The 230,686-nt window shown below is 44.5% G+C and carries 219 protein-coding genes, 3 tRNA genes and 1 pseudogene (2 of these 223 only partly in view); 125 read left to right on the forward strand and 98 right to left on the reverse strand.

The features are described from left to right. The 4 genes from gshA to DFP76_RS03900 all read right to left on the reverse strand — a co-directional run. Positions 1–1,568: the 5' portion of a glutamate--cysteine ligase gene (gene gshA, locus DFP76_RS03885; protein WP_113873359.1), read on the reverse strand. It extends 25 nt beyond the left edge of the window; only the first 1,568 of its 1,593 coding nucleotides appear in the window; the start codon lies at positions 1,566–1,568; its stop codon lies beyond the left edge, outside the window. A gap of 159 nt (positions 1,569–1,727) precedes the next feature. After that, entirely contained in the window at positions 1,728–2,714 is a 987-nt protein-coding gene (locus DFP76_RS03890) for a 2-hydroxyacid dehydrogenase (protein WP_113873360.1), read from the reverse strand. 1 nt (position 2,715) lies between these two features. Continuing rightward, entirely contained in the window at positions 2,716–3,669 is a 954-nt protein-coding gene (locus tag DFP76_RS03895) for a sugar kinase (protein WP_113873361.1), read from the reverse strand. A gap of 106 nt (positions 3,670–3,775) precedes the next feature. Further along, the gene (locus DFP76_RS03900; RefSeq protein ID WP_113873362.1) at positions 3,776–4,786 is read right to left on the reverse strand and encodes a LacI family DNA-binding transcriptional regulator; all 1,011 of its coding nucleotides are present in this window, start codon (positions 4,784–4,786) and stop codon (positions 3,776–3,778) included. Between the two features lie 276 nt (positions 4,787–5,062). Here DFP76_RS03900 and DFP76_RS03905 point away from each other — a divergent pair, with 276 nt between their 5' ends. From DFP76_RS03905 to DFP76_RS03925, 5 genes are all read left to right on the forward strand, one after another. After that, the gene (locus DFP76_RS03905; protein ID WP_113873363.1) at positions 5,063–6,265 is read left to right on the forward strand and encodes a cystathionine gamma-synthase family protein; all 1,203 of its coding nucleotides are present in this window, start codon (positions 5,063–5,065) and stop codon (positions 6,263–6,265) included. Between the two features lie 184 nt (positions 6,266–6,449). After that, positions 6,450–7,256 carry a transporter substrate-binding domain-containing protein gene (locus DFP76_RS03910; protein WP_113873364.1) on the forward strand — a complete coding sequence of 269 codons (807 nt, stop codon included), beginning with the start codon at positions 6,450–6,452 and terminating at the stop codon, positions 7,254–7,256. A 154-nt stretch (positions 7,257–7,410) separates the two neighbouring features. Continuing rightward, a complete protein-coding gene (locus DFP76_RS03915; RefSeq protein ID WP_113873365.1) occupies positions 7,411–8,361 on the forward strand; it encodes an amino acid ABC transporter permease in 951 nt (316 codons plus the stop codon). Next, positions 8,354–9,100, forward strand: coding sequence for an amino acid ABC transporter ATP-binding protein (locus tag DFP76_RS03920; protein WP_113873366.1), 747 nt, complete (start codon positions 8,354–8,356; stop codon positions 9,098–9,100). Before DFP76_RS03915 ends, DFP76_RS03920 begins: the two co-directional genes overlap by 8 nt. 82 nt (positions 9,101–9,182) lie before the next feature. Beyond that, the gene (locus DFP76_RS03925) at positions 9,183–10,079 is read left to right on the forward strand and encodes a LysR substrate-binding domain-containing protein (RefSeq protein WP_113873367.1); all 897 of its coding nucleotides are present in this window, start codon (positions 9,183–9,185) and stop codon (positions 10,077–10,079) included. Between the two features lie 108 nt (positions 10,080–10,187). Here the strand turns inward: DFP76_RS03925 and DFP76_RS03930 are convergent, their stop codons facing one another. After that, positions 10,188–10,604, reverse strand: coding sequence for a YebG family protein (locus DFP76_RS03930; protein ID WP_113873368.1), 417 nt, complete (start codon positions 10,602–10,604; stop codon positions 10,188–10,190). A 124-nt stretch (positions 10,605–10,728) separates the two neighbouring features. Here DFP76_RS03930 and DFP76_RS03935 point away from each other — a divergent pair, with 124 nt between their 5' ends. From DFP76_RS03935 to DFP76_RS03955, 5 genes are all read left to right on the forward strand, one after another. After that, on the forward strand, positions 10,729–11,610 hold the full coding sequence (locus tag DFP76_RS03935; RefSeq protein ID WP_113873369.1) for a mechanosensitive ion channel family protein: 882 nt from the start codon (positions 10,729–10,731) through the stop codon (positions 11,608–11,610). Next, complete coding sequence (locus tag DFP76_RS03940) at positions 11,607–12,197, forward strand: DUF1439 domain-containing protein (protein WP_113873370.1); 591 nt, start codon at positions 11,607–11,609, stop codon at positions 12,195–12,197. Before DFP76_RS03935 ends, DFP76_RS03940 begins: the two co-directional genes overlap by 4 nt. A gap of 64 nt (positions 12,198–12,261) precedes the next feature. Next, complete coding sequence (locus DFP76_RS03945) at positions 12,262–12,741, forward strand: FKBP-type peptidyl-prolyl cis-trans isomerase (RefSeq protein ID WP_113873371.1); 480 nt, start codon at positions 12,262–12,264, stop codon at positions 12,739–12,741. Positions 12,742–12,934: 193 nt separating this feature from the next. Beyond that, positions 12,935–13,291, forward strand: coding sequence for a hypothetical protein (locus DFP76_RS03950; RefSeq protein ID WP_113873372.1), 357 nt, complete (start codon positions 12,935–12,937; stop codon positions 13,289–13,291). A 20-nt stretch (positions 13,292–13,311) separates the two neighbouring features. After that, positions 13,312–14,688 carry a class II fumarate hydratase gene (locus DFP76_RS03955; RefSeq protein WP_113873373.1) on the forward strand — a complete coding sequence of 459 codons (1,377 nt, stop codon included), beginning with the start codon at positions 13,312–13,314 and terminating at the stop codon, positions 14,686–14,688. A gap of 117 nt (positions 14,689–14,805) precedes the next feature. Here the strand turns inward: DFP76_RS03955 and DFP76_RS03960 are convergent, their stop codons facing one another. After that, positions 14,806–15,261 (reverse strand): GNAT family N-acetyltransferase, encoded by a 456-nt coding sequence (locus tag DFP76_RS03960; RefSeq protein ID WP_113873374.1) that lies wholly within the window; start codon positions 15,259–15,261, stop codon positions 14,806–14,808. Positions 15,262–15,371: 110 nt separating this feature from the next. Between DFP76_RS03960 and DFP76_RS03965 the strand changes: the two genes are divergently transcribed. Next, a complete protein-coding gene (locus tag DFP76_RS03965; RefSeq protein WP_113873375.1) occupies positions 15,372–15,815 on the forward strand; it encodes a GNAT family N-acetyltransferase in 444 nt (147 codons plus the stop codon). Here DFP76_RS03965 and DFP76_RS03970 read toward each other — a convergent pair whose 3' ends face one another. Both DFP76_RS03970 and DFP76_RS03975 read right to left on the reverse strand, forming a co-directional pair. After that, the gene (locus DFP76_RS03970; RefSeq protein WP_113873376.1) at positions 15,816–16,079 is read right to left on the reverse strand and encodes a DUF3820 family protein; all 264 of its coding nucleotides are present in this window, start codon (positions 16,077–16,079) and stop codon (positions 15,816–15,818) included. A 30-nt stretch (positions 16,080–16,109) separates the two neighbouring features. Continuing rightward, the gene (locus DFP76_RS03975; protein ID WP_113873377.1) at positions 16,110–17,015 is read right to left on the reverse strand and encodes a LysR family transcriptional regulator; all 906 of its coding nucleotides are present in this window, start codon (positions 17,013–17,015) and stop codon (positions 16,110–16,112) included. A gap of 186 nt (positions 17,016–17,201) precedes the next feature. On the opposite strand from DFP76_RS03975, the gene DFP76_RS03980 reads away from it, so the two are divergent. From DFP76_RS03980 to DFP76_RS03990, 3 genes are all read left to right on the forward strand, one after another. Then, positions 17,202–18,320 (forward strand): S-(hydroxymethyl)glutathione dehydrogenase/class III alcohol dehydrogenase, encoded by a 1,119-nt coding sequence (locus tag DFP76_RS03980; protein WP_113873378.1) that lies wholly within the window; start codon positions 17,202–17,204, stop codon positions 18,318–18,320. Positions 18,321–18,397: 77 nt separating this feature from the next. Continuing rightward, on the forward strand, positions 18,398–19,231 hold the full coding sequence (gene fghA / locus DFP76_RS03985) for an S-formylglutathione hydrolase (RefSeq protein WP_113873379.1): 834 nt from the start codon (positions 18,398–18,400) through the stop codon (positions 19,229–19,231). A gap of 149 nt (positions 19,232–19,380) precedes the next feature. Next, positions 19,381–20,214, forward strand: coding sequence for an SDR family NAD(P)-dependent oxidoreductase (locus tag DFP76_RS03990; RefSeq protein ID WP_113873715.1), 834 nt, complete (start codon positions 19,381–19,383; stop codon positions 20,212–20,214). A gap of 16 nt (positions 20,215–20,230) precedes the next feature. On the opposite strand, the gene DFP76_RS03995 is transcribed toward DFP76_RS03990, so the two are convergent. Together DFP76_RS03995 and DFP76_RS04000 are read right to left on the reverse strand one after the other, a co-directional pair. Beyond that, on the reverse strand, positions 20,231–21,244 hold the full coding sequence (locus DFP76_RS03995) for an alpha/beta hydrolase (RefSeq protein ID WP_113873380.1): 1,014 nt from the start codon (positions 21,242–21,244) through the stop codon (positions 20,231–20,233). 44 nt (positions 21,245–21,288) lie between these two features. Further along, on the reverse strand, positions 21,289–21,576 hold the full coding sequence (locus DFP76_RS04000; RefSeq protein WP_113873381.1) for an HlyU family transcriptional regulator: 288 nt from the start codon (positions 21,574–21,576) through the stop codon (positions 21,289–21,291). A gap of 130 nt (positions 21,577–21,706) precedes the next feature. On the opposite strand from DFP76_RS04000, the gene DFP76_RS04005 reads away from it, so the two are divergent. After that, a complete protein-coding gene (locus DFP76_RS04005) occupies positions 21,707–21,931 on the forward strand; it encodes a VF530 family protein (RefSeq protein WP_113873382.1) in 225 nt (74 codons plus the stop codon). Between the two features lie 4 nt (positions 21,932–21,935). Here DFP76_RS04005 and DFP76_RS04010 read toward each other — a convergent pair whose 3' ends face one another. The 3 genes from DFP76_RS04010 to DFP76_RS04020 all read right to left on the reverse strand — a co-directional run bounded on the left by DFP76_RS04010 (position 21,936) and on the right by DFP76_RS04020 (position 24,500). After that, positions 21,936–22,982, reverse strand: a complete 1,047-nt coding sequence (locus tag DFP76_RS04010) for a GGDEF domain-containing protein (protein ID WP_113873383.1) — start codon at positions 22,980–22,982, stop codon at positions 21,936–21,938. Between the two features lie 79 nt (positions 22,983–23,061). Beyond that, on the reverse strand, positions 23,062–23,538 hold the full coding sequence (locus DFP76_RS04015) for a LabA-like NYN domain-containing protein (protein WP_113873384.1): 477 nt from the start codon (positions 23,536–23,538) through the stop codon (positions 23,062–23,064). A 41-nt stretch (positions 23,539–23,579) separates the two neighbouring features. Then, positions 23,580–24,500, reverse strand: a complete 921-nt coding sequence (locus DFP76_RS04020) for a hypothetical protein (RefSeq protein ID WP_147084171.1) — start codon at positions 24,498–24,500, stop codon at positions 23,580–23,582. 214 nt (positions 24,501–24,714) lie between these two features. Between DFP76_RS04020 and DFP76_RS04025 the strand changes: the two genes are divergently transcribed. Next, positions 24,715–25,998 (forward strand): ribonuclease J, encoded by a 1,284-nt coding sequence (locus tag DFP76_RS04025; protein ID WP_245931867.1) that lies wholly within the window; start codon positions 24,715–24,717, stop codon positions 25,996–25,998. On the opposite strand, the gene epmB is transcribed toward DFP76_RS04025, so the two are convergent. After that, the gene (epmB, locus tag DFP76_RS04030; protein WP_113873717.1) at positions 25,995–27,014 is read right to left on the reverse strand and encodes an EF-P beta-lysylation protein EpmB; all 1,020 of its coding nucleotides are present in this window, start codon (positions 27,012–27,014) and stop codon (positions 25,995–25,997) included. The two genes, DFP76_RS04025 and epmB, sit on opposite strands and share 4 nt — an antisense overlap. Before the next feature lie 194 nt (positions 27,015–27,208). Here epmB and efp point away from each other — a divergent pair, with 194 nt between their 5' ends. Continuing rightward, positions 27,209–27,784, forward strand: coding sequence for an elongation factor P (gene efp / locus DFP76_RS04035; protein WP_113873386.1), 576 nt, complete (start codon positions 27,209–27,211; stop codon positions 27,782–27,784). Positions 27,785–27,851: 67 nt separating this feature from the next. Here efp and DFP76_RS04040 read toward each other — a convergent pair whose 3' ends face one another. The 3 genes from DFP76_RS04040 to DFP76_RS04050 form a co-directional block, all read right to left on the reverse strand. Then, positions 27,852–29,453, reverse strand: a complete 1,602-nt coding sequence (locus tag DFP76_RS04040; RefSeq protein ID WP_113873387.1) for a GMC family oxidoreductase — start codon at positions 29,451–29,453, stop codon at positions 27,852–27,854. 126 nt (positions 29,454–29,579) lie between these two features. Beyond that, positions 29,580–30,572: an NADP-dependent oxidoreductase gene (locus tag DFP76_RS04045; RefSeq protein WP_113873388.1), complete on the reverse strand. Its 993-nt coding sequence runs from the start codon at positions 30,570–30,572 to the stop codon at positions 29,580–29,582. Positions 30,573–30,638: 66 nt separating this feature from the next. Further along, positions 30,639–31,553, reverse strand: a complete 915-nt coding sequence (locus tag DFP76_RS04050; protein ID WP_113873389.1) for a LysR family transcriptional regulator — start codon at positions 31,551–31,553, stop codon at positions 30,639–30,641. Between the two features lie 118 nt (positions 31,554–31,671). On the opposite strand from DFP76_RS04050, the gene DFP76_RS04055 reads away from it, so the two are divergent. Then, complete coding sequence (locus DFP76_RS04055) at positions 31,672–32,337, forward strand: FMN-dependent NADH-azoreductase (protein WP_113873390.1); 666 nt, start codon at positions 31,672–31,674, stop codon at positions 32,335–32,337. 59 nt (positions 32,338–32,396) lie between these two features. On the opposite strand, the gene DFP76_RS04060 is transcribed toward DFP76_RS04055, so the two are convergent. Next, positions 32,397–32,831, reverse strand: a complete 435-nt coding sequence (locus DFP76_RS04060) for a DoxX family protein (RefSeq protein ID WP_113873391.1) — start codon at positions 32,829–32,831, stop codon at positions 32,397–32,399. 132 nt (positions 32,832–32,963) lie between these two features. Then, positions 32,964–34,379: an aminotransferase-like domain-containing protein gene (locus tag DFP76_RS04065; RefSeq protein WP_113873392.1), complete on the reverse strand. Its 1,416-nt coding sequence runs from the start codon at positions 34,377–34,379 to the stop codon at positions 32,964–32,966. Between the two features lie 139 nt (positions 34,380–34,518). Here DFP76_RS04065 and DFP76_RS04070 point away from each other — a divergent pair, with 139 nt between their 5' ends. Together DFP76_RS04070 and DFP76_RS04075 are read left to right on the forward strand one after the other, a co-directional pair. Further along, entirely contained in the window at positions 34,519–35,400 is an 882-nt protein-coding gene (locus DFP76_RS04070; RefSeq protein ID WP_113873393.1) for an EamA family transporter, read from the forward strand. A gap of 50 nt (positions 35,401–35,450) precedes the next feature. Further along, positions 35,451–36,077 carry a LysE family translocator gene (locus DFP76_RS04075; RefSeq protein WP_113873394.1) on the forward strand — a complete coding sequence of 209 codons (627 nt, stop codon included), beginning with the start codon at positions 35,451–35,453 and terminating at the stop codon, positions 36,075–36,077. Between the two features lie 39 nt (positions 36,078–36,116). Here the strand turns inward: DFP76_RS04075 and DFP76_RS04080 are convergent, their stop codons facing one another. Then, a complete protein-coding gene (locus tag DFP76_RS04080) occupies positions 36,117–36,932 on the reverse strand; it encodes a LysR family transcriptional regulator (protein ID WP_113873395.1) in 816 nt (271 codons plus the stop codon). A gap of 138 nt (positions 36,933–37,070) precedes the next feature. Between DFP76_RS04080 and DFP76_RS04085 the strand changes: the two genes are divergently transcribed. The 5 genes from DFP76_RS04085 to DFP76_RS04105 all read left to right on the forward strand — a co-directional run bounded on the left by DFP76_RS04085 (position 37,071) and on the right by DFP76_RS04105 (position 43,034). Beyond that, positions 37,071–37,292, forward strand: coding sequence for a hypothetical protein (locus DFP76_RS04085; protein ID WP_113873396.1), 222 nt, complete (start codon positions 37,071–37,073; stop codon positions 37,290–37,292). 77 nt (positions 37,293–37,369) lie between these two features. Next, positions 37,370–38,344 (forward strand): EF-P lysine aminoacylase EpmA, encoded by a 975-nt coding sequence (gene epmA, locus DFP76_RS04090; RefSeq protein WP_113873397.1) that lies wholly within the window; start codon positions 37,370–37,372, stop codon positions 38,342–38,344. Between the two features lie 25 nt (positions 38,345–38,369). After that, positions 38,370–40,658, forward strand: coding sequence for an ATP-binding protein (locus DFP76_RS04095; protein WP_113873398.1), 2,289 nt, complete (start codon positions 38,370–38,372; stop codon positions 40,656–40,658). Beyond that, entirely contained in the window at positions 40,648–42,006 is a 1,359-nt protein-coding gene (locus DFP76_RS04100) for a sigma-54-dependent transcriptional regulator (RefSeq protein WP_113873399.1), read from the forward strand. Before DFP76_RS04095 ends, DFP76_RS04100 begins: the two co-directional genes overlap by 11 nt. Positions 42,007–42,269: 263 nt before the next feature. Beyond that, entirely contained in the window at positions 42,270–43,034 is a 765-nt protein-coding gene (locus tag DFP76_RS04105; protein WP_113873400.1) for a GGDEF domain-containing protein, read from the forward strand. A gap of 10 nt (positions 43,035–43,044) precedes the next feature. On the opposite strand, the gene DFP76_RS04110 is transcribed toward DFP76_RS04105, so the two are convergent. From DFP76_RS04110 to DFP76_RS04120, 3 genes are all read right to left on the reverse strand, one after another. Beyond that, positions 43,045–43,896, reverse strand: coding sequence for an amidohydrolase family protein (locus tag DFP76_RS04110; protein WP_113873401.1), 852 nt, complete (start codon positions 43,894–43,896; stop codon positions 43,045–43,047). 12 nt (positions 43,897–43,908) lie between these two features. After that, positions 43,909–45,048 (reverse strand): mandelate racemase/muconate lactonizing enzyme family protein, encoded by a 1,140-nt coding sequence (locus DFP76_RS04115; RefSeq protein ID WP_113873402.1) that lies wholly within the window; start codon positions 45,046–45,048, stop codon positions 43,909–43,911. An 84-nt stretch (positions 45,049–45,132) separates the two neighbouring features. Further along, positions 45,133–45,858 carry a FadR/GntR family transcriptional regulator gene (locus DFP76_RS04120; protein WP_113873403.1) on the reverse strand — a complete coding sequence of 242 codons (726 nt, stop codon included), beginning with the start codon at positions 45,856–45,858 and terminating at the stop codon, positions 45,133–45,135. 260 nt (positions 45,859–46,118) lie between these two features. Between DFP76_RS04120 and DFP76_RS04125 the strand changes: the two genes are divergently transcribed. From DFP76_RS04125 to kduD, 11 genes are all read left to right on the forward strand, one after another. Continuing rightward, on the forward strand, positions 46,119–47,117 hold the full coding sequence (locus tag DFP76_RS04125; protein ID WP_113873404.1) for a TRAP transporter substrate-binding protein: 999 nt from the start codon (positions 46,119–46,121) through the stop codon (positions 47,115–47,117). 68 nt (positions 47,118–47,185) lie between these two features. Beyond that, a complete protein-coding gene (locus tag DFP76_RS04130) occupies positions 47,186–47,752 on the forward strand; it encodes a TRAP transporter small permease (protein ID WP_113873405.1) in 567 nt (188 codons plus the stop codon). A 1-nt stretch (position 47,753) separates the two neighbouring features. Next, positions 47,754–49,037 (forward strand): TRAP transporter large permease, encoded by a 1,284-nt coding sequence (locus DFP76_RS04135; protein WP_113873406.1) that lies wholly within the window; start codon positions 47,754–47,756, stop codon positions 49,035–49,037. Between the two features lie 10 nt (positions 49,038–49,047). Further along, the gene (locus DFP76_RS04140) at positions 49,048–49,848 is read left to right on the forward strand and encodes an NAD-dependent epimerase/dehydratase family protein (protein WP_113873407.1); all 801 of its coding nucleotides are present in this window, start codon (positions 49,048–49,050) and stop codon (positions 49,846–49,848) included. A 124-nt stretch (positions 49,849–49,972) separates the two neighbouring features. Beyond that, positions 49,973–50,884 (forward strand): 5-dehydro-4-deoxyglucarate dehydratase, encoded by a 912-nt coding sequence (gene kdgD, locus DFP76_RS04145; protein WP_113873408.1) that lies wholly within the window; start codon positions 49,973–49,975, stop codon positions 50,882–50,884. 60 nt (positions 50,885–50,944) lie between these two features. Then, entirely contained in the window at positions 50,945–52,525 is a 1,581-nt protein-coding gene (locus DFP76_RS04150; RefSeq protein WP_113873409.1) for an aldehyde dehydrogenase (NADP(+)), read from the forward strand. Between the two features lie 277 nt (positions 52,526–52,802). Next, positions 52,803–53,684 (forward strand): carbohydrate ABC transporter permease, encoded by an 882-nt coding sequence (locus tag DFP76_RS04155; RefSeq protein ID WP_113873410.1) that lies wholly within the window; start codon positions 52,803–52,805, stop codon positions 53,682–53,684. 2 nt (positions 53,685–53,686) lie between these two features. Further along, entirely contained in the window at positions 53,687–54,595 is a 909-nt protein-coding gene (locus DFP76_RS04160) for a carbohydrate ABC transporter permease (RefSeq protein WP_113873411.1), read from the forward strand. A gap of 9 nt (positions 54,596–54,604) precedes the next feature. Then, complete coding sequence (locus DFP76_RS04165) at positions 54,605–55,744, forward strand: ABC transporter ATP-binding protein (protein WP_113873412.1); 1,140 nt, start codon at positions 54,605–54,607, stop codon at positions 55,742–55,744. A gap of 81 nt (positions 55,745–55,825) precedes the next feature. Then, positions 55,826–57,112 (forward strand): ABC transporter substrate-binding protein, encoded by a 1,287-nt coding sequence (locus DFP76_RS04170; protein ID WP_113873413.1) that lies wholly within the window; start codon positions 55,826–55,828, stop codon positions 57,110–57,112. 265 nt (positions 57,113–57,377) lie between these two features. Then, positions 57,378–58,136 carry a 2-dehydro-3-deoxy-D-gluconate 5-dehydrogenase KduD gene (kduD, locus tag DFP76_RS04175; RefSeq protein ID WP_113873414.1) on the forward strand — a complete coding sequence of 253 codons (759 nt, stop codon included), beginning with the start codon at positions 57,378–57,380 and terminating at the stop codon, positions 58,134–58,136. A 108-nt stretch (positions 58,137–58,244) separates the two neighbouring features. Here kduD and DFP76_RS04180 read toward each other — a convergent pair whose 3' ends face one another. The 9 genes from DFP76_RS04180 to DFP76_RS04220 all read right to left on the reverse strand — a co-directional run bounded on the left by DFP76_RS04180 (position 58,245) and on the right by DFP76_RS04220 (position 70,901). After that, positions 58,245–59,858, reverse strand: a complete 1,614-nt coding sequence (locus DFP76_RS04180) for a TRAP transporter large permease (RefSeq protein WP_113873415.1) — start codon at positions 59,856–59,858, stop codon at positions 58,245–58,247. A 15-nt stretch (positions 59,859–59,873) separates the two neighbouring features. Beyond that, a complete protein-coding gene (locus tag DFP76_RS04185) occupies positions 59,874–60,551 on the reverse strand; it encodes a TRAP transporter small permease (protein WP_113873416.1) in 678 nt (225 codons plus the stop codon). Between the two features lie 150 nt (positions 60,552–60,701). Further along, entirely contained in the window at positions 60,702–61,694 is a 993-nt protein-coding gene (locus DFP76_RS04190; RefSeq protein ID WP_113873417.1) for a TRAP transporter substrate-binding protein, read from the reverse strand. A 234-nt stretch (positions 61,695–61,928) separates the two neighbouring features. Then, positions 61,929–64,001 carry a tRNA(Met) cytidine acetyltransferase TmcA domain-containing protein gene (locus DFP76_RS04195; RefSeq protein ID WP_113873418.1) on the reverse strand — a complete coding sequence of 691 codons (2,073 nt, stop codon included), beginning with the start codon at positions 63,999–64,001 and terminating at the stop codon, positions 61,929–61,931. 53 nt (positions 64,002–64,054) lie between these two features. Beyond that, complete coding sequence (locus tag DFP76_RS04200; RefSeq protein ID WP_113873718.1) at positions 64,055–66,073, reverse strand: methyl-accepting chemotaxis protein; 2,019 nt, start codon at positions 66,071–66,073, stop codon at positions 64,055–64,057. 471 nt (positions 66,074–66,544) lie between these two features. Then, entirely contained in the window at positions 66,545–68,029 is a 1,485-nt protein-coding gene (gene prpD, locus DFP76_RS04205; RefSeq protein ID WP_113873419.1) for a 2-methylcitrate dehydratase, read from the reverse strand. A gap of 29 nt (positions 68,030–68,058) precedes the next feature. Then, positions 68,059–69,186 carry a bifunctional 2-methylcitrate synthase/citrate synthase gene (gene prpC, locus DFP76_RS04210; RefSeq protein ID WP_113873420.1) on the reverse strand — a complete coding sequence of 376 codons (1,128 nt, stop codon included), beginning with the start codon at positions 69,184–69,186 and terminating at the stop codon, positions 68,059–68,061. A 127-nt stretch (positions 69,187–69,313) separates the two neighbouring features. Then, positions 69,314–70,192, reverse strand: coding sequence for a methylisocitrate lyase (prpB, locus tag DFP76_RS04215; protein ID WP_113873421.1), 879 nt, complete (start codon positions 70,190–70,192; stop codon positions 69,314–69,316). A 22-nt stretch (positions 70,193–70,214) separates the two neighbouring features. After that, positions 70,215–70,901, reverse strand: a complete 687-nt coding sequence (locus tag DFP76_RS04220) for a GntR family transcriptional regulator (RefSeq protein WP_113873422.1) — start codon at positions 70,899–70,901, stop codon at positions 70,215–70,217. Between the two features lie 239 nt (positions 70,902–71,140). Between DFP76_RS04220 and DFP76_RS04225 the strand changes: the two genes are divergently transcribed. Together DFP76_RS04225 and DFP76_RS04230 are read left to right on the forward strand one after the other, a co-directional pair. Further along, the gene (locus DFP76_RS04225; RefSeq protein WP_013797384.1) at positions 71,141–71,401 is read left to right on the forward strand and encodes a DUF5062 family protein; all 261 of its coding nucleotides are present in this window, start codon (positions 71,141–71,143) and stop codon (positions 71,399–71,401) included. Between the two features lie 48 nt (positions 71,402–71,449). Beyond that, positions 71,450–71,635: pseudogene (locus tag DFP76_RS04230) on the forward strand (DUF1826 domain-containing protein); the annotation flags it as partial. Between the two features lie 2 nt (positions 71,636–71,637). Here the strand turns inward: DFP76_RS04230 and DFP76_RS04235 are convergent. From DFP76_RS04235 to DFP76_RS04245, 3 genes are all read right to left on the reverse strand, one after another. Further along, complete coding sequence (locus DFP76_RS04235) at positions 71,638–72,363, reverse strand: SDR family NAD(P)-dependent oxidoreductase (RefSeq protein ID WP_113873424.1); 726 nt, start codon at positions 72,361–72,363, stop codon at positions 71,638–71,640. A gap of 15 nt (positions 72,364–72,378) precedes the next feature. After that, positions 72,379–72,771: a thiol-disulfide oxidoreductase DCC family protein gene (locus tag DFP76_RS04240; protein WP_113873425.1), complete on the reverse strand. Its 393-nt coding sequence runs from the start codon at positions 72,769–72,771 to the stop codon at positions 72,379–72,381. Between the two features lie 71 nt (positions 72,772–72,842). Continuing rightward, positions 72,843–73,289, reverse strand: a complete 447-nt coding sequence (locus DFP76_RS04245; RefSeq protein WP_113873426.1) for a DUF3429 domain-containing protein — start codon at positions 73,287–73,289, stop codon at positions 72,843–72,845. A gap of 240 nt (positions 73,290–73,529) precedes the next feature. Here DFP76_RS04245 and DFP76_RS04250 point away from each other — a divergent pair, with 240 nt between their 5' ends. After that, positions 73,530–74,906, forward strand: coding sequence for a glycine--tRNA ligase (locus DFP76_RS04250; RefSeq protein ID WP_113873427.1), 1,377 nt, complete (start codon positions 73,530–73,532; stop codon positions 74,904–74,906). 65 nt (positions 74,907–74,971) lie between these two features. Here DFP76_RS04250 and DFP76_RS04255 read toward each other — a convergent pair whose 3' ends face one another. Both DFP76_RS04255 and DFP76_RS04260 read right to left on the reverse strand, forming a co-directional pair. After that, positions 74,972–75,895 carry a homocysteine S-methyltransferase family protein gene (locus tag DFP76_RS04255; protein ID WP_113873428.1) on the reverse strand — a complete coding sequence of 308 codons (924 nt, stop codon included), beginning with the start codon at positions 75,893–75,895 and terminating at the stop codon, positions 74,972–74,974. A gap of 352 nt (positions 75,896–76,247) precedes the next feature. Beyond that, positions 76,248–76,523 carry a DUF1330 domain-containing protein gene (locus DFP76_RS04260; protein WP_113873429.1) on the reverse strand — a complete coding sequence of 92 codons (276 nt, stop codon included), beginning with the start codon at positions 76,521–76,523 and terminating at the stop codon, positions 76,248–76,250. A gap of 91 nt (positions 76,524–76,614) precedes the next feature. Between DFP76_RS04260 and DFP76_RS04265 the strand changes: the two genes are divergently transcribed. The 3 genes from DFP76_RS04265 to DFP76_RS04275 all read left to right on the forward strand — a co-directional run bounded on the left by DFP76_RS04265 (position 76,615) and on the right by DFP76_RS04275 (position 78,738). Further along, entirely contained in the window at positions 76,615–77,541 is a 927-nt protein-coding gene (locus DFP76_RS04265) for a LysR family transcriptional regulator (protein WP_113873430.1), read from the forward strand. A gap of 96 nt (positions 77,542–77,637) precedes the next feature. Next, a complete protein-coding gene (locus tag DFP76_RS04270) occupies positions 77,638–78,168 on the forward strand; it encodes a hypothetical protein (RefSeq protein WP_113873431.1) in 531 nt (176 codons plus the stop codon). A gap of 102 nt (positions 78,169–78,270) precedes the next feature. Next, on the forward strand, positions 78,271–78,738 hold the full coding sequence (locus tag DFP76_RS04275; protein ID WP_113873719.1) for a GNAT family N-acetyltransferase: 468 nt from the start codon (positions 78,271–78,273) through the stop codon (positions 78,736–78,738). Positions 78,739–78,765: 27 nt separating this feature from the next. Here the strand turns inward: DFP76_RS04275 and DFP76_RS04280 are convergent, their stop codons facing one another. Next, positions 78,766–79,311 (reverse strand): peroxiredoxin-like family protein, encoded by a 546-nt coding sequence (locus DFP76_RS04280; protein WP_113873432.1) that lies wholly within the window; start codon positions 79,309–79,311, stop codon positions 78,766–78,768. Between the two features lie 116 nt (positions 79,312–79,427). Here DFP76_RS04280 and DFP76_RS04285 point away from each other — a divergent pair, with 116 nt between their 5' ends. The 3 genes from DFP76_RS04285 to DFP76_RS04295 all read left to right on the forward strand — a co-directional run bounded on the left by DFP76_RS04285 (position 79,428) and on the right by DFP76_RS04295 (position 82,193). Further along, entirely contained in the window at positions 79,428–80,261 is an 834-nt protein-coding gene (locus tag DFP76_RS04285; RefSeq protein ID WP_113873433.1) for a helix-turn-helix domain-containing protein, read from the forward strand. Positions 80,262–80,379: 118 nt separating this feature from the next. Continuing rightward, positions 80,380–80,456: transfer RNA gene (locus DFP76_RS04290), tRNA-Ile, on the forward strand. Positions 80,457–80,801: 345 nt separating this feature from the next. Further along, the gene (locus DFP76_RS04295) at positions 80,802–82,193 is read left to right on the forward strand and encodes an L-cystine transporter (RefSeq protein WP_113873434.1); all 1,392 of its coding nucleotides are present in this window, start codon (positions 80,802–80,804) and stop codon (positions 82,191–82,193) included. Positions 82,194–82,273: 80 nt separating this feature from the next. On the opposite strand, the gene DFP76_RS04300 is transcribed toward DFP76_RS04295, so the two are convergent. Continuing rightward, entirely contained in the window at positions 82,274–83,641 is a 1,368-nt protein-coding gene (locus tag DFP76_RS04300; protein WP_113873435.1) for a DEAD/DEAH box helicase, read from the reverse strand. 185 nt (positions 83,642–83,826) lie between these two features. Here DFP76_RS04300 and DFP76_RS04305 point away from each other — a divergent pair, with 185 nt between their 5' ends. From DFP76_RS04305 to DFP76_RS04320, 4 genes are all read left to right on the forward strand, one after another. Further along, positions 83,827–85,011 (forward strand): FAD-dependent monooxygenase, encoded by a 1,185-nt coding sequence (locus DFP76_RS04305; RefSeq protein ID WP_113873436.1) that lies wholly within the window; start codon positions 83,827–83,829, stop codon positions 85,009–85,011. Positions 85,012–85,203: 192 nt separating this feature from the next. Beyond that, positions 85,204–87,543, forward strand: a complete 2,340-nt coding sequence (locus tag DFP76_RS04310; RefSeq protein WP_113873437.1) for a glucose/quinate/shikimate family membrane-bound PQQ-dependent dehydrogenase — start codon at positions 85,204–85,206, stop codon at positions 87,541–87,543. Between the two features lie 243 nt (positions 87,544–87,786). Next, positions 87,787–89,100, forward strand: coding sequence for a Na+/H+ antiporter NhaC family protein (locus DFP76_RS04315; protein ID WP_113873438.1), 1,314 nt, complete (start codon positions 87,787–87,789; stop codon positions 89,098–89,100). Between the two features lie 128 nt (positions 89,101–89,228). Further along, on the forward strand, positions 89,229–90,119 hold the full coding sequence (locus DFP76_RS04320; RefSeq protein WP_113873439.1) for a DMT family transporter: 891 nt from the start codon (positions 89,229–89,231) through the stop codon (positions 90,117–90,119). Here DFP76_RS04320 and DFP76_RS04325 read toward each other — a convergent pair. Further along, on the reverse strand, positions 90,116–90,688 hold the full coding sequence (locus DFP76_RS04325; protein ID WP_113873440.1) for a TetR/AcrR family transcriptional regulator: 573 nt from the start codon (positions 90,686–90,688) through the stop codon (positions 90,116–90,118). The two genes, DFP76_RS04320 and DFP76_RS04325, sit on opposite strands and share 4 nt — an antisense overlap. Before the next feature lie 93 nt (positions 90,689–90,781). On the opposite strand from DFP76_RS04325, the gene DFP76_RS04330 reads away from it, so the two are divergent. Both DFP76_RS04330 and DFP76_RS04335 read left to right on the forward strand, forming a co-directional pair. Continuing rightward, on the forward strand, positions 90,782–91,972 hold the full coding sequence (locus tag DFP76_RS04330; RefSeq protein ID WP_113873441.1) for an efflux RND transporter periplasmic adaptor subunit: 1,191 nt from the start codon (positions 90,782–90,784) through the stop codon (positions 91,970–91,972). Positions 91,973–91,975: 3 nt separating this feature from the next. Beyond that, on the forward strand, positions 91,976–95,104 hold the full coding sequence (locus DFP76_RS04335) for an efflux RND transporter permease subunit (RefSeq protein WP_113873442.1): 3,129 nt from the start codon (positions 91,976–91,978) through the stop codon (positions 95,102–95,104). 78 nt (positions 95,105–95,182) lie between these two features. On the opposite strand, the gene phnE (DFP76_RS04340) is transcribed toward DFP76_RS04335, so the two are convergent. From phnE (DFP76_RS04340) to DFP76_RS04365, 6 genes are all read right to left on the reverse strand, one after another. After that, positions 95,183–95,980, reverse strand: coding sequence for a phosphonate ABC transporter, permease protein PhnE (phnE, locus tag DFP76_RS04340; protein ID WP_113873443.1), 798 nt, complete (start codon positions 95,978–95,980; stop codon positions 95,183–95,185). Between the two features lie 21 nt (positions 95,981–96,001). Continuing rightward, positions 96,002–96,796, reverse strand: a complete 795-nt coding sequence (gene phnE / locus DFP76_RS04345; RefSeq protein ID WP_113873444.1) for a phosphonate ABC transporter, permease protein PhnE — start codon at positions 96,794–96,796, stop codon at positions 96,002–96,004. Then, a complete protein-coding gene (phnC, locus tag DFP76_RS04350; RefSeq protein WP_113873445.1) occupies positions 96,784–97,569 on the reverse strand; it encodes a phosphonate ABC transporter ATP-binding protein in 786 nt (261 codons plus the stop codon). The genes phnE (DFP76_RS04345) and phnC overlap by 13 nt, the downstream gene beginning before the upstream one ends. 88 nt (positions 97,570–97,657) lie before the next feature. Continuing rightward, entirely contained in the window at positions 97,658–98,707 is a 1,050-nt protein-coding gene (gene phnD, locus DFP76_RS04355; RefSeq protein WP_113873446.1) for a phosphate/phosphite/phosphonate ABC transporter substrate-binding protein, read from the reverse strand. Between the two features lie 219 nt (positions 98,708–98,926). Beyond that, entirely contained in the window at positions 98,927–100,294 is a 1,368-nt protein-coding gene (locus DFP76_RS04360) for a sigma-54-dependent transcriptional regulator (protein ID WP_113873447.1), read from the reverse strand. Next, entirely contained in the window at positions 100,295–102,085 is a 1,791-nt protein-coding gene (locus DFP76_RS04365) for a sensor histidine kinase (RefSeq protein WP_245931868.1), read from the reverse strand. Between the two features lie 207 nt (positions 102,086–102,292). On the opposite strand from DFP76_RS04365, the gene DFP76_RS18325 reads away from it, so the two are divergent. Then, positions 102,293–102,424: a hypothetical protein gene (locus DFP76_RS18325; protein WP_281269728.1), complete on the forward strand. Its 132-nt coding sequence runs from the start codon at positions 102,293–102,295 to the stop codon at positions 102,422–102,424. Between the two features lie 72 nt (positions 102,425–102,496). On the opposite strand, the gene fhuB is transcribed toward DFP76_RS18325, so the two are convergent. Genes fhuB through DFP76_RS04380 form a run of 3 tightly spaced genes read right to left on the reverse strand, consistent with a single transcriptional unit; the run spans position 102,497 to position 106,143 of the window. Continuing rightward, positions 102,497–104,473 carry a Fe(3+)-hydroxamate ABC transporter permease FhuB gene (fhuB, locus tag DFP76_RS04370; RefSeq protein ID WP_113873449.1) on the reverse strand — a complete coding sequence of 659 codons (1,977 nt, stop codon included), beginning with the start codon at positions 104,471–104,473 and terminating at the stop codon, positions 102,497–102,499. Then, positions 104,473–105,345, reverse strand: coding sequence for an ABC transporter substrate-binding protein (locus DFP76_RS04375; protein ID WP_113873450.1), 873 nt, complete (start codon positions 105,343–105,345; stop codon positions 104,473–104,475). The genes fhuB and DFP76_RS04375 overlap by 1 nt, the downstream gene beginning before the upstream one ends. Before the next feature lie 33 nt (positions 105,346–105,378). Next, positions 105,379–106,143, reverse strand: a complete 765-nt coding sequence (locus tag DFP76_RS04380; protein ID WP_113873451.1) for an ABC transporter ATP-binding protein — start codon at positions 106,141–106,143, stop codon at positions 105,379–105,381. Between the two features lie 445 nt (positions 106,144–106,588). Between DFP76_RS04380 and prfC the strand changes: the two genes are divergently transcribed. Beyond that, positions 106,589–108,178, forward strand: coding sequence for a peptide chain release factor 3 (prfC, locus tag DFP76_RS04385; protein ID WP_113873452.1), 1,590 nt, complete (start codon positions 106,589–106,591; stop codon positions 108,176–108,178). 71 nt (positions 108,179–108,249) lie between these two features. Continuing rightward, positions 108,250–108,597 carry an iron-sulfur cluster insertion protein ErpA gene (erpA, locus tag DFP76_RS04390; protein ID WP_113873453.1) on the forward strand — a complete coding sequence of 116 codons (348 nt, stop codon included), beginning with the start codon at positions 108,250–108,252 and terminating at the stop codon, positions 108,595–108,597. Positions 108,598–108,697: 100 nt separating this feature from the next. Here the strand turns inward: erpA and DFP76_RS04395 are convergent, their stop codons facing one another. Together DFP76_RS04395 and DFP76_RS04400 are read right to left on the reverse strand one after the other, a co-directional pair. Then, entirely contained in the window at positions 108,698–109,537 is an 840-nt protein-coding gene (locus tag DFP76_RS04395) for a hypothetical protein (protein ID WP_113873454.1), read from the reverse strand. Positions 109,538–109,723: 186 nt separating this feature from the next. Further along, positions 109,724–110,026: a YhbY family RNA-binding protein gene (locus DFP76_RS04400; RefSeq protein ID WP_063333287.1), complete on the reverse strand. Its 303-nt coding sequence runs from the start codon at positions 110,024–110,026 to the stop codon at positions 109,724–109,726. A gap of 99 nt (positions 110,027–110,125) precedes the next feature. On the opposite strand from DFP76_RS04400, the gene rlmE reads away from it, so the two are divergent. The 15 genes from rlmE (at position 110,126) to DFP76_RS04475 (ending at position 125,815) form a co-directional block, all read left to right on the forward strand. Continuing rightward, entirely contained in the window at positions 110,126–110,746 is a 621-nt protein-coding gene (gene rlmE / locus DFP76_RS04405) for a 23S rRNA (uridine(2552)-2'-O)-methyltransferase RlmE (protein WP_013797353.1), read from the forward strand. A gap of 61 nt (positions 110,747–110,807) precedes the next feature. Beyond that, on the forward strand, positions 110,808–112,772 hold the full coding sequence (gene ftsH, locus DFP76_RS04410; RefSeq protein WP_113873455.1) for an ATP-dependent zinc metalloprotease FtsH: 1,965 nt from the start codon (positions 110,808–110,810) through the stop codon (positions 112,770–112,772). Between the two features lie 28 nt (positions 112,773–112,800). Beyond that, positions 112,801–113,634 carry a dihydropteroate synthase gene (gene folP / locus DFP76_RS04415; RefSeq protein WP_113873456.1) on the forward strand — a complete coding sequence of 278 codons (834 nt, stop codon included), beginning with the start codon at positions 112,801–112,803 and terminating at the stop codon, positions 113,632–113,634. Then, entirely contained in the window at positions 113,634–114,980 is a 1,347-nt protein-coding gene (gene glmM, locus DFP76_RS04420) for a phosphoglucosamine mutase (RefSeq protein WP_113873457.1), read from the forward strand. The genes folP and glmM overlap by 1 nt, the downstream gene beginning before the upstream one ends. A 94-nt stretch (positions 114,981–115,074) precedes the next feature. Beyond that, positions 115,075–115,827, forward strand: a complete 753-nt coding sequence (gene tpiA / locus DFP76_RS04425; protein ID WP_113873458.1) for a triose-phosphate isomerase — start codon at positions 115,075–115,077, stop codon at positions 115,825–115,827. Positions 115,828–115,830: 3 nt separating this feature from the next. Beyond that, complete coding sequence (gene secG, locus DFP76_RS04430) at positions 115,831–116,187, forward strand: preprotein translocase subunit SecG (RefSeq protein ID WP_013797348.1); 357 nt, start codon at positions 115,831–115,833, stop codon at positions 116,185–116,187. Positions 116,188–116,209: 22 nt separating this feature from the next. Next, positions 116,210–116,295 (forward strand) — tRNA-Leu (locus tag DFP76_RS04435). A gap of 239 nt (positions 116,296–116,534) precedes the next feature. Then, positions 116,535–116,996: a ribosome maturation factor RimP gene (gene rimP, locus DFP76_RS04440; RefSeq protein WP_113873720.1), complete on the forward strand. Its 462-nt coding sequence runs from the start codon at positions 116,535–116,537 to the stop codon at positions 116,994–116,996. Between the two features lie 28 nt (positions 116,997–117,024). Next, positions 117,025–118,515 (forward strand): transcription termination factor NusA, encoded by a 1,491-nt coding sequence (gene nusA, locus DFP76_RS04445; protein WP_113873459.1) that lies wholly within the window; start codon positions 117,025–117,027, stop codon positions 118,513–118,515. Between the two features lie 26 nt (positions 118,516–118,541). Continuing rightward, the gene (infB, locus tag DFP76_RS04450; RefSeq protein ID WP_113873460.1) at positions 118,542–121,115 is read left to right on the forward strand and encodes a translation initiation factor IF-2; all 2,574 of its coding nucleotides are present in this window, start codon (positions 118,542–118,544) and stop codon (positions 121,113–121,115) included. Between the two features lie 12 nt (positions 121,116–121,127). Next, complete coding sequence (gene rbfA, locus DFP76_RS04455) at positions 121,128–121,517, forward strand: 30S ribosome-binding factor RbfA (protein WP_013797344.1); 390 nt, start codon at positions 121,128–121,130, stop codon at positions 121,515–121,517. Between the two features lie 9 nt (positions 121,518–121,526). Then, entirely contained in the window at positions 121,527–122,456 is a 930-nt protein-coding gene (gene truB, locus DFP76_RS04460; protein WP_113873461.1) for a tRNA pseudouridine(55) synthase TruB, read from the forward strand. Between the two features lie 86 nt (positions 122,457–122,542). After that, a complete protein-coding gene (gene rpsO, locus DFP76_RS04465) occupies positions 122,543–122,812 on the forward strand; it encodes a 30S ribosomal protein S15 (protein ID WP_012068748.1) in 270 nt (89 codons plus the stop codon). Between the two features lie 164 nt (positions 122,813–122,976). Continuing rightward, a complete protein-coding gene (gene pnp, locus DFP76_RS04470; RefSeq protein ID WP_113873462.1) occupies positions 122,977–125,085 on the forward strand; it encodes a polyribonucleotide nucleotidyltransferase in 2,109 nt (702 codons plus the stop codon). Between the two features lie 139 nt (positions 125,086–125,224). Further along, positions 125,225–125,815, forward strand: a complete 591-nt coding sequence (locus DFP76_RS04475) for an LPP20 family lipoprotein (RefSeq protein WP_113873463.1) — start codon at positions 125,225–125,227, stop codon at positions 125,813–125,815. Positions 125,816–125,885: 70 nt separating this feature from the next. Here the strand turns inward: DFP76_RS04475 and DFP76_RS04480 are convergent, their stop codons facing one another. Further along, positions 125,886–126,314, reverse strand: coding sequence for an acyl-CoA thioesterase (locus DFP76_RS04480; RefSeq protein WP_113873464.1), 429 nt, complete (start codon positions 126,312–126,314; stop codon positions 125,886–125,888). On the opposite strand from DFP76_RS04480, the gene DFP76_RS04485 reads away from it, so the two are divergent. Further along, entirely contained in the window at positions 126,313–127,335 is a 1,023-nt protein-coding gene (locus DFP76_RS04485; protein ID WP_113873465.1) for a DUF3080 family protein, read from the forward strand. The two genes, DFP76_RS04480 and DFP76_RS04485, sit on opposite strands and share 2 nt — an antisense overlap. On the opposite strand, the gene DFP76_RS04490 is transcribed toward DFP76_RS04485, so the two are convergent. Further along, positions 127,332–127,655, reverse strand: a complete 324-nt coding sequence (locus tag DFP76_RS04490; RefSeq protein WP_113873466.1) for a hypothetical protein — start codon at positions 127,653–127,655, stop codon at positions 127,332–127,334. The genes DFP76_RS04485 and DFP76_RS04490 overlap by 4 nt on opposite strands. A 289-nt stretch (positions 127,656–127,944) precedes the next feature. On the opposite strand from DFP76_RS04490, the gene DFP76_RS04495 reads away from it, so the two are divergent. The 4 genes from DFP76_RS04495 to DFP76_RS04510 all read left to right on the forward strand — a co-directional run bounded on the left by DFP76_RS04495 (position 127,945) and on the right by DFP76_RS04510 (position 132,269). Then, on the forward strand, positions 127,945–129,009 hold the full coding sequence (locus DFP76_RS04495) for a GGDEF domain-containing protein (RefSeq protein WP_113873467.1): 1,065 nt from the start codon (positions 127,945–127,947) through the stop codon (positions 129,007–129,009). Positions 129,010–129,113: 104 nt separating this feature from the next. Continuing rightward, positions 129,114–130,088 carry a glucokinase gene (gene glk, locus DFP76_RS04500; RefSeq protein ID WP_113873468.1) on the forward strand — a complete coding sequence of 325 codons (975 nt, stop codon included), beginning with the start codon at positions 129,114–129,116 and terminating at the stop codon, positions 130,086–130,088. Between the two features lie 20 nt (positions 130,089–130,108). Further along, the gene (zwf, locus tag DFP76_RS04505; RefSeq protein ID WP_113873469.1) at positions 130,109–131,584 is read left to right on the forward strand and encodes a glucose-6-phosphate dehydrogenase; all 1,476 of its coding nucleotides are present in this window, start codon (positions 130,109–130,111) and stop codon (positions 131,582–131,584) included. Positions 131,585–131,642: 58 nt separating this feature from the next. Next, complete coding sequence (locus tag DFP76_RS04510; RefSeq protein ID WP_113873470.1) at positions 131,643–132,269, forward strand: bifunctional 4-hydroxy-2-oxoglutarate aldolase/2-dehydro-3-deoxy-phosphogluconate aldolase; 627 nt, start codon at positions 131,643–131,645, stop codon at positions 132,267–132,269. Between the two features lie 59 nt (positions 132,270–132,328). Here DFP76_RS04510 and DFP76_RS04515 read toward each other — a convergent pair whose 3' ends face one another. The 5 genes from DFP76_RS04515 to rpsU all read right to left on the reverse strand — a co-directional run bounded on the left by DFP76_RS04515 (position 132,329) and on the right by rpsU (position 138,807). Continuing rightward, positions 132,329–133,738: a PhoH family protein gene (locus tag DFP76_RS04515; protein WP_113873471.1), complete on the reverse strand. Its 1,410-nt coding sequence runs from the start codon at positions 133,736–133,738 to the stop codon at positions 132,329–132,331. Positions 133,739–134,090: 352 nt separating this feature from the next. Continuing rightward, positions 134,091–135,929 carry an RNA polymerase sigma factor RpoD gene (rpoD, locus tag DFP76_RS04520; protein WP_113873472.1) on the reverse strand — a complete coding sequence of 613 codons (1,839 nt, stop codon included), beginning with the start codon at positions 135,927–135,929 and terminating at the stop codon, positions 134,091–134,093. Positions 135,930–136,043: 114 nt separating this feature from the next. Then, entirely contained in the window at positions 136,044–138,017 is a 1,974-nt protein-coding gene (gene dnaG / locus DFP76_RS04525) for a DNA primase (RefSeq protein ID WP_113873473.1), read from the reverse strand. Between the two features lie 4 nt (positions 138,018–138,021). Beyond that, positions 138,022–138,468, reverse strand: a complete 447-nt coding sequence (locus tag DFP76_RS04530) for a GatB/YqeY domain-containing protein (protein ID WP_113873474.1) — start codon at positions 138,466–138,468, stop codon at positions 138,022–138,024. Positions 138,469–138,591: 123 nt separating this feature from the next. Beyond that, complete coding sequence (rpsU, locus tag DFP76_RS04535) at positions 138,592–138,807, reverse strand: 30S ribosomal protein S21 (RefSeq protein WP_009835737.1); 216 nt, start codon at positions 138,805–138,807, stop codon at positions 138,592–138,594. Between the two features lie 364 nt (positions 138,808–139,171). Between rpsU and tsaD the strand changes: the two genes are divergently transcribed. Next, positions 139,172–140,218, forward strand: coding sequence for a tRNA (adenosine(37)-N6)-threonylcarbamoyltransferase complex transferase subunit TsaD (tsaD, locus tag DFP76_RS04540; protein WP_113873475.1), 1,047 nt, complete (start codon positions 139,172–139,174; stop codon positions 140,216–140,218). Then, positions 140,211–140,570: a dihydroneopterin aldolase gene (gene folB, locus DFP76_RS04545; protein WP_113873476.1), complete on the forward strand. Its 360-nt coding sequence runs from the start codon at positions 140,211–140,213 to the stop codon at positions 140,568–140,570. Before tsaD ends, folB begins: the two co-directional genes overlap by 8 nt. Positions 140,571–140,591: 21 nt before the next feature. Here folB and DFP76_RS04550 read toward each other — a convergent pair whose 3' ends face one another. The 8 genes from DFP76_RS04550 to DFP76_RS04585 are packed head-to-tail and all read right to left on the reverse strand — an operon-like array spanning position 140,592 to position 148,560. After that, positions 140,592–141,698, reverse strand: coding sequence for a tRNA nucleotidyltransferase/poly(A) polymerase-related protein (locus DFP76_RS04550; RefSeq protein WP_113873477.1), 1,107 nt, complete (start codon positions 141,696–141,698; stop codon positions 140,592–140,594). Beyond that, entirely contained in the window at positions 141,699–142,022 is a 324-nt protein-coding gene (gene glpE, locus DFP76_RS04555; RefSeq protein WP_113873478.1) for a thiosulfate sulfurtransferase GlpE, read from the reverse strand. It abuts the gene before it with no gap. Further along, positions 142,019–142,846: a symmetrical bis(5'-nucleosyl)-tetraphosphatase gene (locus DFP76_RS04560; protein WP_113873479.1), complete on the reverse strand. Its 828-nt coding sequence runs from the start codon at positions 142,844–142,846 to the stop codon at positions 142,019–142,021. The genes glpE and DFP76_RS04560 overlap by 4 nt, the downstream gene beginning before the upstream one ends. Positions 142,847–142,853: 7 nt before the next feature. Continuing rightward, complete coding sequence (gene apaG / locus DFP76_RS04565) at positions 142,854–143,228, reverse strand: Co2+/Mg2+ efflux protein ApaG (RefSeq protein ID WP_113873480.1); 375 nt, start codon at positions 143,226–143,228, stop codon at positions 142,854–142,856. Then, positions 143,229–144,029 (reverse strand): 16S rRNA (adenine(1518)-N(6)/adenine(1519)-N(6))-dimethyltransferase RsmA, encoded by an 801-nt coding sequence (gene rsmA / locus DFP76_RS04570; RefSeq protein WP_113873481.1) that lies wholly within the window; start codon positions 144,027–144,029, stop codon positions 143,229–143,231. It lies immediately after the preceding gene. Continuing rightward, entirely contained in the window at positions 144,026–145,045 is a 1,020-nt protein-coding gene (pdxA, locus tag DFP76_RS04575) for a 4-hydroxythreonine-4-phosphate dehydrogenase PdxA (RefSeq protein WP_113873482.1), read from the reverse strand. The genes rsmA and pdxA overlap by 4 nt, the downstream gene beginning before the upstream one ends. 6 nt (positions 145,046–145,051) lie before the next feature. Continuing rightward, on the reverse strand, positions 145,052–146,302 hold the full coding sequence (locus tag DFP76_RS04580) for a peptidylprolyl isomerase (protein WP_113873483.1): 1,251 nt from the start codon (positions 146,300–146,302) through the stop codon (positions 145,052–145,054). A 2-nt stretch (positions 146,303–146,304) separates the two neighbouring features. Next, complete coding sequence (locus tag DFP76_RS04585) at positions 146,305–148,560, reverse strand: LPS-assembly protein LptD (RefSeq protein WP_113873484.1); 2,256 nt, start codon at positions 148,558–148,560, stop codon at positions 146,305–146,307. A 128-nt stretch (positions 148,561–148,688) separates the two neighbouring features. On the opposite strand from DFP76_RS04585, the gene djlA reads away from it, so the two are divergent. Next, entirely contained in the window at positions 148,689–149,480 is a 792-nt protein-coding gene (gene djlA / locus DFP76_RS04590; RefSeq protein ID WP_113873485.1) for a co-chaperone DjlA, read from the forward strand. Between the two features lie 25 nt (positions 149,481–149,505). Here the strand turns inward: djlA and DFP76_RS04595 are convergent, their stop codons facing one another. Then, on the reverse strand, positions 149,506–150,444 hold the full coding sequence (locus DFP76_RS04595) for a DUF3530 family protein (protein ID WP_113873486.1): 939 nt from the start codon (positions 150,442–150,444) through the stop codon (positions 149,506–149,508). Positions 150,445–150,544: 100 nt separating this feature from the next. Between DFP76_RS04595 and rpe the strand changes: the two genes are divergently transcribed. After that, the gene (gene rpe / locus DFP76_RS04600) at positions 150,545–151,216 is read left to right on the forward strand and encodes a ribulose-phosphate 3-epimerase (RefSeq protein WP_113873487.1); all 672 of its coding nucleotides are present in this window, start codon (positions 150,545–150,547) and stop codon (positions 151,214–151,216) included. Then, a complete protein-coding gene (locus DFP76_RS04605) occupies positions 151,216–151,896 on the forward strand; it encodes a phosphoglycolate phosphatase (RefSeq protein ID WP_113873488.1) in 681 nt (226 codons plus the stop codon). Before rpe ends, DFP76_RS04605 begins: the two co-directional genes overlap by 1 nt. Before the next feature lie 84 nt (positions 151,897–151,980). Here the strand turns inward: DFP76_RS04605 and DFP76_RS04610 are convergent, their stop codons facing one another. Beyond that, the gene (locus DFP76_RS04610) at positions 151,981–153,114 is read right to left on the reverse strand and encodes a mechanosensitive ion channel family protein (protein ID WP_113873489.1); all 1,134 of its coding nucleotides are present in this window, start codon (positions 153,112–153,114) and stop codon (positions 151,981–151,983) included. A 33-nt stretch (positions 153,115–153,147) separates the two neighbouring features. After that, positions 153,148–154,479, reverse strand: coding sequence for a magnesium transporter (locus DFP76_RS04615; protein ID WP_113873490.1), 1,332 nt, complete (start codon positions 154,477–154,479; stop codon positions 153,148–153,150). 271 nt (positions 154,480–154,750) lie between these two features. Here DFP76_RS04615 and DFP76_RS04620 point away from each other — a divergent pair, with 271 nt between their 5' ends. Genes DFP76_RS04620 through DFP76_RS04635 form a run of 4 tightly spaced genes read left to right on the forward strand, consistent with a single transcriptional unit; the run spans position 154,751 to position 157,657 of the window. Then, entirely contained in the window at positions 154,751–155,329 is a 579-nt protein-coding gene (locus tag DFP76_RS04620; protein WP_113873491.1) for an anthranilate synthase component II, read from the forward strand. A gap of 9 nt (positions 155,330–155,338) precedes the next feature. Next, positions 155,339–156,376 (forward strand): anthranilate phosphoribosyltransferase, encoded by a 1,038-nt coding sequence (trpD, locus tag DFP76_RS04625; RefSeq protein ID WP_113873492.1) that lies wholly within the window; start codon positions 155,339–155,341, stop codon positions 156,374–156,376. A gap of 19 nt (positions 156,377–156,395) precedes the next feature. Beyond that, positions 156,396–157,211 carry an indole-3-glycerol phosphate synthase TrpC gene (trpC, locus tag DFP76_RS04630; protein WP_113873493.1) on the forward strand — a complete coding sequence of 272 codons (816 nt, stop codon included), beginning with the start codon at positions 156,396–156,398 and terminating at the stop codon, positions 157,209–157,211. 38 nt (positions 157,212–157,249) lie between these two features. Then, entirely contained in the window at positions 157,250–157,657 is a 408-nt protein-coding gene (locus DFP76_RS04635; RefSeq protein WP_113873494.1) for an OsmC family protein, read from the forward strand. A gap of 82 nt (positions 157,658–157,739) precedes the next feature. On the opposite strand, the gene DFP76_RS04640 is transcribed toward DFP76_RS04635, so the two are convergent. The 4 genes from DFP76_RS04640 to flgA form a co-directional block, all read right to left on the reverse strand. Beyond that, positions 157,740–157,815: transfer RNA gene (locus DFP76_RS04640), tRNA-Arg, on the reverse strand. Positions 157,816–157,893: 78 nt separating this feature from the next. After that, positions 157,894–158,373 carry a flagella synthesis protein FlgN gene (locus DFP76_RS04645; RefSeq protein WP_113873495.1) on the reverse strand — a complete coding sequence of 160 codons (480 nt, stop codon included), beginning with the start codon at positions 158,371–158,373 and terminating at the stop codon, positions 157,894–157,896. 37 nt (positions 158,374–158,410) lie between these two features. After that, positions 158,411–158,725 (reverse strand): flagellar biosynthesis anti-sigma factor FlgM, encoded by a 315-nt coding sequence (gene flgM, locus DFP76_RS04650; protein ID WP_113873496.1) that lies wholly within the window; start codon positions 158,723–158,725, stop codon positions 158,411–158,413. Positions 158,726–158,838: 113 nt separating this feature from the next. Then, entirely contained in the window at positions 158,839–159,531 is a 693-nt protein-coding gene (gene flgA / locus DFP76_RS04655; RefSeq protein WP_113873497.1) for a flagellar basal body P-ring formation chaperone FlgA, read from the reverse strand. 136 nt (positions 159,532–159,667) lie between these two features. Between flgA and DFP76_RS04660 the strand changes: the two genes are divergently transcribed. From DFP76_RS04660 to DFP76_RS04735, 15 genes are all read left to right on the forward strand, one after another. After that, entirely contained in the window at positions 159,668–160,597 is a 930-nt protein-coding gene (locus DFP76_RS04660) for a chemotaxis protein CheV (RefSeq protein ID WP_113873498.1), read from the forward strand. 57 nt (positions 160,598–160,654) lie between these two features. Then, entirely contained in the window at positions 160,655–161,491 is an 837-nt protein-coding gene (locus tag DFP76_RS04665; RefSeq protein WP_113873499.1) for a CheR family methyltransferase, read from the forward strand. 196 nt (positions 161,492–161,687) lie between these two features. After that, the gene (flgB, locus tag DFP76_RS04670; RefSeq protein WP_113873500.1) at positions 161,688–162,080 is read left to right on the forward strand and encodes a flagellar basal body rod protein FlgB; all 393 of its coding nucleotides are present in this window, start codon (positions 161,688–161,690) and stop codon (positions 162,078–162,080) included. Between the two features lie 5 nt (positions 162,081–162,085). Then, the gene (gene flgC, locus DFP76_RS04675; protein WP_113873501.1) at positions 162,086–162,535 is read left to right on the forward strand and encodes a flagellar basal body rod protein FlgC; all 450 of its coding nucleotides are present in this window, start codon (positions 162,086–162,088) and stop codon (positions 162,533–162,535) included. A 10-nt stretch (positions 162,536–162,545) separates the two neighbouring features. Then, a complete protein-coding gene (locus DFP76_RS04680; protein WP_113873502.1) occupies positions 162,546–163,250 on the forward strand; it encodes a flagellar hook assembly protein FlgD in 705 nt (234 codons plus the stop codon). A 12-nt stretch (positions 163,251–163,262) separates the two neighbouring features. Then, positions 163,263–164,960 carry a flagellar hook-basal body complex protein gene (locus DFP76_RS04685; RefSeq protein WP_113873503.1) on the forward strand — a complete coding sequence of 566 codons (1,698 nt, stop codon included), beginning with the start codon at positions 163,263–163,265 and terminating at the stop codon, positions 164,958–164,960. 130 nt (positions 164,961–165,090) lie between these two features. After that, complete coding sequence (gene flgF / locus DFP76_RS04690) at positions 165,091–165,834, forward strand: flagellar basal-body rod protein FlgF (protein ID WP_113873504.1); 744 nt, start codon at positions 165,091–165,093, stop codon at positions 165,832–165,834. A gap of 65 nt (positions 165,835–165,899) precedes the next feature. Beyond that, positions 165,900–166,685 carry a flagellar basal-body rod protein FlgG gene (flgG, locus tag DFP76_RS04695; RefSeq protein WP_113873505.1) on the forward strand — a complete coding sequence of 262 codons (786 nt, stop codon included), beginning with the start codon at positions 165,900–165,902 and terminating at the stop codon, positions 166,683–166,685. 15 nt (positions 166,686–166,700) lie between these two features. Then, on the forward strand, positions 166,701–167,543 hold the full coding sequence (locus tag DFP76_RS04700) for a flagellar basal body L-ring protein FlgH (protein WP_113873506.1): 843 nt from the start codon (positions 166,701–166,703) through the stop codon (positions 167,541–167,543). Between the two features lie 51 nt (positions 167,544–167,594). After that, positions 167,595–168,683, forward strand: coding sequence for a flagellar basal body P-ring protein FlgI (locus DFP76_RS04705; protein WP_113873507.1), 1,089 nt, complete (start codon positions 167,595–167,597; stop codon positions 168,681–168,683). A 3-nt stretch (positions 168,684–168,686) separates the two neighbouring features. Continuing rightward, a complete protein-coding gene (flgJ, locus tag DFP76_RS04710) occupies positions 168,687–169,664 on the forward strand; it encodes a flagellar assembly peptidoglycan hydrolase FlgJ (RefSeq protein WP_113873508.1) in 978 nt (325 codons plus the stop codon). Positions 169,665–169,776: 112 nt separating this feature from the next. Beyond that, positions 169,777–171,756, forward strand: a complete 1,980-nt coding sequence (gene flgK / locus DFP76_RS04715) for a flagellar hook-associated protein FlgK (protein WP_113873509.1) — start codon at positions 169,777–169,779, stop codon at positions 171,754–171,756. Between the two features lie 4 nt (positions 171,757–171,760). After that, positions 171,761–173,062: a flagellar hook-associated protein FlgL gene (flgL, locus tag DFP76_RS04720; RefSeq protein ID WP_113873510.1), complete on the forward strand. Its 1,302-nt coding sequence runs from the start codon at positions 171,761–171,763 to the stop codon at positions 173,060–173,062. 23 nt (positions 173,063–173,085) lie between these two features. Beyond that, a complete protein-coding gene (locus DFP76_RS04725; RefSeq protein WP_113873511.1) occupies positions 173,086–174,627 on the forward strand; it encodes an HD-GYP domain-containing protein in 1,542 nt (513 codons plus the stop codon). 817 nt (positions 174,628–175,444) lie between these two features. Continuing rightward, positions 175,445–176,329, forward strand: a complete 885-nt coding sequence (locus DFP76_RS04735) for a flagellin N-terminal helical domain-containing protein (protein WP_113873513.1) — start codon at positions 175,445–175,447, stop codon at positions 176,327–176,329. A 2,153-nt stretch (positions 176,330–178,482) separates the two neighbouring features. On the opposite strand, the gene DFP76_RS18035 is transcribed toward DFP76_RS04735, so the two are convergent. Continuing rightward, complete coding sequence (locus DFP76_RS18035; protein WP_147084173.1) at positions 178,483–178,683, reverse strand: hypothetical protein; 201 nt, start codon at positions 178,681–178,683, stop codon at positions 178,483–178,485. A 316-nt stretch (positions 178,684–178,999) separates the two neighbouring features. On the opposite strand from DFP76_RS18035, the gene DFP76_RS04740 reads away from it, so the two are divergent. The 8 genes from DFP76_RS04740 to pseG all read left to right on the forward strand — a co-directional run bounded on the left by DFP76_RS04740 (position 179,000) and on the right by pseG (position 186,904). Continuing rightward, on the forward strand, positions 179,000–179,884 hold the full coding sequence (locus DFP76_RS04740) for a flagellin N-terminal helical domain-containing protein (RefSeq protein ID WP_113873514.1): 885 nt from the start codon (positions 179,000–179,002) through the stop codon (positions 179,882–179,884). A 68-nt stretch (positions 179,885–179,952) separates the two neighbouring features. After that, positions 179,953–180,375 carry a flagellar protein FlaG gene (locus DFP76_RS04745; protein WP_113873515.1) on the forward strand — a complete coding sequence of 141 codons (423 nt, stop codon included), beginning with the start codon at positions 179,953–179,955 and terminating at the stop codon, positions 180,373–180,375. A 41-nt stretch (positions 180,376–180,416) separates the two neighbouring features. Then, positions 180,417–182,051 carry a flagellar filament capping protein FliD gene (gene fliD / locus DFP76_RS04750; RefSeq protein ID WP_113873516.1) on the forward strand — a complete coding sequence of 545 codons (1,635 nt, stop codon included), beginning with the start codon at positions 180,417–180,419 and terminating at the stop codon, positions 182,049–182,051. Between the two features lie 39 nt (positions 182,052–182,090). Continuing rightward, complete coding sequence (gene fliS / locus DFP76_RS04755) at positions 182,091–182,525, forward strand: flagellar export chaperone FliS (protein WP_063333224.1); 435 nt, start codon at positions 182,091–182,093, stop codon at positions 182,523–182,525. Then, entirely contained in the window at positions 182,526–182,819 is a 294-nt protein-coding gene (locus tag DFP76_RS04760; protein WP_113873517.1) for a hypothetical protein, read from the forward strand. Beyond that, positions 182,809–184,917, forward strand: a complete 2,109-nt coding sequence (locus DFP76_RS04765; protein ID WP_113873518.1) for a motility associated factor glycosyltransferase family protein — start codon at positions 182,809–182,811, stop codon at positions 184,915–184,917. Before DFP76_RS04760 ends, DFP76_RS04765 begins: the two co-directional genes overlap by 11 nt. Positions 184,918–184,919: 2 nt before the next feature. Further along, complete coding sequence (gene pseI, locus DFP76_RS04770) at positions 184,920–185,939, forward strand: pseudaminic acid synthase (RefSeq protein WP_113873519.1); 1,020 nt, start codon at positions 184,920–184,922, stop codon at positions 185,937–185,939. Continuing rightward, positions 185,936–186,904, forward strand: a complete 969-nt coding sequence (gene pseG, locus DFP76_RS04775) for a UDP-2,4-diacetamido-2,4,6-trideoxy-beta-L-altropyranose hydrolase (RefSeq protein WP_113873520.1) — start codon at positions 185,936–185,938, stop codon at positions 186,902–186,904. Before pseI ends, pseG begins: the two co-directional genes overlap by 4 nt. Here pseG and pseF read toward each other — a convergent pair. The 4 genes from pseF to DFP76_RS04795 form a co-directional block, all read right to left on the reverse strand. After that, positions 186,898–187,602, reverse strand: a complete 705-nt coding sequence (pseF, locus tag DFP76_RS04780) for a pseudaminic acid cytidylyltransferase (protein WP_113873521.1) — start codon at positions 187,600–187,602, stop codon at positions 186,898–186,900. The genes pseG and pseF overlap by 7 nt on opposite strands. Continuing rightward, the gene (gene pseC, locus DFP76_RS04785; protein ID WP_113873522.1) at positions 187,602–188,786 is read right to left on the reverse strand and encodes a UDP-4-amino-4,6-dideoxy-N-acetyl-beta-L-altrosamine transaminase; all 1,185 of its coding nucleotides are present in this window, start codon (positions 188,784–188,786) and stop codon (positions 187,602–187,604) included. The genes pseF and pseC overlap by 1 nt, the downstream gene beginning before the upstream one ends. Next, positions 188,773–189,768: a UDP-N-acetylglucosamine 4,6-dehydratase (inverting) gene (pseB, locus tag DFP76_RS04790; RefSeq protein WP_113873523.1), complete on the reverse strand. Its 996-nt coding sequence runs from the start codon at positions 189,766–189,768 to the stop codon at positions 188,773–188,775. The genes pseC and pseB overlap by 14 nt, the downstream gene beginning before the upstream one ends. A 122-nt stretch (positions 189,769–189,890) precedes the next feature. Then, positions 189,891–190,460, reverse strand: coding sequence for a DNA-3-methyladenine glycosylase I (locus DFP76_RS04795; RefSeq protein ID WP_113873524.1), 570 nt, complete (start codon positions 190,458–190,460; stop codon positions 189,891–189,893). A gap of 93 nt (positions 190,461–190,553) precedes the next feature. Between DFP76_RS04795 and DFP76_RS04800 the strand changes: the two genes are divergently transcribed. From DFP76_RS04800 to DFP76_RS04825, 6 genes are all read left to right on the forward strand, one after another. Continuing rightward, positions 190,554–191,177 carry an NUDIX domain-containing protein gene (locus tag DFP76_RS04800; protein WP_113873525.1) on the forward strand — a complete coding sequence of 208 codons (624 nt, stop codon included), beginning with the start codon at positions 190,554–190,556 and terminating at the stop codon, positions 191,175–191,177. Between the two features lie 44 nt (positions 191,178–191,221). Next, the gene (locus DFP76_RS04805; protein ID WP_245931870.1) at positions 191,222–192,148 is read left to right on the forward strand and encodes an acetyltransferase; all 927 of its coding nucleotides are present in this window, start codon (positions 191,222–191,224) and stop codon (positions 192,146–192,148) included. 5 nt (positions 192,149–192,153) lie between these two features. Continuing rightward, entirely contained in the window at positions 192,154–192,630 is a 477-nt protein-coding gene (locus tag DFP76_RS04810; RefSeq protein ID WP_113873526.1) for a DUF1249 domain-containing protein, read from the forward strand. A gap of 25 nt (positions 192,631–192,655) precedes the next feature. Further along, complete coding sequence (locus DFP76_RS04815) at positions 192,656–193,237, forward strand: YqiA/YcfP family alpha/beta fold hydrolase (RefSeq protein WP_113873527.1); 582 nt, start codon at positions 192,656–192,658, stop codon at positions 193,235–193,237. Between the two features lie 131 nt (positions 193,238–193,368). Then, positions 193,369–195,267, forward strand: a complete 1,899-nt coding sequence (gene parE, locus DFP76_RS04820) for a DNA topoisomerase IV subunit B (protein WP_113873722.1) — start codon at positions 193,369–193,371, stop codon at positions 195,265–195,267. Positions 195,268–195,336: 69 nt separating this feature from the next. After that, the gene (locus DFP76_RS04825; RefSeq protein WP_113873528.1) at positions 195,337–195,951 is read left to right on the forward strand and encodes a UPF0149 family protein; all 615 of its coding nucleotides are present in this window, start codon (positions 195,337–195,339) and stop codon (positions 195,949–195,951) included. Between the two features lie 86 nt (positions 195,952–196,037). Here DFP76_RS04825 and DFP76_RS04830 read toward each other — a convergent pair whose 3' ends face one another. Beyond that, positions 196,038–197,234, reverse strand: a complete 1,197-nt coding sequence (locus tag DFP76_RS04830; protein WP_113873529.1) for an amino acid aminotransferase — start codon at positions 197,232–197,234, stop codon at positions 196,038–196,040. A 78-nt stretch (positions 197,235–197,312) separates the two neighbouring features. Between DFP76_RS04830 and DFP76_RS04835 the strand changes: the two genes are divergently transcribed. Both DFP76_RS04835 and DFP76_RS04840 read left to right on the forward strand, forming a co-directional pair. Next, positions 197,313–198,587, forward strand: a complete 1,275-nt coding sequence (locus tag DFP76_RS04835) for a methyltransferase (RefSeq protein WP_245931871.1) — start codon at positions 197,313–197,315, stop codon at positions 198,585–198,587. A 99-nt stretch (positions 198,588–198,686) separates the two neighbouring features. Next, the gene (locus DFP76_RS04840; RefSeq protein WP_113873530.1) at positions 198,687–199,952 is read left to right on the forward strand and encodes an MFS transporter; all 1,266 of its coding nucleotides are present in this window, start codon (positions 198,687–198,689) and stop codon (positions 199,950–199,952) included. Between the two features lie 52 nt (positions 199,953–200,004). Here DFP76_RS04840 and DFP76_RS04845 read toward each other — a convergent pair whose 3' ends face one another. The 6 genes from DFP76_RS04845 to gap all read right to left on the reverse strand — a co-directional run bounded on the left by DFP76_RS04845 (position 200,005) and on the right by gap (position 205,520). After that, on the reverse strand, positions 200,005–200,478 hold the full coding sequence (locus DFP76_RS04845; protein ID WP_063333208.1) for an Lrp/AsnC family transcriptional regulator: 474 nt from the start codon (positions 200,476–200,478) through the stop codon (positions 200,005–200,007). A 243-nt stretch (positions 200,479–200,721) separates the two neighbouring features. Continuing rightward, positions 200,722–201,789 (reverse strand): 5-(carboxyamino)imidazole ribonucleotide synthase, encoded by a 1,068-nt coding sequence (gene purK / locus DFP76_RS04850; protein ID WP_113873531.1) that lies wholly within the window; start codon positions 201,787–201,789, stop codon positions 200,722–200,724. A 3-nt stretch (positions 201,790–201,792) separates the two neighbouring features. Beyond that, on the reverse strand, positions 201,793–202,284 hold the full coding sequence (purE, locus tag DFP76_RS04855; protein ID WP_113873532.1) for a 5-(carboxyamino)imidazole ribonucleotide mutase: 492 nt from the start codon (positions 202,282–202,284) through the stop codon (positions 201,793–201,795). A 215-nt stretch (positions 202,285–202,499) separates the two neighbouring features. Continuing rightward, positions 202,500–202,943 (reverse strand): methylglyoxal synthase, encoded by a 444-nt coding sequence (locus DFP76_RS04860; protein WP_113873533.1) that lies wholly within the window; start codon positions 202,941–202,943, stop codon positions 202,500–202,502. A gap of 36 nt (positions 202,944–202,979) precedes the next feature. Then, the gene (gene pyk / locus DFP76_RS04865; protein WP_113873534.1) at positions 202,980–204,425 is read right to left on the reverse strand and encodes a pyruvate kinase; all 1,446 of its coding nucleotides are present in this window, start codon (positions 204,423–204,425) and stop codon (positions 202,980–202,982) included. A gap of 81 nt (positions 204,426–204,506) precedes the next feature. Then, entirely contained in the window at positions 204,507–205,520 is a 1,014-nt protein-coding gene (gene gap / locus DFP76_RS04870) for a type I glyceraldehyde-3-phosphate dehydrogenase (protein ID WP_113873535.1), read from the reverse strand. Between the two features lie 380 nt (positions 205,521–205,900). On the opposite strand from gap, the gene edd reads away from it, so the two are divergent. Continuing rightward, on the forward strand, positions 205,901–207,715 hold the full coding sequence (gene edd / locus DFP76_RS04875) for a phosphogluconate dehydratase (RefSeq protein WP_113873536.1): 1,815 nt from the start codon (positions 205,901–205,903) through the stop codon (positions 207,713–207,715). Positions 207,716–207,859: 144 nt separating this feature from the next. On the opposite strand, the gene DFP76_RS04880 is transcribed toward edd, so the two are convergent. From DFP76_RS04880 to hexR, 3 genes are all read right to left on the reverse strand, one after another. Then, on the reverse strand, positions 207,860–208,159 hold the full coding sequence (locus tag DFP76_RS04880) for a helix-turn-helix transcriptional regulator (protein WP_113873537.1): 300 nt from the start codon (positions 208,157–208,159) through the stop codon (positions 207,860–207,862). A gap of 269 nt (positions 208,160–208,428) precedes the next feature. Continuing rightward, a complete protein-coding gene (putP, locus tag DFP76_RS04885) occupies positions 208,429–209,925 on the reverse strand; it encodes a sodium/proline symporter PutP (RefSeq protein WP_113873538.1) in 1,497 nt (498 codons plus the stop codon). Positions 209,926–210,331: 406 nt separating this feature from the next. Beyond that, positions 210,332–211,195 carry a transcriptional regulator HexR gene (gene hexR / locus DFP76_RS04890; protein ID WP_063333200.1) on the reverse strand — a complete coding sequence of 288 codons (864 nt, stop codon included), beginning with the start codon at positions 211,193–211,195 and terminating at the stop codon, positions 210,332–210,334. 88 nt (positions 211,196–211,283) lie between these two features. Between hexR and DFP76_RS04895 the strand changes: the two genes are divergently transcribed. Then, entirely contained in the window at positions 211,284–212,177 is an 894-nt protein-coding gene (locus DFP76_RS04895) for a phosphotransferase (RefSeq protein ID WP_113873539.1), read from the forward strand. Further along, positions 212,174–212,896 (forward strand): uracil-DNA glycosylase, encoded by a 723-nt coding sequence (gene ung / locus DFP76_RS04900; protein WP_113873540.1) that lies wholly within the window; start codon positions 212,174–212,176, stop codon positions 212,894–212,896. Before DFP76_RS04895 ends, ung begins: the two co-directional genes overlap by 4 nt. A 32-nt stretch (positions 212,897–212,928) precedes the next feature. Here the strand turns inward: ung and ygfZ are convergent, their stop codons facing one another. From ygfZ to DFP76_RS04945, 9 genes are all read right to left on the reverse strand, one after another. Next, a complete protein-coding gene (gene ygfZ / locus DFP76_RS04905; RefSeq protein WP_181799788.1) occupies positions 212,929–213,843 on the reverse strand; it encodes a CAF17-like 4Fe-4S cluster assembly/insertion protein YgfZ in 915 nt (304 codons plus the stop codon). 83 nt (positions 213,844–213,926) lie between these two features. Then, positions 213,927–214,928 carry an HD domain-containing phosphohydrolase gene (locus DFP76_RS04910; protein WP_113873542.1) on the reverse strand — a complete coding sequence of 334 codons (1,002 nt, stop codon included), beginning with the start codon at positions 214,926–214,928 and terminating at the stop codon, positions 213,927–213,929. Continuing rightward, entirely contained in the window at positions 214,928–218,287 is a 3,360-nt protein-coding gene (locus tag DFP76_RS04915; RefSeq protein WP_245931873.1) for an MHYT domain-containing protein, read from the reverse strand. The genes DFP76_RS04910 and DFP76_RS04915 overlap by 1 nt, the downstream gene beginning before the upstream one ends. Positions 218,288–218,486: 199 nt before the next feature. Next, the gene (locus DFP76_RS04920; RefSeq protein WP_113873543.1) at positions 218,487–219,404 is read right to left on the reverse strand and encodes a helix-turn-helix domain-containing protein; all 918 of its coding nucleotides are present in this window, start codon (positions 219,402–219,404) and stop codon (positions 218,487–218,489) included. 93 nt (positions 219,405–219,497) lie between these two features. Continuing rightward, entirely contained in the window at positions 219,498–220,928 is a 1,431-nt protein-coding gene (locus DFP76_RS04925; RefSeq protein ID WP_113873544.1) for a mannitol dehydrogenase family protein, read from the reverse strand. Position 220,929: 1 nt separating this feature from the next. Then, positions 220,930–222,024, reverse strand: a complete 1,095-nt coding sequence (locus DFP76_RS04930; RefSeq protein ID WP_113873545.1) for an ABC transporter ATP-binding protein — start codon at positions 222,022–222,024, stop codon at positions 220,930–220,932. A gap of 18 nt (positions 222,025–222,042) precedes the next feature. Next, positions 222,043–222,873, reverse strand: a complete 831-nt coding sequence (locus DFP76_RS04935) for a carbohydrate ABC transporter permease (RefSeq protein WP_063333193.1) — start codon at positions 222,871–222,873, stop codon at positions 222,043–222,045. Positions 222,874–222,883: 10 nt separating this feature from the next. After that, entirely contained in the window at positions 222,884–223,744 is an 861-nt protein-coding gene (locus DFP76_RS04940; protein ID WP_063333192.1) for a carbohydrate ABC transporter permease, read from the reverse strand. 97 nt (positions 223,745–223,841) lie between these two features. Then, positions 223,842–225,161: an ABC transporter substrate-binding protein gene (locus tag DFP76_RS04945; RefSeq protein WP_113873546.1), complete on the reverse strand. Its 1,320-nt coding sequence runs from the start codon at positions 225,159–225,161 to the stop codon at positions 223,842–223,844. A 368-nt stretch (positions 225,162–225,529) separates the two neighbouring features. Between DFP76_RS04945 and DFP76_RS04950 the strand changes: the two genes are divergently transcribed. Further along, positions 225,530–225,799 carry an FAD assembly factor SdhE gene (locus DFP76_RS04950; protein WP_113873725.1) on the forward strand — a complete coding sequence of 90 codons (270 nt, stop codon included), beginning with the start codon at positions 225,530–225,532 and terminating at the stop codon, positions 225,797–225,799. After that, positions 225,777–226,208 carry a hypothetical protein gene (locus DFP76_RS04955; protein WP_181799789.1) on the forward strand — a complete coding sequence of 144 codons (432 nt, stop codon included), beginning with the start codon at positions 225,777–225,779 and terminating at the stop codon, positions 226,206–226,208. Before DFP76_RS04950 ends, DFP76_RS04955 begins: the two co-directional genes overlap by 23 nt. Position 226,209: 1 nt before the next feature. On the opposite strand, the gene nadB is transcribed toward DFP76_RS04955, so the two are convergent. After that, entirely contained in the window at positions 226,210–227,805 is a 1,596-nt protein-coding gene (gene nadB / locus DFP76_RS04960; protein WP_113873548.1) for an L-aspartate oxidase, read from the reverse strand. Between the two features lie 31 nt (positions 227,806–227,836). Here nadB and DFP76_RS18080 point away from each other — a divergent pair, with 31 nt between their 5' ends. The 6 genes in view from DFP76_RS18080 to DFP76_RS04985 are tightly spaced (at most 60 nt apart) and all read left to right on the forward strand, a layout consistent with a single transcriptional unit that may run on beyond the window. Next, complete coding sequence (locus DFP76_RS18080) at positions 227,837–227,980, forward strand: hypothetical protein (RefSeq protein WP_171810324.1); 144 nt, start codon at positions 227,837–227,839, stop codon at positions 227,978–227,980. After that, positions 227,964–228,581: an RNA polymerase sigma factor RpoE gene (gene rpoE / locus DFP76_RS04965; protein ID WP_113873549.1), complete on the forward strand. Its 618-nt coding sequence runs from the start codon at positions 227,964–227,966 to the stop codon at positions 228,579–228,581. Before DFP76_RS18080 ends, rpoE begins: the two co-directional genes overlap by 17 nt. Then, positions 228,578–229,177: a sigma-E factor negative regulatory protein gene (locus tag DFP76_RS04970; protein ID WP_113873550.1), complete on the forward strand. Its 600-nt coding sequence runs from the start codon at positions 228,578–228,580 to the stop codon at positions 229,175–229,177. Before rpoE ends, DFP76_RS04970 begins: the two co-directional genes overlap by 4 nt. 3 nt (positions 229,178–229,180) lie before the next feature. Continuing rightward, positions 229,181–230,152: a MucB/RseB C-terminal domain-containing protein gene (locus tag DFP76_RS04975; RefSeq protein WP_113873551.1), complete on the forward strand. Its 972-nt coding sequence runs from the start codon at positions 229,181–229,183 to the stop codon at positions 230,150–230,152. Continuing rightward, positions 230,145–230,612, forward strand: coding sequence for a SoxR reducing system RseC family protein (locus DFP76_RS04980; protein WP_113873552.1), 468 nt, complete (start codon positions 230,145–230,147; stop codon positions 230,610–230,612). Before DFP76_RS04975 ends, DFP76_RS04980 begins: the two co-directional genes overlap by 8 nt. 60 nt (positions 230,613–230,672) lie before the next feature. Continuing rightward, positions 230,673–230,686, forward strand: partial view of a DegQ family serine endoprotease gene (locus tag DFP76_RS04985; protein WP_113873553.1) — the 5' portion only. Its footprint extends 1,396 nt past the window's final position; only the first 14 of its 1,410 coding nucleotides appear in the window; it begins with the start codon at positions 230,673–230,675; its stop codon lies off the right edge, out of view.

The raw sequence follows: 230,686 nt of genomic DNA on the forward strand, positions 1-230,686 counted from the left end.
AGGAAGTCATCAAAGTCCAACGAATCGGCCGCTTCAATGGCCTGTTGTTCCTCAATAGAGGCGTCCGCTTTAGTGGCGAATGCTTGTTTTATTTCGGCTGAAAGCGGACGCGTTAACCAGTCAGCTTGTTGCTGCTTTGATAGTTCCAGCATGGCGTTTTGGTAGCCTTGGTGGTTTTCGCAAAGGCTGAGCATTTGTGCTGATGGTAATTTTGCTTCGTCTTGTAGCTTATCTGCTTGTTGTTGGACGGCATCTAGGTATGCTGTGTTACCTGTTTGGCTGGTAAGAAATTGTGCCACTTGCAATAAGGCTTCGATCACAGTGTTAGCTTTGTCACGAAGTTTCACGCCCCCGTGACCAAAGTCGAATGCCATGTCCAGATCTCGTCCATGGGACGCGATTTGTTGCTGCAGCTCTCTCAATTTATTGCATTCATGTGCATCCAGGTGTTCATCACCACGCAACATACAATACAGCAGAAATACATCAAGAAAGTAGAGTGTGGCGGTTTGCATGCCGATTGGAGAGCTTGGATCTAGGTCCATGATACGCACTTCGATGTACTCAACGCCACGAGATTGAAGTGCCGCACTTGGGTGCTCACCGGGTTGAGTGACGCGTTTTGGGCGAATATCGCTGTAGTATTCGTTTTCAATCTGCAATAGGTTGGTATTCAGCTGACGATATTGTCCATCTACCTTTAAGCCAATGTCCTGATACTTCTGATAAGGCGTTTGTAAGGCTTTTTTGATGGTGCTGATGTAAGTATCGACTTCATTATAGCAAACGTATAAATCCGCTTGAGCCTTATTTTGGTAGCCTAAGTCGCTCATTCTTAATGAGGTTGCTTTTGGTCCAAACCAAGTTCTCTCTTGTAGTGTGCTAAGAGCGTCAGGCTTCTCTTTTAAAAAGCTTTCGTCAATGGCAGGCGAAGCACCAAATAAGAGTGAAAGTAACCAAGAGTGGCGTCGAAAGTTCCGAATCAGAGCAAAATAGCTGTCGGACTGAAATTTTTGCTTATCGGCTTCTGAGAGATTGGTATGGCCTTTATAGTTTTCAAGAAAGGACCAAAAGCTCTCATCAAAGGAGAAGTTGTAATGCATGCCAGCGATGCATTGCATAATACGACCGTATCGATTGGAAAGGCCTTCACGGTAAACTCGTTTTAGTTTGCCGGTATTGGATTCACCATAATAAGCAATTGGTACATCCTCGTTACCATCTAAAAAACACGGCATACTGGCCGGCCAGAGGGATTCGTTTAGTTGCTCCAATTCGTGGTTAACGAGGTTATGGATGTCTTCTAGTTCTTGAGTTACCCCTTCCACACTTGGGTGCACTTGTGTAATGAACTCCATAAGCGCTTCAGAGTAGTCTGTTGTAATGGCGCTATGGGTTAAAGCTGAACCAAGACTTTTAGGGTGTGGTTTATGGGAAATTCGCCCGCTTGAACGGTCAACTCGTAACGCTTCTCGTTCTACACCACGATGGAAAGTGATGGCTGTAGAAGAGTCAGACTGCTGGCAAAAATCCGCTAATGCTTGTAGTGCATTGGTTAAGGTGGTCAAGAAGTGTTCCTTCTACAAATACGGCTAAATAAATTTTTTCAGATTGTACTCGGCCTAGCTTGCATGCGGCAAGTTATCCCTAACAGTGTGCACAAAAGTTGCAGACTTGACCTCTGTAATATATAGCAGAAAGACCATAGATTAATGACGGATAAGCCGCTAATCTTCGCTTTTTAATAAATGACCATTTGCACAGTTTTGTGAATAATCCCCTGACATAGCGCGGATCAAATTATCAACCGCACATACCACCATATTATGTCGAGTTTCCAGTGTTGCTGAGCCTATGTGGGGAAAGAGCACCGCATTGTCTAATTGGCATAATGGGGAATCGGCAGGCAAAGGTTCTTGTTGAAAAACATCTAAGCCAGCGGCGCGAATTTGTTTTGTCTGTAGGGCTTTTATCAAAGCCGATTCATCGATCACCTTGCCCCTTGAACCATTGATAAAAATGCTATCTGGTTTCATTAAGGCAAACTCCTTTTCGCCTATCATGCCTGCTGTTTCCGCTGTTAATGGTGTCATAACGCAGACAAAGTCTGAGCTAGCAAGTAAGCTATCAATGTCCATATATTGTGCTTTATAGTCTTGTTCAGCTTGCAAATTACGACGACGATTGGCGTACTGAATCTTCATATCAAAACCTAGGTGCGCGCGTTTTGCCAAGGCTTGACCAATTCGTCCCATACCAATAATACCGAGTGTTTTACCATGTACATCTGTGCCATAAAGTTCTGGACCTATTGTATGTTTCCAGCGACCTTCCTTTACCATGTTGGATAGTTCAAGAGCGCGTCTAGCGGTGCACATAATAAGCGTAAATAAGGTATCGGCAGTGGTTTCATTAAGCACTCCAGGTGTGTGCATAACGGGAATATTGCGACTTGCAAGATAGTCTAGGTCGTATTGATCTGTGCCGACGGAAATAGTGGAAGCGACTTTGAGTTTGATGGCCTGTTCAAGTCGTTCCGTTGGCAGTTTTATACCTGAGCCACCAATGATTCCTTCTGCTTCTCGTAAAGCGGCTAAGAATTCAATTTCATTATCACGATGAAAGCCATCGAACTCCATTATGTCAAAATGCGTTGCAAGACGTTGTCGTTCGTCATCAGGAAGAGGTTTGTAGAGCAATACTTTGGGTTTCATTTTATTCAGCCTTTTCTAATTCGCTTAGTACATTCCTTGTTGGTAAGCCCTCACTGTCGCCTCGAACTTGAACGGTAAGAGAGCCTAGTAAATTACCTCGACGTGCTGCATGGGCCATATCTTTACCTTCTAATAAAGCCGAAATCACACCAACCGCAAAACTGTCGCCAGCCCCTACCGTATCAATCACTTTGGCGACAGGGAACCCCATCACTGTGCCTGATTCACCAGACTGTGTTTTAAAGTAGGCGCCTTTGCTGCCCAACTTTACCACTACGGCTTGACTACCATGGCGCAAATAAAAGTTGGCAATCTCCTCTGGTTGATCGCTTCCTGCTAGAATTTTCCCTTCTTCAATGCCTGGTAAGATGATGTCGCTGGCAAAGGCAAAGTCGTTGATTTCCTTAATCATGGTTGCTTGGTCTGGCCATAATGCAGGGCGCAAATTGGTGTCAAAAGAGACCCGGCAGCCTTGTTCTTTTGCTAGTTTTAGCGCTTGCTTGGCAGCATGCCGGAGGCTTGCTGAAACGGCCACTGAAACACCAGTAAGGTGCAGGTGTGGTTGTTGTAGGAAGAGCTTGGAGTCAATGTCGTCGACGTTTAAGGTGGAGGCCGCTGAGTTGCGACGGTAATACTCTACCTTAGGGTCACTGCCGTCCGTGACGTTGGATTTCAGCATGAAGCCAGTGGCATTGGTGGTGCTCTCTAAAATGTAATTGGTCTGAATCTTTTCATACTGAACCGACTGCTTAATAAAATCGCCGAAACTGTCATTACCGACCTTAGTGACATACGTCGAATGAAATCCCAGCCTTGCCATACCAATAGCGACATTGACTTCAGCGCCAGCAAGAGATCGGGAAAATGAAGTAACTTGTGACAATTCTCCTGGGGTGTTCGCCACAAACATGGTCATGGCTTCCCCTATGGTGACAAAGCTTGGCGTATTTGCCATGGTAAACCCCTTTTAGTTTATCGTTATTATTGGAATAAATGACTATAAATGGAACCGGTTCCATTTTCAATCTTAGTGAAACTCGGTCGGCTTTTTGGTCGTCTATTTAGGTGGATTCTCGAACGATAAGCTCAGCGGAAAGTGTTAAGTGTTGTGGTGCTTCTTGACTGCCTTGAATGCGGGTTAGTAGGCGCTCACACGCAGTTTGGCCAATGATTTTAGAAGGCTGTCGCATGACAGTGATACCGCCTTCAAATAGTTGCGCCCATTCAGGATCATCAATGCCGATTAAACCAATGTCACGGCGGATTTGTAGATTAAGTGTCTTCAAAGCTTTTGCAGTGCTCATCATAGCGACGCCATTGGTGGTGAAGATGGCTTTCTTTTGTTGAGGAAATTCTGCCGTGAATGTTGTGATGGCTTGTGCGATGGAATCAACACACATTTTATCCATTTCAAACACTTGGTGTTGGAGTCTTGTGTTTTGGTCACAAAAGTCACTTATTGCGTCGACTCGTGCTTGCCTTGGCTCAACTTCCAATGATTCTGTGATGACCAATAGTGCATCATAAGATTCGCTGAGTAGATGCTGACAGACTTGAGTAACGGCTTGATGATTATCCAGTCCAACTGAATCATATCCGAGAGAAGTGTCGATTCTGTCTACTAGTACCAATGGGCAACTTAGTGTTTGAAAATGAGTGACTTGTTTTGGGGTCATGCCTGCTGTGTTGATAATTAATCCATCGACACGATGAGCTTCCAATAAACTTAAATATTGTGCTTGTAGATCCTGCTGATTATTGGTGTTGCATACCATCAACATATAACCCTGCTGTCGACAGACATCTTCAATACCTTGCAAAACATCAATGGAATAAGGGTTGGTTACATCTGCTAATAACAGACCAATCAATTTTGATTGTCCCGCTTTTAGCATGCGAGCTGAATGGTTTGGACGGTAATCCAGCGTTTTGATGGCATTAGCAATTTTATCTACCATTTGCTCTGATAGTTTATTCTGCTCGCCGTTTAAATATCGTGACACACTGGTTTTGCCAACATTGGCATGTTTGGCAACATCGGAGATGGTGGCGAAGCCTTTTTTCTTTTGCAAAGCGGTTCTCGATAACAATGAAGAAGGGCATTTACTCTAATGTATGCAGGGTGTTTTAGGCAATTTTTCTGTCATCACTTGTTTGGGTTTATGGGTCAACGTAGCTTAACGTTCCAACAAGAGTGAAAGCTTGATAACCATTAAGGGACTACTAGATCTGCCATTAATAAAATCGACCCTTAATCTCGAATTTGATGATTACTACTTATTGGATAACTTACTTATAGTAGGCGTTATTAATAGCGTAATTTTGTCAGAATTTAGTAGGTGGTTAGGGTGACAGAGAAGAGAAAAATAGGTCTTGGAACTAAGGCTGTATGGGGTGGTGAAGAGGAAGGTCATCCATATCGAGCAACGCAAACACCTATTGTCGCGAGTGCGGCTTACGGCTATCAAGATATCGATCATTGGTATGATGTGGCATTAGGTGACGCTCCTGGTTTTATTTATAGTCGAATGAGTAACCCGACGGTTGAAACCCTTGAAGCTAAAATCTGCTCCTTGGAAAAAGCGGAGTCAGCAGTGGCTTTTAGTACTGGCATGGCCGCTATTAGTAGTGCGCTATATACCTTTCTACAAAATGGTAGCCGTGTGGTGTCCACCAAAGACAGCTATGGCGGTACGAATAAAGTATTCGAAGAGTTTTTACCGCGCATGGGGGTAGAGGTGGTGTTATGTGAGACTCATAGTCATGAGCAGATAGAAGCAGAAATTGCTAAAGGCTGCGATGTACTTTATCTGGAAACACCCACTAACCCGACGTTAAAAATTGTCGATATTAAGCGTTTAACCGCAGCGGCTAAAAAGGTAGGTGCCATTGTCATGGCGGATAACACCTTTGCCACGCCGTTGAACCAAAGCCCTTTGGCTTTAGGGGTAGACATTGTGATTCACAGTGCAACGAAGTTTCTAAGTGGTCATGCTGATGCTATGGGTGGTCTGGTCTGTGGTGCAGAAAATTTGATGGAAAAGGTTAGGCATTACCGAGAAATTAACGGCGCTTCATTGGACCCATTTTCGGCTTACTTGATTATTCGTGGTATCAAGACGTTAGCGCTGCGAATTCGTCAGCAGCAAGCAAGTGCACAAGCCATTGCCGAATTTTTACTGACTGAACCTATGGTGGAGGCTGTGAATTACCCTGGGTTAGCAAGTCACAAGGGACATCAAATTGCTTGTGAGCAGATGCACGGTTTTGGTGCTATGGTTAGTTTTGTGCTCTCAGGAGGTATGGAGACAGTGACGCGTCTACTGCCTCAATTACAGTACGCGCATTGTGCTGGCAACTTGGGGGCGGTTGAAACCATTTATGGTCCTGCAAGAACCACGAGCCACGTGGAAAATACTTTGGAAGAGCGTCAAGCTTTGGGGATTTCTGAGGGGTTAGTGCGAATTTCTGTGGGCATTGAAGATACAGAAGATTTAATTTCTGATCTTAAGCAGGCATTTGAGTTTGTTCGGAATGCTTCTTGCAGGTAAGCTTGCTTGAAGCACTAGGACGCAAGCTCATTTGAACACGTTAGAAATTCTGTATTTCCTAAGGACTGTTTTAATGAATTTATGTATTATGTGCGGCCAGTTATAACACTATGATAATAAATGTTGGGAAGGTTCGAGTAAGTCGTCTTTCTCAATTCACAATTTAAATTGGGGACATTAAACAATGAAAAAAGTACTGATTGCTTTTGCTGCTATGGTCAGCGCAACGGTTGCGTCTGCTTCAGACATTAACCTTTGGGAAAAATCCACTTTGAATGAAATTCTAACGCGTGGCGAGCTACAAGTTTGTCTTGAAGCGGGTTACATTCCTTTTGATATGCGTGATAAAAAAGGCAACATTGTTGGCTTTGACGTGGATATCGCAAAATCAATGGCGAAAGCGATGGGTGTAAAAGTTGACCTACGTAACACAGCTTGGGACGGTATCATTCCAGCCTTGTTAACAGGTAAATGTGACATCATCATTTCTGGTATGACCATCACGGCAGAGCGTAACTTAAAAGTTAACTTTACTGACCCCTACATCGTTGTTGGTCAAACGATTCTGTTGAATCCTGAACTGGAAGGCAAAGTTAAGTCATACCGTGATTTGAATAATAGCCAATACACAGTTGCGACTAAATTGGGCACAACGGCAGATTACGCTGCGAAGAAATACCTAAGCAAAGCGAAACTGAACCTGTTTGAAACAGAGTCTGAAGGTGCTTTGGAAGTGATTAATGGTAATGCTGATGCATTTGTTTATGACCTACCATACAACTCAGTTTACTCCGCTCAAAACTCGTCTAAGGTTGTTCACCTAGATACTCCTTTCACTTACGAGCCTCTTGGTATGGCCGTTCGTAAGGGTGATCCAGACTTCATGAACTTCCTAAACAACTACCTAACTCAGATTAAAGGCGATGGTACTTACGATAAAATTTACAACAAATGGTTCGTAAGTGATGCATGGATGAAAAACATCCAGTAAAATCCGCTCCTGTTATAAAAAGTGGCGCTGTCAGCGCCACTTTTTGTTTTCATAACGGCTAGCGATTCACCTTAGTTAAGGTTGCTAGTGTCCTAGTAGGTTTGGATGCCTATTCTTAATTTAAGTTGGAAACACGACGGGGAACCTCTCATCGATGGAAAATAAATCACACCTGCTTTTATGGAAAGGCTTATTTTTGCTGATCCTAGTTGGGTTGGGCTTTGGCATTTACGCCTCCAGTAAAAGTATTGATTACACTTGGCGTTGGGAACGTATTCCCCAATACATTGTGAGTACCGAGCCGACTGAAATTCGTGCGCCTTTTGATGGTACTGCTTATGTAGACGATGCGACTAACACCATCACGATTGAATCCGATATGGGTCTTGATCCTTTAATCATTAAGGATTTTGATGAGGCCATGATCTATGACGGTGATTTAGTATTTGAAGGGGATGCAGTCGCAGAGCAAACCGGTTGGACCATTGGACCCATTACTTGGGGCTTATGGATTACACTGAAGTTGTCTGTGGTCTCACTGGTTTTTGCGGTCATTATTGGCTTGTTTACCGGTCTGGCTCGTATTTCTCATAATCCAGTACTGCGTTATCTCGCCATTACCTATATTGAATTGATTCGTGGTACGCCGCTTCTGGTACAGATTTTTATCTTCTATTTCTTTATCGGTACGGTATTAAGTTTGGACCGCTTCACAGCAGGCGTCGCCGCGCTTTCTGTTTTTACTGGGGCTTATATTGCCGAGATCGTTCGTTCTGGTATTCAATCGATCCACCCAGGACAAATGGAAGCGGCTCGAAGTTTGGGTATGAACTATGTTCAGGCCATGGTAAACGTGATTTTGCCACAGGCGTTTAAGCGAACATTACCGCCGATGGCTGGTCAGTTTATTAACTTGATTAAAGACTCCTCTTTGGTGTCTGTTATTTCAATTACCGATTTGACCAAAGCGGGTCGTGAAGTAGTGAGCTCTACTTTCGCGCCTTTTGAAGTTTGGTTTACGGTGGCCCTGTTGTACTTGGTGTTAACGGGTGCGTTATCTTGGGCGATTCAATATCTAGAGAAGAGGTTGTCAGCCAGTGACTAAGCAAGTAGACGAGCGTATTATTCGCGCCGAAAATGTCGACAAAATTTATCCAAATGGCTGTCATGCTTTGAAACAAGTGTCTTTGGATATCAAGCGTGGTGAAGTAGTGGTTATTATTGGGCCTAGTGGTTCCGGTAAGTCGACTTTTTTGCGCACCTTGAATCAGCTGGAAACCATTTCTGAAGGTACGATTCGGATTGATGATGTTAGTTTGACTGACAAAAAAACCAACATCAATAAAGTCCGTGAAGAAGTGGGCATGGTATTCCAATCTTTCAACTTATTTCCGCACAAAACTGCGTTAGGCAATGTCATGTTGTCGCCGGTCAAGGTGCTGAAAAAGTCTAAGAAAGAAGCAGACAGCGAAGGCCGTGAGCTACTGAAACGTGTAGGCTTGGCTGAGCGTATGAACAATTACCCATCGCATTTGTCTGGTGGTCAGCAGCAACGTGTTGCGATTGCTCGCGCATTGGCTATGATGCCAAAAATTATGTTGTTTGATGAGCCAACCAGTGCCCTTGACCCTGAAATGGTTGGGGAAGTGTTGGATGTCATGAAAAGTCTTGCCAGTGACGGTATGACTATGGTGGTAGTGACTCACGAAATGGGCTTTGCCCGTGAAGTGGCTGATCGCGTTGTCTTTATGGAAGATGGTGAACTGGTATTTGAAGAGTCGCCAGAGCGTTTCTTTGAATCCGATAACCCGCGTTTACAGCGTTTCCTTGGTCAAGTGCTATAATCGCTTAGACTTTATGTCTACCGTGCTTTAGGTTAAAGTCGCCTTGCTCTCTATGATCAAGGCGACTTGCTAGGCAACGAGTATGAATCAAAAAACGCTCCCTCCTTTAAATTGGCTACATACCTTTGAAGCGTCTGCTCGGCATCTTAATTTTACTCATGCTGCGACTGAGCTGTGTCTGACCCAAGGCGCGGTGAGTCAACAAATACGTTTGCTTGAAAGTCATCTCGGGGTGGCACTTTTCCAACGTTTACCTCGTGGTTTGACCCTGACCAAAGATGGTCGAGCTTATTACCCTGTGGTACAAGACGCCATTACTCGTTTGTCTGTCGGTACCAGCGAGATTTTCTCTCCAGATAATCAAAGTATTGTTAAAGTGCGTGGTAGCTTGTCCTTTTTTAGCTATTGGTTGGCCCCCAAATTAGCCGACTTCAATGCGTTATATCCTCATATAGACATTCGTTATGCGAGCCATATTTGGTTAGCGGAATGGGATGATGAAGAGGATATGGAAATTCGTTGGGGGCACGGTGACTGGCAAGGCTTGTTGTCGCAGCGTCTAACATGGGATAGCTTGATGCCCGTCTGCTCACCTGATTTGTTGCAGAGTAATCGCTTAGCGTCGCCAGCGGATTTGGCTCATCATACTTTATTGCATGTGCTTGGCTATGAAGAAGGCTGGGGTTATTGGCTTAATATTATGGGGGAAGATAAGGTCGATTTTTCCAAAGGCATGCAGTTTGATACCTTAGTCTCGACGCTACGTATGGCGGAACTGGGGCAAGGTGTGGCACTGGCAAGATCGTCTATGGTTGAAGATCTGATTGCAGAAGGGCGCTTGATTGCTCCTTTTGATAAGAACATTGAAGCCAGTGAGTCATTCTATTTAGTGAAAGCGTCGAGCGCGACATTACCTTCCGCAGCACAAGTGTTTTTTGATTGGTTATTAGAACAGGCTCATAGAGGTAAGCCTGTTTAATAATACTATACCAATCAAAATTGCAGATTCACCACTAATATGTGGCGTAACCTAAGCCGCATGACTTAACCTAAGCCGCATGACTTAACCTAAGCCGCATGACTTAACCTAAGCCGCATGACTTTCATCAAAGTTATCTTCTTCAAATGGATCTGAGCCTCCTTCTTCTTGATAAAGTTGCTCCTCATCCGTTTCAATGACTAAGTCTTCAAGTGCAGTGCTTGGTGTTTTCGGCGTTTTATTCAGTGCTAATTCTGTTTGTGAAGCCTGATCATGCTTCTTCTTGCTTACGGTTTTCTTTTTGGGGCCGAGAGCATCAATGACACTGTTTTTATGCTCAGCTAAGTACATAGACAATGACTCGCGCAGTTGGTCGTTTTCAATGAGCTGGCTATCTCTGAGAATCTGCGTTAGTGCTTCAGCGGTATCCAGTAGCTTGTCGTAAGCGTCAGCTTCGGCTTTAGAAGTAAAGGTCATTTTTTCGATTCCATGGCGTTCTACGACGTATTTAATAATGACGGACATAAGTCACCTCACAAAAATTTATACTGTACAAATATACAGTATAAATTTTTATCTTGTCTATACTTTATTGTTGTCGCAGGGAATGATTGTTAAAGTATCGTCTTCCGTACAGAAGTGACTCTTTATGCCTTTCGATTTTTCTCAATTGGATTTATCCATCATCACAGACCATGTAGAGCTAGCGCTTACTCTGGCATTAATCTTATTGGTGTATTTGATTCGACGTTATACCAAACGAGCAATTCGTCTCAATCAACACATTGATCATGATAAAAAGCGTCAAAGAATCAATGCTGCAGACAACTCTTTTAATTTCTTGTTTGTCGTTGGTCTGATTCTTATTTGGTCGTCTGAACTGCAAAATATTGCCATTTCCATTGCGGCCTTCATGGTGGCTTTGGTGATTGCAACGAAAGAGTTTATAGCTTGTATTGTGGGGGCGTTTTATCGAGCCAGTACACGGCCATATCAAGTGGGAGATTGGATTAAAGTAGCCAATTTCGAAGGAGAAGTGACGGACAGTGATTGGTTGTCTACGACCTTATTTGAAGTCGACTTAAAAGGTGGCAGTTATGCCTATACTGGAAGAACAACGGTTGTGCCAAATAGCGTACTATTGGTCCATACCGTTCAAAACTTGAACTATATGCGCCGTTATGTCACGCACAGTTTCTCTATTTCTAGGCAGTCCGATGAAGTGAATTTGTTCGAAATCAAAGAACATATATTGGCTAAGCTTAAAGAATACAGTGAGCATTTTCACGAAGTGGCCATTCGATACAACAGCTTAATTGAAAAGCGTTTGGATATTAATATTTCAGGCCCAGAACCACGCGTGCGCATCACGACTACCCCAGAGGGGTTTAATATCTTTACCGTTTCTTTGTTTTGTCCAACCGATGAAGCGGTGGAAATAGAACAAAAAGTAACGGAAGACTTTATGCGTTTTTGGTTTGATAAACGCCAAGAGTTTTTAATGCAGAGGGCGAACCAGGAAGCATCATGATATTGATAAAAACGTCTCTTCGTCTGAGTTTGTTGGCGCTACTTAGCTTAACCTTGATGGCTTGTAATAGCTTTCGGATTAGCGAAAGTAAAATCAATGAGGATTTGACGAAGCAAATAGAAACCGCTCAAGACACTCGCTTTGAATTGGCTGCTGAGGGACAAGCATTGGCATTAAATCTTGCCATTAAGCAGGCTGATATTGATTTTCTTGAGCGCGATGGTGGTGTCATTGCAATCGCCTTGATGTGTGACTTAACAGGCGAAGTGTCTGCTTTTGGGCAGAATTTTTCATTAACTACACAAGTAAATCCCGAGTTCGAAGCTGGCATTCGTATTCAAGATCAAGACCTGTTTTTAGTGGCTCCAAGGCTGACAGAAGTAACGATCAAGGGCTCCAGTTTTGATGAAAAAATCATACGGACAGCCTTAGGGTCATTACAGGACAGGGTGGAGCAAGTATTGCGTCAGTATTTTGATCAGCATCCTATTTACACCTTGAATCATTCACCGTTTGAGAAATTAGCCGCCTCTTTGGTGTCGGACATTAAAATAAAAGATGATTCCCTTGAATTATCTATGTTCTAGCGGATTGAAGCCCTTATAATGGCGTGATGCATTCCGCAGTAATTTATTGAAATGAGGACAACCCATGTCGATTGCAGACAATCAAGTGGTTCAGTTTCACTACACACTCCGTAGTGGGGAAGAGCTGATCGAAACTTCCGCAGGCAAAGACCCTGTTGCTTACCTTCACGGTCATGGCAATATTATCCCTGGTTTGGAAAAAGCCATGGAAGGAAAAGCCGCAGGTGAAGAATTTGAAGTCACTGTCACACCAGCAGAGGGCTATGGTGAACGCAAAGAAAATCACACCCAACAAATGCCGGTGAAACATTTACAAGGCGCTAAGCGCTGGAATCCTGGTATGGTGGCAACGGTGCAAACGGACAAAGGAGTGCGTCAGGTAACGATTGTAAAAATGGGCCTAAAACACGCTACCGTTGATATCAACCACCCACTTTCAGGTAAAGACTTAACTTTTAACATCCAAGTGATTGATGTACGTGAAGCGACTAATGATGAAATTGCTCACGGTCATGCACATGGTGTCGGTGGTCATCACCACTGATACATCTGATCTCAGAAAGGCCTCTGTTTTACTAGCAGGGGCTTTTTTATGCCTGCTATTTGATGATCTCAATCAAAACGCGAGAGTTAATTACTAAAAATTAATAAGAATCGTTATCAATTTCTTGACAGGAATAGTCTGACCGAACATTATTGATAATAGTTATCATTTATAATGTTTGGAGGGTAGGGCTATGAGTCGTTACTTGGTGCCATTTTCTGTACTTGAACAAACCATTCAGGCAGGCCAATGTGCCGACTCGCCAGAGGTGTTGTATCACTACCTGAATTTGACGGAAGAATATGCAGAGCGTTTAAACATTACCGATGCGGCTGAGTTGCATCAACGAGTGTTTAATGTGTTGCTGGATACCGTGTGTGATACCAATATTGCGCCACATTGGCGACAAACTTGTCTGGATAAAGTGTATTTACCTCTTTCTCATCTCAAACGCCTTATCGTGACCTATCAGGATGCGAGAAATTATTTCAAAATGGAACACAATCTTAGGGTGTTGAGCCATTACTTCATCTCTTCTTTTGAGCCGTAAACAAAGGAACCTAAAACCGCATGAAAACACGCATTGAAAAAGACAGTATGGGTGAACTGGAAGTACCAGAAAAAGCCCTTTATGGTGCCCAAACTCAGCGCGCCATCAACAACTTTCCAATCAGTAATGAAGCCATGCCTGAGGCTTTTATTCGTTCTTTGATCTTAATTAAAGCGGCCGCTGCTCAGGCTAATGAAGCGCTAGAGTGCATTACACCTAAACAAGCACAGGCTATCCAGAACGCTTGTAATGAACTGTTGGATGCGGATGATTTAATGCAGCATTTTCCAGTGGATGTGTATCAAACGGGTTCTGGTACCAGTTCGAATATGAACGCGAATGAAGTAATCGCAACTTTGGCAAGCCAATATAATGGTGAAACCGTCAACCCTAATGACCATGTAAACTTCGGTCAAAGCAGTAATGATATTATCCCCAGTGCGATCCATGTGAGCGCGACATTGGAATTGGCTGGGCACCTGTTGCCAGCCTTGGAGCATTTGAAAAATACCATTGTTGAAAAAGGCAAAAGCCTAGCGGGTTACACCAAAACCGGTCGTACACATTTGATGGATGCGATGCCTGTACGTTTGGACCAAACCTTCAATGCTTGGGCAGCACAACTGCAAGACAACATTGATAACTTAAATTACATCAAGACCAAAACCAGCCAATTAGCACAAGGTGGAACCGCTGTGGGGACGGGTATTAATGCTCATCCTGAATTTGCACAACGTATTGCCCGTGCTTTGTCTGAGTTAACGAAGCAAACTTTTTCACCGGGTCAGGACTTTTTTGCTTTGATAGGTTCGCAAGACACGGCTGTTGCCCTGTCTGGTCAGCTGAAAGCGGTGGCGGTAACTTATATGAAGATCGCTAATGACTTACGTTGGATGAATTCTGGTCCACTGGCCGGTTTAGGCGAAATCACTCTACAGGCGTTACAACCAGGCTCATCTATCATGCCGGGTAAGGTAAACCCTGTCATACCAGAAGCCACAGCGATGGTGGCTGCACAAGTGATAGGTAACGATGCCGCCATTACCATTGGTGGGCAATCGGGTAATTTCGAGTTGAATGTCATGTTACCTGTGATTGCGAAGAACCTGTTAAGCAGCATTAAATTGCTCGCGAACAGTGGTCAATTGTTGGCAGATAATGCCATCGCTACGCTCACGGTAAATGAAGACAAGCTGAATGAAGCGTTGCACCGTAATCCAATATTGGTAACGGCATTGAATCCCATTATTGGCTATGCCAAAGCAGCAGAAATCGCGAAAAAAGCCTATCAAGATGGCCGTCCTGTGATTGATGTGGCAGATGAGGAAACCGACTTAAGTCGTGAAGAGCTGACTACTTTGCTTGATCCTGCCAAATTGACCCATGGTGGTCTGTAAGTTTATCAATAGCTTCGATAGGTTTTCCCTTGCCTGTCGTCAATTCACTCACTATTGATGAAATCAAGCCAGCAAGTTTTGCTGGCTTTTTCTTATTTGTCTAACGGCTGATTGAGGCTACAGAGTTTTGCTCATAAAGGTGCTGTAAGGATCGGGTTGGTAATCGGCGAATGGTCCACATTCTGCAAATCCATATTTTTTGTATAAGGCTCTTGCGGGGGCAAAAAAGTCCTGCGGGCCAGTCTCTAAACTGATTTTAGTCAGACCTTGTTGTTTGGCGTCATTCAATATGTGTTGCAACAAAGTGGAGGCAACCCCTTTATTGCGAGCGGCATTGGATGTGCGCATGGATTTGATTTCCCCTTCCTCAGCGCTGTGCGTTTTTAATGCACCACAGCCGAGTAATTGATTTTGTTCCCAAACGGTCCAAACTCGAATGTCGGCTTGCTTTAACTCAGACAAGTCCAATGCGTGAACGCTTTCCGCAGGAGAGGTCTGATACATGTCATCTAAATGTTCTTGTAATAACGCCTTGATTTCCGGTCCGTTTAAATCGTCTAATCGAATATCCATACTAAAGCTCTCAATGAAAATAAAACCTTGGCTAATAAGATGTTGTTAGCAAAGCAAATTCTGTACCTTTCTACCACCTTGGTAAAGAATAAATGACGGATAAGAGGACGATGTTTGTGTTAGTTGAATTACGGCTTGCGACAATGGAAGACTCAGACTTGTTGCTGGAATGGCGCAATGATGTGGCCACTCGACAAGCCTCTTTGTCTTCTGCGAAAGTTATCAAAGAGGCCCATTTAACTTGGTTACAGGCTTCATTGCATAACAATGACCGTTGTTTGTGGATGGCTCAATTAAATGATTGTGCGGTGGGGAGTTGTCGGGCTGATCGTCAACAAGAAGGCTGGTTGTTGTCCTGGACAATAGCGCCAGACATGCGAGGTAAAGGCTTGGCTTATCCTATGGTGCTGGCCATGCTAAAGACCCTGACAGGCCCGTTCTTTGTCCAGATCAAAAGCGACAATCTAGCGTCTGTTAAGGTCGCTGAAAAGGCGGGTTTTACCTGCCAAGAGGTAAAGGATGAAGTGTTGTATTTTGTTCGCGAAGTGGATTAATTAATCATCAAAGCGAATACGTACTTTGGGTTCGTCTGCCTGAGTTTGCTTGGGCAAACGTAACGGTTCGACTAACTTTTCCAGCCCGTTGATCTTGATTTCTAAGCAAAGCTGTAACCAAGTTCCTAGATTGCCATTTGGCCAACCTTCATGGGCAAACCATAATAAATAAGCTTCCGGCAGATCGATTAAGGTGCGTCCCTGATATTTGCCAAAGGGCATGGTTTGGCGGGCGACTTGGATTAGATCTTCTTGTGCAAACATAGCAAACTCTCAAGCAATTTTGCGGCCTATTTAATCATAGGCCTGCGCTGGTTTAAATGGCGCATTATCTTTAAAGCAGTGGATTAAATAATCGCAAATGGCTTTTAGTTTTGGAGAAGGGTGCTGGACTTTTGGGTACACCAACCAAACGCCACTGTAAGGGTATTGATATTGCGATAATAAGGGTACAAGTCGACCAGAATCGAATTCTTCTTGCACGTAATAATCAGGCAACTGAGCAATCCCTAACCCTTTTTTTACCGCATCTAACAGGGCTAAACCCGAGTTGCTACGCCATTGGCTACTGATTTTAACTTCTTTTCGTTGGCCATTTTGTTGAAACAACCAGTGATTTTTAGAGCCAATCAAACACTTATGTTTACTGAGCTCAGATAAGGTGTGCGGGATACCATATTGATCAATGTATTCACGAGAAGCGCACAAGTATTCTTTGCGATCACAAAGTCGTCTTGACAGTAGACTAGAGTCTTTCATCGCGCCCATACGGATGGCCAGATCGTAGTTCTCTTCAATCAAATCCACGGCGCGGTTAGTAAGGTGCAGGTCCAGTTCGATTTTTGGGTGGGTCGTTAAAAAGTCGTTCATGACGGGGGCTATGTATCGTTCACCAAAGGTAGTAGCGCAAGTCATTTTGAAGCTACCTATTGGCGCTTGGTTTAATGAAGAAATGACTTCTTCAGCGCTAGTGAGGGCGGCGGGTAAGTCACGACAATGTTGATAATACAATTCACCCGCTTCACTTAAGCGAATGCGTCGTGTGGTGCGAAACAAGAGTGTGCAGCCAAGCTCGGATTCCAGTTGCGTTACTAAGCGACTGATGTGAGAAGCCGAGACACTTAATTTGATAGCGGCAGCCGAAAAACTGCCTTGTCGAACGACTTCCACAAAGGCTTCCATTGCTTCCCAGTTTTTCATGATGGCACTCTCGATTGGTCTAATTGAAGTGTTATATTATAACTATATTAGAGTATATTGAAATTATTGTTGCTATATAACAATAATAATTTGCCAATATGAGCATTATCGTCTGAATGATTTACGACTACACTCCTCTTACTTGATGTAGAAAGTATCGAATTCAAACTGATTTTGGAGTACACAATGAAATGTAAAGCAGCAGTTGCTTGGGGACCAGGCCAGCCGTTAAAAATTGAGGAAGTAGATGTACAGGACCCACAGGCGGGCGAAGTATTAGTTCGCATGGTGGCAACGGGTGTTTGTCACACTGATGCCTTTACCTTGTCTGGCGAAGACCCAGAAGGCATTTTCCCAGCGATCTTAGGTCATGAAGGCGCGGGTGTTGTTGAAGCCGTTGGCGAAGGTGTGACAACTCTAAAAGTGGGCGATCATGTTATCCCACTGTACACAGCAGAATGTGGCGAGTGTAAGTTCTGTAAATCAGGCAAAACCAACCTTTGCCAAGCGGTTCGTGAAACACAAGGCAAGGGTCTTATGCCAGATGGCACGAGCCGTTTCAGCATTAATGGCGAACCTATTTTCCATTACATGGGCACCTCAACTTTTTCTGAGTACAGTGTGGTTCCTGAAATTTCTTTGGCAAAAATCCATGTTGATGCGCCATTAGAAAAAGTTTGCTTGCTAGGTTGCGGTATTACCACGGGTATCGGTGCCGTTCTCAACACAGCGAAAGTGGAAAAAGGCGATACCGTTGCTATCTTTGGTCTTGGCGGCATTGGTCTGTCATGTATCCAAGGTGCTCGTATGGCGGGGGCTTCTCGCATTATTGCTATCGATATCAACGAATCTAAGTTTGAAATGGCGGAACAATTTGGTGCGACAGATTGTGTTAATCCGAAAAACTTCGACAAGTCTATCCAAGAAGTCATCGTGGAAATGACCGACGGTGGTGTGGATTATTCGTTTGAGTGTATCGGCAACGTACAAGTCATGCGTTCTGCGCTTGAGTGCTGCCATAAAGGTTGGGGCGAGTCTATTATCATTGGTGTGGCCGGGGCTGGACAAGAAATCTCTACCCGTCCGTTCCAATTGGTCACGGGTCGAGTCTGGAAAGGTTCTGCTTTTGGTGGTGTAAAAGGTCGCAGCCAATTACCTGGCTACGTAGAAGATTACATGAACGGCAAGATCGAAATTGACCCGTTTGTGACACACACTATGTCACTTGAGCAGATCAACGAAGCGTTTGACTTGATGCATAAAGGCGAGAGTATTCGTACCGTCATTCTTTTTGACCAAAAGTAATCGCTAAGATCAGTTGAACCAATCCCGTTAGCCATTTGCTGTGTAACAAGCAAATGGCTAACGTTAAGGAGAAGAGTATGGAATTGCTATCCAGTACCAAAAGCTTTGGCGGTTGGCTAAAGCGTTACAAACATGAGAGTTTGTCCGTTAAGGGCGACATGACGTTTGCGATTTATCTTCCCCCTCAAGCAGAAAATCAATCAGTGCCCGTTTTGTATTGGTTATCAGGTTTAACCTGTACCGATGAAAACTTTACTCAAAAAGCCGGTGCATTTCGCAAAGCAGCGGAACTGGGGCTTGCTATTGTGTGTCCAGATACCAGCCCTCGTGGCACGGATTACCCAGGCGAACACGACAGCTACGACTTTGGCTCAGCAGCGGGCTTTTACTTGAATGCGACGGTCGCGCCGTATTCGAACACGTACCACATGTACGACTACGTAGTGCAAGAACTGCCGCATTTGGTGGAAGCGAACTTTCCGGTCACGGACAAGCGTTCTATTTCAGGTCATTCTATGGGCGGTCACGGAGCCTTGATTTGTGCGTTGAAAAATCCAGGGCATTATCAATCTGTCTCCGCGTTTGCGCCGATTGTCAATCCAACGGATTGCCCGTGGGGTGAAAAAGCCTTTACAGGGTATTTAGGGGAAGACAAAAGTACTTGGCAGGAGTGGGATGCGAGTTTACTGATCGCCAACGCCAAAGAGCGCTTGCCATTGCTGGTGGACCAAGGGGAAGCCGATAACTTTCTTGTCGAACAGCTGAAACCTGAAGCCTTAGAGGCCGCATGTGAAGCCGTAGGTCACCCACTGACCTTACGTCGTCAGCCAGGGTATGATCACAGCTATTTTTTCATCGCTAGCTTCATCGATGAACATCTAGAGCATCATGCTAAGGCATTAGAACTTTAGATTGAGTTTTTGAACCCTAAAAAGCGAGCTAAGGCTCGCTTTTTTTGTTTGCTTTTCCGTTCACTTCTCGCCGTGACTTTCCTCTGACATTTGTTACTATGCTAGCTCATTTGTATTTTGGTTAAAGGCGATGACACACCATGAATAGCATGCAATATTCTGTTTTGATTACGGGCTGTTCCAGCGGTATTGGATTGGAAGCTGTGCGTATGCTGCAACAGCGAAATTTTTTGGTGGTGGCCAGCTGTCGCCAACTAAAGGATGTGGAAGCATTAAAGTCGCAGGGGATTGAGCATGTGGTGCAGTTAGACTTGGCAGATCCTGCGTCTATTGAGGCTGGCCTTGCTGCGACCTTAGAGATTACCGGTGGGCACTTGTTTGCTTTATTTAATAACGGGGCTTATGGGCAACCTGGAGCGGTGGAAGATTTGCCAGTCGCAGCTCTACGAACACAATTTGAAGCGAATGTGTTTGGTACGCATGATTTGACCACTCGAGTAATTAAGCTGATGTTGGCTCAGGGTTATGGTCGTATTGTCCAAAACAGTTCCGTACTCGGCATGGTTGCTGCGCCGTTCCGTGGCGCTTATAACGCCAGTAAGTTTGCTTTAGAAGGGCTGACGGATACCTTGCGAATGGAGCTGCACGATACGCCATTAAAAGTCAGTCTGATTGAGCCAGGTCCAATAGAAAGTCGTTTTCGTGCGAATGCTTTGCAAGCGTTAAAAGACAACATTGATATCGAGGCTAGTCGTCACCAGCAGGGTTATCAAGAAGCCATTGCTCGTTTGAGTAAGGAAGGCGTGACATCATCACAAACTCTGCCAGCCAGTGCCGTAGTGAAAAAGCTGATTCATGCGCTGGAATCGCCGCATCCGAAAGCGCGTTATTATGTGACCACACCAACTTATGCTGCCGCTTTGATGAAACGTGTTTTGCCGACTGTTCTGCTGGATTGGGTGATGCGTCGTCAAGGCAGCTAATCTGTCTCGGTGCTGCTTACTTTGTGGTGGTAAGTTGCGCCAACCAATTGTCCATGGCCTGTAGATATTCCTCTCTCGCTGTTTCATGAGATAAGTACAAATCATGGAAGCCTTTATCAATCACCACTTCTGTTAGGTTGGTAAAGCTTTTTTCAGCGGCTTGCTTCATGCTGTCTACGTCCAACACGCCATCGCCTTGTTGCGTTTCGACAACGCTGTCTTTACCAATGGTACTGATTTTAGAGTGACAAAACAGAGTCGGAATACTCAGACTTTGTTGCGCTAAGTTACGTTGTGCCAGAATAATTTCTCTTAGCCAGTGAAAGGACAAATTAAAGCCTTCAGCGGGTTTCCAATCGAGTCGATAATCCCATTCTCCGCCAAAACGACAGTGTAAGGTCGTGGCATACGTGGTGATTTTCTTAGCTCGTAAATAAGAGAAAGGTAATGCCGAAACCAAAATACGGATCGGCCAACTAATGCGATTTAGTACAGCGGGTGGAAATGGCAGGGCCAGAAAAGGGCTGTTTAGCATTAAGCCAATCACTTCAGGGAATGGCATTTGGTAATGACTCTCTCGCTCTGGTAAAGCATAGGGGTGGGCTAGATAGGTGGAGACCACCAGACCACCTGTTGAGTGAGCCAAAATCACGACTTGCTCAACGCCATCTTGTTTCATGGTTGCTAAAGCGATGTCCAAATCTTGACTGTATTGCTCTACCGAGTCACACCAGTTCGGGGGAGTAGAAGGGCGTATAGAGCGACCATAACCTTGTAAGTCTACCGCATAAAAGCGGTACCCTTGGTCAACAAAGTGTTGTGCTAAACCAGCCTGAAAAAAATAATCCGTGTAGCCATGCACATACAAGATCGCTTTGCTGGCCTGTTGGTTCCCCAAGTGATGAATCAAGGTGGTGTGAACCTGTGTTTTTGGGCCAGCGAAAGCGAAGGTTCGGTAATAGAAGTCCGCGCCCAATTGATCTTCGCCTTGATTTAGTAAACGCCAAGCTTGTCCTAATGGTGCGCTCATGAGGGACTTCTCTTTTGTGTTGTTAAGTATTTGTTAAAAAAATATTAGTTGAACAGGTTTTTGCCTAACTGATCTATCGTTAGTTTGGCTTTACGCACAGTGATTTCAATGCACTCATCACGGTTTGGCATGAGGTCTGAACGAATAAAGTTATGCACCTTTTGTTCTTCTCCTTCCCCTAACGTGATAGTGGCGGCCACGCGATATTGGCCCCCATCTTTCATTGGCGCGGGAAGGATTTGGTAACCATTGTACTCAATGGCGTCTGCGGCTTTTTCTGCTGGCGCTTCACCGCCCGAAAATAGTCCTTTCAGACCAGATAAAATACCCATTGCTTGCTTCTCCTAATTGTTATGGTGGTTATTCTTCGGGGAATTGTCCCATTAGTCAAATACCGATTGTCGGTTGTGTCTCAATCTTAGGTGAAATTCCGTTATACTCTTGGTTGGTTTAAACAAGGTGATGAAATTGAAAGAGACACAAGACAACAACCCTCTTCACGGAGTGACATTAGAGAAAATAGTAACCGATCTTCATGCTCATTTTGGATGGGAAGAATTGGCTTTTTTAGTGAACATTAACTGCTTTAAAAAAGACCCATCGGTCAAGTCGAGCTTAAAGTTTTTACGTCGTACGCCTTGGGCACGTGATAAGGTCGAGACGCTTTATATCAACACATTTCACTAGAGGATTAATTGATTTCATCCGCTAGTTCGCTGTGGTGTACCAGATTACGCCCTTTATGTTTTGCTGAGTAAAGGTTTTTGTCGGCCGCTTTAAGGAATTTTCTAAACGAGTGGCCTTGTTGTAATTTGGCGATACCAATGCTGACGGTAATTTTGATTTGATGTTGGCTGGCTCGAAACACGCTGTTTTCCACGCGTGCACGTATGTTTTCTGCAAAATCATAGGCTTGAGTAGCAGAGGCATCTTTTAAAATAATGAGGAATTCCTCCCCGCCAATGCGGTACACATTGTCTTTATCTGCATAAAACTGCAGTAATTCAGATAATTCAATGAGTACCTGATCACCAACCTCATGACCACATTTATCATTCACGGTTTTGAAAAAATCAATGTCAACGACGAGCAGTCGTGTCGCCCATTCGGTATCAATGTAAAGCGTTTGTGTTTCGCGGTTAAAGTGATCAAAGAAGAGCTTTAAAGCGTGGCGATTTTTGGCACCAGTCAGTGGGTCTTCAAACGCCATTTTTGCCAGTAATTGATTGTTTTTTGTCTGTTGTAATTCATAGAGATAGCAAACGCCGTAGATCATGAAATAGGCCAGCACAAAGTTGAGAATGGAGCGGTATTGAATAAAACTGTCAGTGTCTGATCGGTAATAAATAATAAAGATGGCAGGAAAAGACGCCAAAATGGTGTAGCAAAGTCCCGCTTTTGCACCACCGAGTAAACAGAAAATAGCCGGTAATAGAATAAGCCAGTAGATGGAGCCTGCTCTTAAGTCAGCGAAAGCAAAGGCCAGAATAGCCGTACTACAAAGCGTGATAATAAACACATGTCGATGCCATGCTTTACTTTTGTTGTGATAAGACACCCAGAAGAAATAAAAATTAAGCGCAGCAAGTGCCACTTGAAAGCTGCCTAAGGTTCTCTGCTCTAACATAAAGGTATTGAGCAAGCAGAAAAACAGAATAATGATGCCTGTACTTAAGCTCAGCCATTTGTGAAGCGTATTACGAGTCGCGTTAAATATTGAGTTGGTAACAGGGCTCATTTATCTACATCTCAAAGAAAAACAAGGACGATCAAGTTTAAGCTTCATATTCTCTCTTAAAAGACTAGATGAGTTTTACTTATTTAAGTAACAAATTGTTATCTATTGGCGTGAAGTGGGTTGCGGCTTGGATTAAAGACTGAGCGGTAAGTGCTTCAACACCATACACTTCGACTCTTGTGTGATGCTTTTCCGTCAGTGTCTTTGCTAATAAGTCAAAATCGCCATCGCCAGAGGCCAGTACTAACACATCTGAGTGGATACCGTATTCAAGGGCATCAATCGTAATGCCAACGTCCCAATCGCCTTTCGCGGAACCATCTGAGCGTTGAATAAAAGGTTTTAGCTTCACTTCAAAACCTATGGCACGCAAAATATTTTGAAATTGACGTTGTTTTTCATCCCCTCGATCAATGGCATACGCGATGGCTTTGACCACATTTCTACCGGCCGTTATTTCTCGCCAAAATGCATTGTAATCAAAGGAGCGGCCAAAGCTGTGGCGAGTGGTGTAATAAATATTTTGAACGTCGACTAAGATGGTCACGTTTTGCATTGCAAGCTCCTGTATGGCCCGATTGGTAAGTTAAGCCGCTGTCAGTTAGCTGGCAAGGTGACCTTTAATTTGGCCTGTTGTGCCAACATCTTTTGCTCTGCGATCAAAGCCAATTGCTTTAAATTCATCGCAGTATTGGGTGAAAACGTTAGCGATAGCGTTGCTGGTTCTAATAAATATTGGTCGAGTGTTCGTGCCAGATTGAGAGCATCTAGACTGTCCTCTGGAGCAAGCTTGAGTTGATCTATTATCTGACTAAGTTTGAGCATTCGCCACTCATTTGAATGCTGTGACCAATCATTAAAAAGGTGTTCAGCGAGTCCGGTATCTTGGTAAGAGACACTCAGCTGCTCAATATTTAGCCGTTCACCGTAGAGATATAAAATGGCTTCGGGCTGGCCTAATGCAACGGACGCTAACAAGTCAGTACGAAGATCTACTAATGAAAGGTCCTGTTTTGACAGTTGTGTGTGGCTGATGACGTTTAGCTTGCCCGCGTCTTTGATGTCTAAATACAGATGAGACTCTAGAGTGTCACCGTCTAGTGTTGACTGAAAAGAGCCTTTGCCTAAAACGTGCTTGAGACCTGCTTGTCGAAATAAGGTCGCCGTCTCCCGTGAGAGCTGATTGACAGGCGTCTCTTTTATCCAAAAATCCACATCCAAATTCGGTTGTTTGAATAGGTAAGAGTTGAACGAAATACGAGCGAAATTAAGCCAAGGCGCAGAGTTAGGACCAAAGCGAACGTTTTCCAGTGACGGCGTTAGTGTAAATGGGTCAAGATGCACTGAGTCATATTTGATAAGGGTTTGCAGTCCCGCGGTGGTAATGCGTTGTTGGATTTTTTCTTCGGCGTATTCCGCGCCAAATTTTTGGATTAAGTACAGAGCAAAAATAACGACACAGGCTGCAAGAATTAAAAAAGAGACCGCCTTTGCCATCTTGGCTATAAAATTATTCAAACGTATTTTCCATCGTGATGTTTAGGTTAATTAGCGCAACATAATCCCAACAAGATATGTTGCCAGACAGGCTGTGATCTTATCGGAAAGTACGTAGTATAGGAAAGGTATAGCTCACCATTCTAAGTTAACTGAGGAGGTTAATATCCGTCATTTAGTACCATCGCCACAGGATTTATGGTTTTTACCTTTAGGTGGCACAGGCGAAATCGGTATGAACATGAATCTTTATGGGCATGACGGCCAATGGTTGATGGTAGATTGCGGTGTGTCTTTTAATGAACCTTTATCGTCTCAAGATGCACTGACATCCGAAGTGGTTAGCGCGGATCCTAGCTTTATCAGTGAACAAAAAGAGCGTTTAGCCGGTATGGTGATTACTCATGCACATGAAGATCATGTCGGTGCGGTGCCTTATTTATGGCGGCGTTTTAAATGTCCTGTCTACACGACGCGTTTTACCGCTGAAGTCTTGCGCCGTAAATTGGCTCAAGTTGGTTTAGAGCAAGATGTGCCAATCATCATTGTCGATGATGGTGAGAGTAAACGGATTGGTCCATTTCAGGTCACTTGGTTGGCTTTAACCCACTCTATGCCTGACGCTTTTTCAGTGACCATTGATACGCCAGCCGGACGAGTGTTTCATACTGGTGATTGGAAAATCGACAAACAACCTGTGGTTGGAGAAGGCTTTGTGCCCAGTCGCTTTAGTGCGTTAGCGAAGCAAAACATGCTCGCCATGGTGTGCGATTCAACCAATGCCCTGCAAGCGGGTCATTCCCTTTCTGAAAGCGACTGTTATCGAGGTTTGTTGGCGGCGATCAAAGGCGAAAAAAATCGCGTTGTCGTTGGCTGTTTTAGCAGTAATCTGGCGCGCTTGGTGTCGCTCGGGCGAGTGGCACAAGAAACGGGACGCTACTTAGCGTTAATCGGCCGCTCTTTACTGAATATGGTCAGCATTGCTCGTACCACCGGTCATTGGCCTGAGGATTTGCCTTTAATCGACGCCGCGCACATTGGTTACTTACCTCGTGATGAGGTGTTGGCGGTGGCGACCGGCAGTCAAGGCGAGCCGCGAGCAACCTTAAACCGTTTGGCCGCAAATAACTGTTTTGACTTGACGCTGGAGGCCGGTGATCTAGTGCTGTTTTCCGCCATGATGATTCCGGGTAATGAAAACGACATTATGCGTTTGGTGAGTCAATTTAAAGGGCAAAAGATTCGCACCTTACAACAGCAAGATACGGATCTGGCGATTCATGTGAGTGGTCACCCTTATCAGGATGAATTGCGACAACTGTATTCTTGGGTGCAGCCAGAAATCGCCATTCCTGTTCATGGGGAGGCGGCGCACTTAGCGGCTAATGCCGAGGTAGCCAAAGCCAGTCATGTACCAAGACAGCTGGTTGGGCAAAATGGCGACCTGTATCAACTTGCGCCGAATGTTACCGTGATACGCCAAGCCGTAAAAACCGCCAGAATTGCTTTGCAGCGTTAGTTGGATTCAAAGATTGGAGCAAACACCGTTTTGGCGGTTTTGCCGGGAATTTCTTTGGCGAGTCTTGGTACCAAATAACCAGGCAGTTCTGCGGCCACTTTGCCCATGAGTTGCTGAGCCGCTTCAACGGAAAGGTCGAAATGTGCCGCGCCCGCAACAGGGTCGAGTGTAAACAGGTAATAGGGTAGAATACCAGCTGCGAAAACCGCTTCGCTTAACGCCACTTGTGCTGGGACCGTATCGTTAATGCCTTTAAGCAGCACGCCTTGATTTAACAAAGTGACGCCAACTTTTTTGAGCTTAAAGGCCGCCGCCATTACTTCTTGATCAACTTCATTAGCATGATTAATGTGCCACACCATAACAATGTCTAAACGGCTTTTAGAAAAGCTGGTGAGCAAAGCATCGCTAATACGAGCAGGGATGACCACAGGAAGACGAGAGTGAATGCGTAAGCGTTTGATTTGCGGTAAGGCTTCTAACTTAAGTAGCTTATCCGCCAGTAAGGCATCCTTCATCATCAGTGGGTCACCACCGCTTAAAATGACTTCATTGACCTCAGGATGAGTTTCTAGGTAGTCGATAACACTCTGCCACTCGGCTTGTGCTAATTGGTTGTCTCCATAAGGAAAATGGCGACGAAAACAATAGCGACAATTCACCGCACAGGTGCCAGTGGTAATGACCAGCAGACGGCGTTTGTATTTATGGACAATGGCTTTTTGCGGAGTGTGGTCCGCTTCTTCTAATGGATCTGCCGTATAGCCAGGAACCATCTGCATTTCGTGTGGGCTAGGCAGGATTTGCTTCAATAAGGGGTCGTCTGGGTTGCCATATTCGATGCGTGATAAATAAGGACGAGGCGCTAACAGACGAAAACTTTGGTGTGCTGCCATGCCTTCGGGAATCAAGTCTTTTGGTAATCTTAGATGGTCAACGAGCTCAGGCAAAGAAGTAATCGCTTGAGTTAGGTGTTCGGACCAAGTTAGCGTCTGTTCAGTTTGAATTGGTATCACGTCAAATATCTGCAAAATTGAGTTAATTTAGGTTATGATTGCGCCAACGAATTTCGGCCAATGAGGCCTTTGGCTCATAAAGATCTCTGCAAACGCTATTTTATACCGAATGACATAAAAACGTTTGCAGAGATCTTAGACTGACATGATACGCCAGTCAGAGCTTTTTCTCTAAACATATACGGTGAGGATGTATGGCTAATATTTCTACCAGCGACATGCGCGGCGGCACAAAAGTAATGGTTGATGGCGATCCATGTGCGGTTTTAGATAACGAACACGTAAAACCAGGTAAAGGCCAAGCCTTTAACCGTTTAAAGTTGCGTAACCTGAAAACCGGTCGTGTTTGGGAGCGTACCTTTAAGTCTGGCGATACTTTGGAAGCAGCTGATGTAATGGATACCGATATGGAATACCTTTACACAGATGGTGAGTTCTGGCATTTCATGGCGGTTGACGGTTCGTTTGAGCAACACGCAGCAGATGAAAATGCCATTGCCGATACGAAGAATTGGTTGAAGGAACAAGAAAAATACGTTGTGACTTTATACAATGGTGCACCACTAGCGGTTACACCGCCTAACTTCATTGAGTTAGAAGTGGTAGAAACGGATCCAGGTGTAAAAGGTGATACCGCAAACGGTGGTTCTAAACCAGCTTTCTTAACCACAGGCGCCATGGTTCGCGTGCCTCTTTTCATCAATATTGGTGAAGTGTTGCGTGTGGATACTCGTACGGGTGAATACGTTTCACGTGCGACTGGCAAATAAGTCAGGTTCGCTAGAAAGATTCTAAAAAAGGGAAGCCGTGGCTTCCCTTTTTTATGTCTGCTTTTTATTAAAGGCTCTCAGCCTGACTTGTCATTATGTGCTGCGCTGCTTTGTTCGCAATCGCCAAAGTGGGTGCTGTGGTGTTGCCGCTGACCAAAGTAGGCATGATGGAGGCATCAACCACGCGGAGCTTATCGATGCCGATCACTTTCAGGTTTTCATCGACAACAGACATATCATCTTGGCCCATTTTGCAGGTGCCAACTGGGTGATAAATGCTTTCCGCGTGTTGTCGTATGTAGTCTATCTTTTCTGCTTCTGTCAGTATTTTCTTAGCTGGTCGCCAGGCCTGTTTAGAAAAAGCCTGTAAGCCTGGTTGTAGTAAAATCTCATTGGCGCAATCGAATGCTCTTAGCATGCCCTGCATGTCTTCTTCAGCGGATAAATAATTAGCTTCAATTCTGGGGGCATCGAAAGGGGAGCTGGAATGCAAACCAATATGACCACGACTGGCTGGACGCAGTAAGCAAGCCCTTAGGGTGTAACCAAAGTATCGAGTGGTGGGCCATAAATTTAGACCGTGATCCACTTCAACCGCAGGCAAAAAATGCAGCTGTACATCGGGTCTGGAGTTGTCTTGTTGCGTGGCGACAAAGGCACCGGCTTCGGCCATGTTCGACGCTAGCAAACCTCGACGCTTGGTGTATTGCATCACCGCCTTAATGCCTTGTGGTAAAAAGCTTGGGTGAAAGGAAATGCTAGAGCGGGTTTTGTCTAAGTGAATCAAACTGATGTCTAAATGGTCTTGTAAATTCTGACCGACTCCTGCCAGTTCATGTTCTACTTTAATGCCGTGAGTCGTTAATTCGTGACTCGCACCAATACCGGATAACATGAGGATTTGCGGACTGTGAATGGCACCAGCGGATAAAAGAATTTCTTTATCCGCTTTGAGAAAATGCGACTTACCGTCCTTGCGATACAAAACGCCTGTGGCGGTCTTATCGTGTAGCTGAATCTTTTCAACTTGCGCTTGCGAGATGATGGTTAAGTTCTTTCTGTGTTTGGCTTTATTAAGAAAAGCGTGAGCCGCGCTGCAGCGTTGACCTCGATTTTGCATCACATCATAAAAACCTGCGCCCAATTGCTTGGCACCATTGAAATCAGCGTTAAGGGGTAAACTGTATTCTTGGCAGGCGTCGACAAAAGCTTGTGAAAGCGGGTGCTGGTGTCGAAGTGCTTGTACTTGTAATTCGCCATCGCTTCCATGCCAAGTGTTTTCGCCTCTATGATAATGCTCAGTGGCTTTGAAATGAGGTAATAAGCTGGCGTAATCCCATCCTTCAGCACCTTGTCTTTGCCAATCATCATAATCTTCGGCTTGGCCGCGGGTGTAACACATGGCATTGATGGCAGAACTACCACCTAAGCCTTTGCCTCTGGGCCAAAATAACTGTCGATTGTTTAATTCAGGTTCGGCTTTGGTGCGTAATGCCCAATTAAATTTGCGGCTACGCATTAAACCAATAATGCCGGCGGGAATGGTGACTAAGGGGTGGTTATTTGAACCGCCTGCTTCCAGAAGGGTGACTTGCCATTGCGGGTTTTGAGACAAGCGTTCGGCTAACAAGCAGCCTGCCGCACCGCCGCCAATGATGATGTAATCCATATAAAGCACTCGTTTTGTTATTGGTATCGCGCTAATGAATTGATGTTACCTTATGTTTGTTCATGACAGAACCAATAAAAAAAGGGAAACCATTTTGGTTTCCCTTTCCCATGTGAGAGCAAAATACTACAGCTCTACAATCAACTTACCTTGGTTTTTGCCTTCAAACAGCATGTTAATACCGCTGGTGGCATTTTCTAAACCTTTTAAGGTGTGAGCTCGATATTTCAACTCCCCTTTCGTTAGCATGCCGCCCAATGCTTGTCCGTATTCTGGAATACGATGGAAATGATCCGGCATAGTGAAGCCTTGGATAGTCAATCGACGCTTGATAATGCTTACCCAGCTTGGTCCTGGAGCCGGCTCAGCTTTCTGATAATCAGCAATCAAACCACATACTGCAATACGACCGTGTGGGTTCATGCGATCAAAAATTGGCCCTTGCGCTGTGCCACCGGTATTTTCAAAAAACAGATCAATACCATTGGGCGTGGCATTGTGTAACTGTTCAACAAAGTCTGCGTCTTTATAATTAATGGCGTGATCAAAGCCCAGCTCACTGGTTAGCCACTGGCACTTTTCATCCGAACCGGCCACACCAATTACGGTCAGGCCTTTATTTTTCGCCATTTGTCCTACCAAAGAACCAACTGAACCTGCCGCTGCGGTGACGATAAGCGTCTGACCTGCTTCCGGTTTTAATACTTCAAATACACCGTGGTAGGCAGTGATGCCTGGCAGAGCGATCACAGATAAAATGGCTTCGGCGGGTAATTCTTTCGGGATCTGGTTAAGGTTGTCGCCATTGCTTAGTGCATATTCGGTCAAGCCCATAAGCCCCATTACACGGCTGCCAACGGGGAATTTATCGTTTTCAGAGGCAACGACTTCACCGATACCGCTAGCGCGCATGGTGTCGCCTAATTTCACTGGCGGAATATAGCTGTTTTCATCAGGGCTCATCCAGCCACGCATGGCAGGGTCTAGTGATAAATGTGTTAGTTTTACCAACACTTCACCTTCTGAAGGCTGAGGTATTGCTTGCGTGACCATGTCAAACAAGTCTTCGGTGATTTCAAGCTCAGGGCGTTTCACGAGCTTAATAGCGCGGTAAGACATAGAACATTCTCCTTTATAAATATGCCGAATAGTTTAGCTTAAATGAATGGACTAAATGGTCAATTTTTATGGAGTGAATGTGGTGTTATATTTTAATTGTGCCATTTCTAACATCCATTTCTTGAACGCATTGACTGAAGATAAGTGCGCGACTCTTTGAGGAATGACTAAATAGTAATCCTGTCCTTGGATTTGAAAAAAATAATCTTCTTTACCACACATAAGCCAGTGGTTTTTGAGTGAGTGTTCTGCTGCTACTTGGCCTAATAAAGCGATACCTTGTCCTGATAAGGCTGCTTGTATTGTGAAGTTTTCATCATTGAAGTACTGGATTTTGGCGCGAGGGAAGGTACTAAGTAACTGCTCATTAAAGTCTAGAGGCGCTAATGTCGGATTTTTCCATTGAGTCGCGAAAAACTGTATTGGTGGTTTTTCTTCAAGGCATGTTTGCCAGTAACTTGGAGTGGCATATAGAGAAAAGGACTCAGTAAATAAGGCGTGGCTTTTTAATGTGCTTTTGTGAGAAAGCACAGAAGAGTCTCCATATCGAATAACGACATCAATGCGACGATCATTTTCTATATCGACTATTTCATCTTCGCCCTGTATTTGGATATTGATACCTGGGTTAAGTGATTGAAACAGATTTAAATTTGGAACTAACCATTTCGCTGCAAAGGAGTTTGTTGTGCTGACTGTCAAATTATTGGGGGATTTCTTTAAGGCATTAATTTTTGTTAGTAACCCGTGTAGTGATTGATACGCGGTGTTTGCGAGTATTTTGCCTTCCGGTGTTAGAATGACTTTTCTGGTTCTACGTTCAAAAAGCTTGATATTCAGCTTGTCTTCAAGTGCTCGAATTTGATGAGAGACGGCTGTTAGTGTGACATTTAATTCTACGGCAGCAGCTTTAAAACTGCCAAGCCGTGCAGACGCTTCAAAAGCTCGAATACTCTTGAGAGAGGGTAACTTCTGAAACACGAGATTGTCCTTTATAGATGAATTAAAGTTATTTGTAGAAAAAATCTAATCGTTTGTCATATGCAATGTATGAATGAAAACTGTCCTCTGAGAATTATGAAATAACAGAGGTGTTTTAATGAATAATATACTGCATATTGACTCTAGTGTCCGCTTTGCTGAAGGTGAATCTTCGAGTCATACATCCATTTCCAAATCTTTAGGTCAACATTTTATACAAACATGGATGAAAAAAAACAATTTAACAAAGGTAGTGTATCGAGACTTGGCCAATAATCCGCCTGAGTTTATTTCAATGGATTGGCTGGCGGCTGCGTTTACCGAAAAAGGGGGATGTTCGGAGTGGCAAAAGAGAGTGCTTGAGCAGTCAGATTTGTATTATGAAGAAGTAAAACAGGCTGATTTGATTTTGATAACCGCGCCCATGCATAACTACGGCATGCCTGCTGTTCTAAAGGCTTGGTTTGATCAGGTCTTACGGTTAAACCATACCTTTACCTTCGATCTTAAAAGAGGGGACTTTCCGATTGAGCTTATGTTGTTTGGAAAAGTGTTGGTATTACTAACTTCAACGGGTGAGTTTGGCTTTCAAGTCGGTGGGGTTAGGGAAGAAATGAATCATCTCGGCCCTCATGTAAAACTGCTTGGACGTTATTTAGGGGCAGAGTCTTTTTATGAAATAGGTTCTGAGTTTCAAGAATTTAAAGATGTAAGGCATCAACATTCGATTGCGAACGCAAGAATACAAATAGAAAGCCTAGTAACTGATTTATTAAGACCGTAAAGCAAAAAATTCGACTTCTCATGTGAGAAGTCGAATTTTATTTTTTTGACTTAGGTCGTTTATTTGCTAATTGCTTTGTCTACAGACAAAGGGCCAGCGCCGCTGAAAGCCAATGATAAGCAGGCCACTAGCAAGGTTAGGGCATATTCATAACCATTGTTTGCCATGAAAAGACCGTTGCTGAAGTGCACTGAGAAGATGGCGATCAGCATGGTGAAGGCGAGGGCGATACCAGCTGGACGAACTAACAAACCAATGACTAACGCCAAACCACCAAAGAATTCTGCACTACCAGCCAACAGAGCCATCAGGTAGCCAGGTTCAAGACCAATTGAGGCCATCCATTGCCCTGTGCCTTCTAAACCGTAACCACCGAATGCGCCAAACAATTTTTGTGCGCCATGGGCCATTAAAATCAAACCAACAGGGATGCGCAAAATAGTGCTAGCCCAGCCAGAAGAAGTACGAGTGATGTTTTGAATAAATGCTTGCATAGTTTCTACCTTGAAATGTTTTATGGACGATAGAAATACTATATACAGTTTGTGACAAAATAAGTAACGAAGTATTTTGAGTCAGCTGTTCAACTTTTTTGAACAACTGACTCTTACTATGATGGAAGAGTATTAACGCACGCTATGGTGAATAAGCTGGCAAAGACTCAAAAGCTGCTGGTGAGTATTGTGTTTGTCGGCTTGGGCTTCTAGAGGCCAGCCGCAATTGATACGAAAACAATCGGTATAAAAGTCATGGGTGCTGAAACAAGCGCCGCTGCGAATGTCTATATTAAGTCGCTGAGCATCCTTCTCTAATTGCACCGCATCCAACCCAGGCACTTGTATCCATAACACCATTCCGCCTTGTGGCGTGCTGATTTTAGCTTTTACTGGCAAGGCTTTGGCTAAGACTTGTTGATATTGGTGAATGTGTTGTCCCATTTGATAGCGAATGTTGTGAACATGGCGACGGTATTCTCCCGTGTTAATAAACTCCGCCATACAGGATTGTACTAAACCGTTCACGCCAAAGCTGGTGAGCGTGTGCTTGCGCATGTATTCCGTAAAATAGCGCCCAGGCTGGCACCAGCCAAGTCGCATGCCTTCGGCCAAAATTTTGGAAAAGGAACCGCACCAAATCACATAGCCATGTTGATCCCAATATTTTGCCGGTAAAGGCACTTCTTTAATGTGACTTAATTCAAAATACACATCGTCCTCAATCATGGGGATTTGATATTTTGCGGCCAGTGCGGCTAAGGCTTGCTTTTGCTGATCGGAAAAACTGATGCCATTGGGGTTGATGTTATTCGTGCTGAACAAAGAGGCTTTAACTTTACCTTGTTTTAGCAAGTGTTCAAATTGCGGCAAATCTATTCCATCTTGCCCAATAGGCACTTCGATAACTTGCCTTGATAAAGTGGTCAGCAAATCCAACAGTCCACTGAAACAAGGTGAGCCAATAGCAATGGTGTCGCCCTCATGGGTTAGGGTTTCAATGGCTTTTTTGACACTGTCGATACAGCCATTGGTGATTACTATCTCTTGGCTAGAAAAAGGCAAACCATAGCCACGTAAATGCTCGGTTAAAGCATTTCTCAGTACCATTTCCCCTTGAATATCAGGATATTGAAAAAGCGGCTGACTGGCCCGTTGTGCGACGCGCTTGATACTGCGTTGCAAACCTGTGTTGGGTAATAACTGCGGGGCAATCATAGAGGTGCCCAGCGGACTAAAAAATTCCGAATGTGGATTGTAACCGCGGCTAGGAGCGTACTTCTTGGGATCTCTTTGTTCCATCAATAGGTTAGAAAGGGCAGGGAAAGCGCTGTCCTTGATACGGCTAGCAACAAAATAGCCGGCCTGCGGACGCGCATAAATCCAGCCGGTTTGCTGTAAATAGTGATAAGCACGTGTGGCTGTGGTCATGCTGACCTGATGCTGCTTAGTGACTTTTCGTAAGGATGGTAAGCGGGCTCCCGAGGGGAGTTTTTGCGTGTTAATTTGCTCAATAAAATGTTGAGCCAAGCGCTGATGTTTTGACATAAATGAAGGCTCTCTTCTATGCATTTTCTCTAGCATAGCAAAATTGTACTCTTATTTTTATTTAAAATTGAATCTGTGCTCTTTTTGGTTTTGCCGTGATACTAGGCAGGCTTCTTCGGTATTGAAAAGAGAGAAAGAGATGAAACTCAGAGATTTTTGCTTGTTGTTCGCTTTAATGGCTTTATGGGGATTGAACTTCAGTGTGATTAAACTGGGGGTGAATAACATTGATCCTCTTATGTTAACCGCATTGCGTTTTACTTTTGCGGTATTTCCACTGGTGCTTTTTATCAAGCGCCCTAATGTGCAATGGCGTTATCTTATTGCCTATGGGCTGTCATTTGGGGTGGGGGTTTGGGGGTTAACAACCTTATCGATTCGTTTAGGGCTGTCCGCTGGCATGGCGTCTTTATTATTGGATATGAGCGTTGTTAGTAGCTTGTTGGTAGGCTATTTTGTATTGAAGGAAAGTCTGACACTCAACAAATTACTGGGTGCTGGGCTGGCCTTGATAGGGCTATTCATCATAATACAGGCGGATGGTGGCGCTATTACTATAAGCGGCCTTGTGTTGGTCTTATTGGCTTCGGTGTGTTGGAGTGTGAATGGCGTTATTGTGAAATGGGCCAATACCCGTGAAATTTTTGCCTTTAATATATGGGGAATGTTGTTTGCCCCCGTGCCATTAGTGCTTTTGTCTATGGCGCTGAATGGTCCTAGTGTGGTGACTGATTTGGTGACTGAATTCAACCAGTCAGCTTTGTTCTCAGCTTTGTTTCAGGCTTATCCCACCACTTTATTGGGCTATTGGTTATGGAATAAGATGATAATGAAGTACTCCATTTCCAGTGTGGCTCCCATGACTCTATTGGTGCCAGTGTTTGGTATATTGGGTGGTTACTGGTTTTATGATGAAGTGATTTCACTCAGCCAGATAGTGGCAGGTGGACTGATTCTTGCTGGTTTATTGATCAGTCAAATGACATGGAATGGCGTGCGGCTTAAGCGCAGTACCATTTGATCTTGTTGTCAGCCAAAATCTAAAATTTCGCCTAACAAAGGAAAAGGACAATGCAGGACATTCATTACGGTTTGATTTTAATGGCTGCCTTTGTTGCGGTGGCAAGTCCTGGGCCTGCTACCTTAGCCATAGCCAGTACGGCGATGAGCTCAGGGCGATCTAATGGCATAGCAACTGCATTTTGCGTGCTGACAGGGTCTTTCCTTTGGTCTTTTTCTGGTGCTTTTGGCATGGCTGCTGTGATGTACGCCAATGCGTGGTTATTTGAATTTTTGCGTTATCTCGGAGCTATTTACTTACTATTTCTGGCTTTTAAGTCCTTTAAGTCGGTAGTGCGACCTAAGTCAATCACCTTAGAGCAGACAACGTCAAACTCTTTGCAAAGCGATTATTTACGCGGCTTGGGAATACATTTAACCAATCCTAAGGTTATTTTGTTTTTTGGTGCCTTGTATTCTATGGGCGTGCCAAGCGGCGTGGAAGTCCAAGGCTTGCTTTCGATTATCTTTTTGATTGGTTTGCAAAGTATGTGTTTGTTTCTTGGCTATGCCTTGTTGTTTTCCCATGAAACATTTCGACGTCTTTATTTAAGGATGAGCCGAGTATTTGATGGCCTGTTTACAGTGTTTTTTGGCATTGCTGGAATAAAAATTCTGATGAGTAAATTGAGCGTTTAATTGTTTATAGAAATCGGGAGTGGATTCGCCGCTCTCATTTTAGACGTGATCCATCGCAAGCCCAATGCGTTGGATCAAACGTCGTACTTCCGGCAAATAACGATCTTCATGGTGAGTTACTAGCCATTGATCATGGCTAAGTTCTTCAATGATATTATCAATTCTATGCAAGCTAGTTTGCGTGTCTCCAATAAAGGTTGGTAAGACTGCAATGCCTTTGCTAGCAAGAGCTAAGTCGAGGCTGTTTCTTGGGGCATTCGTTTCGCAAATAATATCCAAGTGTTTTTGCTGATCTAGCCATTGTGCCGAGGGGGTATTGGCGATGACTTTAATCCAGCTATTAGGCGCATTTTTTGTCGAATAAGGAGCGAATTCTACTTTTGCTAATTTTCGACATACCAAAGATTCTTCTGTGGGGCGTTGATTACGAAAGCCTATTACGATTTCTCGATGCGATATAGCGAGTTTCTTTTCTTCTGAGACAAAGCGCAATAACAGATCCGGTGGCGAGCCAATAAACTCATCCAAGTGTTGTATTAATGCAAGAGTGGTCCAACTGCCTGCGGAGATTTTTACCAGTGGACGTGAGGTTTCTGGTGGTGATGTTTGACGTAAAATAAGCGCTTCTATTTGCGTTAATTCGCTGAGTAACTTTTGTCCATCTGCTGTTAATAGATAGCCTCTATCTTGTCTGATAAAGAGTTCTTGTTGCATTTGTTTCTCAAGCTCATACATTCTTCTGCCCAATGTGGCAGGACTGCGTTGGCATTGTTTTGCTGCAGCTGACAAGCCTCCGTGTCTGGCAACGGCAAGGAAAAATTTGAGGTCATTCCAATCCATGTTCTTTTCAATCATGAAATAGTCTTTTTAATATGTTTTGTTGTTGAAAAGACATTACGCCTTATTCTAGGTAAGGGTCAATCATTACTTTTATTTTAGAGAGTGCTGTTGAGGCTGGACATTTCATGCTCAACATATTCGGGAGGCTTTACGATGGAGCAGAAAAATCATCTAGGGTGTGAACAATATAATGGCATCAGCAATATACCTTTTCCATGCCCTTCGAAGACTGAGCAGCAGAAAAAAGAGCAGGCTTTTTATGAAGAGCACAGTAGTGAGGCTTGGTTTGTCGGAACGGGACAGTTTGTTAAAAGTGTGAAAAGAATCTTTGGTTTTAAGTGTCGGAATGGCAATCGGAAAGAGAGTGTTGATTAGTATGATGTCTCATAAATTTATAAAGGCCGGCGCGATAAATTTGCTATGATGGGCTTTATTTTTTAGGACGTTTTCCTATGTATGATGCTGCATCATGGCAACCCAGTGCCGAGCTTTCTGTGTTGCGTCAACGCGCGGACTTATTTGGCAAAATACGACAATTCTTTGCTGAGCAAGAGGTGATGGAAGTGGACACTCAGTGTTTGTCTCTGGCAAGTATTTCTGACCCCCACATAGAAGTGCTCACCGCCCATACCCGCTCTATGGGGCAAGACCTCACCTATTATCTGCAAACCTCACCTGAGTACGCCATGAAGCGATTGTTGTGTGCAGGCGCAGGTTCGATATATCAATTAGGTAAGGTCTTCAGAGCCGAGGAGATGGGCCGTCGCCACAGTATCGAATTTACTATGTTGGAGTGGTATCGCGTTGACTTGGATCATTGGCAATTGATGGCTGAAATCGAAGCCTTGTTGCAAGCTGTGATCGAGCCAAGCCTCCAATGTGAATACCTCAGTTATCAGCAAGCTTTTATCGACTTTACCGGACTAGACCCTTGGCAGGTGAGTCTTGAGGCGTTGCAAGCCTGCGCACATCAAGCAACCGAATACGGCCTGCAAGAAGAGGACAGAGACACCTTGTTAGAGCTGATTTTTGCTAGCGTGATTGAACCCAAAATTGGTCAGAGGCAGCCTTGTTTTATTCACAGTTATCCAGCGTCTCAGGCGGCACTTGCAAAGTTACAACAGGATTCTGCAGGCAATCTCGTCGCCGCACGCTTTGAACTTTATTGGCAAGGTATGGAACTGGCGAACGGCTATTATGAATTGACTGATGCACAGGAACAGGCGGCACGTTTTGCGCAAGATAAAGCACAAAGACAGGTGTCTGAATCGGTTGAACGCCAATTCGATGAACGCTTGATTAGTGCCTTGATCCAGGGAATGCCTGATTGTGCTGGGGTGGCGTTAGGTGTTGATCGTCTGCTCATGCTAATCTGTGGCAAAAAGGACATTGCCGAGGTGTTGGCGTTTGCTCATGAACGGGCTTAATCCAATTGCGTAAAATGAGGTTTTGGTGAGCAAATTATCCGATACGTTGAGTGAGGCTGCCGCTTTATCTGTTGCCCCTAGAAAAATCATCGTCCTGTCTTTGTTGGCGATATTGTTATTGGTGATTGTCATCATCTGGAAGGGCGGTGAGGCACTCAAGAATCGTCAGATTGAAGAATTGCAATTGACGTCAGAAGAGCAACTGGCGCAATTGGCCAGTGTGATCGAAAGTGCCATCGTTAAGTATCAACACATGCCGACTTTATTGGCGACCAACGGCCGAGTCAAAAAAGCGTTGCGAGATGGTTTTTATCAGGATATTTCCCAGTTAAATCTTGAATTAGAGCAAATCAACCGGATTACTGAAGCTTCAGATAGTTATATCTTGAACAAAGACGGCCTCACTATTGCGGCTTCCAATTATCAAAGTGATGCCAGTTTTATTGGTAATAACTTTGCTTTTAGACCTTATTTCCAACAAGCCATTCAAGGCAAACCTGGTCGTTATTATGCCTTGGGAACCATGTCCAATCGTCGTGGTTATTATTTTTCCTACCCTGTGGTGGATGATGAAAAAATCATTGGTGTAGCGGTGGTTAAGGTAGACATAAGCCAATTTGAAAAACGCTTCGCTAATCAAAATTATGATTTTGTCTTACTTGACCCAGATGGTGTTGTCTTTAGCAGTTCGCGACCTAGTTGGCTTTATCAAGTATTACGCGGGCTGTCGTATAGTGAACTTAAACGTATTGCTGAGTCCAAGCGTTATAAAGATCGCCCCATCGAAAAACTGCCGATTGCCTACCAAAAGCCGTTAAGTGATACGGCGACCTTAGTGGATGTGCTAGAAACCAATCCGTTGAATGGGGAGCTTGAGCGCCGCTCTTACTTGAAAATGAGTCGACCCATTCAGCTATTGGGTTTTACCATCTCTATTTTATCTCCATTGCAACTGATCAATGAAGAAATCGCTTTGTGGCGCGCTATTTTTGCCGGTGGCTTAACCATTACAGGTTTGCTCGCTGGCTTGGCGTTGTTACGGCGTCGAATGCTATTAGAGCGTTATAATGCCAATGAGATGACACGTCACAACCAAGCTTACATTCGTGAGGTAATCCAGAATACGCAAGCAGGCTTGGTTACTTTGGATGACAAACATTGCATCGAATCCTTTAATCCAGCGATTGAGCAATTGGTCGGACAACCGCTTAGTGCGCTAATAGGCCAGCCTTTACAGAATGTATTTCACGCGGAAGATCAGCAAAAATTCGCCAATATTTGGCGAGCGGATGATAAATTGGGCATTAAAGTCGTGACCATGGAAGGGTATTTGCAGTTGGATAGGGTCGATTCCGTTCCCGTTGAGATGACGCTTTGTGAAATGAAACTGCCTAACCGTCGTAGTTACTTGGTGACTTTTCATGACATGACGGAGCGTAAACGCTATGAACAAGAAGTGATGCAAGCTCAGCTTGAACTGGAAAAACGTGTTCGTGAGCGGACCTTTGAATTAGAAGAGGCCAACCTGTTGTTGCGCCAAGAAATGGCGGGCCATAAAGATACTCAGCGAGAGTTGATTCAAACCGCTAAGTTAGCAGTGCTAGGACAATTAAGTGCGGGATTAAACCATGAATTAAATCAGCCTTTAACGGCAATTAGAGCGTTTGCTGGTAATGGTTTGAAGTTTCTCGATCGACAAAATTACCAACAAGCTCATAACAATCTTGAGCAGATCAATCAGCTGGGCCAACACATGAGTGATATTATCTCTCGTTTCAAGGTGTTTGCTCGTAAAGGGGATGTGCAGCAAGGTCCTATTGCGGTACAAACCGCCATAATTGGTGCTATCAAGATTATTTCTCCGCGTTATAAAGAAGTTGGCATCGAGCTGCAAGTGCCTGAAGATCAAGGCTTTATTGTTCATGGAGATATGGTGTTTCTAGAGCAAGTCTTGGTCAATTTATTAGCCAATGCGGCGGACGCTATTCAAGAAGCGAAGAAACACTCAGATGACCGTCTACAAAGAGTGTGTATAGAACAAACTGCCAATCAAGATGACGTGACGATTTGTGTTCGAGATTCTGGTGATGGCCTGACCGAGGATGCGATTAAGCATTTGTTTGAACCTTTCTTTACTTCTAAATCTTCTGGAGTTGGTCTGGGCTTAGGGTTGTCGATCAGTCAGCGAATTGTGGAAGTGATGGGCGGGCAGATAAAGGCTCACAATTGTCCTGAAGGTGGCGCAGAATTTGTGGTGGTATTGTCACGTTTCCAATCTAAAAAAATCAGTGAAAGAGAACCGCATGACGGATAAAAATCAGGTAATTTTAATTGACGATGAGCAAGCTGTTCGCATGGCTATTTCTCAAACGTTGGCGTTAGAGGACTTTGCTGTGGCTGAGTTCAGTACCACACAAAGCGTTACTGAAAAGCTATCGATAGATTGGCCAGGGGTGATTGTCAGTGATATTAACCTACCCGGACAAAGTGGCTTGGATTTGTTTGAAGAGGTTAAAAAAATCGATGCGGAAATCCCTTTTATTTTGATCACAGGTCATGGCGACATCAGCATGGCCGTCAGTGCGATCCGTGACGGTGCGTATGATTTTATTGAAAAACCTTTTTCCAACGAAGATTTTGTTGAGGTAGTTCGACGTGCCAGCGAAAAGCGCCGTTTGACGCTGGAAAACCGTAACTTACGCCTTGAACTCGCTGCTCAGAATGCGCCAGGTCCACGAATTATCGGTAACACACCAGGGATTCATCGTTTACGTCAGGCACTTTTGCATGTGGCCGATACTGGCGCCGATATTCTGATTCAAGGGGAAACTGGCACAGGGAAAGAGCTGGTGGCTCGCTACATTCATGAGCACAGTTCCCGTCGCGGTCAACCTTTTGTGGCCATTAACTGTGGTGCTGTGCCGGATTCTATTATGGAATCGGAGTTGTTTGGTCATGAAAAAGGGGCGTTTACGGACGCTAAAACGCAGCGTATTGGTAAGTTAGAGCACGCTAATGGCGGTACTTTATTCCTAGACGAAATCGAAAGTATGCCCATGTCCATGCAAATTCGCTTATTGCGTGTGCTGGAAGAAAGACGCTTAGAACGCTTAGGTTCAAATAAAGCCATTGATTTGGACTTACGTATTTTGGCAGCGACCAAGGTGGATTTGAAGCAACTTAGCGAAGGCGATAGCTTCCGCGAGGATTTGTATTATCGACTCAATGTTGTGCGAGTAGATATACCCCCTTTGCGAGAGCGTAAAGATGATATCTCCCTGTTGTGGCAACACTTTTGCCTAGTTGCGACGGCACAGTATAAACGTGAATCCGAGCCTTTGTCCGCAGCGCGTATGCACAGTTTGTTAAGTTATGATTGGCCGGGCAATGTGCGTGAGCTAAGGAACTTAGCTGAACGCTATGTATTGATGGGGGAGGCTGGCTCCTTTGAGTTTGATCAGATTATCATTAATGAAAATAACCCAGGGGTAATGACCTTACCTGAGCAAATGGAACGTTTTGAAAAAACGTTATTGGAGCAGGAGTTGATTCGTCAAAAGGGCTCAATCAAAGACACCATGGATGCTTTGGGTCTGCCAAGAAAAACCTTGTACGACAAGATGCGTAAATATGGTTTAGATAAAGATTTGTACAAACAATAACCCTCATATAAGTAAAGAAGTGTTAAATTAATAAGGGATTGTTTACTTATGTAACTGTTTTTTGTAACTTAGAAAGTCATGCCAATGCTTCTTATCATGGATGCTTTCTATCGTTCAGCTTGATATTGCTTAGTAGAAACGGATTAATTGAGTGTACATCACTGTGTTTTTTGGATAACAAGTATTGTGCTCACTTAGGTAGAAGACACAGATGCAGTTTGTGGTTCTTCTGGTTTTATCTATCTATTCGCCTTGGGGGCATAGTGACGCCTATTATCCGACATGTACTACGTTCATTAGGGCGTACTGGCTTAGTGCTGGCGCTAACTATCTCTGCCATTCTTATCTCTATACTGTTAGATACTCTCTTTGCGAAATTATTAGGGCTCGCTCTTGATTTGCATCGTGATGTGATGATGATCATCCTTATTGCGGGTTTAACAACGCCTATTTTATCTTGGTATCTGGTGGGGTTGCTGTTGCGTGTCGATGTGATGGAGCGGGAGATGACACAGCTTGCCTCAATCGATAGCCTAACGTCTGTTTACAACCGTGGTTATTTCTACAAAAAGAGTTTGACCGCTTTATCATCAAAAGCCAGCTTAAAAAAATCTGGAGTGTCTGCATTTTTTGTACTGGATCTAGATGATTTTAAACAAATTAATGACCAGCACGGTCACCTCTGTGGAGACCAAGCTCTAGTGGTTTTTGCCGAAGTGTTACGAAGTATCTTTCATTACCCAAACGTCGTTGCTCGTTTAGGGGGCGATGAATTTGCTGTTTTACTGTGCAATGCCACTGAAGCGGAGGTCGCTAGCTTTGCTCAAAGTGTTTTGGATCGTGTGCGCAATGCTGCATTGGTCACCGAACAGGGAACGGTAAACTTCACTGCTAGTATTGGTGTAGCGACGTTTCAAGGGCAAGGCGAACAGGTATTTGAGAAGGCGTTTCAGACCGCAGATAAAGCCTTATATGAGGTGAAAAGGGCGGGGCGTGACGGCTATAAAATTCAAGCCGTCGATCAGTAAATTATTTATCTTAGCTGTGCCAATATAAGCGTTCTGGGTTATCGACAAATATTGCTTGCCTTGTTCTCTCGTCAGGAATCCAGCTCTGTATCAAATCCAGTAGTCTTGCATCGTTTGGTGCTTGCTCTGGTGTACCTGAAACGTGTGGCCAGTTGCTGCCCCAGATAATGCGTTCAGGGGCATGTTTGATCGCTGCCTTGGTCATATCTGCAACGTCTTCATAGTCTGGTCCACCAGTGGCTGAGCTTTCATAACAAGCGGCAATCTTGTAATAGCAATTGCCCTTGTCTAAAAGTTTGAGTACCTGTTTGAATTCGGCGCTGTTGATTTTGACTGGCGGTAAAAACTTACCATGATGATCCAAACTGAAATTGCCTTTGATCTTATTCAATATACTAGCGTGCTCTAAGATTTCTCGACCATTGAACTGTACGATACAACTCCAGCCAAATGTTGCAATTTTATCGTTAACAGATAGCAAGTCCTTTAATCTGACGGCGCCTTGGGTCAACTGCATAATGCGTGCGCCACGGGCGCCCATTTGATGCCACTTTTCCAATTCAGCTTCGCTCGTATCAGGCGTCACCACCACAATGCCACGTGCTTTTTCACCCATACTCTGTACCGCATTGAGCAGTACTTGGTTATTTGTTTGATAGGCGTTGGGTTGCGTAATAACTACCTTCTCAATACCTAGCCATGTCATCACTTGCTGATAATCCTGAAGGTTTGCTGCGTCTACTGGAATAGCTGGTCCCCCCGGTAAGTTTGGATGCTGAGCGTCATAAATGTGTATATGCGTATCAATGCTCCCCTTGGGTAGTGCAATGTTGGGAGCTTGTCCGTTTAATCGTCTTGTCATGTTCATCATTCCTTATACTTTAGGGCGGTACTTCGCCAGTTCCTCTGGGCGGATTTCAATCCCTAAACCATGGCCTTGTGGCACGGTTAAATAGCCATCGTTAAGCTCAAAAGGTTGAGTGACAATACTAGAACGGAAAGGATTATGAGTTTGGTCGTACTCAAAACGTGGGGAATCCGGTGTGCAGCCATAAGAGGGCGGGCTAGGTGGAATGATGGCATGGAAATGCAGACCCGCCGCTAAAGCAACACTCGTCCCCCAAACATGAGGAACGCAGCGCACTCCATAAATATCACACAAGGTGAGCACTTTTTTTGCTTCACTTAGACCACCGACACCGCATACATCAGGTTGCAAAATATCGACAGTATTTTGCTTTAATGCTTCATTGATGCCCCAACGTGTATGCCAAGTTTCACCGCCAGCAAGTGGGATGGCTTGGCTGCTTCTAAGTTTGTGATAGCTGCTTAGGGCTTCAGGAACAACCGGCTCTTCAAACCATAACAGGTCGCAATCACTGACCGCATTGGCAACACGTGCGGCATCAATGTGATCATAACCGTGATTGGCGTCTATCATCAGCTCGATATCCTCACCCAAGCATTGGCGAACGGCTTTGATTGAGGCTATGTCTAGCCCGATGCCAAAACCGATTTTGATTTTTACGGCCTTGAAGCCCGCTTGTTTATAACCTGACACTTCTTCTAATAAGCTTTCTATGCGATCTTGGCCTACCAAACGAAAACCGCCAGTGGCGTACACTGGGATTTGCTCACGAAAAGCGCCCCCTAGTAGCTGGTGAGTTGGACATTGATGATACTTGCCCGCTAGATCCCATAAGGCGATATCAATGCCACTGATGGCATTAATGGTGGCGCCGCGTTGGCCTTGATCACGGAAAATATTGTAGAGCTTGAGCCAGATGGGTTCGATGTTTAGAGCATTTTTGCCAATAAGGTGAGGCTTCATTGCCTGAATGAAGGCATCGTTTACGATACGGTTGCCCAAACATTCTCCCCAGCCGACTAAACCGTTATCGCAATGGATTTCGATCAGTAGGTGATCTCTTGAGGTAAACAACATAGACGCGGATTCGAACGGCTGTTCAAGTTCATGACTGAGGTGATAAGTAACGATCTCTGTGATTTTCATGGCAAATGACCCTGTACATCGGTTTATTCTTGTTAGTTGAGGGAAACATAACACAAGTCATTTTAATAAATCCATAAATTCATACTATGATTTTGCGCGTTGTATGTCGCGCATCAATTTACGATAACGTTCACAACCATTATTAAGATGGACGCGTACCGCTTCTTTAGCCGCTTCTGCATCGCGGGCCTCAATGGCATCCAAAATGGCTTTGTGTTCACGATTTAGTGACTTATCGATTTCTGGATCACGAGGCAGACCCGCTTCTTCTCTTAGTCGTGCCCGAGGGATAGTGCGTTGTCCAAGGACCTCTAAAAAGTCAACAAAGTGTTGGTTGTTAGTGGCTTTGGCAATGGCCAAATGGAACTCGAAATCTTCTTGTTCGGCACTTTCGCCTTTCTGAACTTTTCGTTCGTAGGCGTCGTAACAGCGATAGATTTCTGCTTCTTGGGCTAATGAACATCTCGCAACGGCAAGCCCCACAGCTTCGATCTCTACAGCGGTTCTGAGTTCCAAAGACTCTATCGTATCTGTCAGTGTCTGTGTGCTGTTACGTAGTAAAGATGTGAGCTTTTGCTCTGGTTCGGAAACGAATACACCAGCGCCTTGTTTGGCTTTGACTAGCCCTTCTGCTTTCAAACAGGCAATGGCTTCACGCAGCACGGTACGACTGACGGACAGTTCGCTCATCAACTTGGGTTCCGTTGGTAGTTTATCACCAGGTTTCATATCCAAGGTGGCAATGCGCTGACGAATTTTCTCTGCCGTTTGTTGCGGCAAACTGGCTTTTACGGTTTTACTTGCTGGCATGATCTATTGGCCTTTCTAAAACATAAAGATGTTGCTTTTTATGAGCTTAAATATGTTATCACATAATATGAATACGACTTAATTTACCTGTTAAGTCGTTAAGTTTAAATTAAATTTAAAAAATTCATACTATGATTATTGTCTATTCCTGATGTCTTATGCTACAAATAAAAAAGGTTGGATGGTTATCTTTAAGTCTTAGTCTTAAAGTGGTTATCCAAACAAGTAGAAAAATGACAAGAATAACTGGAGACATAACAATGATAATAAACTTTCCCGCAAAAAAAATTGGCAAAGCACTTGCCTTGATGACTGCCGCTTCGGCTGTGGCGTTTTCTAGCGCTGCGAACGCGGAATGGAAAGGCTGGAACATTCATAATACAGGTTACCCTGTTACGGATGCGTTAGAATCTTTCATTAAGGAAGCAGATAAAGCGACTGATGGTCGAGTAAGTGGTCGCGTCTACAATAGTTCTGTACTGGGCAGTCAGTCTGATGCCATTCAAATGTTACAAGTTGGCGCCATTCAATTTGCTGGTTTTAGCTTGGGGCCAATGGGTGACGCTGTGCCTGAAGTAAACGTGGTTTCCCTTCCTTTTATTTTCAAAGACCTCAATCACATGCACCGCGTTATGGATGGTCCAGTTGGCGATCAGTTAAGTGATGCCATGGCGAAAAAAGGCATTATGTCGTTGGCTTGGTATGATGGTGGTGCGCGATCTTTCTATAACACGGCTAAGCCTATTCAGACCCCAGCGGATGTGAAAGGTGAGAAGTTCCGTGTCATGAATAACGAATTGTACGTTGGCATGGTAGAAGCCTTGGGTGGTAATGCAACGCCAATGGCGTATTCCGAAGTGTATCAATCCTTAAAAACTGGTGTGGTTGATGGTGCTGAAAACAACTGGCCATCATACGATTCCAGTAACCACTATGAAGTGGCGCCTTATTATTCTTTGACGCAGCACTTAATAATCCCAGAGTGTGTCTGTGTGAGCGTGAAAGCGTGGAACGAATTGTCTGCAAAAGATCAGGTTGCTGTCAAAAAGGCCGCTCGAGATAGTTCGGCTTTGCAGCGTAAGTTGTGGGCGCAACGGGATGAAGAAAGCCGTAAGAAAGTGCTAGCTTCAGGTGTTAAGTTCAATGAAATCAAAGATAAAAAAGCCTTTAGTGATGCGATGAAACCTGTCTACGCGAAAGCGGTGAAAGATAATCCATCTTTGAAGCCATTTATCGAGCAAATTCAAAATACCCAGTAATAAAGACTCAGGCTAATCTGTCGTTAGCAGATTAGCCTTTTGATGACATTGCTTGAAAGAGTGTGACTATGGCTTTCTCTTCTTCTATACAACCCAAAATCAAATCTATTCTGGATGGTATCGCTTTTTTAGTGACCGCCTTGTCTGGTGTGTTTTTAGTTTTGTTGGTGGCTTCATTTGGTTGGTTGGTATTTGGTCGTTATGTATTAAATGACACGCCAACTTGGGTGGAGCAAATGGCCATGCTGTTGGTTACAAATATTACCTTTTTGGCGGCGGCTGTCGGCATTCATGAACGCACACACTTAAGTGTTGATATGCTTTCTATGATCGTGCCGGAGCGTGTTGGTCAGATTATTAATATCTTGATTGATGTGTGTATTGTCGTTTTTGGTTATGCCATGGCGCTGTACGGCAAGGAGCTGGTGGACTTTGCTTGGTTTAGAAGCATTCCATTATTGACGGTATTTGAATGGCGAATTCCAGAAGGCATTCGATATTTCCCCGTTGTCGCCAGCGGTGTCTTGATGTGCCTGTTTGCAGGATATCGGGTAATTTATGGCACGCTAAACGTATTTTCAAAACAATCTGTGTCAGCAGATCCTCACTCTTCTGATGTAGCGGGAGATAACTAATATGGGCTTAGCGATTTTACTGGGCTTATTTGCTCTGCTGACCTTTGTCGGTGTGCCTGTGGCGTTTGCTTTAGGTATGGCAGCAATTTCAGCGTTTTTTTACGAAGGCTTGCCGTTAATGATTGGTTTTCAGCGGATCGTTGCTGGAACTTCTACCTTTTCATTGTTGGCGATTCCTTTCTTTATCTTTGCCGGTGAATTGATGTTGCATGGTGGCATTGCCGCAAGGTTGATTCGCTTAGCGTCTTCCGCTGTGGGCTGGATGCGTGGTGGTCTGGGACAAGTTAATGTCTTTTCCAGTATGTTGTTTGGTGGCATTTCTGGTTCAGCGGTGGCGGACGTATCAGCGCTTGGCTCTTTATTGATCCCGGTAATGAAAGAAAAAGGTTATGACGACGCTTATGCGGTCAATGTGACGGTGACCTCGTCCATTGCTGGCATCATGATTCCACCAAGCCACAATATGATCTTATATGTGGTGGCCGCAGGCGGTGGTATGTCGGTGGCCAGTCTATTCATGGCGGGCATTGTGCCAGGGATTTTAATGTGTGTATTGTTGGGCTGTGTGGCTCGTTGGATGGCGATTCGTAACAATTACCCAACTGAACCGTTTGCCGGTTTAAAGGTGATTTTTGTCGCTTTCTTGGCGTCATTCCCTGGTTTGATTACCGCCATTATTGTCGTGGGTGGTGCTTTATCTGGTGTATTCACAGTGACTGAATCCGGAGCCATAGGAGCAATTTACGCTGTGTTGATTACGGCGTTGGTCTACCGTTCATTGACTCTACGTGACTTTTGGGTCGCTGTTATCCGCTCAGTGCGTACCACAGGTCTGGTGATGATCTTAGTCGGTTGCGCGTCTGCTTTTGGTTACATGTTGGCATTGTACGAAGTACCGAAAGTGTTGGCGGCTGGGTTAACGGCCATATCCGATAATCCCATCATCATCTTTTTGATGATGAATTTGATCTTATTGCTATTGGGCATGATCATGGATATGGCGGCGCTGATTCTAATATGTACGCCCATCTTTTTGCCTGTGGCAGTGAGCTTAGGTATGGATCCAATTCAGTTCGGCAGTATGTTGATGATGAATTTGGGCTTAGGTTTGTGTACGCCACCAGTGGGAGGGTGTTTGTTCGTTGGCTGTGCCATTGGTGAAGTGCCGATTCAACGCGCCGTGAAAAGCATTTGGCCATTTTATTTGGCGATTTTGGCCGCGTTAATCTTGGTGACATTTGTACCTGCTATTTCTATGACGTTACCAAACTGGATCAGTGGTTAAGGGGAAAGATATGAAACGAGTATTGCTGACAGGCGCAGCCGGTACTTTAGGTAAAGCCATGCGTCGTACTTTGGCGGGGTGGGCAGAGGAATTGGTGTTGTCTGACTTAGTGGAGATCACAGACTTAAACCCAGGTGAGTCTTTTAAAGCTTGTGATTTGGCGGATTTCGATGCGGTAAAGACACTAGTAAAAGGCTGTGACGGCATTATCCACCTTGGAGGACAATCCATTGAAGGCACCTTTGAGAGCATTCTAAACGGTAATTTGAAAGGCACTTATCATATATATGAAGCGGCTCGCCAACATCAGGTCACGCGCATCTTTTTTGCCAGTTCCAATCATGTGGTGGGTTTTCATTCCCGTGAGACGCGTCTAGATGCGGACAGCCCAATGCGACCAGATAGCTTATACGGTGTATCAAAAGGCTTTGGTGAGTTATTAGCACGCTATTACTTTGAGAAATTTGGTATCGAATCGGCTCTGGTGCGCATCGGCAGTTGTCTGCCCAAGCCGCTTGATCGTCGTATGTTGTCGACCTGGTTGAGCGAGGAAGACATGGCGGATCTGGTGAAGTGTGTGTTCAGCGTTAATCGCTTGGCATGTACCGTGGTGTATGGTGCATCGAATAACCCTTGGTCTTGGTGGGATAACCGCAAAGCCAACTTCCTAGGATGGCAGCCGAAAGATTCGTCAGCACAATTTGAGACCGAGGTATTGTCGCAAGACCCATTAATGGATCGCGACCATCCCGCATTGTTATTTCAAGGAGGATTCTTTGCCACTGCAGGCCACTTTGAAGACGATGATTAACCGTAACTTTAGCTAACGCACTTTTATAAATTTATTTCCTAATAATGAAATTTTTGCCCTGCAACATGGGTAAGGGTTTCGTTTGCCCAAAATTTGGGTATTTGAATAATAAGAGGACCCTTATATGGCACTTTCAATTGAGCAAATTCGTTCATCTTTAAGCGATGGTTTACTGTCATTCCCAATCACGGATTTTGATGCGCAAGGACAGTTTCAAGCTGACACTTATAAACAACGCATAGAGTGGTTTATTGAGCATGGCGTATCGTCTGTATTTATTGCGGGTGGCACAGGGGAGTTCTTCTCTCTTGGGCTGGAAGAGTACAAAGAAATTTGTCGCATTGCAGTGGAAACAGTGGCTGGGCGAGTACCAGTGATTGCCAGTGCAGGACGCAGTGTTGTCGAGGCTAAAGCCTTTGTGGAAGCGGCAGAGGAAGCGGGATGTGATGGTATTTTGTTGATGCCGCCTTTCTTAACCGAGTGCCCAGAAGATGGTGTGGTGGAATATGCCACACAAATCATGCAAAGCAGCTCGATTCAGTTTATTTACTACAATCGTGCCAATGGCATTTTGAGTGCAGAAAGCGTGAAGCAATTAGCGGCACAGAACCCTAACTTGATTGCCCTCAAAGACGGTGTGGGTAATGTGGCGACGTTAAATGACATCATTAAGACGGTGGGAGATCGTTTGGTTTACATTGGGGGCGTGCCGACGGCTGAGATTTTCGCCGAGGCGTATTTAGCCATTGGTGTGAATACCTATTCTTCTGCGGTATTTAACTTTATGCCTGATATGGCGAATCGTTTTTATAAAGCGTTACGAGCGGGTGAAAAAAACACGGTAGAAGCCATTGTGAAAGACTTCTTTATTCCTTTCTGTCGTCTGCGTGATGAGAAAAAAGGTTACGCGGTGAGTTTGATCAAATCCGGCGCTAAATTAATTGGCCGCCCAGCAGGCGAGGTGCGTGCGCCACTGACCATGCCGACTCAAGAGCAAGAAGCGCGCCTGCAAGCGCTCATTAAAGCGAATAAATAACCACAGTCCCAGATCTTCGGGTCTGGGGTTCTTTTAATAAGTGAATTTGTGGAGAAGACAATGCAAATTACGGGACAAATGCTGATCGGGCAAAGCTCGGTACAGGGTCACAAAAAAGCCATTCGCGCGCTGAACCCAGCCACTAATGAGTATCTTCAGCCTGAATTTTTAGGTGGCGATCAACAGCATGTTGATCAAGCCGTGGCATTGGCTTGGCAGGCATTTGATGATTATCGTGCTATGGGTAACGAAAGCCGAGCCGTGTTTCTGGAAACCATTGCGGATGAAATCCTTGCGCTGGGTGATTCGCTCGTAGAGCGTGCCATGGCGGAAACTGGTTTACCGCAAGCTCGCATTGAAGGTGAGCGTGGTCGAACCATGGGGCAATTGCGAATGTTTGCTTCCGTCGTACGCATGGGAAAATTTCTCGATGCGCGCATTGATCCTGCGTTGCCTGAGAGAGCACCACTACCGCGAGCCGATTTGCGTTTTCAAAAAATTCCATTGGGCCCGGTGGCTGTGTTCGGTGCCAGTAATTTTCCGTTGGCCTTTTCGGTGGCGGGTGGCGACACAGCATCGGCGTTAGCGGCCGGTTGCCCTGTAGTGGTAAAAGCTCATTCCGCTCATCCAGGGACGTCTGAATTGGTTGGCCGTGCGATTCAGCAGGCCGTGAAAAAGTGCCAAATGCCGGAAGGGGTATTTTCTTTGTTGTTTGGTGCAGGGGCCGATGTTGGTGGTGCTTTAGTGGCACACCCTCACATTAAAGCGGTGGGGTTTACTGGCTCCCGTTCAGGTGGTGTGGCCTTGATGAATATTGCTGCGAATCGGCCTGAACCGATTCCAGTTTACGCTGAAATGAGCAGTATTAATCCAGTTTTCATAATGTCGAATAAGCTTGCTGCAGAAGCGAAAGCGGTGGCATCGGGCTTTGTTGCTTCTTTGGCGATGGGGGCTGGTCAATTCTGCACCAACCCTGGTTTGGTGGTGGTGATGGATGGGCCAGATTGTGAGGCTTTCTTGCAGCAGGTAGCTGAAGAGACTCAAGCGTTGGGCACACAAACCATGCTGAGTCCGGGGATTTACCAAGCCTATTGTGAGGGCGTGAACAGCTTGACTGAGCATGACGGAGTGAGTTTGTTGGCGCAATCGGCGAGCTCGGATTTGCCAAATCAGTGTCAGGCGCATGTGTTTGTTACGCAAGCCAAGACTTTCTTAGCCGATAAAGGCTTGGAGGGTGAAGTATTTGGTTCGACTTCCTTAGTCATTAAGTGTCAGAGTCTTGAGGAATATCGCCAACTGGCTGAGCATTTTGAAGGCCAACTGACGATAACCATTCAAATGAATGATGCTGACAGCGATGCGGTTAAAGCGCTTTTGCCTGTGTTTGAGCGTAAAGCCGGACGCTTGTTGTGTAATGGTTACCCAACCGGGGTTGAGGTGTGTCAGGCCATGGTACATGGTGGGCCTTTCCCAGCGACCTCAGACAGTCGTTCCACTTCCGTCGGCAGTGCCGCTATTGAGCGTTTCTTGCGTCCAGTGTGTTATCAGGATTTTCCCGCGAGTTTGCTACCAAGCAGCGTGCGCGACGATAACCCGTTGACGATTCCGCAATTAGTCGACAGTAAATTGAAGTTGGCTTAATGGTGTCGACAGTAATCGAATAAAAGTGATATTTGGATAGGTGTCACATTAGCGAGGCTTTGGCCTCGCTTTTTTTTGTCTTGTTTTTATATCAAGAAAAGACGCTAAGGCAGGTGATAGCAGACTTCTAGAGGGAGAAGAAAAATAAGGCTGAAAAGCACAAATCATTTTTTTGAAAAAGCATTTCAAAAAAATGATTAAAGTCATTGAAAAAATGAAATGCCTCCACTACTATCGAAAATGCAACCTTAATAACAACAAAATAGAGTTGATCGATATGTATGAAAACCGACGGTTAGGCTTGGCCTATATCAGCCCCTACATAATTGGATTGCTGGTGTTTACCGCTTTCCCATTTTTGTCGTCTTTGATCATCAGTTTCACCGACTATGATCTAATTAATCCGCCGGAATACATCGGTCTGGATAATTACCGCTATATGCTGGATGACGATACTTTTTATAAGTCGATGGGCGTGACCTTCGCTTATGTTTTTCTGACGATTCCCCTCAAATTGGCTTTCGCCTTATTTATTGCCTTTGTGCTGAACTTTAAATTACGTGGCATTAAGTTTTTCCGTACCGCTTATTACATTCCGTCCATTTTGGGCAGCAGTGTGGCCATTGCCGTTTTGTGGCGGGCCATTTTTTCTCTCGACGGTTTACTGAACAGCTTCTTAGGGATCTTTGGTGTGGAGCCGATCTCTTGGTTAGGTGAGCCAGTATTTGCCATGTTTTCGGTCACTTTATTGCGTGTTTGGCAGTTTGGTTCGGCTATGGTGATCTTCCTTGCGGCTTTGCAAAGTGTGCCACAGTCGCAATACGAAGCCGCCATGATTGATGGTGCGTCTAAGTGGCAAATGTTCACCAAGATCACAGTACCACTGATTACACCGGTGATTTTCTTTAACTTTATTATGCAAACCACCCAGGCTTTCCAAGAGTTTACTGCGCCTTATGTGATTACTGGCGGTGGTCCTGCGAAGTCGACTTATCTGTTCTCTTTGTACATTTACGAAACCGCCTTTAAGTACTTTGACTTGGGTTACGGCAGTGCCTTGGCGTGGGTGTTGTTTGTGGCGGTGGCTATTTTTACAGCAATTTCCTTTAAGTCTTCTAAATACTGGGTGTTCTACTCTGGTGATAAGGGTGGTAAGTAAACATGACAAAATTATTCATAGATAAATCCACCACAGGCGTTGTTGATAATGATCGTTTTTTACGTGTGCAAATGCGTAAACAGAAGATTGGTGCGGTCATTCGTTACTTTATTCTGTTGTTTTGTGGCTTGGTGATGCTGTATCCCTTGTTTTGGATGTTTTCAGCGTCTTTCAAACCCAATCATGAAATCTTTAGCTCGTTGAGCTTATGGCCTAATGAATTCTCTTTGGACGGTTTCATTAATGGTTGGAATACGGGAACCGAATACACCTTCGGACGCTTCTTTTTAAATACCTTCTATTACGTGGTGCCGAAAGTCATCTTAACCGTAATTTCGTCCGTTATTGTGGCCTACGGTTTTGCTCGCTTTGATATTCCTTTTAAGAAATTTTGGTTCGTTACCTTGGTCGCCACCATTTTGCTACCGACGTCTGTGTTGTTGATTCCACAGTATTTGATGTTCCGTGAAATGGGCATGTTGGACAGCTACATGCCGTTGTATTTGCCTATGGCGTTTGCGACGCAAGGCTTCTTTGTTTTTATGTTGATTCAATTCCTGCGAGGGTTGCCAACTGACATGGAAGAAGCCGCTATGATCGACGGTTGTAATTCCTTCCAACTGCTTTGGTACATAGTGGTGCCAATGCTAAAACCGGCGATTATTTCGGTGGCCTTGTTCCAATTTATGTGGTCTGTGAATGACTTCTTAGGTCCATTGATCTACATCTCAAGTGTTGAAAAATACCCCATCGCACTCGCGTTGAAATTATCCATTGATGTCACCGAAGGGACTCAATGGAATGAAATTCTTGCTATGGCATCGATTGCCATCGTTCCGTCAATTGTCGTCTTCCTGATCGCACAAAACTATTTTGTGGAAGGAATTACGTCCGGTGGTGTTAAAGGTTAGGTAGCTATTATGTCAAAAGTTGTATTAGAAAATTTAACGAAAGTGTACTCGAACGGTTTTAAAGCGGTTCATGGGATTAATCTGGAAATTGAAGACGGCGAGTTCTTGGTAGTGATCGGGCCTTCGGGTTGTGCTAAATCCACCACATTGCGCATGTTGGCGGGGCTGGAATCCATCTCTGGCGGCACCATTACCATTGGTGATCGTACCGTCAATAACTTACCACCAAAAGACCGTGGTATTGCCATGGTGTTTCAAAACTACGCCTTGTATCCGCACATGAGTGTGCGTGAAAACTTAGGCTTTGGTTTGAAACTGGCGAAAGTTAGCAAGGAAGACATTGAGAAACAAGTGAATGAAGCCGCTGAGTTGCTGGAATTAACGCCTTTGTTGGATCGTTTGCCTCGCCAATTATCTGGTGGTCAGGCGCAACGTGTGGCGGTGGGGCGTGCCATTGTCAAACGTCCACAGGTGTTCTTGTTTGATGAGCCATTATCTAATTTGGATGCGAAATTACGTGCTTCTATGCGAGTGCGTATTTCAGATTTGCATAACACGCTAAAGAAAACCAACCGTTCAGCAACTAGCGTGTATGTTACCCATGATCAGACGGAAGCCATGACCATGGGGGATCGCATTTGTGTGATGAAAGACGGTCATATCATGCAAGTAGACACCCCTGCTAATTTGTATAAATACCCTCAAAATTTATTTGTGGCCGGCTTCATTGGCGCGCCAGAAATGAACATGGTGGAAGCGGATTTATCGCGCAATGATCAAGATGAATATCACCTGTCTTTGAATGAACAGGGGCTGACGTTGCCTGCTGAAAAAGCTCAGAAAGTGGCGAGTAAATTTGCCTCGGATGTGGTGTTTGGTATTCGTCCTGAATTTATTAAGTTGGCCGATGATAGTTCACCACAAGGTGAGGTGGTGAAAGGTATTGTGATTCGTATGGAGAACATGGGCGCAGAATTTTATGTGCATTTCTCTGTAGACGGTGAGAAGAAAGAAATGTGTGCGCGCATTCCGTCTGACATCGTAGAAGCACAGCTTTGGAATTCAAAAGGTAAGGAGCAATTATTCCATTTTGAAATGAGTAATGCTCATATCTTTGATAAGCAAACCGAGGAGAATATTTCTCTCTAACGGCTTTTATGTGCCGTTAAAGCTTGGCTTGAGCGGTGCTAAAAAGCTTTAACGTGATGTTATAAAACGAGGAAAGCAAGCATGAAAATAAAAACAATAGCTATGTTAGTTGGACTGGCGTCTGCTGGTTCAATGGTCAGCACCCATGCCAATGCAGAAGATCTGCGTATGTCGTGGTGGGGAGGGAATTCCCGACATGCGGCAACTAATGCTGCCGTGAAAGAATTCGAAAAAGTGAATCCAAACATCAGTGTCAAAACGGAATACACAGGTTGGGGCGGCCATTTAGAACGTTTGACCACCCAGATCGCCGGTAATACTGAGCCAGATCTGATGCAGACTAACTGGAACTGGATGCCGATTTTCTCCCGTCGTGGTGACGGTTTTAAAGATCTACGGGATTACAGTGACATTCTAGATCTGAGTCAGTTCGATGAAGCCGCGTTAGCAGCGGGTACGAATAACGGCAAGTTGAATGGCATTCCGATCTCCATGGCGGCTCGTATTTTCTACTTTAACAAGGACATTTGGGACAAAGCGGGTTTGCCTTACCCTGTGACTTGGGATGACTTTATGAAAGCCGGCCCAATATTCAAAGAAAAATTGGGTGATGAATACTTTCCATTAGTGCTTGAAGGTCGCGATGTCATCGCTATGAATCGTTCTTACATGGTGCAGAAATACGGCATTCCAATGATTGACGAAGAGAACAAGCGTATTGCTTATTCCGATGAGCAAATGTTGGAATTCTTCAAAATATACGAAGACATGGTGAAAAATCATGTCGCGCCAAGCAGTAAATACATTGCGGGCTTTGGTGCCGCTAACCTTTATGAGCACAAGCCTTGGATTAATGGTGAATGGGCTGGTTTGTACATGTGGAACTCTGCGATTAACAAGTACAACGATAACCTTAAACCGCCGATGTCACTTGAGTTGGGTTTCTACCCACAAATGAAAGGGGCGACCGATGCGGGTTTGTTTTATAAACCAGCGCAAATGTTCTCTATTGGTAAAAACAGCGACCAGCCAGAAGTGGCGGCAAAATTACTGAATTTCATCCTCAATGAGCCAGCGGGTTATAAAGCCATGGGCTTAGCCCGTGGTGTACCTTTGAGTTTGGCGGCTCGTCGTGCCTTGATGCTAGATGGCACGATTAAAGAGTCAGACCTTTCTGTTGCTGGTTTGGCACAAATTAACGACCTACCGAAGCAATTACAAACCTCGGCTTACTTTGAAAATCCACAATTTGTTAGCTTGTTCCAAGAGCTCATCGAAAAAATGGACCAAGGTCAAATTACCGTAGAAGAAGCGGCTGAGGACTTCATCAAGCAAGGCAATCGTATCTTGCGTCGTGCTATGCGTTAGTCATGGTGTTCAGTGCGGCTTAGATAGGCCGCACTGATACTCAGCAAACAAACAAGGATGTTTGTTTAGTTTTTTAGAGGTGTTGTATTTCATTCTTATGGCAATTGTTCATCGCCATAGTGGTGATTTTTCGTTAACTTTATTAATTGAAATAATGTTTCATTAAATTTAAAGATGTATTTTATTGTGTTATTCTGAATGGACGCACGAACAGCTTCATCACTGTTTGACTAATCTGCGCAGTGAAAATTGATTAGGTGATTTTATGAAAGAAATGTTTGATCTCAGCAACAAGGTTGCCATCGTTACTGGCTGTAATACAGGCTTAGGGCAAGGCATGGCATTGGCGCTAGCGAAAGCGGGAGCCGATATTGTTGGTGTTAATCGTGATGTTCCATCAGAAACCATTGAGCTTATGGCGGCAACGGGCCGCAAGTTTCACAGTGTGATTGCGGACATGAGTAAAGTGGACTCTGTTGACTTAGTGATCAAAGAGGCCGTCTCAGCCTTTGGTCAAGTAGATATTTTAGTCAACAATGCCGGAATCATCCGTCGTAATGATGCGATTGATTTCAGTGAAAAAGATTGGGATGACGTCATGGACGTGAACATTAAGTCTGTGTTCTTCATGTCACAGGGTTTTGCTCGGCAGGTGATCAAACAAGGTACGTCTGCCAACATCATTAATATTGCTTCTATGTTGTCTTTCCAAGGAGGGATTCGAGTGCCTTCTTACACCGCATCGAAAAGTGGTGTAATGGGGATTACCCGTTTACTTGCCAATGAATGGGCACAACATGGTATTAATGTGAACGCCATCGCACCAGGTTATATGTCGACCAATAATACACAAGCTTTGCGTGCTGATGAAGCGCGCTCAAGTGAGATCTTAGGTCGAATTCCTGCAGGTCGATGGGGCTTACCAGAAGACATGGCGGGACCTATTGTATTTTTAGCCTCCGATGCTTCTCGTTACGTTAATGGTTATACCATTGCCGTAGATGGTGGTTGGTTGGCTCGATAAGCCCTTTTTGATTTAGAATACTTTAGGCACAAAAAAAGAGCCGCACCTTCAGGAGCGGCTCTTTTTTTATCAAGGAAAGACTTCCGGAAAAGCCTTTCCTTAGCGTCATTACTGAACGATTTCTGGTCCCATGATGCTGTAAGGCAACGCGGTAGACAGAGCTGGAATGTAAGTGACCAATACTAGGAACACCATCAATACCAATACGAATGGCATAGCGGCTTTTACCACACGGGCCAAACTCATGCCGGTGATGCCGGAGGTAACAAATAGGTTCAAACCAATGGGCGGCGTAATCATACCGATTTCCATGTTCACCACCATGATGATACCCAAGTGAATTGGATCAACACCTAGCTCCATGGCAATTGGGAAGACCACTGGCGCAACAATAACCAAGAGACCGGATGGCTCCATAAACTGACCACCGATCAACAACAGAATGTTGACTGCGATCAAGAAGGTGAACCAGTTGAAACCAACACCCAACATCCACTCTGTGATGGCCTGTGGAATACGTTCCGCCGACAAGGTGTGAGCGAACAACAAGGCATTGGCGATGATGAACATCAGCATTACCGTTGTTTTTGTCCCTTCAAGCATCACTTTACGTGACTCATCGCCGAACAGAGATGGGAAGAAACCGCGTAGCATCAAGCTTAGGTTACGGCCCCAAATAGGCAAGCCTGCGGCTAAACAAGCACCAATGGATTCATCCAGTTTGGCAGAGCGCTTATAAACATAGAAAACCGCCAACAAAACAGACATGATCAAACCCCAAATGGCACGATCGCCACCCGTGATGGTTTCACTGTCTGCAAGGGCGAAGAATGACATGATTTCCCACACTAGGAAGAAAGACACGCCATATACCATGCCATTGAAACCCACACGGGCGTGTGGTGCATCATTGTCATTTGTCCAAGTTTGGCCTTTTAACGGTCCCATATCACGGTAAACAAATAGCGCGATGAACATGGAGTAAACCGCCGCAACAACGGCCGCTTCAGTTGGTGTAAATACACCACCGTAAATACCGCCCATGATGATAACGACAAGGAATAAGCCCCAACCTGCGTCTTTACCACCACGAATTAGGTTGCCAAAACCTTTCCACTCTTCAGCAGGCAGTTTCTTGATACGTGCTACCACATAAATGGCCAGCATCAACATACCGCCAGCCATCAAGCCTGGGATAACCCCTGCCAAGAACATACGACCAACTGATACATCAACCGATGCAGCGTAAACCACCATTACAATCGAAGGTGGAATCAAAATACCAAGCGTACCTGCGTTAGCAATGATGCCTGAGGCAAATTCTTTTGAGTAACCCACTTGGCGCATACCTGCAATGGCAATAGTACCAATGGCAACCACTGTGGCTGGAGATGAACCAGACAAGGCCGCGAACATCATACAAGCCAATACCGATGCCATGGCCAAACCACCACGGAAGTGTCCAACACTGGCAATCGCGAAGTTAATCAGACGCTTTGCCACACCACCTGTCGACATGTAAGACGACGCGATGATGAAAAATGGGATGGCCAACAAAGTATAGTGCTGACCCGCCCCAAACAAGGAAATGGCGACAGAGGACAATGAGTCGTGAGAAAAGAACGTAATAAATAAGATGGACGATAAGCCCAAGGAGATACCAACAGGCAAGCCGATAAACAGCAAGACTAGTACCATAGAAAATAGAATAAGCGATTCCACAATTAAGCTCCTGAGCTAGTCTTTCAAGACGTTTTGGTTTTCTTTGACAAGGTCTTGTGCCTCATGGCCACTGATTAACATGTCGCGTTTGCCGCGGGCAATATTAATAAAGGCTTGTATAGAGCGATAAGATAGAAGTGCCAAACTGATTGGAAGAATGACCAAAACGATCCAACGCTGAATGCGTGGACGTACACCAAACATTTCTTGAATGAATTCAGGGTAACGCAGTTCTTCAGAACCAATACCGATACGGAACATTTTCGACCAGTATTCAATTGCGCCACCGCGCACATCAACACCAAGCATGGCTAACCAAGTTGAATCCAGTAATATTAAACCGTATAGCATGGCTGCCGCCGCGCCAAATAAGGATAGGCCTTTAGCAACTCGTTTTGGCACTGCATTAAGAACAATGTCGACACCTAGGTGAATGCCAGTTTTGATGCCGTAGCTCATGCCCAGCAAGATCAACCACGAGAAAGCAACCGTGTTGAATTCTAAAGCGGCATCCCAGCCAGTGTTAAAGCCATATCGAGCGATAACTTGACCGAAAGACACGGCCATGATGGACGAAATAACAATAATTAGCAGGTTTTCTTCTGCTCTTTCCATCACCTTTGGAAAGCGCTTTTCTAATCCCCAAATAACAAGGATAAAGAAGAGTAAATACAAATGTGGCCAATACGCCATGGGGTTCTCCTAGGGCTTGTGGAGCAAAACGATAAAACAGCAGTGTGTGGCAAGATTGTGAAACTATTGGGTCAACAGAAGGAGACGGGGGTCACATTTAAACCACAAAGAGCTGGCCCGAGAGCCAGCTCACTGCAGGGTAGATCTAACTTACGCACCAGCTGCTGCGTTAATTAAGTCTTTACCAATGTAGTTTTCAAATTGTTTCCAAACAGGCTTCATCGTCTCAACCCAAACGTTTAGTTGCTCTGGTGTTAAGGTATTGATTTTGCCGCCAGCTTTCAAAATGTTGGCACGGTTCGCCGCTTCTTTGGCTTTCACAGACAAGTTAGCTTCTTGAGTCACGTCGTCAGCAATTTGTAGGAATTGCGCGCGATCTTCAGCAGATAGGCTGTCTAGGAATTCAGAAGACGTCATGAACAAGTAAGCCAACAACTGATGGTTGGTTTCTGTGATGCTGTCTTGAACTTCATAGAATTTTTTCGTGTAGATGTTAGACCAGGTGTTTTCTTGACCGTCTACAACGCCAGTTTGCAATGCGCCGTATACTTCAGAGAACGCCATGGCTTGTGGAGAAGCGTCCATTGCCGCAATCATTTGCTTAGCAACGTCAGACGTTTGAACACGGAATTTCAAACCAGACGCATCGCTTGGCTCGATTAATGGTTTGTTGGCAGAGAAGTATTTCATACCAGACATCCAGTAACCTAGACCAACAAAGCCAGCGTACTCGTCCATTTCTAGAAGAAGTTTTTTGCCTTCAGGTGTTTTTGTGAAACGAATCGCATGATCCATGTCTTTAAAAATGAATGGTAGGTCGAATACACCGTATTTATCAGTGTAAGAACCAAATTTAGACAAAGAAGGAGCCAATAGTTGAACGTCACCTAACAATAGAGCTTCAAGCTCTTTTGAGTCGCCGAAAAGCGTAGAGTTAGGGAAGACTTCAACACATAGTTTTCCATTCATCTCTTGGTTAACGCGCTCTGCAAAATTATTAGCAGCAACCACTTTAGGGTGCGTTGTACCACCTGTTACGTGGCTGAATTTTACAACACGCTCACCAGCATCACAGTTCGCTAGGGCAGTGTTTGCAGAAAACGCAAGGGCAAGAGAGGTAAGAGCAAGACTGATTTTTTTCATTTTTATAAAACTCCAAAAAGCGTATTTATTATTGTTGCCGAATTTTAGTCCCAAATGGGACACGCAAAAAAGATTGCTAGGCAGGTTTATTTACACATTTCATGCCAAATCTTTATATTTTTGCTTAACTTGCTGAAAATAAAAGATTTTTTGTGTTTTCATGCTTGTGAAATAAAAAAGAGTTATGTCATTTGTGGGGGAGACTTGGCACATGCTGCATGAGTGAATGGGTGGTTAACCGCCTGTTTTAACTTTTAAAAGGCTTTTGAAAGTTTGATAAATGGCTTTTTTGCCGTCCAATTGTGCCTTTTTTTGGTTGGCAGACAGGTCTCGTCCTAATGCAGCTTCTAACATGAGTAAATGACGCGGGTTTTTGACATCAAGTTGCTGGTTAATGGCTAATTGATAGCATGCCTTTAAAAACACGGGACGTATGCTATCGAAAGGTTTGTGATGACCTATAAACAAGGCGAGCTCGTGACGTTCTTGTGGATTAAGTTGAGCCAAGCTAGGCAAACTCAGTTCGCGATTATTGCCCGCTAGGATTTGTAGTACCACATCACTGGCTAAGTCATGGTATTGCAGCATCAAATTGACTGTGAATTGTTCAATAAAGCGGTTTTGCCATCCTGTGCATATGGTGTTTGCGGACTGATTAAGTGGTTTTACCATCATGATGGAATAGCTGCCACTGGCATGATCTTTCGATGTGCCCAAGCGCACGATCCGATAGCCATTTTTTAGCCAAAAGTGCAGCACGTCTGGGGTTGCGGCAAAACTGGTACATAAAAAGTCACATTCTGATGGTGCTGATTGTGCTATTTTTTCAAGCAGTTGACTGCCATAGCCAAGGTTGTGTTGAGTTGGCTGAGTGGCAATTCGACTAATACGCCAATAGTTCAGTTGCCCAGCTTCCGCGAGGCCTTCGTGTGCAAGTAAAGACTGTGGCACTAAATGGCCTCTAGGTCGGCGTTTACCTTCCATAACCGCTTGATTTAAGCTATCCGATAAGCCGCCTTCAGCGGATACAATGGCAAGAGACAACAAGTCTTGTTCACGGTTTAGTGTATGGATTGAAAGGGAAGGGTCGTCCAGCATCCAACGTAAATTATCCGCTGAAGTTTGATAATGTGCATTGGCCAATAATTGAAAGGCGCGGCTTAGCTGAGCTGGTTGCTGTAGCCAGTCTTTTGCTGACAAAGCTTGGTATTGAAGGGATTTAATAGGCGATTCAATGAGTGGTTCGCTGGCGATATCACCGCCTAAAAAGAAGGTGTTGTTCAGCCAAGCTTCCAGTGGGTCATTTTTCCCCCATCGAATGGGATGCTCCAACTTTAGATAGGCAACGCCTTGTTGGGAACGACTTTTCAGCTGTTTCAAATGTTTGGTAAAACGCATGCTAAAGCCTTTTCCTATCCCTTCATAACCATAATCAGTGGTACTAAAGACACAATGTTTCGCGCGACTAGCCAACTCAATAAGCATGGGGATAGGAAACATAGCGGCTTCATCGACCACTAAAACATCCCAATGTTGTGAGTTAGAAAGCAAAGCGTCAGCGGCATAAAAAGGCCATTTTGCCGAGCTGTCGTGTTGTTGTAGGCTGTGTTCGAATTGTGCTTTTAAGGTTCCGATGGCGTCTTGATTTGGCGCGACTAAAGCAAGTTTGAGTGACGATTGAGATAATTTCGCCAACGTGTCGCCGAGCATGGTGGACTTACCTCGCCCTCGGGCCGCAGTGAGGATGTAATGATCTGCCTCTAACTTAAGAAGTTGGTTCTGTGCTTGTTGCTGTTGCGAGGTTAGTGTGATGTTTTGTGGCCACACGGGTAAGGCCATAAATGGTGTTTGTTGTTCTCCGCTTTCTTTGAACGGGCTGGAAGCGTCCTGTAAGCGTGACCAAAGATAGTCTTTGAAATACGAATGAACATGTTCTGTTTGGTACGGCCAAGGTAAGTAACGAGACAAATCCTGATCAAGGTGTGCGTGCCAGTCTCCATTAGGCAGTCCAAGGGCGAATAGACCGCCACCACGAACGGTGCCAGCAAGAATGGCTAGGGCGCTGGCGGAAACACCTTGGCTTAGATCAATTAATACGGCTTCCTGAGTGCTGCCAAGAAGCTGGCGAGCTTGCTTAAAGTTGCAGGTCTGATACAAGCCTTGATTGAGTTTATCGTACTGCTCAATTTGTTGGCTACAAATCAGTGGGGTGTTGAGTGATCGACTTAAGTTTAGGAATTCTGACAACAGTTGCTGGCTCGTCCCTCTTAAAATGAGGCAATGGCGGTGATGGTCAGAATGGGTCATAAAAGTCTCCTATAGCCACAGTATGATACTGTGGCTATAGGAACACGCCAACGTTATTTTATCGTAAAACTCGATAAGTCTTTTTGTAGGGTGTTGGCCAGTTGTTCAATGTTTTGACTGTGCCCCTGTGAAGTATTGGCCATGGCTTGAGTTTGCATGGCTGCATGTTGCAAGTCTTCTGCGTTTTGGCGAATTTGAGTGGATGCGACACTCTGCTCTTCCGTCGCAGCCGCCACATTACTTATGCCCATTTCGACTTCCTGAATGGACTTCAGAATGTCGTCTAAGAGTTGGTCCGCTGTACGAGTTTGCTCAATGCTATTCATTACTTGTTCAGACCCTTGTTCCATGTCGGTTACTGCCGACTGGCTATTGCTCTGAAGCTGATCAACCACATTACGAATTTCCTCTGTTGAACTTTGTGTGCGCTGGGCTAACACGCGAACCTCATCAGCAACCACTGCAAAACCACGCCCTTGCTCTCCTGCTCGTGCAGCTTCAATGGCGGCATTTAGAGCCAACAGATTGGTTTGTTCAGCAATATTGTTGATGACCGTTACGACCTCACCAATGTCTTTCGAGCTATGCTCGACTGATTTAATGGTGTTGGAGGCTTGCGTAAAGGCCGAGGACAACATGCTGACGGTTTCTTCCACTTGCTTAACGGCATGATGGCCTTGTGTGGTCAGGTGTGACACTTTAGCGGATTGCTCGGAAACTTGATTAGAGCTTTGTGCCACCTCTTCGATTGATGTGGATATTTGAGTGATAGCGGAGCTGACTTGCGCACTCGCGTCTTGGCTAGAATCCGCACTTTGTACTAAGTCCTTGTTTGCATTTGAAATACCAGATGTTGATGCCAGCAAAGCCTCACTTGAGGTTTGAATGTTCGACACCAGCTCAATTAAATTATCGCGCATTTTGATCGCGTCATTTTGCAAAGCATCGATTTCATTTTGACTGTTTTTGCTGGCATTTCTCTGGAATCGGAATGTAAGGTTGCCTTTGCCTAATTCGGACATAGCAGAAGACATCTCTTGTAACGGAGCCAGAGCTTTACGGATAAAGAGTATTAAAATTAGGGTCAAGGCAAGGGCGGCAATGAGAGCAATGACAGTGACAATAAGCAGAACATGATTGACCACTTCGACGTATTCGTCATCGTATGATTTTAACGCCACAACCCAGCCCCATTTAGAGGCTTCTTGGAACACAACCTTAGAAGGGCGAGGTGTTTCGCCTTTACCGGCTATTTTTAAGGTGTAATGAATGACGCCTTTTTCAGACTGGAATAGTTTTTTAAAGGTATCGGTCAGTTCACTACTTAGCTGATAGAGTGTTTTGCCTTCTTCAGAAGGGTGAATGACCAATAAACCTTCTTTTTCCTTGCTGGCCTCAACCACATAAATGTAGCCGGTTTTACCAAACACCATTTTGTTTAGAGAGTTACGCAATGGCTGGACGATGGCGTCAAAAGGGTACAATTGTTCTATGAATACGTTGCTTTGATATTGCACTGGTTGGTATGACGCAAAGTATTCTTTGTTGTTGATAATGGTTCGGCCAACGAAGCGTTTAACCGTTTGTAACCCTGTTATGGCCTTGGAATTGGACTGAAGATCAATGGGCAAATTTACATCCGAACTGGCGGCGCGATAAAATTTACCCTGCTTTGCCACCACTAAACTGATGTCGGCCCCAGCTGCGCTGGCAATGTCTGTCATAACCTGACTATTACCATTTATTTGCTTGTCACCTAATTGCAAGCCGGGAAGCATCATGCCTTTTACTTGTGTGCTGTTCGTTGGGTTCACACGCAAGTCTTGTAGAGTCATATTGATCAGATTGTTGTTAAAGCCTGCGATGCGAACGAAGGTGTCGTAACGGCTGTTCAGGCGTTCGACAACCAGTTCCACTTCTTTCCTTTGGTGATCGGTGACAATGTTGCTGATCTCACGATTGAATAATTGGCCAATGACCAACACCAAAATAGTGAAACAAACCAATACGGCCACTAATGTACCTATACCTAGTTGTTTAGGCAGAGAGGCTTTTTTAAAAGTTGAGATCATGCCAATTACGTCCTCATTGTGTTTAAAGTGCATTGATATCTAAGAAAGGGGCAATATACCGCTCTATAAAAAAGTTCACAAATATTTACTTAAACTTTCTTAATTTAAAAAAATATTAAGATTTTATTTTCGTGTGTAAATTATTGTTATATATGAAAATAAATCTATTTAAATTAGAGTTTTGAAAAAATACCCTTGTTTCTTGTGTGTTTATTTTCATTTAAGAAAAAATTTTGTAAATTTTTATGAACCTTTTTAGGGTGTCATCTTAAGTGAAAAAATGGCTGCTTGGAGTCTGACAAAGGGGTAGGAAACAGTCGTTATTGGATAGGGATTTTTCTGACAAGATTACTCCTTCATTGAGAGGGGAAGCACATCAGCATGGTAAAAATGAAGGCTTGAGAGAATACAGTGACAGAGAGCCTATAATATCGGCTCTCTGTCACTTTTTTATTTACTGGGTGAGTGAAGTCAAATGACAAATAAATCCATGAAGCGATTAACTGGCGTGTTTTCGAGAGCAGCTTGATCTTTGCAAAGGGCAAAAATAGTTTGGCAGCGACCGCTAGGGAAGCGCGTTGCTAAATTGTTTTGGAATTTTTGCTCTAGTAAAGGAATGCCTTCGGCGCGACGGCGACGATGACCAATAGGATACTCTACTACCACCTCATCCGTGCTGGAACCGTCTTTGAAAAAGACCTGAATGGCATTCGCGATAGAGCGTTTATCGGCTTGCAAATATTCCGCGCTAAAACGAGGGTCTTCAACAATGTCCATTTTATCTCGGAGTTCGTCAATAATGGGATTGGCCTGGTGAAAATCGTCTTCATAATGTTCGGCGATTAAGTTACCAAAGGCCAAGGGAACTGCCGTCATGTATTGTAAGCAATGGTCACGATCAGCCGCATTGGCAAGTGGCCCTACCTTGGAGATGATACGAATGGCTGATTCATGTGTGCGAATGACGATTTTCTCAATGTCTCCTAATCGCTCTTTTACCTGAGGGTGCAAGGTAACGGCTGCTTCTGCAGCGGTTTGAGCGTGGAATTCGGCAGGGAAGGAGATTTTAAAGAGAATGTTTTCCATCACATAAGCATCATAGTCCTGTGAAAGAGAAAACTGTCTTTGTTCAACCGGTTTAACGGCTTGATCTTTATTGGTCTTGCTAAAAGACACATCGTAAAAGCCCCATTGTGGAGCCGTTAGCACGCTTGGAATGCCCATTTCGCCTCGCATTGACATGTCGGCCAAGCGCACCGCTCGAGATGTGGCATCGCCAGCAGCCCATGATTTACGCGAGCCTGCATTCGGAGCATGACGATAAGTGCGTAGGGCAGAACCATCAACCCAAGCTTGCGAAATGGCCGCCATGATTTGTTCACGGTCACCGCCCATCATTTTTGTGACAACGGCACTGGATGCCACACGTACGAGCAAAACGTGGCATAAGCCCACACGGTTAAATGAATTTTCCAGAGCAAGGACACCTTGGATTTCGTGTGCCATTACCATAGCTTCCAAGACTTCACGCATGGTTAAAGGAGCTTCTCCTTGCGTAACCTTTTGTTGAGAAATAAAATCCGCTACTGCCAATATTCCTCCAAGGTTGTCTGATGGGTGTCCCCATTCTGCGGCTAACCAGGTGTCGTTGTAGTCTAGCCAGCGAATAATGCAGCCTATGTCCCAAGCCGCTTTAACTGGGTCAAGCTGTAATGAAGTTCCTGGCACACGGGCACCATTAGGAACGATGGTGCCTTGTACAATCGGCCCGAGATGCTTAGTACATTCTGGGAACCGTAACGCTAATAAGCCACAGCCCAAGGTATCCATCAGACAATTTCGAGCCGTATCCAGCGCTTCTTGGCTGCTGACTTGGTAGTTCAATACATAGTCAGCGATGTCTTGAATCACTTTGTCATAATCTGGGCGATTGTTTAAATCAACGTTAGCACTCATATCTTATCCTTATTTTTAATATGTATTCTTTATGGGCGATCTTCTAGATTGATCCACTCAGCGTGATCAGGCCCTGTGTAGTCGGCACTTGGTCGAATAATACGATTGTTGGCTCTTTGTTCCATGACATGTGCTGCCCAGCCCGTAACGCGGGAGCAGACAAAAATCGGGGTGAAGAGTTTGGTTGGGATTTCCATAAAACGGTAGGCACTGGCGTGGAAGAAGTCCGCGTTACAGAAGAGTTTCTTTTCACGCCACATGACTTCTTCACAACGTTCCGAAACCGCATAGAGGTATGTGTCGCCCACAGCATCGCTTAACTGTTTTGACCATTTTTTTATGATGTCATTACGAGGATCGCGTTCGCTGTAAATGGCATGACCAAAGCCCATAATCTTGTCTTTATTGGCGAGCATCTTTAATAAAGCGGCTTCAGCTTCATCTGGTGTTTGCCAATCTTCGATCATGTCCATTGCGGCTTCATTGGCACCACCATGTAAAGGGCCACGTAAACTGCCAATGCCGCCGGTAATGCAAGAATGCATGTCCGATAACGTAGAAGCACACACTCGTGCGGTAAAGGTCGAGGCATTGAATTCGTGCTCTGCATACAAAATCAATGACGCATTCATCACCTGAGTATGCAAAGGGTCTGGCGTATCATCGTGCAGCATGGTTAAGAAATGCCCAGCCAAAGAGGGCTCATGGGCATTATGAGTATCAATGCGCACACCATCGTGTGAAAAACGATACCAGTACAGCACCATAGCGGGCAGGGTAGCGACTAAGCGATCTGCTGTTGACTGTTGCTCTTCTAATGTCTTTTCTGGCTCAAGGTTGCCTAGAAACGAGCAGCCTGTTCGCATCACATCCATAGGGTGCGCGTCTTTCGGAACCAGCTCAAGTACCGCTTTTAAGGCGTCTGGTAAGGGGCGCAAAGCGATCAATTGTTGCTGGTAGGCTTGTAACTCTGACACATTGGGGAGTTTGCCATAGAGTAATAAATACGCCACTTCTTCAAAGCTGGCTTTGTCGGCTAATACATCAATATCATAGCCACGATAAGTCAGTCCTGCTGCCGCTTTACCGACGGTACAGAGTGCGGTTTCACCAGCGCTTTGACCTCTTAATCCTGCGCCTGAAAGTACTTTTGCCATTGCCTATCTCCTTTTTTATTGTCACCAAGCGGCACTCAAGGAATGCGTTGGTGTTATTTGAGAATCGTGTCTAGCGGTTTGTTTCTATTCAATAATTGTCTGATTGTTTGTTGGGCTATTTTTTTTGCTATTTTTTAGTGAAGAGCTGGTCTAGTTTGTCTTCATAATCGTGATAGTTAAGGAACTCATAGAGCTCGTTACGAGTTTGCATTTGGTCAACCACAGCTTGCTGATGGCCATCTTGTAATAAATGCTGATACACATTCAGCGCGGCTTTATTCATGGCGCGAAAGGCACTTAATGGATACAACACCAAATCAACGCCGGCTGTGGCTAGCTCTTCCTTACTGAATAATGGCGTGGCACCAAATTCCGTAATGTTGGCAAGCACTGGTACTTTCACGGCACTGACAAACTCCTGATACTGTTCCAATGTCAGCATGGCTTCGGGGAAGATCATATCGGCACCGGCTTCAACACAAGCGATAGCGCGGTCAATCGCCGATTCCATGCCTTCCACAGCGAGTGCATCGGTTCTGGCCATCACTACAAAATTGTCGTCGCTACGAGCATCAACACAGGCTTTTATGCGATCGACCATTTCGGCTTGGCTAACAATGGCTTTGTTTGGTCGGTGACCACAGCGTTTTTGTTGAACTTGGTCTTCAATGTGAACCGCTGCAGCGCCTGCTTTTTCCATTTGCTCAATGGTGCGAGCAATATTGAATGCGCCGCCAAACCCAGTGTCGATATCGACCAGTAACGGCAGCTCTGACGCGGCAGTTATGCGACGAACATCTTCTAACACGTCATTTAAGTCCGTCATCCCCAAATCCGGTAGGCCATAAGACGCGTTAGCGACACCGCCTCCTGAAAGGTAAATGGCATGATGGCCAGTTTGTTCCGCCATCATGGCACAGTAAGCATTGATGGCACCCACCACTTGTAGTGGGGAATGTTCCGTCACGGCCTGTCTAAATTTGGCGCCAGCAGAGAGTCGGCTCATGGTGTTTTCCTTTTTTTATTGTTTACTGGGTTGAGTGAGTGGATTGCTCCATGGCTTGTTGTAATAAACGGCAAGCTCGGCTGATATGGCGACGCATTAGCAGTTCGGCTAAATCGCCTTCTTGATTTGCAATCGCATCGAGAATGGCTTTGTGTTCGCGCAATGCTTGGCGCGGGTCGCTACGTTGGTCGGCCGTGTGATGACGATACATGCGGATTACTGCATACAGCTCGTGGCTCAATAAACGGATGAGTTTCTGGTTGCCACTGGCTTGGATAATGCGCAAGTGAAAATCATCATTGCCGCCTTGTTGCGCGTAATGTTCGTCTTGGTTGGCGTCTAAGAAAGCCTGATGTTTATCGAGCAGGGCATATAAGCTGTCTACCCCTGCTGATGGCATACGGCTAGCGGCTAATCTGGCCGCCATTCCTTCTAATGCTTCGCGCATAGTGAAGGTGTCTAGCATGTCGGCCAAATTGAGCTCGATGACCCGAGCACCTACATTGGCGGTACGCGTCACCAAGCCTAATCCTTCTAGCTTGACGATAGCTTCACGCAGTGGGCCTCGAGAGATGCCGTATTGTTTCGCTAGCTCTGGTTCAGAGATCTTGCTGCCTTGGGGGATGTCGCCTGTCACAATGGCATTGATCAATTGCTGAGCGATGTCTTCAGACAGTGTGGCAGACTTTATCGGAACGATTTGGCTCATAGGTAAAATATCTATATTGTTGACAATATGTCTCTTTATAGTCGTATTTTTAGGGTTTATCAAGATACATTGTCGACAATAATTGGAGGGATTAGTGTTTTTTCTTCTTTTTGATTGGTCTTTTTCTAGGGTGAAATGCCGGTTTTTTCACAATACTCTATTGGTTTTACTGGGTTTTATGTTTATATGTCGACAATCTGATGCAACACCATTACCAGCAGCAAAAGAAGGTAAGCCAAATGAAAAAAATGAAAAATGAGGCGGCGCTGAGCAAAAAAGCCATTCAAGTGGGAGAAAAGTATGCCCTGAAACGTGGTTATGCTGGTTTCTCAGCGACCATGTCCGCTAATGAAAAAGTGGAAGCAATTTATCGTTTGCTTGTGTTGGATAAATTAGTGGTGGCCCTGCCAGCGGATAAAGAAGATTTGCCAAACATGAAACATAAATTGGCTTTGTGGATACAGAAAAACCTACCTAAAGATGACCCATTATTGCAATAAAGACATGTCGCATTGTATTAGGTACAGCGGAAACGATTAGGGCGAGGCGGTAATGTCAAAGATCACAACTCTGGATTGTTGAATCAAGGTCGTATTAATTGCTTAAGTGTCGGCGATGTGGCCTTGATGAAAGGCGATGATTGGCCGGCTTCACAAGGCCGTGGCATGGTGCATAGATCGCCGTCTGCGAGCAGTGAACAGCCACGCCTTTTTCTCAGTTTGGACATGGTATGACCTTACCAGTCGATTGCTTGATGATTCCAATCCATATAGGCCGCTTGATTATCCATGGGAATGTTATTCATTAAATTGAGCAATTGTTGCGCGACAAAACTAGGAGTGAAAAGTTTGCCTTCCGGAACGGAGCGCTGAAAGGGTTGTGATAAAGGCGTGTCCGTAGTGCCAGGGTGAAAAGCGATTAACTTGACGTTTTTCGCGCGTCTGGCGTATTCAACTGCGGAGGTTTGAATCAGCATATTCAATGCTGCTTTGGAGGCGCGATAGCTGTACCAACCGCCCATTTTGTTGTCGGAAATACTGCCCACCCGAGCACTAAAGACTGCTACTTGTGTCGCTGTTGTGCCCTTTAATACAGGCAGTAGGGATTTTAGCCACAACATAGGTGTAATGCTGTTGGCTTGAAAGCTGGCAGCCATTTGGGCGGCATTAACACTCTCTATTTTTCTTTCCGGTTGCATGGTGTCGTCGTGCAGTATGCCATTACAGATAAAGACCTTATGAATGTGGCCTTGCCAAGCCATCAGTTCTTGGCACACCTGTTCAATGCTTTCTTGTTGATAATCACAGGCTAGAGAGTGAACTTTGCTGGTGTTGAGTTGGCTGTTAGCGCCACGAGAGACCGCAGTGATACCGCTGCATGCTGGGTCTTGCTCTAACATTTCTATAATGGCTTGACCTATTGCGCTGCTGGCCCCGATTACTAACCCGTGAAAAGTTGACATAACATGGCTCCTTAATTAAAGGTCACAACGATCCGTTTGGCAGCTTTCGCAGCGTTTTTTTCCGCTTACAAAAGCGGAAATAGGATGACGGTAACGGGCAAAAAACAGATAGGCTTTATCGGCAAATAAACGAACAACTGGCCATCTTAATATTTGCAACCATGGGTGCTTGTTAACCAGCTTCCATGCCGTACAAGTAACGTCTAAGCCTTTGATGACTCGGCCATCATCAAGCTGGCCATGTAGTACTTGATCTGCCGCGATAGGGTCAATATGAGGAAAGCGTTGTTGGAAGTCATCGGCGTGTAAGTCTTCTAAAATAAGCTGGTTGTTGGTGTCAAACTTAGCCAAGCTCTTCATTTCGGCGGCACACAAAGGGCATTTGCCATCATAGAATATGGTTAACATCTTGTCTCCTTGCAGGGGGAGGCCGCAATTTGCGGCCTTATAAAGCCTTACGCAGGAAAACGAAAATCAGATTAGTAACTTGGGTAAAAAACCAATAGATGCAGTACGCAGACGATCAGCGTCAGCACAAAACGCATGGTCAGGTAAGGCGAATTTTCAGAATGGGTTTGTTTGGCAAATCTGGCTTCGCCCCAAAAGGTGCTAATGAAGCCTAGGAACAACAGCGCGATCGACAAAACTTGAATATCCAGCAACAGAGAGAACCAAGCCGCGACGGCAACCATATTACTGGAGATCAGCAGGTAGACACTTAATGGGCTGGACTCGCGATGAACAAATTGTCCCCACAAGGTGCCGGACAAAAAGCTCAAGATGATGGCACCATACGTAATGAACAAATATAAGCCCGAGCGATCGAAAAATGTTTGATTGGTCCAGCTTAAATAAGTCGCAAACAAGAAGGGAATTAACCCCATAGCGCCTAGTATAAAAGTATAAGGTGAAGCGGAAGTTCGCATCTTTGAGACAGCCTTATGATATAAATGTGCAAATAAGGTGTATTTCTATCCTATTGTGCGTTTAATTTCCAGTTATATAACTCATGCAACTAAGATTTTACATTCCTTTAATCGGCTTTACATCGGCATTGAGCGAATTACGGTCAAAGAGTACAATGGGCGGCTATTACTCCTCTTTGACACTCGCTTAGTGCTTGAGTGTCTATTATTTAACGAATATTGCTTAAGGTGTGTTTAGAAATGCCAGCTAAAACGATGGATGAACTCGTCTCCCTTTGTAAACGTCGCGGATTTATTTTCCAAGGCAGTGAAATCTACGGTGGTATGCAGGGCGCTTACGATTACGGTCCGTTAGGTATTGAATTGAAAAACAACCTAAAAGCGGCCTGGTGGCGTTCCATGGTTTATGAGCGCGATGATGTAGAAGGTTTGGATGCTGCGATTATCCAAAACAAACACGTCTACAAGTACTCGGGTCATGAAGACACGTTCACCGATCCTATGGTGGATTGCCATGAGTGTAAGTCACGTATGCGTGCTGACCACATGAAAGACATTAAAGTGTGTGACAACTGTGGCTCTGCTGATGTGACTGAGCCTCGTGATTTCAACTTGATGTTCAAAACCAACGTCGGCCCTATGGTGAATGAAGAGTCTTACACTTACCTTCGTCCTGAAACCGCGCAAGGTATCTTTACGAACTTTAAAAACGTGGTGGATTCAACATCACGAGCGTTGCCATTTGGTATTGCGCAAATCGGTAAGTCCTTCCGTAACGAAATCACACCACGTAATTTCATCTTCCGTGTTCGCGAGTTCGAACAAATGGAATTGGAATTTTTCTGTAAGCCTGGTGAAGATGAAAAATGGCACGAATTCTGGGTAGAAACCCGTAAGCAGTGGTGGTTGGATCAAGGTCTAGCAGAAGAAAATATCCAGTTTGAATATGTAACGGGTGATGACTTGGCGCACTATTCAAAATCGACTGTGGATATCTTGTACAAGTTTCCACATGGTTTTGAAGAATTAGAAGGTGTGGCAAACCGTACGGACTATGACCTAGGTTCGCACACCAAAGCACAAGACGAGTTCGGTCTTTCTGCGAAAGTGAAGAAGAACGAGCACTCTACTGCGAAATTGGCGGTACGTGACTTGGAAGCCAATAAGTGGGAAGTGCCTTTCTGCATCGAGCCTTCTGCAGGCTTAGACCGTGGTTTGTTGGCGGTGATGACGGAAGCCTATACAGAAGAAGAGCTAGAAAACGGTTCAACTCGTACTGTGCTTAAGTTCAAGCCTCATCTAGCGCCGATCAAAGTCGCTATCTTGCCATTGAAAAAGAACAAGCCGGAAATCGTCGCCTTAGCGAAAGAGCTGAAAAACAAGCTTCAAAAACTGGGCTTGGGTCGTATTCTTTATGAAAACACTGGTAACGTGGGTAAAGGCTACCGTCGTCATGACGAAGTGGGTACACCGATTTGTGTTACCGTCGATTTTGATTCCATCGAAAAAGAAGGTGCACCTGTAACGGTTCGTGATCGTGACACTATGGAACAAGTAGTTGTGCCAGCTGCCGATCTTCCTGCCTATGTGATTAATTACTTCATCAACCAAGACTAAAATAGTCGGTTTATAAAGCAAAATACAATGCCGTTACGATGAAAATCGTAACGGCATTTTTGTTTTTAAAGAGTTAGTTTCCATTCTGCCAGCGCTTGAATGTGGCTGGGTTCAATACCGCAGCAACCGCCGATGATGTTCGTACCGAGTTGGTGCCACTTTTTCGCGAAGCCAAGGTATTCTTCTGGCGATAGATGACGAGACCCTTGTGTTGTTAAGTTGGCCTCATGGCCCTGCGATATAGGGATAAAACTGTTGGCGTAAGCGCCTATGTTTAACGGTCTCTCGTACTTTTCTAACAAACGGGTGGTATCACGTATGGCTTGTTCCATGACTTCAGGTACGGAACAGTTAAAGAAAATACCGTCAGCGTTTTTTATTTGTAATGCTTTTGTCTGATCTGTTTGGGACAGTATGGCGTCTAGTGCAGCAGAGACGGATTCCCCAGAGCGCAATCTTGCCGTTTCTGCCAGTTCATCACTCAAAGTGAAGGCGTAATAACAAGGTTTTGTGGAATCCTTTAGCACGTCAGCAACGGCATGCGCTTCTTCAATACTGGCAATGGTTTCGGCAAGCCATAAGTCCACATATTCATCTTGTGCCGTAAACAGGGTTGTTAAAATGTCCAAGGCTTGTTGTTGTTCAAATAAGTCTGGTCGATAAGAGCCAAGAGGTGGTGGCAGTGAGCCTGCGACTTGAACTGGATGAGGTGCTTTGTTTGCGGCGTCTCTGGCTATGATGGCCGCCTGTTGGGCAAGCTCTGCACCTTGTTGGCGATAGCGTGATTCTCCAAGGTGAAAAGGCACACAGGCATAGCTGTTTACTGTGATTATTTCTGCCCCTGCTTGAATAAAGTTCTCATGTGCTTGGGTAACATAATGAGGGGCTTCTAATAATGCTTGTGCGCTCCACAGTGGTTGTGAGAAGGGCGCGCCAATGCGCTTAAGTTCGCGGCCGATACCGCCATCGAGTAGGGTTACATTATTCATTACTGTCTTTTACTGGCCTAAATTTTATTAGCGCCATTCAACCATAAAGACAGAGAAAAGGTAATGAAACTTGGTCATGATTAGGATAATCCAGATCATCATCAGGCCCAAAGGACAATATGCTTTTATTTAGATACATCGGTAGAGGACTCGTCTCTGTTTGTTAAGGTGATACCTTGCTTAATTCGTGCTTAAGCATTGCGGACGATTTGTATATAAAAGTGTTGGAAGGTTTTAAAAATAAAGCCTCTTGCTGACTGGTGCCATCAAGAGGCTTTATGTCTCTGTATTAGAGTAAGGCGTTTATTCTTGAGGTCAAATTTGTTCTAAAACGGCCTTAATCTAATAAACGTTAAATTAAGTGGAAATGGCACGCCATGCCTTGTCCTCGTAACGGAATCAAAGCTTGATAAGCAGGGCTTTCATACCAAGCCTTTGCACTTTCTCTATCAGGAAACTCAATAATGGCTTTCATAGGATGTAAGGCATCGCCATGCAATACTTCAAGGGCTCCCTTAGCAATAAAATGACCATTAAAAGGGGCAAAAGTCTCTGCTGCTAATGCACTGTATTCTGCGAGTTTATCTTTATCTAACGGGGTTAAGTCAACGACTACGTAACTGGGCATATTGCATCTCCTGAATTGAGTTTGTTGACATAGCTTAGGGTTGTAATTGATAGTGGACAATATCCATTAAATTAACTTGTTGTTTAAATATATGAATACTGTGAAATTGGCTCCATTGCTGCTAATTTTTGTTGAAGTAGCGAACAAACGTTCTTTTACCGCCGCGGCTAAAAAGTTAGGCATGAGTAAATCGGCCATTAGTCAGCAGATCAAGCGTCTAGAGGAGTCGCTTGGTCATCAATTATTAATTCGGAACACAAGAGGCGTTGTCTTAACGTCGGCGGGTGAGCGTTTACTGGAGCGCAGTGAATTATTGAGCGAGCAGTTGAGTATGACCTTGACTGAGCTGGACAGTGAAAAAGACCAGCCCAGTGGACACTTTAAGGTGTCGGTGCCACCTTTTTTTGAAAAAGGCATTGTTATACCAGCCTTGAAGCAATTGTGTTTAGAGTTTCCCAAGTTAACCCCAGAGGTGGTGGTGACTGAGAAGTGGCAAGATTTAATAGAGCATAATCTGGATGCAGCCATTTTTGGCGGTGACATCAAAAATTGCGATTATCGTGCTTTATCCATAGGCACAGTCTCTGAAGTGTTCTGTGCCTCCCCACGTTACCTGAAACAATACGGTGCCGTGACTTCCATTAATAATTTGTCAGAACATAAGTACATAGGCACAGCTTGGCATCGTGCTAAGTTGCAGATTTTTTCCGATGACTATCGTCATGAGCAACGTGTTGCTGTACCACACAGCGCTAAGGTCAACACACTAACAACAGCGTTAGAAGCCGTATTGAACGATATGGGAGTCGCTTTATTGCCTGAGTTTCTTGCTAATCCCCATCTGCAACAAGAAGGTTTAGTGAGAGTGTTGCCCGATTTAAGGGGGCGAAGCTGGCATTTTTACTTCTTGCATCAATATAAAGGTGAAAAGCCAGTTCACGTAACGCGTTTTTATCAGTTGTATCAACATTACTTCAACAAGGGCATTACCTCCTTTGAGCCTTCCACATCGATTTAACCCATAACAAAGTGTTCGTCATAAAATTGACTTTTCGATGTCTTTAAATAGCGTTATATTTTGTAACTGGTTTAAGGAAAAAATAAGGAGATCTATATGAAATTGGTTAAGAACGCGTTGCTCTTGGGGGTTCTGTTAGGATTAACAGCTTGTGCGTCCAAAATTGCAGTGCCTGATAATATGCCCAAAGCAGGTTTTACTGTAACCGTAACTGGCTTTATGGAAGACAGTAGTTTAATGAACAACGAATACGTTCGCATTGATATGAAGAATGCAGACGAAACTTGGGATGGCTATCATATCATTAAGCCCGATCAGACCAGCTACGAGCTTGATATTCCCGCTGATCAAGCCTTAACCATGGTAGTAAATTTGATGCAAGGAGGCGGTAAAATTGAGCTTTTCGGAGGTGGCGGCAGCTTTTCAGCGTCGTGCGGTATGATCATACCGATACAGGTTTCACCTGGTGATAAAGTGGATTTTGTCTTGAATCTTGAGCATGAAAGTAACGAAGATAAGATTGCTGGTGCCGTCATTATCAGTGCTTGTGATGCCGTGTTGACCATTAACGATAACGCGCCTCAAAAAATGGTTGGGGAAGCGTCTTTCACGCAACACACACCTTAAGCATGATACTAAAAGAACAGGCCGCAGATCGGCCTGTTCTTTTATCTAATGTGCTTTTATATACTAGATAAAAGAATAGGGCATTCATTGGGAGCCAGCGATTTGATTCGAATAGAAAAAATGACCACCAAACATGTGGGTCGAGTCATTGATCTCAAGGTGTTGCCAGAACAACAAAGGTTTGTTGGGCCAGTGGTGGATATTCTAGCGCTGGTCAATGCACAAATACGCCCTTATATCATTTGTGATCAAGACGAGATCGTTGGCTTTTTCATATTGGATACCGTGTTCAGCCAATCCCATGATTTTGCCGACATTCATGACCTTGGTTTGAGAAAATTTTTCATTGATCAAGCTTATCAAGGAAAAGGGTTTGCTCGTCAGGCTTTACAGTGCCTAGACGATCACCTTGTGGAAGAATACGCTAGATATAAACATATTTTTTTAACCGTGAACTGCCTCAATACAGCCGCCAAGGCTTGTTATGAAAAAGCGGGCTTCAAGGATACGCAAACTTTATATGAAGGTGGGCCATCAGGCCCACAACACATCATGATCAAATCCTTTTGAGCGATAGAATCTATCCGTTTATACGAATTACACCAATTCACCGCGCGCTGGGTAATCTTTGTTGATGGCAAAATCGATCGCACCAAGCACTTCTTTAAAATGCGGGCGAGCAAACGGCATGGTGCTGATGTTGCTCCAATATAAAGTGTCATCTGGACGCACGAGAAATAAGCCAGGTTCGGTAAATTCTGTTGGTTCTTCAATGCCGATACTGGTGAGCCCGCGACCCGCACTGCGATGTAATCCCCAATCCTGAGACTGCTCAGCCGTTAAGCCGTAAGCCAATGGTAGGTTTTCAATTTCCCATTCTGTTGAAGCTTGTTGAGCACGTTCTTTAGTATCAGAGCTCAATGCTAATACGTTCACGCCTTTGGCTTTAAAATCTTCCAATAAGCGACTGAGTTCTTTTAGGTAGGTTTTGCAGATTGGGCAATGTAGACCGCGATAGACTACCACCATCGTAAAGAACTCTGGTGCTTGGTCGGCAAGGCTCCATTTACCTTGTAATGTGTCGAGGTTGAGCTCTGGAGTGGCTTGTTGTGGTTTTAATACCTTTGTGGTCAGTGTAGACATAATGCGTCCTCTTGTTGATGATTTAACCATGAAGACATCATAGAAGATTAAGTGATACGATAGGTGCCTTAAAGTGTCATAAGTGTTGCAGATCGTATTTTTAATGAGTAATTGATATGGATAGATTGTCTTCCGTGCTAAGTGCCTTTCGACCCAGAGCGACGGCCGTGACCAGTGTGACTCGCGCGATCACTGCGCAGCAATTACCACTGAAAAGTGCCGCGTGTTATTGGCTTTATGGGTTAGAAGGTGAAGTGAGCTTACGTGATCAGCATGGCAAACCGCTGACACTGTGTCATGGCGAAGGGGTGTGGCTTGCATCCGGTATGGTATTTACCTTAACCCCTACTGATGCTCAATCCTCTGCACAGTTATTAATCTGCGAATACGATTTCGCCAGCAAAGCACTAAATCCCTTACTAGATGATGCGTTACCTTGGGTAAAAATTTCACCAAAAGACGAGATTGGACAGCAGCTTCAGCCTCTAAATAGCATTTTGATACAAGAATTTATTCAAGCGCGTTGTGGTTCACAAGTGGTTTTAGAACGTTTGGCAGAAGCCCTGTTAGTACAAATGTTGCGGCTCTTTATGCAAACTAATCGGATACCATCTGGTTTATTAGCAGGGTTAAGTGACGCAAAGTTGGCTCGCGCCATTGTCGCCATACATGAGCAACCGCAACAGCCATGGCAACTTGAGGATTTAGCGGCGTTGGCAGGTATGTCTCGTTCCAGCTTCAGTCGCGCCTTTCGTGAAACTCTCTCGATGACACCTATGGCGTATCTTACCTTGTGGCGGATGCGAGTAGCGGCACAAAGACTCAAAAATGGCGATAAAAATCTAGCATTACTGAGTGATGAACTAGGTTATCAAAGTGAAGCCGCGTTTCGGCGTAGCTTTAAAAAAGTCATGGGCGTCCCGCCAGGGGCTATACGTAAAGCCTCTTAACACATTCATCCGCAGACGATGACATTGCCTCTTTGGCTAATTGCGTGAATTTACTCGCAAAAATGGCATTACAGCTTGGCATCATCATCGCTTGTCGATATAATTCGTTCCGCTTTTCGGGCCTGTAGCTCAGTTGGTTAGAGCATCCGACTCATAATCGGCAGGTCCCCAGTTCAAGTCTGGGCAGGCCCACCATATAAAATAAGCCCTAGTAGGTTAGTACTTACTAGGGCTTTTTTATTTCTATGATTAACTAAAAACCATTTTCTCAAGAGCCTTTTAAAAGCCTAATTCTCATTAAAAGAGTCTTAAACAATGCTCTTAATTACTTTGCTTTTTTTCTTGAAAATTACCTGCCTTTTTCTTACACATTTTTGCGATTTGCTTATTACTTTTCTTTATATAGATTAATGAAAATCGATCTTATCCATTTGGTCAGGCTTTTGTTACCATGGCGCGGATTTTGTCGACCTGTGTCGTTTTACATGGAGTAAAGCGCATTTAATGTCGATGTATAGGATGAATGTTTAAGGTGTAATTATGTTGTATTCCGTTCTCAATTTGGCGGTGTTTGTGGTTTTGTTGGTGGTCTTGTTTCGCCAGCAAAAATCCGAAAAATCCCTGTCTGTACGTGTGTTTACCGGTTTGGGCTTAGGGGTGTTGTTCGGTGCGATATTGCAGTTCATTTATGGCGTTGGTAGTGCTCCTATTACAGACACGCTTGAGTATGTGAACATTGTCGGCTCTGGTTACGTCAGCTTGCTGAAGATGATCATTATGCCGTTGATTTTGGTGTCAATTATCGGTGCGATCGTTAAGGTAAAAGACACGGGCTCTTTGGGTAAGATGTCTGGTTCCATCATTGGTATTTTGTTGGCAACCACGGCTGTGTCGGCTTTGATTGGTGTGTTTGTCAGCAACTTATTCGGTCTGTCTGCAGACGGCATTGTACAGGGCGCTCGTGAAATGGCTCGCGGTGAAGCCTTGGAGACACGTTTAGATGGTTTAGCCAATGTGTCTTTTGCGGATATGATTCGCTCTTTCTTCCCTGGTAATCCGTTTGCGGATCTAGCAGGTAGTCGTCCAACGTCGACCATTGCGGTAGTGATCTTTGCCGCCTTTATTGGTGTGGCTGGTGTGAAAGTAGCGAAAACTCAGCCGGAAATTGGTGAGGTTTTCGAGCGCTTTGTCGACGTATCACAAGCCATTGTTCGTACATTGGTGCGCATGGTATTGAGCCTAACGCCTTACGGTATTTTAGCGCTAATGACCAAAGTGGTTGCCGGCTCTAATGTGTCTGACATTTTGACTTTGTTGAATTTCGTTGTCGCGTCGTATGTTGGTTTGGCGTTAATTCTAGTGATGCATTTGTGCTTGTTGGCGTTTAATGGCATCTCGCCAATTCGTTACCTGAAAAAGGTGTCACCTGTGCTGCTTTTTGCGTTCACATCACGCTCTAGTGCTGGCACGATTCCATTAAATATTGAAACGCAAACTAAGAGCTTAGGTAACGGTGACGGCGAAGCCAACTTCTCCGCTTCTTTTGGTGCCACCATGGGGCAAAATGGCTGTGCTGGTTTGTACCCTGCTATGTTGGCGGTGATGATTGCGCCGACCATAGGTATTAACCCACTTGATCCTTCTTTTATCTTGTCTTTGGTGGCGATTGTGACCATTAGCTCGTTTGGTATTGCAGGAATTGGTGGTGGTGCGACGTTTGCTGCCCTAATAGTATTGTCTGCGTTAGACATGCCAGTAGCACTTGCGGGCTTGTTGATTTCCATAGAGCCTTTGATTGATATGGGACGAACAGCTGTTAACGTGAATGGCGCAATGACTTCGGGAACGATCACATCTAAGTGGTTAGGGCATACCGATGACGATACGTTTGCCAGTGATAATGAAGCCAGTGGCGAGTTGAAAAACGGCTAAAAACGAGTGTTATCACGAAAAAAACCACCCTAGGGTGGTTTTTTTGTGCGTGCTAATCAATTAATGCAGCGTTTGCTTATCTATGATTGGCTCGTATTTGGCTTGTTTACACCGCCGTTCGGCTTGCGATTGCGTCTGGCAGGTGCCAATGGCTTGCTGCGCAAACCTTGACCTGGCGTAACGTCAGCTTTTGGCGCAGGCTTTTTCGTCTTGTTGTTACTGTTGCCTGATCTGGCTGGTGTCTTATTGGCCTTGGGCTTTTTTGGCTTCTTAGGCTTGATTGGACGGGTATCCAGTGTAGTGTCTGGCAACATGTGGGTTGGGAAAAAGTCGTCCACGTAGCGACGTTCAATCAGCTTTTGAGTGAGACGTTCGATGGCTTTAAGTTGATCCAATTCGTCCGCTGATACCAAGGAAATAGCTTGTCCTGTGGCATTGGCTCGACCCGTTCGGCCGATACGGTGAACATAGTCTTCCGCCACGTCAGGTAAATCAAAGTTAACCACGTGTGGCAGTTCTTCAATATCAATGCCGCGTGCCGCGATGTCGGTTGCGACGAGAATACGAATGCGACCTTCTTTAAAGTCGGCAAGTGCACGAGTTCTGGCACCTTGGCTTTTATTACCATGAATGGCGCTGGCGCGAATGCCGGCCGCTTCCAGTTGTTTGGTAATTTTGTTGGCACCGTGTTTGGTGCGGGAAAACACTAAAGCTTGTTGCCATTGACCATCAGCAATAAGATCAATCAACAAATCAATTTTCTGTTTCTTATCGACTGGGTGAAGCCATTGCTCGACAGATTTGGCGGTGGCATTGCGCGGAGTGACTGAGATTTCTACAGGGTTATTCACTAAACCTTTAGCAAGGTCACGGATTTCTGGTGAGAAAGTCGCTGAGAATAAAAGGTTCTGACGTTTTTTCGGCAAAATAGCCAAGACTTTTTTAATGTCGTGAATAAAGCCCATGTCGAGCATGCGATCGGCTTCGTCGAGAATCAAGACTTCCAGTTGGTCGAATTTCAGCGCATTCTGGTTGTATAGGTCTAGTAATCGACCTGGTGTGGCGATCAGTACATCCGCGCCACGACGCAGGGCCATCATCTGTGGGTTGATTTTGACACCACCAAACACCACGGTCGATTTTAGCGGTAAATGCTGACCGTAGTTTTTCACGCTTTCAGCAACTTGAGCCGCTAGTTCACGAGTTGGGGTTAATACCAAGGCGCGAACTTGATTGCTTTTTGCTAATGGTCCTGCGCTTAGCTTTTCAAGAAGCGGCAGGGTGAAACCGGCGGTTTTACCGGTACCTGTTTGTGCCGCTGCCATAACATCCTGACCTTCGAGAACGGCTGGGATGGCTTGCGCTTGAATCGGTGAAGGCTCTGTATAACCTTGTTCTTCAATAGCTTTAAGAATAGGGGCGGACAGACCCAGTTTGGTGAAACTCATAGATGTACTCGTGTAATGACAAAGGCAGGTGTACAGATTGACTGTACAAGATTTGCGCGAAGCTTACCCTATATTCTTCTATGTCGCCATTAAAGATGACGTAAGTCGCTTTTTTTTAACCTTAAATTCGCTACCATGATGAACAGAAGTGACCTCATTGGTCGAGAGCTAAGGGGACAAAGAGATTGGATCAAGTAAAGCGAGCAGTAATTGCAGGTGCCGGTATCGGCGGGCTAACGGCGGCCTTAGCTTTGGCTAAGCAAGGTGTCGAGGTGGTGATGTGTGAGCAGTCTTCACAACTGGGAGAAGTGGGCGCTGGTCTGCAAATAAGCCCAAATGCCAGTAGGGTGTTAATTAAATTGGGTCTAGCTGACGCATTAACATCAAAAGTATTTGAGCCAGCCTATGCCAGTATTCGAGACTATCGTTCAGGAGAATATTATTTGCGAGCGCCGCTGGGGAAAGAAGCGGAGTTTCGCTACCGCGCACCTTATTGGCATTTGCATCGCGCAGATTTGCATGCTGTGTTGGTCGAGGCTTGTCGGTCAGCTGGGGTGAAAATTCAACTAAATGCTGAGGTGTCTGGTTATCGGCAAGAACAGGATAAAGTGGTGTTGCTGCTTACTGATGGGCAATCTGTTAGTGGGGATCTGTTAATTGGTGCGGATGGTATTCGCTCGGCCGTTCGGACTCAGTTACTGGGGCCAGAAAAGCCAAGTTTTATGGGGCAGGTAGCGTGGCGTGGCGTGATCTCAGTAGATGATCTGGCGATGAAAATTGAGCCTGAAGCTTGTGTCTGGGCGGGGCCTGGAAAACATCTGGTGACTTATTATTTACGTGGTGGTCGGGATGTTAATTTTGTTGCTGTCGAGGAAAGGTCTGATTGGCGCTCTGAGTCCTGGCGAGAAGAAGGCGATATTCAACAATTACGTCGAGCCTTTGCGGATTGGCATCCACAAGTAACCGAGTTGTTGGGTGCTGCGAAAAGCAGTTTCTTGTGGTCGCTGAATGGGCGTGCAGAATTGTCGACTTGGCATAATAAACGAGTAGTGTTGTTGGGAGATGCTTGTCATCCTATGTTGCCCTTTATGGCGCAAGGTGCGGCCATGTCAATTGAAGACGCTTATGTATTGGCTGATCAGTTAAGTCAGTATGATGTTCCTATAGCGCTCATGAATTATGAAGCCATTCGTAAACCCCGAGCCACTAAAATCCAACAAATGTCTGCGGCCAATGCTGGTTTGTATCACATGCATGGTGGTGTATTAGGTAAAGCCAAACTCAAAGCCATGCAACTGGCTACGTCTATTGCGCCGAAGATTGTGCAGTCAAAATTGGACTTTGTTTATGGTCATGATGTGATCGGCTAGGATCTTCGTCACGGTCGAAATGTTATTAAAATATGTAAGAAAAAAGTCAATTTGATTGTTTTTTGCTCTATCCATTTAATTTGATCTCTAATCATTTATGGTTGAAAAAGAGTGTACCAACTTGCTTTGCTGCACTCTTTTTAAATCAAATGCGAAGGTTTTTTTAAATCAAATGCGAAGGGATAGTGTCATATGATTTTGCTCTCAGTGTTATTTTTTCTGCTTGGCATCGCGCTCATGGTAGGCGGTGGTTGGCTGCTGTCGCTCGGCGGTAGTCTTTATTATTTATTGGCGGGTGTAGCGTTACTCGCCGTGTCTTTTACTCTGCGTCGTTCCCACAAGTTAGCAAATGGGTTGTATGCCGTTTTGCTCATAGGGACCTTAGCTTGGGCTCTGCAGGAGTCAGGATTAAGCTGGTGGCCATTAGCCACGCGTATGGGTCTATTGTTGGTTCTGGCTATTCCTTTGTTTTTGGTGGCTTGGTTTAAATCAGGCAAAGGTGGCAGAGTCTTGTTCAGTGTTTGGTTAGCGACCGCTTTGGTGACCATTTCGCCTTTGTTTATGACCGCGCCAACGACAGTAGAAGGGCAATTGACCCGTTCTGTGACCTTGCCAGAAGCTAAGCTTGGTGATGCCAAACGAGCTGAGTGGCAAGCTTATGGACGCAGTAATTTAGGTCAGCGTTTCTCTCCTTTGGATCAAATCACCCCAGATAATGTTGAGCAATTGCAACTGGCTTGGCAATATCAAACCGGCGACAAAAAAGGCCCGCAAGACGTGGGCGAAACCACCTATGAAGCCACACCATTAAAGCTCGGTAATGCTTTGTATATCTGTACGCCGCATAACTGGCTAGTGGCATTGGATGCCGATACAGGAGAAGAGCTGTGGGTATACGACGCCAAAGTACCGTCAGACAGTCAGCGTCAGCATCAAACTTGCCGAGGTGTCTCATATTTGCCTGCCAGCGATGGACAGCCTTTACCTGAGATGAAGAAAGCCTCGCAACCGGCAGAAACGCTTGCCACTATGCAGTGTGATGCTCAACTGTATCTGCCAACGTCTGATGCGCGTTTAGTGGCGCTTGATCCGACGACGGGCGCCCGTTGCGCTAATTTTGCAGATCAGGGCGAATTGGATCTAATGCACAACATGCCGTTTAAACAGTCGGGCTATTACTACTCTACGTCGCCGCCATTAGTCGCTGGTGGGGTGGTGATTGTTGCAGGATCAGTCAATGACAATTATGACATCAACTCGCCATCTGGTGTGATTCGTGCCTACGATGTGAAAACGGGGGAGTTGCAATGGAACTGGGATTCAGGCCACCCTGAAGAAACCGCACCCATCGGCGACGATGAAACTTATGCCACCAGTTCGCCAAACAGTTGGTCAATCGCCAGTGCCGATGAAGACTTGGGTTTGGCGTATTTTCCAATGGGTAACCGTACGCCGGATCAGTTAGGTATGTACCGCTCTCCAGCGGAAGAGAAGTACGCGACGTCAGTCGTGGCTTTGAGTCTTGAAACTGGTCAAGTCGAGTGGGTGCAGCAGTTTGTCCATCATGACCTTTGGGACATGGATACCCCAGCACAGCCTTCGTTGTTGGATTTGCAAACGGATTCTGGAATACAGCCTGCTCTGGTCGTACCCACCAAACAAGGTGATGTGTATGCCTTGAATCGCGCTACGGGTGAACCGATTTTTCCAATAACAGAGGAGCCAGCACCACAGGGTGCTATTTTAGGAGATTATACAGCGCCAACCCAGCCAACATCGGCCTTGTCTTTTAAGCCAGAAGATTTAACGGAAGCCGATATGTGGGGGGCGACCTTATTAGACCAGATGATGTGTCGTATTGAGTTCAAGCAATTGCGCTATGAAGGACGTTATACCCCACCTTCTGAGCAAGGCTCCATTATCTATCCAGGTAACTTTGGGGTCTTTAATTGGGGCAGTATTGCGGTAGACCCTAAACGCCAGCAGATGTTTGGTATGCCTTTGTATCTGGCTTTTACTTCTAAGCTGGTGCCAAAAGAAGGGGTGGATTTGAGCCAAGCCAATAAGGGCGAACAAGGTGTTAACTCGAATGAGGGCGCGAATTATGCCGTGGAACTCAAGCCATTCTTGTCGCCAATTGGTGTGCCTTGTCAGCAACCACCTTGGGGGTATGTGGCAGGTGTGGATTTGAAAACGGGTCAGACGGCTTGGCAGCATAAAAACGGCACAATTGAAGACATGACGCCATTTAAATTGCCGATCAAAATGGGAGTGCCGGGCATTGGTGGCCCTATTATCACTGAAGGTGGTGTGGTCTTTATGGCGGCAACGGTCGATGATTATCTGCGTGCCTATGATATGTCGACTGGCGAGGAATTGTGGAAAGCGCGTTTACCAGCGGGTGGTCAAGCCACTCCTATGACGTACCTCAATAGCCAAGGCGAGCAGATGGTGGTGCAAGTGGCGGGTGGTCATGGTTCCATTGGTACGACTATCGGAGATTACGTGGTGGCGTACAAACTGAAAAAGTAGCTGCTTTTAGTCATTAGTACTAAAAATCTATGCTCAGTGAAAATAGCTCAACTTAGGTTGAGCTATTTTATATAGCTAAATCGAATATTTTTTGTTTCAATCTGCTTGTTTTGTTATAACGAATTCTGCCAATCACATGGCAATTTGTTATTGGCGCACAAAATGGCTTTTTACTATTATGTGCCACCTTATTTAAAGACCAAAAGTCTTGTGACCTAATTAATCTGGAATTCAACAGACGATATGACTTCTAAATCTCCTTTGGCGTTACTGCCACTCATTCTTTTTCTTGTACTTTTTGTTGGCAGTGGCTTGTGGTATCAATCCCAAGACGTTGACTTCGCTTTCTATCAAATTTCTGCACCGGTAGCGATTTTGCCGGCGATTGCCTTGGCCATTCTGTTGGCGAAAGGGCATTTTAATCAGCGAATTGAAACTTTTATCAATGGGGTGGGTGATAACACCATCATCACCATGATTCTGATCTATCTACTAGCCGGTGCATTTGCGAGTGTGGCAAAGAGCGTTGGTGGTGTGGATGCGACAGTAAACTTTGGTTTAAGTGTGATTCCTACTTCTTTGCTTTTGCCTGGTTTGTTTGTGATTACCGCATTTGTTGCCACTTCTATAGGAACCTCGATGGGCACCATTGCTGCCATCTCTCCCATTGCTATCGGTGTGGCTGAAGCGGCCGATCTGCCGTTATTACTTACCGTTGGTACGGTTATTGGTGGTGCTATGTTCGGTGATAACTTGTCGATCATTTCAGACACCACGATTGCGGCAACACGAACGCAAGGTTGTGACATGCGCGATAAATTCCGCATGAACTTTAAAATTGCTTTGCCTGCCGCCATCCTTACCTTGGTTTGGCTATTCTTTCAAAGTTCCAATGCGCAAATTGCCGATATTGGCGACTATGAGCTGATCCGTATTTTGCCTTATGTGGCGGTATTAGGGTTGGCTGTTGCGGGTGTTAATGTGATCTTAGTATTGTTCAGTGGCATTGTTTTGGCTGGTGGTATTGGTTTGTTCATGCAAGCTGACTACACCGTAGCGACTTGGTCTAAAGACATTTATGCTGGCTATACTGGTATGCAGGAAATCTTGATCTTGTCTTTGTTGATTGGCGGTTTGGCCGCCTTGATGAAGTCACAGGGTGGTCTTGATTGGTTGGTTGGTGCCATTGAGCGTATTAGCCGTGCGTTGGGTGCCAAACAAGGTTCAACCCGCGCAGGCGAGTTGAGCATCAGTGCTTCTGTTGCTTTGACGAACTTATGTACCGCGAACAACACGGTTTCTATCTTGATTAACGGTTCGGTTGCGAAAAACATTGCCGAGCGTTACAGCGTTGATCCGAAGCGCAGTGCGAGTTTATTGGATATTTTCTCATGCGTGGTACAAGGTATTTTACCTTACGGAGCGCAAATCCTTTTAGCTTCCTCATTAGCTAAGGTGTCGCCACTGGCACTGGTTGGTTATGTGCAGTACTCTTGGTTGCTTGCGGCGGTGGCCTTGCTGTCCATCCTAGTTGGTTGGCCAAAAGCAAAAGCTTAGTTTTACCTCGCAAAACGAGAGCTGTTTCCTGCTCTCGGTAAACCAATATTGTGAAAAGCCTGAATGCCTGATGATAGGGATTCAGGCTTTTTGCGTCATTGCACATCGCTGATTAATAAGGACATCACTTGAAGCACACCAGTCATCTCAAAGCCGAATTAATTTTAATCTTAGTGACCATTATTGCTGGTCTTGGTTGGATTTTCTCGAAAGAAGCCTTGGTTGGGTTGCCACCCTTATTTTTCATGGGCGTGCGCTTTTTGGTCGCGGGATTTGTGTTATTTCTTGTAGGTCAAAAGTTCTTTCGTGGCTTGAGTTGGCAGGGAATTCGTCAAGCTTGTTATGTTGGCGTTTTGTTTGGTGTCACCATGATGTTTTGGGTGACTGGACTGGATCAAGGTTCTAACTTGGGAGTCGGTGCTTTTATCACGAGTTTAGGTGTGGTGTTAGCGCCTTTGGTCGCGCGTTTTATGTTTGCGGAACGGCCTCCGATGAGTATTTGGGTGGCGTTGCCATTTGCTATCGTAGGTTTAGGCTTTTTGGCCTTGAATAATGGCTTGGATTTTGAGGTCGCGCATTTTTATTTCTTAGGCGCTGCGGTAGGGTCGGCATTGCAATTAAATCTATTGTCGCGCTTTTCGATGCGAATGCATGTGTTGGTGCTGACAGCGATTCAGTTGTTTGCTGCTGGCGCGGTATTGCTGGGGCTGTCTTTGCTGTTTGAACCTTTGCCGCACAGTATCAGTATCAGTGTGGCGGGCTGGTTTTTAGCCAGTACCTTGATCGCCAGTAGCTTACGTTTTTTACTGCAAACTTATGGCATGAGTCTCACCCCCGTCAGTCACGCAGCGGTGATTATGAACCTTGAGCCAGTATGGACCGCCATTTTTGCTGTTTTTTGGTTCAATGAAATCATGAGTGCTGGGCAAGTATTTGGCTGTGTGCTGATTTTTGTTGCCATGCTGGTTAGTCGATGGCCACAAATTCGTTCGATACTACGTCGTACTAGAGCAGCTTAATCTGGCAGAATTTGATCAATCACATTGTTGTAGAGTTGAATCATTTCTAAGCTGAGTGGGCGCTGTTGAAACTCCCAACGAGCCAACAAACCTTCGGTTAAGGTCACTAACATTTCGATGCGTGACGCCGCTTCGTTTGTGCTCAGGGTAGGCTGGCGAGTTTGCAGAATTTGAATTGCGTGCTGCTGTAGGCAGTTTTTAGAATCCTGACATATTTCAAAGACCACAGGATTACGAGCGGCTTCGGCTTGGATTTCTGCGTGCATCACACGGATTTTTTTCGTCTCTTCACTATCGTCTAAGAAGTGTCGGTCTAGCCATTTTTCTTTATCCAGAAAAGATGACATGAATTGTAATTTTTTTTGTGTAGACTGCTCTACTAAGGCACGAATAATGTCGTCTTTGTGAGCAAAGTAGCGATAGATCTGACCAACGCTTAATCCTGCTGATTTGGCAATTTCGCTCATGCTGGCTTTGTGAAAGCCTTTAGTGAGTACGTGCTGCTCCGTGGCATCAATAATGCATTGTATGCGTTGGTTTTTAAGACAAGGCTGTTTACTACTTCTCATTTATTTGCACGTTTAGGTCATGTATTTGGGATTTGGCTTAGATTATAGTTTTGTGAATGATCATTCTCAATGTTTCTAAAGGAAGTCTCCTCAATGTTGTCTAAATTTAAATATGCTTCAAGTTTATTACTTGTTTTGGTACTTGTTGGCTGTCAGGAAGAGGCTTCTGAGTCTAAATCTGCAGCACCAAAGGCTCAAAAAGTTCCCGTTGGTGTCGTAACGATCGAACCACAAACTACGGAATTAATTGCTGAGCTGCCCGGTCGAACGACATCAAGCTTGGTCGCTGAAATTCGACCACAAGTTGGCGGTATTGTTGAGAAGCGCTTCTTTGAAGAAGGACAAGACGTTAAAACCGGTGATGTCTTGTATGAGTTAGATGATTCCACTTATGTTTCCTCTTATAAGCAAGCGCAAGCAGACTTAGAATCAAGTAATGCCAGCTTGAAGTCGGCGCAACTTAAATATGACCGCTACAAAGAGTTGCGTAAGCAAAATAACGTCTCACAGCAAGACTTAGACGATGCTCAAGTGGCTTTTTTAGAAGCGAAAGCCAAGCAAAAAGGGTCTGAAGCCGCATTGGAATCGGCCAAAATTAATTTAGGCTACACCAAAATTCGTGCACCGATCGACGGACGCATTGGTATTTCGCAAGTGACGGTAGGTGCGCTGGTAACAGGTAGCCAATCAACGGTCATGACCACCATACGTTCTTTAGATCCTATTTTCGTTGATTTAGCGCAAACCAGCTTGGATCAGTTAAAACAACGTACTTTGCTAAAGCAAGATGGGGTTGAAAAAGGCACCAACAAAGTTTCCTTGATTCTTGAGGACGGCACACAATACGAATATGAAGGGCAACTGAAAGCCCGTGAGGTCAGTGTGGATGAAAGCACTGGTAGTGTGACGTTACGTGCAGAATTTCCTAATCCAGATGATCTTTTGCTACCAGGGATGTTTGTCCGAGGCTTAATTCATGAAGCCACGCACACGCAAGCCTTATTAGTGCCACAGCAGGGGGTGGCTCGTGATGTGAAGGGAAATCCAATTGCCTATGTGGTGAATGATCAGAACATCATTGAGAAACGTATTTTGACCGTGGAACGGGCTATTGATAATCAATGGTTAGTGCTATCTGGAATTAATGCTGGCGACAAAGTAGTGGTCGAAGGCTCTTTGAAAATCCGTTCGGGCAGTGAAGTCATGGCTTCACCAATGGTTCGTGATGAAAAGACTGGTGAGATCGTCGACAGTAATCAGGCTTCAGCAGCACAAGGGAATTAATCTATGTTAGCGCAATTTTTTATCAATCGTCCGGTGTTCGCGTGGGTTATTTCCATTGCGATCATGTTGGTCGGTCTGGCATCGATTAATACTTTGCCGATTGGACAATACCCTAACGTTGCCCCCCCAACGGTGAGCATTTCTGCAACCTATTCTGGTGCTTCTGCTGAAACAGTGGAAAACAGTGTTACTCAAGTGTTAGAGCAACAACTAACGGGTCTTGATGGTCTGTTGTATTTCTCGTCGTCAAGCAGCTCTTCTGGTCGAACCAGTATCAATGTGACCTTTGAACAGGGGACGGATGCGGACATTGCACAGGTACAAGTGCAAAATAAAATCCAACAAGTGACTTCCAGTCTACCTAACTCGGTTCAGCAGAATGGGGTTACCGTTGAGAAATCCAATACGGATTTCTTGTTAGTGGCGGCCATTTATGACGAAACGGATACGGATACGGCAAGCGATATTTCAGACTTTTTGGTGTCCAGTATTCAGGACCCGGTTTCCCGTGTTGATGGTATTGGTAGCGTACAGGTTTTTGGTGCTGAATATGCAATGCGTATCTGGCTTGATCCACTGAAGCTGGCGTCTTATAAGTTGATGCCATCGGATATCTCTGCTGCGATTACGGCGCAAAACACACAAGTTGCAGCGGGTAGCCTTGGTGCTTACCCTATTGTTGACGGTCAAGAATTGAACGTGACGGTGACCGCACAGTCTAAATTGCAAACGGTTGAACAATTTGAAAACATCATATTGGCCTACGATGACAGCGGCGCAACGGTACGTTTGAGTGATGTTGCAAAAGTAGAATTGGGCAGTGAAAGTTATTCTTTCATTCCTCGTTTGAATGGTCACCCAGCCTCTGGTATGGCGGTTATGTTGGCGCCTGGCGCGAATGCTTTATCGACATCGGAAGCGGTTAAAAACGTACTTGCTGGGTTGGAAAAGAACCTGCCTGATGGTTACAAGTTATCTTTCCCAGTAGACAACACCAGTTTTATTAAAATCTCGATTGAGGAAGTGGTTAAAACCTTATTCGAAGCCATCGCACTGGTGGTGATCGTGATGTTTGTGTTCCTACAGAATTGGCGAGCGACTTTGATTCCTGCCATCGCAGTACCCGTTGTCTTATTGGGTACGTTTGGTGTGTTGGAGTTGTTTGGCTTTTCCATCAATACTCTGACCATGTTTGGTATTGTACTGTCGATAGGGCTACTGGTAGACGATGCCATCGTGGTGGTAGAAAATGTCGAGCGGGTGATGGAAGAAGATAAACTGTCACCAAAAGAAGCCACCATAAAATCAATGAAAGAGATTACCAGTGCTTTGATCGGTATTGCCGTGGTGTTATCGGCGGTTTTCCTACCTATGGCATTTTTCAGCGGTTCAACTGGGGTGATTTATCGTCAGTTCTCGATCACCATTGTGGCCGCGATGACTCTATCGGTTGTGGTGGCGCTGACACTGACGCCAGCTTTGTGTGCGACCATGCTCAAGCCCAACCACCATGCGGCTAAAAAAGGCTTAGGTGGCTGGTTTAATCGTAATTTTGATCGTGCGACCAATAAGTATTTTGGTGGTGTCAGCAGCATCATCAAGCGTCCAGTTCGTTGGATGATTGTTTATGGCGCCATTGTTGCTGGCTTAGCTGGCTTGATGATGAATTTGCCGTCAGGTTTCTTACCTACAGAAGACCAAGGTCGAGTCATGGTGATGGTGTCGTTACCGGAAGGGGCGTCTTTGGCTCGTACGGATAAAGTGATGCGCCAAGTGGAACAGCACTTTATGGTGGCTGAGAAAGCCAATGTGGATGCTATCTTCACCATTTCAGGCTTTAACTTCATGGGGACCGGGCAAAATGCAGGTTTGGCCTTTATTGCCCTAAAAGACTGGAGTGAGCGTGTTGGTCCAGCCAACAGTGCAGGGGCCATTGTGGGTCGATCTTACGGCGCGTTTGCTGGCATTAAAGATGCAATGATCTTTTCTTTGATACCACCTTCTATACAGGGATTGGGGCAAAGTAGTGGCTTCACTTTCCAGCTGCTAGCGAGCGGCAACACTGACCGAGACACTCTGTTGTCTATGCGTGATACTTTGTTGAGTAATGCCAATGCCAGTCCGCTATTAACAGGAGTGCGTTTGGGTTCTCAATCGGAAGCGCCACAGTTGCACATTGATATAGACCAAGAAAAAGCATCGGCTTTAGGTCTGTCGATGTCGGACATCAGCTCGACCTTAAGCAGTGCTTGGGCGGGCAGTTATGTAAATGACTTCGTGGATCGTGGTCGCGTGAAAACTGTTTATATGCAAGGTGAAGCGGGATATCGCTCTTCTCCAGAAGATCTACAACATTGGTACGTGCGCGGCAGTGACAACACCATGACACCTTTCTCCGCTTTTGCGAACAGTGAATGGACTTACGGTCCAAAAACATTGAGTCGCTTTAATGGCTCGGCGTCATACCAGATCCAGGGTTCTGGTGCCGATGGTGTGAGTTCCGGTGCGGCGATGGATGAATTGCAGCGTTTGTCTGATGAGCTGCCAGCTGGCACCACAGGGGCTTGGAGTGGTTTGTCATACCAAGAACGTTTATCAAGTGGTCAAACGCAAATTTTGTACGCCATTTCTATCCTTGTCGTTTTCTTATGTTTGGCGGCCTTGTATGAAAGTTGGACTGTACCATTGTCAGTGATATTAGTGATTCCATTAGGGGTGATTGGTGCCGCTGCGGCAGCACATTTGCGTGGTTTGGAAAATGATGTGTATTTCCAAGTCGCCTTGTTGACCACTATTGGTTTGTCCTCAAAGAATGCAATCTTGATTGTGGAGTTTGCCGAAGCGGCTTATCGTCGAGGGGTTAATGTATGGGAAGCGGCGGCATTGGCAGCGCGCCTTCGTTTACGTCCTATTATCATGACGTCCATGGCCTTCATTGTGGGCACCTTGCCTTTGGCCTTGTCTAGTGGTGCTGGTGCCAACAGCCGTATTTCGATTGGTTCAGGCATTGTTGGTGGTACATTGACGGCAACCGTTTTGGCGATTTTCTTCGTGCCTTTGTTTTTTGTGATTGTACGTCGTATCTTCCCAAAACGCCCTGATGGTTTATCTTCAACAGAACATGACGGTTAAGACATAGTCGTTTAAACAGGTCATGAAAAAGGAGCCGATTGGCTCCTTTTTTGTGACAAAATAGAAAGTATGAGGGATTTAAATCAAACGCTTTCGAATATTTACGACAACAATTTCTGCGACGATAACCACAGCAAAAATGGCTAACAAAGACAAAGCGACTCTGTCCCATTGGAATAAGTTCATCGAATCGTCTAACACGACACCAATCCCCCCTGCACCCACTAACCCGAGAACCGCCGACTCACGCACGTTAATGTCCCAACGAAATAAGACGATGCTGAAAAAAGCCGGTAATACCTGCGGCCAATAGCCTTTGAGCAAAATGGATAACCAAGAGGCGCCTGTGGCTTTTAGTGCTTCAATGGAGCCCATGTTAACTTCTTCGATTGCTTCTCCTAATAGCTTGCCGACAAAGCCAATAGAGCGAAAGGCGATGGCTAATACTCCAGCAATAACTCCAGGTCCAAAGATGGAGACAAACAGTAGAGCCCATACCAAAGAGTTAACTGATCGTGAAGATACTAAGAAGAATCGAGAGATCCAGTGACACCAGGCAGAACTCACAATATTGCTGGCATTCATTAGTGCTAACGGAATCGCAAAGATGAGAGTGATAAGTGTGCCCAGCGTAGCGATGTTGAGCGTTTCAATCATAGCGTCGTGCACGGCAACAGGGTAATACGCAAAATCAATTGGCCACATACGCGCAAACATATCGGCCATTTGTTCAGGTGCGTCCAATAAAAACTCGGGAATCACCTCAACGGATTTAATCGATTGAACAAAGGCTATGATGAGTACCAGATAAACAGCATAGCGAGACAATTTCTGCTTTAGTGTAAAGCGCTGCCAGTGATGATCTATTGTGTTCATAATGTATATTCCTAGGTCAGGCTAGCGAAAAATGCGACGAACGATGTTGGATAGAAATTCGCCAAACATAATCAGTGCGATGATGACGATCAGGATGGCGGCGACAAAATCATAATCAAAGCGTTGGAAGGCGGAGAAAAGTGTGCCGCCAAGTCCACCAGCACCGACAATTCCGACCATGGTCGAGTTACGTAGATTGGAGTCGAGTTGATAGGTGGAAAAACCAATAAAGCGTGAAAACACCTGTGGCATGACAGAGAATAAAATAATGCTGGTAAAGCCTGCGCCTGTGGCACGGATGGCTTCAACTTGTTTCAGAGAGATTTCTTCAATGGCTTCCGCAAAGAGTTTGGCAATAAAGCCAACAGACGCCACGATCAAGGTTAAAATCCCAGCCAATGCACCAAATCCCACGCTTTTTACAAACAAGATTGCAATGATGACAGGGTGAAAGGTACGACAAAGGGCGATCAACATTCGCACAGGCGTGCTGACCCAAGTTGGCATTAGGTTTCGAGCGGCAAATAAGCCCAAAAAAAGAGATAGAAAAATGCCAAAAATACTCGAAATAATGGCAATTTCTAAGCTTTCAATAAGGCCGCTGAGTAATAGAGACCAGCGACTAAAGTTTGGCGGAACCATTCGTCCCAAAAGGTTACTAGCATGACCAAGGCCATCGCTAAAACGCTCCCAACTCAATCCCATTGCTTGAAAAGAATACACCACATAACAGATAACGATGAGCCAAGTGGCAGTAACAAACCAGTTTTGTTTAAAAGGGTTTTCTCGATTTTGTGGGGAATTTATACCAGCCATGATTCACCTCCGTAGATTTGTTTCAGGTGCTCATCAGTAATGCCTTCTGGCGGCCCATCATAAACAACTACGCCATTACTCATGCCAATCATACGTTTGGCAAATCGGCTAGCCAGTTTTACGTCGTGTATATTGACCAGAGTGGGCAATTGTTTTTCATCTGAGAATCGTTGTAAAAGCTCCATGATCTCGACGGCAGTTTTAGGGTCAAGTGAAGAGGTTGGCTCATCGGCCAATAGAATTCTTGGGTTTTGCATGACGGCTCTGGCAATACCAACTCGTTGGCGTTGACCGCCAGATAGGCTGTCTGCACGTTTCTTAGCGTGTTCGCTTAAGCCAACGGCTTCCAATAATTCAAATGCTGTATTGATGTCTTGTTGACTGAATTTTCGACGCCATGCTTTCCATGCTGACATATAGCCGAGACGACCAGTTAGGACATTTTCTATTACGGTCAGTCGCTCAACCAGATTGTACTCTTGAAATACCATGCCGACTTGGCGGCGCAGTTTGCGTAATTGTGATCCCTTTGCAAGGCAAAGGTCACTGTCATCAAATAATATTTGTCCATCAGTAGGGTCAATTAAGCGGTTAATACAACGCAATAGGGTACTTTTACCGGTTCCAGAGGGGCCGATAATGGCAACAATACCTGGCTCAGTAATGTGAATGTCGATCCCTTTTAAAATCGGGTTACCTGCGGTGTATTCTTTTTTTAAGCCTCGAATTTCAAGGAAGTTTGAGTGCTCAGCGGTGTTATGAGTGACAGACATAGTGTTTCCTAAAGACAAAGAATGCCAAGCAACCTGATGACTCAGGTTGCTGGTCTTTATGTAAATGAGGTATTCAGTTAAAGGCGGTTTACTGGGTTTTACTGGCCGCTGCTTTAGCCGCTTTTGCTCTTTTAGCGGCGGCTTTGGCTGCATCGGCTTCGGCTAACTGCTTCAGTCCCGCTTTGGTATAGGCTGTGCCAGATGCGTGAGCAATGTCGCGAATGACTTGCCATTCTTCCTTGTATGTCACAGGGAAAAAGCGGTCAGCACCACCAAAGGTTTGCTGCATGTCAGCTGGGAAGCGGAAGGTGAAGAAAGCCTCTTTAATTTTTTCAACCAATTCAGGGTTTAAGTCATGAGCGTAGCCGAAAGAGGACGTTGGGAAACGAGGGCTGGTATAAATAATACGGAAGTCCTCTTTGTTGATACGTTTGGCATCCACCATGCGTTTAAACACGTCAGATGCAACAGGTGCGGCTTCATAGTCGCCAGATAACACGCCCATGACAGATTGGTCATGCTTGCCAGAATATTTCACTTCATAGTCTTTATCCGGTGTGAGTCCAAGTGCAGGGAAGATGGCTCGCGGTGCTAAGTTACCCGAATTGGAAGAGGCCGACGTGTGAGCGACGACTTTGCCTTTTAAATCGGTCATTTGCTGAATGTCACTGTCTTGTCGCACAATTGTGATCAGGTTATAACCCTGAAAAGACTCTTCTGTTCCTTTTACGGCAATAGGAACTAAGCCGCCTAAATTCACAGCATAGCCTGTTGGCCCTGTTGAAAAGCCTGCTATGTGCAATCGACCAGAACGTAACGCCTCGACTTCCGCAGCATTTGAGTGGACTGTGTAATACACTACTTTTTTGCCAGTGACGTCGCTCAGGTATTTTTGGAAATCACTAAAGGCGTCTTTATAGACGGCTGGATCTTCAACTGGGGTGTAAGTAAAGACAAGCGTGCTTGGATCACGCCATTGGCTTGAGTCTTTTGGCAGGTCAGCAACTAGATCGTAATTTTCGTCGCAGAATTTATCGTCCAAAACGCCACGATAGCTACAGTCATCCGCTAAGGTTGTGGTGGCACCTAACAGTAATGAGCTCGATAGCACTAAACCTGTTAATAATTTAATAGGCATTATTGTTTTCCTCATGATGTATTTTTTTATTGTTATCACCGGTCGGGAGGTTCCGTTGTCGGAGATGAGATAACCCCACTTCAAGGTCGGGTCGATTCTCATACAGCAAGGCCAATGCCAATGTTAAAAAATATAATAAAAACAATATTTTGCATTTATTTTCTCATTTTGTTTTATTTGCTTGGGACGCTTTAGTCTCATGACAAAATGCGAAATGGGTCATTCGTGTCCTTCGGGCTCGGTTGATTTATATTGTTGTTTATCTAATTGGTGTTTTTTCATTTTTCGGTACAAGGTTTTGCGTGACATATCCAGCAGTTCGGCCGCTTCATTTAATTGCCCATGTGTGGCTCGTAAGCCTTCTTCAATAATGTGACGTTCAAATTGATCCATACGTTCTTCGTAGCTGCCATTGATGTCATCCTGATGTTTGATTGACGCCAGTGATGTTTCGCTAATGCCGAGCACAAAGCGATCGGTGGCGTTTTTTAGTTCACGTACATTGCCCGGCCACTGATGTTGAATTAAATAATCTAGGTAGGAGGGGGTGATGCTAGGCAGTGCCCGAGAAAAATGCTCAGAAGCTTTTCGAGCATAGTGATGAAAAAGAGGCAAGATGTCTTCGGGTCGATCTCTAAGAGGCGGTATGGTGAGGCTGGCGACATTGAGTCGGTAAAATAAATCCTGACGAAATTTTCCTTCCTCTCCGAGTTGTGCGAGGTTTTCTTTGCTGGCGGCAATGACGGTGAGTTCAACGGGAATGGGCGTGGTACTACCCACTCGCTCTATGGTACGTTCCTGTAGCACTCGCAGTAGTTTGATCTGCACTGGAAGAGGCATGGTTTCGATTTCATCTAAAAACAATGTGCCCCCATTCGCAGCTTCGATCTTGCCGATATGGCGTTTATTGGCACCAGTAAAGGAGCCTGCTTCATGGCCAAACAACTCGCTTTCGATTAGGCTTTCGCTGATACCGCCACAATTAATGGCTATGAAGCGACCTTTGTTTCTGAGACTGAATTGATGCAATGCTCTAGCAACCACATCTTTTCCACATCCTGTTTCACCATAAATAATGGTGTCAACGTTCGCTTGTGCCAGAGAGGATATGTGCTGGCGAATGTTTTTGATGGCCGCTGACTCGCCAATAATTGAGGCTTCTAGCCCGGTTTGTTGGGCAAGATTTTGTTTGAGTTTGCGGTTCTCTAATACCAGCTGGCGTTTTTCAGATGCTCTTTGTAATTGGTTAATGAGCTGAGCTGGTTGCAAGGGCTTTTCAAGAAAGTCATACGCACCTTCTTTCATGGCTTCAATGGCCATTGGTATGTCACCGTGACCACTCATTAGTAACACTGGTAGTTCATTATCTAACTCTTGCAAGTGAGCCAGTAAATTCATGCCATTCATTTTTGGCATTCTGACATCGCTCAATACCACAACAGGGCTGTTTTTATCGAGTAATGAGATGGCTTTATCTGCTCGGCTGTAGCTCTCGATTTGGAAGCCTTCGAGCTCCAGCATTTCAGTTAATGCTTCGATAATGGTTTGATCATCGTCGATTATGATTATTTTTATTGTGTTTAGCATTTATTGTTCTGCCTTTGCTAATTCTAGGGTGAAGCGACTGCCTATCTCTGGTGTCGATGAGACTCTGATTTGACCGCCAAAGTCTTGGACTATGTTATAGCTAATGGATAAACCGAGTCCGAGTCCTTGTCCTACCTCTTTTTGGGTGAAAAAAGGATCAAAAATTTGCTCTATTTGATTCTCTTCAATGCCAATGCCGGTATCTGTTACATCTATGAATATTCTATTGTTTCGTTCATATACTTGGATAGTCAGCCGTTTGATAGCAGCACTTGAGAGAGCGTCAACAGCATTACTGATGAGATTCACCATGACCTGCTCTAAGCGAATGGGTTCCGCTAAAACATAAAGCGAGGAAGCGCTCATCTGATAATCAAGTTGGCAGCTTTGGTCATCAATTTGACTCGACATGAGTTCGATCGCGTCCCGAATAACCGCATCTAAGCAAACCGGTGTGAGCTCTGTTCCGGCAACACGAGCGAAGGCTTTGAGATGCTTGGTGATGCGAGTGATTTTGGTGAGCAGCAGGCTGATCTTTTGTAAGCTGGTTTGTGCCTTATCCATTTGGGCTTTTTCCATATGTCGTCCTGCGGTATGCAAATGGCTGGCAATGGCGGTGAGTGGTTGATTGATCTCATGGGTAATTCCAACGCCAAGCTTACCTAGTGCTGCGAGCTTACCAGCTTGCACCAATTCGTTTTGAGCAGCTTTTAATTGTGCTTCTGCTGCGACTCTCTCTTCTATTTCTGCGGCGAGTGTTTGATTGGTCTGCTCAACTTGTATTGCCGTTTTCTGAAAGTATTGGAGATCACGAGCCATACTAGACACTTCGTCATGTCCTACAATGCGGATTTTAGTGTCCAATTGGGAGCTGGCAATGGCACGCATATTCTGTTGCAACTCAATAATGCGTTGTAATACGTTGCGACGTACATAAAACCAAGAAATAGCACAAGCAATGCTCAGACTAATAAGAGACAGAAGTAAAATATTACGAATGCTGCCATGGATAGATTTAATTGCTCTTTCGAGTGAGCCACGAATACTGGTGTTAGTATCATTCGTATATTGATTGATTTGTGCCGCTAATTGTTGAATATGTTGTTGGCTGTTTTCTAAGAGAAAGCTTTGCTGGTAGAGCAGATCGAGCTCTTCGTTTTTAAGCTGAAAAAGTGGCCCTTTTCTGGAACTCATTGTGAGCAAGTCAAATAATGATTCTTGTAAGGAACTTGGAACCTGTGGGAGTAGAGTGAGGTATTCTGCTATTTCGGCTCCTAACTTTTCTAACCTTAAAAAGGTGTAGTCTAACTCGTTAAAGGACGTATCGTTGCTGACTTTTTCAATTAAACCAGAGAAATAGTAGAGTCGATGTATGACCTCCTCCAACTCAGGAGTAGAGTGGATCTGATCTATTTGATAAATGACATCTTGGAATAACGGAAAAACAAACAAAGAATGTTTGGCGAGTTCCTGTCTGATCACTTCTCGACGTTCTACACTCTGATTTAACAGCGTCAAACTGTTGCTGATTTGTGTAATAAGCTCAAGAAAGTAGCGATTATAATCCGGTAGATTGCGCATCAACGAATCCATTTCACGGATGGCAGAGTTGAGCTCGCGCATGGCTTTGTCTCTGGCAACGGAAGAGTCACTGGTCACGAGAAGTGGTGCAGTAGCTACAATTTGTCGACTTTTATCGTTTAACCGAGCGGCCGCATCCAGTCCCGGAATATCTTGCTGCTTTAACAACAAAAGGCGATCACTAAGTTGCAAATAGGTGTTGGTTGCCATCCCACTTGCCACAATAGTGATAGAAGATATCAAAACAAAAGCTAAAAATAGCCTACCGCCAATACCAATATTACGAAGCCAAGAAAAGCTGGGAATCCCCATTTATGTACGTCCTATTATTTTTATAATTCGTTTACCTAATGAAAGATTGATGCCAACTTAGACGTCTCTATTTTATTAGGTATGAGGCTTATATTGCGGACAAAAATGTCCCATCACAAGTGTTTGCTGTTTTTTGAGATCCGAGTTAGTACTCATGGCATTCGTTCTTTTGCGGATTTAGAGGTGGTCGCCGTGAATGCACTTGGTGTGTTATGTGAGTTGAGTCCGTTAAAGTAATTGTAAACATTAACCTTAGGCTCAAGCGTCTCGAGGTTTTTGAGATGAGACGCTTGAGAGAATTGATTGATATTAAAGTCGCTGTAATCCCCACAGCAAATACAATCCACCTAAGATGGAAGCGACCATGCCTGCTGGGATTTCTTGTGGATAGAGCCATTGTCTGCCCAGCCAATCGGCAAATAACATCAAGAAACTGCCCACCAACGCCGCAGCTATAAGGTGCTCTTTTGCGCGATTAAAGCCCAACATACGAGCCAAATGAGGTGCCATTAAACCAACAAAGCTAAGGGGGCCAACCACCAAAGTGGCGGCGACGGTTAAGCAAGCTGAAATGGCTAATAACACTAATCTGGAGCGGCTGACTCTAACGCCTAAAGACTGAGCGCTGGCTTGACCTAGGGGCAAAATGTCTAACCATTTGGTGAATAAAAACACCAAAGAAACCAGCACAAGGGTGCAGACTAAGGTCATCAACAAGGTTTGGTAAGTGACATAGTAGGTGGAGCCCGACATCCAGGCGAGGAACTGGTAGTTACGCGGGTCGCCGCCCGCTAAGATGATGGTTTGGATAGCGTTCAACAAAGCGGTAATGGCCACACCGGTTAATAATACGCGCTCAGGTTGGAAGCCTGATTTACGATTTAGCAGGACAATGATCAACATGCTGATTGCAGCACCGATCAAGCCACTAATGTACATTCCTGTAATACCAGCCGCTAGGCCAGTATACAAAGATAAAATCAAACCTATGGCTGTCCCTGAGCTAATACCTATCACCTCAGGGCTCGCCATTGGGTTGCCACTGATGCGTTGAATGATGGTTCCGGCTACCGCCAGCATAGCTCCTGCTAGTAGCGCGGTTAATAGTCTAGGCAAACGCCAATCCAGCATTGACCATTCGCCGTTCAATAATAGCCATTGCCAGCCTTGGTTTTGCAGTGACACAGTGGAAAATACCGCTAACCCTAGTACTAGCATCGCAGCAGTGAGCAGAATAGATTTTTTGCCGAAGCGGCGTACGTGAGGCGTATGGCGTGTGAGTACGGTTTCAGTCTGTGTTTGGTGTTTCATCGACAGTTTGGGTAACAGCCATAACATTAAAGGCGCTCCCAATGCAGCCGTCGCGGCTCCGGTTTGAATGTACATTGGCATGTAACCCGGTAAAGACTGGATTAACAAATCGGTTAGGGTCAGTAGCAAAGCACCAATGATCATCGCCACAATGAGTTTTGGAGCCAATCGACGAACACCTAATAAACGTGTAATCGCTGGGGCGGCTAAGCCAATAAAACCAATCACGCCGACACTTGCCACCACCCATGAAGTAAGTAGTACGGCCAAGCCTAGACAAATAAAGCGTAATTTCGCTAAGGAAACACCTAAACTTTTTGCTCCGGACTCAGTGAGCTCTAATAGACTCAAAGGTTTGAGGAAGAGGAAAGCCGCGCCGGTGGCAATGATGACTTTAGGCAATAGGTATTGCACATTCTCCCAGCCGGTTTGTACCAGAGAGCCGGCTCCCCAAATCATTAAGCCTGAGAGCTTTTCTTCGTTGAGAATCAAAAGAACGGTACTAAAAGCACCAAAATACAGATTAATCACTAAACCGGTAATGACGACAATGGTAGGGGATAGAGCGCGTCGCCATGACAAAGCAAAAACCAATGCCATGGTGATTAAACCGCCCATAAGAGCGACCAAGCTGTGCGAAATTTCGATTAACCAAGGGGCGTACAAAGTGGCCAACATTAAACCAAAACTGGCACCTGTAGCGACCCCTAAAGTAGAGGGTGACGCAATAGGGTTGCGCAACACTTGTTGCATCAATACCCCAGCCACCGCCAATGCGGCACCACAAATTAAGGTAGTGAAGAGGCGAGGCCACCAGGTGAGAGACAGTTTGATGGAAATGACAGACTGCCAATCCGTATGAAGAAAGCTTTGCAAGGCCAGATTGAATGGCATTTGTGCGGTCAGTTGCGCATAGCAGACAGCTAAAACGGCTAACAAGAGAAGTCCGACGAAACCAAAAGGTAGAATGCGCATTAGTTTGCCTCCTGCTCTGTTATGGCTTGGGTGATAAGAGTGGCAAAACGAACCGTGGACGGAATGGCACCAAAGCTCCAAACCGGTTCAATGCGTAATACTGGATGACCTGATTCTTTAATTAGGTACTGCCATAGCCGATCTTGTTCGAGGTGTTCTTTAGCACCTGCAGGAAGTGGGTCTACGACAACAAATTGTCCTTTGATATTCAATAGATGGTCAATGCCGACTAGAGCAAAGCCCCATGCATTGGTGTCCCCCGGCCAAGCATTCTTGATACCTAATTGATTCAGCGCGATTTGATACATGCTGTTTTGACCAAAAACTCGCACATGACGAGCATCCATAAACTGAATCATGAGTAGATCTGCTTGTGGTTTGCTTGGTAAGGAGGCTTTGAGTTGCTGCAACGTACTTTCCGACCTTGTAATGAGTTGCTGTGCTGCCTCTTCTTTGCCAATCGCTGCCGCCATGGTGTTGGTGAAATTCTGCAAGGCTTGCCAATTCGCTTTGCCATCGGCATAGATAGAAATGGCGGTAACAGGCGCGATTTTTTCTAGTCTGGCTTGATGGTATTGATAAGCTGGTGAAACAAAAATATGGTCCGGTTTTAGCTCGGCTAGACGCTCTAAATTGGGTTGTGTTCTTAGGCCGATATCTACCGACTCGGCGGGGATACTTGGTTCTTTGACCCAAGCGTTGTAAGCGGCTTTTTGGGTGGCTCCAACTGGTGTTACCCCCAAACCTAATAAAGTTTCAGTATGAGACCAGTCTATGGACACTAAGCGTTGCGGCTCGGCATGCAGCGTCCAACTGCTTAGGCACAACAATAAGGTTGTCAGCCCTAAACCTTTTATCGAATGAACAATCATGGGAATTCTCACGGAAGTTGAGTGCCTTAGCTGTTAGTTTGGCATGGCAACTGGGTAGCCAGCAGGGTGATCGGCAACGTGCATGTCGATGTCGTAAATTTGCTTTAGGTGTTCTTGATTAAACAAATCTTTGACGGCGCCCGCTGCAATTAATTTACCGCTGTGCAACGCAACAATGTCATCACAAAAGCGCGCGGCCATATTGATGTCATGGATAACAATAATGACGCCAAGGTTGAGTTGCTTGCTGAGCTTTTTGATCAGGTTCAGCATGTCGACCTGATGGGCGATGTCCAAGGCAGAAAGGGGTTCATCCAACAGCAAGTACTCTGAGCGTTGAGCCAATAGCATGGCGAGCCATAAGCGTTGGCGTTCACCACCAGATAGGGTATCTACCATGCGATCTGCGTAATCCAATGTGTCGGTTAACTGCATGGCTTCTTCAATAATGGCTTTGTCTTGCTTGGTTAAGCGGCCAAGTAAGCCGTGCCAAGGGTAGCGTCCGAAACCAACTAAATCGCGCCCAGTGAGAGTGTCCGTGGAAGGCGTATGCTGAGGAAGGTAAGCGACTTTTTGTGCAAACTTTTTACTGGGCCAAGTGGATAACGTTTTATTATCCAATAAGATGTCCCCTTCAGTCGGGGATTGCTGTTGCGCCAAAAGTTTCAGTAAAGTCGATTTGCCTGAACCATTGTGTCCGACCAGAGCATAGATTTTTCCCGCTTCGAATTGCATGGAGAAATCAGACAAAAGTGAGCGATCACCAACGCGGAACTGCAGATTTTTAGACTCTATCATTCTAGAAAACCAAATAGGGTTGTGTGCGATTTAAGTTTGCCTAAGACAAACTCACATAAGCTTACATTCTATTCTTCTCATTAATAATAATGCAAATCGTTTGCAATACTATTTGGTTGAGGGTAGGCAAAGAGAGTCGGTTAAGAATTTGTGCGTGGATCAAGTCTAGGGGCTTTTAGTGTCTATATCCCTAGCCCAAATAGGATAAAAAGTCCTCTTCATGTCTCAATCCAATGGTTGTGCAGATTGAAAAACATAGACAAGGCGTGCCTTTAGCTGACAGTGGCGTATAATACGCCCAATTTTAAATGCTCTTATCTCTAGATAACCTAGATTTTGACGACCATTGTGGCGTCATATGGGTTGTTTATGGCCTTTGGTTAGGCGGAGCAGAGAGCGTATTTTATGTTTGTGCTGTCGTTGCGCAAGGCGGAGATTTTTATACATGGCAAACGCCGATTTTATTAATGAAGTAAACAAGCGTCGTACTTTTGCGATTATTTCCCACCCGGATGCAGGTAAAACCACCATCACTGAGAAAGTGTTGTTGTTCGGACGTGCGATTCAGTCGGCAGGAACGGTAAAGGGTCGTGGTTCTAAGCAACATGCTAAATCCGATTGGATGGACATGGAGAAAGAACGTGGTATCTCGATCACGACGTCTGTTATGCAGTTTCCATACAATGATTGTTTGGTGAATCTACTGGATACACCAGGACACGAAGACTTCTCCGAAGATACCTATCGAACTTTAACCGCTGTCGATTCATGTTTGATGGTCATTGATGCGGCAAAAGGGGTCGAGGATCGTACTCGTAAATTAATGGAAGTTACCCGTTTACGTGATACACCAATTGTCACTTTTATGAACAAATTGGACCGTGATATTCGCGATCCAATGGAAGTCTTGGATGAAGTGGAAAGCGAACTTAACATCATGTGCGCGCCGATTACTTGGCCGATTGGTTGTGGTAAAGAGTTCAAAGGCGTGTATCACATTCATCGTGATGAAACGATTTTGTACTCAACGGGTCAAGGCCATACCATTCAGGAATTACGAGTGGTGAAAGGTTTAAATAACCCGGACTTGGATGCCGCAGTGGGTGACGAATTGGCTGAGCAGCTTCGTGAAGAGCTTGAGTTGGTTATGGGGGCATCAAATGAATTTGACCATGAGTTGTTTATGGAAGGTGAATTGACCCCTGTCTATTTTGGTACGGCATTGGGTAACTTTGGTGTCGATCATATGTTGGATGGTTTGACGAAATGGGCGCCAGCACCATTGCCTCGTCAGACTACTGAGCGTCAAGTCGAAGCGAAAGATGAGAAGTTCTCAGGCTTTGTGTTTAAGATTCAGGCGAATATGGACCCGAAACACCGTGACCGCATTGCTTTTATGCGTATTGTGTCGGGAACTTATAAGCAGGGCATGAAGATGAATCATGTACGTATTGGTAAAAACATTAGTATTTCCGATGCGGTGACCTTCATGGCTGGGGATCGATCCCGTGCTGAAGAGGCCTTTGCAGGTGACATCATAGGTTTGCATAACCACGGAACCATCCAGATCGGTGATACTTTTACACAAGGTGAAAATCTGAAGTTTTCTGGTATTCCAAACTTTGCACCAGAGCTATTTCGTCGTATTCGTTTGAAGGATCCTTTGAAGCAGAAGCAGTTGCTGAAAGGTTTGGTTCAGTTATCCGAAGAGGGAGCTGTGCAGGTATTTCGCCCATTACAAAACAATGATTTGATTGTTGGTGCGGTTGGTGTACTGCAGTTTGATGTGGTCGTGGCGCGTCTAAAAGCGGAATACAATGTGGAAGCCATTTATGAGTCGGTTAACGTTGCGACGGCTCGTTGGGTTGACTGTGAAGATGGTAAGAAGTTGGAGGAGTTTAAGCGTAAGAATCAGGTTAATTTGGCATTAGATGGTGGCGATAACTTATCTTATATTGCGCCAACTATGGTCAATTTGAGTCTAGCGCAAGAGCGTTTCCCGGATGTTACCTTCCGCGCAACCCGAGAACATTGATCAATACTTGACTAAATTACTAGGTTAAGCGGATAATTCGGTCATTAGTAACAGTATTATATGGTGTCATAATGAGTGTGGTTGAATCGGTTGATCCAATTGAATTTACAGAAGCGGCCGCGGCGAAACTAAAGTCCTTGATTGAAGAGGAAGAAAATGAGCGCTTGATGTTGCGTGTTTACGTGACAGGCGGTGGTTGTTCTGGCTTTCAATATGGCTTTACTTTTGATGAAGAGCATCAAGAGGATGATACAGAAGTGATGAGAGATGGTGTGACCTTAGTGGTTGATCCGTTGAGCTTCCAGTATCTTGTGGGTTCAGAAGTCGATTATAAAGAGAACTTAGAAGGTTCTCGCTTTACTGTACAAAATCCTAATGCCACTTCAACTTGTGGTTGTGGTGCAAGCTTTAGTATTTAAGTAGAACTGTCATTGTGGCAGGTTAAAAAGGTCTTCATGTCAGTGAAGGCCTTTTTTTATTGCTTAAAAAATGCTTTAAAAAGAAGAGTGCGGGCTCTCGTTAGGCTTTGGTATAGAGGTTGTTGGCTTGTCGAGCTCGCTCTTCATCACTAATGATGCTGCTGTCTAGTGGTTTATGGTGACCGATGAAGACCAAGCCAATTCGCTGATCCCCTAGTATGGCAGGGGTGAGAACTCGATTTTTTGCTTTCCATATTCTTAGACCGTGAACGGTCGGTGGAATGGCGTCTTCTTCTAATTTACTTTGATTCACTCGAGCATAAAGAGGCGATAATTGATCAGCTTCGCCATCTTGATCTAATAAAATGTGATGGTGTGTTACCTGTTGCTCGATAAACTCGGGTGGATAGGGGGTGTTGAGCGTAGGTAAGCGAGTCTCTTTCGGCAAATTATAGAAAAAGCTAGGAACTTCTGGGGAACCTTGATGAGGTGATACCAGAAGCGTCATTTCAGTGGCAAGCCCATAAGCTGGTTTCACTGGAATATGAAAGATTAATTGTTTGGCGGGTGGGTGTTGCCGTACTTCAGGTGCACCGTAACCGGCTTGAGTTTGAGGTCTGTTCATGCCTGTGGGTGGTACCTGCAAGAATAATTTCCACTCTTTTTGATCCAAATCCAGTTCTTCTGGCGAATACACCTGTATGTTGGTTTGAATCAAATACCCTAAAACGTGTTCTAGAAGGTTAGCAAAAATACTTGATGAGGCAGTGAGGGGCTCTTTTATGTCACTGTCTACATGAATTTCTTTCACTTGATGGGCGGCACTGCTGAGGTCAACAGAGTCTTTGTTGCTTACAAACAGACGTGGCTTACCTCTGGCAAGAAGTTTCCTGTCAGTCTGTTTGGTGCTTGCTCTGTTTAATGCCTCGATAAATAGCATGGTGCGGCTCCTTTGATCGCTGTGCAATGTTATCGACCATTTTTAGAAAGAGTTTAGTGGCAGAGGTTATTTTAGAAAAGTTAATAGTGTTATGACTGAGAAACTATATTGAAAGGTGATGTTTGGGAGGTGGATATGTGGGTAGGACGCTTAGCCTACTTCCCTGTAGGCACGGCGAATCTTGGCTTAGCGCAGTAAGTTTGAAAGCTTAGGGTTTGGCTCTAAGGCCGCGCGGTAAAAAAGTGCCACCTTGCCGATCACTTGTACCGTTTCACTTTTCATTACTTTGCTGATTTCTGCAATTAAAGCACTGCGTACATCACGGTCAGTGATACTGATACGGATTTTGATCAATTCATGATCTTCAAGTGCTCTGTCGATTTCAGTTAGTACGGCTTCAGTTAGACCGTTACCAGCGATCATTACCACAGGATTAAGGCTGTGGCCGATTAAACGGTACTGCTTTTTTTGGGCGTTTGTCAGACTCATAGTAAATTTTTCTCATCTTAGTTGACCCTCTTTATTGGAGGCTTTAGAGGTTAAGCGATATTATAGCGGAATATTGATTGATTTAGGTATGATGAAAACGTGGCAAGATCAAAAAGTAGTAACAATTGGATGAAGGAACATTTTGACGATCCATATGTCAAAAAGTCCCAACAAGATGGCTATCGCTCCAGAGCGAGCTATAAGCTGATTGAAATCAACGATAAAGATAAGCTGATTCGCCCTGGGATGAGTGTGGTGGATCTTGGTGCAGCGCCTGGTGGCTGGTCGCAAATCGCGGCCAAATTAATTGGCGACAAAGGGACTATCGTAGCATCTGATATTTTGGAGATGGCTCCGCTGCCTGGTGTGCGTTTTGTGCAGGGGGATTTTACTGAACAAGAAGTGTACGAAGCCATATTGGCAGAGATTGGCGATCAAAAAGCGGATCTTGTAATTTCGGATATGGCCCCCAATATGAGTGGAAACAGTTCTTCTGATCAGCCTCAGGCGATGTATCTAGTAGAACTCGCCTTGGATATGGCGGCTCATGTGTTGCGTCCTGGTGGTAACTTTTTAGTAAAAGTGTTCCAAGGAGAGGGCTTTGAAGAATACTTGAAAGCCATGCGAGAGCAATTTGGCTCTGTTGTAACGCGAAAACCGGATGCTTCTCGGGCGCGAAGTCGTGAAGTTTACTTATTAGGAAGACAATATAAGGGTTAATGGGCAATGTTCTGGTATGATAGCCAGTAACATTTAAAACTAACCGTTAAGAGGTGTGCTCTTGAACGATATGCTAAAAAATATTCTGTTATGGTTGGTCATTGCGGCTGTGCTGTTAACAGTTTTTAACAATTTTAATACCACGTCAGAAACGAATCGAATTTCTTATTCTGAGTTTGTTAAAGAAGTACAAGATGGCCGGATCGCGAAAGTGATTGTTGACGGTTATACCATTAGTGGTACGCGTTCAAATGGCGACAGTTTTGATACCGTTCGTCCTGCTGCGTCTGACCCTAAATTGATGGATGACTTGCTGAATAAAAATGTGGTTGTTGAAGGTCGTATGCCTGAACAACAGAGCATTTGGACTCAATTGTTGGTGGCAAGCTTCCCTATTCTTCTTATTCTTGCCATCTTTATGTTCTTTATGCGCCAAATGCAAGGCGGTGGCGGTGGCAAGGGCGGACCAATGTCTTTTGGTAAGTCAAAAGCACGTCTGCTGCCAGAAGATCAAATTAAGACGACCTTTGCGGATGTTGCTGGTTGTGATGAAGCCAAGGAAGACACTGAAGAATTGGTGGATTTCCTTCGTGAGCCAAGCAAGTTCCAGCGTTTAGGTGGCAAGATTCCACGCGGTATTTTGATGTGTGGACCACCGGGTACGGGTAAAACCTTGTTAGCGAAAGCCATTGCCGGTGAAGCAAAAGTGCCTTTCTTCACTATTTCCGGTTCAGACTTCGTTGAAATGTTTGTCGGTGTGGGGGCGTCACGTGTTCGTGATATGTTCGAACAAGCCAAAAAACACGCACCTTGCATTATCTTTATTGACGAAATCGATGCCGTTGGTCGTAACCGTGGCTCAGGTATGGGCGGTGGTAATGATGAGCGTGAGCAAACCTTGAACCAGTTATTGGTTGAAATGGATGGTTTTGAAGGTAACGAAGGTATTATCGTTATCGCTGCGACGAACCGTCCAGACGTATTGGACCCAGCTTTGTTGCGTCCGGGGCGTTTTGACCGTCAGGTAACGGTTGGTTTGCCGGATATTCGTGGTCGTGAGCAAATTCTAAAAGTGCATTTGCGTAAAGTGCCTTGTGATGATGATGTTGAGCCAAAAAACATTGCGCGTGGTACACCAGGTTTCTCTGGTGCCGATTTGGCAAACTTGGTCAATGAAGCTGCTTTGTTTGCGGCACGTTCGAATCGTCGTTTAGTTAACATGGAACAGCTTGAGCTCGCGAAGGATAAAATCCTAATGGGTGCTGAGCGTAAGACCATGGTGATGAATAACGAAGAGAAGCTCAATACGGCTTATCATGAAGCGGGCCATACTATTATCGGTTACCTCATGCCGGAACATGACCCTGTTTATAAAGTGTCTATCATTCCTCGTGGCCGTGCTTTGGGTGTGACTATGTACTTGCCTGAAGACGATAAATACAGTGTCAGTAAGCGTGGTTTAGAGAGTCAGGTTTGCAGTCTTTATGGCGGCCGTATTGCCGAAGAAATGATTCATGGTTTTGATGGTGTTTCGACTGGTGCGTCAAACGACATTGAGCGAGCAACCAGTATTGCTCGTAACATGGTGACCAAGTGGGGCTTATCTGAAAAACTTGGGCCTTTTGCTTACGAAGAAGATGATAATTCTGGTGGTTACATTTCTGGTCCAACAGGAAGTAAAGCAAATTACTTCTCTCCTGAGACAGGAAAAGTCATCGATGCAGAAGTGCAAGATATTATTAATCGCTGTTACGAAACGGCAACGAGAATCTTGCATGAAAATCGTAGCAAGCTGGATGTGATGGCCGAAGCATTAATGCAATACGAAACCATTGATGCCAAGCAAATTAAAGAAATTATGGATGGGAAAAAACCATCTGCACCAGAAGGTTGGTCGGATCCTAGTGCAGACTCGCCAGACAGTGGCGAAGAAAAGCCAGCACCGGAAGCCGCTACCGAAGAGACGGTGGATGCCAGTGATGTAGACGGTGTATCTGGAGAAGCTTCGCGACCTGCAGGTGAGTAATTTCAAACCATTTTGATATGGATGTTTCATGTCGTTAATGTCATTTGGGGACAAGTCGTTAGACTTGTCCCTTCCTCATGTAATGGGCATTCTGAATGTCACGCCGGATTCGTTTTCGGATGGTGGTGCCTTCAATTCTCTTGATTCAGCCTTGCGTCAAACGGAACGAATGATTCGTGAGGGCGCCAGTATGATCGATGTCGGTGGTGAATCGACTCGACCAGGTGCTGAGCCTGTTTCTTGCCAGCAAGAGCTTGATCGAGTTGTTCCTATTGTAGAAGCCATAAAATCCCGTTTTGATGTTATTGTGTCGGTAGACACCAGTACGCCTGAAGTGATGCTGCAGTCCGCTAAGTTAGGTGCTGGGTTGATTAATGATGTTAGAGCATTGGAGCGTGATGGGGCTTTGCTGGCAGCGGCTCAGACGAAACTGCCAGTGTGTTTGATGCACATGAAAGGTATGCCGCAAACCATGCAAGACCAACCTGATTATCAGTCTGTTGTGTCTGAGGTGTCTGATTATTTGTTAAGTCGAGTGTCGGCTTGTCAGTCAGTGGGGATGGATTTAGCGAACATTTTGCTAGACCCAGGCATTGGTTTTGGTAAGGCGTTGTCACACAATTTATTGTTATTACAGTCTACCGAGCACTTTAGGCAACTTGGTTTTGAGGTGTTGATAGGGGTGTCTCGTAAAACTATGATCGGAGATGTCTTAGGGCTTCCTGTCGAAGATCGCTTATATGGTACTATGGGGGCAAATGCTTCGGCCTATGCTCGTGGCGCAAGGATATTTAGGGTTCACGATGTTAGGTCTCATGTCGAAATGTTGACGCTAATGTCACGTATTGAGAGAGAGAAATAATGCGTAAGTATTTTGGTACAGATGGTATTCGTGGCAAGGTTGGTACAACACCGATAACACCAGAATTTATGTTGAAGCTGGGTTGGGCTGCCGGTCAGGTATTCAAGGAAAAAGACAAGAAAATATTAATCGGTAAAGATACGCGAATCTCTGGTTATATGTTTGAGTCAGCGCTTGAGTCTGGGATTGTTGCTGCGGGCGCTGATGTGAGACTGGTTGGTCCTATGCCAACGCCTGCGATTGCTTATCTTACGCGAACCTTTCGTGCCAGTGCTGGGATTGTGATTAGTGCCTCACATAACCCTTTTTATGACAACGGAATTAAGTTTTTTTCTGCCGAGGGTGGCAAGGTTTCTGATGAAATCGAAGAGCGCATTGAATATTATTTAGATCAGCCAATGGAAGTGGTTGAATCCAGCTTAATTGGGCGCGCGCGCCGTATTGATGATGCTGCGGGTCGTTATATTGAGTATTGCAAAGGTACCTTTCCTATCGGTTTGCAGCTTAGTGGCTTAAAAATTGTTGTCGATTGTGCTGACGGCGCTACTTATCATGTTGCGCCACGAGTATTTTCCGAGTTGGGTGCTGATGTGATTTCCATCGGTGCTAACCCTGATGGGTTGAATATCAATGAATTCAGTGGCGCGACAAAGCCTGAGCTGTTACGTAAAAATGTTTTGGCTGAAAATGCTGATATTGGTATCGCGTTAGACGGTGATGGTGATCGCTTGATCCTAGTGGATCGTCACGGTGTTGTGCGTGATGGAGATGACATTTTATACATTATTGCCAATCATCTTATGAGTACCGGCCGTTTCAGTGGTGGTGTGGTTGGGACGCTGATGAGCAATTTTGGCTTGGAGTTGGCGTTTTCTGAAACCGGTATTGGTTTTAGCCGAGCAGCCGTCGGTGACCGTTATGTAAATGAAAAACTGGTTCAACACGGTTGGGTGTTAGGTGGTGAGCCTTCGGGTCACATTGTCTGCCGATCTATTACGACAACTGGTGATGGTATTGTCGCAGCATTGCAGGTGCTGCAGGCTATGGTGGAAGAAGGTAAGGCGCTGGATGAGCTGCTTACTGGGCTTGTGAAGTTTCCACAGAAATTGAAAAATATTCGAGTGGCGGAGCGCTTTGTTCCGAATGAAGAGCCAGCATTGCAAAAAGCCATTGCGGTGGCAAATGAAAGATTAAATGGCCTAGGACGTGTCTTGTTGAGAGCGTCTGGGACCGAACCCTTGATTCGAGTTATGGTGGAAGGCCGTGACGATGAGACAGTAGACGAATTGGTTGATTATTTGGTGGAAGAGGTTAACGCCGTTGTGGCCGCGAAGCAATCTGCTTAATAAAACGTCAACTTAATGATTGGAATAAAAATAAATACTTGAAACCAACAGAGGCTTTCCATAGAATGAGCGCCTCGAATTTAAGGGCTAGATTATGATTCGACAAAAAATAGTGGCTGGAAACTGGAAAATGAATGGTTCGGAAGCGTCAATTTCGGACTTGGTTAGCGGTCTATTAGAGATATCGGAATCTAGCGCTGAAGTGGTTGTTACTCCCCCATTTCCTTATCTTTCTCAAGTCGCTGAGCTGATTGCTCCGCGTAATGAGTTGGTACTGGCTGCACAAAATCTTAGTCAGTATGAAAAAGGTGCTTATACGGGTGAAGTATCGGCTGCGATGTTGACAGATTTTAAGGTGACTTATGTCTTGATTGGCCATTCAGAGCGTCGCTCTTTGTATGGCGAAACAGATGAAGTGGTTGCTGAAAAGGTGAAAGTTGCACTGTCAGCAGGTTTGAAACCTATTTTATGTATCGGTGAAACGTTGGAAGAACGTGAAGCTGAACAGACTTTGCTTGTATGTGAGCGTCAGGTTGCTGCGGTAATCGATGCGGTTGGCATTCAGGCATTTGAGAATATCGTTATTGCTTACGAGCCAGTTTGGGCGATTGGTACTGGGTTATCTGCCAGTGCACAACAAGCGCAAGATGTGCATCAAGCAATTAGAGCCAATTTGGCGAGCTTATCTACACCGGTTTCTGAGAAAGTTCAGATTCTTTATGGTGGTAGTGTTAAGGCCTCAACCAGTGCAGAGCTATTTACCATGCCTGATGTTGATGGTGCCCTTGTGGGTGGCGCATCTTTGGATGCAAAAGAATTTTTAGACATAGTTAAAGCAGCAGGTTAATTGATGGAAGCGCTTATTTTAGTTTTTCATGTTCTCGCCGCAATTGCGATTATTGCATTGGTGTTATTGCAGCAAGGTAAAGGCGCAGATGCTGGTGCTTCATTCGGCGGTGGTGCCTCTCAAACCGTATTTGGAAGTCAGGGCGGTGGTAGCTTCTTTGGTAAGCTAACCGGTGTTTTTGCTTTGGTTTTCTTTATTACCAGTTTTGGTTTGGCGTTTTACGCTAGTGAGCAAGCTAAGAGTGTCTCTGGCGCTCTGGATTCTCTGCCTTCAGCCTCTCAAGTATCTGAAGAAACAGTTGAATTGCCTGCTCTAGGAGAGGAGAAGAAAGCGTCATCTGACCTTCCTGTAACGGAATAAGAGCGCTTTGATATAAGGTTTTGCCGATGTGGTGGAATTGGTAGACACGCCATCTTGAGGGGGTGGTGGCCTACGGCTGTGCCGGTTCGAGTCCGGCCATCGGCACCAATCTTGAACTGACGTGATATTTTCTGTATGATGTCAGCTATTAATACAGAGTTTTTTGGGACTCTGCTAATAGTCCGGATTGACGGCCTTCTTTTGCGAGAAGGAGACCTGCGACAATTTGATTGTTGCAGGTACTGAGAGCCCCTTTATGGGGTTTTTTGTTATCTGAACTGCATAAATGGGCCTTGAGCCCGTTTTTTGTTTCTGCGTTTTGCAAACGCGATATTCGGAGAAAGCGATTGTCAGCTAAATTTACGATTTTAGAGGAACTTGTCCGTCCAGTAGTTGAAGGTCTGGGGTTCGAGTTTTGGGGAATGGAGTATTTATCGCAAGGTAAAGACTCTGTGCTGCGTATCTTTATTGAAACAGATGCTGAGAAAGGGATTGATGTCGAAGACTGTGCTCGTGTGAGCCGTCAGGTAAGTTCTATTTTAGATGTTGAAGATCCGATCACAGGTGAATATCACCTTGAGGTTTCTTCACCTGGTTTAGATCGACCATTATTTTCTTTGGCTCAATATCAAGCATATGTTGGCTCAATTGTGTCTTTACGTTTACGAGTGCCATTTGATGGGCGTCGCAAATTTAAAGGACAGTTAGTGGGCGTCGAGAACGATGACATTGTCGTTCGTGTTGACCAAGAAGAATACTTGTTGCCGATTGATTTAATCGATAAAGGCAATATTGTTCCACAATTTTAAAAATTAACCTTGAAGAGAGGCTAAAAGGATGAGCAAAGAAATTCTTTTGGTAGTAGAAGCCGTATCCAACGAAAAAGATGTTCCGAAACAAGTTATTTTCGAAGCTGTTGAGATTGCTTTAGCCAGTGCTGCCAAGCGTCGTTTTGAAGAAGACGCACTAATTCGAGTGTCTATTGATCAGCGTTCTGGTGATTACATGACGTATCGTCAGTGGAACATTGTTGCCGATGAAGATTACTCTAATCCAGCATTTGAATTAACGATCGATGATTCTGAAGAGCAAAACCTAGGTTTAGGCATAGGTGAAGTTTACGAAGAAGAAGTGGAATCAGAAGAGTTTGGTCGTATTGCTGCACAAACAGCAAAACAAGTTATCGTGCAAAAAGTGCGCGAAGCAGAACGCGCTAAAATGGTTGCCTTGTATGCTGAGAAAGTTGGCAAGCTAGTTCATGGTCAAGTTAAGAAAGTGACTCGTGATAGCTTGATCATTGATCTTGGTGAAAACGCGGAAGCCACTTTACCAAAAGATCAATTGATCGCTCGTGAAAGTTTCCGTATGAACGATCGCATTCGTGCCTTGTTGTTGGAAATCCGTGAAGACAACCGCGGTGCACAATTGATTTTGTCACGTAATGCCCCTGCCTTCATGGTTGAGTTGTTCCGTCTTGAAGTGCCAGAAATTGCAGAAGAAGTCATTGAGATTCGTGGTGCTTCACGTGATCCAGGTTTACGCGCCAAAATCGCTGTAAAAACCAATGACCGTCGTATCGATCCAATTGGTGCGTGTGTTGGTATGCGCGGTGCTCGAGTGCAAGCAGTTTCAAATGAAATGAATGGCGAGCGCGTTGATATCGTTCTTTGGGACGATAATCCAGCGCAATTAGTGATCAATGCAATGGCCCCTGCTGAAGTGGATTCTATTGTTATTGATGAAGATGCTCACTCTATGGATGTGGCGGTGAAAGCTGACAACCTAGCTCAAGCGATTGGCCGTAACGGTCAAAATGTTCGCTTAGCCTCATCTTTGACTGGCTGGTTGTTGAATGTAATGACCAGTGAAGATGCAGAAGCGAAACAACAAGAAGAGTCGCAGAAACTAATCGACTTGTTTGTTTCTGGTCTTAATATCGACGACGATTTGGCAATTCAAATGGTTGACGAGGGATTTGCTTCTTTGGAAGAAGTGGCTTATGTCCCAATGGAAGAAATGTTAGACATCGACGGATTTGATGAAGATTTAGTAAACGAACTTCGCTCACGAGCAAAAGAAGCCCTATTAAATCAAGCTCTTCAAGCAGAAGAGCAGTTGGACGGGGCGAAACCGGCTGAAGACTTACTGACAATGGAAGGCATGGATAATCATCTTGCCTTGGTACTTGCTTCCATGGGTGTCATCACAATGGAAGACCTGGCCGAACAGTCTGTCGATGAGTTGCTTGACGTTGAAGGTATGACGGAAGAGCGCGCAGCCAGCTTAATTTTGACCGCTCGTGCACCTTGGTTCACTGAATCTGAATAAAATCTGAGTACAAAAGGGGGAACTTAATGACAGTTCAAACCGTAAAGATACTATCCGAACTGGTTAATAAACCAGTCGATAAGCTACTAGCTCAGATGAAAGAGGCTGGTCTTCCGCAAACAAAAGCGGACCAAGAAGTCTCTGAAGTTGAAAAGCAAGTGTTATTGAACTATTTAAAACGTCAGCATGGCGAAGATGAAACGGCTGACAGCCAACGCATTACATTGCAGCGTAAGAAAACCAGTACCATTTCTGGTGATGGTGGCAAATCAGTCAATGTGGCTGTGAAGAAAAAACGTACTTACGTGAAGCGTGATGATGTTGACGAAGAGGCGCAAAAACAGGAAGAATTAGCTAAGCGTCTTGCCGAAGAGCAAGCTCGCCAGCAAGCAGAAGAACAGGCTCGCCTTGAAGCAGAGCGCAAGCTTGCAGAAGAGACGGCAGCTAAAGCGAAGGCTGAAGCTGAAGAAAAAGCGCGTCAAGAAGCGGAAAAAACCGTTGCCACTAAGGACAATGGCGTGCTAAATGATACGGAGCAAAATGCCTCCGACGTAGGAGCGGCAGAACCCGTGGAAACACCTAAACAGAAAAAAGCGCCAAAGAAGGCTACTCAGCCAGCAATGGACAGTAAAAAGCCAAGCGTTGCCCCTAAAGGCAAGAAAGGCCCTCGTCATGACAGTGACAAAGAAAAAGACAAGCCTCGCGGTCGTAACAACCCTGACAACAAGCGCAGTCGTGTCAATGTTAATGACGGTGATGAGTTTGGTCGCCGCAGTGGCAAGCTAGGTCGCAAACATAAGAAAGCGACTAAGCAAGAGCATGGTTTCCAGAAGCCAACGGCTAAAATGGTTCATGAAGTTGCTCTGCCTGAAAGCATCACTGTTGCTGACTTAGCTGAAAAAATGGCCGTTAAAGGCGCAGAAGTTATCAAGATCATGTTTAAGATGGGGGCCATGGCCACCATTAACCAGACAATTGATCGTGATACAGCGACTCTAGTGGTCGAAGAAATGGGTCACACGGTCAAATACATTGACGAAAATGCTGTGGAAAATGACATGATCGATGCCATCGATTATGAAGGTGAAGCCATCAAACGTGCCCCAGTGGTAACGGTTATGGGTCACGTTGACCATGGTAAAACGTCTTTGCTGGATTACATTCGTACGACTCGTGTTGCCGCAGCGGAATCGGGTGGTATTACCCAGCATATCGGTGCTTATCACGTAGAAACGCCACATGGCATGGTGAGCTTCCTGGATACACCTGGACACGCAGCCTTTACCTCTATGCGTGCTCGTGGTGCTAAAGCAACCGATATTGTTATCTTGGTTTGTGCAGCAGACGATGGTGTTATGCCACAAACGATTGAGGCGATTCAGCATGCTCGTGCAGCCGAAGTGCCTATGGTTGTTGCCATTACTAAGGTCGATAAAGAAGGTGCTGACATTGAGCGCGTGAAAAACGAGCTTGTGGCACAAGAAGTCGTTCCTGAAGAATGGGGCGGTGATATCCAATTCGTTGGTGTATCGGCTAAATCTGGTGAAGGTATTGAAGCACTTCTAGAAGCGGTATTGTTACAAGCTGAAGTACTTGAATTAAGCGCAGTTCCAAGTGCACCTGCGAAAGGTGTTGTGGTCGAAGCTCGTCTAGACCGTGGTCGTGGTTCTGTTGCGACCTTGTTGGTACAAAACGGTACTTTGCGCAAAGGTGATATCGTCCTTGCTGGTCTTCAAATGGGCCGCGTACGTGCCTTGTTAGATGAAAATGGTAAAGCGATTGATGCGGCAGGTCCTTCTATTCCAGTTGAGATCCTAGGTCTTGACGGTACACCTGATGCGGGTGAAGAATTCATCGTTGTTGCGGATGAGCGTAAAGCTCGTGAAGTAGCTAACTTCCGTCAAGGTAAGTACCGTGAGGTGCGTTTTGCTCGTCAGCATTCTGCGAAACTAGAAAACCTATTCTCTGAAATGGGTAAAGACGAAGTTCGTACTTTGAATGTGGTACTAAAAGCCGATGTACGTGGTTCTTTAGAAGCCTTGATCAAATCTCTAACCGATTTGAATACAGACGAAGTAAAAGTCAATATCGTTTCTAGCGGTGTTGGTGGTATTACGGAAACGGATGCGACTTTGGCGCTAGCGTCGGAAGCGGTTATTTTTGGTTTCAACGTACGTGCCGATACGTCAGCGAAGCAATTCATTGAACGTGAAAGCATCGATCTACGTTACTACAGTGTTATCTACAACATCATTGATGATGTGAAACAAGCGCTGTCTGGCATGTTGACACCGGATCTACGTGAAGATATTCAAGGTACGGCTGAAGTACGTGACGTCTTCCGTTCGCCGAAGTTTGGTTTGATCGCCGGTTGTATGGTCATCGAAGGTACGGTTTACCGTAACAAGCAGATTCGCGTATTGCGTGATGATGTGGTGATCTATGAAGGTGAACTTGAGTCGCTTCGTCGCTTCAAAGATGCGGTTAATGAAGTTAGCCGTGGTATGGAATGTGGTATCGGTGTGAAGAACTACACAGATGTCAAAGTAGGCGATAAGATCGAGGTTTTTGAAACCATCGAAGTTGCGCGTACGCTTTAATAGGACAAAATCATGGCAGGCGAATTTAGTCGTACTAGTCGGATTGGTGACCAGCTCCAGAAGGAGCTGGCGTCCTTGATCCAGTTTGAAGTAAAAGATCCTCGTTTAGGCTTGGTAACCATTAATGAAGTTCGTGTCGCCAAGGATCTTGGTTACGCGGATGTTTATTACACTGTTTTGGGAAAAGATGATCAGCCGGAAGTGATTGCTGAAAATCAAGCGGCACTTGATAGCGCAAAAGGTTTTTTGCGTCGTCGTTTGTCGCAAGAGGTGAAGCTGCGAGTTATGCCGCATTTACGCTTTCACTATGACCAAAGCGTGTTGAATGGTACTCGCATGTCGGCTTTGATTGACGAAGCGATTCGCGATGATCAAAGTAAAAGCGGTAACGAAGACGAGTAATTAGGTTATATGTCTAAAACGAAATGGCGTTCAGTAGACGGTATCGTACTACTGAACAAGCCGATCGGCTTGAGCTCTAACCAAGCTCTACAACGTGTTCGCCGCTTATATCGAGCGGCGAAAGCGGGTCACACAGGTGCTCTTGATCCATTGGCAACGGGGATGTTACCCCTTTGTCTTGGTGAGGCCACCAAATTCTCTCAATTCTTGTTAGACGCAGATAAGCGTTACATCACTTGTATTCAGTTGGGGAAACGAACCACAACAGGCGACAAAGAAGGTGATGTACTCACTGATGAAGCTATTCCGTCACTTTCTGATACTGAGTTAGAAACCATTCTTGATCAATTCCGAGGTGATATTGAGCAGGTGCCGCCAATGTATTCAGCTTTGAAGCATGAAGGCAAGCCTCTTTATGAATATGCGCGAAAAGGGATAGTTATTGAGCGTAAGCGACGACAGGTGAGAATTTCAAATTTAACTTTGATTTCGCGCACCGAGGATACCTTAACCTTAGATGTACAGTGTTCAAAAGGCACCTACATTCGCACCATTGGTGAAGACATTGGTGAGGCATTAGGGTGTGGTGCGCATTTGCATTCATTGCATCGTGTGTCGACCGCGGGTTACTCGCCAGATGATATGTTGAGCTTGGAAGAGTTTGAAGCGCTGGCACAACAAGGTGAAGACCAACTTGATGCAAAATTAATGTCAATGGATACTGCCGTTGCGCATTTAGATCAGGTAGAATTGTCGCCATTGCAAGCGAGAGAAATGGTGTTTGGCCGTCGTGTCGAAAATCATACAGAATTAGCGTTAGACAGCTTGGTTCGCTTATACGATCAAGGTGAAAATCGCTTTTTGGGTCTAGGGCTAATAAAAGATCATTTTATTAAGCCTCAACGACTCATAAATACCAGTGAGTTAGCAAACAATTAGTGTTAAACTAACTCTCGTAGGGTAACTGAAAATATGCTCGGCTATCCTTTATTTTTAATCGCATATTATTATTCGGAGATAAGATTATGGCATTGTCTGCAGAATCTAAAGCAGCATTGGTTAAAGAGTTTCAAGTAGCGGAAGGCGACACTGGTTCACCTGAAGTTCAAGTAGCATTGTTGACTAAGAACATCGAAGGTCTTCAAGGTCACTTTAAAGCTCATATCCATGACCATCATTCTCGTCGCGGTCTAATTCGCATGGTAAACCAACGTCGTAAGTTGTTGGATTACCTTAAGCGTAAAGACGCAGCGCGTTACACTAGCTTGATCAAAAAGCTAGGTCTACGTCGCTAAGACTGAAGAAGGGCCATAAAATATTATGGCCCTTTTTTTATTGGTCTCCCAAGGGCAGCCTGTACTTCATATGTGCTTTATAGAAAACTCAGAGCATATATGAGTACTGGCTTAAAAAGATGATCTTTGGGAGAAAGTAATTTTTTTAATAAAAAGGAATACTAGTGAGTATTACGACAAAAACTTTCCAGTTCGGTAATGATACCGTCACTCTTGAAACTGGCCGTATCGCTCGTCAAGCGACGGGTGCTGTATTATGTACCATTGGTGATGCGCAAGTACTTGCGACTGTTGTTGGTGCAAAATCCGCTAAACCAGGTCAAGACTTTTTCCCATTATCTGTACATTATCAAGAGCGTGCTTACGCGGTTGGTAAAATCCCAGGTGGATTCTTAAAGCGTGAAGGCCGTCCTTCTGAGAAAGAAACACTGACTTCTCGTTTGATTGACCGCCCAATTCGTCCTTTGTTCCCGAAAGGTTTCATGAACGAAGTTCAGGTTGTGTGTACTGTCATGTCGACTAACACAAACTTGGATGCGGACATTGCTGCTATGTTGGCAACGTCTGCTGCTTTGACCATTTCTGGCATTCCATTCAACGGCCCAATTGGTGCTGCTCGTGTTGGATTCAATGATGAGTCTGGCTACGTTCTAAACCCAAGCTACTCTGAGCTAGAATCTTCTCTACTAGACATGGTTGTTGCGGGTACTAAAGACGCTGTATTAATGGTTGAGTCTGAAGCGCAAGAGCTAACAGAAGACGAAATGCTAGGTGCGGTTTTGTTCGCACACAAAGAAATGCAATCAGCGATCGGTGCTATTACTGAATTTGCAGCAGAAGCTGGCAAACCTCGCTGGGAATGGCAACCAGAAGCCGCTAATGTTTCTCTACAAGAAGCGGTTGAATCTGGTTACGCAGCACAAATTGAAGAAGCATACGGTATCAGTGAGAAAATGGCTCGCTATGCACAGCTTGGTCAAGTACGTGATGCCGCTGTTGCTGCTTTAGTAACAGAAGAAGGTGAGTTTACGGAAGCGGATGTAACGTCTGTTTTTGCGAAACTAGAAAAACGCATCGTTCGTCGTCGTGTTATTGATGGCAAGCCACGTATTGATGGTCGTGACAATAAAACCGTTCGTCCAATCGATGTTGAAGTGGGTATGTTGAGCAAAACTCACGGTTCTGCTTTGTTCACCCGTGGTGAAACTCAGGCGATTGCGACTTGTACACTAGGTACAAGCCGTGATTCACAAATGACTGATGGTCTAACGGGCGAAAGCAAAGACAGCTTCATGCTGCATTACAACTTCCCTCCATACTCTGTTGGTGAATGTGGTCGTATGGGCGGTGTAGGTCGTCGTGAAATTGGTCATGGTCGTTTGGCTCGTCGTGGTGTTCAAGCGGTATTGCCAACCGAAGAAGAATTCCCATACACAATTCGTATTGTGTCTGAGATCACAGAATCAAATGGTTCAAGCTCAATGGCTTCTGTTTGTGGTGCTTCTTTGTCTATGATGGACGCGGGTGTTCCTCTTAAAGCACCTGTTGCTGGTATTGCCATGGGGTTGATTAAAGAAGACGATGGTTTTGCTGTCTTGACTGACATCCTTGGTGACGAAGATCACCTAGGTGATATGGACTTTAAAGTAGCGGGTACGGAAGAAGGTATCACAGCGCTTCAAATGGACATTAAAATTGAAGGCATTAACGAAGAGATCATGGATATTGCCTTGAGCCAAGCGCTTGAAGCTCGTACTCATATCCTTCGTGAAATGGCGAAAACTATTGGTTATGCACGTCCTGAGGTGTCTCCAAATGCGCCTTCTATGGCGACGATCAAAATTGATCCTGAGAAGATTCGTGACGTTATCGGTAAAGGTGGTGCAACAATTCGTTCTATTACAGAGCAAACGGGTGCTTCTATCGATCTTGATGACGACGGTACAGTGCGTATTTACGCTGCGGATAAAGCCGCTTCTGACGCTGCGCTACTGAAAATTCATGAAATTACCGCCGAAGCTGAAGTTGATAAACTGTACAAAGGTAAGGTCGTACGCCTTGCTGAGTTTGGTGCTTTTGTTAACATCTTACCTGGTAAAGATGGCTTGGTGCATATTTCTCAGATCGCTGAAGAGCGTATCCGTGCGGTAACTGACTTCCTAGCGGAAGGTCAAGAAGTCATCGTTAAAGTACTAGACGTTGATGCTCGTGGTCGTATCAAACTGTCTATGAAAGACGTGACTGAAGAAGAAAAAGCCGCCTTTACTGAATAATTTCAGTTTAGGTTTAGGGTTGAAAAAAGGTGCTTAAAGCACCTTTTTTTGTTTTTAATCAGGGCAGATGAGCTAGAATAATACGATATTGAGTCGTTTCATTATTCTATTGTGTGTTTCGTCGTATAAGGAAAAAGTCATGAAACTAAAATTAGTCAGTGTGTTGGCAGCCAGTATGGTTTTGGTTGCTTGTAGCAAAGATGTTGTGAATACGCCTGAAGTGGCGGTTCCTAGTTGTGTGTTTGCGGATGGCTCTAATCAAGCTGCCCCTGATTGGGTATGTGGTGCGCCAGTGGATGGCGTCGCTTTATCCGCCGTTGGTTACAGTGAAAAGTCTTCGGCTGGCCCAAATTATATGAAACAAATGGCGGCCACCTCTGCTCGAGTTGAATTAGCTCAAATCTTGAGTGTTGACCTGCAAAACATGGTCAAACAATACGTGGAAACCACGGGCGCGGCTGATGCCGAAACCGTCGATCGTGTAAACAGTGTTGTTACCAAGCAGGTGACAGAGCAGCAACTTGTTGGTTCTCGTGTGATGCGTCAGATGCCAACACCAACTGGCGGCTTAGTGGTTTTGGTTGGCTTGGATCCATCGCAAGTAGAAGGTGTTGCTGAGAGTATTTTACGTACTTCTATGAGAAACGAAGCGGCTTTGTATCAGAAGCTAGAAGCTGAGAAAAGCTTTGAAGAATTAGCGTCTGAAATTGCTAAGCGTCATTCAAACTGATTCTAGCTTATTAATAGAAACGGCCATTATCGTTAGGTAATGGCCGTTTTTTTGTCCTGATGTTTGTCTATCACTGTGATGAAGAGGGCTGTAGGTTTCCTTCTTCATCAAAAATGGGAGTTGGTTTTTTGTTTTCATCGACAGCAACAAAATTAAAATGCCCTGTAATGGCCTTAGTGCGTTTATCACTGTGCAGTTCTTCCAGAAAAATATTTACTTCGACTTTTAACGAAGTTCGGCCAACATGAACGACACGAGCCACAAGCTCGACTAAAATACCGGAAGGGATGGGTTGTTTGAAGTCCACTTGTTCGGTGGATATCGTGACCATGGCTTTGCGTGAAAAGCGAGTTGCTGCAATGTAAGCCACTTCATCCATCCATTGTAACGCGATACCGCCAAATAGGGTGTCGTAATGATTGGTTGTACCAGGAAACACCATCTTGGCCACACGAGTTTCGGAGATTTCTTCTCGCTTCTGAATGAGTAGCTTGTTCATGTATTTTAACCCTTTTAAAACAATTATTTGGTTAAGCATTATTATACTGATAAGCGGCTGCGATAGTCGCTTTAAAGCAGAGTTGCTGTTATCTGAATACCTACAAGATCTGAATCGATCTCAGTTGATTGAGCTTGAAGAGCCAGCAATAGTAATGCCAACTGCGTTACCTCCTGCACGTTATCGACAAAATGCCTTATCGGCTTTTGATGTCAGCTTGTTGGATTTTTTGTCCTTACAGCGTTGTGAGATCGGTATCGTCGCTGGTAGGAAGAATAGCATTCTGGGACGAGTCATGCCGGACAGTCAGCGCTTCTTGTATGAAATCGATATTATTCGTGCTATCGAGTCTTGTCCGATTGCCGACTCTGCTTTAGAGAAAGAGTTAATGGCGGTCGCTCAGCAAAAGCGCATTGAGTTACCTAAAGCGTTTGGGAATGCCATTTTTAATGGTGAAGAGAGTGAGGCTTTTTTCAGTCTCTCGAATGGCTTTTTGCCATTAAATTATTCTACGGCAAAGCAACAATCTTTATTAAATGCATTAACGCGATTTGTGAAGATTGGCAACACGCTTGATGCCTTACCAGTCATTCAAGGTAGTGTCTTTGAGCAGGACCTAAAACAATTGATGGACAGTGAGTATGCTGGGCGCTTGTTGTTTAGTTTGATCCATGTTCGCCGCTATTTGGATCAGGTAACGAGTCAAATTTCCTTGTTGGGCGAAGAAGATTGTGGCGCCCCTGTTAATTATTTAAAACAGCAGTTTGAAGTACATTACGTTAAACAAGTTCAACCTTATATGGGGCGGCTGAGTCAATCAGCTTATCAAGTTTTACCTCTGCTGAATGAATTGGCTCAATTGTCTCATCTGACAGCAGAAATGCAGGCGTTTTTAACGCAATACGATATGACAGCAAGTCAAAGTGAATGGCAGCGATACCAAATAGCTTCCCAACACCATGCAAAAGCTTGGAGTACCTTATTGAATGTGTGTGGAATGGGCGTTGGTGGTCAGAGTTAAATTTGAGTATGAATTTGGTTTTCCAAGCTTTCCACGAGATCGTATTCGAAAGGAGTGCCTTCTGCCAAAGGTTCTTGATTAAGTGCTTTTAACAGAGCTATGTTAGCCACAGGATTATGGCCGATGCCTTGAGAGAAGTGCATAGGGCGAGTGATGGCATGAGCTTGATGTTCGTTCAAACTGTCTTTGGCATTGATCAGTGATGGGCCAGGTTGGCTAAATAGACTCATCATCAGAGCAAATTGAGGGCTGCCTGATACCGGCTTGCCTGCTAAGCTGCTCTGGGTGACCTGAGTCTCAACAATTTCTCTTATGCTCATTAACATACCTATTGTTTGGTGATGTTATGAGTATCGGCATAGAAGGATTTTTCTTAACTAGAATAATGAATTATTCATAATAGGTTGCTAGAGATGGATAAAAGTCGGAATATCTTGTTCTTATTGTAATTTTTTGTATTAAGCTGACCATTTTTAATACATTTTATAGCTGAAACTGCTTAAGCATCGTACTATAAGAGACTGTAGATTCATTATTTTTTAGATTTCGAGTTACGTTTTGTACCAAGGAAAGACATGGCTGCTTTGATCTGGCGGCAGGGCACAATGCATGCATGACATCAATGAGCTGATAGACAATGTTCGTCATAACGAAGAAATTGCGCGCAAGTTTTTTGAAATCGAGCGCTGCATTTTGTCGATTGGACGTTGTGATCAGTTTGTCTCAACTCTAACCAAAGAAGTCCAAAAACAATTTAATGTCCCCTATGTATGGGTCAACCTCATTAATGAGGCACCTTTATCACATCTTATTGAAAGTCTTGAAAAACTACCTGATCTAAGAGATCGCGTTTTATTTACTCGTCGCAGCGCCATGATTGATATCATCAAGTCGAGTAATAAGACGGTGTTGGTCAATTCTAACTTAAGTTTTTGCCGAGAAATTATCCCAAGTATTTACCGCGATATTATTGCTTCCCTAGCGATATCACCTTTGACCATTGATGGTGAATTAGTTGGTCTATTTTGCCAAGCGGATGCGGATCGAAGTCGCTATGATGCGAGCACTAAGGATACGTTTCTACTGGATCAATTAGCGATTAAAATCTCAATTTGCCTGAGCAATGTTACAGCACGGGAAAAACTCGAATACTTAGCCACTCGTGACCCTTTGACGGGCTTATTAAACCGCCGTCAGCTGGAACTCATGTTAGATCGTGAGTTTTCGCGTTCCAAGCAACAAAAGCGTGACCTCACTGTGGTGTTTATTGATTGTGATGCCTTCAAGTCGATCAATGATACCTTGGGACACAACTGTGGTGATGAAGTACTGGAATACATCGCCAAGCGCTTGTTGAAATACGTTCATAAACAAGGGTTAGCATTTCGTTTTGCGGGGGATGAATTTGTTTTCGTCATGCCAGGGAAAACATACGATCAGGCAATTCAAGTGGCCGAGTCCATTCAAGAATATCTACAATCCAATCCATTAAGGTATAAATCTAACCTCGTTCCGATTACTATTAGTTACGGCGGAGCGAGCGTTGTTTCCGACGCGCCAAGCAACTACAAACATCTGCTAAAAGTGGCAGATGAACGCCTCTACGAATATAAAAATAACCGTAAAAGACTGGTGCCTACAAAGGTCTTTAAGTTTCTAAATAAGCTAAGATGATTTTGTAATTTTATTACATTTTGTTCCGCTAAGATTGAAAAATTCGGTGTTTTTTGCCTTTATTTTGTTGTAAAATTTCAAAAAAATGAATTTAGGGTTCACATATGTCCCACGCTTTAATTGCCGACCTTGGTGGCACAAATGCTCGATTTGCTTTGGTGCCGATACATCAATTTGAGCCACTCGAAGTCAAAGTACTTCCTTGTAAAAATTATGAGACTTTTTTTGATGCCGCAGCGGATTATGTTGACCACTGTAGCGTCGACTTAAAAGACATTGATGCTGTAGTGTTGGCTATTGCTGGACCAGTGAATCAAGAGGTTATACGCTTTACCAATAACCCTTGGCATTTTACTCGTGACGACGTGCAGCAATACTTTGGCGCGGAAAAACAAGTCGCTTTATTAAATGATTTTGATGCGATTGGTCACTGTCTTGAAGTCCTACCGGAAGACGAAAAAGTGCTTTTGGGCGAGTCAAATACAGTGGATCCGAAAGCGGCAAGTTGGGTCATTGGTGCGGGAACTGGGTTAGGGGTGGCGTGTGTTGTCCCACAAGAGGATGGCCCGAATATTGTACTGCCTGGAGAGGGTGGTCATGTAGACCTCTCTACCTGTAATGAAGTCGAAGACGATATTGCGGTTTTCTTGCGCAAGCGTCATAAGCGAGTATCAGCAGAGCGAGTGCTGTCTGGTATGGGCTTAGAGAATATTTATGAAGCCTTAGCCGCTCGACAAGGTATTGATAAGCGTCTCTCTGCACCGGAAATTGGTGAAGCATTAAAAGCTGGTAATGATCCAATTGCCAAGGCTGCCTTAGAGCAGTTCTTTGTGTTTTTAGGACGAGTCATTGGTAACCTTGTGCTGTCAGTTGAAGCACGTGGTGGCGTTTACATTGCCGGTGGCATTGTGCCTCGCTACTTAAAGGAAATATTGTGCAGCGGCTTTAGGGAAGCTATGCAAGACAAGGGTCGTATGAAAGAGTTTGTTTCACCGATTCCGACTTTTGTTGTGATGTCTGAATACCCAGGGCTGATGGGATGTGCGTGCTACGCTTCCTATCTTGTGTCGAAAGCCTAGATTTAGTTGGAGATAAAAGAATGAAGGCCAGTTTAAAAGCCTGTGATGTCGTAATTTTTGGTGGCGGTGGTGACCTTGCCATGCGTAAGTTGTTGCCTGCTCTGTATCATTTGGATATGGACGGTTTGCTAGCGCCCACAACTCGAATCATTGGTGCTTCGAGACGAGAAGTGAGTGATGCTGACTATCAAGCCAAAGTCCGTGATGCACTTGATGAATTTGTGCCATCCAGTGTTGGTGATGATTCCGTTTGGCCTCGCTTCAAAGAGCGTTTGAGTTATGTTTCTGTTGATGCTCAACAAGAATCTGATTTTGCTCGCTTAAATGACCATCAAGTTGGTGGCGATGACCGTGATGTGGTTTTTTACTTAGCGACTTCTCCAGACTTGTTTGGTTCGATTTGCTCTTCTTTGGCGACGCATGGTCTGAACGAAGATCGTATGCGTGTTGTTCTAGAGAAACCGCTTGGTCGTGATCTTGCGTCTTCTCGTGCGATTAACGATGAGGTCATGAAAAACTTCAAAGAGCAGCAAGCTTTCCGAATTGACCATTATCTTGGTAAAGAAACGGTTCAAAACTTGTTAGCCATTCGCTTCGGTAACACTTTATTCGAACCGCTTTGGGACAGTGCGCACATTGATAATGTGCAAATTACAGTCTCTGAGACAGTTGGTGTAGAAGGTCGCTGGGGTTACTACGATAAAGCGGGTGCCATGCGTGACATGGTGCAAAACCATCTTATTCAGTTGTTATGTCTGGTTGCTATGGAGCCACCAGGGCGCATGGATTCCGACTCTGTACGAGATGAAAAGATTAAAGTTTTGAAGGCCTTACGTCCTATTGTTGGTGCGAATGCATATACGAAAACAGTACGTGGTCAGTATGCTAAAGGCATGATTAAAGGCAAAGATGTGCAAGGTTACTTCGATGAAGAAGGCAGTAATCCTGATTCACGAACAGAGACCTTTGTTGCTCTGCGTGCCGACATTGATAATTGGCGTTGGGCAGGCGTGCCTTTCTACCTAAGAACAGGTAAGCGTTTAGGTCAGCGTTATTCTGAGATTGTGATCCAGTATAAAGCGGTTCCACATAGTATTTTCAGTGATGAGAGTAACCGCCAATTGCAGCGTAACCAATTGGTCATTCGTCTACAGCCTGAAGAAAAAATCTCTTTAACTGTGATGAATAAAGTCCCAGGCGCGAGTGAAGGGATGAATCTACAGCCAGTCGATTTGAACCTGAGTTTAACTGAGGCGTTCAATGATAAGCGCAGTCCTGAAGCTTACGAGCGTTTGTTGCTGGACGTGATGCGTAACGATGCAACCTTGTTTATGCGTTACGATGAAGTAGAAGCGGCTTGGAAATGGGTGGACGGTATTATGTCTGCTTGGAGTCAAACCAGCGAACGTCCAAAGGAATATGCTTCCGGCTCTTGGGGCCCAGCGGCGTCCATGGCTTTGCCAATTAAAGATGGGCGTAACTGGCACGATTATTAAGTTGTACTGAGCTAATTGCTTCAGTCGATAAACACTCAGTCAAGAAAAGGAAAATAACATGACGCAAACTTATACCGCAGAGCAGGTGATGACAGCAACGCCTGTTGTGCCTGTGATCGTTGTTGATAATGTTGAGCAAGCTGTGTTACTAGGTAAAGCATTGGTTGCCGGTGGTGTACCTGTACTAGAAGTGACGCTGCGCACACCAGCTGCGTTAGAAGCGATTACGGCGCTACGAAAAGAAGTTCCTGATGCCATTGTAGGTGCTGGTACTGTGTGTTCTCGTGAGCAATATGTGCAAGCTATTGAGGCGGGTTCTCAGTTCATTATCAGTCCTGGTATGACGGCGGATTTGTTAGCGGTAGGAAAAGAGTACGATGTGCCTTATCTGCCAGCAGTCGCAACCATTTCCGATGTGTTATTGGGTATGGAATACGGTTATGACCGCTTTAAGTTTTTCCCTGCCGAAGTAAATGGCGGGGTGAAAGCGTTGAAAGCCTTTGGTGGTCCATTACCACAAATCAAGTTCTGCCCTACAGGCGGCATTGGTGCCAATAATTTCCGCGATTACTTGGCGCTGGATAACGTGCTATGTGTTGGTGGTTCTTGGATTGTTCCGACGAATTTGGTTCGTGCGGGCAAATGGGATGAGATTACTGAGTTGGCAAAATCCGTTTCTCAGTAATACCCAAGTAAAATCAAACCTAAAAGGGAAGATGAGGAATCATCTTCCCTTTTTTATTACTAAAGATTCTCTTCTGCAAATTCGGCCAATCGGCTACGTTCAATACCATTTACATGCATGATGCTGGCATATTTAAAGGGTTTGGATTTTTCTACAAGGTAAGTTAATCCAGACGTTAATGGTGTAATGTATTTATTGTCGATCTGAGCTAAGTTACCTAAGACTATGATTTTGGAGTTACTGCCAATTCGAGTCACAATGGATTTAAGTTGAAATTGCGTTAATCCTTGTGCCTCATCGATGATAATGAGGGCGTTGTTGAAGGATCGACCGCGCATAAAGTTTAACGATTTAAATTGAATGTTGGCTTTCTGTTTGACGTAATCAATGCTGCTGATGGAATGTTCATCGGCACCATGCAGTATTTCCAAGTTATCATCAAAAGCGGCCAACCAAGGCGCCATTTTTTCTTCTTCTGTACCCGGTAAAAAGCCAATGTCCTCGGCCATTGGTGGTGTTGATCTTGCCACAATGATTTTATTAAAACGTTTTTCTTCCATGGTGACTTGTAAGCCATAGGCAAGTGCCAATAGGGTTTTACCTGAGCCTGCTGGCCCTGTCATGACCATCAGATCAGAGTTCTCATGGCGCAGTAAATAAAACGCCATAGCTTGCTCTAAATTGCGAGGGTGAATGCCCCAAAAATTTTGGTTCATCAAGTGCTGTTTGTTTATATCCAATAAATACACATAGTCATGATCAATGTTTACCACAAAGCCAATAAAGTCTTCCTCATCAATGATGAACATATTTAAGTGGATGCTTTCGAGTAATGACTTGCTGATGACATGGACAGTATGACGGCCATGGGCTTCGGTTTTGACGCTGTCGACACTTGACCAAAAGCTGCCTGTAAACTCAATGTAACCTTTGGTCATTAGATCGAGATCATCAAGTACCTTATCTTTTCGATAGTCCTCGACACGCTCTAGCCCTGAGCCTTTGGCTTTTATGCGCATGTTAATGTCTTTGGTAACGAGACACACAGAAGACCTTAGATGTGTTGCCTGCAGACTTAGAGCAACATTAATAATGCGATTGTCATTGGCATGGTCATGATTGCCATTGAGAAATGGAATGTTATCGGTTGCTGTGATCTGTTGGTCTGGGAAAATGGCGAGTGAGCCTTCACAGCTTTTTGCTTGTTCGTTTGAGTTTGTGCTCTTATCTAGCGTGTGAATAGGGACGCCGGCTTGGAGTTGCCTTGGGGTGGCATCACCGACGATCTTGTCTATGGTGTTAATGGCGAGTCTTGCTTCGCGGCTGACGTCTTTGTCACGCCGGTCTTTGATTATGTCTAACTCTTCCAGCACCGTCATAGGGATGACGACCATGTGCTCGGCGAAAGCGTAAATGGCTAATGGATCATGCAATAGTACATTGGTGTCGAGAACGTAGATTTTTTCCATAGACGATGACTCCCATAATGTGAGTAAAGTTTGCTGATGAGAAAGAAACGATTTCGAAAGGGTTGTGCAGATTTAGCAAGAGATACGATGTTGGAACGATGTTGGTGGTTTGTAAAAATGCAGGTGACGAGATGAATGAGAGTGTAAAGCTTACTTCTGCACGCAACTGGGCAGATGTGAGAAAGGTAATTGTTTGGATAACAACGATTTCTGAGCAAGCTAAACCTCACTGTCTTTATCCATACTCTAATTAGAGTGTATGACAGTTTTGTTGCTGTTGCTTGTATTATTTGAAGTATGAGGCAATAAAAAAGCCGCTAATCATAGCGGCTTTTTTCGAAACGAATGAAATTTATTCGTCTAGGAAGCTTCTCAAGTGCTCTGAGCGGCTTGGGTGGCGTAGCTTACGCAACGCTTTTGCTTCGATCTGACGAATACGCTCACGTGTTACGTCAAACTGCTTACCGACTTCTTCCAGAGTGTGATCTGTGTTCATGTCGATACCAAAACGCATACGCAGTACTTTGGCTTCACGGGCTGTCAAGCCAGCAAGAACAGTGGTCGTTGATTCACGCAAACCTTCAATGGTAGCAATGTCGATTGGTGATTCAGCGCCATCGTCTTCAATGAAATCACCTAGGTGCGAATCTTCATCATCGCCAATAGGGGTTTCCATTGAGATTGGCTCTTTAGCAATCTTCAATACTTTGCGAATCTTGTCTTCTGGCATGTCCATGCGCGCCGCCAATTCTTCCGGCGTTGCTTCACGACCCATCTCCTGCAGCATTTGACGAGAAATGCGATTCAGTTTGTTGATGGTTTCGATCATGTGAACCGGAATACGAATGGTTCGAGCTTGGTCAGCGATCGAGCGCGTAATGGCCTGACGAATCCACCATGTGGCATAAGTCGAGAACTTGTAACCACGACGATATTCGAATTTATCAACGGCTTTCATAAGGCCGATGTTGCCTTCTTGAATCAGATCCAAGAATTGTAAGCCACGGTTAGTGTATTTTTTCGCAATCGAGATAACCAAACGTAAGTTGGCTTCTACCATTTCTTTCTTAGCACGACGAGCGCGAGTTTCACCAATCGAAATACGACGGTTGATCTCTTTTAATTCTGCAATCGTTAGGCCTGTGTCTTTGGAAACAGCACGCAATTTGCGCTGACTACGCATAAATTCCGCTTCGTTTTCTTCCAACGCTGCAGAGTAGTTTGCATTAGCCGAAATTTGCTCTTGAAGCCAATCTGGGTTGGTTTCATTACTCGGAAAACGTTTCAAGAATTCTGTTCTTGGCATGCCAGATTTACGAACACAAACTTGCATGATCAGTCTTTCTTGTTCACGCACTTTTTCCATGCGTGAACGAACTCGATCGATCAATTCGTCGAACAGTTTAGGAACCAGTTTGATTGGCGCAAACGCAATGCTAAGCTCTTCTTGTTTGCTTTTTACAACAGAATCTTGGCGGTCACGAGTTTCAAGCAATACTTTTAGCTCGTCATAAATGCGAGCAATTTCGTTGAAACGTAATGCGGTTTCTTCTGGATCTGGGCCGTTATCGGTTTCTTCTTCGCTTGAATCTGAATCGTCATCATCATCGCTGTCAGCGTCATCCGCTTCCTCTTCAATAGGAAGTTCTTCCGCTAACTCTTCAAAAACGGGCTCTTCACCATCGCCATCAATAAAGCCACTGAAAATATCGCTTAGACGACCTTCTTCCTCTTGGACCTTTGCGTATGCATTGAGCAATACATCAACGGCACCAGGGAAGTAAGAAATCGCAGCCATTACTTCACGCGTACCTTCTTCGATACGTTTGGCAATGGCAATCTCGCCGGCGCGAGTTAGTAGCTCCACTGTGCCCATTTCACGCATGTACATACGCACTGGGTCAGTTGTTCTGGTGATGTCCCCTTCTACAGCAGCAAGGGCTGCGGCAGCTTCTTCAGCGGCCGCTTCATCTGTCGTGTCGCCTTCTTCCATAAGAAGGCTTTCTTTGTCTGGAGCGTACTCGGAAACCGTGATGCCCATGTCATTGATCATGGCAATGATTTCTTCGACCTGCTCCGGGTCAGAAAGGTCATCAGGCAGGTGGTCATTAACTTCGGTAAAAGTTAAATAACCCTGTTCTTTACCTTTGGCGATCAACTCTTTAAGACGTGACTGTTGAGTGTCTGGCATTCGACAACCTATCGTTTGAAATTCAATTGAAGTTTTGCAAGCCGCATATTATAACAAAATCAATGAGTTTTATCCACTTAATCCTGTCTTATTTGAGTGATTTTTAGACAGTCTTTATGACTTTTTCTGTCTAATTAAATCCATCAAATTTCTGAGTTCTTGCTTGGTGTTCGTATCCTTAATGGATTCATTACCTTTATTTTTCAAGCGTTCAATGCTGTTATTTAATCCTAGGTTACGTTCTAGGGTGGAAACCATATCCAGTACTTCTTGCTTAGCATTAGTGATTTTTTGCTTGGTTGCGGCATCTTGATGGTTTAAAAGATCAACAATTGGCTGATATGTGATACTTTCCGCTAATTCTCCCAGTAGGTGCCCCGCGTTTTTTTCTGGGTATTTTGCGAAATATCTCCATATTTTACCGAAGATTTTTAATTCGTCACTGGCCTGATTGATGATCGGATCAGGGAGGTCGATGTGTTGTGCAATGTGAGGATGCAATAACAGGCATAAAGAGGCTTGTTTTATTTTGCTCAAACTAGACGGGGCGGGTGGAAAATAAGCCTCATCTTTTTGTTTATTGAATTTGCCTTTTTTCTTATAGCCAGTCTTGCTGGTTTGTGGCGTGTATTCGTGATTGCTATATGGTGCGGAATCATAATCCCCATAGGGCGAAGCGGGGTAGTCATCATAATCATGATGCGGTACGTCATGGGTTGGATAATCATAATGCTCCATTTCACCGGTGGTGCTGGAGGTGTCTTTGTCGTAGCTTGGCTTTACCTTGGGTAAGGATGTGTGTCCCAGCGTGTCGCTGTCAATGCCAGATTGTTCACTTAACTGCTTTATCAAAATTGAGCGAAATGTCAGCTCTTTCGGAATTTGTTGAATCATGCTCATGGCATTTCGAGCAAATTGAGCTTCCCCTTCTTCGTCTGCAAGAGTGACTTGATTTCTAGCATGATCAAACAGCACATGGGAAAGTGAAGCGCTGTCTTCTAAGCGCAAATTGAAGGCGTCTTTACCTTCTTTACGTACTAAGGAATCCGGGTCTTCTCCTTCTGGTAGAAATAAGAAGCGCAGTTGTTTTTCATCCTGCATGACAGGAAGGGATGCCTCTAAACCTCGGATTGCCGCAGAGCGGCCTGCTTTATCACCGTCAAAGCAGAGGATGACTTTGCTCACCAATTTAAAAAGTTTGCGTATGTGCTGACTATTGACGGAGGTGCCTAAGGTGGCGACCGCATTGGTAATACCGTGTTGAGCTAATACGATGACGTCCATATAGCCTTCAACAACAATAATTTGATCGAGATTTTGGGTGTTTTGTTTGGCTTCAAATAAACCATACAGTTCTTGGCTTTTTTGAAAAACAGGGGTTTCTGGCGAATTTAAATATTTAGGTTTTTCGTCACCAAATGCACGGCCACCAAAACCAATAACACGACCACGTGAGTCTCGTATAGGGAAGATGATACGATCTCGAAAGCGGTCGTAGTAATGGCCAGGCTGATCTTTTTTCTCAATCAGCATGCCGCCACGATACAGTTGTTCCTGATGTTCGGCTCTGGTACCAACCGATTTAAGAAGATTGTCCCAACCACTTGGCGCAAAGCCTAACCCAAACACCTTGGCAATTTGCCCGGACAAGCCGCGTTCTTTGGCGAGGTAATCTGTCGCTTTGAGCTTGTCTGGGTGTTCGATTAACTGACGTTGGTAAAAGGTCGCACTTTCAGAGAGCCGCTTAAGTAACTCGGCATTCTGCTCATAGCGATCCGGTGCACCTTGCTCCCTAGGGACTTCCATGCCAGCGTCTTTAGCGAGCACTTCTATGGCGTCAACAAAGTCGAGATGGTCATGTTCCATCACAAAGGAGATGGCGTTGCCGCCTGCACCACAACCAAAGCAATAATAAAATTGTTTGTTGGGGTTTAAGCTAAAAGAGGGGCTTTTTTCATTATGAAAAGGGCAAAGCGCACTGTAGTTTTGCCCAGTTTTTTTTAGGCTGATACGGGACGACACCACATCGGTTAAGTCGGTGCGAGCTAATAACTCGTCAATAAACTGATCAGGTATGCGTCCCGCCATAAAATTAGCCTAGTTGTGCTTTCACTTGTTTGCTGATTTGTCCCATGTCGGCACGGCCTTGCACCTGAGGTTTTACAATGGCCATTACCGCGCCCATTTGCTGCATTGAGCTGGCCCCAGTTTCTTCAATTGCCGCTTTCACAATGGTAGCAATTTCTTCGTCTGTCAATTGGGTTGGTAAGAACTCAGAAATAATGGCTAGCTCATCTTTTTCTATTTGTGCTAGGTCGTCACGGCCGCCATCGGTAAATTGTTGGATCGAATCTTTACGTTGCTTATTCATCTTATCCAGAATGGCGATCACTCTAGCATCATCTAATTCAATACGTTCATCGACTTCCACGCGTTTGCATTCCGCTAAAATAGTGCGAATGACAGTAACGCGGTGTTTTTCTTTTGCGCGCATGGCGGTTTTTAAAGTATCGGAGATGTGTGCTTTTAATTCTGACATGGGAGCCTCTTGGATGTTAAACAAAAAAAACGGCTAGTTTTAAACTAGCCGTTTTTATAAACCTAAACACAAGAAAGGTCTAGGTGTTTGTTCTCTAGTGGATTTGCCAAATGGCAGATCGGCCTAGTACAAACGTTGGAATTTTTTCTGCTCGCGAGAAACTTTCTTAGCGTGACGTTTAACAGCAGCGGCTGCAGCACGTTTGCGAAGAGTTGTTGGTTTTTCGTAGCATTCACGACGACGAACTTCAGCCAAAACGCCTGCTTTTTCACAAGAGCGCTTGAAGCGACGTAGAGCGATGTCAAATGGTTCGTTATCTTTTACTTTAACTGCTGGCATGTTTTTACCTTTAATAATCTGTTTTAAGTTTAAGTTATTCACAAAAACGGCGTGCATAATACTCCTAATTAAAGAGTATTCAAAGCGCGTATTTGTTAGACAGAGTTGGGCCAAACAATTTGGCCGATTTTTCTAACCCTGGACAGACAATATGTTTGTCTGTTGATGTCTGTTTTATGTCATAGGGTGTTTGGAAGTGTTCACTTATCAAATAAGCGCCAAACGAGAAAAATCACCTGCCTTTTAATTTAAACATTGAAAACGCGCGCATTATAATGACTTTATACGTCTATGTCCAGTGGCATCTGCCATGCTCTGTCGTTCTAGGGTACAATGTCGGCAAATTACAGATGAGATTGGTTTGATGAAAGTATTGGGTCTTGAAACCTCTTGTGACGAAACCGGCATTGCCATTTATGACACCGAGAATGGTTTGTTGGCGCATAAGATTTATTCGCAAATCGCGCAGCACGCTGAATATGGTGGTGTTGTGCCTGAGCTAGCATCACGGGACCATGTGCGTAAAACCTTGCCTTTAATTGATGAAGTGTTAGCGGATGCGGGCATTACTAAGAAACAACTAGACGCCGTTGCGTTTACGAGTGGACCTGGGCTAGTGGGTGCTTTGATGGCGGGGGCGACGATTGGTCGTTCTCTGGCCTATGCGTTGGGAATTCCAGCCTTGGGTGTGCATCACATGGAAGGGCATTTATTAGCGCCTATGTTAGAAGAGTCGCAACCTGAAATGCCTTTTATTGCATTATTGGTTTCTGGTGGTCATACCCAGCTGGTTAGAGTGGATGGTATTGGAAAATATAAATTACTAGGTCAGTCTCTGGATGACGCCGCGGGTGAAGCGTTTGATAAAGCAGCAAAAATGATTGGTTTACCTTATCCTGGTGGTCCGCAAATTGCGGCATTAGCGAAGCAAGGCAATACTGCATCAGGTTTAAAATTCCCTCGTCCAATGACAGACAGACCAGGTCTGGATTTTAGCTTTAGCGGCTTGAAGACAGCATTTTTAACTGCGGTGCATGAAGCCCTTGATGATGACCGATGCGATGAACAATTTAAAGCCGATGCCGCTTTGGCGTTTGAAACAGCTGTGGTTGACACCTTAGTCATTAAATGTCGTCGAGCATTAGAAAGTGAAGGCTTAAAGAGCTTGATCATCGCCGGTGGTGTCAGTGCTAATCAAAGATTACGTGAGCAGTTGGAAAGTCAGCTGAAAAAGATCAAAGCGAGTGTGTTTTATGCGCGTCCTGAGTTCTGTACAGACAATGGTGCCATGATCGCCTATGCAGGAGCACAACGTTTATTGGATGGGCAATCTTCAGAATTGAATTTGTCCATTCGGGCTCGTTGGCCGTTGGCCGAGTTGCCACCACTTAAGGAGTTGGCAAATGTCTGATTTGGTATTCATTGAAGGTTTGAAAGCAAAAGCCGTGATTGGTGTTTATGATTGGGAAAAAAACATTCAACAAGATCTGCTATTGGATTTGGAAATGGAGCACGATAATCGTTTGTCAGCGGCCACGGATGATCTTAGCAAGACGTTAGATTATGAAGCCATTTCAAATTACATTTTAGCCTATTGCTTAGAGCATCAGTTTGAATTAATTGAAACCTTAGCCGAGCGTCTATTGGCGGATTTAGCGGCTACTTTCCAATTGCAGGCAGTGCGCTTAGTACTGCGTAAGCCGACCGCGGTCGCGGCTGCTGATGCCGTGGGCGTGAAGCTGTATCGCCGGTTCGCGGATTAGTCTTGTTGCTTCCCTATTGTTTCAAGGTGAAGCAGCATCACCTTGAAACAATAGAGGGGAGTTTAGGGCGGCTAGATTGCGAACACGTTCCTGTTTTAGCGCTTCGCCTAATTCCGCGCCAGCATAGCCTTGCTTGATAAGGCTGGCTGCATTCACTTTGGCGATTGTGTTTCTTAAGGTGAGCCAATCTTTCAGGTTAGTTTGCGTGATTAGGCTGACTACCTGAATTAGCTTTTCAAACGGTTGCGGCTTTTTAATGGCGTTGACCGACATGAGCCAAGCTTCCCAATTCTCCGCCATCATACAGACTTGTCTATTTTCTAGAAAATCCCTAACTTGCTCAGCCAAAAGTTTGTATTGATTTGGGCAGCGAAGTGTTTGATGCAGTGCTTTTAAGTCTTGTAGTTGTGTGTGCCGACAGATGATTGCCCAACGTTGAGTATTTGTCAGTGACCTTAATGCGTCTTCTGAGTTGTCTTGCTCCGACCACGTCAGATTTGAAAATAATATTGGCATGGCGTTGGCTTTTGCCAGCACTTTGAAAAAAGTTTGTGGGTGGTCAGTTGCTAAGGCTTTTTCTAATTCTCGCCATATTCTTTCAGGGCTAAGACTATTGAGTTCGCCTGAGTCGCTAATTTGTTGCATTAATGACATGGTTTCGTCAGCGACGTTAAAGCCAAAGGATTGAAAGCGAGCAGCAAATCGTGCCACTCGTAAAACGCGTAATGGGTCTTCGACGAAAGCATTGGAGACGTGCCGTAACAGGCGATCGTGAAGGTCTTGTTGGCCATGAAACGGGTCGATAAGTTGACCTTCTTCGTTTTGTGCGATGGCGTTAATGGTTAAGTCCCGCCTTTCAAGGTCTTCTTCTAGGGTGATGTTGGGCGAGAAGTCACAGATAAAGCCTGTGTAGCCTTGACCTTGTTTTTTTTCCCGGCGGGCGAGAGCGTATTCTTCTTTGGTTTTTGGGTGCAGGAAAACGGGGAATTGTTTGCCGACTTGTTGAAAGCCTTGTTGTTCAAGTTGCTCTGGCGTAGCACCTGTCACTACCCAATCTTGATCAATCACAGGGAGCTTGAGTAGGCGGTCACGGACGGCGCCACCAACCAGATACACTTGATATGACATTTATGCTTGGCCTGTCTCACACTGCTCAGGAAACATAGCGCTCCACTGGCTGAAACCGCCATTTAGGGAGTAAACCTGTTTAAAGCCTTGGGAGGCAAGGTATTCTGCGGCACCCTTGCTGCTGTTGCCATGGTAGCAGCAGACGATGATGGGCCGTTCTTTGTCGGTATCGTCAATAAATTCTTGTACATTGTCATTGTTTAAGCTGATGGCATTTGTCATGTGACTTGTCTGATAGCTAGCAAGGTCACGGATATCTACAATGGCGGCGTTTTCTTCCAAAATGGGAAGGGCGTCTGCGATATCGATACAAGTATAAGTCATGGAGTTTTCCGGTTGATTGTACAAGGCATACTAAAACGTTCTTTGTCTTCCAGTCGTAGGGCAGTTAAGCTGCCTCCCCAAACACATCCTGTATCAAGTGCATGTATATGCTTAAGTTGGGTTTTGCCTTCTAGGGCAGCCCAATGTCCAAAGACAATGTGACAGCCTTCGGGAACTTGACTTGGGTAACTGAACCAAGGGGCAAACCCTTTGGTCGCTGTATTAATGCCTTCTTTTGATTTTAAGTCTAATTTGCTGTTTTGGTTGCAAAATCTCATGCGAGTTAAGTAGTTTGTGATGACTCTGAGTCGGTCTAAACCGACTAAATCATCCCGCCACTTACTCGGGCTATTACCATACATGGCTGAAAAATATTCATCAACTGTGTCTGATTGCAGCTTGTCTTCTACTTCTTTTGCGAGTGTGAGCGTTTGCTCTAATGTCCAGCAAGGTGGAATCCCCGCATGGGTCATAACGACATTGAGCGCCGCGTCATAATGACAAAGAGGTTGATGTCTTAACCAATCCATTAAATCGTCACGATCACTCGCCATCAAAATATCTGTTAACGTGTCACCTTTTTTGAGAGTGCCATGACCATAAGATACGGCGAGCAAGTGTAGGTCATGATTGCCTAATACGACCTTGGTCTTATCCCCAAGCGATTTAATGAAGCGCAAGGTGTCTAAGGATTCTGGACCACGATTGATCAAGTCGCCTGCAAACCAAAGTTGATCGTGTTCTGGCTGATACTGGATGTGTTTGAGTAATCTCTCCAGTGGTTCTAAACAGCCTTGTAAATCGCCGATAACATAGGTTGCCATAATCTCCTCAGTGCACTTTATTTGGGACAGATAGGGTAAATGGTCGTATTGGTGCGGTAAATTCGGTGCCATCGTCTGCGATAAATTGATAGCTGCCATGCATGACGCCGACGACCGTTTCAATCACAGTGCCACTGGTGTATTGGTATGATTCCCCAGGTTGCAAATGAGGGTATTCACCTATGACACCACTGCCTTTGACTTCCTGTACTTGCTCATCACCGTTAGTAATAACCCAGTGACGAGTTTGCAGTTTGGCCGCATGAGTGCCGCAATTTGTGATCGTGATGTGGTAAGCGAAGACATAACGAGACTCATCCGGTGTGGATTGTCTGGCCAGATATTCGGTTCTAACATCCACCACGATATCGTATTTTTCCATTTAACTTTCCTTCTCAAGAAGGTAGTTGGTGATGGCGACAAACTCTTTCACATCTAAGCGTTCAGGACGCAAGCTTGGATCAATGCCTAAGTGTGCAAAGTCCTCTTGATCTAATACGCCCTTGTAGTTGTTGCGCAATGTTTTACGACGTTGTTGAAAGCCAATGCGAACCACGTCTTCTAATTTTTTCACGTCGACCGTTGAGTAGGGTAGCGTTTTATAAGGTGTCATACGCACAATGGCAGAATCGACTTTAGGCGCTGGATCAAACGATTCAGGGCCAACGACGAAAAGAGAATCGACGGCACAATAATACTGCGCCATAACACTGAGTCGACCATATAAGTTATCGCCAGGGCGAGAGGCTAAACGATCCACCACTTCTTTTTGCAGCATAAAATGCATGTCGGTAATGCTGTTTGCTTGGCTGAGCAGATGGAAAATTAAAGGGGTAGAAATGTTATACGGCAAGTTACCGACAACACGGATTGTCTCTTCATCTTGCACCAACGAACTGAAATCAAATTTCATGGCGTCCGCTTCGTGTACGGTGAGTTCAGGGTAACGAAACAAATTAACTTTCAGGATCGGGATCAAATCGCGGTCGAGTTCGACAACATCCATACGCTCAGTGACACTGATAATACCTTCAGTTAAGGCCCCTTTACCTGGGCCAATTTCAACGATACGTTGGCCTTTTTTCGGGGCGATACAGGCAACGATACGACGAATTACACCATGATCGTGAAGGAAATTCTGGCCAAATCTTTTTCTGGCCTTATGGGGTTGTACTTTGCTCATTTAGAAAACTTTTTCGCGTTATTGGCCATATTGATGGCGTGTTGAATGGCGACGTTTAGGCTGCCATGGTTGGCGTTGCCTGTGCCGGCTAAATCAATTGCCGTGCCGTGATCCACGGACGTACGAATGATGGGTAAGCCCAATGTAATATTCACAGCATTACCAAATCCTGAATATTTTAACACAGGTAAGCCCTGATCGTGATACATGGCAAGGGCGCAGTCTGCATTCTCTAAATAATTTGGTGTAAATAGGGTGTCAGCAGGAAGCGGACCAATGAGGTCCAGCCCCTCAGAACGTAATTTATCGAGTGCAGGGGTAATGGTCTCTATTTCTTCTCTGCCAAGATGGCCGTCTTCGCCCGCATGAGGGTTTAATCCACACACTAAAATCCGAGGCTGCTCGATACCAAATTTTGTCTGTAAATCTCGATGTAGTGCTAGTGTCACCTTGCGGAGTGTTTCTTCGGTGATCGCCTCAGACACGTCTTTTAAGGGGAGGTGGGTCGTCACCAGAGCGACTTTCATCGCCTCACTTGCCAACATCATGACCACGTGAGGTGAATGGCATTGGGCTTGAAAGAATTCAGTATGTCCAGAGAAGTGCGTGCCTGTTTGACAGAGAATGCCTTTATGCACTGGAGGGGTCACAATGCCATCAAATTTCCCAGACAAACAGCCTTCTCCAGCTTGTTTTAACGTCTCTAGTACATAAGGTGAGTTGGCTATATTAAGTTGCCCAGGTTGTGCCATTTCCGCCATAGGAATGTGCATTAAGCTTATTCTTCCTGGTTGATGAGCTGGTGGCTTGGCGTTGGGGGCAAGGGGTTCGATGTCGAGTTTGAGGTTGAGGGTCTTTGCCCTTGAACGCAGTAAATCGACATCCCCCAGAATCACTAAACGAGCCGCAAAAGACGACTCATTTAATGCGCTGAGAATAATGTCTGGCCCGATGCCAGCCGGTTCACCTGAAGTGATCGCGATGATTGGAAGTGTGTCAGGTGATGCTTGGTTCATGAGACGTTATTTATCCTTGATATCAATAAAGGCGTCAGCACGCAATTCGTCTAACCAATTGCCCAAGACAATGTCTTGCTTTTGCTTGGTTAGGGCTTGTTTAGCATTACTGCGTTTGACTTGATCACTGATGTCGGCCTCACGGCGACCTTCCACCTGTAAGATATGCCAGCCAAATTGTGTACGGAAAGGTTTGCTGACTTGGCCAACGGTTGTTTCATTCATCATGTCTTCAAAAGCAGGCACCATAGTTCCTGGGGTGACCCAGCCAAGATCACCGCCTTGCAGTGTTGAGCCTTGGTCTTCACTGTATTCTTTGGCTAATTCTGCGAAGTCAGCACCATTTTGAAGCTTGTTATAGAGTTCGTCTGCAAAGGCCTGAGTTTGCGCCATATCTCGAATTTCATTAGGTCGTACCAGAATGTGGCGAGTTTTAGTTTGTTGCTGGAGTGTCACAGAAGCAGAGCGTTTGTCGATAACCCAAAGTAAATGATAACCCGCATTACTTTGTAGTGGGCCGACAAGAGGGCCTTGTTCTGTATCAAGCGCTCTGACAAACAAAGGCGGTAACTGGTTCATCGGACGCCATCCAAGGTCGCCACCTTCTATGGCAAACTGCCCCGCTGACTTTGCCACGGCTTGCTGGATGAAATCTTCTTCATTTTGAATTTGCTGAGTGATCGCACTGATCTCTGCTTTTGCTTCTTCTGGGTTACTGGCTCTAATTAGAATATGACGCAGATGAACTTGGTCTTTGTCTTTGGTTATGCTGGTTTCTGAGCTCATGTAATCATCAATTTCTTGTTCCGAAATAACGATACGACGCTTGATGATTTCACGCTTAATGTTGTTAATTAGGATTTCATGTTCAATTTGTTTGCGGTAGCGACTGTAGTTGATGCCTTTGCTTGCTAATACTGTTTTTAAACCTTGTAGATCAAGGTTCATATTCTTTGCGACCCCTAAAATAGCCTTATCTACATCAGAGCTGGAGGCTCTCATGCCGATTTTTTCGGCATAGTTAGCTTGCAAGGTTTCATCAACCAACTGATTGAGGATTTGACGATGAATGTTGTCCGTCATTATGCCGCCAGGCACTCTGTCTTTGACAATTTGAAAACGGTTTTGAATGTCGCTTTCAAGGATGGGGGTGGAATCAATGATGGCGGCGATACCATCGATTTTGCTGGTGTCGGCCTGCACTGATTGTAAACTAGAAAATGTTAGCATTAGGACGAAAAAAGAGAATAACTTCATGATTAATATCCGGTTTTTCCTTGGTTCCAGTAGGTGTCTGCAATGCTTGTGGCGTTACTGTTGCTACGTCCAGCGGTGCTTAAACTACGTAAAATAAATTGTAAAAAGATGCCTCGGTCGGCGTCATTGTCATCATCAATCCAGTCTTGATAGCTTAGTGAGACCTTGATGCAGCAGTTCTCATAGCCAACACCTGACACCTGTTTGGTTGCTTCGTCATCCATGAAATCGTAGCTGTACTGAGCGAACGCTGACCAATTTTGGTTGATTGGGAATACCGTACCAAAACTGGCTTGCTTTGCATCATCATCCGAGTCTGAATTATTAATGGAATATAAATAACTCAAATTCACTTTGACCCGATCCGCCGGTGTTAAACTTGCCACCAGTTGGGCAAGATTAATGTCATCTTCGTCAGGGTCGTAATTCAAGTTGGCGGTGAGGCTAAAGTCAGAACCATAATAGCTGGCAGAGGTTAATAGATCACTGTGTTCGCTATCGTCAACTGGACTGCTGTCACTAGTCGTACCACTAATATCAACATATCGATCATCTAAGTAGAAGACCTGACCAGCTTTTAAAGACCACTTTTCATTATTATTTTCATCATATAGACGACTTTCTAACCCAAAACTGACTTGTTCTGTGTCGCCGACCCTGTCGTTGCCATTAAAGCGCTCGTGACTAAAGGCGCTAGAGTAAGTCAAAGTAGATTCGCTGGCATCAAAATCAGGAATGTTTGTTTGGTTTTCGTAGGGGGAATGTAAGTAGTTTAATCTTGGTGACAAGGTTTGACGCCACGTGCCATTTTCGTTGGTAAAACGGCGTTCAAATGCTAACCCTGTGTCCAAGTAAGTTGTGATGTGGCCAAGCGACGTTTCTGAATCTGTATCGCTACTGTAGTCGTGTAATTGGTAGTCTCGGTATTGAGTCAATATACCTGGCGTTAGAGTCAACCAGTCGTTACCAAAATCGAGGGATGTATCTTGATTGACAACTAAGCGCTCGCCGTCGAAATCGTCTTCGGCTGGGTCATAAAAATCCGTATATTGTACTGCTAAGTTGTACTTTAAAAACGTGTTTGCAATTGAATAAGAGCTTTCTACACGAGGCTGCCATTCAAAAGGTTCGTCGTCCGAACTATCTGGAGTCTGATAGGTTAAATAGGTTAACTTGTTGAAGAAGTTACCACTGTTTAAAGACACATAAGCACTTTGCTGGTAATGGTCTTTTTCGCCAATAGATGTGCTGTTAGCTTCAGGGAATTCGTTTTCTGTGGGGCTAGCTTCATAGGTAAAACCGGATTGCAGATATTGGTTAAAGCGCTGATTAGAGCTTAGTTTGAGTAATATCTGGTCCCCTTCATCTTGGTCAGAGAAATAGGACTGTTCATAGGTCGTTTCGCCGTATGAACTCAGATGACGAAATTCAACATCAATACCTTCGCCTTTTTTTTGAATGTATTGAGGAGTAAATGTGGCGTCATAGTTGGCTGCCATGTTCCAGTAAAAAGGTGCTGAGAGACTTAAACCATCGTTCCCTGAATACCCAAAACTGGGGAATAAAAAACCACTTTGGCGTCTGTCATCAATCGGAAAGCGCAACCAAGGCGAGTAGAAAACCGGAATACCTGCAATGCGAACTTGAACGTGCTTGGCGGTACCGAAGCCTGACGTTGGGTTCAGCTCAATGCTGCTGCCATACAAACTCCAGCTTTCTTGATTTGGCTCACAAGTGGTAAAGAAACCTTCCTCAATAAACACCACACCATTTTTTTCTTGTGTTAATGATTTGGCTTTCCCCCGTGCTTTGCTGCTGTGACTTAAAAATAGGGCGTTTTCAAATTCTGTGGCGGCGCTGCCGTTGTTGGATATGTAGCTGTTTGAGCTTCTAATCAGTTCGTTATCAGTTCTTAGCGTGACATCGCCTGAAGCTTGGTAATAGTCGTTTGGAATACCTTGAATGGTGTCGGCAGATAACTGGGAGTCGGGCTGGACAATGTTCGCATTGCCTTGTAGATGAATAACGCCAGTTTGATCTCGGGTAATCAGATCGGCTTGAAGTTGAGTATTGTTACTTTGGCTGGCTTGCCATTGATTAACGTATTGGCCTTGGCAATAGCGACCTAACTGAGCTTGCTGCTCAGTGGTTAGGGATTCTCGAGGAGCCCAATCCCATTGATCTACTTGCCCGTGAGCAAGTGGCAATATGAAAAGACCTTGAAAAAATAGGGCGTAGTTGCGTAAATGCTTAACCATGCAGGGTATACTTATTTACCAATAATTGTTGTCCGAAATCGGAGGCTGCCAATTGAGGCTCCACGTAATAAGACAAATGATAATCTATGCAGGCCCATAGGGGCTACCGATTCTGGAGAAATATCTTTATGTGGAAAATTGTGTGCGCCATCCTGGGCTATGTTTTGATGTCAAATTTCCTTGGCGCGATATTGGGGTATATTGTTGGTAGCCTGTTAGACCGGGCTCAAAAAGGCGGTGCATTTAATCAAGCAAAGCGAGGCAATATACGCCTTCAGCAGGAAACCTTTTTCCGAACTTTGTTTTTATTAATGGGGCGTTTGGCTAAGTCGGACGGTCAGGTTTCCGAGGCAGAAATCCAACTCGCTCAGTCAGTTATGCTGCGATTGCGTCTGTCACCGGAAGCGCAAGAACAAGCAAAACGCCTCTTCAATGAGGGTAAATCTGCGAATTTTGATTTGGTTGCAGAACTGAATCATTTTAAAAGCATTGTTGGTCCTGGGGATTTAACCCGAACTTTATTAGAAGTTTTGCTGGTGTCTGCGTATGCAGATGGCCATTTTAGTATTGAAGAGAAGTCCTTTGTTTCTCAAGTGTGTGCCAACTTAGGCATCACGGTGGCAGAGTTTGAGGCGCTACACATTCAAGTGAAGCAACAAGCGCACTTTAGACAGGGCTATCAATCTTCCAATAACAATATGGGGTCTAAAGACTTATTGAAGTCAGCCTATGACGCTTTGGGAGTGACGCCGGACATGTCCGATGCGGATATTAAAAAAGCGTATCGTCGCCTAATGAGTAAAAATCATCCGGATAAACTGAGTTCTCAAGGTTTACCAGATGAAATGATTGAGTTGGCAAAGGAACGCACTCAGGAAATTCAATCGGCTTATGAATTAATTAAAAACGCACGTAAGTAGTGAGATTGCTGTGTGAATAAAGGAATTAAAAAAGTCCTTTATTCACTTGAGGTAGAGGCCGACGTTGGCTAATTTGTTTGGTATTTTGCTTTAAAAAACCGCGTACTCTTTGAACCAATAACGCTTGACTGTCTTGTCCTGTTACACGATCCGGAATGGCGTCTTTCTGAATGTATTGACCTTGAGGGTTTTCTCTCTGACGGCCTGCTTGTTGTCGCCACTGGGCAAATTGTTGGTTTCGACTTGGCTGACTTAAGTAGTAATCCAATATTGGTTGTGGTGTCTCTCTAATGAGTTGTGCAATCTGATAGCTCGACATGTCTGCAGGTGTTTGGATGTCAATGAGCGCTAGGGCTTGAATGGCTAATTTGTTTTGTGCAGAAAAGGCTAAGGCATAACTAGCCCCTGTTCGATATCCAATCAAGGCAAACTCATTAACGCCATCGGCTTTGGCCAGCTCTATGGCCGCTTCAATTCGAGCAAACACAATTGCTTGATTGGCTAGGTTAAGCGCACTATCTTCCGTGCTTTCTGAGGCTGAGTCAGTACTGGTTATCTTAATGGCTTGGCCACGTTTAGTGATATCAGGCACTTCTATGGACAGTGTACACCAACTGTATTCTGTTAATTTATCGCGTAAGGGAGCAATGGCTTCCGGCCAATCTGGGTGTTCATTATCTGAATGCAAAAGAATGGCGCAGCCTTGGGTTGAGCTGGTCTGAGATTTTCTGTAAAGGGATAGAAATGGACCACCATCGGCTTCTAATACTTGTATTTGATGTTCAAGTTGAACGCCCTCTAATGAGGACTTTAGAGCGTTGATTCGACTTACTTGCGGCTGTGGTGTGACGTACGTTTGTGCCGCAGAGTCGGTTGATGACGATTCTTCTGCTTGTATGTTGACAGCAGAACCAAGTAGCCAGCCAACCAGTGTAATCTTCAGTAAGAGATGAATTTTCTGCATTGTTTTCAATACTTCTTTCGATGGCCTTGTTAAAATATCGTCTTCGACGTTTGGTGTTTTTTATCAAGTTGCATTTATTGTGTCACTGCTGGAGACAGATATGAATGATTTTATCATTGCCCCTTCAATTCTTTCTGCTGACTTTGCCCGCCTAGGGGAAGAAGTTGATCATGTTCTAGAGGCGGGAGCCGACATCATACACTTTGACGTCATGGATAATCACTACGTTCCCAATTTAACGATTGGGCCCATGGTATGTAAAGCGTTACGCAAACATGGCGTAACGGCAGACATTGATGTGCATTTAATGGTGAAACCTGTCGACCGTATGATTGGTGATTTTATCGAAGCAGGGGCTTCTTATATTACGTTTCACCCTGAAGCCAGTGAGCACATTGATCGTTCTTTACAGATGATTAAGGACGGTGGTTGCAAAGCCGGTTTGGTCTTTAACCCAGCGACACCTTTACACCATTTGAAGCACGTTTTAGACAAGGTTGATATGGTGTTGCTGATGTCGGTGAATCCAGGCTTTGGTGGGCAGTCCTTTATTCCAGGCACCCTGGATAAGCTTCGTGAAGCACGAGCATTAATTGACGCCAGTGGTCGTAATATCCGCCTTGAAGTTGATGGTGGTGTTAGTGAAAAAAACATTGCTGAGATTGCTAAGGCAGGCGCAGATATGTTTGTGGCAGGGTCGGCGATTTTTGGGAAGCCAGATTATCGAGCTGTCATTGATGCCATGAGAGCCGAATTAGCGAGTGTTCGTTAATGAAGACCCCCAAGTATTTTTCGAAATGGTTTGAAGGTTGGCCGGATCTAGTGTGTTTGGATTTGGATGGCACATTAGTGGATAGTGTGCCGGATATCGCTGCTGCTGTGGATGCTTTTTTATCAGAGTTTCAGGCACCCTTGGCCGGGGAAGAGCAAGTCCGAGCTTGGGTTGGTTTAGGTGCTGCTAAGTTAATTGAGCAAGCATTGGATTGGGCTGGACTAAGCCAAGATAAGCATGAAGAAGCGTATCGTTTGTTTCTCATTCATTACCATCAACACCTGACAGATCATTCCAAACTGTATCCCAATGTGGTCGCGATTCTAAAAGCCTTTAAGCACAACAGTGTGCCAGTTGCTTTAATTACTAATAAACCCAGTGTCTTCATTAAACCGATACTGGATAAATTTGGCATCACTGAAGAATTTGCATGGTTCCTTGGCGGCGATACGTTAGATGAGAAGAAGCCTTCTGCTTTGCCATTGTTGCATTGCAGCGAAGCCATTGAGGCTCAACCTGAACGTTGTTTGATGATAGGGGATTCGATTACAGACTTTAAAGCCGCACAGAATGCGGGCTTTAAATCCGCTTTAGTCACCTATGGTTATCATCAAGGAGTAGACCTTAAAGGGCTAGGAGCCGATGCCATTATTGATGATTTGGCGGAGCTGCTCGTTTAACGGCAATGACGTTACTTGAAATGCTAGAAACGGCCAAGCTTGGTGGTGTCATCAAGCTTGGCCGTTTTTTTATGGGCATGAGTCTTATTTGTCGGGCGTTGATTGGTTGGATGCGGATTCATTATTAGCAAAATGAATTTGACCATCGTCACCAAAATGCAGTGTTTGTGTTGGGAAAGCCACTTCTGCGCCATGATCTTCAATAATCTTCATCGCTTTAAAAAGCACATCTTGCTTGACGTTATGATAGGTTCGCCAATCGACTGTTTTGGTGTAGGTGTAAATAAAGAAGTCGAGAGAAGATGGACCAAATTGGTTGAAATTCACCATATACACTTGTTGCGTGTCTAAGTCCTCATGATTTGCCACCATCTCTTTAATGTCTTTGAGTATGTCTGGCAGAATGCTGAAATCAGAGTAGCGCACGCCGATGGTTTCATTAATGCGTCTGTGTGTCATACGCGATGGATTTTCAACCGAAATCAATGAAAAAGTTGAGTTTGGAACGTATAGAGGGCGTTTTTCAAAGGTGCGAATGCGGGTTTGGCGCCAGCCAATGTGTTCAACTGTCCCTTCTATATTTTGATCGGGTGAACGTATCCAGTCACCAATAGCGAAAGGTCGATCTAGGTAGACCATGAGCCCACCAAAAAAGTTAGCCAATAAATCTTTAGCGGCAAAGCCGACCGCAATACCACCGATACCACCAAACGCTAAGACACCTGAAATGCTGTAGCCTAATGTTTGTAAGACAACCAGAGCAGACGTAATGATGACGGAGGCTCTCAGTAGCTTACTGATGGCGCCTGCCGTGGTGTAATCGACCTTGGTTTTTACCTTACTAGAACTGGTTACGGCTTTTTCACTTTGAGAAATACAGCGCAAAATAAACCAAGTTAATATGACAATAACGCCAACTTCTCTGATGGAGTCAATTAGAGAAGACAGTCCAGGGTCAATGTTGGTGCCAGAGATTTCCGCAGCGATGCTCAATCCAACTAGCCAGATAAATACCCCAATGGGTTTTTGAGCGGCAATCACCAACACATTGTCCCAAGGCGTCTTGGTGCGTTCTAATTGTGTGTTCAAGCGAATCAATAAACGGCTGGCAATAAAGTTGACGATTAGGGTGCCTAAGACCACCAAAAAGACTCTGACGACCCAGTGCATTTCGGTGTCACCTAGGCCGAAGTGAGTTTGCATTGTTTCCCAGTTCATAAAATCTCTCTGTAATGATGAATGTAAAAGGGTTTATAGAAGTAGTAAGGTGCCCAAGCCTAAGAAAGCCACAAAGCCTGCAATGTCGGTCACTGTGGTGAGTATGACTGAACCTGATAAAGCCGGATCAATACGCAGTTTGTCGAGTAGCACAGGGATTAAAACCCCAGACAGAGCGGCCATTAAAATATTAACGATGATCGCGAGGCCAATCACAGCTCCAAGCATGGAGTTGTTAAACCACCAATAGGTTACCAAGCCGATGATGATGGCCCATACAATGCCATTTAACCAACCCACCTTCAGCTCTTTGCTCAGAAGGGACTTTAAGTTGCTTCGAGTGATTTGTCCAAGAGCCAAGCCTCGAACAATCAAAGTCAGTGTTTGGCTGCCTGCAATGCCGCCCATTGAGGCGACAACTGGCATTAATACCGCTAAAGCGACTACTTGCTGTAAAGTTGCTTCAAATAAACCAATGAAGGCGGAGGCAAGGAAGGCGGTCAATAGATTAATACCGAGCCAAATACCACGAGTGGCTGCACTGCGTTTTACCGGTGCAAATAGGTCTGATTCTTCATTTAAGCCTGCGGTGGACATTTGTTGCGCTTCATTTTCAAGGCGTAAGGTTTCTAAGGCCAGTCCAGCATGAAAACGGCCCAATAATATGAGGTTACTGTCAACAACAGGAAGAGCTGATAAGGTCGATTTTTCCAGTTGTTCAGCAGCTTTCGATAAGCTCGTGTCAGCCTGAATAACGGAGCATTCTTCATCAATTAGATTGGAAATGGGTTCATGCTCTTGCGCTTTAAACAGCTTATCGAATTTGACACACCCTACCCAACGTCCGGTTCGGTTCACCAGATAAATCATATCAGTATAATTAGGGGTGGCCTTTTTTAATAACCGCATTGCTTCTGCAACACGAATAGACTGTGAGGCAATTAAGAGTTCGTGATCTATCCAGCGGCCAACAATGTCGTCTTCGTAAACAATACCTTGTTGATAGTATTCACGCTGCTTGTTGTCCATTTGCTTAAGGGCAAGGTCAACTAATCTGTCTGGCAACGAGTCGGTGATTTCTAATAGATCTGCCGCATCAACGTCAGCAAATAGGTTCTCAATCTCGCTGTCATCCAACTCTTTCAGCAGTAATTGTCGAGATTCGCCCCGCATTTCCACCAAAATGTCTAAGCGGTTGGCTTGTTTGATGTTCTCCCAAGCCTGCCTTCTTTGGTCTAATGGAATGGACTCTAAGGCAAGAGCTATATCGTCTGGACTGAATTCAGACATCATTTGGCTGATCGAGTTGGGCGAATGCTCGTCATGAATCAAATGTTCAATTAATTGAGTAACTTGGCTTTGCATTGGAGGCCCTTACAAATGCTGGTTCGGATACGTATCCATTAGTGTGCGGTATTCATTTGGGATTATCAAACAAGGCTTTGTTTTTGCAAGATATTATTTCATTGCTTAGGAATTTATGACGATTTTCAATGTTGGGCGAGTTAAAAAGGGCATGTTTGCGTTTTTTGAGCTTGCCCAGCAGGAGACAGCTGGTTCGCTTAAGTGTAGAATTTAGCCTTTTGAATGCCGCTTTCGACTGGGCATTTAGTTCGCTTTGGGCCTTATTTTAAAAATGTTGTTAGTCATAGATAATTACGACTCTTTCACCTACAACCTAGTGCAATATTTTAGTGAATTAGGGGCGGATGTGGTGGTGTATCGAAATAATCAGGTTTCCCTTGCAGACATTGAGCGTTTGTCACCAACGCATCTGGTTATTTCCCCGGGCCCTTGCACGCCAAACGAAGCGGGCGTTTCGATCGAGGCAATCAAGGCGTTTGCCGGTAAAATGCCCATTTTGGGTATTTGCTTAGGTCATCAAAGTATTGCTCAGGCCTTTGGCGGTAATGTGATTCGTGCTAAAAATGTCATGCATGGAAAAACGTCTTTAATACATCACCTAAATGAAGGTGTGTTTGCCGATTTACCTAACCCTCAAACGGCGACGCGATATCATTCGCTTGTGGTCGAACAAGAGAGTCTACCTGATTGCTTAGAGGTGACGGCTTGGAATCAAGATGATGAAGGAAAGCGTGATGAAATCATGGGCCTGCGTCATAAAGTATATGATATTGAAGGGGTGCAATTTCACCCTGAGTCTATTCTGACAGAGGCAGGACATGCCTTGTTAGCTAACTTTTTAAAACGATAGGAGAGACTGGTGGACATCCAAAAAGCAATTGCAGCTGTTGTGGAGCATCAAAACCTGTCAGCAGAAGACATGCAGTCTGTGATGACAGATATTATGACCGGCAAAACAACACCAGCTCAGATCGGAGGTTTTTTAATTGCCTTGCGCATGAAGGGCGAAACCGTCGAAGAAATTGCGGCGGCAGCACGGGTTATGCGTAAGCTCTCCAGTAAAGTCAGTTTACCGATTGAAGACATTGTGGATACCTGCGGTACCGGTGGCGATGGCGGCAACCTATTTAATGTTTCTACGGCATCGGCCTTTGTTGTGGCGGCGGCTGGTGGCAAGGTCGCTAAACATGGCGGTCGTTCTGTATCCTCTAAATCCGGTAGTGCAGATGTTCTTGAGCGAGCAGGTATTTTTCTCGGCTTAAACGCGGAACAAGTGTGTCGTTGTGTAGAAGAGATTGGTTTAGGCTTCATGTTTGCGCCGAATCATCATGCCGCGATGAAGTATGCGGTCGGGCCTCGTAAAGAGATGGCAACAAGAACCATATTTAATTTGTTAGGCCCCTTAACCAATCCGGCCAATGCAAAGCGTCAGGTGATGGGGGTCTTCCATCAAAAGTGGGTTCGACCTATCGCTGAAGTGTTAAAAGCTTTGGGAAGTGAACATGTTATGGTTGTTCATTCTGAAGATGGTTTGGATGAAATCAGTATTGCGGCACCTACCTTTGTGGCAGAGCTGAAAGACGGTGAGATTAAGGAATATCGTATTTCGCCTGAAGATTTCAACATTCCTCTACAATCCACCGACGATATACAGGCATACGATACTGATCAAAGCTTGTCTTTGGTTAAGTCGGCATTAGACGGCAAAGGAAAAGTAAACCCTGCCCGTGACATTGTGGCATTAAATGCTGGCGCTGCTATATATGTTGCTGGTATTGCCGACTCATTGGCTGAAGGGGTAAATATTGCTGAAGATGTTATTGGTGGCGGAACAGCGAAAGTGAAAATGTCTGAATTGGCGAGCTTTACGCGCTGCTTTATGGCACCCAACGCATAGAAATAGGAGTGACTTGGTTATGCAAGTGGAAACACCCACCATTTTGAAAAAAATTGTCGCGCGTAAATTTGAAGAAATTACAGAAAGAAAAGCGCATACACCTTATAAAAATTTAGAGGTGGCGGCGTCCGTTGCTAATGTACACAATGCTCCGCGTGGTTTTGCTCAAGCGCTTAAGCATCAAATTGCGATGGGTAAAGCTGGTGTGATTGCAGAAATTAAGCAGGCGTCACCGAGTAAAGGCATTTTACGTGAGCCTTTTTATCCAGGCGAGATTGCTAAATCTTATGAAAAAGCGGGTGCGGCCTGTTTGTCTGTGCTGACGGATAAAGACTTCTTTCAGGGTCATGAAGATTATCTGGTAGAAGCGCGTTCAGCTTGCCAGTTACCAGTCATTCGTAAAGACTTTATGGTCGACGAATATCAGGTGATTGAAGCCAGATCCATTGGCGCAGACTGTATTTTATTGATTGCAGCATGTTTGTCAGGTGAAAAGCTAAGAGCCTTAGATTTAATGGCTAGAGACTTGGGTATGGATGTGTTGGTCGAGGTTCACAACCGCGCGGAACTAGACTTGGCATTAGAATACACCGAGACAGAATTGCTGGGTATTAATAATCGAGATTTGCATACGTTTGAGCTTAGTTTAGACCATACTTTTGAGCTTATGAAGAATGTGCCAAAAGATAAGCTGATTGTTACGGAAAGTGGCATCCATACTCAAGAAGATGTGGCTTTAATGCGTAATCATGAAATTCATGCCTTTCTTGTTGGTGAAGCGTTTATGCGTGCCGATGATCCAGGTGAGAAGTTGGCTGAGCTATTTCAGAGCTAACAGACTATCAGTCGTATTGATAAGAAATAAGGTTATATATGAAAACGAATGTGAGTTGGCAAGAAGACGTCCATTTTACAGCTGAGACGGGATCTGGGTTTAACGTTGAGATCGATGGCAATCAAGTGGCTGGCCCTCGTCCGATGGAGTTGATTTTGGCTGGATTGGGTGGCTGTACTTCTTATGATGTGGTTGGCATCTTGAAGAAGTCCCGACAAGATGTGGTTTCTTGTGTGGCGCAAATTGATGCGGATCGTGCAGATTCAGTCCCTGCGGTATTTACTGAAATTCGAGTGCACTTTGTGGTCACAGGGCGCAAGTTAAAAGAGAATGTTGTCGCAAGGGCTGTCAAGCTATCGGCTGAAGAGTATTGCTCAGCATCACTCATGTTAGAACGTGGTGGTGTGAAGATTGTTCACAGCTTTGAGATTGTTGAAGCTGACTAGTTTTGTGGCGTTAGACGGTTTAGGAAAAGGGCTGAGAGGCTCTTTTTTTTGTGCAAAATATATGATGTTTGTGGCTATTAGATGGCGTCCTCACCAGGACTCGAACCTGGAATAGCTGCTTAGGAGGCGGCCGGTATATCCTGTTTACCTATGAGGACTCATTGGCGAGTATTTTATACCTGAAGCGCTTGTGATTACAAACAGTAAGTCTTTATCACTTTGATTTATATGTGGTTTTAAGCTCGACCTAAAGTCTGTTTGCTGCTGATAGGGCGAGTTGAGCCACGAGACGTGTATACTTTGTTTTTGGTGCTGTGGCCCTGCAAAAGTTCAAATAGGTGTTTGTTGCGTTTTTGCAAGGTGTTAAGGATTTGGGCGTTAGTATTGTTTTTTGTTTTGCAGCTTTTCAGTAGTGTCTCGCACTCTTTCATGAGTAAGCGAACTTCATCCATCGAGCTGTCTTGTACTTTTAGCCAGTTTTTAAACTCTTCTTCGGTCGGATTTTTACGATCCACCACATCAAATTTAATCAACACCTTGATGCGTCTTTCATTTAGCTCATTCATCTCATCAAGCAAGGCTTGCTTTTTGTCTGCTATTGCAATGATGGTTTCGCTGTTTTGTTCGCCGTACGCAGAGCGTTCTTCATCAAGAAGTTGGGACAGTTCAGTCAAAATGTCTTTGCTTTTGATGAAGATGGGGGTGATGGGAATCATAAAGTAAGCCCTTTATAGGCTGTATAGGACACGCTGATTAAAATAGCGTGTCCATAGAAGCCATATTATTGGCAAGCTTTTGGGTGTCAATCTTGTATTCACCTGCCGCGATGGCGTTTTTAATTTGCTCAACTTTGTCCATATCAACGTCTGGTAAATTGTTTAATTTAGCTTGTTGATTTTGTAGTGTTTGAGCTGTACCGCTAAGTTTAACGGTATCTTCTGCCAGTGTGCCACCACTTTGCACACCGCCTTTTTGTTCAGATGCACTGGCGGCCGCGTCGTCTTTATGCGCGCGCTCACTTTTGTTTATAGTGCCCTGATTTGATAGACCTGTTAAATGAATTGCCATTGGGTTTTTCCGCCCTTAAATGATTTGCCTGTCTATGGTTTCGGCTGGGTCTACGAAAACTTTAATGAATTACCTCAGAAAAAGGAAATTTATATTTGCCGAGTTGTCTGTACTCAATAGTTTACAAGAACCTCACTGTCAGTTACAACTTTAGCGTATACAATTCGTCCAGAACTCGCGTTTTTAACTCGTATTTGTTGACCTTTAACGCCATTCTCAAGTGCGACACCGTTCATGCGAACGGTAATGGTGCCACTGCTGGCAGTGATTTGAATTGCATCGCCTTTTTTAATTAAGGTAGGTAAACGAGTTAAATTGTCCGTGATGTAAGTATTAATACGGATATTACGAGAAGCAATTAGTCCATAAGGTGGGTTTTGTTGGGTGTAAACCTGACCTCTTAAATCAGAGATATCCACTTCCCCTAAGTCGGTATTGGATTGAGAAATAACCTGACCGCGATTGATGGGTGTGATGGCGCGGATGGCTGGGATGCTAATGGACTGGACAGCGGGTAGATAAGATTTCCAAACAGGATCAGGGCAACTGATTTCGTAATTGGTTCGTTTGCGTGCTTCTGGTCGTTGATTTTGAATACTAATTTGATTGTCGTTACAGTCAGGTAAGTATTTAAGGGAAGCAAGATTATTCAGTTTTATGGTAATGGTTGCGTGGGGGTAAACCTCGGATAAACGAGGGATTTCCACTTGATTAATGAAGCGATTAACCATTTCTTCGAGCACTTGAGCGTAACTGAAGTGTGTTTGAAGACAAATAAAGGCTATTAAAAGCCTTGAGATTCGCATGATGAGCACTCTTTGTTTATGATTTCGTTATGAATAAGTTAGTAAATTGTTGATATTCACTCTATCATTGGTGAATGCATTTTAACAATTTTGAGGGGTCACCTCATTATGCAGTTTATACATTTTGGAGGCGTATATGGCTGGGGTTCTAGATACTGTCAATCAACGTACACAGCTGGTCGGAGAAAATAGACTTGAGTTGTTGCTGTTTCGTTTGAATGGTAAGCAAATTTACGGCATCAATGTCTTTAAAGTAAAGGAAGTGCTTCAGTGTCCTAAACTTACCACTATGCCTCATAGTTCACCTGTGGTTCGTGGTGTTGCACACATTCGTGGTGGAACCATTCCAATTTTGGACTTAGGTTTGGCAACGGGTGCCAGTCCTATTGAAAATATTAGCCAGTGTTTTGTCATCATTACCGAGTATAACCGCCGTATTCAGGGGTTCTTGGTGCGTGGTGTTGAGCGTATTGTGAATATGAACTGGAGTGATATTCAGCCACCACCAAAAGGGCTATCGAATGACAACTATCTAACGGCTGTTTGTCAGGTCGACAAAGAGATGGTTGAGATCATTGATGTGGAGCAGATTCTTTCTGAAGTGGCGCCAATGCGACAAGATATTTCAGAAGGTATTGTTAATTCAGGTACACAAGAGAATGCGAAAAAACATCACATTCTTATTGTGGATGATTCCTCTGTGGCTCGTAAACAAATCAAGCGTTGTATGGAACAAGTCGGTTTTGCGACCACCGTTTTGTGTGATGGTCGAGAAGCTTATGAATTTTTACAGAGTTTGGTCGCTGAAGGTAAGGATGTCACACAAGAATTCTCAATGGTGATTTCAGATATTGAAATGCCAGAGATGGATGGTTACACCCTAACGACAGCGATTCGAAATGACAGTCGATTGCAGGATTTATTTATTCTTCTGCATACTTCTTTAAGTGGTGTCTTCAACGAAGCCATGGTGAAGAAGGTAGGAGCAGACGGTTTCTTAGCTAAGTTCCAGCCTGATGAGTTGGCGCGTTTGGCGATTGAAACAGTACAAGTGCAATCTGAGTAAAGTGATGGATTGGGGCGAGCCGAGCTCGTCCTTTAGTCTGCTTATTATGGAGTTTTAATGCTCAGCAGTACAAACACAATCACCCCAGCTGGTTACGTACGCTTTAGGGAATATCTACAGAAAGTATGTGGTATTTCTTTGAGTGATAATAAGCAGTATTTGGTGGCAAGCCGGTTAGGTAAAATTTTAGAAAGGGAAAACTTTTCTAAAATAGAGCAGTTGGTAGACGCGCTTGATAGGCCAATGAATGCTAAGCTGAAAGAAGAGGTTATCAATGCGATGACCACTAACGAAACCTTGTGGTTTCGTGATACTCACCCTTTCACCATTCTTCGCGAAAAGGTCTTGCCAGAAATGACGGCGGCGCCTTTACGCATTTGGTCTGCTGCCTCATCGACAGGTCAAGAACCTTACTCCATTAGTATGGTCATAGAGGCATTCAAGAGTGCTCGTCCAGGGGTTCTGAAACCCGGTGAAAGGATTGTTGCCACCGACATTTGTACTAACATTTTGCAGCACGCAAAACAGGGTGAGTACGACAGTTTGGCAATTGCTCGTGGTTTAGGGGCAGATTTACAAAGTCGTTATTTTGATAAACTGGATGATTCGACTTGGAAGATTAAATCCAACCTGAGTTCTCGTGTGGATTTTAAATATTTGAATTTGATTGACTCATTTGCAGGCTTGGGAAAGTTCGATGTCATTTTCTGCCGCAATGTGCTCATCTATTTTACGGTCGATTTGAAGCAAGATATTTTGCGAAGAATGCATGCCTCTCTAAAGCCAGGAGGGTATCTATTTCTTGGTGGTTCTGAAGCGTTGAGTGGTTTGTCAGATTATTTTGAAATAGTGCAATGCCACCCCGGTATTGTCTATAAAGCCAAACCTCGTTAGACCTATTTTACGGGATTTTGAAAAGCTCACCCTAGTGTTTAGGGTGGGCTTTTTTTGTTTTTATGACCTATCTTTTAAGTTGCCGCTTTTTGCCGTTTCAAGATTGCTTAAATATAACTTATTGAAAAACATGAATATTTTTTTTGGCATCATTATTGCTATATAAAATCATCTATCATTTTTGTTTGAGGGTTAAATGGCGATTTCCTTTGCAGGTGCCTTTGCTGGACACGATAAAGCATTAGAGTTTCGAAGTGCTCGTGCGGCGATATTGGCGAACAATATCGCGAACGCTGACACACCAAACTACAAAGCACGAGACATTAGTTTTGATGCGGCTTTGGGTGAAGAAATGAAGCGACTGCAGTTGCAAGGAACCAATGATCGACATTTTGCTCACGGAGCAGAGAGTGAGGCCTCGGGAGATTTGCTTTATCGCAACCCAGAGCAGCCTTCATTGGATGGCAATACCGTAGACATGCAGCGAGAGCAGGCAGAATATGCGCAGAACTCGATGCAATTTGATACAAGCTTCATGTTTCTAGATCGTAAGATCAGTGGCATGAGAAAAGCGCTGACTGGGAATTAATCACGATGTCTTTGAGTAATATTTTTACCATTTCTGGCTCGGCAATGAGTGCTCAAACCGTTCGTTTGAATACCATTGCTAGTAATATGGCAAACGTCGACAGTGCGGCCAGTTCAGCGGATCAGACTTATCGTGCACGCAAGCCAGTGTTTTCTCAAATGATGAATGACAGCATGCGTGAACGCGGTTGGAAGAATACTAAGTTAGATGAAACGGGAGCGGGTGTTGGCGTTCAAGTTGAGGCGATTGTCGAATCAGATGCACCTCTACAACCTCGTTATGAACCAGATCATCCGATGGCAAATGAAGAGGGTTACGTTTTTTATCCGAATGTGAACCCAATGGAAGAGATGGCTGACATGATGTCGGCGTCTAGATCCTTCCAAACGAACGTAGAAATTATGAACTCGGCAAAAAGCATGATGCAAAAAATGCTAACGCTCGGGCAATCTTAGGAGCAGATAGATGGCAAATATATCTGATAAAAACGGCCTTGGTGGGCTGATCTCACAATACGGTACCGAAGCGGCAAAGTCGAAAGCTGGCATCGAAAAACCGGAAGTGAAGCCAGAAGAAGGGGCGTTAGCTGACCAGAATGTCTTTCTGAAGCTCTATATTGAGCAGTTGAAGGGGCAGGATCCAACGGCACCTCAAGATGCTAACGATATGGTTGCGCAAATGTCGCAGTTTAGTTCATTGGAGCGATTGACCAGTATTTCAGATCAGTTGGAAACCATGGCGTCATCATTAACATCAAATCAGGCATTAAGTGCGTCGACCTTGGTTGGCAAATCGATTTTGATGGAAGGTGACAAGGCGAAAATGGGTGATGGCGTAGATCCTTTAGTGGTGAAAGCTGTTGTACCTGAGTCGTCTAAGAGTGCGGTTTTAAAAATCTATGATTCAAGTAACAACTTGGTCAGAACCGCGCCATTGGATACGGGTGAGTTTAGCTGGGATAAGTTAGACAGTGACGGAAATCCTTTGCCGGCTGGTGAATATCGTTTTGCCGCTACGTCGACAAATGCACAGGGAGAGACGTCATCGATGTCAACACGTGTACCGACCAGAATTCAGGGTGTCACCATTAATGGTGAAGAAGGCACCGTCTTGAACGTGGAGAATCACGGCAAGATCAAACTAACAAAAGAACTAGAAATCTTAGGGTAACTGGAGAGCGTTATGGGATTTAATACTGCACTGTCTGGCATTAAAGCCTCGGCTGATTATTTGGGTGTTACGGGTAATAATATTGCCAACGCTGATACCACAGGCTTTAAGAAATCACGCATTGAATTTGATGACTTATACAACACCAGTGTACTGGGTGCGGGCAGCGGCAACAGTATCGGTTCTGGTGTTAGTGTGAGTAAAGTGGCACAAGAGTTTTCACCTGGTAACCTGTCTTATACAGATAACAATCTAGACCTTGCGATTGATGGCAGTGGCTTTTTTGTTTTGGATGCCGGGATTGCTCAATCCTATACCCGAGCAGGTAATTTCAAACTAGATGAAAATGGCTATCTGGTGACAAACAATGGCAGTCATGTACAGGGGTTTAATGCTGTCGAGGGTGTCGTAGGCGGCAACCTTGAAGATATGCGTATTCCAACTGACCGTATTGCGCCTGAGGCCACCACTGAAATGGAGTTGCAAGTTAACTTGAACTCTAAAAGTGAAGACGTGCCGCCGTATATAAGAGAAGATTTCGATCCGCTGAATCCTGATACTTATAACTACACTCAAACGCAAGGTGTCGTAGACGGTGAGGGTAACACTCACATTGTGACTTATTACTATGCGAAAAGTGAGTTGCCAAATACCTACCGAGTGCACGCTACCGTAGACGGTAACATTACCGATGATGCGGGCGCAGCCTTCCTTGGTGAAACGTATGCGACTTACAACTCAGCCGAAGCAGGTGAAGACTTTAATGGTGATGGCACTAATGAAGCACCATTTGAGTTGCTCTACCTAGGCGCGGCTAATCCGGGAGTGACTGACATTGAGGCCGGAACGAAAACGCCAATCACAGTAACGGGAACCTTGGGCGGGGTGGCGATAACTTCATCGCTGGAAGTGGATAGTGTACGTGAGCCTGTGTCTGTGGCTCGTGAAGCGTTTGATCCGCTTAAGCCTGAAACCTACACCTATGGTAATACACGTACTATTTATGATTCTTTGGGTGAGCCTCATACGGTGGGTTATTACTTCATCAAGCAAGGTGAGAATAACACTTACGAGATGAGACTGACGGTTGATGGTGAAGAGACATTTGAAGATCCTCTAACGGGTGAAGATACTCGCTTCTTAGAAAAGAATACGGCGGTTAGTTTTGATGCGGCGGGTAATTTAATGGGGGCCTATCGTGGTTTGCCTCCGTTTGAAGTGGCTCAGCCGATCACGCTTGAAATTGTCGGTTTGGATCCTACCAACCGCGGTAAGATGGCACCGCTGGATTTGGCGGGTTCAACTCAATACGCTTTAGAAAATTCGGATACCTTTGAGCAAGACGGCTTCTCAGCTGGTGAATTGCAAGGTGTATCTTTTGATAGTGATGGTTTCCTAGTTGCCAACTATACCAACCAACAAACGGCAACACTTGGCCAGATCGCCTTAGCCACCTTCGATAGTACAGACGGTTTGATGCCGACTGGACACACTGCATGGTTGGCGAGTAAAGGATCTGGTGCCGCTGATATTGGTCGTCCAAACAGCGGAACATTAGGGAAAATCCAAGGGGGCGCGTTAGAGGAATCTAACGTTGATCTGACGTCTGAGCTGGTCTCTCTGATTGAGGCACAGCGTAATTACCAAGCGAACAGTAAAACATTAGAAACAGAAAATACTGTCACGCAGACGATCATAAACCTTCGTTAATTTTCTGGAGAGAGAAGTTTTATGGCCGAAGCAGCCTAGCTGCTTCGGCTTTTTTTTGCGCTTTTTTTAAGTTGGTATGAATTTTGTAAGAGGTATAGCTAGATAACCTGATTTTTGTTTGGAGCGGGTAATGGATAAAGCATTATATTTAGCAATGAGCGGTGGCGTTCAGACCATGAATGCTCAAGCAATTCATGCGAATAATTTAGCCAATGTAAATACAACAGGCTTTCGTTCAGATTTTGAGCAAGCCCGTTCAATGCAGGTGTATGGGGATTATTACCCTAGTCGCGTGTATGCCATGACAGAGAATCCAGCGACGCGCTATACGCAAGGTGACATGATTCAAACCGATCGTAATTTGGACATCGCTATTAATGGCGATGGTTTTATGACGGTCTACGATGAAACAGGGCAAGAAGCTTATACCAGGGCTGGTGATTTGCAAATAAATGCCGCTGGGCAATTAGTAACAGGACGAGGTTTGCCTGTAGCGGGTGTCGGTGGACCAATTTTTCTACCGCCTGTTGATAGTATCAACATTATGGCAGATGGTTCTATTTCGATTGTTCCTCAAGGTGGTGGCGCCAATGAAGTGGCGGTGATTAATCAGATTAAGTTAGTTAATCCAGATCCTCAGAATCTTCGCAAGGGGCAAGACGGTCTGATCCATACGCGAGATGGTCAGTTCTTAGAGGCCGATTTAAATGTGCAATTAGTCAGTGGTTTTATTGAAGGCAGTAATGTGAATGCTGTCGAAGAAATGACGCACATTATGAACCTAGCGCGACGTTTTGAAATGAACGTAAAAATGATGGATACGGTAAGAGAGAATGCCAATTCATCGGCAAGAATATTACAGCGTACCGCTTAACAAATATAATCGTTAAGCGTGTTAACCAACAGTAAGAATAGATTGATAGAGAGAATGGGGCGGTTATGAATTCGGCATTATGGGTAAGTAAAACTGGCTTAAGCGCAATGGACAAACAATTGAATACGGTAGCCAACAACTTGGCTAACGTGTCCACTACGGCCTTTAAAAAAGACCGAGCTGTCTTTGAAGATTTGATGTATAAAACGGTTCGAGCGCCAGGTGGATTAAGTGCTCAAAATGCAGAATTACCATCAGGTTTACAGTTGGGTACTGGTGTAAAAGTCGGAGCGACGCAGAAAGACTTTTCTAATGGCGATTACAACATGACGGATAGGCAATTAGACATTGCGATTCAAGGTAAGGGCTTTTTTCAAGTATTACAGCCAGATGGTACCGTTGCCTATACCCGTGATGGCAGTTTTCAGTTAAACAGTGACGGTCAGATTGCCACCTCAGGTGGATTGGTACTAGAGCCAGGTATTCAAATTGATCCAACCGCAGTAGAAATTTTGATTTCGGAAGACGGTATTGTGTCGCAACGAATGAGCGGTGAGGCTGATCCGCAAGAAGTGGGTGCGATTAATATTGCGGGCTTCATTAACCCAACTGGTTTGGATGCCGCTGGTCAGAATATTTTCACTGAAACCAATGCCAGTGGACCACCAATTGTTGGTGCGCCTGGTGCGGATTCTTTGGGCACAGTAGCTCAAGGTATGTTGGAAGCGTCTAACGTGAATTCGATTGAAGAACTTGTGAACATGATTACGACACAGCGTGCTTACGAAATGAATTCAAAAGTCATCGCCTCTGCGGACGGCATGATGAGCTTTGCGATTCAGCAGTTATAAAAAGAGTAATTAACAATGAAGATAAAACTTTTTCTGTTGGCCTTGCTCAGTTCCTGCTTAACAGGTTGTTTAACTTGGGACATTGATCAGCAAGCCGTTGCAAATGCAGCTGCAGCCGGTGCCGCGGGTGCGGTAGCTGATGCGGTGGTGGACGCCATAAACGATGACGATGAAGCGCCAGAAGAGACAGCAGAAGAAGATCGCAAAGGATTTGTGCCAGACCCTAATGACCCTATGAACGGGCCAGAGATTGCTGAGGCCATACAGCAAGATGATCCGTACTACACCCCCATTTATGATAACGGTATGACGTCGGCTCAAGCGCCAACAGGTGGTATTTATCAAACGGGTATGGGAGATGTCTTTTTTGGCGATCAAAAAGCCAGTAAAGTGGGCGATATCTTGACGATCAATCTCAATGAAACGACGACATCGACTAAAGCCAATGCGGCGACCGTGTCTAAATCGTCGTCAGCAACCATTGAGAACCCGACGATACTAGGACAAGAGCTTAAAATGGACACCACCGTACCGCAGCAAGGAACCGATTTTTCAGGTAATGCTTCGGCTAACCAGAATAACAGTTTAAGTGGTACCATCACGGTAACTGTCTATAAAACCTACTCTAATGGCCTGCTGGCGGTGAGAGGCGAAAAATGGTTGCGCTTAAATCAAGGTGATGAATACATTCGTTTTTCTGGACTAGTGCGTAAGCAAGATATATCCCCTGATAATACGGTTGAATCGCAGCGAGTGGCGGATGCCAGAATTACTTACTCAGGTACTGGTGAAGTGGCTGCGGGCAGTGAACAAGGTTGGGTAAGCCGTTTATTAAATACTCGAGACATGCCTTATTAATCTCGAAGCTTGATATTGAGAAGCAATGGGTTTCTCACAATAGGTGATTGAATGAAGCGTTTTACATTAATGATCATTTGTTTCTTGTCAGTATCGGCTCAGGCGGAGCGCCTGAAAGATATTGCAAGTGTACAAGGTGTCCGAGATAACCAGTTATTTGGTTATGGCTTGGTGATTGGTCTAAATGGTACGGGTGATAGCACGCCTTTCACTAATCAAAGTTTTGCCAGCATGTTATCGCGTTTTGGCGTGACTTTGCCGGAAGGCGTGAGTGCAACCTCTAAAAATGTCGCCGCGGTTTCTTTGACGGCGACCTTGCCTGCTTTCTCTAAACCAGGTCAAAAAATTGATGTGACAGCTTCGTCGATTGGTAATGCCAGTGCCTTGAGTGGCGGTACCTTATTATTATCCACCTTAAAAGGGGCGGACGGTGCGGTTTATGCGATCGCGCAAGGCAATGTTGTGGTTGGCGGTTTAGGGGCCAATGGGGCGGACGGATCTCGTATATCCGGCAATGTTCCCACCGTTGGTCGAATTCCCAATGGCGCTAGTGTAGAACGTATTGTGCCGAGTAGTTTCAACCGTGGCGACACTCTGACATTCAATTTGAATCGCCCCGATTTTACAACGGCAAAACACGTTTCAGATAAGATCAATGACTTGCTTGGGCAAGGGGTTGCCACCACATTGGATGCGACCTCCATTCGAGTATCAGCGCCTCGTGATCCTAGTCAACGTGTGACTTTTCTCTCTATCTTGGAAAACTTAGAAGTAGATGTGGCGGAAGAGCGTGCTCGCATTGTAGTGAACTCCAGAACAGGGACCATTATTATTGGTCAGCATGTGAAAGTTTCTCCTGCCGCCATTACCCATGGCAGTTTGACCGTGACGATTCAAGAGGTTCCTCCACAAGTTGGGCAAGATGGAACGGTGACGGGCGGTGAAACCATTGTGTCGCCTAGAGAAGGGATCGAGATCAGTAATAATAGCGGCCATATGTTTATGTTTGATCCTGGCGCGTCTTTGAATGATATCGTACGCGCTGTTAATCAGGTGGGGGCTGCGCCTGGTGATGTGATGGCCATCTTAGAAGGGCTAAAACAGGCTGGTGCGATCAATGCTGACCTTGTGGTGATCTAAACCATGATGAATTCCATTCCGCCTAAACAAGACTTTTTTGCTGACTTTTCGTCCTTAACGGATTTGAAAACTAAGGCGAAAAAAGACCCTGATGCCGCCTTGCAAGAAGTGGCACAGCAGTTTGAGTCGATTTTCATTAACATGTTGCTAAAGAACATGCGCAGTACGAATGAAGCGATTGGCGATGGCTTATTTTCCAGTACGCAAACCAAGCAATATCAGGAAATGATGGACTCACAGATGGCGCAAAGTATGGCTAAATCTGGGGGGATAGGCTTGTCCGATGCACTGATACGGCAATATCAAACCCAACAACAAAATCGAGTCAGTTTGCCTGCTGCTTCTAATGGTACTGAAGATACAGATTTTCTGAATCAAGTGGCCAAGCAAGATATGTTGCGTATTCAGGCGTTAGCCCAAAGGGCATCATCTGATTTTATTCAATCTATCCAAGAGCAAGGTGAGACAGCGCCAACCTCTCAAACAAATGCTCCTTCAGCACTTTCTGTGGTGTTTCAATCACCGCAAGAGTTTGTCGAAACTTTGTGGCCTCATGCGCAAAAAGCCGGTGACGCATTAGGCGTTAATCCGAAAGCCATTCTTGCACAAGCAGCACTTGAAACCGGTTGGGGTAAGTATCCAATAGCCAAAGAAGATGGCACAGCAAGTTTCAATTTGTTTGGTATAAAAGCGGATACTCGTTGGTCTGGTGATCGTGCTGTGGTTAATACTTTAGAGTTTCGAAATGGTGTGGCTCAGCGCGAGAAAGCGGCTTTTCGTGCTTACGATTCTTTTGCGCAAAGCTTTGATGATTATGCGGATTTTCTGAGTTCAAGTGAGCGGTATAAAGATGCCCTTGGCGCTGGAGAAGATACGTCAAAGTTTGCCGCATCCCTGCAAGCTGGTGGTTATGCTACTGATCCTAAGTATGCAGACAAGATAGATAACATATTGTCCAGCCAGTGGTTTGAGCGACTTTAGAAAATATTCTCACTGAAAAAACAGTATTGGTAAAGTTTTTGCATTCTCTAGTTATTAGAGACGTTTTTTGGCGTCTTTAAACGAATTTCAACTAAGGCTAGAGGTGTGAGCTATGAGCTCAAATTTATATTCAATTGGTTTGTCTGGGCTCATGTCCAGTAATGCTCGTATCAATACGACCGGGCAAAACACGACCAATGTGGATACAGAAGGCTACAGCCGTCAAAGAACGGACACCGTCAGCTCCCCTGTGGGTGGTGTGGTGTTGCGTGATACCTCTCGCTTGGTTGATAACTTTGTTGGCGCTCAGGTTCGTACTGATACATCCAATCATTCTTATTATGATACCTATCACTCTTTCATGTCGGCGGCAGACAATTTGTTGGCAGATGAAAGTATTTCGTTAACTCGTTACTTAGATAAAGCGTTCAGTGCCTTACAAACCGCGAGTAATGATCCCACTTCTTCTTCTCTACGTGAATTGGCTCACGCCAGTCTAGAAACGCTTGTTCAGCAATATAAAACCTTGTCTAACGTAGTGAATCGACAGGAAAACTTGGTTGATGATCATTTGTCTTCGTCGTTAACGGATGTGAATGCAATTACGGCAAAGATATCGGATTTAAATGGCAAGATTCTTCGTCAAGAAGGCTTGTCTATTTCCCCTGCTAATGAATTACGAGATCAACAAGAGTTATTAGCAAAAGATTTGTCCAAGTACATCGACATCAAAGCACAGTTTAATGATGATGGCTTGATGACTATTCAGTTGGCCAATGGGCAGCCTTTGGTCATGGATCAAAACCCAACAGAGCTGAAAGTGATTGCCGATCCTTTGAGCCCGAAAAAAATCAATCTGGTTGTGGATTTTGGTGATTACAATGTTGGCCTTAAAACCCAGGGGTTAGGTGGCAGTGTCGGTGGTTTAGTGGATTACCGTACAGAGTTCAGTCAATATGCTGATCGAACTTTAGGGCAGCATGCCATTTCGATTGCCGATGCGATGAACGCACAGAATGCGAAAGGCTTAGACGGTAATGGCAATTTCGGTAAAGATTTATTCAGTTTAGGGAAGGTGAGTATTCACTCTACTCGGGATAACTTGCAGAAAATTTCTGATATCTCTGTGCGCATTACAACAGGGGAAGCGGAGAAAATTACGCGCGATACTTATGAGTTAACGCGTACAGATGATAACCGTTTTGCCATCACGCAATACGATCTTAAAGGCAATTCCACAGGTCCTTCGACTGTCATCGACTTGAACAACATGACGCCGGACTCTAACGGTTACTATCAAATTGATGAGCTGGGTCTTGATCTGAAGATACCTGATCTTGACATCATCGACGATGACGATGTATTCCGTTTTTCGCCGACGGCTGATGCGGCATCGAATTTAACTTTACAAGCAAAGAATGGTGAGGCTATAGCATTAAGTGCACCAGTTGGAGTGAGTACTAACTCAGATAATTTATCGGATGCGCGTATTTCTCTGACGTCGGTTGATAAGACTGACCCTAATAGCTCAGCGTTTGCGAGAGATGGTTCTTTGTACCCAAGTGCGCCGCATCAAATTTACTTTACCTCACCTCATTCTTATGTGGTTAGAGATGCTTCTGGTGTTGAGATTGCTTCTGTGAGTGATGTGACCAACTATGTGAATCTGCTAGCACAAGCAGGGTTAGCAGAAGAGGCGGGTTTTGACGTTTCTGTTTCATCAATGCCAGAACGTGGCGATGTTTTTTCTATTGGAACTGGAGATGAAATAGGTCCGGCCGATAACTTTAATGCATTGGCATTAATCAATTTACAAAATCAAGCTTTAGTGGCGGGCGATGAAAGCTTATCAAAAGCTTTCGCTGGTTTCATTTCCTATGTAGGTAGTAAAACCTCAGAAATCGAAGGTCATGCCGAATCTAGTGAAGTTATGTTGAACGATAGTATTGCTCGACGTGATAGACTATCCGCCGTTAGTTTGGATGAAGAAGCCGTAAACTTGTTGAAATACCAGCAATCCTATTCAGCTTCCGCGCAGGTGGTGACGGCAGCCAGAACCACATTTGAAACCCTGCTTGGCATCATGAGGTAGGTTTATGCGAGTAACGAATAATTTAATTTATGATCAATCCAGTCGTGCGATTGGTCAATCGAATGAAAAAATATTAAAAACGCAGGAAAAAATTTCAGCGCAAACTGATATCGTCAAGCCAAGTGATAATCCTGTCGGTGCCAGCCAGATTCTGATGTACGGCGACAGTACTGATCGTCTGAAGATGTTCGATGAATCGATTAAGATGGCAAAGAGCAACTTGGAATATCAAGAAGTGGCCCTAGAAAGTCTCAATGGTTTTATGGATCGTGTAAGAACCTTATTCATTCAGGCACAGAACGATATTAATACTCAAGAAGACATTGATGCCATTGTGCAGGAAATTTCTTTGATTAATGAGTCCATGGCGGAGTTGATGAACTCTCGTAGTGCGGATGGAAGTTATATCTTTGCTGGAACGGATACATTGTCTCCTGCGTTTATTCAAGATACTGAAGGGCGTTATCTATGGAATGGCAATGAGGGGCAGAAATACGCTCAAATTTCTGAAGATATGCGCATTCCGGTGACTGACTCAGGAAAAAAACTCTTTCAAGATATTTGGACCAACCAGACATTTAGAACTGAGTTACTAACCGGCGATGTTTCATTGACGGCAAAAGTTTATAGTCAGGGTGACTTCCAAGAATACATGGATGAATACTACGACCCAGAAGTGCCATCTGCAAACGAATATCAGCTGGTAACATCACCATTAGTGGAAGATGGCAGTGTGCCTGATTCGACTTTGACGCAATCTGATAGCAAAGAAGATAGAGACCGTCGTCGAAGCTTTTTTGGTGAACCTGGGAATTACAGTATTACAAATAGCCAAGGTGACGTTGTAGCGTCTGGTTCTTATCGCGCCGGTAAACCCATTAACTTTAATGGTATGTCTTTCTTATTACAGGGTAAGCCTGGCGCTTCTGTTGACTTTGCTTTGGTGCCGCCAAGACGTGATAATGTCCTGAATGAGATCAATAGAACACTTGATACCTTGAGTAATGAAGACTCAACCTATCAACAAAGAGAAGAAGCCTTCTTTAATGCCACTACTAGTCTTAACAATGCTCAGCAGAAAATAGGTGAAGCTCGTTCATCTGTTGGTGCTAGACTGAATACATTGCAAGTTAGAGAAGAGTTTAGTTCGGCGAATCAGTTATCCAATGCTGTGGCTCAAGATCGTATCGGTGGTTTGGACATGGCGGAAGCTGCGACCAATTTATCAATGAAAGAAGCGGCGCTAGACGCCTCTCAAAAAGTATTTACTCGCATCAGTAATTTATCATTATTTAATAAAATGTAATTGTTTGAGGTATGGGTTAGGGGATGTCAGCATTTAAAATAGAGTCTTGTTTTGGGGCTGATATCAACGTCGGATACTTTAATGTTGGCGAAATACTCGACATTATGGGTATTAAATCTCAAGTCATGAGCAGTAAGCGCATTAAAAGCTTAATCGGCATGCATGGTCGTAATGATCGAATTGTTGGTATTGCTATGCGTCAGATTGCGTTAGACGTTTTGCGTATTCCTTTAGATGAGGCTTTTTTGCCTTATGATCCCTATTTTGACGATGGTAAGCTTTTAAACAGCCGTCGTGAGCGCTTATACGATGCGCAAGAGCGCTTTCTTATTTTGTGCATGTCTTTGGTTGTTGGTCGTTCTGTTCGCAGTTTGAAAAAATTACACCCTGGACTAAGCACCAAAGAGTTACGTGCCAAGCATCCTCGTGGGCAAAGCTTGTTTCGCTACTTTCGCCAAGAGCTAAACGAGCACACGCGAGAGCAAGTACTCTCTTACAAAGCCCGTATGAATAATAATATGGAAGGTGCCGATGGTGAGGCAAAACTCACAGAGGAAATGGCAGCAGAGCAAAAAGCACGTGCCGCATTATTGAAAAAAACACCTAAAGATACACGTTTTATTCCTACTCATTTTGATGATGAAGTGGCTACTGGGCTGAAAATTTTCCAAGATGGACATGCTTTATTAGTCGCTCAAGTGGAACACTTCAAGCATGGCAAACAGCTTGATGTTGCTGCACTAAAAAAATTCTGTCGTCGTTTAATTGACTCGCACACACGTAATAATTTTGCGGTGATGGCGTTGCGACACATTAAAGATGCAGACAGATATTTAGAGCAGCATGCCATTGGCATGGCGGTATTAGGTATTCATTTTGCTAAAGCGATGAAGCTGGATAATGCTTATGTTGAGGTGATTTCACTCGGTGCTTTGTTGTTCGATTTAGGGCGTTTTCGGTTGCCGGCTGCGATGGTCACTAAGACAACGAAAATGACAGACAGTGAATTTGACTTATTCCGAAAGCACATTCAATTTGGGGAACAAATTCTTCATAAGTGTGACGGCATACCGAAAGCGGTTTATCAGATGCTTCTTGATCACCATGAGAAAATAGATGGATCTGGATACCCCGCAGGTAAACAAGATCAAGAAATTTCTGTCTATGGCAAGATGGCGGCAATCATCGATGCTTACGATGCGATTACGTCAGAGCAATCACATAAACCTTCGATTGGCCCAATTAAGGCATGTCAAAAGCTTGAGAAAGAAGCGGGCCTAGCGTTTGACAAAGAGTTATTGACGGTCTTTCTCAGAAGTATTGGTAAAGTGCCTGTTGGGTCTTGTGTTGCATTATCAAATGGGCGTGTTGGTTTTGTGTTAACGTTAAATAAAGCGTTTCAGCCAAACCTGGTGCGGCAAGTTTACAGCATGACCAATAAGTCTTTCATTGAAGTTGCTGATATTGAATTAAATAAGTCAGCTAACCTAAAGTCAGATGTCGTCATTGAAGGAGAGGTAGACCCTCAGAAATTTGGTTTGCAGTTTATCAATCATATTTCATAAAGCCATCTTGGTTGTTATTATCCTTTGCCCATCAAGAGGGTATCTACTCACTTATGGCGACGGCAATGTTAGAGTCGTTACCTCCACCCTTTTTTCATCACAATGATCCTATGACCAGCTGTAAGATCAGAATTCCCTTTCTTCTACAGTGTCCTTTCTTGCGTTTACAAATTCCTCTAATGAGTTTTTGTTTGGCCGATATTTAAGCAAACTAATCTTAGGAGCAGATGCTTTCTTTATGATTGGTTTTGTTTCCAGCGTCCATTTACTTTTATGAATGAAATATATTTTTTATTCGTATTTGAAATATTCTTGTATTGATTTTGACAGTATTTGAATAACCTCAGATCTCTTAATTGATATTTAATTCAATTTGAACTCTTTATTTACCCTATTTTGTCGTCCTATTTAGTTTAAAAAAACATCAATCTTTGTTTAGAGAGTTTCTAATTTTTGTCTTTGGTGCTGGTTTTTTGATCATTTTATTTCGCCATTATATGCTTTTGGATATGGAGGGGGCAGAAAAAAACGAAAGCTTGTTGATTTTTATCTTATTGATTTTATTGTGTTTTTTGTTGTTCTTGTCTTTTTATACAAAAAAAACGCTAAAATTTTTTAAAGTTCTTTTCTCCTAGTTCGATAACTCAAGTATCGCCAAATTTGAGCACAATAAAAAAATTAATAAGCCCAAATAAAAGCGAAAAAAAAATTAAAGATACATATCGAAATGTCGATAACTTTAATAAGAGACAAAAACCAAATAATCAATTAAATCAAAAGGTTGTCTCGTTAAAAATACATCTTAGGAGAGATTAAAATGGCTTTATACGTAAATACAAATGTGTCCTCGCTGAACGCTCAGCGATTACTTGCAAACTCAAGTCGTGACCTTGATACATCGTTCCAACGTTTATCATCTGGTCGTCGAATTAACAGCGCAGCCGATGATGCGGCTGGCCTACAAATTTCGGATCGTTTGACTTCTCAGATTAATGGTTTGAACCAGTCTGTACGAAATGCAAACGATGGTATTTCTTTGGCTCAGACAGCTGAAGGTGCCTTGGACGAAACAACTAGCATGCTACAGCGTATGCGTACTTTGTCCATTCAGGCAGCAAACGGTTCTAACTCCGATCGAGATCGTGTGGCGCTACAGCAAGAGATGTCGCAGCTTTCGGAAGAGATTAACCGAATCGCAGCAACCACAACTTTTGGTGGCGCGAATCTATTAGATGGTACTTATCAGGGGATTTTCCAGGTCGGTGCCGATGCAAACCAAACAATCAGTTTTACCATGGAATTTGGTGGTGCGAATAACTCAATCGACTACCAAGCCAATAATGGTTTTACCATGTCAGGCCTGTCAAACCAGGCATCCTCTCAGGTAAGTGTCACAACGGCATCAGTGTCGAGTATTGTTAACGCTCAAAGTATGATCGCGATTATTGACTCTATGATTTCGGCGGTAGACTTTAAGCGAGCTGAATTAGGTGCGGTACAAAACCGATTCAGTTCTACCATTACTAACTTAAGCAACATTTCTGAGAACGTATCGGCTGCCCGTGCACGTGTTCGTGATGCCGACTTTGCTGAGGAGACAGCAAACTTGACCAGTACTCAGATTTTGCAGCAAGCAAGTAGTACGATTTTGGCTCAGGCAAATCAACGTCCTCAAACTGCATTGTCACTTTTAGGTAACTAAAAATAGCAATTACAATTTAAAGATATGAGTTAAGTAGCAGTAGATAGCTACGTTAACTAAAGGTTCGAGAACTGTCTCGGAATATGGGCTACTTCTCTCTCCTAGAGGTGCCTTTTATGCCGGGTGATTTTTCACCCGGCTTTTTTTTGCCCAAATTTTGGTGCAATTAGGAGAAGTGATACAGCGAAATCAATTCTAAAGGAGGGTATATGGATTTATTAGGCTAATGCCATAGTTCGCTTGCTGACTGAGTTTAGGGAGTTAGGCTCAGCATCACTAGGAAAATTATGAGATTAGTTTAGAAAAGCAAAAGTACTAGAACAAAGTTTCTTTAAAGAAGTCGATTAGCAAGTAAGTTGTGACCAGGAATCGAGTTCGATTCCAGTATTTTGAAACGCTTTCAATCCTAAGTGAAGGAGCGATTGCATTGAAAAATGGTCACTGAGGAAATCGTTCTGTAGAAGTCGGTGTCGAGAAAGAATGCGATAAGCGGTCGCGCAGCCATGTGGCTAAAGGTCTGGCCTGTCCCTGAAATGATGGCGAAGCTATGCCATCAAAGTGTTGTTAAAGGGATGAGCGCTAAGGCTTAGTTTTAAGCGATTTGACTTTCTTAAGCATACTGAAATCTGGCGTTTTTGTTTAAAGGAAATAGTAGATTGAAAGGGGTTAATCTCTCTTTTTTAGTCTTGGTTATTTGTGAAAGCTTAGTGCTATTTTTTAGCTAGAGAAGTTGCCAAGGTTATAGGGCTAAAAGCGAGTGATTTGCGAGTGTCTACTGAGCATTTTTAGCCCGTGGATTTATTGTATCCAGGGCAAAACCGATCAGAAATAGGCGATGGAAAGAATGATGTTTTGTCATGAATTTGATGGATGAATTCCGAGATTTCAGTGATGTGAGTTGCGACCAATGTTTGGTCTCCTTAGGCAGGTAGACCTTTCTGGTAGCGTTACTGATAATTAGCTGATCATCAAAATAAGATTGAGTTAAGACGGTGTGAAAGTGTGTGTTTCTGCTTTGTGACACGGTTTTAGAAAAAGCGGATAAGATTTTTATGGTCTAAATGGCTGTTAATAGGGCTTTGGATCGGACGTTAGATTAAAACCCGTTGTTAGATATTACTGCCATAAGAAGCGCTTGATTTGAGTGACTGTTTTTTGAGTATCACACGAAATAAGTTGGCTTTGGCGAGAGAATAAGTTGTTACCGATTTACTGTTATAGAGCCTCCTTGAAGAGAGAGGGTGTGAGATTTAAGGGGATTTGACCTGTCTAAATGATTGGTTTTTACCTTGTTAGTTTAATGAGTTCGAGAAAGAAAAAAGGTGAGTTTATAGAAAGGTTTTAACGGAATACACGCTCGAAAAGAGTGAAAAATACTGATATTGCAGTGCGCAAAAAGGCGGGCTTAGTTGGCCTGACTTTATCAAGTAACAAGCAAGCGTTTGGAGACATGCATCACTCGTCTTAATGCTTTTGATACTCGTTACTGATCGCTGCTCTGGGAAAGATGATTATGGTGTACAGATACGCTATGGGATTGCTTTAACTAGAGTTTTGTCAATAACAGATGGCTTTGCATGAAAGTTCACACTGAATTGGTGGCATGCGTCTAGGTACTGCTTTTGTTGGTGCTGAAATTATTCGGCAGGGTAGTTTTGTGCCCAAATGCTAGGTGATTGACCGCTAAGCTGTTGGTGCAATCAATAAGCTCAGTATAGCTGACTGATTGGAACAAGGCGAGCCTGAAGAAACGCTCTGAATATGATGATTTCAGTATCAAGCTTAACTTGCTGTGATTCTTAGTAAAGCATGGTTTTGCGACCTTGAGTCTTATTCGAAGGTGATGATTCATTGTGCTTTTTTGTGTGAAGACGTATGCCATCGAGCAGGGTTTTGAGATTCGCAGTGTGGGTTTGGATTTGATCATTAGAGAACGTGATTTATCAACATGGCTAATGTTGCTAGCCAATAAACGTTAGCAACTGAAGAGCTTGTATTGATTGCTTGGGATTTAAAAAGGTTGCTCATGCGCTATCGAAACATCGAGGGCGGCAACTTAATTCAATCCTGGTGGTTTGTGCTTAATGGGTTTTTGTTCATCTGCATGATGTCGGTTTAGCCATGATGGCAAAAAGGCTTTTTAAAAACGCTCTTTAATTTTTGTGGTAAGTCGCGGTAACGAACTGATAACGGTATGCCGAAGTGAGTCGGCTTTTTATCGTCTTCAACTGTTTTTGCTTTTTAAAAGCGACGGAAAGGCGTTGGGGCAAAGGCAAGTGGTTGCCGTGTTTAATGGGTGATAAATTGCCATCAAGAGAGGCTGTTTTTTGCCTAGGGTGACGTGATTTCGTCACGGCGATAAGCCTGTTATAAGAGTGAAACGGAGTTTCTTTTAGCTGAGCTTTTTAAGTATGCACAGAGGTGCATTTTTTTGGCTTTTATGCTCGATAAATCGAGAAAAAAGGAATTTTCAGATAAAAAAATCAATTTTTTTATTGTTTTATTAAATTTAATTAAAACAATTAGTTAGGCATTTTTTTGCCGCTCTTAAGGAGGTTTTTTTCCTTGTTGAGGAAAAAAAATTCCGAAATTGACTAAAGGTTTTCAAAACCTTGTCGAAAACCTTATACGATCTGCTTTTGGCAGGACTTAAAAACCTAGGAGGCTATGATGGCTCTTTACGTAAATACGAATACTTCATCAATCAATGCACAGCGTCAGTTGATGAGCTCTAGTAAATCTTTGGATACGTCTTTCCAGCGTTTGTCTTCTGGTTTACGTATTAACAGCGCAGCGGATGATGCAGCAGGTCTATTGGTTTCTAACCGTTTAACTTCTCAGGTTAATGGTCTAAACCAGTCTGTACGTAACGCCAACGATGGTATTTCGCTTTCTCAAACAGCGGAAGGTGCACTGGACGAAACAACAAACATGTTGCAACGTATGCGTACACTGTCTATCCAGGCTGCGAACGGTTCCAACTCTGACAAAGACCGTGCCGCACTTCAGCAAGAAGTGTCTCAGTTGTCTACAGAGATCAACCGTATTGCTTCTGATACCACTTTCGGTGGTGAGAACTTGCTAGACGGTACTTACGAAGGTGTATTCCAAGTAGGTGCGGACTCAAATCAAACGATTAGTTTCACCCTAACTTCTGGTGGTATCACTAACTCGATTGATTTTGCTGGTAATGGTGGTTTCACTATGTCTGGTTTGTCGAGCAATGCTGCGACAGCACAGGTGAGCCAATCTACAGCATCTGTTTCTTCTGTTGCGAATGCGCAGAGTATGATCGATGTTCTTGATACTATGATTGCAGCCGTTGACTCTAAACGTGCTGACTTGGGTGCGATCCAAAACCGTTTTGGTTCTACGATCAGTAACTTGAGTAACATTTCTGAAAACGTTGCGGCTGCACGTTCACGAGTTCGTGATGCAGACTTCGCTGAAGAAACTGCGCAATTGACTAGCTCGCAAATCTTGCAACAAGCGAGTTCATCAATTCTTGCTCAAGCTAACCAACGTCCACAAACTGCATTGTCTCTATTGGGCTAATCAGCTTGTGATAGCGAAAAGCTGGGGCAATCATGCTCCGGCTTTTGTCTATTTGGAGGAATTCTGATATGTCTATCAATGCCAGTGATTTTTCTAAACAGAGCGCTAGTTATTCTCTTCGTCCTGAACAACGTGCGTCAGAGGATTTTGCAGCATTGCGTCAAGCCAATGCTAAAGTCGTTCAAAATACCGCCGATACCAACAGAACGGGTCAGAATAATAATGGCTCTAATGTCTATGCTTCTCAAAAGAAGGTAGAACCACTTGATATTGAAGTAATGAATAAGAAATTATCTCAATTGAATGTGCATTTGACCTTTGAAATGTCAGAAGATAGGGATCACAATATTGTAAAAGTACTTGATCAGGCAACGGGTGACGTTGTTCGCCAAATTCCCACTGAGGAGTTTCTTAAAATGTCTGATCGAATTGATGCTATTATGAGTCAACTAAGCGATATCAAGGGAACCTTGGTAAACAGTGAGGTTTGATGAATAACAGCCGATAAAGCGAAGCGTTGGGAGAAGAAGTTATGTCTGTAGGCTCATTAGGTGCTGGATCTGGAATGGATCTAGAATCCCTTGTCAAAAAGATGGTGAGTGCTCAGCGAGACGCAAAGGTTAAGCTTTATCAGGACAAACTAAATGGATATGAAGCAGAGCTATCTGCATTAGGTAAGGTCGGATCCGCCATTGATAGCTTTAAGTCCTCTGTTGATACCTTAAATGATGAAACACTTTTTACTGGGCGAGATGCTAAAATCGCCCAAGCAGAAGGCGAAGAAGTCATTTCTATTTCCACAGACAATACCGCCTCAAATGGATCTTATGCTATCGATGTGAATCAGCTAGCAAAAGGCAGTCGTGTCATGTCTGCGCCAGGTCTGTTCTCTTCCGCAGATGATGTTATTACTCAAAAAGACGCAGATCTAACCTTTCAAGCCGGTGACAATGAATTTACTATCAATGTCAAAGCTGGCACTACTCTTTCCGAATTACGTAATCAAATTAACACTTCAGAAGACAATTTTGGTGTTTCCGCCAACTTGGTTGATGATGGTAATGGCAATCTTTTCTTTACTGCCACTTCCGCGATAGAAGGTTCAGGAAATTCATTAAAGATTATCAATTCCTCGCCGATAACCAATGAAGCAGAGACATTAAATGAAGATTCCTTAGAGGAAGTCGTTGCTGACGACATTGAAGAGCCTGAGGAAATTGCTGAAGCAGAAGTCGATGAACTTGATTTGCCAGGTGATGATGTTGACTTTGCAAATGATGGTCCAATACCAGAAGACGAAGTCGATGAGGTTGAAGAAGACCCTGTCGAAGCTTCAGCTGAAGAGATAACAGACCGTTCTGTTGATAACGACCTTGCCGAAGATAATGTCGCCGCTGATGGTGTGAATACTGGATTAACGTTAGACAGTATCTCAACAGAAGGTGTGTTTGCCGGTCTTTATACTCCGCTCGGGGATGAAGCGCGAGACGCGGTGATTACTGTTGATGGCATTCAGATTCGAAACAGTAGTAATACGTTTGATGAAGCGGTTGCGGGTCTATCAATAGAAGCGTTGGATGTGACTGATAAAACCACACGAGTGGACATCAGTTATGACCAGAAAACAGTGAAAGAGGCGATTGAAGAGTTTATTTCGTCCTATAATGAACTGTTGGATTTATTTCAGGCCAGCACAGACAAAGGTGCGGTTCTGAACGGCAATAGCATGATTCGTAATTTACAATCATCCTTGTCGACACAGTTAATGAGCAGTCATGGTAAAACGACAGGGACTTTTACTTCTATTTTTGACCTTGGGGTTAAAATGGATAATACCGGTCGTTTAAGTTTGAATTCGACCAAGTTTAATAGTGCTATGGATCGAGGCTATAGTGACATTGCACCCTTGATTGCTGGAGAGGATGGGCTCGCGAAATCCCTTGAAAATTTGTTAGACAATTACACTGGTTCTGGTGGAATGACAAATACCTTGAAGGATTCGGTTCGCGATTCAATCGATAATACAGAAGAAACATTAGAAGCCTACGAAGATCGTATGGCGCGTTACGAAGAATCACTTCGTGAAAAGTTTACAGGGTTGGATTCTCGTCTTGCGAATATGAATGCGCAAGGTGGTTATCTCAATTCTGTGTTAGCCAAAATGTAAAACGTTTTAACTAGAATACTCAAATTAATGGGGTTGTGTATGTACAAGAGTAAAGGGATCCAAGCCTATAGAAAGGACTCTCTCAAGTCCGATTTGGCATCGGCTGACCCTCATCGCGTCATTCAGCTCTTAATGCAGGGTGCATTGGAAAAGCTGGCTTTGGGTAAGGGGTGTATCGAACGCTCTGACTTGGAAGGCAAAGCTGATGCGTTGACACGTGCTGTCGAAATCATTAACGCCTTGCGTGATGCGCTTGATAGAGAAGCGAATCCAGAATTAGTCGATAATTTAGAGTCTTTGTACGAATATATGACGGTCCGCATAACGGAAGCCAGTGTCAGTAAGGATATTACGATCATTGATCAGGTAATGAATCTGCTATTACAGATCAAAGGCGCTTGGGATCAAATTACTCCGGCAGATAAGCAAGCCGCATACGAAGGGCAGTCTGAAGTACGCATGGGAGCAGTCTAAGTGCTAGACACCACTCGTCTGACAGAGTTGAGTGAAGCGCTAGAGCGCAGCGTTCGTGAAAAAGACGTAGAGAACATACAGAGATTGTGTGATGAAAATGACGAGTTTATTCGTTCTATTCAACCCGTCTCTGATGCTCAACTAAAAGAGAAGATTAAAACATTTATTTCAATACACCGTTCAGCGATTCTGTTTATAAAAGACGTTCACTCTGAAATGCAGAAACAGCTCTATCAAACCAACAAAAGTCGCAAAGGTGTCAGTCAGTATAAAGGCGTAAAAAATGCAAAATGAGGATCAATTCACCTCTCTTGAACAAGCGGAAGCGTTCGCTAACATGTTTCAAAGAGGTGCTGAACGCCTCAGAGAAAATGACCAAGCGCTGACCGATCGATACCTTAAAAACATGACCCTCTTCGCAGAGGTTATGCCACATATCTTTGAATCCTTTCAACACTACCAGCCAAAAAAACGCCATATTTATATGGAAGAAAGCGGTGAGTTAAACCTTTATCGCGATGATGTTGGAGTGCCTCTTTTTTCCACGACACCGAGAGCTCAAGCGGAGCAAAAAGTCGCTCGTGAACTGAAGCAGCCAAACAAAACTTTGCTGAATTTAGAACGTACGGAAAATCATCCGAGTCGACATGTTCACTACAGTAATAAAATGTTGGACCAAATAGCATTACAGTCAGAGGGCTTAGGGTCACAAAGTGCTTGGCCTGAATTTGTCGGTTCAACCATTTTGTTTGGCGTGGAATTTGGTTATCAACTTGAATGTCTTCTTGCTCAAAGATCGATTAAACATTTGTATCTTTATGAAGAGGACTTGGATTTATTTTATTACTCTTTGTTTGCGATCGATTGGCATACTATTCTTGAGACATACAACCGTGATGGTCGGACGATTCATTTCTTTTTGGGTGTGAGCCCAGAAGAGTTTACCGAAAAATACTTACGTCAATTAGAAGAAAATGGCTATTTTATGGCCCCAGAGACGTATTTGTATGTCTCTTATACTAGTCCGGAAAATGATCAGGCAATTACTTATTTCAAAAAGCAGTATGCTCGTCAGGTGATGGGATGGGGATTTTTTGATGATGCTTTGATTGGAATTGCCCAAGGGCTTCGTTCCCTGCCAAAGACTAAGGTAGCGCATTTCCAAGGCCGAGAAAATTTACCGAAATGGCTCATTAACACGCCTGTTTTTATCTTAGGTAACGGACCTTCGTTAGACCAAGGGATTGAATTGGTAAAAGAAGTTCGAGATCAAGTGCTGGTTGTTTGTTGTGGGTCGACCATCAATACCCTTAAGAAATTAGGGGTAACACCAGACATCCATGTGGACATTGAACGACTGAAGCAAACCGTTGATAAATTCCTTTTCTTAGACCAAGACTATTTAGATAAGATTTGGGGCTTGTCGGTGGATGTCATGCACCCAGGGTTATTTGATTGCTTCAAGCGTTCAGGAATGGGGTTAAAACCTGGTGAGGCCATAACTTCATTGATACTGAATCAAGCTAGAGCACATGGTGATGATAAAGAATATGTACAACTAAATTACTGTAATCCCGTGGTCGCCAATCTGGCCTTGTCTTACGTGCATTTGTTTGGTTTTAATAATGTGTACTTTCTTGGCGTTGATAACGGTTTTAAAGACAAAACCAGTCATCACTCTGTACACAGTGGCTATTACAAAGACGGTAAAGAATCGGGATTCCAAACCTTTGAAGAAGCGAAGCTAGTCGAGCGTGAAGGAAACTTCGGTGGCACTATATACGCGACAGGCATGATGGATACCTCACGGGTTCAGTTGGAATCCTTAATTCGTCAGCTTAATCAACGACGAAACTTTGCCAGTTTTAATTTGTCTGATGGGGCTAAAATTGAAGGGGTAACCCCATTACCACTGGATGATCTGTTGATTATGGATCCGAAAGTGGACCATGCAAAAGCCATTGATATTCTAGAAGACACTTTTTTCACAGAGCCACCTGAATGCTTACTAAATCAATCTGCCGAAGCCTTAATATCGGTTGAAGACTTCCGAAAGGTGAGTCTGCAATTGCAACAAGGTTGGGATGATAGTATTACGACGCGTGAGCAAGTGTGTGACTTATTGTGGTCGCACCATCGCCATATTTACTTTTTAAAAGGCAGCGTACATCGTCATATTTATGATTTATTGATTGGTTCTTTTACTTACTCTGCTTTTTTAATCGTCCAGTTTATCTTCAAATATGACGATGAGATGGAAACGGTAAAACGTGCTCGTCATCTGTTTGAGCCTTGGTGTGAATTTTTGCAAGAGATGCCAAGTATGCTGCAACAAGCATCCGAATACGTGGATCAGGGTAACGATCACCTTATCACTTACTACAATGGCTAATTATGTTTGAATCTTCTCCTTTTATTATTGCTGAATTGTCTGGTAACCATGATCAAGACTTTGAATTAGCAAAAGCCATGATTCACGCTGCAGCCGAGGCTGGTGTGGATGCCATTAAGTTGCAAACTTATACCGCCGACACCATGACGTTGGATGTGCGTGAAGGCGAGTTTATGGTGTCGGAAAACGACAGTCTGTGGAAAGGCAATAATTTGTATGATTTATATGCCAAAGCCTCAACCCCTTGGGAATGGCATCAGCCTTTGTTTGAGTTGGCAGAGTCACTGGGTTTGGTGGCATTCAGTTCACCGTTCGATCTGACCGCAGTAGATTTTCTAGAAAGTCTAGATGTGCCTTTGTACAAGATTGCCTCCTTTGAAATGACGGACATTCCCTTGATTGAAGCGGTCGCTAAAACGGGTAAACCGATTATTATGTCTACCGGCATGGCGACTAAAGAAGAGATCGATGAAGCAGTCGCGACCATTCGAGCCATTGGTGATAATCCACTAACGTTACTTAAATGTACCAGTACTTATCCTGCTAAAATTGCGGATTCAAATTTGCTGACGATGGCCGATTTAGCGGCCCATACTGGCTGCTCTGTAGGCTTATCAGATCATTCTAAAGGTCTTGCTGCTGCAGTTGCAGCGACAGCATTAGGTGCCACAGTAATTGAAAAACACTTTGTTCTTGATCGCAGTGCCGGTGGTGTTGATGCCGAGTTTTCGATGGAGCCAGCGGAAATGAAAGCCATGGTAGAGGCGTGTCGTGATGCTCATGCGTCATTGGGCAAAGTGACCTATGGTGGATCTGAAGCAGAGCAGGCGGCGAAGAAATACCGACGTTCCATTTACCTCACAAAAGATTTACCCGCTGGTACTGAATTAACGGAAGATCACTTGAAAATTATTCGACCAGCATTTGGTTTAGCGCCAAAACATTGGTCTGAGGTTTTGGGTAAAACCCTTGCCGTCAATGTGAAAAAGGGCCAGCCATTGGCGTGGGATTTATTGGCATGAGGGTGTTGGTACGTGCCGATGCTTCTGTGCAAATAGGCATGGGCCATAGAGTGCGATGTCAGGCTTTGGTCTCTGCATTTGAAAAACAAGGTTGGCAATGTCAGTTTGTGGTTCAACGGCAATGCGAAGCCTTTGCCAATGAAGCCGACCGGATCATTGATCATGAGTCGTTTTTTTTTGCGATGGCAAAACAAGCGGATTTAGTGATTCTTGATCATTATGCTTATCAAGCTCAAGACATTACCGAGCTTTATCAGCATCAACCTAATTTGTTGGTGTTGGATGATATGAATGACAGAGGTGTTTTTCCGGCTAAATGGCTTTTGAACCCACTGCAAGAAGTGTATTCAGCACAAATTCAATGGCCATTAATTGGCAGTCAATATGCTTTGTTACGGGATGAATTTAGTCATGCTGTCAAAAATCCGTTTGCTGACAAATTGCTTCTTACTATGGGGGGGACGGACCCACTAGGTTTGACCTTACCAATTGTGGCGCGTTTGATGGCGGCCGGCTTTGGCGCACACAACCTAGTCGTGTTAATGGGCGCGAATGCTAAACAGGCTAAACAAGTAGCACAATTGTGTGAGCATCATGGCATCGCTTTTCATCAAGGTTTGACAGAAGTCAGTACGGTAATGAGAGACGCTAAGTTGGCTATCTCGGCGGCGGGGAGCACCCTATACGAATTGGCTTGTCTTGGCGTGCCGGCTATTTTTGCACAAATCGCGGACAATCAAACTCACTCATTAGAACAGCATTTGCCTTTAAATTGGTGCCGATCCATTCGCTTTGATCATCTTTCTGCAGCGCAATTGAGCACACCGCTCAGTCAGCTTGTCGCCATGGCGCTAGACGCTTGGGACAGCACCGATTGGCTTAAACAGGCCAGTAAGACCGCTCAACACTTGGTTGATGGGCAAGGTGCTGAGCGTGTCGTCGCTGAGGTAATGCGACACTATTGAGCCGGTCGTTTTTGCAGTGCCATCAATTGGGTGAGACGCTGCCAATCTTCTTCTGTGTCTAGATCCTGAATTCGATGTCTTGGTAATAACAATGGCTTAGAGCTAGGACCAAAAATGTCGCGATTAAACCAATCATCTGGGCGAGCCCAATAAAACTGCCCAGCATCGTGAATGGCTTCCACTAAGTCCTGTGAGCGCTTACCTATGTGTTCTGGGAACATCGGCGCCAACTCACCATGTTCGTTAGTGTGCAATGCTCGTAGAATGGGAAAATCAAAGGTGGTAGCGGAGAAACTAAAACCTTCTTGGGGCAATAATTCTAAACCGGCTAGTAAGTCTTCTTTGGTTAATAAAGGACAGGTTGCGTAAATTAAGCAGGCCACATCTGGTGTATTGCCTTCCGCACTTAAAACGTTTAATGCATGCTGCATTACCGGAGTGGTGCCCGTGGTGTGATCAGACAGCTCTGCAGGGCGTTTAAATGGAGTTTCTGCGCCAAAATAGCGGGCAATTTCTGCAATATCGTCGTCATCTGTTGACACAATTACGCGATCAAATAGATTGGATTTGAGTGCCGCTTCGATGGAGTACGCAATTAGTGGCTTGCCATTGAGCAAACGAATATTTTTACGACTGATGCGTTGAGAACCGCCGCGAGCGGGGATAACGGCGACACGATAGGATGTATTGTCTAACATTAGTTGATCACTCCATGGTCATGTAATGCTTGTGCTAGAACCTGAATTACCTTGTCTTGTTGCGCTTGAGTTAAATCGTAAAACAAAGGCAAGCTTAAGGTCCGCTGATAGTATTCTTCTGCTATGGGAAAATCGCCCCAAGTAAAACCAAGTGCTTGGTAATAGGGTTGTGTGTGTACGGGGATGTAATGAACTTGCGTGCCGACACCAGCCAATCGTAAGGCATCAAAGATGGCTTTTCTGGAATTTTGATGGCCTTTAGGAAGCAGTATTGGAAATAGGTGTAGTGCCGAATGGGAGTCGATATGTTGTTGAGGAAGCGTGATAGGTAATGCTTTTAACTTGTCTGAATAATAGTCAAATTGAGCATGACGTTGGGCAATAAAGTCGTCTAACTTAGTTAACTGAGACAGGCCTAACGCCGCTTGTAACTCGGTCATACGATAGTTGTAACCTAGGGTATGCTGTTCGTAATACCAATCGCCAGGAGATTGGCTTAGTGCTTCTGGGTCTTTGATTGTGCCTTGTTGCGCATGAGTGCGCATGTGATTAGCGTATTCAGAAGAATTCGTCGTGGCCATACCACCTTCGCCTGTGGTGATGATTTTGACAGGATGAAAGCTGAACACACAAATATCACTGTATCGACAGTCGCCAATCGGTTTGCCTTGGTACTGTCCGCCAATAGCGTGAGACGCATCTTCAATAATCTGAAAACCGTATTCAACGCTAAGCTGATGAATGGCTTTCATATCACAAGATTGGCCAGCAAAATGCACTGGGATGACCACTTTAGGTAAGCGATTGTCGAGCTTAGCTTGGGCTAATTTTTTGGCTAAGGCATTAGGGCATAGGTTATAGGTATTAGGATCTATGTCGACAAAGTCCACCTTGGCAGAGCAATAGCGAGCACAATTGGCAGAAGCAATAAAGGTGTTGGGAGATGTCCATACCCAATCACCTTGTTGTACGCCTAATGCGAGACAAGCCAAATGTAGAGCAGACGTGGCACTGTTTGCTGCCACCGCATGTTGAGCATGGACTTGAGACGCCAGCGCTTGTTCGAACGCTGTCACTTTAGGGCCTTGAGTAAGATAAGACGATGTCAGTACTTCTGTTACGGCATCGATATCAGTCTGATCTATGGTTTGTCGACCATAAGGAATGAACTCAGTGGCCATCATCAAACGCCAAAATGTCTTCCACACTTAAAAAGTGAGGGTTACTACCAGATTGATATTCGTATCCAGGGGCCACTAATTGGCCATTTTCCCCTAGCTTATTCAAACCGAAATTCATGTCTTCTTGATGGAACTTGATGCTAGGAGCAATGACGTAATGATCATCGAATTCGAATGTGTGGAAAGAGTCATCTGCAGGACACATGACTTCATGAAGCTTTTCGCCTGGACGAATACCAATTTCTTTGGTTGGTAAATCAGGGGCATAAGCTGCCGCTAGATCCATGATCTGCACGGATGGAATTTTCGGGATGAAGATTTCACCACCCTGCATGCGCTGGAAGTTTTTCAGTACAAAATCGACGCCCATTGGCAAGGTAATCCAAAAACGCGTCATTTCAGGGTGAGTGATTGGAATAGAGTCTGCACCATCGGCAACCAGTTTTTGAAAGAAAGGTACGACTGAACCACGTGAACCCACCACATTGCCGTAACGAACAACGGAAAAGCGAGTTCGTCCTTGTCCCACCATATTGTTCGCGGCAACAAAGAGTTTATCCGAAGCCAATTTGGTTGCACCGTACAGGTTAATCGGTGCTGCGGCTTTGTCTGTGGATAAGGCAATAACTTTCTCGACATCGTTGGCAATGGCCGCAGCGATGACATTTTCAGCACCATGGATATTGGTTTTAATGCATTCCATTGGGTTGTATTCGGCCGCTGGCACTTGTTTTAAGGCCGCGGCATGGATCACAAAATCGACATCGCGCATGGCTTGAGTCATGCGGTCTTTATCACGCACATCCCCAATAAAATAACGCATACAAGGCGCATCAAAATCTTGTTGCATCTCATATTGCTTGAGCTCATCGCGAGAATAAATGACCAGTCGCTTGGGTTGGTAGTTGGCTAAAAGAGTTTTGACATACTGGCGGCCAAAAGAGCCTGTGCCACCAGTAATAAGAATACTTTTGTTATTAAACATGAATGAATACCAAACCAATTGAATAAATGAATCGTTCACATAATCGTGCCAAGCACGGTTATGTGAACGGTCTATTTGTATCGGCTAGTGTGATGGAAACATTAATTAAATCAAGCGTCTGTTTACGACTTATTTCCTTTACGCGCTGTGCAGCTCATAACATGATCATTGATCATACCTGTTGCCTGCATGAAGGCATAGCAAGTCGTCGCCCCTAAGAACTTGAAGCCTCGTTTTTTCAAGTCTTTTGAAAAGCGTGTAGAAAGTTCCGTTAAGGCTGGAACGTCTTGCAGTGTTTTTGGGTGATTATCTATGACTTTATGATCAGAAAACGCCCAAAAATAGTCACTAAAAGAACCGAACTCGTCGACTATTTTTAAAAAGGCTTTGGCATTGTTGATGGTGGCTTCAATTTTCGCACGGTGACGGACAATGCTTTCATCTTGCAACAAGCGAGTCACGTCTTGTTCTGTCATGTTGGCGACTTTTTGGGGGTTAAAATCATGAAAAGCAGCGCGATAACCTTCTCTTTTACGCAAAATGGTAATCCAGCTTAGACCTGCCTGAGCGCTTTCGAGTACAATACATTCAAATAGGCTGTGGTCATCGTAGATTGGAATTCCCCATTCAGTATCGTGATAATGAATGTACTCAGGAGATCCTAAACACCAGCTGCAGCGTAGGTTATCCATTAATGTGCTCCTTAAACAGGGATAATTGAACTCTAGTAAAACACCATAATACAAACAGCCAAGCATTAGTAGAATCGGATAGGAAAATCGAGTATGAAGTTTACGCCAAGTTATCGTCGTGAAGATGTTGAAGTGCTAGAGGACGAATGCGTTTACAAAGGCTTCTTTGAAATGCGCAAACTCACGCTAAAACACAGGAAGTTTAATGGTGATTGGAGTCAACCAATGACCAGAGAAATGATGGTTCGAGACGATGCCGTGTGCGTTTTATTGTTTGATCCAAAAGCCGACAAAGTTCTGTTAATAGAACAGTTCCGTCCTGCGGTATTAAGAAATTCTTCTCCTTGGTTGTTGGAGTTAGTGGCCGGAATGGTGGAAGAAGGAGAGCAGGATGAAGACGTTGCGCGTCGTGAAGCGATGGAAGAAGCAGGTGTCGAAGTAAAGCGGCTTGAATACATGTTTAAATTTGTGCCGTCACCAGGCGGGCTGGTGGAATATCTACGGATGTACGCAGGAGAGTTTGATGCCAGCTTAGTTGATGTGACACGCACTCACGGTTTAGATAATGAAAATGAAGACATTAAATTGCATCTGATGACGTCACAAGAAGCCATTGATTTGTTACGCCAAGACATAGAAAACGCCAGTACCATCATGGGGTTACAATGGTTTGCTTTAAATAAAACTGAGCTTGTTAAAAAGTGGCAAGCAGCGTGAGTATGATGATAAAAGACAATATAAAGGACTTAAGAAAGCAACCAATGCTAGAGCCCGTTGTTGGCTTGATTTCATTTCTATTCATGTGTGTAAATGTGTGTTTTTGGTCTGTTTTAGCGCACTTCGTCGCGCCCTTGTTGTTGGGGAATGAAAAGCATAAGGTGTTAGCGGAAGATTATTTTGATCGTTTGTTTAACGGTTGGGTGAGTGGTAATGAATGGTGGTTGAAAAATATTCTGGGAGTGCAGTGGGACCTAGATGACAACATGGTTAGCGACTTTAACAGTTGGAGTTTGATGATTTCCAATCATAGGTCTTGGGTGGATGTGTACATCATTCTGGCGCAAATCCAAGGCAAACGCCCGTTACCAAGAGTCTTCATGAAGCAAGCATTGTTTTGGATGCCATTCGTTGGTACCGCCACTTATATAATGGGGTTTCCTTACATGAAACGTTACAGTAAGGAAACCTTGGCGAAAAAGCCGCATTTGGCTGGAAAAGATTTGGAAACCACGCGACGCTCTTGTGAACGTCTTTTAAATCGCCCTAATTCGATTCTAACCTTTGTGGAAGGGACGCGTTTTACGCAACAAAAGCATCAAACTCAGGGTTCTGATTATACTCATTTACTTAAGCCAAAAGCGGGTGGTGTAGGCTTTATTTTGCAAACCATGCCAAACAGAATTACCCGTATTACTGATATCAATGTTTTGTATGATCAGGCTAACATTTCTGGTTGGGATGTACTGTGTGGACGCTTGAGTAAAGCAAAAGTAATGACCCGTGAAGTCGCTTTACCTGAGCGCTTTTTAACACCAGAGTTTCGTCCAGCCGATAATGACAGGGAGGTGTTTTTTGAGTGGTTTAACCTATACTGGCACGATAAAGATGTCAGAATGGGTTATCAGCTAGAGGCACTGGTAACGAAAGACGTCAATACGGATAAATCAATTTCTGAAGGAAATACTTAACTCGAATGACAGAAGTGATGAAAAAAGCAAACAAGCAATATGTCCCAGATTTGGTTAGCTTACAGCTGCTCGGCGAGTTGAATTATCGCCGTATTGGTCGGATTATGCGTGGCCAAGAGGACGCTGCTGAGTGGCATTTTTCAATTCATTCGAATGGTGATCAAGAAAGTCGTTTGCGTCTTACTTTAGGCCAAGAAAGTAAATTTACAACAGAAATGGCGTTAGAGTTTGGTCCACAAACCGAAAAGAAGCTATTGTTTGAAACCTCATTGTCTCTCACCATTCGTTTGTACCATGATGTGGGCATAGCCGAAATTACTGACGGACATCGACAGTACAGTGGGGTTTACCCTTATCCAAATGATGCTATGTTGCATCGGGATGAAAAATTCCGTCTTAATCAACAGTTGGCAGATTTGTTAGAGCTTTGTTTGAAACATGGCCATAGGCTAAATAATCCTTTACCTTTTCAATTCGCCTAACCCTTATTTACTTAGGAGAAGCTAAGTGGCCGTTCTAATCTACATACATGGTTTTAACAGCTCAGAGCATTCCCATAAAGCCAATGTCTTAAAGCAAGCCGCGCATTCCCTTCATGTGGCGCCAACTTTTATTTCACCTCGCTTGTCCTGGCAACCTAAAGTGGCCATACAGCAACTTGAAGCATTGATAGAGGCTAATTTATCTCAAGGTGTCACCTTAATTGGCAGTTCATTAGGCGGTTTCTATGCCACGTATTTGACGGAAAAGTATGGTATTAAGAGCATTTTAGTGAACCCTGCCATGCAAGCGCCGATTCTACTAAAAGACTATTTAGGCCCCCAGCGGAATCCATATACCAATGACGAGTATGAACTGACTAATGATCACATGGCTGAGTTAGAGGCGCTCGTGGTGACTACGCCAACATCAAATCGTTATTGGTTAATGGTACAGGAAGGGGATGAAGTATTGGATTATCGAGCTGCATTACAGGCCTTTCCTAATGTGGCTAAATTGACGCACGAAAAAGGTGGCGATCATAGCTTCACTGATTTTCAGCGCTTTAGCCTCGATATTTTTAGATTTGCCGAAATAATAACCAACTAACATCATGCTTTTATTGGACTATTTTAAACTTTGTAGAAGCAGTGATAGACTCACAGAAGATTGTTATTAAGTTTGAATGCCGATACAGATAACCTGTGTTTGGTGTCGTTTGATTGGAAGAAAAAACTCGCATGTCAGCAAAAGAATATAACGCCGGATCGATAGAGGTTCTCAGCGGATTAGAACCAGTACAAAAACGTCCTGGAATGTACACGGACACGACTCGTCCAAACCACCTTGGACAAGAAGTCATCGATAACTCAGTGGATGAAGCGTTAGCAAAACATGCCGATCGAATTGAGGTCATTCTCTATAAAGATGGCTCATTGAGTGTAGAAGACAATGGCCGTGGTATGCCTGTGGACATTCACCCAGAAGAAGGTGTCTCAGGGGTCGAATTGATTCTGACCAAGTTGCATGCTGGTGGTAAATTCTCTGGTGACAGTTACCAATTTTCAGGTGGTCTTCACGGCGTAGGGGTATCTGTTGTAAATGCCTTATCGACTTCGTTAGAAGTGTGGGTTAAGCGTAATGGCATTCAATATCATATTGGTTTTGAGAATGGTTTTAAAACCTCTGAATTAAAAGAAATTGGCACCGTTGGCAAGAAAAATACCGGTACTAAGGTTAAATTCAGTGCCGATCCAAAATACTTTGATAGCCCGAAATTTTCCCTGTCACGACTAAAGCATTTGTTAAAAGCCAAAGCGGTTCTGTGTTCAGGCTTGCATGTGGTCTTCATTGATCAAAGTGGTAGCGAAGAAGAGCGAGAAGAGTGGTTCTTCCAAGAAGGCTTGAACGATTACTTGGCTTCAGCGAATGAAGGTTTTGTGTTGTTACCAGAGCGACCATTTGTTGGCGGCCTGACAGAAAAAACACAGGGTGTCGATTGGGCCGTACAATGGCTGCCTGAAGGCGGGGAGTTGGTGACCGAAAGTTATGTTAACTTAATTCCAACCGCACAAGGTGGCACCCATGTAAATGGTTTACGCACGGGGTTATTAGATGCGATCCGTGAGTTTTGTGATTTTCACAGCTTGCTGCCCCGTGGCATTAAATTAACCGCGGAAGATGTATGGGACCGTTGCAGCTACGTTTTGTCTGCTAAGTTGCAAGAGCCACAGTTCTCCGGCCAAACCAAAGAACGTTTGTCGTCTCGTCAAATTGTGCCTTTCATTTCTGCTACGGTAAAAGACGCTTTTAGTTTGTGGTTAAACAAGCATGTAGAAGATGGCAAAAAAATCGCTGAATTAGTGATTAATAGTGCTCAAAAACGACTGAAAGCCAGTAAAAAAGTGGTGCGTAAAAAAGTCACTCAAGGCCCAGCCTTACCTGGCAAACTAGCGGACTGTGCGGGCCAAGACTCTTCTCGAAGTGAACTTTTCTTAGTGGAAGGGGACTCGGCGGGGGGGTCTGCGAAGCAAGCCCGAGAAAAAGATTTTCAAGCAATTTTGCCGTTGCGCGGTAAGATCTTGAACTCTTGGGAAGTGGATTCTGGTCAAGTATTAGCCTCACAAGAAATCCATGACATTTCCGTGGCATTAGGCGTTGATCCTAGTGATGAGGACCTAAGTGGTTTGCGTTACGGCAAGGTCTGTATTTTAGCGGATGCGGATTCGGATGGTTTACACATCGCCACTTTGATTTGTGCCTTGTTTGTGCGTCACTTCCCAGCGCTTGTGAACCATGGTCATGTGTTCGTGGCCATGCCTCCCTTGTACCGTATTGATGTTGGTAAAGAAGTTCATTATGCACTGGATGACGAAGAGAAAGACATTATCTTGCATAAGATTGCTGCGGAGAACAAACGCAGTACACCAAATGTACAGCGATTCAAAGGTCTGGGTGAAATGAACCCAGCGCAATTGCGTGAAACCACTATGGCGCCAGATACGCGTCGCTTAATCCAATTAACCATGGAAGATAAGCTGGATACTGACGAATTACTCGATAAGTTGTTATCTAAGAAGCGAGCAGGAGACCGTAAAAACTGGTTGGAAACTTACGGTAACCTAGCCATTGTCGATTAGTAAAAAACCTTTCGTCTTGAGTAAGGCGAGCTAAACTTAGAGTATAGTCCAATGAATTGGAATAAGTGAATGTCTGAAGAAAGAGATGATGAAATCATCAGTGAAGAAGTGTTGTATGAAAAAATTGATCACTACTTACTGAAATTTGGCACAGACAGATCGCTGCTTTGTGTGTCTGAGCTGGATGGGTTTCTCACCGCATTAGGTTGTTCAGCTAAAGAGCTAGAGCCTGACTTATGGTTGAATGCCATTTGGGGGGCGGATGAAGACCAGCCTGTTTGGGAGTCCGCTGAGGAGGAAGATGAATTCCTCAGCTTAGTATTGATCATGTATATGGAAGCGATGAACAGTCTGCTATTCGGTGAGTTTAGTCCAGTTTATCTGGAACAAGAATACGAAGGCGAATCTAAAATACTCGTGGAAGAGTGGTGTGCAGGCTTTGTGCGCGGTGCCAAGTTACTCGGCGTTGGCATTGGTGGTGATCGCGACTTCTTTGATGAGGCACTCGCACCTGTTAGGTTGTTTGGCACGGATGCAGGCATAGCCAAACTGAATAAAATGATGGAACAAGAAGTGAGCTTCTGGCGAGAAATGATCGAGCCTTCCGTGCAGCGTTTGATTCAACATTATCACCCTGAAATGCAGCTTGGCGAAAATGCTTCAGACACTCGTATTTTGCATTAATTGATACTGTTCGATAGATCAAAAAAAAGCGGTGAAAATTACTTTTCACCGCTTTTTTTATTGTTTCGGCCTAACTTTGCTTGAGATTAGCCAACGACCTCAGCAATGCTTGCGCATAGGTAATCGATGTTGTCATCGCTAACACCCGCTACGCTCATACGGCCTGTATCGGCAATGTAAATCGAAAACTCGCTGCGTAGGCGGCGAACTTGCTCTAGGGTTAGACCTGAGTAAGAGAACATACCGCGTTGGTCTTTAATAAAGCTAAAGTCTTTGCTAACACCCGATTGGGCCAGTTTAGTGACTAACTTTTCACGCAGGCCGTTGATACGATTACGCATCTCTGCCACTTCTTGTTCCCATTCTGCTTTCAATTCAGGACGACTCATGATGGTGTAAACCACAGCGGCACCATGTGCTGGCGGCATAGAGTAGTTGGCACGAATGGCTTGACCTATGATGGAGAACGCTGCATCAGCTTCTGAAGACGTTGTGGCGATGACGCTTAGGCCACCACAACGCTCGCGATAGATGCCGAAGTTTTTCGAGAAAGAGTTCGCAATCAGCATATTATCAACATTGGCTGCCATATGACGTAGGCCAGCCAAGTCTTCATCCAAACCGTCGCCGAAGCCTTGGTAAGCGGCATCGACCAATGGCAGTAAATCACGACGCTTTACGAAATCGGTAATGACCTTCCATTGCTCTAACTGCAGATCAATCCCTGTTGGGTTATGGCAGCAAGCGTGTAATAACAATACATCACCTTCTTTGGCCTCGGCTTCCAACTTGGTCATCATATCGTCAAAACGCAGACCATTTGTTGCTGGGTCGTAATAAGGGTATGGCGTTACTTCTACACCAGCTGAGTTAAAGATGGACTCGTGATTTCCCCAAGTTGGATCGCTGACCCAAAGGCGCGCGCCAGAAAGATTGGCACTGATGAAATCGGCCGCCACTTTAAGCGCACCAGTACCACCCGGTGTTTGGGTAGAGCGAATACGACCAGAGGTGATCAGTGGGTTATTGTCGCCCAAGATGAGGTCTTGAATAATGGCTTCAAATTCAGCAGCACCATAAATGCCTAAATAGCTTTTAGACTCTTCTTGCTCAAGCAAAATGGCTTCCGCTTTTTTCACACTATTTAAAATAGGCGTTTTACCGTTATCGTCTTTGTAAACACCGACACCAAGGTCTATTTTCTTTGGATTGGTGTCTTTTTGGTGGGCGATGATAAGGGCTAAAAGTGGATCGCCTGGTACGACTTGAAGATGCTTAAACATGATTTGGTTGGGGTCCTTGTGTGTATTTTTCGTTGCAATAAACAATACGTCATTCTGCCGTATTTATGGCAAAATACAATGCAATCGAAAGGGAAATTCCGTACTCACTGTCAAGAAATCAAGACACTTAAATCGGTCGCGCAAACGCTTCAACTTATGAACAATCTTCAAACTCGTTTTCAAGCCATTGATCAGTGGTTGTATCAACATAAAGCTTTGTGGCAATTCGATAGCTTTGCCAGCTTAAGCTTACCTTGGCAAGAAGCTTACCCAGCTTTAGCGGTGTGGCTCAATGCTCAACAGGAAGTGGACCTTGAGGATGCGAAGCAAGTGGCTGAGATAATCCATGCGCAGCCCAGTCTTGGAGAACTTTCTGATTGCGCTCAAGGCGTTTTAGCCACTGAGCAAACTCGGCAAAACGCCACGTCACCGCCAGCTTATTTGTCGACTGGTATAAAAGGGCGTAAGTGGTCACAGATTGAAGCGTTTGCAGCATGTACTCCAATGGTTGATCGCTATTTGGAGTGGTGTGCGGGTAAGGGACATCTTGGTAAATATTTGGCTTTCCATGGGGACAAGCAAGTCACCAGTATTGAGTGGCAACAGAGTTTGTGTGAAGCAGGGCAGCAAAAAGCACAACAACTTTCCCTTCAGCAACAGTTTCACTGTACAGATGTGTTGGCAGATGCCCCAGAGGCGCTTCTGAAGACAGCGCAATGTGCAGTGGCATTACATGCCTGTGGAGACTTACACCGAGTGTTGTTGGAGCAGGCTAGTCGGTTAAAGACGCCTTATATCTGTATTGCGCCTTGTTGTTATCACCTTACTCAAACCGAAGCCTATCAACCTTTATCTACGTTGGCAGCACAGGCCAAATTGACCTTGCGCAAAGCCGATTTAAAGTTAGCGGTGAAGCAAGTTGCCACCGCTGGTGCCAGAGAGCAGAGATTACAAAAGCAGGAACTGACATACCGTTTGGGTTTTGATCTTTGGCAACGTCATGCCCGAAAAACAGATCAATATCTTGCCGTACCTTCCATTCAAAAAGTCTTATTAAGTCAGGGCTTTGTTGGGTTTTGTCATTGGGCCGCAGAACAAAAGCAACTGACTTACTTGATCGCTCAACAGCCATTTGAAAATTTTCAAGACGCGGCTGAACAGCGATATCAAGACCTGCAAAAGCAACAAGCCATCAGTCAATGGTTTCGACCTGCCTTAGAGTACTGGCTCATTTTAGATCGTGCCATTTATCTACAAGAGCAGGGTTACCAAGTGGACATAGGAGCTTTCTGCGACGCCTCGTTAACCCCAAGAAATTGGATGGTTAGAGCGGAGTTGAAGGCCACTACTTAGTGTATATTGCTGTTGCAAGTTTTCCTCTTATTTGTTCCGCCTTGTGATGTTATTGGCATGCTATGCTATTGAGATGATTGTGGAAAATTGGGGTTGTCGATGTCGCAAGTGAGCGCGAAGCAGGGTAGTTCGTCTAAGTCGAAAAAGCATGAGTCAGACAGCGTAAAAAAGCTGGTTTGGTCACAATTATTGATCAATCTTGGCGATGCTTTAATTAATCCTAAGGTGACTTTACCGTGGATTTTACAAGGTGTTGGCGTACCCGTGTATTTGCTAGGTTGGTTGGTGCCGATTCGTGAATCAGGTTCTTTGTTGCCGCAACTGCTTATGGCCAGCTACATTCGTCGAGTGGCATTGCGAAAATGGCTTTGGGTGATTGGCAGTGTGTTGCAAGCCGCATGCGTGGTGTTGATTGGTGTGGTTGCTTTGTTACTAGAAGGAGCCGCAGCAGGTTGGTGTGTGATTGCGCTAATGGTGGTGTTCAGTTTAGCGCGGGGGTTGAACTCCATTACCTCTAAGGATGTTTTAGGTAAAACCATTTCAAAAGGTCGGCGTGGTCGAGTATCAGGTTGGGCTTCTAGTGCCGCAGGTTTGATCACTTTGGGTGTGGCTTTGACAATGGTATTCAGTGGCTTTTTTGAGCTGGAAGCGAACACGGTTTTTTATGCCAGTAGTCTGATTATTGGCGCTCTAGTCTGGTGTTTTGCTGCCATGGTGTATGCTTTGATTGATGAGCCAAGGAGTGACGTTGATCACGCACCAGTCGGCTTTTGGCAACTGTTCTCAGGCCTTTCTCTACTGAAAACGAATGCGTCGTTTCGAACGTTTGTGATCGCTCGATCGCTATTACTCTGTACGGCTTTAACTGCACCCTATTATGTATTGATTGCTCAGCAACATCTAGGTAACGGTTTATGGGTGTTAGGAGCTTTTATGGCAGCGAGTGGTTTAGCGTCTTTAGTTTCTTCACCCTTCTGGGGGCGTTTTTCAGACTATTCTAGCCGTCAGGTTATGATGTTTTCTACCTTGCTTGGTGTGTTTGCAGGGGTTCTGTTATTCGTCGTCATGTGGTTATTTCCGGGTTTTGCGGAAATGGTTTGGTTTATGCCTGCCTTGTATTTTATTTTGTGTGTGGCTCATCAGGGCGTGCGTATTGGCCGTAAAACGTATTTGGTAGATTTGGTGGAAGGAAACGATAGAACGGAGTACGTAGCGGTGAGTAACACTGTGATTGGCATTATGTTATTGGTGATGAGTGTTTTTGGTCTTTTAACCAATGTGATTTCATTGCCGGCTTTAGTATTGGTGTTTTCTCTGTTGGCATTGATTGGTGTTCTCGTTGTGGTTCGATTACCGGAGGCTTAGTGTAAGAGTGATATGACTCTTACACATTGAGTTTCTTTTCTGCTGCCTACCATTAGTTTGGTAATGGTATGGATGGGGCGTTTTTGATGCGGTTCAGTACCAGTGTTGAGGTTAGGTTTCGGACACTGGGTAAGGCCGAAATGGATTCATTTAAAAAGTCGGAAAGCGAAGGTAAATCCTCACTAATCACTCTAAGCCAATAATCTGCATCGCCACTGACAGAATAGCATTCTAACACTTTCGGCATGGCGGCAATGGCTTCTTTAAAATGATGGTCAGCTTCTTTATTGCCTTTGTCTAGGGTGATGTTCACAAAGGCAGTGACATGATAACCCAGTTCTGTGGCATTGAGTTGTGTAAAGTAGGCCTCGATCAAGTTGCTTTGTTCTAGTCTTTGCAGACGTCTTGAGCATTGGGAAGGAGAAAGGTTGACCTGTTCAGACAGTGCCACGTTGGTGAGTCGGGCATTTTCTTGTAAGGCACGCAGCAGCCGCCAATCATAGCAATCAAGTTCAATATGGTTCATTCAAGGTTCCTTATCAGCATCGTAGCGTGCCGTTTTTTTATTAGTGCTGCCTTTTTTGTGCTGAATGGGCTTCAGTCGGAAGGCTTATTTCATACTTTTAGAATAAGGAGTTTTGAAAACATAACAAGATATAATCTTCATTATTTGCAAATTTTTAGACATTTTTTTGCAAGATTGGACGCTTTGATGACATTAAGAGTAAATAACATGCCGCAGAGAGTACGGCATGTTATGGGAGAGAGATTAATCGGTTGGTAAGTTCTTACTCAGCCAGTCCAGTGCTTCAGGGTAAGGCGCTGGTAACGACAAGCTTTGCAGCGCATTTTGAAGAACGCCAAGCTGGTTTGAGCAAAAGTTAAGATGACCGACTTTTCGGCCGGGGCGCACTTCTTTTTGATACCAGTAGAGTTCTAACCCCTGAATATTTAACCATTCATAGTCTACTGGTACACCAATCAGGTTGACCATCATGCTTTGGCCTTTGATTTCTGCAGGAGCCAAAGGCAAACCTGTGACCGCTCGAACATGATTTTCAAACTGGCTGACACTGGCGCCAGCTTGTGTCCAGTGTCCACTGTTGTGAACACGAGGGGCCAATTCATTGATAAGCAGCTCGTCACCCACACGGAAGCATTCCATTGCCATGACGCCCACATAGTCTAGTGCATCCATAAGTTTGCCTAGCATGGCTTCGGCTTTATTTTGCAATGGAGCGAGACGCTTTAGGGGAGAAACGGACGCGTACAGAATGCCATTAATATGCAGGTTTAGGGTAAGTGGGTAAAAGTGTGTTTCACCATTGGCACCACGAACACCAACCAGTGACACTTCTTCATCAAAATTAATGGCTTGCTCGGCAATAGCTTGGCCTTTCCAGTCGTCAGGGATTTCTGTGCCTTCAGCTTGCTTCAACCAATATTGTCCTTTGCCATCATAGCCACCACGACGGCGTTTCATGAGAACGCGTTCACCGAGCGTTTGGTAGGCATAGTCTGCATGGCTGTCGGCTTCTACCGGAAACCAAGGGGCTGTTGCCAGCTCAAGCTTATCGATCCATTGCTTTTGTGTCAGACGATCAGCCAACTGTGGAAATGTCGATAGGTTGACGAAATTAGCATGAGAGGCAAGTTGCTTAGTGGCATCCGTTTGTGGCCAGTCTTCACGCTCCGCTGTGACAATGTCGTCAGCTTGCAAAGGTAGGGTGTCATGACTTTCAATGTCCACAGGACGAATGTCTAAGCCTAATGGTGTGCCAGCGTGTTTTAGCATGGCGCCAAGTTGACCTGCACCAAGTACCCACAATACAGACATGGCTTACACCTCTCTTGGATCTGGGTTAGCTAAAACCGTATCGGTTTGTTGTTGACGGAAGGTCTTAATGCGCTCAGCCAATTCAGGGTTTGAAGTGGCGAGAATTTGACATGCCAAGAGCCCGGCATTAAATGCGCCAGCGGTCCCAATTGCTAGTGTGCCGACTGCAACACCTTTGGGCATCTGGGCAATGGAAAGTAGGCTGTCCATTCCGTTTAACGCTTTGCTTTGAACTGGAACACCTAAGACAGGTAAATGTGTGTGTGCTGCGACCATGCCTGGCAAATGCGCGGCACCGCCAGCACCACCAATGATGACTTTGAAGCCTTTATCGGCGGCACTTTCAGAAAATTCTGCAAGCTTGACTGGAGTTCGGTGAGCGGAAACGACTTCCACATGGTAAGACACGCCCAAGGCATCCATAATTTCGGTAGCGCCTTCCATTGTGGCCCAATCACTTTTCGATCCCATGATTAATGCGACTTCAGCTTGCAAAATATCTCTCCTGTTTTTGAACCAACGTGGTGTTGAGGGGTAACGGAATACGTTGGTAATGAGGTTTAACGCAGTTTTGACGTTTTTTTGTAGCCTACACAGAAAAACGCTGCGAATTTAGGGCGCTAATATAGCTGATTTTGGGCAAAACAGCGAGTCTTACTAGGCTTTTGTTGCGAAAGTGCTATGACGAGATTAGAAATAAAAAGAGCGACTTAAAGTCGCTCTTTTAGGTATCGTTCATAATCTGGTATTTGCCGTTCAAATTCATTGCTGAATAGTGGCGAAGACACCAAAAAATTGGCCGATGATACGCTGCAGGCGATAGGAATATTCCATACCGCAGCAACGCGCAACAAGGCTTTGATATCTGGGTCATGAGGCATAGGCTCGAAAGGGTCCCAGAAAAAGATTAAGACATCAATCTTGCCTTCAGCGATCATACCACCCAGTTGTTGGTCGCCGCCTAGTGGGCCGCTAATCAAGGCATCAATCTTAACGCCCAGCTCTTTGTGCAATAGGTTACCTGTGGTGCCTGTTGCATAGAGCTGGTGGCCAATTAGTTTGTCTTTGTGGGTGCGAGCCCATTTTATGAGCTCGCTTTTCATATTGTCATGAGCCACTAAAGCAATGCGCTTTTGAGCGGCCATGGTGACCATCTTTGTGTGCAATGGACAATCCTCAAATAGTTAGCGTTATGCGATGTCGCCCACTTTGACGATCTTCATTGCATTTGTCGTACCATAGCTAACCAAATGGTCGCCTTTAGTCACGATCACAAGGTCACCGTCTGCAATATAGCCTAGAGACTTAACGTGATCGACTAGACCAGAAATGATGTTGTCCACATTGTATTCTTGTGATGAGAAAGCCACTGGTGTGACACCACGATAAAGAGCAGCTTTGTTCAATGTTGCCTGGTTTGGAGACAAAGCAAAAATTGGTAAGCCAGAGCTAATACGTGACATCAAAAGAGGCGTTGTGCCAGATTCTGTCAGACTGATAATGGCTTTCACACCTTCAAGGTGGTTTGCCGCGTACATGGCTGACATAGCGATGGTTTCATCAATGTTTGTGAAGGTGACATCAATACGGTGTTTAGAACGGTTGATGGCAGGTTGCTTTTCAGCGCCCAAACAAACGCGGTTCATTGTCTGAATAACTTCTTCAGGGTAATCCCCTGCAGCGGTTTCCGCTGACAGCATGACAGCGTCAGTGCCATCTAGTACAGCGTTGGCCACATCGAAGACTTCAGCACGAGTTGGCATGGCGCTAGTGATCATGGTTTCCATCATTTGCGTTGCTGTGATCACTGGGCGGTTCAGTTGTCGACAGCGTTTGATCATGTGTTTTTGTACACCAATCAATTCCGCGTCACCAATTTCTACGCCTAGATCACCACGAGCGACCATCACAGCGTCAGAAGCGAGGATGATACTGTCTAGTGTCTCATTATCCGCAACGGCTTCGGCGCGTTCTACTTTTGATACAATACCCGCTTTCAAACCGGCCGCTAGAGCCAATTCACGTGCTTCGTGTAGGTCATCGGCACTGCGTGGGAAAGACACGGCTAAGTAGTCGGCTTTTAGTGCCGCAGCGGTTTTAATGTCTTCTTTATCTTTGTCTGTTAGTGCTGCAGCGGATAAGCCGCCGCCTTGGCGATTGATGCCTTTGTTATTTGACAGTGGGCCACCAACAATAACTTTGGTAATGACTTCTGTGCCTTTTACTTCAAGCACTTCTAATACAACTCGGCCGTCATCTAGTAAAAGGATGTTGCCTGGGTTTGAATCTTCCGCTAGCTGAGGGTAGTCGATACCAACGCGGGTTTCATCACCGGCATTTTTATCAAAGCCCACATCCAAAATGAAGGTTGCGCCATCTTTTAATTCTACTTTGGTATTTTTGAATCGTGCGATACGAATCTTAGGGCCTTGTAGGTCGCCTAAGATCGCCACATGGCGGTTGTTTTTCTTCGCCATAGCGCGAACGACGTCAGCGCGATTGATGTGATCTTCTGGTTGACCATGTGAGAAGTTTAAACGGAAGACGTTTGCGCCTGCCAAGATTAACTTTTCGATCATTTCAGGAGAGCTTGAAGCTGGGCCTAAAGTGGCAACGATTTTAGTTCTACGAGTCATTTTATTTACCAAAGATTAGAAAGCTAGAAGTGAAGTATAAGAGACGACGAAGGCTGCGTCAGCAGCCTTCGTGTATTTTGATTATTTTGCATTCATTAATGCAATGGTATTGTCGAGCATTCGGTTTGAGAAGCCCCACTCATTATCATACCAAGCCATGATTTTAACCAATTTACCTTGAACACGGGTTTGTGTCGCATCGAAGTTCGATGTGTAAGTGCTGTGGTTAAAGTCAGAAGAAACCAATGGATCATAATTAACATGCAGAACTTCTGCTAAAACAGGGTCTGCTTTGATCGCATCTTCTATAATTTGGTTTACTTCTTCTGTCGTTGTTTCGCGTGGTGCTAGGAAGGTCAAGTCAACCAAAGACACATTAATGGTTGGAACGCGCACTGCCATGCCATCAAATTTACCAACCAGCTCAGGGACGACTAAGCCAACTGCAGCGGCGGCACCCGTTTTACTTGGGATCATGTTTTGTGCTGCTGCACGTGCACGGTACAAGTCTTCGTGGTACACGTCAGATAGACGTTGGTCGTTAGTGTAAGCATGGATAGTTGTCATCAACCCGCTTTCAATGCCTAGCTTGTCGCTCAACGGCTTGGCAACAGGCGCCAAACAGTTAGTAGTACAAGACGCGTTAGAGATCACGGTCATGTCAGCAGTCAAAACGTCTTGGTTAACACCATAAACAACGGTAGCGTCTACTTCTTTACCTGGCGCTGAAATGATGACTTTTTTGGCACCAGCAGAAATGTGGGCGCTGGCTTTCTCTTTAGTCGTAAAGAAACCAGTACATTCATAAACCACGTCTACACCTAGCTCTGCCCATGGAAGGTCAGCTGGGTTGCGCTCAGAGAAGGTACGGATTTTATCTTGGTTGATGTATAGGGCTTCATCATCAAAGGTAACTTCGCCAGAAAAACGGCCGTGTACCGTGTCGTATTTTGTTAAGTGGGCATTGGTTTTCGAGTCACCAAGGTCGTTGATGGCTACAATTTGGATTTGGTCACGCTTACCTGATTCATATAAAGCTCTTAGCGTGTTGCGTCCGATACGTCCATATCCGTTGATAGCTACCTTAATAGTCATACTCACCTCTAACTAGTGTGAAAAAGGCCGATGTTCGAATTCGAACATTCAGCATTCAATATTGTTCTTTGACGTAAAAATACTACATAAGTAATTTTTTAAGCAAGGATTTGTAACAAATTCTTATGTAAATGATCATCTTTTAATCAACTCTTGATTCAAATCAGAGTCTATACTGAAAGGTGTTACAAATTAAAGTGGATTTTAGCGCATTTTATGAGGATATCGAACTGTTTATGTAAATAAATTACATAAAAATCTAAAAATAATGCGATTTATTGAAGTTTTTGGGGTGAAATAAAATAAAAATGTAGTAATATTACGTAAAATATCGATCGCATTGTGGGATGTGATCAAACCTATAATAGGCGGAGAGAGTCATGAATTCGATTGTTGCTAAGGTAACGAACGACATTATTGCGCGAAGTAAGACGCTGCGAGATCAATACCTTAAAGATATGAAGCAGGCCGAAGAGCAAGGTCCGCATCGTGGAACTTTATCCTGTGGTAATTTGGCACACGGCTTTGCCGCTTGTCAGCCACAAGAAAAACAAAAGTTGACCATGATGGAAGAGGCTAATGTCGGTATTATTTCTTCTTACAACGACATGTTGTCCGCACACCAGCCTTATGAAGCCTATCCAGATAAAATTCGTGCCGCTATTACGGCAATGGGGTCAGTTGCCCAAGTGGCAGGTTGCGTACCAGCCATGTGTGATGGTGTGACACAAGGTCAAGACGGTATGGAGCTGAGTTTATTCAGCCGTGACAACATTGCTCAAGGTGCGGCCATTGGTCTGTCTCACAATATGTTTGATTCCGCTATCTTCTTAGGGATCTGTGACAAGATTGTGCCCGGCTTGCTGATTGCGGCATTGCGCTTTGGTCAATTGCCTTCTTTGTTTATTCCTGCAGGCCCAATGCAGTCTGGTATTACCAATGCAGAAAAGGCGGCAGTACGCCAACGTTATGCACAAGGCAATGCGACACGTGATGAATTATTAGAGGCGGAATCCGCGTCTTATCACAGTGCAGGTACTTGTACTTTCTATGGTACAGCGAACTCCAACCAGCTATTGGTTGAAATGATGGGCTTGCAATTGCCTGGCTCATCTTTTGTGAATCCTACAGACCCATTGCGCGATTCTTTAACGGAATACGCAGCGCAATTGTCGACAAAAATTACCGCTCTTGGTCGTGACTATCGTCCTTTGTATAAAGTCATCGACGAGCGCAGCATTGTGAACTCCATTGTCGGTTTATTGGCAACGGGCGGTTCAACCAATCACACCATGCACATTGTGGCGTATGCCCGCGCCGCAGGCATTATTGTGACTTGGGATGACTTTGCGGAATTGTCCAAAGTGGTGCCGCTTTTGACGCGTATTTACCCGAACGGTCAAGCGGATATTAACCATTTCCATGCGGCAGGTGGTATGGCTTTCTTGGTGAAACAACTGCTTAAGGGTGGGTTGTTACACGAAGACGTTCATACCATTGTTGGTCAAGGTTTAGAGCATTACACCAAAGAACCTTTCTTAGAAAACGGCAAGTTGATTTGGCGCGATGGTCCAAGTGAAAGCCTAGATTTAGACGTGGTTCGTCCTATTGATAATCCATTCAGTAAAGAGGGCGGTTTGTCCTTGTTGAAAGGCAATTTGGGACGTTCTGTGATTAAGGTCTCTGCTGTGAAAGAAGAGAACCGAGTTATTGAGGCGCCAGCGGCTGTTTTCCATAGTCAACATGAGTTGGCGGATGCCATTGGTAGCGGCGAATTAAAACGCGATTGTATTGCAGTGATTCGCTTCCAAGGGCCAAAAGCCATGGGGATGCCAGAGCTTCATAAGCTCACGCCTTTCCTTGGTAACTTGCAAGACCAAGGCTACAAAGTGGCTTTAGTGACAGACGGTCGTATGTCCGGTGCGTCAGGTAAAGTGCCTGCTGCCATTCATTTGACACCAGAAGCGCTTGCGGGTGGCCTAATTGCAAAAATTCAAGATGGCGACATGGTGCGCTTGGATGCCAATGAAGGCACTTTATCCTTATTGGTTTCTGATGAAGAGTTACAGCAGCGTGAAGCGGCGACACAAGATCTAACGGCTTCCCATCAAGGTATGGGACGTGAGTTGTTCAGCGCGCAACGTATTTTAGTAAGTGGCGCGGAACAAGGCGCTTGCAGCCTATTCAACGATTAAACCTTTCCTCTGGCTACTAACATTTCGTTAGTAAATGGTGTTTGGGGGGCTTTTAAAAGCCCCTTTTTTTTGCTCATTTTTCTTAACTTGCACACGTCTCGTAACCGAAAGCACATAAGGGCTCTAAAGACTCACCATCAGAGTTTAAACCTCTTTATTCTGTGAGAGCGTCTGAGATGGTAATTCGCCAAAGAAGAGCTGGTACTCCTGTGAGAATCGACCAAAGTGGTTGAACCCCCATTCCATGGCCATACTTGATACCTTAGTGCGACTGTTGGAGTTCATTAAGGCGTGACGTACTTGGGTCATGCGATATTTTTTTAACCATCCCAATGGGCTGTCGCCGAAATACTCTTTGAACCCTGAGAATAAGGTAAAGCGACTGACGCCAGCGTAATCACAAATGCCTTCAATCGTCACCTTGTCACGAGCATGGGTTTTCATCCATTCACAGGCACGTATCAAATAAGCGGGTGTTGCTGGTCTACTGTGTTCTGGAGCGGATTCTTGTAGTTGACTGGTGAGCGTGTTTGTCTTTTGAGGGTGTGCTTTAGTATGTTGCGGTTTGGATTGCTAAGCAAAAAGGCAGATCCGTTTGTATTTCTGTTATCTAATTGATAGCGCCCATTAAAAAAGCCTCTTTTTACCAAGGTAAAAAGAGGCTTTTAAATGAAATGCATTTCATTGAGCAGGGGGGGCTCCCTGTCACTGATTTATTCCATTGTATCCAATGCTTTTTCGTACTCGTCGAAAGACTGAGTCACTTCTTCTTCTGGTTCACCGCTCGCTAAGCTCACAATGAAGATCGCCAAAGTCGCTAGAATGAAACCAGGAACAATTTCATAAACATCAAAGATGCCGCCTGACAATTGTTTCCAAACCACAACAGTGACACCACCGATTACGATACCAGCAAGTGCGCCGTTACGGTTCATCTTACGCCAGAACAAGCTTAGGATGATAGCAGGGCCAAATGCGGCACCAAAACCAGCCCATGCGTAGGATACTAGACCCAGTACAGAGCTTTCAGGGTTCAATGCTAAGATCAAAGCAATGATTGAGATAGCGATTACCGCAAAACGACCAACCATAACGATTTGTTGCTGAGTCGCTTCTTTGTTGAACAGTTGCTTGTAGAAGTCTTCAGCCAAAGCAGAAGAAGATACTAGCAATTGAGAATCCGCTGTACTCATGATCGCCGCAAGAATGGCTGCTAATAGGATGCCGGCCACAACAGGGTGGAAGATGGCATTAACCAAAATCATAAAGATTTTTTCTGGATCGTCTAACTGACCCGCTAGGTTTGCATCAACGTAAGTCAAACCGACTAGACCGATCAACAAAGCACCAGCCATAGAGATAAAGGTCCAAATCACCGCAATACGACGAGCGACTTTGATGTCTTTGTTAGAACGTGATGCTTTGAAACGTGCAAGGATGTGAGGCTGACCGAAGTAACCCAATCCCCATGCTACTAGTGAAATAATACCAATCGCGCTTAATGCTTCGCCTTTAGTGTTAGTCCAAATGTCTAGCAATTCAGGGTTCTTGTCCATCAAGGTGCTGCTCAATTGTGAGAAGCCACCATCCAGTGCGATGATAGGAACGATAACCAATGCCGCACTCATCATTAGGCCTTGTACAAGGTCTGTCCAAGCAACCGCCAAGAAACCACCGAATAGAGTGTAGGACACAACACAAACGGTACCAATGATCACTGCGTAAGTGTAATCAAGACCAAATACGGTTTCGAACAACTTACCGCCAGCCACTAGGCCAGAGCTGGTGTAGAAAAGGAAAAACAACAGGATGAATAGGGCTGAAATCGTCTGGATAAGCTTTGACTTATCATTGAAACGCTTAGATAGAAAGTCAGGTAGTGTTAGAGAGTTATCTGCTTGGATACTGTAAGTACGCAAACGTTTTGCGCAAATTAGCCAGTTTAACCAAGTACCCACTAATAGACCGCCAGCAATCCAGATGGATTCCATGCCGGCTGCATAGGCATAACCAGGAAGACCCAGTAGCAACCAGCCACTCATGTCAGATGCGCCAGCAGACAAGGCTGTTGGCCAAGGGCCCAATGAGCGACCACCCAAGAAGTAGTCTTCTGAACTTGATGTACGTTTGTATGCGTATAAACCAATTCCTAGCATTACCACAAGGTAGGCTAGAAAGGTAAAACTGATAGCAATATTGTTTTCTATCATTATTGTCCCCTCGTTGAGATGCTGCGGATGGAATAATGTGCCTTAATGCGACATTATTTTACAAGTCTCAGAATGCGTTTGAGTTAAACAAACAAACTGAAAAGCTGGGGTATAAAAACGAATTTCTAGACCACATCCGAAGCGTTAAGTTGCGATTTTTATTGTGATAGTCTTTGAGCATAGATGTAAAAAAGATCATCATTTGCGTAAAGATAATGAATTTCATTTTAACACATTCAAGACATATTGCGATTTTATGGGGCTGAGGCGGGATTATCTTTCAGAATTCTCTGACAAATTTACAAAAAACTCTGAAACTGTGGTTTTGTTGTGATTGCCTTGGTTGGATTTTGATCAAAAAAAGAATGAAGGCCATTTGCCTTCATTCTTAGATCGGTTATTGCGGCTATTTTTCGATCTTAGGCAGGCGAGTATCTTGTACACTTTGCTTAAGCTTTTTGAGGTGCGCATTGAACTCTGGACCACGTTTCAGTAATACACCGGTTGCCAGCGCATCGATCAGTGTTAAATAGACAATACGTGAGCTCATTGGCGTATAAATATCTGTGTCTTCTGTCTCTTCAATCGGCAGTACAATCGAACAGTGTTCCGTGAGAGGAGAGCCTGGATTGGTAATCCCAATAACCGATGCGCCAGCTTCACGAGCCACGCGAGCAGTTTCGATAAGGGGCAAAGTTCGACCCGTATAAGAGATTAGTACCACCGCATCACCAGGATGTGTTCCTGCGGCGGCCATACGCTGAACCAAAATATCGGTATAAGCAACCACCGGCATGTTTAAGCGGAAGAATTTGTGGTGAGCGTCTTTAGCAACAGGGCCTGATGCGCCCAATCCATAAAACTCAATTCGGCGAGCTTGCGCTAATACGTCAACGGCTCGGCTAATTAAGGATTCAGGGAGAAGTTCTTGCGCACGGGTAAGGTTACTTTTTGCTGCTTCAAAAATTTTCGCGGTGACGGCGCCTGGGGCATCGTCTGGTTCAACGTTTAAATTAACATAAGGCGTTCCCGTCGCTAAGCTTTGTGCTAGCGAGACTTTAAAGTCAGGAAAACCACTGCCAATTAAGCTACGGCAAAAACGGTTAACAGTAGGTTCACTCACTTCCGCTCTGGCAGCAAGTTTGGCAATGCTAGAGTGAATGGTGGTTTTAGGATCCGCCAAAATGGCTTCAGCCACCTTTCGCTCAGATTTGCTTAGAGTGCTCAGGCGTTCTTGTATTTTACGAATAATGTCTTCGTGTTTATTCATTGATCTGCTTCAGGTTGTCTATTGACTCGGATGATTCAGTTAGTCATTCTGACAGCCACTTACAATTCTGGCAATAAAATGATGAAAAATGAGCAAACTATCTGATTTTCTAATGGAAATTTCAGTCCATTTTCCTGAAATCGATGCTTATCAGGCAAGCGCATTAGAGGAAGGCTTTACCAACCAAGTTTTTTTGCTGTCTCAGAATGGTTTACCGGCATTGATTCTACGTCTAGCTGACATTAATGAAGAGGCGTTTTATATCAATCGTCAGGCTGAGTTAAAGGTAATGAGCGAAGCAGCGTCATTTGGTTTGTCTCCTGAGCTGATTTGGCAAAGTGGTCCAGTGGTTGTGACCCGCTTTGTTCCTCAGGCGTCTTTGGATTGGCAAGTCAATCATGTCGACCAAGATATTGAACGCATTGCAAAGCAATTAAAACAAGCGCATCAGCTCTCTTTGATTCAGCACGAATATCGCGTCGAGCAAGTGATTGCTTTGTATATCACGAGAATCAAAGCACTGACACAAGATCCGCTGTTACAAGCGGAATCTGAGTATCTGTATCTGTTGTTGAATCAATTAGATATTCAACCCAGTGGTTTGCCTGCGGTGCTTTGTCATAATGACCTTAACCCCAAGAACGTCTTGATGGATGAGCAACGAATTTGGCTCATCGATTGGGAATACACTGGCGTTGGCGACCCTCTATTTGACCTGGCAGTGGTGGTGAAATCCCACAACTTAACGCGTCGACAAACGCTAGTTTTATTGGATGCATATCAGTTGACCTTGCCGCAACAGCAGGCGCTTGATTGTTTAGATAACTATTGTCGTGCTTATGCATTAAGGGAAATGGCTTGGCTTCTGTTAAAATACTTACTGAATCCTACTGATACTTTATCGTTAGATTATTATTTTGAATTTAAAGGAACGCCCAGTTTGAACCCTTTTATGACCCCTACAAATGGTGTACAGAAATGACAGCCTGGATGACGCTAGAAAATGACTGGCAAGCCAAATTAGAAGATGAATTCAATCAAGATTATATGCTGTCACTACAGGCGTTTTTAGCTTCTCAGTCGGATGTTTCTGTATTCCCAGAAGAATCTCTTTATTTAGCAGCGTTAAATCAGACAAGCTTTGAGAATGTGAAAGTGGTGATACTAGGGCAAGACCCTTACCACGGTGAAGGGCAGGCGCACGGTTTATCATTTTCTGTGAAAACGGGCACGAAAGTACCGCCTTCTTTAGTGAATATGTATAAAGAACTGCAGCAAGATTTGGGCATCAAACCTGCTAATCATGGCTATTTAAAAGCTTGGGCTGAACAAGGTGTGTTGTTATTAAACAGCGTGCTGACCGTTGAGGCTGGGAAAGCGGGTTCCCATCAGAACAAAGGCTGGGAAACCTTTACGGACAAAATTATTGCCTTACTTAATCAGCAAAAGCAGGGGGTTGTGTTTTTACTGTGGGGAAGTTATGCCCAGCAAAAAGGTCGCTTCATTGATCGGCAGAAACACTGTGTATTGAAAGCGGTGCATCCTTCTCCTTTATCTGCCTATCGTGGTTTCTTTGGTTGTGGGCACTTTTCTAAGGCTAACGAGTATTTACGTCAACAAGGGAAACAACCTATTGAATGGGCCTTAGAAGAGATCGAGCAAGATGATGAAAAAGAAGGGCAAATTCATTTGCCCTTCTGATGTGTTTTGGGGTGAGGAATTAAATGTAAAACTCAGTCTGCGAAGGGCTGTTGATAAGGCAGTTCAATTAAATGAATCTTTGCCCCGTCAAGAAACAGCTCTGAACATTCTGTGATGTCTTGGTTGAGGATGATTTGCGCAATATGATCATCGCCTATCTGCTCTACTGATAAGACTTGCCCAAGGTTTTTGCCTTCGCTATCAAGCAAGGCTTGCTGAGTATCCATGTCTCCTTGCCAGGTGGCCAGTGCCAATTGTTTTTTGGACTTGCCGCGATACTGCATACGAGCCACGATTTCTTGTCCTGTATAACACCCTTTCGTGAAACTGATGCCGCCAGTTGTTTGCATGTTTATCCATTGGGGCAATAGGTTTTCACTTTGTTCTAGCTGGATCAATGGTCGAGCCGCTAATAAAGATAACCCAGAAAGTATGGGGTTACTTTCCTGGTGCTCAGTTTGGTTTGCTTGAGTAACATGCCAATGAATGTTGAAAGGGTAACTCAGCAACTGCAACTGTATGCTGCCCATGTCGGTTGTTATGGGGAGCTGTTCGGCAAATTGCTCTGGTTTGGTTGATTCATGGCTAACGGATAAGGTTTCCGTTATTTGAAACATGCCGGTCGCGTCCGTTAAGTCAGTCTTGAAGAAAACCGCGTATTTTTTAAGATGTGTCAAACTGCTGGCAATTAAATCCTGACTCATTAGCATCAGTATTGAGTCGTCTTTTTGCAGCATGAAAAAATTGCAGATGATGCGACCTTTGTTACTGCAAATTGCGCCGTATAAACCGGCTTCTGCGGAAAGCTTGTTTATATCGCAAGTGGTTTGCCCTTGCAGGAACTTTTTTGCATCGGTTCCGGTGATGGAGATTACACCAATGTCATGTTTAGGGTAGGTCGCTGTAGCAGATAGGTGTTTACTGACAAATTCGGATAACGCTAACATAATGGATTCCATTGGCGGTTGAGCTCAGTCGGGTCTAAAGTCCTATTCATGGTGTCGAGAAGGGGCTTTTTCAATGGCCTGAATTAGCTCTCACTTTCCATATACTTATCTTTGATCGCGAGAATTTTAGGTAATTCCTGCTCTAACAAAGGTGGTAATGCTGGATCAAAGTGTTGACCGCTTTGTTGGTGGATGAAGTCAATCGCTTCTTTTACGGACCAGGCTTTTTTGTATGGCCTTTCACTGGTTAATGCATCGAAAACATCCGCAATGGCGACAATGCGGCCTTCAATTGGAATGTCTTCACCTTTAAGTTGGTTTGGGTAACCGGACCCGTCCCATTTTTCATGGTGCGTCATGGCGACTTTTTGCGCTAATTCGATGAGGTAGGAATTAGGGTTGGAGAGAATTTTCCCACCAATCAGCGCGTGAGTTTTCATGATCTCATATTCTTCTTCCGTTAATTTTCCGGGCTTAAGAAGAATGCTGTCGGCAATGCCTATTTTACCTATGTCGTGCATCGGTGCCGCGCGTTTCAAGTCTTCAGCCGCTTCCTCACAAAAGCCATAAGCCAAGGCAATGATTTTGGCATAATGGCTCATACGTTGCACATGCATGCCAGTTTCGTTGTCTTTGTACTCCGCAGCGCGACCAAGACGTTGGATCAAGTCGATGTGAGTCGCCAGCAATTCATCCGCTTTGATGAGCGATAAATGCGTTTTGACTCGTGCAAGAACAACCGCAGGAATAATCGGTTTAGTGATGTAATCCACTGCACCGACCTCGAAGCCTTTTGTTTCATCTATGCTGTCTTTTAATGCAGTGACAAAGATGACAGGGATATTTTGTGTGTCGGCTTTGCTTTTTAGTTTGAGGCACACTTCTAACCCAGTCATATCTGGCATCATGATATCGAGTAAGATAAGGTCGATGTTTTCTTTATCAACCAGCTTTAGAGCATCGGTTCCAGAGGTGGCAAAAGATAAGCGATAGCGGTCTTGTAGTACCTGTCTCAAAACACGTAAGTTTGTTGGCTCATCATCAACCAGTAAGATTCTGGGCTGTCTATGTTTTTGATTTGGCATTAAGTCTCCAACTCACTCATCATTTCTTTAATCGCGGTTAGACTCTCCATCGCAGTATGAAAGTCAAAGTTTGCCACCGCTTTGTTCGCTTCTAAAGCATGGTTTTTTAAGGATTTTGGTACTTGATTGAGTAGCTTTTCTAAGCCTTCGTCATCAATTTCTCCAAGGTTAACACCTTTAATTAAGCCTTCAACCAGAGGCAGTAGTGGCTCATCCGATGCGTTATTGTCTTGAAGGTCTGTATGCTCTTCCAATTCGCTTTGATGTTCATCCTGTAAGCTCTGTAATTCCTGATTAAACTCAAATAGATGGTTGATCAATTTGTCAATTTGCTGCTGAATAGCGGAATGATTTTGTTGCTTGGCTTCCTTTTCAAGAGTCGCCATAGTGTTAGAGAGACTAAGTAAGGCTAAATTGCCAGACGTGCCTTTTATGCTGTGTGCTAGCGTCATTATGTCTTGATATTGCTTTTGTTCCAGCAGCGTGTTGAGTCGCTCTATTAACTGTTTGTGTTGTTCGGCGAACTTGTTAAGTTCGGATAAATACAAAGGTAACTCCATCCATAGAGATAAGCCTTTGTTCATGTTGATTTGTTTTGCCTTAGGCTCGGCAACAACTGCATTTGCCGCTTCCAGCTCTGAAGTATCTAGGCTTAATACCCTAGCCATCTCCATCGTTAAGGCGTGTACGTCAATTGGTTTGTTGGCAAAACCGTCCATGCCGGCCTGTAGTGCTTCTACTTTATCTTCCATCAGAACGTTTGCGGTTAGGGCGATTATTGGTGTTCTTGGAATTTGCTGTTGTTGCTCAAATTGACGTATGGCTTGAGTGGCAGATAGGCCATCCATGTTTGGCATTTGAATGTCCATTAATACTAAATCTGGAGCGACGCTTTGATATTTCGCAAAGGCTTGGTGACCATCTTGCGCGATCTCTATGACATGCCCCTGACGTTTCAAGATCAGAGTGAGTAAGGTTAGGTTTTGTTCTATGTCATCGGCCAACAGAATGGTTTTTGGTGTGATATGAGGCAAATGAGCAGCTTTGGACTCAGGTAGTGCCGTTGAAGGTTCGAGCGGAAGATCAAAGTAGAAACAGCTCCCAACGCCAATTTCACTACTAACATGAATGTCTCCGCCCATCAGCTGAACCAATTGTTTGGAGATACTCGTACCCAGGCCTGTGCCACCAAAACGTCGGCTCATTGAAGCATCGGCTTGGGTGAAAGGTTCAAAAATATGCTTTAAACGAGACGCTTCAATACCGATCCCAGTGTCTTCAATCTGGAAACGAATTTGGTTATCTTTCTGTTTAGTCACTGTTAAAGTGACAGAGCCTTGTTCAGTGAACTTAATGGCATTGCCAAGGATGTTCATCAAAACTTGACGAATTCTATCTTCTGCTCCGCGATAAGCCTTGGCAAGGTCAGGGGAAATTTGGAAATTGAGATCCAGTCCTTTGCTTTTGGCTTGTAGCCAAAGGGTAGAAATAACTGTGTCGACCATAGCGGATAACTCAAACACTTGAATGTCGAGATCCAGCTTGTTTTTTTCGAGCTTCGCGCTGTCGAGGATGTCATTAAGCAGGTGCAGTAAAGAGCGAGCGGATTTACTGATAGTAGCAAGGTGCTTTTTATTATCTGGCGTGACGTCAGACTCTAAAAGTATGTCTGAGAAGCCTATGATGGCGTTCATTGGCGTACGAATTTCGTGACTCATATTGGCAAGAAAGAGAGCTTTAGTCTCGGCAGATGCTTCGGCTTTTTCTTTAGCAAGACGCAAATCGTCTTCCATATGTACGCGATCCGAAATATCCAATAATACACCGTCAATCCATTCTGGCTTATCGTCATCGTTAAAAATAATGGTGCCATTTTCCATGACCCAAATGTAATGCCCTTTTTTATGACGTAAGCGGTATTCGATGTTGTAACTTCTGTGTTGCTCAATGGCGACCTGAAGGTTTTGATCAATCATGTCAGTGTCTTCAGGATGTAAAAGTGCTGCAAGTGTTATTTTTTTATCGTAAAAGTCCTGAGCGTTCCAACCCGTTAATTCAACAATGGCCTCACTGACAAAGATGACGCTCCAGTCATCATCAAATAAGCAACGGAAGGTCGCACCTGGAATGTTTTTGATTAAAGAGCTGTATTGTTTTTCGCTCTTTTTAACGGCTTCTTCCATTTTTTTGCGTGCTGAGATGTCACTGATAAAGCCAACAAACAATGTTTCCTGTCCGGGAATTTCCACTCGACCAATGCCTAATCGAGCAGGGAAAATGGTGCCATTTTTGTGGGTGGCGTAGATTTCTCTAACAGACCCAGTCAGCACAGAGGTACCTTGTAAACGAAAGTTATTTAACGCTTGCTCAAACTCGTTTGCGTACTTTTTAGGAAATAGTTGTTTAATGGGGTGAGCTAAAATATCCGCTTCATTCCAACCAAAGATCTTTTCAGCGGCTTTATTGAACTCGCGAATAATACCTTGGCTATCTATTGTGATAATGCCATCAACAGCGGTATCTAGAGTGGTTTTTAGTCTTACTTCACTGGCCGTTTTTTCCATCAATAGCTGGCGGTATCGTAATTGGGAGGCAATGTTTGCGGCTAGAATGGATAATAATAAGGTAATGATGGCGACGACAAACGATAGATAACTGTTGCTATTATCAGACATAGCTGACATGTCCATGTCGCCATGAGGAATAAATTTAGCACCTGCCATTCCGGTATAATGCATGCCAGAAATGGCCAAGCCCATAATAAAAGCACTAACAGCACTGACTTGTTTTGCAGACAAAGAAGGGAAGAGCTTGCCTATTTTGTAGTGGGTTGAAAGGGCAATAAAAGCCAATACAACAGCAACCACAATCGAGGTGGTAAATAGCCAAGGGTCGTATTTTAAGTCGACGTGCATTTCCATGGCTTCCATTCCAATGTAATGCATAGTACCAATGCCGCCACCAACGATTACGCCACTTTGCAGTAATTGCCAAAGGGTTAAATCCGGTTCAATGAGCTTATTTAGTGTGACATAGGCGGCGAAAATACAAGGAACAACAGAAAGTAAAGTCAGCAAGGGGTCATAATTAACGGAATGCCCCATATCGAAGGCCAGCATGCCAACAAAGTGCATACTCCAGATTCCACCAGCCATGATAAAGGCGCCCGAAATTAAGGCAATTTTTCGATATTTTTCAACAACGATATATTTGGCAACAGAGGCAAAGTGTAGTGCAAAGAAAGATGCCATACTGGAAAGGGCTAATGAAAGTAGCACAAGTAAGTAGTTATATTGGCCTACAGCGTAAGAGCTTGGCTCCTCCTGTATGATGAAAAAATGACTCAACCACTCAAACAATGTAAAAACCCACCACGATTAAAATGTATAAATTGCATTTATATAAGGATGCCATAAACAGTTTGAAAGCCAATGGCTAATTGACGAAAAATGCGCAAATAAATGTATTTGCGCTTACTTTCTATCCAATATAAACAAATTTAGTGACCAGTACAGTAACGAGTTTCTATGGTCGTGTTGTTTAACAGTAAGTTTAACGTTAAGTGTTTGTTTGTTCTGTAAAGATTGGCAGTATATTGTTTTTGTTGTTCAGGCTGCTTTGACTACGGAAGTCTCTTGGAGTGACGCCTTTTAATTCATGAAAACGTCGGTTGAAATTAGCCACATTATTAAAACCTACCTGAAAACAAATGTTAGCGATTTGCTCATCTGTTTCGGTCAGTAAATTGCATGCTCGGCTAATACGAACACGGTTAACAAATTCGATAAATCGGTTGCCTGTGGCCTTTTTGAAGAAACGTGAAAAGTGACTGTCCGACATGCCGATTAGGCTTGAAACATCTGCCAAGGAAATGTCTTGATCGTAGTTTTGGGTAACATAATCGACCACGGTATTGATTTTTCGCTGCAGGGTTTCATTGGATTTTAAATCAATTTGAACTGTGGATAGCAGGCGATAATCTGCACTTTGAGCAAGGTGTTGAAGCAATGGTAATGCAAGCGTGAGACGAGTTAATCCGCTTGACTCACGAACGGCCTCAAAAGCTTTGCGAATATATTGATGATCAATATTCAAAAATTCTATGCCGGATTTAGCTTTAGCGAGTAAAGGCAATATTTCGGCTAATTCTGGGATGGTTTCCAGACCAAGGGAAAAAGATTCATGGTCAAAGCGTATGATCATATCACGTAATTCTACGGCGCTTTGGTCATTTTGGCAGATCCAATTATGCGGTAATCTTGGCCCGGTTAAGATTAACTGGCCGGCTGAATAATTGCCAATGTAATCACCAATAAATACCTTACCCGACGTCGCCACAATATAATGCAATTCATAATCATCATGGGCATGCCAGCGAATTAAGTCACTTGGATAACCATGCTCTTGATAGCGAATGGTGCCGTGATCTTCGACAATTTCATATTCTGGAGTAAGACGCTTGGCAGTATTTGGCATATTATTGTCCTGCAGTATGTATTCTCGCCATGCTTCATTATAGCGACCGTCTGATCTTATGTACAAACAAGGAGATCAGACGGTGGTCATTTATCAGGCGAGAGATTGGTTAAAGTCCATAATGGCTTTGGTTAAATCCTCTTTAAATTGTGGATGTTTTTCAATGACTTCTCCCCATAAAAATGGATGACTGACAAAGGCTTCTACGCCTTTTTGATCATCACTAAAGCGGCTTAATTCAGCGATGCTTGGTTCGTGATAGGTGAAGGCAATTTGTTCTTTTTTAACGGCCTGTAAGAAGCAATACCAGCTGGCAATACCTTTCAAAGTCTGATTTGGCGTGTGACCATTTTGATAGCTTGCTAACAAGGTTGGAAACACGAATACTGGAAATTTGGCATAACCGTCACTGCAAATCCTTTCGATGGTATCGCCAATGTTGTCATTACTAAATCGTTCGGCAATGGTGTTCGCATAAGAGGGTAAATCCACCACAGACTCACCAAGGGCAGGAATGACATCCTGTTCAATAAAGTCACTAAAATATTGACTGAGCTGTGTATCTTTCATCGCTTGATCAAAGTAAGTCAGGCCTTTTAAAGCTGCTTGATAAGTGATGCAAGTATGACCCGCATTAAGGATTCTAATTTTTGCCTCTTCAAAGGGTTCAACGTTTTCTACCACTTGTACACCAACCGTTTCCAGTGGTGGTTTTTCCCCCGCAAAATTGTCCTCCACAACCCATTGAATGAAGTCTTCTCCCATTACCGTCATTGTGTCGTTTAAGCCAAAACGTGCATTAACATCGTCCATATGGAGCGAGCTAGGTTTCGGAGTAATACGATCGACCATAGAACATGGAAAAGAGGCATTCTCTTCCAGCCAGGTGGCCAGTTGAGTATCCTGCATGGCTTGGACAAACTGCATCAGGCCAGTTTTCAGTAATAGGCCATTATGTCGCAGGTTATCACAGCATAATAAGGTGATTTTCCCTGCAGAAGTTTGACTGCGGCGTTTTAATCCAGAATATAAAAAGGCATAGAGAGTGTGTCTTTTACCAGACAGATCTGCTTTTATCTCAGGATGGTCTAGCATTAATTGATGGTTTTCATCTAAATAGTAGCCCCCTTCGGTAACGGTACTGGTTACCAGCTGGATGCTTGGGTCCATCATCGCGTCATCGACCTGCTCTGGCGTTTTGGAACCATCGATTTGACGTATCAAAGAGCGAATGTGGTCATACTCTGTTTTGCCTGCGGCGCTGATCGTTTTTAGGATATACTCTCCGTCTTGTGCCATTAGGTGTTCAAAATAATGACTGTCTTGTGGTCGGATATTGACCCCAATAATGCCCCAATGAGCTTGAGAAGGGTGTCCTAGTAAGCGATCAAAAAAGACCGCTTGATGTGCTCTGTGAAATGCCCCAACGCCAAGGTGAATCACGCCAGCTTTGATGTCAGTCTTTTGATAGGTCTGACAGTTCAGCTGCTCTTGGTTTTGACTGGCTTGAAGAAAATTGGTCATATCATTCACCTTCAGTACTGGCGGAAATCACTCGATCTTGATCATTCAATAGAATCATTTCATCGACTTCGAGTTGGATATGAACTTGTTGCCCATCGGCTAAATCAATGCGAGCAGAGGCTTTTACAATGATGGTTTGCCCTGAAGACAGTAAAATATGAGCATAAGCTTCAGAACCAAGGTGTTCGACGAGCTCGACTTTACCAGTCAAATCGGCCGCATGATCTACCAAGTGCATGTGCTCTGGACGAATGCCCATAATGGTCTGATTAGACAAGTCGCCTGTTAAACGACTAGTAGGAAACGCAATCGACTTGCCTAGTAAGGTTAATTCGACGGCAGAATCCTGTTTAACCGCTTGATCAAGAGGAATGAGGTTCATCTTAGGAGTACCGATGAACTCTGCCACAAAGCGACTATTAGGTTGACGGTATAACTCAAGAGGAGTGCCAACTTGTTCAATTTGACCCGCATTCAAGATCACTACACGATCCGCCAGTGTCATCGCTTCTACTTGGTCGTGGGTAACGTAAATCATAGTGGTGCCCAGCTTTTTATGAAGACGCGCTAATTCAAGACGCATTTGTACTCGCAAAGCAGCGTCTAAGTTAGACAATGGCTCATCAAACAAGAAGACCTTGGGTTGGCGAACAATAGCACGACCAATCGCGACTCGCTGGCGTTGACCACCAGACAATTCTTTTGGTTTACGTTCTAGTAAGGCGTCTAACTGAAGGGATTTAGACACAGCTTGAACTTTTTCTTTTATTTCAGCATCTGGTGCTTTTGCAAGACGCAGAGCAAAGGATAAGTTATCTGCAACCGTCATATGTGGATAAAGCGCATAAGACTGAAATACCATCGCTAGGTCACGTTTTGATGACGCCAGTTCGGTAATGTCTTTTCCATCCAGTTCAATCGCACCGCTTGAGCTGGTTTCGAGACCAGCAATAGTTCTTAAAAGCGTGGATTTACCACAGCCTGATGGTCCAACGAAGACGATGAACTCTCCTTCTTCAATCGCTAGGTTAATACCGCGAAGAGCGTGGTAATCGTCGTAATGTTTTTGTAGATCTGTAATCGCTAAGTAACTCATAAGAAATCTTCCTAATTATTATTTTACGGCGCCGAATGTAAGGCCTTGAACCAGTTGTTTTTGACAGAACCAACCGAAGATAACGATCGGAGCACACGCTAATGTTGATGCCGCTGACAATTTCGCCCAGAAAAGGCCTTCAGGACTGGAGTAAGAGGCAATCATGGCGGTCAGTGGTGCGGCTTCTGAGGCGGTTAGGTTTAATGACCAAAAGGCTTCGTTCCAACATAAAACGATGGACAGCAAACCGGTTGATGAAATGGCACCGATGGACAAAGGCATGACCACTTTGACCATCTCGTCCCATGGTGTTGCACCGTCCATACGAGCCGCTTCAAGGATTTCTTTGGGTAAATCTTTAAAGTAAGAGAACAACATCCAGACAACGATAGGCAAATTCATCAGAGTAAAGATGATGATCAAGCCTGTACGTGAATCGAGTAATCCATAGTCACGGCTTAAGATGTAAATAGGGACGAGTACACCCACAGCAGGAAGCATTTTAGTAGAGAGCATCCATAACAAGATGTCTTTGGTCTTTTTGGTCGGGAAAAAAGCCATGGAATACGCCGCTGGAATGGCGATAGCAAGGGCAATTAGAGTCGAACCGAAAGACGTGATAACCGAGTTCATTGCATGGTGCAAATAGTTACTTCTTTCCTGAACTATCTCAAAGTTTTCGAGAGTGGGTTCAAAGAACAAAGAAGGTGGTACTGAAATGGCTTGTAGTTCTGTTTTGAAGGACGTGATAAACATCCAAAAAATAGGAAAGAACAAAGCCAAAGCGATCGTCCAAGCGAACAAACCTGTTAGGACGGTACGTAATTTACGTTGTTGAGTCAGTTTCATGATTATTCCCTCACACCGTTAAGTTTTTGCCAACGGCACGAATTAAGAAGAAGGCAACAATGTTTGCTAATAACACCGCAAATAAACCACCAGCAGAGGCAACGCCAACGTCATATTGAAGCAGGGCTTGGTTGTAAATAAGGTAAGCCAAGTTGGTACTGTCATAACCTGGGCCGCCACCTGTTGAGACGAAAATCTCGGCAAAGATAGCCAACAAGAAAATGGTCTCGATCATCACCACAACGGTGATAGGTCGTGCTAAGTGAGGCAGAGTTAGGTAACGGAAAATGTGCCATCCTGTTGCGCCATCCATTTGAGCGGCTTCTTTTTGTTCTGTGTCCTGAGATTGCAATGCTGTGACAAAGACTAAAATTGCAAAAGGTAGCCACTGCCAACTGACCATGATGATAATGGAGGCAAGCGGGAAGGATGACAGCCAATCGATTGGTTCGAAACCTAAGCTTTCAGAAATCCACGCGAAAATACCGTATACGGGGTTCATCATCATGTTTTTCCAAATCAAGGCATTTACCGTTGGCATGATGAAGAAAGGAGAAATAAGCAACACACGGACAATACCTTGTCCCCAAAATGGGCGATCAATCAGGGCGGATAACAACACGCCCAGTACCACGGTAATGATTAACACCGAGGCAAGTAAAATCAGGGTATTGGCGACCGCTGGAAAAAAGCCAGGATCGGTTAAGAAAAATTCAAAGTTCATCCAGCCGACGAAATTATTCTGACCTGGATACAACAAGTTGTATCGAATGGTTGAGAAATATATGGTCATGGACAAAGGAACGATCATCCAAATTAATAGCAGGATGACAGAAGGCGCCATTAATAAGCGAGTGATTGAGCGCTTCATAGTGTGATCTCTTATTATAAGCGTTAAATAATGCCTTTAATGGGCAAAACGAAAAGAAAAGATAGGGCATGAAGCCCTATCTTTTTGCCTTAGAGGGCTAGTAGTAACCAGCTTGACGCATTTGGCGGTCTGCTGAGCGGTTAGCCGATTTCAAGGCTTGCTCAACGGACATAGTGCCAGACAAGGCGCCTGAAACCATTTGTCCTGCTGTTGTTCCAATGGCTTGGAACTCAGGGATGGCAGCGAACTGCACACCGACATAAGGAGAGGGTTTCATCGTACTGTCGTTTGGATTGGCAGAATTAATGGCTTTTAACTCGGCTTCAGCAAATACAGCGGCTTGCTGAAATTTCGCATTTTCATACGTACTGGTACGAGTACCTGTTGGAACAGCTGCCCAGCCGTTCGTCTGACCGACTAGATCAATGTACTGTTTAGAGGTTGCCCAGCGTACAAAGGTTTGCGCGGCTTCGGCATTCTTAGTGGCAGCTGGAATACCAAGTGCCCATGCCCATAGCCAGTTAGCGCCTTTTTCGGTCGCAGCGTAAGGAGATTGTGCAAAGCCAACTTTGTCATGAACTTTACTTTGTTTTGGATCGGTTACGAAGGACGCTGCAATGGTGGCGTCAATCCACATGCCGCATTTGCCTTCATTAAACAAGGCTAGGTTTTCGTTAAAGCTGTTGCTGCTGGAACCTGGAGGACCATATTTGCTCAAGGTATCAACATAGAAACTGACAGCTTTTTTCCATTCCGCACTTTCAAGTTGTGGCTTCCAGTTCTCATCAAACCAGCGAGCACCAAAAGAGTTTGCGATGGTTGTCATTAGGGCCATGTTGTCACCCCAGCCCGCTTTACCACGTAAACAAATGCCGTAAACGCCATTGTCAGGATCATGAACCGCTGCGGCCACATCACGAATGTGTGTCCAGCTGTCTCGGTCATTGATTTCCATGCCAGCGGCTTTCACTAGGTCTTTACGGTACATCACCATGGAGCTTTCACCATAAAAAGGCGCAGCGTACATAGTGTTGTCGAAGGAGAGACCGCCACGAATAGAAGGCAGAATATCATTTACATCATAATCGCCACTGGTATCGATTTCTCTTAACCAGCCACGCTCACCCCAGATTGGTGCTTCATACATACCGATGGTCATGACATCGTATAAACCACTTTTATTGGCAATATCTTGAGTGACGTTTTGGCGTAGGACACCTTCTTCCAGAGTAACCCATTTAACTTTTATGCCTGGGTTGGCTTTTTCGAATTCAGGGGTCAATTTTTGCATTTCGATCATGTGACCATTGTTAACAGTGGCCACCGTGATTTGGGTTTCTGCGAAGGCGCTTGCAGCCGTTAGGCAGGCCGCGACAGATACCGCACAAGAAAGGGTCGTTTTCGTAAGGCGTTGCATATTAGGTTTCTCCCGTTGGAGTGACTTTTGTTTTTATATTCTTACCTAGTTACTTGTGTATTGATCAATGGCTGATCAGCAAGTCGGTAAAATATAGTTCAATTTATAATTGACCTGTTAATACATAAAAACTCAATTATTGTACTATTTTGTTTAGTTAAGGGGGCTTAAGCTCAAATTTAGTCAATTTAATACTGTTTGTGGATTCGTGTAATCTAACCGTTTATCTAGGTAAGTATTTAAGGAGAAAAGCTTTCCTGACTAAGGTCAGAAAAGGGATGGGATGGCTTTCTTTTTTTGTGTGCAGTAATGGTAATTTTAGTGGGGCAATGGCTATAATGACGCCATTGTTAATGAGGGGTTATTTGATGACTGAAACCGCAGATTCGTTAAGTTTTAAAAAGCTAAAATGGCACTGCCGTCGTGGCATGTTGGAATTGGATGTTTTATTAGAGCCATTTTTAGATGAAATTTATCTGACATTAGACGATGAGGATAAACAGCGCTTCCAAAAGCTGATTGAGTGCGAAGACCAAGAAATTTTCCCTTGGTTTATGCAAAAAGAAGTGCCAGAAGATCCTGATTTGGCTCGCATTGTAGACATCATAGTGACTCGTGTTCAGCCTGACAGCCACTAAACTTAACTTCTCTTGGCTTAGCGTTGGTTTGTGGACTAGCGCTAGTGCATCCTGCTTTATATTAATACCTTTCTATTGGTGGCCAGACGTTTGGCAAGTGGCTTTTTTTATCCTATACGGCGTGATTGTATTCGCCTCGCTTGGTTTCGCGTGGTGTCAGCCGAGATGCCAAATTGGGATTGATCCTGACGGTGCGTATTTATGTCGACATGATGGTCAAGTACGACTTCATTTCGTTCGGGCCAATGCTGTTCAGTTAATTGCGAAAAGAGTGTCTGTCGATACTGTTTGGCATCGAATATGGCCACAATTTTACTTAATCTATCGTGACCAACTTCAGAGTGAAGATTATGCTTTATTAAGGTCTTTTGCCGCACAAGATAAGCTGCTGCACGGCAAAAAATCTTAAATTAGTAGGGCTGTTTGGGGGTTAAAATAGTGGGTTCACTGTGCGACATTTTGTCAGGATAATCCAATGTAAAGTGCAGTCCACGGCTTTCTTTTCGTGACATGGCCGATTGGATAATAAGATCGGCAACCACGGCCAGATTACGTAGCTCTAGTAGATCATTCGATACCTTGTAGTTGGCATAGAACTCTTGAATTTCAGATCTTAATAAGTCCACTCTGTGTTTGGCTCTAAGCAAACGTTTATTGGTGCGAACAATGCCCACATAATCCCACATAAAACGTCGCAATTCTTGCCAGTTGTGGGTAATCACCACATCTTCATCTGAATTGGTTACCTGGCTTTCATCCCAATCTGGAATCACAATGCTTGGTAAGGGAGTGGTGTGAGCCGCAATATGGCTGGCGGCTGAACGAGCAAAGACGATGCACTCAAGTAGCGAGTTACTGGCCAATCGATTGGCGCCATGCAAACCGGTGTAAGCGGTTTCGCCAATGGCATAGAGATTGTTTATATCGGTCGCGCTGTTTCGATCTACCACAACGCCACCACAGGTATAATGGGCGGCTGGAACCACAGGAATGGGGCCTTTGGTCATATCATGGCCGTATTCCAAACAGTGTTTGTAGATGGTGGGGAAGTGTTCCTTGATAAAGTCCTGGTCTTTGTGGGAAATGTCTAACAGCACATGGGGAATACCAAGGCGCTTCATTTCATGGTCAATGGCGCGGGCCACAATGTCACGAGGGGCAAGCTCAGCTCGTGGATCAAATTTAGACATAAAGCGCGAGCCATCAGGCAGCAATAGCTTACCACCTTCACCACGTACGGCTTCTGAGATTAAAAAGGTTTTGGCTTTAGCATCATATAGACAAGTAGGATGAAATTGGTTGAATTCCATGTTCGCAACTCGACAACCTGCTCGCCATGCCATTGCAATGCCATCTCCCGAAGCTGTATCTGGGTTGCTGGTATACAGATAAACCTTACTGCTACCGCCACAAGCTAGGGAAATAAATTGCCCTTGGAAGACCTCAATCGTGTCATCGTCTAGGTTTAAGGCATACACTCCAACAGCGCGGTTGGGGCCAGGCAAACCAAGTTTTTGTGTTGTGATGATGTCGACTGCAACGCGATCTGGGAAAAATTCAATGTTTGGATGGTTGCTGGCATTTTTAATCAGAGTTTTTGAGATCGCCAGTCCAGTAGCATCGGCACTGTGAATGATGCGTCTATGGCTGTGTCCACCTTCCTTTGTTAGATGATATTCGTCACTTTCTCCGTATCGAGTAAAAGGTACGCCTTGGTCGATGAGCCAGTCAATGCTGGCTTTAGAGTGTTCAACGGTAAAACGAATGGCTTCAGGGTCACCTAATTCTACGCCAGCATCGATGGTGTCATTAATATGAGAATCTATGGTGTCTTTATCTGATAATACCGCCGCGACGCCACCTTGAGCATAAAGGGTAGAACCTTCTCGGATGTCGGCTTTGGTTAGAATGGCCACGCGATATTGATCCGCCAGCTCTAGGGCCAGTGTTAAACCCGCTGCGCCAGCGCCAATGATGACGATGTCATGTTGGTATTGTCGACTCATAATGTAATTCTGATTATTGACGAAAAAATTAATGTTACTATTCTTGCTATTAAATGAATACTTCCGAGTCATGCAAATTCATGATTCTTTGTCGTTTTTATGGGAACTTGCTGTGCCGTTTGTTGTCTCTAATCAATACCGAGCAAAGGCACAAGGTAATGACGTTGAAACATGAGGTGCCTATGCAGCACGAAACGTCTTCTGATCAGACGTTAGTTGAAAAAGTACAACAGGGTGACAAGCGAGCATTTGATTTGCTGGTGGTGAAGTACCAATACAAGGTGGTGGGGTTAATTGGGCGCTATATCCAAGATAAGAGCGAAGTCTTAGACGTGGCTCAGGAAAGTTTCATCAAGGCTTATCGGTCAATTAATAGTTTTCGTGGTGAAAGTGCATTTTATACTTGGCTATACCGAATCGCTGTCAATACCGCGAAGAATCATTTGGTAAGTCGTTCGCGTCGACCTCCTGAGTCGGATGTTGAGCTGGATAATGAAGAGGTGTTTAACACCTATGAATCTTTGTCTGATATTGCCACGCCAGAAGCCAACTTGAACAGCAATCGACTTGAGAAAGCCATTTATCATGCTATTGAAATGCTACCTGAGGAGTTGCGTAGTGCATTGACCCTAAGGGAGTTTGATGGCCTGAGCTACGAAGATATTTCATTAATCATGGAGTGCCCTGTTGGAACGGTGCGGTCTCGTATCTTTCGAGCACGAGAAGCCGTCGAAAAACACATTCGTCCTTTTTTGGATGCAGGAGAGTCGTCATGACATCACAAAACACACATTCACCGGAGACGATGGCCAGTTTGTCTGCCATGTTTGACGGGGAAGCCACTGAGCAAGATATTGCAGCCTTGTTGGCTCAAGATACGGATGTGTTGGCTCGGCAATTGGAAGGATTTCATGCGATTCAACAATACCTTCATAAAGATGAACAGCTTGCGGTTGGCTTAAACAATAATTTACTGACGCGCATACATGACACTCTAGAGGCCGAAGGTGAAACGCAAGAGTTACCAGAGTTGGCTGCTCAAGTGGTGTCGTTGCCGCAATCTAAGGTCAATTGGAAAATGATGTTTTCGGGTGTCGCCATGGCAGCAAGTGTTGCCTTTATGGTGGTCTTTGGCGGTAACCTGCTACTTAACTCTGATGTCTCGCAACCGCCTTTAACCGCCGAAGTGTCGCCGGTTAAAGGTGCTCAGCCTGTTGCAACGCCGTTGGCGGAATTAAATCAGCAAGCGTTACCGTTAGACAATGTGAAGTTGCAACAGTACCTTCGTCAGCACGCAGAGCAAGCGACCATGACCGTAGGGCAGGGCATGATCCCAATGGCGCGCGTGGTTAATTATCCTGTACAAGAGTAACTTATGAGACACTTTTCGGTTGTGACTAGATGCTTATGTGTGGGCTTACTTTGTTTTGCTCAGTGGAGTCTTGCTGCCGTAGCACCGCCAAATGCGGTTGAGTTGTTACGTCAGATGACTCAGGCTTTTCACCAGCTCAATTATGATGGTGTCTTTGTCCATTCCGAGTCATCCAATATGAATGGTATGCGCATACGTCACATTGTCACGGAAGGTATGGAATATGAAAGTTTAGTGGATTTAGACGGAGATAAGGTTGAAGTTGTTCGGATTGATGACAGAATCATTTGTGTCTATCCCGATGACTTGATGACCAATCGTCATTCACCGTTTAAAGCGCCCTTTAAAGGCTTGAAAAAAGTTGCTGAAGAGCGATTATCAGCAGGTTATCAATTGACGGTGAATCAAGAGCCGCATCGCATTGCTGGTCGACAGGCCATTATCGTCAGCTTGTTACCAAAAGATGAGTACCGCTACGGGCATGAGTTTTGGTTAGACAAAGAAAACCATTTTTTGTTAAAGCATGACGTCTTTAAAGCAAATGGTGAGTTGTTAGAGCGTGTTCAGTTTACCTCAGTTAACTTCAAACCGGACTTGAAACAGGAAGACTTTGTCCCCAACAAGGGGAAACACACCAAAAAACAAACGCAAGTTTTACCGCAGCGGATTAAGAATCTGTGGCGGTTTGAATGGTTGCCTGAAGGGTTTCGCTTGGTTTGGCCTGAAGCAAGAGCATTGAACCATGGCACCAGTATGTTGTTGCTATCGGATGGTATGGCGACAATATCGGTATTTGTTGAGCCGAGTAGGTCTGCTAAGCCCATTTCCATTGTCGGTATGGGGGCAACCATGGCCGGTGTAAGCAGTTTTAAAGTGAAGGATCAGTTGTATTTATTGACCATGGTGGGCGAAGTTCCAGGCGCAACGATCGAAAAACTGATGACGGTATTTATGCCAAGGCTAGAAAATGATTGAAGAAACAGGAACCGTAATGTCGGTTGAAACTGGCTTTGCGGAGGTGGAAACCATTCGTACCAGCAGTTGTACTAGCTGTCGTGCTCGTCATGGGTGTGGCCATCATGCTATTGCACAAGTTTCCCCAGCCAATCGCATGCGTATGAAAGCCGTTGATCCATTGTCTGTTGAAGTCGGTCAGCGTGTGGTCATTGGCATACCAGAAGACACTCTGTTGCAAGCCTCTGTTTGGATGTATTTGATTCCCTTGCTTGGCATGGTATTTGGTGCCATATTGCCTGCTTTATGGACGGACTCAAATGAGCTGTCTGTGCTACTCAGTTTGTTAGGCTTTGTTGGTGGTTTGTGGTTTGCTCGACACAAAGCGAATCGCTCTGCCCATAATCAAGATTTTTACCCAAAAGTTTTAAGAATTGAATCGGTTCAGGATGAAGTCAGCCCGTTGCTGTTTTCGCCTTAACTGACGTCCTTCTTCACCTGGCACTGTAATGAATTTGGTACGTTTTAAGGAGACCAATTAATGAACAGATTGCT

This window comes from Marinomonas aquiplantarum (genome assembly GCF_003314975.1).
In the GTDB taxonomy this organism is placed as follows: Bacteria; Pseudomonadota; Gammaproteobacteria; order Pseudomonadales; family Marinomonadaceae; genus Marinomonas; species Marinomonas aquiplantarum.

Bases quoted from the DNA above. Each gene is read 5' to 3' on its own strand.
- pseF (WP_113873521.1), bottom strand. From the start codon at position 187,602: ATGTTAGACAATACATCCTATCGTGTCGCCGTTATCCCCGCTCGCGGC.
- DFP76_RS04085 (WP_113873396.1), top strand. From the start codon at position 37,071: ATGGAGCAGAAAAATCATCTAGGGTGTGAACAATATAATGGCATCAGC.
- DFP76_RS04285 (WP_113873433.1), top strand. From the start codon at position 79,428: ATGGATAGATTGTCTTCCGTGCTAAGTGCCTTTCGACCCAGAGCGACG.
- prpC (WP_113873420.1), bottom strand. From the start codon at position 69,186: ATGGCAAAAGTACTTTCAGGCGCAGGATTAAGAGGTCAAAGCGCTGGT.
- DFP76_RS04645 (WP_113873495.1), bottom strand. From the start codon at position 158,373: ATGATTCCCATCACCCCCATCTTCATCAAAAGCAAAGACATTTTGACT.
- DFP76_RS04330 (WP_113873441.1), top strand. From the start codon at position 90,782: ATGTTGTCTAAATTTAAATATGCTTCAAGTTTATTACTTGTTTTGGTA.
- DFP76_RS04295 (WP_113873434.1), top strand. From the start codon at position 80,802: ATGTTGTATTCCGTTCTCAATTTGGCGGTGTTTGTGGTTTTGTTGGTG.
- DFP76_RS03980 (WP_113873378.1), top strand. From the start codon at position 17,202: ATGAAATGTAAAGCAGCAGTTGCTTGGGGACCAGGCCAGCCGTTAAAA.
- folB (WP_113873476.1), top strand. From the start codon at position 140,211: ATGTCTGATTTGGTATTCATTGAAGGTTTGAAAGCAAAAGCCGTGATT.
- DFP76_RS04745 (WP_113873515.1), top strand. From the start codon at position 179,953: ATGTCTATCAATGCCAGTGATTTTTCTAAACAGAGCGCTAGTTATTCT.
- fliD (WP_113873516.1), top strand. From the start codon at position 180,417: ATGTCTGTAGGCTCATTAGGTGCTGGATCTGGAATGGATCTAGAATCC.
- DFP76_RS04015 (WP_113873384.1), bottom strand. From the start codon at position 23,538: ATGCAAAACGTGACCATCTTAGTCGACGTTCAAAATATTTATTACACC.
- DFP76_RS04605 (WP_113873488.1), top strand. From the start codon at position 151,216: ATGAAGACCCCCAAGTATTTTTCGAAATGGTTTGAAGGTTGGCCGGAT.
- purK (WP_113873531.1), bottom strand. From the start codon at position 201,789: ATGTCTGTATTGTGGGTACTTGGTGCAGGTCAACTTGGCGCCATGCTA.
- DFP76_RS18325 (WP_281269728.1), top strand. From the start codon at position 102,293: ATGTCCCATCACAAGTGTTTGCTGTTTTTTGAGATCCGAGTTAGTACT.
- DFP76_RS04100 (WP_113873399.1), top strand. From the start codon at position 40,648: ATGACGGATAAAAATCAGGTAATTTTAATTGACGATGAGCAAGCTGTT.
- DFP76_RS04140 (WP_113873407.1), top strand. From the start codon at position 49,048: ATGAAACGAGTATTGCTGACAGGCGCAGCCGGTACTTTAGGTAAAGCC.
- DFP76_RS04300 (WP_113873435.1), bottom strand. From the start codon at position 83,641: ATGAGTTTCACCAAACTGGGTCTGTCCGCCCCTATTCTTAAAGCTATT.
- DFP76_RS04475 (WP_113873463.1), top strand. From the start codon at position 125,225: ATGAAACTAAAATTAGTCAGTGTGTTGGCAGCCAGTATGGTTTTGGTT.
- DFP76_RS04245 (WP_113873426.1), bottom strand. From the start codon at position 73,289: ATGCGAACTTCCGCTTCACCTTATACTTTTATACTAGGCGCTATGGGG.
- glmM (WP_113873457.1), top strand. From the start codon at position 113,634: ATGCGTAAGTATTTTGGTACAGATGGTATTCGTGGCAAGGTTGGTACA.
- DFP76_RS04065 (WP_113873392.1), bottom strand. From the start codon at position 34,379: ATGTCAAAACATCAGCGCTTGGCTCAACATTTTATTGAGCAAATTAAC.
- DFP76_RS04380 (WP_113873451.1), bottom strand. From the start codon at position 106,143: ATGATAGAGTCTAAAAATCTGCAGTTCCGCGTTGGTGATCGCTCACTT.
- DFP76_RS03965 (WP_113873375.1), top strand. From the start codon at position 15,372: ATGTTTGTGTTAGTTGAATTACGGCTTGCGACAATGGAAGACTCAGAC.
- DFP76_RS04610 (WP_113873489.1), bottom strand. From the start codon at position 153,114: ATGAACTGGGAAACAATGCAAACTCACTTCGGCCTAGGTGACACCGAA.
- nadB (WP_113873548.1), bottom strand. From the start codon at position 227,805: ATGAGTCGACAATACCAACATGACATCGTCATCATTGGCGCTGGCGCA.
- DFP76_RS04595 (WP_113873486.1), bottom strand. From the start codon at position 150,444: ATGCAGAAAATTCATCTCTTACTGAAGATTACACTGGTTGGCTGGCTA.
- DFP76_RS04800 (WP_113873525.1), top strand. From the start codon at position 190,554: ATGAAGTTTACGCCAAGTTATCGTCGTGAAGATGTTGAAGTGCTAGAG.
- pseI (WP_113873519.1), top strand. From the start codon at position 184,920: ATGTTTGAATCTTCTCCTTTTATTATTGCTGAATTGTCTGGTAACCAT.
- DFP76_RS04270 (WP_113873431.1), top strand. From the start codon at position 77,638: ATGAAATTGGTTAAGAACGCGTTGCTCTTGGGGGTTCTGTTAGGATTA.
- DFP76_RS04835 (WP_245931871.1), top strand. From the start codon at position 197,313: ATGCAATCGAAAGGGAAATTCCGTACTCACTGTCAAGAAATCAAGACA.
- DFP76_RS03925 (WP_113873367.1), top strand. From the start codon at position 9,183: ATGAATCAAAAAACGCTCCCTCCTTTAAATTGGCTACATACCTTTGAA.
- DFP76_RS04280 (WP_113873432.1), bottom strand. From the start codon at position 79,311: ATGTCTACACTGACCACAAAGGTATTAAAACCACAACAAGCCACTCCA.
- DFP76_RS04805 (WP_245931870.1), top strand. From the start codon at position 191,222: ATGCTAGAGCCCGTTGTTGGCTTGATTTCATTTCTATTCATGTGTGTA.
- DFP76_RS04510 (WP_113873470.1), top strand. From the start codon at position 131,643: ATGACGCAAACTTATACCGCAGAGCAGGTGATGACAGCAACGCCTGTT.
- erpA (WP_113873453.1), top strand. From the start codon at position 108,250: ATGAGTGTGGTTGAATCGGTTGATCCAATTGAATTTACAGAAGCGGCC.
- DFP76_RS04170 (WP_113873413.1), top strand. From the start codon at position 55,826: ATGAAAATAAAAACAATAGCTATGTTAGTTGGACTGGCGTCTGCTGGT.
- rsmA (WP_113873481.1), bottom strand. From the start codon at position 144,029: ATGAGCAAAGTACAACCCCATAAGGCCAGAAAAAGATTTGGCCAGAAT.
- DFP76_RS04795 (WP_113873524.1), bottom strand. From the start codon at position 190,460: ATGGATAACCTACGCTGCAGCTGGTGTTTAGGATCTCCTGAGTACATT.
- DFP76_RS04250 (WP_113873427.1), top strand. From the start codon at position 73,530: ATGCCAGCTAAAACGATGGATGAACTCGTCTCCCTTTGTAAACGTCGC.
- nusA (WP_113873459.1), top strand. From the start codon at position 117,025: ATGAGCAAAGAAATTCTTTTGGTAGTAGAAGCCGTATCCAACGAAAAA.
- DFP76_RS04375 (WP_113873450.1), bottom strand. From the start codon at position 105,345: ATGATTGTTCATTCGATAAAAGGTTTAGGGCTGACAACCTTATTGTTG.
- zwf (WP_113873469.1), top strand. From the start codon at position 130,109: ATGAAGGCCAGTTTAAAAGCCTGTGATGTCGTAATTTTTGGTGGCGGT.
- apaG (WP_113873480.1), bottom strand. From the start codon at position 143,228: ATGGAAAAATACGATATCGTGGTGGATGTTAGAACCGAATATCTGGCC.
- glpE (WP_113873478.1), bottom strand. From the start codon at position 142,022: ATGACTTATACTTGTATCGATATCGCAGACGCCCTTCCCATTTTGGAA.
- DFP76_RS03945 (WP_113873371.1), top strand. From the start codon at position 12,262: ATGTCGATTGCAGACAATCAAGTGGTTCAGTTTCACTACACACTCCGT.
- flgK (WP_113873509.1), top strand. From the start codon at position 169,777: ATGAGCTCAAATTTATATTCAATTGGTTTGTCTGGGCTCATGTCCAGT.
- DFP76_RS04980 (WP_113873552.1), top strand. From the start codon at position 230,145: ATGATTGAAGAAACAGGAACCGTAATGTCGGTTGAAACTGGCTTTGCG.
- DFP76_RS04945 (WP_113873546.1), bottom strand. From the start codon at position 225,161: ATGCAACGCCTTACGAAAACGACCCTTTCTTGTGCGGTATCTGTCGCG.
- DFP76_RS04490 (WP_113873466.1), bottom strand. From the start codon at position 127,655: ATGAGCATAAGAGAAATTGTTGAGACTCAGGTCACCCAGAGCAGCTTA.
- DFP76_RS04225 (WP_013797384.1), top strand. From the start codon at position 71,141: ATGAAAAAAATGAAAAATGAGGCGGCGCTGAGCAAAAAAGCCATTCAA.
- DFP76_RS04150 (WP_113873409.1), top strand. From the start codon at position 50,945: ATGCAAATTACGGGACAAATGCTGATCGGGCAAAGCTCGGTACAGGGT.
- DFP76_RS04530 (WP_113873474.1), bottom strand. From the start codon at position 138,468: ATGTCAGAATTAAAAGCACACATCTCCGATACTTTAAAAACCGCCATG.
- DFP76_RS04335 (WP_113873442.1), top strand. From the start codon at position 91,976: ATGTTAGCGCAATTTTTTATCAATCGTCCGGTGTTCGCGTGGGTTATT.
- DFP76_RS03895 (WP_113873361.1), bottom strand. From the start codon at position 3,669: ATGGCAAATACGCCAAGCTTTGTCACCATAGGGGAAGCCATGACCATG.
- DFP76_RS04025 (WP_245931867.1), top strand. From the start codon at position 24,715: ATGAACATGAATCTTTATGGGCATGACGGCCAATGGTTGATGGTAGAT.
- DFP76_RS04580 (WP_113873483.1), bottom strand. From the start codon at position 146,302: ATGAAGTTATTCTCTTTTTTCGTCCTAATGCTAACATTTTCTAGTTTA.
- DFP76_RS04400 (WP_063333287.1), bottom strand. From the start codon at position 110,026: ATGAGTCTGACAAACGCCCAAAAAAAGCAGTACCGTTTAATCGGCCAC.
- DFP76_RS04125 (WP_113873404.1), top strand. From the start codon at position 46,119: ATGATAATAAACTTTCCCGCAAAAAAAATTGGCAAAGCACTTGCCTTG.
- DFP76_RS04135 (WP_113873406.1), top strand. From the start codon at position 47,754: ATGGGCTTAGCGATTTTACTGGGCTTATTTGCTCTGCTGACCTTTGTC.
- DFP76_RS04895 (WP_113873539.1), top strand. From the start codon at position 211,284: ATGAGCAAACTATCTGATTTTCTAATGGAAATTTCAGTCCATTTTCCT.
- DFP76_RS04635 (WP_113873494.1), top strand. From the start codon at position 157,250: ATGAAAACGAATGTGAGTTGGCAAGAAGACGTCCATTTTACAGCTGAG.
- DFP76_RS04235 (WP_113873424.1), bottom strand. From the start codon at position 72,363: ATGTCAACTTTTCACGGGTTAGTAATCGGGGCCAGCAGCGCAATAGGT.
- DFP76_RS04830 (WP_113873529.1), bottom strand. From the start codon at position 197,234: ATGTTTAAGCATCTTCAAGTCGTACCAGGCGATCCACTTTTAGCCCTT.
- fhuB (WP_113873449.1), bottom strand. From the start codon at position 104,473: ATGCGCATTCTACCTTTTGGTTTCGTCGGACTTCTCTTGTTAGCCGTT.
- fghA (WP_113873379.1), top strand. From the start codon at position 18,398: ATGGAATTGCTATCCAGTACCAAAAGCTTTGGCGGTTGGCTAAAGCGT.
- DFP76_RS04155 (WP_113873410.1), top strand. From the start codon at position 52,803: ATGTATGAAAACCGACGGTTAGGCTTGGCCTATATCAGCCCCTACATA.
- DFP76_RS03960 (WP_113873374.1), bottom strand. From the start codon at position 15,261: ATGGATATTCGATTAGACGATTTAAACGGACCGGAAATCAAGGCGTTA.
- DFP76_RS04935 (WP_063333193.1), bottom strand. From the start codon at position 222,873: ATGAAACTGACTCAACAACGTAAATTACGTACCGTCCTAACAGGTTTG.
- DFP76_RS04310 (WP_113873437.1), top strand. From the start codon at position 85,204: ATGATTTTGCTCTCAGTGTTATTTTTTCTGCTTGGCATCGCGCTCATG.
- DFP76_RS03940 (WP_113873370.1), top strand. From the start codon at position 11,607: ATGATATTGATAAAAACGTCTCTTCGTCTGAGTTTGTTGGCGCTACTT.
- DFP76_RS04110 (WP_113873401.1), bottom strand. From the start codon at position 43,896: ATGACAAGACGATTAAACGGACAAGCTCCCAACATTGCACTACCCAAG.
- pdxA (WP_113873482.1), bottom strand. From the start codon at position 145,045: ATGAACCAAGCATCACCTGACACACTTCCAATCATCGCGATCACTTCA.
- efp (WP_113873386.1), top strand. From the start codon at position 27,209: ATGGCTAATATTTCTACCAGCGACATGCGCGGCGGCACAAAAGTAATG.
- DFP76_RS04735 (WP_113873513.1), top strand. From the start codon at position 175,445: ATGGCTTTATACGTAAATACAAATGTGTCCTCGCTGAACGCTCAGCGA.
- DFP76_RS04075 (WP_113873394.1), top strand. From the start codon at position 35,451: ATGCAGGACATTCATTACGGTTTGATTTTAATGGCTGCCTTTGTTGCG.
- DFP76_RS04255 (WP_113873428.1), bottom strand. From the start codon at position 75,895: ATGAATAATGTAACCCTACTCGATGGCGGTATCGGCCGCGAACTTAAG.
- DFP76_RS04485 (WP_113873465.1), top strand. From the start codon at position 126,313: ATGTATTTTAACCCTTTTAAAACAATTATTTGGTTAAGCATTATTATA.
- putP (WP_113873538.1), bottom strand. From the start codon at position 209,925: ATGATAGAAAACAATATTGCTATCAGTTTTACCTTTCTAGCCTACCTT.
- DFP76_RS04810 (WP_113873526.1), top strand. From the start codon at position 192,154: ATGACAGAAGTGATGAAAAAAGCAAACAAGCAATATGTCCCAGATTTG.
- DFP76_RS04000 (WP_113873381.1), bottom strand. From the start codon at position 21,576: ATGGGTATTTTATCTGGTCTGAAAGGACTATTTTCGGGCGGTGAAGCG.
- edd (WP_113873536.1), top strand. From the start codon at position 205,901: ATGAATTCGATTGTTGCTAAGGTAACGAACGACATTATTGCGCGAAGT.
- DFP76_RS04665 (WP_113873499.1), top strand. From the start codon at position 160,655: ATGCTCAGCAGTACAAACACAATCACCCCAGCTGGTTACGTACGCTTT.
- DFP76_RS04395 (WP_113873454.1), bottom strand. From the start codon at position 109,537: ATGCTATTTATCGAGGCATTAAACAGAGCAAGCACCAAACAGACTGAC.
- dnaG (WP_113873473.1), bottom strand. From the start codon at position 138,017: ATGGCGGGACGCATACCTGATCAGTTTATTGACGAGTTATTAGCTCGC.
- DFP76_RS04660 (WP_113873498.1), top strand. From the start codon at position 159,668: ATGGCTGGGGTTCTAGATACTGTCAATCAACGTACACAGCTGGTCGGA.
- DFP76_RS04940 (WP_063333192.1), bottom strand. From the start codon at position 223,744: ATGAAGCGCTCAATCACTCGCTTATTAATGGCGCCTTCTGTCATCCTG.
- rbfA (WP_013797344.1), top strand. From the start codon at position 121,128: ATGGCAGGCGAATTTAGTCGTACTAGTCGGATTGGTGACCAGCTCCAG.
- prfC (WP_113873452.1), top strand. From the start codon at position 106,589: ATGGCAAACGCCGATTTTATTAATGAAGTAAACAAGCGTCGTACTTTT.
- pseG (WP_113873520.1), top strand. From the start codon at position 185,936: ATGAGGGTGTTGGTACGTGCCGATGCTTCTGTGCAAATAGGCATGGGC.
- flgF (WP_113873504.1), top strand. From the start codon at position 165,091: ATGGATAAAGCATTATATTTAGCAATGAGCGGTGGCGTTCAGACCATG.
- DFP76_RS04560 (WP_113873479.1), bottom strand. From the start codon at position 142,846: ATGGCAACCTATGTTATCGGCGATTTACAAGGCTGTTTAGAACCACTG.
- tpiA (WP_113873458.1), top strand. From the start codon at position 115,075: ATGATTCGACAAAAAATAGTGGCTGGAAACTGGAAAATGAATGGTTCG.
- rpe (WP_113873487.1), top strand. From the start codon at position 150,545: ATGAATGATTTTATCATTGCCCCTTCAATTCTTTCTGCTGACTTTGCC.
- DFP76_RS04265 (WP_113873430.1), top strand. From the start codon at position 76,615: ATGAATACTGTGAAATTGGCTCCATTGCTGCTAATTTTTGTTGAAGTA.
- phnE (WP_113873444.1), bottom strand. From the start codon at position 96,796: ATGGCTGGTATAAATTCCCCACAAAATCGAGAAAACCCTTTTAAACAA.
- DFP76_RS03955 (WP_113873373.1), top strand. From the start codon at position 13,312: ATGAAAACACGCATTGAAAAAGACAGTATGGGTGAACTGGAAGTACCA.
- flgG (WP_113873505.1), top strand. From the start codon at position 165,900: ATGAATTCGGCATTATGGGTAAGTAAAACTGGCTTAAGCGCAATGGAC.
- rpoE (WP_113873549.1), top strand. From the start codon at position 227,964: ATGACGTTGAAACATGAGGTGCCTATGCAGCACGAAACGTCTTCTGAT.
- DFP76_RS03930 (WP_113873368.1), bottom strand. From the start codon at position 10,604: ATGTCCGTCATTATTAAATACGTCGTAGAACGCCATGGAATCGAAAAA.
- DFP76_RS04585 (WP_113873484.1), bottom strand. From the start codon at position 148,560: ATGGTTAAGCATTTACGCAACTACGCCCTATTTTTTCAAGGTCTTTTC.
- ung (WP_113873540.1), top strand. From the start codon at position 212,174: ATGACAGCCTGGATGACGCTAGAAAATGACTGGCAAGCCAAATTAGAA.
- trpC (WP_113873493.1), top strand. From the start codon at position 156,396: ATGCAAGTGGAAACACCCACCATTTTGAAAAAAATTGTCGCGCGTAAA.
- DFP76_RS04550 (WP_113873477.1), bottom strand. From the start codon at position 141,698: ATGTCATATCAAGTGTATCTGGTTGGTGGCGCCGTCCGTGACCGCCTA.
- DFP76_RS04160 (WP_113873411.1), top strand. From the start codon at position 53,687: ATGACAAAATTATTCATAGATAAATCCACCACAGGCGTTGTTGATAAT.
- DFP76_RS03915 (WP_113873365.1), top strand. From the start codon at position 7,411: ATGGAAAATAAATCACACCTGCTTTTATGGAAAGGCTTATTTTTGCTG.
- DFP76_RS04925 (WP_113873544.1), bottom strand. From the start codon at position 220,928: ATGACCAATTTTCTTCAAGCCAGTCAAAACCAAGAGCAGCTGAACTGT.
- gap (WP_113873535.1), bottom strand. From the start codon at position 205,520: ATGACTATTAAGGTAGCTATCAACGGATATGGACGTATCGGACGCAAC.
- flgJ (WP_113873508.1), top strand. From the start codon at position 168,687: ATGATGAATTCCATTCCGCCTAAACAAGACTTTTTTGCTGACTTTTCG.
- flgB (WP_113873500.1), top strand. From the start codon at position 161,688: ATGGCGATTTCCTTTGCAGGTGCCTTTGCTGGACACGATAAAGCATTA.
- DFP76_RS04480 (WP_113873464.1), bottom strand. From the start codon at position 126,314: ATGAACAAGCTACTCATTCAGAAGCGAGAAGAAATCTCCGAAACTCGT.
- rpoD (WP_113873472.1), bottom strand. From the start codon at position 135,929: ATGCCAGACACTCAACAGTCACGTCTTAAAGAGTTGATCGCCAAAGGT.
- rpsO (WP_012068748.1), top strand. From the start codon at position 122,543: ATGGCATTGTCTGCAGAATCTAAAGCAGCATTGGTTAAAGAGTTTCAA.
- DFP76_RS04080 (WP_113873395.1), bottom strand. From the start codon at position 36,932: ATGATTGAAAAGAACATGGATTGGAATGACCTCAAATTTTTCCTTGCC.
- DFP76_RS04845 (WP_063333208.1), bottom strand. From the start codon at position 200,478: ATGAACCATATTGAACTTGATTGCTATGATTGGCGGCTGCTGCGTGCC.
- infB (WP_113873460.1), top strand. From the start codon at position 118,542: ATGACAGTTCAAACCGTAAAGATACTATCCGAACTGGTTAATAAACCA.
- DFP76_RS04325 (WP_113873440.1), bottom strand. From the start codon at position 90,688: ATGAGAAGTAGTAAACAGCCTTGTCTTAAAAACCAACGCATACAATGC.
- DFP76_RS04070 (WP_113873393.1), top strand. From the start codon at position 34,519: ATGAAACTCAGAGATTTTTGCTTGTTGTTCGCTTTAATGGCTTTATGG.
- DFP76_RS04055 (WP_113873390.1), top strand. From the start codon at position 31,672: ATGAATAATATACTGCATATTGACTCTAGTGTCCGCTTTGCTGAAGGT.
- prpD (WP_113873419.1), bottom strand. From the start codon at position 68,029: ATGAGTGCTAACGTTGATTTAAACAATCGCCCAGATTATGACAAAGTG.
- DFP76_RS04315 (WP_113873438.1), top strand. From the start codon at position 87,787: ATGACTTCTAAATCTCCTTTGGCGTTACTGCCACTCATTCTTTTTCTT.
- DFP76_RS04010 (WP_113873383.1), bottom strand. From the start codon at position 22,982: ATGAGCCCTGTTACCAACTCAATATTTAACGCGACTCGTAATACGCTT.
- DFP76_RS04195 (WP_113873418.1), bottom strand. From the start codon at position 64,001: ATGACCCATTCTGACCATCACCGCCATTGCCTCATTTTAAGAGGGACG.
- secG (WP_013797348.1), top strand. From the start codon at position 115,831: ATGGAAGCGCTTATTTTAGTTTTTCATGTTCTCGCCGCAATTGCGATT.
- DFP76_RS04860 (WP_113873533.1), bottom strand. From the start codon at position 202,943: ATGGTCACCATGGCCGCTCAAAAGCGCATTGCTTTAGTGGCTCATGAC.
- fliS (WP_063333224.1), top strand. From the start codon at position 182,091: ATGTACAAGAGTAAAGGGATCCAAGCCTATAGAAAGGACTCTCTCAAG.
- DFP76_RS03995 (WP_113873380.1), bottom strand. From the start codon at position 21,244: ATGAGCGCACCATTAGGACAAGCTTGGCGTTTACTAAATCAAGGCGAA.
- DFP76_RS04930 (WP_113873545.1), bottom strand. From the start codon at position 222,024: ATGAGTTACTTAGCGATTACAGATCTACAAAAACATTACGACGATTAC.
- DFP76_RS04120 (WP_113873403.1), bottom strand. From the start codon at position 45,858: ATGCCAGCAAGTAAAACCGTAAAAGCCAGTTTGCCGCAACAAACGGCA.
- DFP76_RS04185 (WP_113873416.1), bottom strand. From the start codon at position 60,551: ATGGCGTATTGGCCACATTTGTATTTACTCTTCTTTATCCTTGTTATT.
- DFP76_RS04515 (WP_113873471.1), bottom strand. From the start codon at position 133,738: ATGGAAAAAATCTACGTTCTCGACACCAATGTACTATTGCATGATCCA.
- DFP76_RS03910 (WP_113873364.1), top strand. From the start codon at position 6,450: ATGAAAAAAGTACTGATTGCTTTTGCTGCTATGGTCAGCGCAACGGTT.
- DFP76_RS04360 (WP_113873447.1), bottom strand. From the start codon at position 100,294: ATGCTAAACACAATAAAAATAATCATAATCGACGATGATCAAACCATT.
- DFP76_RS04880 (WP_113873537.1), bottom strand. From the start codon at position 208,159: ATGAAAACCCATGCTCGTGACAAGGTGACGATTGAAGGCATTTGTGAT.
- DFP76_RS04130 (WP_113873405.1), top strand. From the start codon at position 47,186: ATGGCTTTCTCTTCTTCTATACAACCCAAAATCAAATCTATTCTGGAT.
- DFP76_RS04165 (WP_113873412.1), top strand. From the start codon at position 54,605: ATGTCAAAAGTTGTATTAGAAAATTTAACGAAAGTGTACTCGAACGGT.
- DFP76_RS04040 (WP_113873387.1), bottom strand. From the start codon at position 29,453: ATGGATTACATCATCATTGGCGGCGGTGCGGCAGGCTGCTTGTTAGCC.
- rpsU (WP_009835737.1), bottom strand. From the start codon at position 138,807: ATGCCAGCAGTTAAAGTAAAAGATAACGAACCATTTGACATCGCTCTA.
- DFP76_RS04765 (WP_113873518.1), top strand. From the start codon at position 182,809: ATGCAAAATGAGGATCAATTCACCTCTCTTGAACAAGCGGAAGCGTTC.
- DFP76_RS03935 (WP_113873369.1), top strand. From the start codon at position 10,729: ATGCCTTTCGATTTTTCTCAATTGGATTTATCCATCATCACAGACCAT.
- DFP76_RS04970 (WP_113873550.1), top strand. From the start codon at position 228,578: ATGACATCACAAAACACACATTCACCGGAGACGATGGCCAGTTTGTCT.
- DFP76_RS04220 (WP_113873422.1), bottom strand. From the start codon at position 70,901: ATGAGCCAAATCGTTCCGATAAAGTCTGCCACACTGTCTGAAGACATC.
- prpB (WP_113873421.1), bottom strand. From the start codon at position 70,192: ATGAGCCGACTCTCTGCTGGCGCCAAATTTAGACAGGCCGTGACGGAA.
- DFP76_RS04910 (WP_113873542.1), bottom strand. From the start codon at position 214,928: ATGCCAAATCAAAAACATAGACAGCCCAGAATCTTACTGGTTGATGAT.
- DFP76_RS18080 (WP_171810324.1), top strand. From the start codon at position 227,837: ATGTTACTATTCTTGCTATTAAATGAATACTTCCGAGTCATGCAAATT.
- phnC (WP_113873445.1), bottom strand. From the start codon at position 97,569: ATGTCTGTCACTCATAACACCGCTGAGCACTCAAACTTCCTTGAAATT.
- DFP76_RS03950 (WP_113873372.1), top strand. From the start codon at position 12,935: ATGAGTCGTTACTTGGTGCCATTTTCTGTACTTGAACAAACCATTCAG.
- DFP76_RS04200 (WP_113873718.1), bottom strand. From the start codon at position 66,073: ATGATCTCAACTTTTAAAAAAGCCTCTCTGCCTAAACAACTAGGTATA.
- DFP76_RS03990 (WP_113873715.1), top strand. From the start codon at position 19,381: ATGCAATATTCTGTTTTGATTACGGGCTGTTCCAGCGGTATTGGATTG.
- flgL (WP_113873510.1), top strand. From the start codon at position 171,761: ATGCGAGTAACGAATAATTTAATTTATGATCAATCCAGTCGTGCGATT.
- DFP76_RS04685 (WP_113873503.1), top strand. From the start codon at position 163,263: ATGGGATTTAATACTGCACTGTCTGGCATTAAAGCCTCGGCTGATTAT.
- folP (WP_113873456.1), top strand. From the start codon at position 112,801: ATGTCGTTAATGTCATTTGGGGACAAGTCGTTAGACTTGTCCCTTCCT.
- DFP76_RS04705 (WP_113873507.1), top strand. From the start codon at position 167,595: ATGAAGCGTTTTACATTAATGATCATTTGTTTCTTGTCAGTATCGGCT.
- DFP76_RS04680 (WP_113873502.1), top strand. From the start codon at position 162,546: ATGGCAAATATATCTGATAAAAACGGCCTTGGTGGGCTGATCTCACAA.
- DFP76_RS04260 (WP_113873429.1), bottom strand. From the start codon at position 76,523: ATGCCCAGTTACGTAGTCGTTGACTTAACCCCGTTAGATAAAGATAAA.
- DFP76_RS04115 (WP_113873402.1), bottom strand. From the start codon at position 45,048: ATGAAAATCACAGAGATCGTTACTTATCACCTCAGTCATGAACTTGAA.
- DFP76_RS04045 (WP_113873388.1), bottom strand. From the start codon at position 30,572: ATGTCTTACCGCGCTATTAAGCTCGTGAAACGCCCTGAGCTTGAAATC.
- ygfZ (WP_181799788.1), bottom strand. From the start codon at position 213,843: ATGTTAGCGTTATCCGAATTTGTCAGTAAACACCTATCTGCTACAGCG.
- djlA (WP_113873485.1), top strand. From the start codon at position 148,689: ATGTGGAAAATTGTGTGCGCCATCCTGGGCTATGTTTTGATGTCAAAT.
- DFP76_RS04840 (WP_113873530.1), top strand. From the start codon at position 198,687: ATGTCGCAAGTGAGCGCGAAGCAGGGTAGTTCGTCTAAGTCGAAAAAG.
- tsaD (WP_113873475.1), top strand. From the start codon at position 139,172: ATGAAAGTATTGGGTCTTGAAACCTCTTGTGACGAAACCGGCATTGCC.
- phnE (WP_113873443.1), bottom strand. From the start codon at position 95,980: ATGAACACAATAGATCATCACTGGCAGCGCTTTACACTAAAGCAGAAA.
- DFP76_RS04740 (WP_113873514.1), top strand. From the start codon at position 179,000: ATGGCTCTTTACGTAAATACGAATACTTCATCAATCAATGCACAGCGT.
- parE (WP_113873722.1), top strand. From the start codon at position 193,369: ATGTCAGCAAAAGAATATAACGCCGGATCGATAGAGGTTCTCAGCGGA.
- DFP76_RS04725 (WP_113873511.1), top strand. From the start codon at position 173,086: ATGTCAGCATTTAAAATAGAGTCTTGTTTTGGGGCTGATATCAACGTC.
- DFP76_RS03890 (WP_113873360.1), bottom strand. From the start codon at position 2,714: ATGAAACCCAAAGTATTGCTCTACAAACCTCTTCCTGATGACGAACGA.
- DFP76_RS03970 (WP_113873376.1), bottom strand. From the start codon at position 16,079: ATGTTTGCACAAGAAGATCTAATCCAAGTCGCCCGCCAAACCATGCCC.
- DFP76_RS04495 (WP_113873467.1), top strand. From the start codon at position 127,945: ATGCATGACATCAATGAGCTGATAGACAATGTTCGTCATAACGAAGAA.
- hexR (WP_063333200.1), bottom strand. From the start codon at position 211,195: ATGAATAAACACGAAGACATTATTCGTAAAATACAAGAACGCCTGAGC.
- DFP76_RS04620 (WP_113873491.1), top strand. From the start codon at position 154,751: ATGTTGTTAGTCATAGATAATTACGACTCTTTCACCTACAACCTAGTG.
- DFP76_RS04615 (WP_113873490.1), bottom strand. From the start codon at position 154,479: ATGCAAAGCCAAGTTACTCAATTAATTGAACATTTGATTCATGACGAG.
- pseB (WP_113873523.1), bottom strand. From the start codon at position 189,768: ATGTTTAATAACAAAAGTATTCTTATTACTGGTGGCACAGGCTCTTTT.
- pseC (WP_113873522.1), bottom strand. From the start codon at position 188,786: ATGATGGCCACTGAGTTCATTCCTTATGGTCGACAAACCATAGATCAG.
- truB (WP_113873461.1), top strand. From the start codon at position 121,527: ATGTCTAAAACGAAATGGCGTTCAGTAGACGGTATCGTACTACTGAAC.
- flgM (WP_113873496.1), bottom strand. From the start codon at position 158,725: ATGGCAATTCATTTAACAGGTCTATCAAATCAGGGCACTATAAACAAA.
- DFP76_RS04365 (WP_245931868.1), bottom strand. From the start codon at position 102,085: ATGGCAACCAACACCTATTTGCAACTTAGTGATCGCCTTTTGTTGTTA.
- flgA (WP_113873497.1), bottom strand. From the start codon at position 159,531: ATGCGAATCTCAAGGCTTTTAATAGCCTTTATTTGTCTTCAAACACAC.
- DFP76_RS04920 (WP_113873543.1), bottom strand. From the start codon at position 219,404: ATGCCAAATACTGCCAAGCGTCTTACTCCAGAATATGAAATTGTCGAA.
- DFP76_RS04700 (WP_113873506.1), top strand. From the start codon at position 166,701: ATGAAGATAAAACTTTTTCTGTTGGCCTTGCTCAGTTCCTGCTTAACA.
- kdgD (WP_113873408.1), top strand. From the start codon at position 49,973: ATGGCACTTTCAATTGAGCAAATTCGTTCATCTTTAAGCGATGGTTTA.
- glk (WP_113873468.1), top strand. From the start codon at position 129,114: ATGTCCCACGCTTTAATTGCCGACCTTGGTGGCACAAATGCTCGATTT.
- epmA (WP_113873397.1), top strand. From the start codon at position 37,370: ATGTATGATGCTGCATCATGGCAACCCAGTGCCGAGCTTTCTGTGTTG.
- DFP76_RS03975 (WP_113873377.1), bottom strand. From the start codon at position 17,015: ATGAAAAACTGGGAAGCAATGGAAGCCTTTGTGGAAGTCGTTCGACAA.
- pyk (WP_113873534.1), bottom strand. From the start codon at position 204,425: ATGACTCGTAGAACTAAAATCGTTGCCACTTTAGGCCCAGCTTCAAGC.
- DFP76_RS04975 (WP_113873551.1), top strand. From the start codon at position 229,181: ATGAGACACTTTTCGGTTGTGACTAGATGCTTATGTGTGGGCTTACTT.
- DFP76_RS04190 (WP_113873417.1), bottom strand. From the start codon at position 61,694: ATGAAAAAAATCAGTCTTGCTCTTACCTCTCTTGCCCTTGCGTTTTCT.
- DFP76_RS04060 (WP_113873391.1), bottom strand. From the start codon at position 32,831: ATGCAAGCATTTATTCAAAACATCACTCGTACTTCTTCTGGCTGGGCT.
- DFP76_RS04950 (WP_113873725.1), top strand. From the start codon at position 225,530: ATGACTGAAACCGCAGATTCGTTAAGTTTTAAAAAGCTAAAATGGCAC.
- DFP76_RS04825 (WP_113873528.1), top strand. From the start codon at position 195,337: ATGTCTGAAGAAAGAGATGATGAAATCATCAGTGAAGAAGTGTTGTAT.
- DFP76_RS04240 (WP_113873425.1), bottom strand. From the start codon at position 72,771: ATGTTAACCATATTCTATGATGGCAAATGCCCTTTGTGTGCCGCCGAA.
- kduD (WP_113873414.1), top strand. From the start codon at position 57,378: ATGAAAGAAATGTTTGATCTCAGCAACAAGGTTGCCATCGTTACTGGC.
- flgC (WP_113873501.1), top strand. From the start codon at position 162,086: ATGTCTTTGAGTAATATTTTTACCATTTCTGGCTCGGCAATGAGTGCT.
- DFP76_RS04005 (WP_113873382.1), top strand. From the start codon at position 21,707: ATGAAATTGAAAGAGACACAAGACAACAACCCTCTTCACGGAGTGACA.
- phnD (WP_113873446.1), bottom strand. From the start codon at position 98,707: ATGCCTATTAAATTATTAACAGGTTTAGTGCTATCGAGCTCATTACTG.